Below are 170,000 nucleotides of genomic sequence, written 5' to 3' on the forward strand. Positions count from 1 at the left end.
TACGGACGAGTAGCATTTCTGCCAGAAATATTCGATAGGGCGTTCGATATTTCCGCCATGGTAACTCTGTTTCCGCAATTCTGTGCCTGGATAATTCGGCGCCAGCTTTCGACAGATAAGAGAATTCTTCTCCGATCATGGCATTATGAAATCCAATCGTCCGGCGCGAATATCTGCCACCAGCTTCTGGAGTTCATCCTGTACATCAGTCGCATGTCGCTCGCGGCCGTATCCAACCGCTTTGTGGGCCTCCATCACAACGTTGGGAATAAACAGTGGCAAACCTTCGGTCACTTCATCAAATCCCCCGACAGCGTGAGATTCATCAGGTACCAGACCGTCTTGTTCTACCAACCAAGCCATCAACCCTGCGATACAACGCCCGATCTCCGATCTTAGATTCTTCGCCTGAAGGTCAATTGCTATTTCCCAACGAGGTGTAAAAAAGTGCGCCCGATCGCTCAGCGTAGCTCTATACATCCGAGCAGGAGCGGCGTAAAACATTGCAACTCCGGCGCGATGACAAAGGTCAATGAAAGGTTTGTATTCGTCAATTGTGGTCAATGCGGGGATACCTCGTTTATGCTGGTCATACCTCCGATTCGCTTCGCTGATATGTTGCTGAATGTAAGCAAGCCAATCGTCTATCTCGTCTTCTTGAACCGTTCGGATAACCTTGCCCGTATCGTCGGTAAGCGGCCGGGGGTGAGGGAAAAAAGCTATATCGGAGAATCGTCTGAGAGCACGGAACGTTACAAACGTGTTCCGTGTATCGCCGAAAACCCGATCCGGTTTCGACTCCGCCAGTCCCCAGAACAACAGGTGCGTCACGGCTTGGTCGTTCAACGGTGGGCGGTAGAAAGTATCGGCAAGCTCTTGATGTCCGCCCCTAACATGCAAGTACCAGAAAGTGATCATTGCCAGCCAGGAATACTCGGGTGATTTTACTGCACCTCCATAAATCGCACCTAAACGTCCGTTACCGGCCGTATTGTGAAATACTCTCTGGAAAGTGCGGATTTCCCGCCGAACGACTTCGCCGTATAAAATATCATCGGGGGCGCTGGCCCCGTCATAGTCATCCAGACGATGCACCAGTGGAAAAATACGACCATCACGGATCAGTAATGTGATGGCGGGCGGATGTTGGATTTCGGGCACTCCGCTAATAGGATGCCATTTGGATTGTTGTTGGACGATCCGTAACTCCTCCGCATATTGGCGCAATTCCATAGCGGCAGAACGCAAATGACGGAAATCCGTGATGACTTCTCGGCGGAGATGCGGCGAGATCAGCAGTCCTTCTACGGCTGCATCTAAGTCTCTGTATCGCCGGAGTTCGCGCGGATCCAAGTCGTAGTCCCAGTAGCTAAGCGCATTCTGCCGGTCAAGCACTCGCATTGCGCCAGCAGAAACAAAAAGGGTCGCTGGTGTTGGCGGTATAAAACTTCCACGTGCATGTTCTACCATCACATCACCCACCGAGGCATCCGTCCCGACCGCCGCCTTATGATGGTTTTCAGGTGCTGTTATGATCTCTATAACCTTGTTTCCGACAATCCTTTCCTGAAGACGGCATTTGGCTGCCTCTTTATCAAATCTTATTCCACTACCTCTGAGCATTTGCGGCACGGTCGGAATATCGAGAATCCCCCTTACATTTCCTATCGAGCGATCCAGCCTCCAAAGCCGTTGAAAGAAACTCTCTGCTTTTGATCGCCTAAACCCGAGTTCCCTAGTTAACCGTTGGATTTCGCTTTGTGCCCCCAACCCCGCTGACCTTATCTTTTCCGCCAAATCGTTCAAGTTATTAACTACCCAATCAGCAATCTCTAAAACAAGGTCAACGGGGTTTTCGTCGGCAATAACAGGAGCAATATCATGAACCAACCTGGCGTAATTTTCCTCAAGAGCATGGCCACGGGCGATTCCTTCCATAACCGAAACGGTCATACGTTCACGCTCGTCCTCATCACTCTGCCAGAGATCCAGTCCGTCTCGTTCTTCTTGCTCGACTTCGTCACGGCTTATTTGAAAATCAAACAGGGATATTTGAGAAATACCCTGATCGGGCAGATTAAAGCAAAAGCTTCCCCTCCGTTCCGGCGAAGGTCGCTTCTCTATTTTGCCTTCGTCCAACAATTGACTTACAGCGCTTCGTATCTTGTCTTCCGTAACAACCAGATTTCGTGCGCGCAGCTGCAATAGCAGGTCACGAAAGGACAAGCCTACCATATCGCCAGCAATCTTGCGCAGCACATCAAGAATTGCTTCGGCCACTTGTTGCTGTTCTGATGTGTCTAATGTTCTTTGCGCCATTTTTCAACAGCCTCACGTAAATCGGGAGTTTCGGCAACGTGGGTAGTGAAAGTTCTCTCGCGTATTTTGACGATGACGGCATGACGCATAATATCCATTCCGGATGTGAATACTGCCGTGCCACGGGGCATTCTGGGAATGCGCTTTATCGTCTCCTCCGGCAAATCTCCGATTTGCCCTGCAACCACCCGTAAGTCCTCGGGATCCAAAGCAAAAAGTATACGGGTATTGCAGGTAAGCAGAATTTGGCGATCCATTGAAGATGGGCTTTGACTCAACAATACAACCCCTACCGAGTCGTGGCGGGCAGTACGGATCATCTCCCTCAAGACTCGAGTTGATGGTGGTGGATCGATTCCTCCAGGTAAGAATAAATGGGCCTCATCAATGACCAAAACAAAAGGCGGTATGTGATTCCGTCGTCGTAGCCTTTGTAGGATTCTTGCCGTTGCACCGACTACCAGATTCCGTTGCTCTTGTCCCAATGCCCCAACGTATATATTTACAAACGGCATTTCGGTAAGATACTTTGCCCATTCTACTTCGCCAGCAGTTAATAGAGCCGTGCGGCGCGCAACAGATTGGACTCGGGTGATAGCTCGGTTGACTGTTGCTTGGTCTGTTATGTTAGGCCCCACTTCCCTCATTTCTTCGTATAGCGCCTCCCACTGAAGGTCGGGAACTCTCCCGCCGTCTAATTGTTCCCAGGCTTCATAAAAGACTTTCATATAGGCTTCGCCAATCACCTCACGGTGTCTCTCGGTTAGACCCGGAATGAAAGGTAGGAACTCCTCTATCCCGATGATAGAATACGGCACTCTGAATTGGTCGGTACCGGCTTGAATGTGTACACCCTTTAAATCTTTCGCAGTTTGTTCATTATCACCTAATACATCAAATGAGAGTATCGGGATTCGTTTCTCGTAGAGTTCTTCCATCAACACGCCAACGGCATAGCTCTTTCCGACGCCGGTTTTCCCCAACACGGCTACGTGACGGGCTATCGCAGTGTTGGGTAAAAAGAACGGTACGCTGTACCCACCCGATTCAATTTTCCCCAGATAAAGCCCTGAAGTACTGGTCGGCTTATCGTTTGCATCATCATCTTTTTCGGGAATGTTCAGAAGTTTTGGGATGATTGTAGCAGGCAGTTCATACACCGGTTGTCCTGTATGAGGAAGTTGGCTTGGCTCGGCAATCTCCAGAGAGTTTTCGTCCTTGACGCAGATCTCTCCGAGAAGTTCGATTTCCATTACTCGAACAAGATCGGGGGAAAGCTCCGATGAACGAATATCTGTGCGTTGCATACCATAGGCATCGTCCTTCTGCATGCCTCCGGGCCTGGCACGTAAGTTCAGTTCGCTACCGGCAATTATCCGGCCATAGTGCGCTCTTCTGTCGTCACCTTGACGGAGGGCTATTACGAAAGTATTGAGATTAGGACGACGGCCTGCTTTGACGCGAAATGGAATTCGGTCAAATGTAGGAGTTCCTCCTTCGGATGAATATTCCGAGGAAGAAGTTGTTCCGATTAGAGCATCCTCTGTCAGACCTAATACTGTTACGATGGACATTAGAGCAACTCCATGGCTGCTGTACCTCTGTATACTCCGCCATTTCGTCTAATCTAACACAAAAATCCCTATTTATCTAGGGGGATTTGGATGTAGTTTATTTCACAGTTCTCGTCTTTTACCCCAAAAGTGCAAACGCCAGCGCTAGCGGTGTAGCCATCAGGCGGTTGCAAATCGGAAATAGTTATGGATGTCAGAACTGATGAACGATGGTCACAGCGACAGGACGGATACAGCCTAGACCGATCTGATCGTCCTAAGATACACCAAACTACGCTCCCAAAAGAGAAGGCATCGGGTTCAATAATGAATTTACAGCAAAGAGTTTATTATGCCAACTGAAATGATCGCATGTTATCCATGACATGTTTTTGCTGTGAATATCTTTTTGCTGTTGTGCTTCCAACGATCTGCACTTCGCCTAACGCCGCTCCGCTGTGCTTCGCGGCGTCAGGCGTGAGCACGGGTTGGGCAGCACTCTTTAACCATTACTAAAATAATCGGAATCAATGCGTTTGAGTTGGTACGTCGTTACTTATCATTAATTCTGCCAAAGGTTCTCCGTCAATCAGCACAATTTTAGCGTCAATCTTTGATACATAATCTAAAGCTTCTTTAGAGAACGATAAAGTTGTAATAAATATTCCTTTCTTTGATCGTTTTCCCATAAGTGCACCGACAAATTTCTGTATCTCAGGTCTGCCCACAACACGTTCCCATCTCTTGGCTTGTATGTAGATAGTGTCAAGACCGAGTCTATCTTCATCAATAATGCCATCTATCCCTTCATCGTCTGTTTGTCCTACTGCTCGTGCTGCATCACGATGAGATCCTCCGTATCCCATTTTGACAAGAAGTTCGACCACAAGACGTTCAAAAAAAGAGGGCGAACTTTTTTTGACCAGACTCAACAGTTCTAGAGCTAAACCGGATCGTATCTCTTCATAGGAAGCTTCAAGAATTTCTTCTGGCGTTTGCTCTTCTTCATCGGTTCTTGGTTCTTTGAGTTTGCGACGCAAACTCTCACCTTCTCGGAATTCAATATATTCAGGAAATTGCGCGAGAAATCTCATGTCAATTCGTGATGGATTGATTACCTGCCAGTACTTGCTTACCACGCTCAGTTATTCTGTAATATGAGCGGCTTGTCATTTCAAGGAGTCCCGCTCGAGTCAAATGAGTTCTCGCCCAACCTACCCGATTGTAAAAAACGGTCTGTTTGCTACTAGTACTTGACCACACTGATTACTGATGATAAAAGCGACGAAACGTGAGCCGGGCATTGGCCGTGGTGAACCGCCATTGCACGGTAGCCCGGACTTCACTACGGGCTTGTGCCCATGCGTCTACCGCTCGGCGTACGCTCTCTCTATCCGGCAGACGCCGATCCAGACATTGGCGAGCCAGGATGGAGCACTCGATCTCTGTCATGTTCAGCCAACTGCCATGCTTCGGCGTAGCGTGAAACGCCAACGTCCGTGTCAGCCGTCGGGCTTCCTCTGGTGGAAAAGTCTGGTACAGCACAGCTGGGGTATGGGTGTTCAGGTTGTCCAGCACCACTCGAATCTCCTCTGCCTCCGGGAAGACTGCATCCACCAGCCGGTTCATTTGGCGGGCGACGTCCTCCTTCGTCCGCCGCTCCGTCACGTGGACGTCCCGCCAGCCCGTCAGGGGGTGAACGATCAACAACAGGTTGCAGCATCCTTGCCGCTCATATGCGTCGTCCACCCGCTGCGGACGCCCCGGCTCCATCGGCAGGGGCGCCTGGACATCCGCCACCAACTGATACGGCCGGTCGTCAAAGCAGACGACCGGTCGTCGTGGGTCGTCAGGTTCGGCGTACAGGTCTAGCACATCTTCCATGCGCCAGCGGAAGTCCGCAGTAATCTGTCCAATGCACCACTGCTGCTTCTGCCAGGGCTTAAGGTTGTTTTTGTTAACACCCGCCGCACCGTTTCGTCGGAGAGGGATTCCACCATCTTCCGTTCCACCAGCCGGTCGGCCAAGAGCTGCATCGTCCAGCGCTCCCGGCCCTCCGGCGGCGCGCTGCAGGCCAGGGCGATCAGGAACGCCTCCGGTGTGCTGTCCAGTTTCGGCTGGGCGCCAGGCCGGGGGCGCTCCTGCACAGCGGCTTCCAGCCCCTCCTCTCCGAACCGTTTTCGGATGTTCCGCACCGTCTGCGGATTCACCTTGAGCACCTCGGCTATCGATTGATCGGTCGCGCCCTCTGCTGAAAGGAGCAGAATCCGGGCCCGAGTAACCATCCGGGCGTTCACTTCCCCCTTCTTCAGGAGATCACGCAGGGACAAGCGCTCCTTTTCGGTCAGCGTCACCACGTATGCTTTGGGTCTGGGCATGGCTCCTTCCCTCCACGAGAGGAGTGTGGAAGAAAGAATACCCTATGAGACCAGTGTGGTCAAGTACTAGCAGCAATAGTCGCCGGATTGCGGAAACAACGCAGGTACTCGGCAACTGCCTCTTCTGTAAATGCGGTCGGAGTTCGTCCCCAGTGAGCTAGCTTACTACGCAACCAGAATTCGGGGTCGGCACCAATTAGCGTTTCTGGCAACGGCGCTGGTTGAATCAAAAAGAACCAGTGATAATACGCCGTCGCAAATTCGCGGTCGGCTGTCAGGTACATATAGTGGGTTGGCACAATATCGAGCACCGCTGCTCGTACCACCCGATCTGGATAATCAAGGCACATCCGGTGGGTCACGCGCGCACCACGGTCATGACCGACGACAAAGAAGCGGGTAAAGCCAAATTGCGTCATCAAGTTAACCATATCGGCAGCCATTGCCCGCTTGCTGTAAGGCGTATGGTCAGGATCGTCCGCCGGTTTTGCGCTGTCACCGTAGCCACGCAAATCGGCGGCAATAACGGTAAATTGCTCGGTCAGCTTCGGTGCTATAGCGTGCCACATCGCATGCGTCTGTGGATAGCCGTGGAGCAACAACAACGGTGGCCCACTACCGCCAATCGCCCCGGCAATCGTGATACCGTTAACATCACGCTGAAATGGAACACAACGGTTAAGAATCGTCAAGCTGGCACCTCGTTTCGTTGATAAAGTTTCTTCTCAGCACGAGCTAAATCAAGTATAATCTATTATAATCAGCTTACTCGGTTGCCATAAGTAAAGGAGGAAACAAAGTGGTTTCGCGTATCGGTGTGCTATTCCTGGTAGTAGCAATGCTGCTAGTCAGTGCCTGTGGCACCACGACGCCAACAACTGCTCCGACAGCAGCCCCTGCGGACGGTCAATCGGCTCCTGCCCCCGCCCCTGCACAGACTCTCCGTTACGCATTTGGTGGTGGACCGGTTGGTGGTGTGTTCCAGGTATATGCTGATATCCTTTCCTTGATTATCAAAGAGAAAGTGCCCGGCGTCGACATTACGGCTGAGGGTACTGGTGGTTCGGCCGAGAATCTGCGCTCGGTCAATGCCGGTGACCGGCAGTTTGGGATTGTCTATTCAGGCGACGTAGCGCTAGGCGCATTGGGGCAGTTACCCGACGATCCAACAGTGTACGATAAGGTGATGCCGGTTGCGCCCCTCTACGGTGGAGTGGCACATCTGGTGGTGAGTGAAGCGAGTGGCATTAACTCAGTTGCCGATCTAGTTGGGAAGCGGATCGCGCTGGGCAATGCTGGCTCAGGTGCGGCTCTCAGTGCCGAGCGTTATTTTAAGGCGCTGGGTCTCTTTGATAAGATAAAGATTGAGTATCTTGGTTACTCACAGGCAGCCGCGGCAATGGCCGATGGTCAGCTTGACGGCTTCTGGGTATTGGCCGGGTTCCCGAACGCTTCGGTACGTGAAGCCGCTGCAGCGACGAAGATTAAGCTGATCGATATCTATACCCCAGGTGTGGAAGCTGGCTTCTTCCAGCAGTACCCATTCTATTCGCAGCGGGCACTGACCGGTGGCGCCTATGATGGTGTACCGAACGATGTGATGAGCTTCCAGGATACCGCACTCTGGGTTGCTAATGCTGATGTACCAGCAGACATTGTGTATCAGGCACTCAAGGCGGTGTACCTTGAAGGTGGTCTGGATCGACTGCGCGAAGCGCATCCTTCAGCCAAAGAGATGGGCCTCGAGGTTGGCATCACCGGTATTGCCAATAAGTTGCATCCCGGTGCAGTTAAATTCTGGACTGAACAGGGTGTGCAGATCCCTGATAATCTAAAGTAGTCGTTCACGTTGGGTGGCAACGGGGAAGCTGAGTTGACACTAGAGGAAGCTCAGTGCTTCCTCTAGTAACGCCTTGGTTAAGAGGGATTTATGTCTGACCTGAAACAGTTGAACAACACTGATATCACGCCAACCAGCGATGAGATTGATCAGGAAAAGGCGCGCAAATACCTTGAGCAAGAAGAGAAACCGACTCGAACCCTAGGACGCTTTTGGGGCACAATTGTTGCTCTCATTGCAGTCGGCATGGCCGGTTTTTATATTTACACTGCTGGAACGCTGCCGGCGCCGGTGCAGTGGCAGCGTGGTATCTATGTGATGTTGACCTATATCCTGGTGTTGTTGCTCTATCCGGCGGTTGGGAAGAAGAACCCATTGCAGCCCTGGCTAAACAGTCTGGCCGAACGATTACCGACACCGTTGCGGGTCATTATCTTACCACGAGGTGGGCCTACGATTCTCGATCTTGTCTTAATTGTTATCACCGTCATTGTGGTAGGTTACTTTATTCTCAATTACCCATCTCTGCAACGGCGAGCAGGCGCCTATAACCCTACAGATTTTACCGTCAGTGTGATTGGTCTGATCATCTCGCTGGAGATTGCCCGGCGGGTCTTAGGCTGGTCGATGACGCTGATCGGTCTCTTTTTTATTCTCTATCTGCGATTTGGTTTCGTTCTATACGACATTCCAGTCCTTGAAACCTTTGCACACCGTGGTCAACCATGGCAGCGGGTCGCCACCGTGCTCTTCCTTGATCAGGAAGGTGTGTTCGGCGTGATGGCCAACGTGCTGGTGAGCTACGTTATTCTGTTTATCTTTTTCGGTGCGTTTCTCAACAAGGCTGGCGCCAGTCGCTTTTTTATTGATCTGCCGTTGGCATTAGCTGGCAAAAGTACCGGTGGCCCAGCCAAGGTGGCTGTGCTGTCGTCGGCGTTGTTTGGTTCGATCTCCGGCAGTGCAATCGCCAATACTGTTAGTACCGGTACCTTCACGATTCCAATGATGAAGCGGGCCGGCTTTCGTCCGCACGTGGCGGGGGCAATCGAACCGTCGGCTTCGATTGGTGGTGCATTTCTGCCGCCGGTGATGGGGGCTGGCGCGTTCCTGATGTCGGAATTGACCAATACTCCCTATTCGGTGATTGTCGCGATTTCGGTTGTCCCGGCAGTTCTGTATTTCCTTTCCGTTTTGACGATGGTGCATTTTGAGGCCAAGAAATTTGGCCTCAAGGGGATCAAAACTGAACATACGGCTTGGGAGATTATTCGTAACGAATGGTATCTGTCGTTACCGCTGTTTGTCATTATCTTTATGCTGGCCCGTGGCTTTTCGCCAGGATATGCGGCCTTCTGGTCAATCCTCTCTTGTATCCCATTGATGTATCTCTTACCCGAAAATCAGGTCGATTTCAAAAATCCGGCAGCACAGGGTGGGACAATCGTTCACGCTTTTCTGCGCAGCACAGTGCGAGTGATGAAGACCATTAATGAGGCAATTCAGAAAGGTGTACGTGATACCCTGGTCATCGGCGCTACAGTAGGGGTCATTGGGATGATTGTTGGTACCATTTACGCCACCGGTGTCGGGCAGCGGTTTGCCAATATCATTGTGAGCCTGAGTGGTGGCAACTTGTTGGTAGCTGTGCTGCTATCGGGATTGCCTCGTTGATTCTAGGTATGGGCGTGCCGGTAACGGCGGCGTACCTAATTACTGCCGTGATTGCAGTCCCCGCCTTAAGCGATCTGGGTGTGGCAATTCTGGCCGCTCACATGATCGTCTACTGGTTTAGCCAGGATAGCAACATTACTCCGCCAGTATGTGTGGCTGCGTATGCCGGCGCAGCGATCGCTGGCGCCGATCCCTGGAAAACCGGATGGACATCGTTCAAATTTGCGAAATTACTCTATGTGATGCCGCTGCTCTTTGCCTTTACACCAGAGATCCTTATGATCGGAGCAAGTGGTCAGCCTCTGATTGATGTCGAGTGGAGCAAAGTGGCAATGTCGTGGTTCTCAGCAACGCTCGGTACCATCGCCTTCTCAGCAGTTTCGATGTTTTACCTGGTACGTAAAACCACGTGGTGGGAATGGATTATCGCTGCGTTCGGGACATTTCTCTGTTTCTGGCCCAGTCTGCTAACAGATATTATCGGAGTCGCTATTGTGGGCGGGGTCTGGCTGTGGCAGTGGTACGATGTACGTCGCCAGCGTCAGCCTACGGTGCAGTCAAGCGTAGCCGATTGAGGTAGAGCAAAGGAGTGGTAAGACAATGCACGATATTCTCGATGCGATAGATCGCTGGTTAGCTCGCGGTGAACAGGTGGCGATTGCGACGGTAGTACGAACGATGGGGTCATCGCCACGTCAGGTTGGAGCTAAGATGGCAGTCTCATCGAGCGGCGCAATGATTGGCTCGGTGAGCGGCGGGTGTATTGAAGGGGCTGTTTTTGAGGCCTGCCAGGAAGCCATTGCAACAGGCCAGACCCGGTTGCTTCATTTTGGGGTTGCCGATGAGACGGCGTGGGAAGTAGGGCTAGCTTGCGGGGGTACCATTGATGTCCTGGTTGAGCCATTACGTTAAATAAACCCCATTGCAGGAAATGCGTATGAGCACGATCTATGAGTTGGTGCGCGAAGCGGTACGAAGCGGTCAGCCGCTGGCTACAATAACAGTATTGTCGGGTGAGTTGATCGGGGCAAAGATGGCGCTTAGGCCCGATGGACAGACGGTTGGTGATCTCGGCGATACTGAGTTGACAGCGCAAGCGGTACAGGTCGCTTTACCGCTACTCACAGCAGGGGAAACGCAGACCGTCTCTTTGACACCGGAAGTAACCATTTTCGTCGAGAGCTTCGTTCCACCGCCAACATTGTATATGGTTGGTGGCGTTCATATCAGTATTGCGCTGGCTGCGCTGGCGAAGATCGTGGGTTTTCGCACGGTGGTGATTGATGCCCGAGACGCATTTGCAACCGCAGAGCGTTTTGCTCACGTTGATGAACTGATCTTGGCCTGGCCTGATGAGGCGCTGGCCGGTAGGCTTGATGCGCGCAGTAGTGTTGCTGTACTCACCCACGATCCCAAGCTCGACGATCCGGCGTTACGAGTGGCATTGCGTTCACCGGCACGTTATATTGGCGCATTAGGAAGCCCCAAAACCCATGCCCGTCGTCTCGAGCGGTTGGCTGCCGAAGGATTCACTCCAGAAGAGCTAGCTCGCATCCACGGCCCGATTGGTCTGCCAATCGGCGCAAAAACCCCTGAAGAGATTGCCCTGAGTATCCTGGCCGAGGTGGTGCAGATTTCTCGCCGTGGGGCGAGTACCGGTGTCCAGAAAGGAGCATGAACTATGCCGCCGCTTGACCGTCGTCAAGCCGAATTACTCTACGAAGGTGCTCAGGCATTGGTACGTGGCGATAAGGAACGGGCACGGGCATTACTCCTTGAGCTGGTTGAATTAAACGAACAGATTCCCGAAGCCTGGCTCTGGCTGAGTGGTGCAGTAGATGATCCCGAAGACCAGCGCGTGGCGCTCGAGAATGTGTTGGTACTCGATCCTGACAATCCCTACGCGAAGGAAGGACTGGCCTACCTCGATGCGCAAGCACAGCGGTAGGAGGGTAGTACTGCACGCATCCACTGTCAATAACGCTTGATTCCCGCCATCACTTGGGTAAGCGGGCCAGGGGGATGCTGCGGGCAGCCCTCACCCCCAGCCCCTCTCCCGCGCTGCGGGAGAGGGGGGAGCTGGTTCATGGCCTCGGTGCAGCGCAGAATCGCCCCTGCTCCGCTCACCTCCCCCCTTCCTCGCCCACAGCGTGGGAGAGGAAGGGGGGCCGGGGGGGTAGGTGAGGGGCGCTACACCCTTCAGACAAACACAAAACTACTTCTGCCCCACCCAATAGGTATTGCGACTGACAGTCGGCATTGCGCGCACAGTCACTCCCTCAACAGTAGTAAGCTCAGCCTCGTTAACCAATACGAGCGTTGGTTGTACCCCAGGAAAACGGGACTTATAGGCTTCAATAGCCGCCGCGATCTTACGATTGATCGGCACTTTGGGATTATCGTCATACCACATCAGAAAGGGTAGCTGACGACGGGCACCTGCTTCGTCGGCTGGGATTGCTGAGAAAGCAGTGGTTGACGTTGATGGGTGTTGGGAACGTGATCTGGTCGCCATGCGTGATCATCTCCTGAATCCGTCTATCTACAGCGATACATGTCATAACCGGCACCGGATACTGTGTCTTACCAGAACCACTCACGCTGAAGGTACCAGGTGCCTGACTGTAAATCGTGGATCAGTGTGCGCTTCGCACCATCGATGCAGGTCACGTGGTACCGACGCCACTGCCCATCACGCCGACAAATATCGCTAATCTGAGTGATGCGCGTGATACGATGAACGATGTTCTGATACCGAAAAGCGGCCGGCAAAAAATTGAACCGCAGTTCGAGCAGGACGATCCGATCACTGCGGGGTGGATGACGTTGAGATAGCGGTAACGAGTGACGTGACCAGGTTTGCAGCATTCTCCAACTCAACATCGGCACGCTCCGGTTGATTGCGTAATGGCTCACTGATAGCATTGTATCAGAACATTTGTTCAGTGTCAATAGTCAGCTAACCCTGACCAGAAGTTTTCGACATCTCCGCCTTCCGTTTCTCCACGAGCACTGGCCTCCCGCCCGCGTTGGGGATGGTGCGGGCAGCCCTCACCCCCGGCCCCTCTCCCGCGCTGCGGGAGAGGGGGGAGCTGGTTCATGGCCTCGGTGCGGCGCAGAATCGCCCCTGCAACGCTCATCTTCCCCTTCCTCGCCCACAGCGTGGGAGAGGAAGGGGGCTGGGGGGATGGTGAGGGATCTACTCCCCCTTCCTCGCCCACAGCGTGGGAGAGGAAGGGGGGCCAGGGGGGGATGGTGCGGGGGGGCGCCATTTTCTATCCCCTATCCTTCCCCTCATCACTCCGTCCGCCACGTTTAGCAATCAAACGAATCTGGTCGATCTGCATCGTTTTATCAACCGCTTTGCACATGTCATAGATGGTAAGCGCCGCAACGCTTACCGCCGTCAGTGCTTCCATCTCGACACCAGTCTGGCCCTGGCAGCGTACCGTTGCCTCAATCTCTAGGGCAGGGCCTGTCGGATCAGGGGTAAAGGTGATGCTGGCATGACTCAGATTGAGAATATGACACAGCGGAATGAGGTCTGCGGTTCGCTTCGCGGCCATGATCCCTGCTACTCGCGCAACTGCCAGTACATCACCCTTGGGAATACCACCACCGAGGATTAAATTGAGGGTTGTTGCCTGCATCACGACCCGACCTCGGGCAATCGCTTCACGGGCAGTAATCGGTTTGGCGCTGACATCAACCATGTGCGCATTCCCGGCAGCGTCAAGATGACTCAATTCACCCGAATCACTCATACATCCTCACTTTCTCTCGTAATTGCCTGTTATTCGCTCAAATATTCTACTCGATCTCTGATCCTGCGCGGAAAGACATCAATTTGTTATGTTTGTAGATACTTTTCTGGCTTGAAACAGTGGGTGGGGTAAGCTATAATGTGGCGAGAGGTGGGGCAAAGTGGGGAAAAGTGGAGAATACTCCCTCTCAAACCGTGAAGGATCACAGCGGTGTTTTTAGGGTCATACGAGCATGCTATCGATGAGAAGGGACGACTGGCAATTCCGGCTCGCTTTCGTGCCGATCTTGCTGGTGGGATGGTCTTGACCCGCGGCTTCGACCGCTGCTTGCTGATTTTTCCGTTGCCCTACTGGAGTGACCTTACCCGCCGGGTAAGTGCGCTATCGCTGGTTGACGAAGATGCTCGTATGCTGCGTCGGCTGCTCTTTGCCAGTGCTTCAGAACAAGAGATGGATCGTCAGGGGCGAATTTTGTTACCGCAGAACCTGCGTGAAGCCGGTGGATTGACCGATCAGGCATTGTTGGTTGGACTTGATGCGTTTATCGAGGTGTGGGCACCCGATCGCTGGCGTGAAGTGCAGCAGCGCCTTGAGACACAAGGGCCACACTTTGATGAACAGATGCGAAAGTTAGGGATTTGATGGTGGTGACCTTCCAGCACACACCGGTCCTCATGGCTGAGGTTGTAAACGCACTGGCTCCCCGTCCTGGCGGTTGCTATCTTGATGCAACGGTTGGTGGTGGTGGGCACGCACTGGCCGTCTTGCAGGCGGCACAGCCCGGTGGCAAATTACTGGGGATCGACGCTGATCCGGCTGCGCTGGCGGCAACCGCCGAGCGCTTAACGACCGCCGGATTACACGAGCAGGCGGTGCTGTGTCACGGCTCTTTTGCTGATCTGGTCACTATTGCAACGACTGCCGGATTTACTGCCTTCGATGGCATTCTGTTTGATCTGGGGGTATCATCGTACCAGCTCGATACACCAGAACGAGGCTTTTCGTTTGCGGCTGATGGACCACTCGATATGCGCCTTGATCCGACGCACGGGCCAACGGCTGCCGATCTGGTCAATCGGTTAAGCGAGCGTGAGCTGGCCGACATTATTTTTCAGTACGGTGAAGAGCACGCCGCACGGCGCATTGCACGGGCGATTGTCGAACAGCGCCGAACGCAACCGTTCCGGCGTACCGCTGAGCTGGCCGAGGTTGTCGTGCGTGCGGTTGGCGGGCGTCACGGTCGGATTCATCCGGCCACCCGCACTTTCCAGGCCCTGCGGATTGCGGTGAATCAGGAGCTGGATCGGCTGAAGCTGGCACTTCCGCAGGCGGTAGCGTTGCTTGCCCCCGGCGGTCGGCTGGCAGTGATCAGTTTTCATTCACTGGAAGATCGCATTGTGAAGCAGTTTTTACGTGCAGAGGCAACCGGTGCCACACCACGGTTGACGATCCTGACGAAGAAGCCGGTGGTGCCTTCTGCAACAGAGGTTGTGCGTAACCCGCGAGCGCGCAGCGCGAAACTGCGGGTTGCCGCCCGTATCGCAGCATAGGGGTATTGCCAGGGGAGACGACGGTATGGCAGTGAGAATTGAACAGATTCCGGCAATTGTTGGTCGGGTGCGGTGGCGACAGATCGATTTCTCGCGCTACCTGCGCCTCGATGGCGCACGCTATGTCCTCCTATTGACGCTGATTGTTTGTCTGCTCAGCCTGGTGACCCTGGTTCAGAGCGGTCTGGTGACCCGTATGAACTACGACCTGGTTGCGTTGCGCCAGCAACAGGTGCAGCTTAATCGTGAATATTCGCGTCTGCAAGAGCAGCTTGCCCGTGTGCAGTCGGTTGAATCACGAATGAAGCGGGCCACAGACATGGGGTTCCGTCCGCCGACTCCTGAACAGATTCGCTATATCCGTATCCCGAATCTTCCTGAGCTTGATGAGTAATCGCCGATGGCCAGTACAACACGCCGGACAACCATTCCTGCCTCAGCCGAGACTACCGCAGCGGTTCCTCCGCTACGCGGGTTACCACGCTGGCGTTTGCAGGTGCTCTTGCTGAGCTGTGTCTTGATCACAACGATTATTGGGATTCGCTTGATTGATCTGCAAGTAGTGCGCAGCCAGGATTTGGCCCGTAAGGCCCGCCTTGAGATCGAGGCGCCAACGCTGCTGGCGCCACGTCGTGGTCAGATTACCGATGCTAGCGGCACGGTGCTGGCGATGGATGTTGAACGGCAAAGTCTGTTTGCTGTACCACCGCAGGTACCGGCTGAGCGCCAAGCCGAGATTGCGTTGTTGATCGCCAAACTGACCAATGCACCGGCAGAGCAGATTTTGTCGGCGTTGCGTTCCGATCGGCAGTGGGTGCGGTTGGCACGTTGGCTTGATCCTGACGTGGCAGCACAAGTTGCCGAGCTTAAGTTGCCCGGTCTCCGGCTGGTGTATGAGCCGATGCGCTTTTATCCGCAAGGGATTACTGCTGCACAGATAGTCGGCGCACTGAACTTGAACGGTGAGGGGATAAGTGGCATTGAGGCCTATTACGATACCGCTCTACGTGGTACCGAGGGACGGATCGAAGGTGAATTCGACCCGGCTCGTAATCCCATGGCAACCAGCCTCGCACGAGTACTTCCACCCCAAGATGGTGCGAATTTGCAACTCACTATCGATCCGTTTATTCAGCAGATCGCCGAACGTGAGTTGCAGCAGGCAGTGCAAGAGCAGCAAGCCGACGGTGGGACGATTATTGTTCTCGATCCGCGCACCGGCGCGATCCTGGCGATGACGAGTTGGCCGTTCTTCGACCCGAATCGCTGGCAAGAGTACCCGCCCGAGGTTTACGGACGTAATCCGGCAATTGGTACCGTGTACGAACCGGGGAGTACGTTCAAGATCATCACTGCTGCGGCTGCACTCAGCTCTGGGGTGGTAACGACAACAACAACGGTTGATGATCCGGGCTGGGTGGTGCGGTATGGTCAACCATTACGTAATTTCGATGCAGCACCCCACGGCTCGCTAAACCTGGCCGGGATGCTCTACTATTCGAGCAATGTGGCGGCACTGCAATTTAATGAGCTGGTCGGACCAGAGTCATACTATCGTACCCTGACCCGCTTCGGTTTTGGGCAACCAACGGGGGTTGATCTGGCCGGCGAAGAGAGTGGTATTGTCAATTTTTATGGCAGTCCTAGCTATAATCCGCTCACATTTTTGATTAACGCCTACGGTCAGGGGGTTTCGGTGACGCCCCTTCAGTTGGTGCAGGCCGCCGCAGCGATTGCTAATGATGGCGTCATGATGCAACCGTATGTCGTGCAGCAGATGTGTCGTGGCAAGGAGTGTGTGCGAACCGAACCGCAGGTGGTGGGAAAACCCATCGAGGCATCGATTGCCCATACTGTGCGTGAAATGATGGTTGACGCGGCCAATCATTATGCACCGGTGATCTGGGGTCCGCGTACCGGGAACTGGCGCGACCAGTGGCTGATCCCCGGCTACCGCGTGGGAGCCAAAACCGGCACTGCCTCAATCCCTTTACCCGGTGGCGGGTACGATCCATCGTACACAATCGGTTCTGTATTGGGGATTGCACCGGTCGATGAGCCACAGTTTGTCGTGCTGGTGAAGATTGATCGCCCCAAGAAGGATACGCTCGGTGTGCTGACCGCAATACCGGTGTATTACAACCTGGTCGATCAGTTGCTGCGTTACGCGCATATCCCACCGGATCGTAGTCTGGTCAGTCCGGGACAGCCATAGGAGGGGAAGGGTGTGTTGATCAACGTACTCTCAGCTTTTTATCAGATAACCATCCCAGATGATAACAAGGCCGTTCTGGATGGTAATGCTATAATGGCCCTTACAAGCTGTCCGGTGCAGACGATGGCTTGGGGAGGGCAAATTGATCAGACTCGATCATTTATTGTACGGCGTTCAACCACGCACAACACGACAGGCAGTATCGCTGCCGACCGCATGGGCCGAACGCATGATTGGGCCGGTTGTAACCGATTCACGGGCAGTCGTGCCGGGTTCGCTCTTTGTCGCATTGACCGGCGAACGTACCGATGGACATCGTTTTTTGCCCGATGTGGTGGCAGGTGGTGCAGCCGCAGCACTGGTTTCGCCCTCAAAGCTGGCAGTACTGGCCCCCGATCTGAACGCTGTGGCTCGGCCATGGCATCTGATCGAGCCGACTCAGACTGTCTCTCTGGCGACAGTGCCGCCCGAAGCCTGCCTCCTCATCGCTGTAGACGATCCACTCTTTGCATTGCAGCGAGTGGCCGTCTACCATCGACAGATGTTCACGCCGACGGTGATCGGGATCACCGGAAGTGTGGGCAAGACCTCAACCAAAGAGGTCGTCGCGGCTGTTGTTAGCCAGCGCTTCCGCACCTTAAAAAGTCAACGCAGTTTCAATAGTGAGGTGACGTTACCGGCAACCTTGCTCGAGCTGACTGCCGACCATCAAGTGGCAGTGCTCGAGATGGGAATGTGGGCGGCGGGTGAGATTCGCTTTCTGGCGACTCTCGCCCGTCCCCAGATTGGGATTGTGACCAATGTCGGACCTTCACACCTGGAACGACTGGGTAGTATCGAGGCCATTGCCAATGCAAAAGCAGAATTACCCGAGTCGCTACCTGCCGATGGTTGGTGTATCCTTAACGCTGATGATCCACGTGTGGTGGCGATGGCGAATCGTACCGCCGCCAGGGTGCTGACATACGGCTACGCCGATCAAGCCGATGTGCGTTTGCTAAAGGTAGAAAGCTATGGCTTGCACGGGATCGAGCTGACGGTCGAATACCACGGGCAACAACATCGGCTGCGGACACCGCTGATTGGGCGGCATCACGCCTACACGGCGCTGGCGGCCATCGCCGCTGCGCTGGTGCTCGGTATGGATTGGGATGCGATTGCAGCCGGATTGCGCGAACCTGGCGAACAGTTGCGTTTGCGTGTGGTTCGTGGTCGAAATGGGGTGACAATTATCGATGATACCTACAACGCTGCACCTCTCTCGACCATTGCCGCTCTTCAGGTGTTGGCCGAAACCGAGGGACGGCGCATTGCAGTCCTCGGTGAAATGCTTGAACTTGGGGCAGCCAGTGAGGAAGGTCATCGGCAGGTCGGCGCTGCTGCTGCAACAACTGCCGATCTGCTCATTGCTGTCGGTCGCCAGGCGCACATAGTGGCCGATGCCGCACGTCGGGCTGGAATGTCTGCCGCGCAGGTGAAGACATGTCCTGATAATGAAGCAGCTATCGAGCTGCTGAATCAGATCATTCAAGCCGGTGATTGTCTCCTGATTAAGGGGTCGCGCGGCGTGCAAATGGAGACTATCGTCGTTGCGTTGACGCGCACTGAATCGTAGCTCGAATCATCAAAACGACAGGAGAAGTTGTGTGAGCGTCCTTCGTGCAGTACTGGTTCAAGATATGGCACGTGCGCTGTTGCTGGCTGCCGCAGCGTTTGTTCTAACCTTAATCATCGGTGGATGGTGGGTACGCTTTGCGCGCAAGCATAACCTGGGAAAGCGCATTCGTCCTGACGGTCCGCAAAGCCACTTGGTGAAAGTAGGCACACCAACGATGGGTGGAATTATGATTGTGAGTACCGTGTTGATATTAACGGTACTTTTCAATCTCGTTGATCGCTGGTCAATGCTGCTTCCCCTGGGTGTGATGGTCAGTTTCGCCGTCCTGGGTGCTATCGATGACTGGCTTTCCTTGACCGGTTCCCGTTCAAAAACCCACGGTTTTACGGTACGATTTAAGTTCTGGATCATGATGGCGGTGGCGTTTGTAGCTAGCCTGGCACTCTATCTACCACAACCCTACGGTCTCGAACACGAGGGGTTGGTCCAGATACCGTTTGTGGGTGAAGTGAATATCGGTCTCTGGTTTATTCCGATAGCAGTGTTGATCATTGTCTTCATCTCGAACGCCGTTAATATTACCGATGGTCTCGATAGCCTGGCCGGCTGGAATCTGACACTTTCGTTCGGTGCGTATGGGGTCATTACCTTTCTGGCCGAGCCACGTCTAACCAATTTGATGGCGTTTTGCTTTACCGTGGTGGGAGCGTGTGCAGCCTTTCTCTGGTACAACGCTTATCCGGCCCAGGTTTTTATGGGTGATCTCGGCGCCCTGTCTTTAGGGGCAACGCTGGCGGTGGTGGCGTTGCAGTCGCAGCAATGGCTGCTCTTACCGGTGATCGGGATTGTGTTTGTGATCGAAGCCCTCTCGACAATGATCCAGACTGCCTATTTCAAATGGACGAAGTGGCGCTACGGTGAGGGCCGCCGGATCTTTAAGATGGCTCCCTTGCATCACCATTTTGAGTTGCTCGGCTGGAGTCAGCCGCAAGTGACCCAGCGTTTTGTGTTGATTGGTACAGTGGCCGCAATGGTTGGTATTTCACTGGCATTGATTTTTGGGTCACCGCAGACGGGAGTCCAGGTTGACGTGCCTGCAATCACGGTTATTGAGGGTGATGGGGGGCGCTGATGGAGAGGTTGGCCGGGAAGCGGGTTGTTGTTATGGGTCTGGGTGTTCATGGTGGTGGCCTGGGAGTGGCCCGCTGGTTGTTGCGCCAGGGTGCTGAGATCATTGTCACTGACCATGCCTCACCAGAGGTACTGGCCGAGCCGATAGCTCGTCTCAATGCGTTTGCCACCGAGCTAGGGGTATCCGTTCGCTATACACTGGGTGAACATCGCGCCGAAGATATTCGCGCTGCTGAGATGTTGGTGGTGAACCCGGCAGTGCGCCCCGATTCACCCTGGCTGGCACTGGCTCGTTCGTATGGGGTAAAGATTGAAACCGAGATGACCCTCTTCTTCCGCGCCTGTCCTGCACCAATTCTGGGTGTGACCGGTACAAAGGGTAAGACAACGACCACGCTGTTGCTGGCTGCTATGATCCGGCAACGTTACCCCAATACCGTTGTAGCCGGTAATCTCCGTGTCTCGGCACTGGAAGCGATCACGCAGATTACGCCGCAAACGCCGGTTGTGCTGGAATTGAGCAGTTTTCAATTAGAACGCCTGGGCGAAGCCAGCTTAAGTCCACAGTACGCTCTGCTGACCAATCTAGGAATTGATCATCTCAACTGGCACGGTTCGCTGGCAGCTTATGCCAATGCCAAACGTCAGATTATGGCACACCAGGGAGAAAATGGTGTCGCGGTCTTGCCACCAGAGCAGGCGCAAGCCTGGGGCCATGGCCGTCAGGAGGTGATCAGTTTCAGTCTCACCGACCCAACAGCCGATGCTACGGTTGACGCCGCTGGCTATGCGCGCTACCGTGATGTGATCCTCTTTCATCGATCTGATCTACGGCTGCCTGGTGTCCACAATCTCGCCAATGCCCTGGCAGCAGCGACACTGGCGTATCGGTTTGGGATCGAACCAGAAGCGATCGCGACAGCACTGCACGAAATAACGGCGGTTGAACACCGGCTGGAATTGGTTGCGACGATTGATGACGTGCGGTACATCAACGATACAACCGCAACGAATCCGACCGCAACTGCGGCAGCGTTAGCCACCGTGGATGGGCCAATTGTCTTGATTACCGGTGGTGCAGATAAAGAACTCGATCTGGCCGCGCTGGCTGATACCATTGCCAACGGTGCTGCGGCAGTCGTGTTACTCGATGGAAGTGCAACACCGACATTACAAGCGTTATTGCGCGCCCGAAAGCCAGATTTACCACTCGCCGGCCCTTTTACCGATCTATCCGCCGCGGTAGCCACGGCGCGGTTGTTTGCACAGCCCGGTGGCGCGGTTTTGCTCTCACCTGGATGTGCCAGTTTTGGCATGTTTCGGAATGAATTTCATCGCGGTGAAGCATTTCGTCAGATTGTGCGTCAATTGGCTGCCGTGCGTGCCGGAGAGCAAATGTATGACTCATCCTCCTAATGAACCCGACGAGATCGAAGAATTCTTACGTCGGGCTGAACGTGAATTCGGTCGGCGTCCTGATTTACCAGAGGAACCGTCATCGCCACCGCCACGACCGTTGCCACCGCGTCCATTCGTCACCCAGAGTCTGTTGTGGGCGATTGGGATCGTGTACGTCTTGAGCTGTGTACTGAGTGGGTCGCTCTTTCAACCAGGATTGCCAGTACTCATTATGTTGGGGGCAAAGGTTAACGAGCGGATTGCCAATGGTGAGATGTGGCGTCTGTTCACTGCTGTGTTTCTCCACGCCAATCTTATTCACATTTTCTTCAATGGCTACGCCCTTTCGGTGCTTGGTCCCGAGACGGAGCGCTTTTACGGTCATGCCCGCTTCCTGGCCCTATATCTGCTGAGTGGGTTAGGCGGAAGTATCGCTTCGTATGCCCTCTCACCGGCGCCCGCAGTTGGCGCAAGCGGCGCCATTTTTGGCCTGATCGGAGGTCTCGGTATCTTCTACTACCTCAATCGACAGGCATTGGGTGAGTTTGGTCAGAATCAGGTGCGTAATATCGCGGCGATTGCCTTTATTAACCTGCTTATCGGTTTTGCCGCTCAGGGTGTCATTGATAATTGGGGGCATTTGGGCGGTTTACTGAGTGGGTTGGTGGTTGGGCTTGCCCTCTCTCCCCGCCTGATCATCGATCTGCGCTTCTTCCAGCCAATCCTGATCCGGAGTTTCCCCGCCCAGGGCTGGCTATGGACGCTGGCAATTGCGTTGGTGATGATGGTGTTGGTGCGTCTGATCACACCGGCATAGGTGCAGAACCTGAGTATATGGGTGCTACACGGTGAAAGAAGGAATGTATGCTCAAGCGTGATGAGCCACGTTCCACGGGATCGCTCTTCGACCGCACAACTCATCCGCCTGACCGCGTGTTGTTAGTGACGGTCATCGGCTTGACCGCCTTTGGGCTGGTGATGGTCTATAGCGCCAGCTTTGTTGATGCAGCGGTCTTTCACGGCAATCCATTCTACTATGTATTGCGGCAAACGATGGGGTCGCTGATCGGTTTAGGAGCGCTGTGGTTAATGCAGCAGATCGATCACCGCATCTGGCAGCGCTACTCGATCCATTTAATGGCGATTGCAATCATTCTTCTTGTCAGTGTCCTCCTGCTGCCGGCCAGTATCACCGAAGTCAATGGTTCGCGCTCGTGGATACGCTTCGGAGAGGGGTGGCTGGGTATCTTCAGTATTCAACCGGCAGAGTTTGTGAAGTTGGCGATCATTATCTACTTCGCCCACTGGCTCTCGCAGCGAGGTCAGCGATTAGGCAACGTAGCCTACGGGTTGGCGCCATTCGCCGTGATCCTTGGATTCATTTGTGGCCTGATCATGTTACAACCCGATCTGGGGACAACGATCATCATCCTCCTCATCGGTGGGGCGATCTTCTTTGCGGCTGGAGCCAATCTGTGGCAGGTTGCCGGTGCTGCACTGCTGGCAACCGTCGCTTTCTTCGCTCTGATCGTGACGTTCCGCAGTGGACGCTGGCAGGCCTTTCTCGATCCGTGGTCGCGGGCAAGCGCTGAAGGGTATCAGATTATTCACTCACTCTACGCATTCGGGAGCGGTGGTCTCTTTGGACAGGGGATCGGGATGAGTCGCCAAAAGCACCTCTGGCTGCCACAGCCCCATACCGATACAATTTACGCAATTATCGGCGAAGAGTGGGGTCTGCTCGGCACGCTAGCCGTGCTGGTTGCGTTTCTGATCATCGCAGTGCGTGGATATCGCATCGCTGCGCGTGCACCTTCACCGTTTGCTGCGTTGGTAGCTGTTGGTATTACGTCGTGGCTCGTGTTTCAGGCCTTTGTCAACATTAGCGTAACAGTGGCACTTATTCCGTTTACCGGCTTGACCTTGCCATTTCTGTCATACGGTAACTCATCGTTAATAAGCTGTCTGATGGCCACCGGTTTATTGTTGAATATCTCTCGCCATGTCGATCAGTCATCAACCGATAATTCAAAAACCACCGCCAGCTTCCGTACCGGCCAGGCTCCGTCTCATTCTTTCGGGTGGCGGCACTGGCGGTCACGTCTATCCGGCGCTGGCCGTCGCTCACGTACTGGCTGAACAGGCGCAGGTTGTGTATGTGGGCAGCGTTGGCGGGATGGAAGAGCGGATTGTAGTGCGAGAAAGCCAACTTCCGTTTCGTGCGTTGCCAGCAGCCGCTGTGCGTGGTCGTGGGCCGCTAGGGGCTGTGCGTGCGCTCTTTACACTGGCTCGTGGCGTGATCGTGGCCGGACAATTGTTAGACCAAGAGCGACCAGCAGCAATCTTGGGAACCGGTGGTTATGTGTGTGTACCACTCTTTGTGGCGGCTAAGTTGCGGCGCATACCAACGATGATCTATTTGCCAGATGTCGTACCTGGATTAGCCGTGCGCCTGTTAAGTCGGATCGCCGATTTGACGGCGGTAAACGTCAGTGATGCGTTACCACGATTAGGGTTACACGAGGGTGATCGCCGGGCACTGGTAACCGGCTATCCGGTACGGTCTGAATTATTTACGGCCAACCGTGAGATGGCACGGGCTGCGTTTGGCATTCGCTCCGATCAGACCGTTCTGTTGGTCTATGGTGGTAGTCGAGGGGCACGCAGTATCAATCGGGCTATCGCTGCATTGTTGCCGACATTATTGCCCCTCTGTACTATCATTCATGTGTGTGGGCGGGAAGGCGATCAGGAATGGCTGGCGGAAACCGCAGCACGTCTTGAGCCGGCGTTACGTGAGCGTTATCTGCTCTTCCCCTACCTTGAAAGTGGGCAGACCCGTAGTATGACCGCCGCCCTGGCGGCTGCTGATGTGGCCGTGTGCCGCAGTGGCGCCTCAACGCTGGCTGAGCTACCGGCAGTCGGGCTACCAGCAGTGCTGGTACCGTACCCTTACGTGCATCAGGATGAAAATGCCGATTATCTGGTTCAACGGGGTGCAGCCCTGAAGGTAGCTGATGATGCGATGTTGGGTGATGGTGCACCGGAGGCCGGGCCGTTAGCGCAGGCAGTTCGACAATTGTTAATCGATCACGAGATGCGGAGGCAGATGGCAGTACGCAGCCGTGCGCTGGCTCGACCCGAAGCGGCGCAGACGCTAGCCGCGGCGCTGATGGAACTCGCCACAAGGAGTTCAACATGATGGAAGAGTGGATGGTCATTCCTTTAGCGCAGACGGTTATTACAGTTAATTTGAACGGTTTTGCTTTATTGCTCATTCTGATGGCATTGGGGGGCTATGTCGGCTACCAGCAGGGTCTGCGTAATCTCCTTACGCTTGCGCTCTGGACGATCATCGCCTACATCGTTTGTGTCCAGGGTGGTACATTTCTGGTAAGTGTTATCAATCGATTATGGATCAATGCACCTCGCTTTATCGCATTCTTGATTGGTAATGATCCGACACTGGTACCACCGCTTGATCCGCTTATCACACCGGAATTTCAGGTACCGCTCTTCTTTCGGATGATGGCATTTATCGCATTGATCCTCTTAGGAAGGTTTCTCGATAGTAAGGCTGCATGGAAGGGGCCGCCAAAAGAGCGTTTGGCTCGTCCGCTAGGGTTGTTTGTGGGAGCGTTTATTGTTCTGCTGTGGACCAACGCTGCGGTCGTGTTTTGGCGCGAATTTGTGAATAGCGGCGGTATCTTCGAAGGACCAATTGCGCTCTTTCTCAATACATTACCTGATGTCAGTATTATCTTACCATCGTTGATCGCCATTTTCTTTATGATTTTAGGGTTGCTTATTTTATTCAACTTTCCAAAGGTCTGGAAACCGTGAGTCACTATCACATCATTGGGATTGCCGGCGCTGGCATGAGCGCCATTGCGCATCTGTTAATGGATCAGGGCCATACGGTGAGCGGTTCGGACCTCACCGCCAATCGAGCTACCGCAGCACTCCAGGAACGCGGAGCACAGGTCTGGCAGGGTCACGATCCGGCGTATGTACGAGGGGCAGACTATGTGCTGGCAACGGCTGCTATTCGTGGCTCCCATCCTGAACTCGATGCTGCGGTAGCGCTGTCTATTCCGCTCCTGAGTCGGGCCGATCTGTGGCGGATGTGGTCAGCCCAACGACCGGTGATTGCGATTGCCGGAACCCACGGCAAGACGACAACCAGTGCGCTGACGGCATTGGCCCTGCGTGGCGCGGGGATCGAGTGTGGTTTTTTGGTCGGTGCCGAAGTTCCGGCGTTGGGTGGTAGTGCGCAATGGGGCGATCCAACAGCGCCACTGGTGATTGAGGCTGATGAGTACGATCGCGTTTTTCTGGCCCTGACACCGGCGATGGCGATTGTCACCAATGTTGAGTGGGATCATCCCGATATTTACCCAACTGCGGCTGAGTATATCGCTGCCTTTGCTGCCTTTGCCAGACAGGTACGCGACCCGCGCCGTCTTATTCTCTGCGCCGATGATCCTGGGACACTGGCCCTGGCCGAACACAGCGAAGCCTGTCTGTACGGGATCGATGAGCGCATCGCGACCGATCCGGTTTCCTGTCGGCTGGCCCCACTCGACTGGACGGCAAGTGGGGTGCGGGTGACGCCAGAGGGCCAACAGTTTGATCTCTGGTATTACGACCGTCGTACCTTCGGTCGGCGATTTGCCACAACGGTGCGCCTGGCGGTTCCCGGTGACCATAATGTACGCAATGCAACGGCAGCCCTGGCCGCAACAGCGTTGTGGGGAGCTGATCTCGTCGCAGCAGCAACAGCACTGGCCAGCTATCACGGCAGTAGTCGGCGTTTTGAGTGGCGGGGTGAGATTGCCGGAATAACGCTGATCGACGATTATGCCCATCATCCGACCGAAGTGCAGGCTACGCTCGCTGCCGCGCATCAGCGTTACCCTGACCGTCGCCTGATCGTTTATTTGCAACCCCATACCTTTAGTCGCACACGCAGTCTGTGGACACAATGGCCGGCGGCGTGTCAGGCAGCGGCGATGGTGTTGGTTGGTGATGTCTACCCAGCGCGCGAACAGGGTGATCCGGTTGCCCTGGCGATGGCGCTGGTTGAACATCTGGTTGCACACGGGGTAACAGCACGCTATGCCGGAAAACCGGCAGATGCGGCTCTGGTTCTGCATTCGCTGGCACAACCCGGCGACGTTATCTTGACGCTGGGGGCTGGGGATAGTGATCAGGTGTCGGCGTTGTTTATCGCACAACAACACGCCGCGCAACAGGAGGTGTAAGGTGCCCGCTCTGTTATCGATACCATTGCGCACCGCTGAGCCAATGGCGCGTCATACCTCGTGGCGAGTTGGTGGTTTGGCGCGTTATTATGCTGAACCGGCAACTCCCGCCGAGGCGATAGCGCTGGCAACCTGGGCCACCGATCAGCAGCTCCCGCTGATCTGGATCGGGCGCGGCACCAATCTGTTGGTGCGGGATGAAGGATTTGACGGTGTGATTGCCGTTTACCGTGGGCAGCGGTGGGAACTGCACGATCAGGGTGAGAGTGCCGAACTGTGGATCGAGGCAGGTGCGCCAATGGCCGGTACTGCCCGTCGGCTCGCAGCAATGGGATGGGCGGGCTTGGAATGGGCAGAGGGCCTTCCCGGAACAGTAGGCGGGGCAATTGTCGGTAATGCCGGATGCTACGGCGGCAATGTTGCTGGTCAGTTGATTGCAGCCGAGCTGTTGATGAATGGCTGCGAACGGGTAGAATGGTCGATTAACGATCTGGCGTATACCTATCGCGAGAGTATTCTGAAACAGATGCAGCATACGCCGCTGCCACCACTTGTGCTATCTGGCCGGTTTCGTCTGCGGCGGGCCGACCCAGCGGTGCTCACCGCACGTATGGCGGCCATCGCTGCGGAACGCAAACAGAAAACACCGGCGGGAAGTTCGTGTGGAAGTGTCTTCAAAAATCCACCAGGCGATTTTGCCGGGCGTCTGATTGAAGCGGTTGGTTTAAAGGGTACCCGTATTGGTGACGCCGAGATTAGTCCACTTCATGCAAACTATATCGTGAATCATGGTCAGGCCCGCGCAGCCGACATTCTGGCCCTTATCGACCTGGCCCGTGCAACTGTCGCCGAGCGATTTGGCATTACGCTTCAGCTTGAAGTGCGGATCATTTAAAAGATGGTGATGAAAAGCCAAAAAATGATCTTCATGAACGAAATCATTAGTAAAATTTTTTGAAACATCTCGTTTTTTCAGATAACGATCATCTTATTGATCGTTATTCAACACAGGGGAGGCGGCGAATGATCAAGCCGATCACGATAGCCGTCATATTCGGCGGACAGAGCGGCGAACATGAGGTGTCACTCGTATCGGCGCATGCGGTGATGAGCAATCTCGATCCACATCGCTATCGCATTGAAGCGATTGGTATTGGCAAAGATGGACGTTGGTGGCATGGGCCGGGAGCGTTGGCTAAGCTGATGGCCGAAGCCGATCCTGCCCGTTTGCCGGCCAGTGCAGCTCAGGTTGCAGCAGGGCCGGTTCGTGAGCTAGGACGAGTCGGAATGCCAGGTTGGGAATTGCCGGCGTGTGATGTTGTCTTTCCCGTCTTGCACGGGCCGTATGGCGAGGATGGTACCATCCAGGGCTTGTTAGAGCTGGCCGGTCGGCCTTATGTCGGCTGTAGGGTAGCCGCTAGTGCCGTAGGCATGGACAAAGGCTTGATGAAGGCTGCGTTTACCGCTGCCGGTTTACCGGTATTACCGTGGCTGCTGATCCGCCGCAGTGAACTTACCGATATAGCCACCCTCTGCGAACGGATAGAAACGGTGCTGCATTTCCCGATGTTCGTCAAACCGGCCAACCTGGGGAGTAGCGTAGGAGTGAGTAAAGTTCGTCATCGCGCCGAGTTAATTGCCGGTCTGCAAGAGGCTGCTCGTTATGATCGACGGATCATTGTCGAGCAAGGCATCTCTGCCCGCGAAATCGAGATTTCGGTGTTGGGCAACGAACAGATTGCGGCCAGTATTCCCGGCGAAATTATTCCTGCCGGTGAATGGTACGATTATCACTCCAAGTATATTGATGGCGGTTCGCAAACAATTGTTCCGGCTGATCTCAGTCAGGCCCAGATTGCCGAGGTGCAAGCATTAGCCATTCGTGCCTTTCAGGCAATTGACGGCGCTGGCCTAGCGCGGGTCGATTTTCTCCTCGACCGCGAGCAGGGAACCCTCTGGCTGAATGAGGTGAACACGATGCCGGGGTTTACGCCGATCAGTATGTACGCCAAAATGTGGGACGCCAGTGGCTTGCCGTATCCACAGTTGCTTGATCGACTGGTTGAGCTGGCCTTTGAATGGTCTGGAAGGGCTGACCGATAGCCCTAGATTGCAGGATGAGCACATGGAGTACAATCCGCCAGATACCCGTAAACGAATCGCTGCCCGCCGCCGACGCTTGAGTCAGCAGAGCACAGCCGCGGTTGTTCCCGGCTGGCGCTGGCGTCTGTACGATGGCTTGCGGAGTGGACGGATTGTGAGTGGCATTTTGTTTGTGATGAGTTGTATTCTGCTGTTCTATGTATTGTTTAGTGATCGGTTTCGCGTACAGACGGTTGAAGTGGTAGGGGCCGAATTGCTCAGCCCAGAGCGAATTGTTGCCGCAGTTCCGCTTAGAGGGTTGCCGATCTGGTTGATCGACGAGCAGCAAACGATTGCGCCATTGTTGCGGAGTCCATTCGTTGAACGCGCCGAACTGACGCTGAGTTTACCTGATCGCGCCCGTATCGTTATCGTCGAACGACAGCCGGCTATGTACTGGCGTAGCAACGGGATTGATTATCTGGTAGATCGGCAAGGATATGTTATTGAAGCGGCTACCACACCGCCACCCGCCGATGCACTAGTAATTGTTGATACATCAAACCTCCCCGTTGAACCGAATATGCGGCTCGATAGTGATGCCATCATGCTGGCTCGTGAATTGGCATGGATATTGCCTCATGACATCGGATTAGAGCCAGCCCAAATTGGTTGGGATTTTGGATTAGGGGTATTTGTGCGTACTGCGCAGGATCAGATGATTGTGTTTGGTCGTAGTGAACATCTGAAGCGCAAGTTGACAATTCTTGCCTATCTACTTACCGATGGTACAGCATTTACCTATCTTGATTTACGGCCAGTGAACCCATTTTATCAAAATCGCACCGATGGTCGTCCGTGAACCATAACCATCGGTGGCAGGCAGTGAGGATGATATGGCACGCACCATGGCACGCACCATTGTCGGAATAGATGTTGGCTCAAGTAAAATCTGTACGATTGTCGGCCAGGTTGGTGATGGCCGACGGCTAAACATTCTCGGTGTTGGGATGGTGCCCAGCCGTGGGATCGATAAAGGTGTGGTTGTCAATATCGATGATGCAGCGACAGCGATTGAGGCGAGTCTGGAAAAAGCCGAACGCGCCAGTGGTTGTCGCATCAACCAGGCCTTTGTCGGTGTGGCGGGCCGTCATATTTCGTCGCTTAACAGTCGGGGTGTGGCCGCTGTGCAGAATCCCGACGGGATTACCCGCCAGGACGTGGCACGGGCTATCGAAGCCGCGCAGTTGGTCGCCCTCCCAACACAACGCGAGATCATCCACGTTATTCCGCGCACGTATGTGATCGACGGCAACGATGGCATTCGCGACCCAATCGGGATGAGTGGTCTACGGCTTGAGGTGGAAACGCACATCATCACCGGCGAGGCGATGGCGATTCAAAATCTGATTCGCAGTGTTGAACGGGCTGGTGTGCAGATTGATGATCTGGTTTTACAGCCGCTTGCGGCAGCCGAGGCAGTCCTTAGCGACGACGATAAAGAGCGGGGGGTGATGCTCATTGATATTGGCGGAGCGACCACCGATCTCGCTATTTTTGCCCAGGGCGGGGTGTGGCATACCGGTGTGATTCCAGTTGGCGGTCAGCATTTTACCAACGACATCGTTTACGTTCTCCATACACCGCCGAATACTGCCGAATATCTGAAACTTCGTTATGGCAGTGCGATAGCCGGTCATCCACCCGCACCGGGTGATGAGAGCGATCTGATCGATGCCGAAACATTGACAGTCGGTGAAAAGCAGCAGATCAGTGCCCATTTGCTGAAACAAGTCTTGCAAGCACGGGCTGAGGAGTTAATCGAGCTGATCGTGGCCGAAGCCCGACGGAGTGGCTACGACGGGATGCTCCCCGCCGGGATCGTTTTAACCGGTGGTGGTGCTCAACTTCAGCGCTTCGATGAGCTACTGCGTGACGATTTAGGATTACCAGTACGGATCGGAATTCCGGGTGGCTTGGGGGGCTTAACCGATTCGCTCGACTCGCCAGCTTATGCAACTGCCGTTGGGCTTTTACGATGGGGAATACGCTACGGTGGGCGGCCACCTGAGACATCCTCATCTGATGATACGACTTCACTTTACGAGCGCTTCCGCCGCTGGTTGCGCGAATTACTACCATAATTCCCAATGTTAAGGAGGTTCGTCTATGGTTGATCGTAGCAGCAATAGCTTCTCGCTAGAAGACTTCGCTCAGATCAAGGTGATCGGTGTCGGCGGCGGCGGCAGCAATGCAGTAGACCGCATGATTGCCGCCGGTGTCCAGGGGGTTGAATTCATTACGGTTAATACAGATGTGCAGGCCCTGATGCACTCATTGGCCCCGGTGCGGATTCGGATCGGTGATAAGCTCACACGCGGTCTCGGCAGCGGCGGGAATCCGGTTATTGGTCAGAAAGCTGCCGAAGAGAACCAAGAAGACATTTACGAGCAGTTGAAGGGTGCGGATATGGTGTTTGTGGCTGCCGGTATGGGTGGGGGTACCGGTACCGGCGCTTCACCTATCATCGCCGGCATTGCCCATGACCTTGGTGCATTGACTGTTGGCGTTGTCACGCGCCCCTTCACCTTTGAGGGAAATCACCGTCGCAAGGTCGCTGAGGCGGGTATCGAACAGTTGCGTCCGGTGGTTGATACCCTGATCGTTATTCCTAACGACCGTCTGTTGCAAACGGCCAGCAAGAACACAACGTTCCAACAGGCATTTCAGATGGCCGATGATGTGTTGCGGCAGGGTATTCAGGGTATCTCAGACCTGATCACACAGCGCGGCTTGATTAACGTTGACTTTGCCGATGTTAAGACCATTATGGCCCAGCAAGGGTCAGCGTTGATGGCGGTTGGCTACGGTAAGGGTGATACTCGCGCAATCGATGCAGTGAATCAGGCAATTGCCAGTCCCTTGCTCGAAGTAAGTATTGATGGCGCGAAGGGGGTGCTCTTCAATATCACCGGTGGTGAAGATTTAGGGATTATGGAAGTCTACGAAGCGGCAGATATTGTCGCCAAGCAAGTTGATCCTGATGCCAATATTATTATCGGCGCGGTGATTGATCCAAACTTCCCTCCCGGTGAGATCAAGATCACGCTCATCGCCACCGGCTTTGATGTCAATCGCACCTCGAACGTTCAACGCACCCGGTCGTATCCGACAGCAGCAACAAGCACCGGTCAGGCCACCGGCCAGATCGGCGGTCAGGCCACACAACGGCCGCGCCAGCCGACACCAACAACACCAGCGCCGACACCGCCAGTGCAGCCGGTACGTCCGACGATTAGCAATGATGATCTCGATATTCCGCCCTTCTTGCGTGGGCGCGATCGGAATCGTCAGCGTTAACGTACCGGTCAGGCGAGTATCAGTGCGTTCTCCCTCACCTTCCCCTCACCCCCGTTCTCTCCCTCCAGAGGAGAGGATGGGGGAATACTATGCGCTACGCGGTGTTTCCGCTTTCAGACAGGGATGTACCTTGCTCGTGCAACCACACCCTCAACGCAACGTGAATCCTAGCATCAAAGCTAGGTCACGCACCATGGCTTGTGCAGCACTCACGTCGCGTCCCTCATGGGCAGCGTTGATAATCATACCGGCCATCGTATGCAATGTGGCCAGTACAGCCGGCGTATTCAGATCGTTGTTCATTTCGGCAATCATATCATCGCGGCCACGGCTCAGATCGAGTGGACTGAGGGTGCCACTCGGCAGACTCAAAGCATGACGGACATCGGCAGCGTATTGCTCGTAGCGTGCAAGGGCATCACGACGATAATCAAACTCTTCACGATAGTGTTCACTGAGTAAATACCAGCGAATGGCATCCGGGTGATGGATGCGCAGGACATCGCGGGCAAAGACCAGATTACCGAGTGATTTACTCATCTTCTCGCCATCGAGCCAGACCAGACCGACGTGCATCCAGAAGCGGGCAAACGGACGTTTGCCGGTAACCGATTCGCTCTGGGCAATTTCACACGAATGGTGAGGAAAGATAAGATCGGCGCCACCACCGTGAATATCAATCTGATCGCCGAGGTAGCGTTGCGACATTGCACTGCACTCAATATGCCAGCCCGGTCGGCCTAATCCCCATGGACTCTCCCACTTCGGTTCGTCGGGATTACCACGTTGCCAGAGCACAAAATCGAGCGGGTCACGCTTGTTGGGATCAGCAGGATTATTGCCGCGTTGATTGGCAATTGCCAAGAGTTCGTCGTACCCCATCCGCGCCATACGGCCAAAATCGGGATCGGTTTGAATACTGAAATAGACGTTACCATCAACTACGTAGGCATGACCGAGTTCGATCAGGCGCTCAATGATCGGAATCATGGCTCCTACTTCTTCGCTTACTCGCGGAAAGAAGGTTGGCGGCAAGATGTTCAGACCGGCACAGTCGGCGCGTAACTGTGCAATCTGGCGTTCGGCAAGTTCATCCCACCGCACACCGTCACGCCTGGCCCGCTCGAACAACGGATCATCAACATCGGTCACATTCTGACAGTAGCGTACCGTTGCTCCTTGCCACTGTAAATAGCGTACCAGTACATCAAAGACGATGAACGTCCGGGCGTGTCCCATATGGGTTGTATCATAGGGTGTCACCCCACAGACATAGAGGGTTACCGGGCGATCGGTCGGAATAGTAAAAGTTTCGCGTGTTCGTGATAATGTACTGAAAAGCTGCATAGGAGCTATCCTTTGCTGGTGCCATCAGGTGGCATGGTCAGATTTCATATACTATGGTATCACTGATCGCCGGAAGTTTTGCTATGTTGTCTTCAAAACACGAGTACGGGCACAGCGGCGCTGCGCCGCAACTGATCTTCTTCTGCGACAGGGTATTCCGGACAGGCTCTAAACAAGGCGCTATTTTCTTTTGACCGATTCCTGAGACGAGAGAAGCATGGCCTCACTTATTCGATCCAGTTACCTGAAACCAATTCTGGCTGTGCAAACTGTGCTGGTGCGCCGATCGTGTCCATCAACGCAACAGGAGGGGTGGGTTCAACCCCCGAAGTGCCCTTCGCCAGAATGAACAACAAACGTAGCCGGAGGCCCGTGATCTCAGTTGCTCCTCACCTCTGCGAGAGCTTACGGTTTACAAATCGGCCATTCGAGTAGTCCCGCGATCCCAGCGCGGCCAGGTTTGCTCACCTGCTAATGCACAGACGCAGCGCTGCTGCACCTCGACCGAATAGGTCGGATAGGCGCTCTGTGACCATCGGCTTGCATCCATCACCGAAGTGCATCCGTCACGAAGTGATGATGGATGATTCGGATTGGCGCTGAGCGACGAAAGATGATACTAGGCGAGGTATGCATCATGCGGGCCGGAGGCCCGCGCACCTAGGTGACAGAATCATCGTCTCACGGTCCAACGGATGAAACCCATCAATGGATGCACAGGCGTAGCGTTGCTGCACTCTGACCGATGTATGCCGATGTACAGGTGAAGATGATACCAGGCGCGGTACGCACCGTGCGGGCCGGAGGCCCGCGAACCCAGGTGACAGAATCATCGTCTCACGGTCCAACGGATGCAACCTATCAATGGATCTACAGGTGTTGCGTTGCTGCACCCTGGCCGATGGCAGTCACTGCGCCGCTCTTAAGTTGCGTTTTGCGTCAAATGATGACACCTTACGGTGCTACTACCGGTACGAGCACCGCTACCTCAGGAGTCACCTCAAGCACGGTTGCCGACATCCAACCACTCTGACCATCGCTGAGGCGCACCATGTACCAGTTGGCACGTTGCCCTTCCAGTACCACTTCCGTATTCGCCGGCAACACAGTAATGACCTGAAACGATGTTCCCGGCCCACGGCGGACATTCGCTTCTACCCGAACCCGACCGCGTAATGGGCTAACGGTTGGTATAGGGGTTGCTGATGGCCCCAACACGATGATCACCGGGCTGCGGACTGGTTCGGGAGTAATGGGTGTGACCGTAGGCAGACGAGGAATGGTGGGAAATGGAGTGGGTGTGGGCGGTAGAGCGGCAGCCAGATCGATACAACCCGCAAGCGCGAGCAAACATCCTAACCACAACCAGCAACTGACCAGAAAGAGTATTCGTGGCTTCATAGGCGTACTCACTATCAGCCTTTGTCGTACCTGTATCATAGCAGGTTCAACGTTGCCGTGCATGTGATCATTCGATTTGAATCAGGACAGTGATGCTCAGGTGGTATTCTGCTAAGAGCCTATCCGAATAATTGTCTCACCGTACAGCGGATGAAACCTGATAGATGTACGGGCGCAGCGGCGCTTCGCCCCAACCGAATCTTCTTCTGCGACAGGGTATTCCGGATAGGCACTAAGGGGTAATCATCATGGGCTGTGCGACAACCTGATTTCAGCTCATGTCAGCAAACGACCGCACGTAGATTGGGTGCCGACCCCGACCAGTGGGTATAAAACTGGATGAGGGATGTCATCAACTACCAGCCATAACCTGCACGTACACAGGTTCTGACGACAGTAAAGAGCGTCTATGCAATTGCATAGACGCTCTTTTGCATTGGTCGGGGCGAGTGGATTTGAACCACCGACCTCCGCGACCCGAACGCGGCGCTCTACCAGGCTGAGCCACGCCCCGCTATTGTTGAGTGGTGCCGAAGGTGGGACTTGAACCCACACGGGGGTTGATCCCCAACGGTTTTTGAGACCGTCGCGTCTGCCATTCCGCCACTTCGGCATGACAAGGCAGATTATAGCAGTCAATGGGTAGTTCGTCAAGGCGCATAGCGCTTGCGCAGGGGATGCGCCAACCGATACCTTCCAGTCGCATACCACTCGCACACGCAGGTGTTCGCCCTCTGCTGTAGTATCTCTCAAAGCTGAAAGCGCAAGGGTTGTTCAATATTTTCTCCACCTGCTGACACCAATCCTCACACCCCTCTGCCAGTAGAAAAAGAACGTTGAACACCTCTGTTCTGATACACATCGCTCTTGTGCAGTGTAGTATAATTGCTCTGGTATCAGAAATTAGCAGCGACATGCCATGCTTATGCTCGACCGGCTGCCAGACAATCTGACCATCCAGGGAACGACTGATGCGTATACAGTGCTCAACCTCATTGGTCGTGGTGGCATGGGGGCCGTTTACCGTGTTCGCCGGACGAGCGACGGTAGTATCTGGGCTTTGAAAGAGATGCGCCCGCTCGATGAAACGAACACAGAAGAGCTGGCCGAAGCACGTCAACTCTTTCTGCAAGAAGCTGAACTTCTGCGCTCACTCTCCTTTCCCAATTTGCCGGTCGTCATTGATCTCTTTGTATACGAAGGTCGCCCGACGATGATCATGGAATTCGTGCCCGGTAAGACGCTCGAAGCCATGATTCGTGACGCCAACGCACCAATGCTCGAACAGCAGGTGATCGGCTACGGCATTCAGCTTTGTCGGGTATTGCACTATTTGCATACCCGCCAGCCTCCGATCATTTATCGCGACATGAAGCCATCGAACGTTATTGTCACGCCAGATGGCGTTCTGAAACTTATTGATTTCGGTGTGGCGCGCAGACATAAAATTGGGAAAACAAAAGATACCATCGCGATGGGATCGGCCGGCTATGCGCCACCTGAGCAGTATGGTCGCGGTCAAACTGATGCGCGTTCGGATATTTACGCGCTCGGTGCGACAATGTTCCATCTACTAACAGCAGTTCCGCCGGTACCGCTACAGCCACCACGTCGCGGTGATATTACGCGCATCAATCGTTCGGTAACGCCCGAGACCGAAGCGATTATTATTAAGGCAATGAGTCTGGAACGCGAAAAACGGTTCGTCAGTTGTCTAGAATTAGAACAGGCATTGCATAAGCGATTGACGACGGCGTATGTTGATCCGACGCTCCGGATGGCACCCTTACCACCATCTCAGCCACCTGCGCCGTCACCACCATCTCAGACGCCTCAAGCTGCCCATCCGTCGCCGGCACCGGCTGCTGAAAGTGGTATTGTTTGTGAACAATGCGGTCGTTTGAACAAAAAGCAAGCACGGTTTTGTGCTGGCTGTGGCATAGCGTTACCCACCAGCACACCAGCAGCAGCGACCCTTCAGAAGCCTCCTGCGCGGCTGATTGTACGCTCGCCCTATCGGACATGGGAGGTTGTCCTTGATCGTTCGCCGATACGGATCGGACGACGTGATCCACGGCGAACTCATTTTCCTGAGATTGATCTGGCAGAACATGATCGCGGCTTTTCCTCGCGCCTCCATGCGATTATTGAGCGACGTGGCGATCATTATATGCTCACCGATCAGAAAAGCACCAACGGAACGCAGATTAATGGGAAAAGGATTCCACCGAATGTCCCATGGCGACTGCAATCCGGTGACCACATTAAGATCGGTGAGGTGGAGATGGAGTTTCAGTGGAACTGAAGGTACTTATCTTACGCGCTCCTGGCATTAATCGGGATGCCGATGCTGCGCTGGCGTGTGAGCTGGCCGGTGCACACGCTGAACGGATTCACGTTAATCGCTTGATCGAAGGTTCGATCCGGCTGACCGACTATGCGATGTTGGTTATTCCTGGTGGTTTCTCGTATGGCGATCATTTGGGAGCCGGACGTTTGCTGGCGGTTGATTTAATTCATCGCTTGGGAGAGGAACTGGAACGATTTGTGGCTGATGGTCGTCCGGTTATTGGCATCTGTAATGGTTTTCAGGTGCTGGTGAAAGCAGGATTACTTCCCGGCCCCCTTCGCCAACCCCCACGGGTCACGCTAACAACGAACGAATCTCATCAGTTTGAATGTCGGTGGGTGCAGCTTGAAGCAGTGGCAAACAGTCGCTGCCTCTTTACCCGTGGCATAGAACGTCCGATTGAGGTACCGGTAGCTCACGGTGAGGGACGGATCGCTGTGCGCGATGAAGCAACTCTGATCGAGTTAGAGAGCAACGGCCTGGTTGCCTTGCGGTATCTCGGTGAGGGGTATCCCGCCAATCCAAATGGTTCCCCTCACGCGATTGCCGGTCTGTGCAATGCGCAGGGCAATGTGCTGGGTTTGATGCCGCACCCCGAAAATGCTGTACTGCCTCACCAACATCCGCGCTGGACACGTGAACCGACCCGGCACGAAGGCGATGGCTTGCAGATTTTCCGGAATGCAGTACGCTATGCTGCTTCATTGTAAGCGTCGCCATATGTTGACGTCGGTTATGATGCATTAGATTATTGATTTGGAAACTTACAATTCTTGCACCTCGCCTGTCGCACAGTGTTCGCGTCATCTGCGATGCACTAGATCATTGATTTGGAGAAAGTATGGTGCTCTATCCACCCGATGACCCGTTCTTGATCAGTTTTACCTTGTTCGGGTTACCAATAGTTATTCGTTGGTATGGCGCTATTATCATGACAGGTGCGCTGATTGCGGCACTACTCGCTTCACGACGAGCGGTTGCCCGTGGTTACCATCCCGATCACGTTTGGAATCAGTTGATGTTGGGGCTCATTCTTGGGATTGTCGGCGCTCGTATCTACTATGTTGCGTTTGAATGGGAACGATTTGCGCCGAATCCATGGAGTGCGTTGAATCTGACAACTGGCGGGATCGCGATTCACGGCGCGATTATCGGTGCGCTTCTCTCGACGGTTATCTATACGCGATATGCCAAATTGCCGTATTGGGATTGGCTCGATGTCTGTGTCCCTGGTTTCTTGCTGGCGCAGAGCATTGGTCGCTGGGGTAATTTCTTTAACCAGGAAGCGTATGGCCGGCCAACCGCTTTGCCGTTCGGGCTACGCATCGATCCAGAATACCGCCTTCCGCCGTACAACGATTTAACAACGTATCCGATCACCACGCTTTTTCACCCGACTTTTCTCTACGAGTCGATCTGGAATCTGCTCGGCGTCGGTGTCCTGTTATGGCTCGATCGTCGCTTTGGACGTCTGGCGCCACCTGAACAGCGTCGCCTCAAGCCGGGTGATCTGCTGTTTTTGTACGGAATTATCTATTCAAGCGGACGGTTCTGGATCGAAGGCTTACGGGTCGATAGCTTATGTGCGAGCGGCATCGGTGGTGAGTGCGAAGGGAGTATTCGGGTTGCACAATTGGTCAGCATCACGTTGATCGTGCTCTGCGCAGTTCTGATCTATTTGAATCACCGCCACCCCTTCGCCGGGCAGAATCACGAGAATCACGTCGAGTCGTCTCCTTCAACAACCAAGTTACACCCGTAGCACCGTGGTTCGGTCTATCCCAACACCTAGGGGTGACCTCATCGCCAGGTCGCCCCTTATCACCGTCATTCTCATAGATAGCGCAGTACATTTATATGAATCTCGTTACTTGCCGCACAATTGTTCGTACAGACGCCGAAAACCCTCACCCAATGGCCCGTACCCGAAATGGGTAACGACCTTGGCCCGACCATGCTCGCCAAAACGACGCCGTAACCCGGCATCTTCGCCAAGGATACGCACCTTCTCGGCATAGCCGGCAACGTCATCACGGGCAACGAGAAATCCGTTCTCGCCATCATCAACGACTTCGGGCAATGCTGACACATTCGTGGTAACAACGGGGCGACCGCAGGCCAGTGCCTCGGCGGGCGCAATCCCAAACCCTTCCAGACGTGAAGGGAAGAGGAGGATGTCGCAGCTCTGGTACGCCGCTACTAATCCATCGCGATCCGGCGAACCGATCGGGATCATGCGGGGATGAGGTGATCCGGTATCACGCCCCTGAAAGCCACCGGTGTAATACAACACATAGTCGGTGGGAAGTAAATCCATAATGCGCGGCAGAAGATCAAACCCTTTGCGGCGAGTTCGATTGCCGACAAACAACAGCCGAATCCGTGCCTCACTCGGCGGTAAACCGTCATCACGACGCTGCATACCCGGTGGCGGTACAAAGACATCAGTGTCAATTCCATCGTAAATGAGCACTGTATCGCGACGACCGTAGGTCGCTTCGACCATTCGTTGGGTAAAGCGACTAACGCAAACCACGGCATCGGCATACGCAATCGAGAGGCCATCGTAGCGCGCCTCGATCAACCGGTAGAAGAGCCGTTGGGTGAATGAACTGTACGGTTGCAGGTCGGGATCGGTCGTCAGGTGATGCACTGTTGTCACGACTGGTCGGTCATAGCCACGCAGGCTAAAAGCCACTCGTGAGCGGCCCTGCACGATGTCAAAACGTCGTACTACATCTGCTGGCAGAGCACGTGGAATAAGCATTGGGAGAAAGTTGTACAGTTCAGGAAGACGAACCAGTTCAGGATGCAGTCCGGCACGGCGAGTCGCACGGGTGATGTTCTGAATACCAAAATCAACCCCACCACGACCTAAGGGCGAGATGTAGAGTGGTCGTAACATATCAGTAAGCAATTCTGGTCACAACAATAACTGGCTCTATGACAAGGAACTCTCTGCTTTACGAAAACGCGAGGAATACAGTTACAGTGCGAGACGATTGTCGTATCATCAGTTCACCAATAATCAGCACAGAATGGCGGCAAGCCATCGAGTGCTGCTTCGAGGAGCAGCAGCGCCTGACGTTGTGGAGCTGCCAGCAGGCCAAAAGCAACCGCAGTACGTGGCCGCAGATAGCGGCTGAGCAGTTGACTGAGGGTTGCGCTCGTGCAGGCGAGATCAGCTTCACCGGGTCCGAGTCGGGTCACAGTCGCTTTCCCTTGCTGCCATTCGATTCGGTAGCGCCCAGCGTTATCGGGCAGCCACTCGTCAGCGATCTGGATCGTCAAATGACCGGTCGTTGTCGCAGTGAACGGATACTCGGTCAACAGTTGCGCCACATCAAGCACACGCTGCATAAAGAGCGGTACGACCGTCGTTGGTACCGGTGCTGGCAATAGTGCGTTCAGTGGCGCATCAACTGGTGTTGGGATCTCGGCGGCAACGATCTGGTCGGCGTGACGGGCAAGAAACACAAAGAGTTGCGCCCGTGCCGTCGGGTCAAGGGCAACAATATCGCGACAGACAATGCGATCACCAGCTTCGTGCCGTTCAAGACGATAGATCAGATAGGAGCGTCCACGACCCTGATCATCACGCCAGATGAATGCGTGATACGGTTCACCACTCCAGGTACGCAACACGTCCACCCGCCACCAGTTCTGATCGCGCACCAGCGGGCCATACCGTCCGCGAAGCGCACCACGATAGATCGCATCAAGCTCCTCAATCTGGTCGGGGCCAACGGCGACATACGTACTGGCTTCTGCCTGAAAGGCACGCAGTTGGCCGGGTGTCGGTTGCACCAGGCGCCGTTCACCGGCCAACGCCCACCCCAGACGATGGTAAAACTCGTGACGGAACGGGTAAAGGAGGGCCAATACGGCTCCTTGTTCACGCAACTCGGTGCAGGCAGCCCGCAGCAACCGTTCAGCGTAGCCACGCCGTCGATACTGCGGCCAGGTCGCTACGCTGCCAATCGCTCCTACCGACAGCGCACCGTTACCGGCCTGCATCCGAAACGGCATGATCTGCAACTGCGCAACCAGCTCACCATGCACAAATAACCCCCGCAGTTGCGCAATCACTTCCGGCGTGTAGCGGCCACGATGGTACTGGCGGGCAAACGCATAACTGTCGAGTGCCCAAAACTGCTCGAATTCGGCTGATGTCAGTGCACGATACTCTATCATGAGCGCGGTTTTTCAACGAGAATGAAATAACTGCCACAACGCATCCAGCCAAAGAGCCAGAGATCAAGTTCCATCAGCAGGGTAATAGCCAGCAGCGCATAATACACAAGACCCTTCTTGCGCAACCGGTGACGCATCCGCTGGCGCGCCCGAATTTCACGCGCTGCACCGGCGCTCACGTTGCCCGGCGCCACATTTGCCGCAGTACGACTACGGGTGTGCCCAACGATGGCTTCGCCCAACTTCATCAGTACATGCTCGACAAAGGTGGTGAAGAGGCTGTTCCAGAAAATAACCTTTACCGGACGCAAACCGGCACGTTCAAATGCAGCCAGCACATCTTCCCATGTTTCCAGCGCTTTGACATGGTCTGATTTGCGGAGCTTCTCACGTTCAAAGTCATAGACGCCAGCCTTTACGAACAGACGGCCAATATGACGACTTATGTCAATCAGCGGTTGGATTGGCGAACGTTCACGGGTATTAGAAAAGGCCATCATCCGTCCACCGGGTCGTAACACTCTGGCCGTTTCGGCCAGATACGCATCGATAACCGGCAATGGAAAGTGTTCGAGGATGTCAATTGCGAATACCTTATCAAAACTACCGTCGGCGAAGGGGAGCAGACGCGAATCAGCTTTCGTAAGTGTAACGGTACGTACTGCCTCATCAGCAAAGAGGGTTGCCGGATCAGACCCGACCATCAACCCGACATATTTCGCGTTCCAGACCGCATGTTTTGCTGTGCCACATCCGTTATCGAGCACAACATCGCTTGTCCGCCAGCGCATCAGCCGCCGGAGCGTGCGGTCGCGAACACCGGCAGCCAGTAATGGCGGCGCCAGTTCACGATAGTCTAGCTCAGCAGCAAGTTGCTCTTCGTCACTGACGTACTTCGAGACGTAATCAAATTCGGTACCGCGTGGCATCAGGTCGATATACCCATCGCAGAACGGATAAAGAGTCTGACAACGTGGACAACGCACCCCTTGTGCTTCAAGAATGAGAGGTCGTACCCGACAGGTAGGACATTGCAATAGCGAAAAAATTCGTTGGTTAATCATAACGATGGTGCAATCCAACGCCGATTGATTTCAGCAGCGAGGATACTATCAAAGAGTAAAAGAAAAAGACCCTGCACGAGAATACCGGCGCCCATCCCGCGCCGGTCGGCGCGGTCGCCAGCCCGTCGCAACAACCATAATCCACTCCCGATATAGAGCAGATCAAGACCAGCATTGATCAACAGGAGATTGCGCAAGCGTTCAGCCGCAGCATGGGCCTCTGCCTCATCAATATCACCAATAACCAAGTCTTCAGCCTTGAGCAGGGCTTGCCGGCGACCAGCTTTGGCTAACAGCCAGTCAACAGCTCCCCAACCGATAGCCTGCAACCCAAAATGACGCCAGAAGCCAGGAAGCAAAGCAAGCACCGCACCACCAATCACGCTACCAAGACCCCACTGCTCAAGCGGCTTCAGAGCGTGGTATTGAAAAGAGAAGAAGTTGTTGTTCATAGGACTATCTTACTCGTTCAAGCGAACCCTCTTATTATCACTTGGGATTAGTATACACGGAATGTCAGAGTCGGTGAGCAGGGTAAGACTGCTCTCCGTCTTCATCCTACCCGGCAGTGGCAAAGTGAGGAAGAGAAAAGAGAGCAGGGGGGAGTTCCATACCTGTCCGCAGCGCGTGTTTTCCCCCCTACCTCCCCCCAGCCCCTTGATGCTGCTACCTAAAGTGCGGAAGGGCAAGTGTAAGGGAGATTGGCAGCCCGCCTACTCTGGCGCGTTCTTAGAGGATGATCAAAAACCTGGGCTAGTGATGAGTCTCGACTATGACATCGCTATAATGTTCAGGAAAATGGTGGCAGGCAACGCATGCGTCTCCGCTACGCGATGGAAAAGAGTTTTAACGGTTTCAGGGCCTGTACTACGGAGCGCGCCCTGGCGTTCCTCACCTTCCCCCTTGCCCCCTTCCTCTCCCACGCGGGGAGAGGAAGGGGGAACATGGGGTGCGAGAGCGACAGAATATTGGCAATCCCTCACGTAATGGTCGCACAGGTACGGTAGTTGCCCGATGAAAAATCTGGGTTTTTGATCAAGCTCTTAAAGCAGGCGTGAACCCACCGCTCACGGGGGCCTTGAGAATGATCGGGTGCCGATGCACTAACCGATAGGTTGCAGTTATCTGAAGGGAATGTTCAGACACACCCCAACCTACACGCGCATTACATCCCATACACCCCATACCAGGGCGATCATACCGGTTAACATAAGCACAGTAATCCAGATCACATCAGTATTAACCCAGGCGCGACGCAATACCTCAAGACCGACGATCCAATATACGACCAGGGCGGCGACGGCCATTGCGAGAAACATGCCAGCCGTATGGACACCAACGGCCAGGAGTGCTGTTCCGAGTGAGTCGGTAAGCGCCGGACTGTGGTAGTGTACATGACCGGCATGTTCCATTGCTCCTGTTGGAGTCATTGCAGCCAAGAATGGAGCCACCATAAGACCGGCGCCATGAGCAGTTGCCATAAGAAATGACCACGATGTGAGTTCCCATGCGCTGGCGCGGAAGCGTGTTCGTGGATGTCGAAAACGAACCAGTAAGCGCCATCCACTAAAGAGCAGTAATATCACGCCAGAAAGGATCAGTAAGATGTCAGAAGGGAGCGTCTGACCAAGCAGGGCTACAACAAAGGCGGCCAGCGCAATTGCCGCTGCATGTCCGAGCGCAATTGGGCCAAATGCAGAGATAACAGCGCTGGCACGTTGCTCTTGCAACCCTAACCCAACAGCGAACAGCCAGCCCATAGCCGGATTTATGCCATGGAAGAGGCCAAGGCCGAACAGTGATACCCAGATTAGTGTAGTTGCCTGATCCAACGACTGCCTCCTCGTAGTTCGTCAGGCGAATCATGGAAAGCAGTACGAGTCGCTTGAAGCATCACCACCTTGCAAACGAATCTGATGCACGCGCTGCTCACCGAAGTCAACGAAGAAATTGGGATCGAACTGCATCCCACCTTCAGGATTCACGTCTACTTTTACCATCCAACCCCGAATACCGTCAGGATAAAATTGCTCATCCCAGGCTCGGTATAGCGAATTGGTAAAGTAGACCCGCTTTCCATCACGGCTCACCTCGACCATCTGTGGCCCACCGTTAAGTGGTTCGCTAACTGCCGGATGGCTAGCCCGGCGGACGATGCCGCCGATCTGCACAGTACCGGTCAGCCGCGGGTTAAACGGGTCTGATACATCATACTGATGCAACTCCCCTGTTCCCCAGCAAGAGACGTACAAGAAGCGGTCATCAACACTCAGGTTAATGTCGGTTACCAAGGGTGGCACTGCTTTAAATGGTTTCAGAATATCGGGTAGTTGCTCTTCGCTTGCCGGTTCGGCGGGGATGTCGATGACCTTTTTCAGATGCCAGGAACCATTATCGCGGTACCACAACCAGATTGATGCCGAGAGGTCTTTAAGGCTCACGACACTATTCATAAAGCCGTAGGCCTTTGTCGGATCATGCGCTGGTCGTAATTCGAGCGCCATCTGATGTTCGGCGCCGAGATCGAGGGTCTGGAGGTGGCGACGGCGGTAGAGGTCCCAGATGTGGAGACGATGACCATACTTCCCAGCTAGGAGTTCATCGCCGAGTACGCCGCTCTCAACCATCCGTGGGGTTCCCCATTCGCTACTGATAAGGGTATCGTACCCTAAATGCCACCAGAAATCGTAGTGCAGATATTGATCGCCGCGATCAATCTCCCACCGTCCAAGCACTTCCAGGTTATCGTGATCGAGAATAAAAATGCCACCAGGACCCTCGCCCTCCGGCGATCCTAGGGCCGAGATGTAGATGCCGTCGGGGCCACAATGAACGGTGTGTGGTCGTGAATACCCTGTTCGTTCTGACAGCTCCGTTGGTTCAATAACCTTCGCTACCTTCGGTTGCGTCGGATCGGGTTTAGTATCGAGAATGGTAATGTGCGAACTCCGAATGTCGGGGACAACCAGATAGCGTCGCTCAACATGCGGATGGGGGGCGTTCGGGCACAACATCGAACTGCACGCATTCCAACCAAAGTGATGCAATTCGCCGCCCGTATATGGCATCTCGGTCATACCGACAACTTTGCCGAAGGTGCTCGACAGGGGATCAACATCAACAACACACATCGCATCAGCCTGACCATTTGATTTCGGGTTGAGACGCACTACATAAGCAAGCTTCTCGGCGGGGGCTTTCACAGCCATTCGCGGTGAAGGATAGAAGGTGGGGTCCGGTCGCCAGGTAACCATACAAACCTCCTCTGTAGACACCACTGTCGTGCGAGCATCGGTCGATGATGCCGTTGATAACTTGATTAGGAAGCGGGATAATACCTTCAGATCATCGTTACCCGAACTATACTACGCTCTGTACCGGTAGTCAAGCATACCTGGAATGAGACAAAGATCGCAGCGATATAGTACTATTGCAGTAGCATGCTGAAGGCTCCTCTTTAGCTCTCATCTCTTCCTGTGATATGATGTCGCCGTAGAGAATGCTAACACCTGCTACCTGGCTTGATGAGGAACATAGTATGCGCTCACGATGGTTGCGCGTTAAGGGCTATCAACTGCACTGGATCGAAGCCGGATATGGGCCGGCAGTGGTGTTTTTGCACGGTTTTGCCGGTTCGTGTGATGATTGGGCGCCAACAGTAGACTGGCTGGCCAGGCAGGGCTATCGAGCCTTGGCAGTTGATGCACTCGGCTTTGGTCATTCGGAAAAGCCGGTCAATGCACCGTATGGACTTGATCTGCAAAGCGATCTCTACGCTGCACTACTCAACACACTCGGTATCGAGCAGGCTGTCTTTGTTGCCCATTCAATGGGCGGTAAATATGCGCTTGCCACGGCACTACGTCATCCGCAACGGGTAAGCCGACTGGCGCTCATCGCAACCGATGGCTTCGTTGAACCATCACCACTCACGATCATAGGCGGCTGGCCGATAGTAGGTGAAGCGATCCTCTGGCTTTCGGCTCATCCGGCAATCGTGCGGGCTTTTCTCGCTGCGGCCTTCCATAACCCTGAACCGTACCTTACAGCTGAACTAATCGAACGCGGACGCGCTGCTATCAGCGGTACCGCGAACCGCCGTGCGCTCACCAGCCTCAGTCGGCGGTATGCGGCAACCGATCTGAGCCTGACCGGCTTGCGGGCACGTCTCGGTGAGCTGCGCATCCCAATATTGCTGATCTGGGGCGCGCATGACCGCGTCTTCCCGCTGTCTTACGCTGAAACCGCCCGCCGTGAGATTCCTGGCGCCCAGCTCGTCGTGATTCCGCACTGTGGCCATTTTCCCCACATCGAGGCAGTTCGTCCCTTTCGTGGCCTGTTGAGTGGTTTTCTGGCGCCGGTACGCTGAACATATTACCGGCTGCGCGTGACGCCGATGCGTGGACACAGATCGCGGATCGGGCAGATGCTGCAACGTGGTGAGGTTGGATGACAGATGTTCTGTCCCAATGTAACCAGCAGACGGTTGATAGGTATCCAGTAGCGCTGCGGTAATCTGGCCCGCAGGGCCATCTCAGTCTCTTCGGGCGTGCGCGTCTGAACATACCCCCACCGATTGCAAATGCGGTGGACATGAATATCAACACAGATTCCTGGCAAACCAAAGCCAGCCGTCACCACCAAATTGGCCGTCTTGCGACCGACGCCAGGGAGCTTCAAGAGTTCATCGAGATCAGACGGCACTTCACCCCCGTAGCGTTCAAGCAATATCTGGCAGATAGCAACAATCTGCCGCGCCTTAACCCGGTAAAAGCCGACCGGGTAGATCAATTCGGCAATCCGCTCTACGCCAAGCGCCAGCATTGCTGCCGGTGTATCGGCCACGGCGAACAACCGCGGTGCGACAACTGCCGTCAATGTGTCTTTAGTGCGAAGACTGAGGATGGTTGCGATCAGAATCCGAAACGGTGTTTGACTTACTTCACCCATCTGATCGATCAGCGGTGGTGTGAAGCGGGTCAGTTCGCGTTCGAGTGTGTCAAGCGCTTGCTCAATCGGAAATGGTTGCGCAGGGAGTGGTGCGGAGGGCGATGTGGGTGACGATGAAGGTTTACGCATGAATGTATCTCACAGCAAAGAGCCTTATCTGTCACACGAGATACCGGCCGACGACCTCTACATTAGCGCAGACGGTCGCGAGGACGTGCATGGTCTACAGTGTTATACCACTATCCGCGAATCTGCGCCAGTCTATTTTAGGGCCTGTTAGCTTTTGGTATCATGAGCGCCACGTTGCATCATGGCGAGCCGCAAACAGGGCGCAGCAGCGCTACGCCTGTACTTCTATCAGGAGTTATCTTGTGAAACGTTACCGGTACATCTGGTGGTTGTTCATCATTCTATGCACGGCCTGCACATCGGCGCCTGACGCAGCTCCCCTCCGATCCACGGCTACGCCATCGGTAGAGCAGTCAACTACGGCACCGACCATCTTTCCAACTATCGCTTCAACCGTCCCGCCAACCGCAGCACCGTCCGGTACCGGCCTACCGGCGCCGGTATACCTCATTGCCAACGAGCAGGTCATGCGCCTGGAACCTGATGGAAACCGCCTGACTCAGATTACCTACGAACCCCAACCGGTGTACGATCTAAGTGTCGCTACCGACGGGACACTGGTCTACCTGACCGGAAATGAGCTGGTAGCGCTCGACGGGCGTGGTCGGCGCACCCTGTTGCGCGAGCAGGCAATTAGTCTCCCCCGCATTTCACCCGATGGTCAGCAGATTGCGTACCATCTGACCAATCCGGCCCCCGGCCTTGTGATCGGTCGCAACGATTCACCCGATGGCATCTACCTGAGCCAGATTAGCGGTGGACGGCCCAGCCTGCTCATAGCCGATGATCCAGAACCGGACGTAGCCGATTTCTCGCATCCGGCCTGGCGATACCTGCCGGTGGCATGGTCACCAGCCGGAGAGCGGTTGCTTCTCTATGCTGTCATGCGGCCGGAGATGGGCATTCCCGGCGGCGAAGCGGTGATTATTGGTCCAGACGTATCGCCGGTGCGCACCTTCAGTTGCTGCGAAGAGGAGCTGTGGAGTGTTGATGGACGTGAGATCGCGGTGGCCGGTGGTGGTCCCGGCCCCGATGTACGATTCGGCCTCTACCTGATAGATGCCGCCAGGGGTGTAGAAACGGCTGTTTTGGCGCCAACGGCGACGACTATCCCGCTGGTACGATCACCACAGCGCCTGGCCGATGGCGCTATCTACGCTTTCGTCGAGCTGGTCTCAACCGATAACTTCTCCTGGGAATACCCTTTTCAACCGCGTATGGTGCGCATTACCAACGATGGAACGATCACACCATTGCGCCGCGAACCACTCGCTGAACCAATAGCAGTGCTCTGGGATGCGCAGGCGCGTGGTGCATTGGTGCGGTTCGCAACCGCCAACACGCTGGTTTGGCTGCCGATCGACGCAACCCTGCCGGCACAGACCACCCGGGCTGAAGGCATTGCCTTCACGTGGGGGCCTTACGCAGACCTAACCGCACGTGATTGCAGTGGTTTTACCGACTTGGCTCCACAGCCAACTCCACAGTACGATCCGGCTGTTGCCGACATCCAAGGCCGCTTAGCGACCCTCGGTTTCGATCCCGGTCATATTGATGGGCGGTTTGGCCCACTCACGGCAGCAGCGGTGCGTGCTTTTCGGACGGTGCATGGTCTTACCCCCGGCGATACAATAGATTGCGCAAGCTGGAAGCTTCTTTTGCACTGGAGCATCGTACCGTGATTGTCCCTACCGACATTGTTCCGCAGATCACAGCCATTCATGCGTCACCAACGCGGTTAGTGCTCGTCTTCGCTGGCGCCGGTAGCCTGGGGCTGGCCTGGCTGCACGCGATTGCCGGTTCATCACGCACCATCCTGGAAGCGGTTGACGCCTACGCACCGCGTTCGCTGGCCGAGATTACCGGCCATCTGGAGGCTTCCGCCGTTAGTGCCGCGACCGCGCAGGCAATGGCGATCTGGGCTTACCGACGGGCACAAACGTTGAGCGAAGGCAATTGGCCGCTGCTGGGTGTTGGCCTGACTGCTGCGCTTCGCACCGACCGCCCTCGTCGCGGCGCCGATCATGCTTTTCTCGCTATCCAGAACGCAACGGCCTGTAACGTTGAGCATCTCGTGCTGAACCAGCAGTCACGCCTCGAACAAGAGATAGCGGTGAGTCGTTGGTTGATTGCGGCTATCGAGCGGGCGGTCGTGCCTGCGCCTTAGTCGCCCTCACCTTCCCCCCCAGCCGCCCTCACCTTTCCCCCGACTCCCTTCCGCTCCCACCAAGCGAGCGAAAGGGGGCATGAGCGGAGCAGGGGCGATCCTGCGCCTGCGGCTGTCAACGATACCGCGTTCACGACCCAGCTCACCCCTCTCCCGCAGCACGGGAGAGGGGCCGGGGGTGAGGGCAGCGCGGGAGAGGGGCCGGGGGTGAGGGCAGCACGGGATCGGGACCTCCCCCTTCTTGACAACTCACCAACCCTGTGGTACTGTTCAACCACTCTGCACCTGCGTGAAGGTGATATATCAAGGACGATAGAGTTACGTGATAGACAATCGTGCCCGGCAATGCACAGCGGAACTGATCGAAGGTTGATCAACCGCTTGTTCGGCATACCCACAGTTCAGAGCAATGCTCCTGCTGTCGGCACATAAACCATTGGTGACAGGTTGGCACGGCACAACGAAATGCACGTACAGATGTTCTGTGGTTCTGGCTAATGATCGCCGACCAAGTTAGTCGTTGTCGCCGCGACCAACATTGCTCACAAATATAGGGTTCGTTTTGAAAAAGAGGAGGTTTCTGTGTCGCACAAACGATTTTGGGTATGGATGACCCTCCTGGCAACGGTGGCAATGATCCTCGCCGCCTGTGGCGCTCAACAGCCCCAGGCTCAGCCCACCACTGCTCCGGCAGCGCAAGCGACGACGGCCCCCCAGCCAACTGCTGCGCCGCAGCCAACTGCTGCCCCTCAGCCGACCGCTGCCCCTCAGCCGACCGCTGCGCCAACAGCCGCGCCGGCGAAAGGTGGTAAACTGACCATCCTCTATTGGCAAGCGGTCACAACGCTCAACCCACACCTGGCAACCGGTACCAAAGACTTTGATGGGGCAACGGTTATTCTTGAACCACTGGCCCGCTACAACGAAAAAGACGAGCTGGTTCCCTTCCTCGCCGCCGAAATCCCGACCCTGGAAAATGGTGGTGTGGCTGCCGATGGTACCAGCGTAACCTGGAAGCTCAAGCCAGGACTAAAGTGGTCGGACGGCAGTGACTTCACGATTGATGACATTATCTTTACCTGGCAGTACTGCGCCGATGAGGCTACAGCCTGTACTACAAAGGCGGCGTTCGATCCGATTGCCAACATCGAGAAGATTGATGACACTACTTTCAAGATTATTTGGAAGGAGCCGAACGCCGACCCCTACATCTCCTTTGTCGGGCCACTCGGCATGATCTTGCAGAAGAAACAGTTCGGTAACTGCATCGGTGCTGCTGCCAGCACCAGCGCCGAGTGTCAGGCAGCGAACCTGGCGCCGATCGGAACCAATGCGTGGAAGCTCAAGGAGTTCCGCCCTGGTGATACGGTTATCTACGAGCGCAACCCCTTCTTCCGTGATGCCGATAAGGTCTTCTTCGACGAGGTAGAGATCAAGGGTGGTGGTGATGCTACATCAGCCGCACGTGCCGTCTGCGAGACGGGTGAAGTTGATTTTGCCTGGAACTTGCAGATTCCAAAGGCCGTGCTCGAACCAATCCTGGCCAGTGGCAAATGTGATGCCATCGCTGGTGGTTCGTTCGGTGTCGAACGGATTGTGGTCAACTTTGCCAACCCCGATCCGGCACTGGGTGACAAGCGCAGCGAGCCTGATCAACCGCATCCGTTCCTGACCGATCCGGCAGTGCGGAAGGCGATCGCACTAGCAATTGACCGCAAGGCGATTGCCGAGCAGCTCTACGGCCCGACCGGTGAACCAACGTGCAATATTCTGGTTGTACCGGCGAACGTCAACTCGCCGAACACCACCTGCGAACGTAACGTCGAAGAGGCCAAGCGTCTGCTAGAAGAGGCTGGCTGGAAGCTCAATGGTCAGGTACGCGAGAAGAACGGCGTGCGGTTGGTCGTCTCCTTCCAGACCAGTATCAATACTCTGCGCCAGGGTGAGCAAGCAATCATTAAATCGAACCTGGCCGAGATCGGGATTCAGGTGAACAACAAGGCCATTGACGCCGCAGTCTTCTTCGGTGGCGATCCGGGTAATCCTGATACACTGAACAAGTTCTACGCCGACCTGCAAATGTACACCAACGGCCCGTCTTCAATCGATCCTCAGCAATACTTGCAAGGTTGGATCTGCGCCGAAGTCGCATCGTCGGCGAACCAGTGGAACGGCAACAACGACGGTCGCTACTGCAACCCCGAATACGATGCGCTCTTCGAGCAGTTGAAGAAGGAGCTTGATCTGAAGAAGCGGGAAGAGCTGGCAATCAAGATGAATGACCTCCTGGTCAACGATGTGGCCGTGATCCCGCTGATCAACCGTCGCACGCCGAATGCGAAGCTGAAGAATCTTGAAGGCCCAACCTTCAATACCTTCGACAGCAGCATTTGGAATATCGCAACCTGGCGGCGCGTGCCGTAATCGGTTAGCCGACGGGGAGGAGCGGGTAAATACCTGCTGCTCCCCGCCTTTGCTTCCAATGCGTGAATGTTAGGAATCGGAAATGGAGGAGAGAAGATAGAGAAGGGACCGGTTCCCTCACTTTAGCGCCCTACTTCTTCGCCTCTGGTGGAAGCGTAAGAGGGGCTTGGGGGGAAGGTGAGGGAGCGACGCCGACAACCATCACACCTGCCCGTCGCATCAGAACGCCAGATGGCGAGTGAAGCAGTGAGGGCGACCCTCACCCCCGGCCCCTCTCCCGCACTGCGGGCGAGGGGTGATCTGGAGGGGATGGACGCGCCATTGTAGACAGACGTAGACGCAGAATCGTCACTACTACGCTAACCGCCTCCTTTCGCGCTGCGGGCGAGGGGTGATCTGGGGGGATGGACGCGCCATCGTAGACAGACGTAGGCGCAGAATCGTCACTACTACGCTAACCTCTCCCTCCCGCACTGCGGGCGAGGGGTGATCTGGGGGGATGGACGCGCCATCGTAGACAGACGTAGGCGCAGAATCGCCACTACTACGCTAACCGCCCCCCTTCCTCTCCCGCAGCGTGGGAGAGGAAGGGGGGCTGGGGGGGGTAGGTGAGGGTGGCCTTTTGGAATGAAATAAAACAGGGGCAACGACTATGTTGCAATACATTATTCGACGGATTTTGATTGCTATTCCAACGCTCTTGATCATCAGCTTTGTTATTTTTGCCGTGCTTGCGCTTGCCCCTGGCGACCCACTTGCCCAATTCGCATTGAACCCGGCAATTCCCGAATCAACCCGCGAGCTAATCCGGATTCAATTTGGGCTTGACCGACCCTGGCCAGAGCGCTACGTGCGCTGGCTCACCTCATTAATGCGCGGTGACTGGGGCTTTTCATTTGGCACTCGCGGCCCAGTGATCGACCTAATCTGGCAACGATTGCCACAAACGCTAACCGTCGTCGGTACGGCGTATCTGATCGCCGTGCTCCTCGCTATTCCGATAGGAATTATTTCAGCGGTTAAGCAGTATTCGATTTTTGACAATGTTGCCACCTTTTTTGCGTTTATCGGTTTTTCAGTACCGTCGTTCTTTACCGGTCTGGTACTGATGCTGATATTTGCGATCAATTTGCGCTGGTTTCCAATCGTATACAACACTACGCTTCAGGTTGTTGATTGGGAAACCTTTACTCAGCAGGTACGCCAGATGACCTTACCAGTGACGGTGCTAGTTGTACAGCAGACGGCTGCGCTCACCCGCTTTATGCGCTCATCAATGCTTGATAATCTGTCACTCGATTATGTGCGCACGGCACGGGCAAAAGGTCTGAGTGATCGGATGGTTGTGCTACGTCACGTGTTACGAAATAGTCTGATACCGGTGGTCACCCTGATTGCGCTGGGTATCCCGACAATTTTTGCCGGTGCGATTATTACTGAGAATCTCTTCCGGGTAAACGGATTAGGGGCATTGCTGATCACTTCGATCAACAATTCCGATACGCCAGTCGTGATGGCCCTGACCTTTATCTTTGCCATTCTGACGGTGGTGTTCAACCTGATCGCTGATATTCTTTACGGTGTGCTCGATCCACGAGTACGCTATTCCTAGAGATTACACGCTGACCGACCGGAAGGGGTTTAGCTATGTCTGAAATAGAGATGAATGGCACAGTGGGGCTGTCAGTAAGTACCCGTGCGCAACAAATGACGAGCCGGCTATCACCCAGGCCACGTACCCTACTCAGTGATGCCTGGCGGCGTTTTCGCAAGCATCGGATGGCCATGATCGGCGTCATTGCCTTGTTCACATTGGCCTTGTTCTCGTTTGTGGGGCCATATGTTTATGTACCAAGGCTGGCCGCCGAATTAGAGGCTATTGGCTCACCCTTCATCCAGGATCGGGTTGATTTGCAGACCGCGATTGATCATCTCGATTTTCTTAATATTCTGTCAGGGCCAAGCGCAATCCATCCGTTTGGGACCGATGACCTTGGCCGCGATTTGCTGGCACGGGCCCTTTACGGTGGTCGCGTTTCGCTGTTGGTCGGCTTGACCGCTATGGCAATTGCGATTTCGCTGGGAACGATCATTGGGGCGACGGCTGGTTTTCTGGGTGGAGTGGTTGATCAGATTTTAATGCGCATCACCGATCTCTTTTTGTCACTACCGGTCATTCCCTTGACCCTCCTGGTAGTCTATCTTTTCCGCGATCCGGTCATTCAACTCATGGGATCGCCTGAAGCCGGTATCTTCACGATTGTGGTGACGGTGATCGGTAGTCTGGCCTGGATGAGCACGGCGCGCATTGTGCGGGCGACCTTCCTCTCGCTCAAAGAGAAGGAATTCGTCGAGGCAGCGATTGCGCTAGGGGTCAGTCGTCCGGCAATTATGTTTCGTCATATTCTGCCCAACGCTATCGGCCCAATTATCGTGGCCGCGACTCTGGAAGTCGGGAGTGCGATCATTACCGAGTCAACGCTGTCGTTCCTGGGTGTTGGCTTCCCGCCTGATACACCAACGTGGGGCCGATTAGTGACCGACGGGAGTCAGTATTTGCAGGCTGCGCCGTGGCTTGCCCTCTTCCCCGGCGCTCTGATCTTTCTTACCGTGCTCAGCATTAATTTTGTCGGTGACGGATTGCGTGATGCACTCGATCCGCGTTCACGTTTGTAACACCGGGTAAGGATATGAGCCGTGAGCTGACACCAATCCAACGCCTGGCGGTAGAGGCCTTACAGGAGGATGAGCGATTGACGGCTGGCCTGAACGATGAACAGGCCAGACAGTGGTTGCAATGGGCAACGGCACGGGCCATTGAATTGACGCGCACAGTTGATGACGAATCCAGCGCCGAAGAGGTAGCGCTGGCGATTCGGAAAGCAGTGCGCGCTGCACTACAGGCCGATGGTTCGGTCTCGACCGCCGAACGCCTGTTGGCACAGATGGTACCGGTATCGTCAGTTGTACCGGTCTTGGGTGGTACTGTCGAACAGGCGGCCGCAACGCCTGTCAGCGACAACCCACCGCCGACAACAACGACACCGCCATACCCGCGTCGCTGGCTGGCCGCATTACCGCTTAGCCTACTGGCCCATCTGGGTCGTCGCCTATCGAGAAACGTATGAGTCGTAAGTCACCTCCTTCGCAACCCCGTCGGATCAGGCTCAATCGTACCCAAATCATTCTGCTGTTTCTGCTGCTCGCCCTCGGCTATCTAATCAATGCCGGGATTATTGATCTGCGCCGTTTTGGTCTTGATCCGGCAATATTCGGTATTGAAACCCAGTCCAAACCTGATACCAGCGGCGAGATCGCGGTCTATTTTACCACTCCATCGCTGGTCTACCCGGATGTACCGCGCAATCGGGTCACGCCGCCATTTCTGCGCGATATTCTGACCGACATTGCCAATGCACGTCAGAGCATTGAACTGGCAACGTTTGAATACACGTTGCAGCCGGTCGCCGAGGCGCTGGTTGCCGCTCACCGACGCGGTGTGCGCGTCCATCTGGCCCTCGACCGTGAAAGTCTGGAAGACCCGGTTGATGCGAAATTCGCCGGTATGATCGAAGCGGCAGGTATCCCGATAAGCTGGGAAGAAACAACAGCCTTCTTACACAGTAAGTTTATCATTATCGATCAGCGCATTGTCTGGACTGGCTCGTGGAATGTGACAATAAACGACACCTATCGCAACAACAACAATCTGCTGCGGATCACGATACCGGCAATCGTTGAAAACTATCGCGTCGAGTTTGCCGAGATGGCGGCTGGTCGGTTTGGCAACAGCAAGCAAGCTACGACACCGTTCTCACGCCTCACCACTGCGCAGGCCACGATTGAGAACTACTTCACGCCACGAGAACGACCGGCAACCCGCATTGTCGAACTCATCGCCAATGCCCGCCGGTCGGTGGTGTTTATGGCCTTTTCATTCACCAGTGACGAGATTGCCAGCGCGATGATTGCTCGTCACCAGGCCGGTATTCCGGTACGCGGCGTCTTCGAGAAACGCAACGCTGAGGGTGTTGGTTCTGAATTCGGCCCGTTGCGAGACGCAGGTTTGAATGTCTTGCCCGATGGGAATTGCTATACGATGCACCACAAGGTGATCGTGATTGATGAACGGATTGTGATTACCGGTTCGTACAACTTCACCAGCCGGGCTGAGCGCAGGAACGACGAGAACCTGTTGATTATCGATGACCCCACCCTAGCCGCAGCGTATCTTGCCGAGTTTGAGCGGGTATTTGAGCAGGCCAATAATCCAACGCGCTGTCAGTAGACGTTCCGCACCAGGCGGGCCGGTGGCCCACGTACCCAGGTAATACCCCTCGCCCTTTGCACCAGGCGGGCCAGAGGCCCGCGTACCCAGGTAATACCCCCCGCCCTTTGCACCAGGCGAGCCAGAGGCCCGCGTACCCAGGTAATACCCCTCGTCCCCCCGCACCAGGCGGGCCAGTGGCCTGCGGACCTAGGCCGTAGCCTCGGTCTCCCCCCGCACGCGGGGGCCAGGGGGTGACGATGGTTTTGCCCCCCGCACCAGGCGGGCCGGTGGTCCGCGAACCCAGGTAATACCCCCCCGCCCTCCGCACCAGGCGGGCCAGTGGCCCGCGTACCCAGGCCGTAGCCTCGGTCTCCCCCCGCACGCGGGGGCTTGGGTGTAACGATGGTGCGCTGATGCGCCAGCCGATCGGTTCCTACTATACCGAACGAGAGCCGAAGTGTAGGATAGACTGCTGAAGCATGGCTTCAGCAGTCCATAATCGCCGTATCAACCGGGCAGGTGCTCAACCCGTCTTACCCTGGCTCCCCGCTACGGAATTCGTCGCCAAGTTGCGATGTTCCACAAACTGCTGTCAAACGTGTTGAACGTTGGGCCGATCAGATTCTTTAGCTTGACCGCCGGTGTATACCGGTTGATCAACGGTATTTCCACAATGTCGTTGACCAGCAGATCGTTCATCTGAATCGCCAGTTCCATACGACGCTGTGGATCAAATTCCTTCTTCAACTGGTCAAAGAGTTCGTCGTAGGCCGGATTGCAGTAACGGCTGACGTTATTTCCATTCCAGCGGTTAGCCGATGAAGTTACTTCGGCGCAAATCCAACCCTCCAGATACGATTGCGGATCAGGCGAGCTTGGGCCGAAGGTGTACATTTGCAGATCGGCGTAAAATTTGTTCAGGGTGTCAGGATTCCCTGGATCGCCACTGAAAAAGACAGCGGGATCGATAGCTTTAAGGTAGGTCTGAATCCCGATCTCTGCCAGGTTTGATTTAATAATGGCCTGGGTATTCTGGCGTAAGGTGTTGATGCTGGTCTGAAGCGTAACAACTAACTTCACCCCATCCTTTTCACGCACGGAACCCTTAAGCACCCAACCGGCCTCATCTAGCAGGCGTTTTGCTTCCTCAACATTGCGCTCGCACGTGGTGTTAGGCGAATTGGCACTTGCTGGCACTACGAGCAAATTACAGGTTGGCGCACCGGTCGGGCCGTAGAGCTGTTCGGCAATGGCCTTGCGGTCAATCGCCAGCGCGATCGCCTTCCGCACAACCGGATCGGTCAGGAATGGATGTGGCTGATCAGGCTCACTACGCTTGTCGCCTAATGCTGGATCGGGATTGGCAAAGTTGATCACAATCCGCTCTACACCTCCTGTTGAGCCACCGGCAATTACATCGCAAGTACCATCTTTCAGAATCGGTTCGAGAACTGCTTTGGGTACCTGTAAGTTCAATGCAAAATCACCTTCTCCTGTGGTGCAGACCGCACGCGCTGCCGAGGCTGCATCACCTCCTCCTTTCAACTCAACTTCATCGAAGAAAACCGTATCGGCATCGCGATAGAAAGGGTTGCGCTCGTAGATCACGGTATCGCCCGGACGAAACTCTTTCAGCCTCCAGGCATTGGTACCTATCGGCGCCAAATTAGCTGCCTGGCATTCGGCATCGGTATTCGCAACCGAGCCAATGCAATTCGCGAATTGCTTCTGTTGCAGGATCATACCAGCCGAGCCAACAAAGGAGATGTACGGATTGGGGTTGGGTTCCTTCCACGTGATCTTGAAGGTCGTCTCGTCAATCTGCTCGATGTTGGCAATCGGGTCAAAGGATGTCTTGTTGGTACAGCCGGTTGTTTCGTCGGCACAGTAGCGCCAGGTAAAGATAATGTCATCAATCGTAAAATCACTGCCGTCCGACCACTTCAAGCCCGGTTTAATCTTCCAGGTTATGCTGGTACCATCGGGCGCGATACCACCATTTTCTATTGTTGGTATCTCGGCCGCCAGAAATGGTACTAACTCATCGTTCTCATTGTAGCGGGCCAGCGGTTCGAGAATAACAGTGGCGCCGTTAAAGTCTTTGACGCCAGTTGCTAGATGCGGGTTAAGCGTCGTCACCGCCTGCCAGGAAAGAATCGTGAGTTTCTGTTTCTCCTTAGATGTTGGCGCTGCAGTTGGTACTTCCGTTGGCATCGGTATCGTGGTTGGTTCTACAGTTGGTTGAGAAACAGCCGTCGCTTCTGTTGCAGGTACGGTTGTTGGCAACCCTTGCGACTGTTGCGCACCACATCCGGCAAAGATGATGACTGTCACGACCAGTAGCATCGTCCACGTAATACGCCATCTGTACACCATGGTCACCTCCAGAACATCTCAGAACTTCCCGAACACAAACAAACCCTACCAAGCGCGATCAGCCCATTGATCGCCTCTGTTGCTGCTGTGCACGACATGGCACAAAACTCGTTTTATGTAATCTAGTGCTGAAGCACTATCCGAGATGAACACGGGGATTATCTGCTCATCAGGTCAGAGAGTATATCACATCGTTGACATGTTGTGTCATGCTCCTTTCACTCAACATTGAAACCAGATCAACAGCGCTGCCAGCAACGTGACCCCAACAGCCAGCGTGTCGCGAGAGCGCCAGTGATACGTGACCAGTTGACTACGACCTGATCGACTGAACCCACGTACCTCCATTGCCGCCGCTAGATGTTCGGCAGCCATTAAAGATTGCACCAGAAGCGGAACGAGTAATGCCGGGTAAAAACGGAGCGCATGCCACCCCGGCTCTAGCGGAATACCCCTCGCCCGTTGAGCGTCGATAATCTGGCGAATGCGATGTTCCATCACGCCAACATACTGCAAGGAAGAGGTGAGCAGGAAGGTGATGGAAAACGGAACCCCCATCTGCTGCAACGCGCCACCCAAGTCTTCCGGTGAGGTGGTGCGCAGGAATACGAAAAAGATCCCCGCCAGCACTAGAATCCGCAAGCCAATCAGCACTGCCATCCGCCAATCGAGAGTGAGAAAGGCAATCACTACCCAACCGGCAATCATCAGCATAGCCAGCCGAAGCCAGCGCGCAAACGCCTGCTGTTGTTTGCTCCAGTAGACGATGATAATGATCGGGATCAGGCCCAAGATCAGGGCCGCAATACTCTCAACCATCGTCATCGCGACCGTCCAGATCAATGCGATCACCATTTTCGCTCGTGGATCAATTTGCAGAGCCGGCATACGGTACCTCATCCTGACGGATCATCGTCGTTGACGCTGAATCGCTGCTCTGCAACGCCAATGCAAGTCGGTAACGTTCGGGCAACAACAGCTTAGCCGTAGCGATACAAGCCGGATCGCTGACGATAGCGAGCGGAGAGTCGTCGGCAATCAATCGTCCGCCAGCCATCACCAACCAGCGCGATGACACCATACCGGCAAAATCCAGATCATGAGTAACCATCACGATCGTTCGGCCAGCGGCAGTCTGTTCACGAATATACGTTGCTAATGTCTGGCGAGCAGGCCAATCGAGACCGGTGGTTGGTTCATCGAGTACCAGAATGGGCGGATCGATCAGCATTGCTGCAGCCAGCGTCAGACGCCGTTTCTCGCCAGCGCTGAGCGCGAAGGGCGACCGGTCGGCAAGCGGTTCAAGCTGAAGTGCTTGCAAAACATCTCTCAGCCGCGCCGGATCGAAGACACCCATCACTCTGGCACCAATTGCCACCTCATCACGCACGCTAGCGCAAAACAGTTGATCATCAGGATGTTGGAATACCATTCCTACTGATCGCGCTAGTTCCGAAACTGGTGTCGTGCGTGTATCGCGACCCAATACGTTCACGCGACCGTGTTGTGGACGGTAGAGGCCGTTGAAGTGTTTGATCAGCGTGGTTTTACCAGCACCATTAGCGCCAACAATAGCTACACTCTCACCTGCATGTACTTGCAAATCAATGCTATCGAGCAGTTGCCGTTGCCCGATAGCGTAAGTGAGCTGGTGTGTGCGAAGTAGGGGCGAGCCATTGCCCCGCTGAAGGGTCACAACTGATGGCTGATACACTTCCATAAACTGCTGCCGATCAACTCGCGCCAGCAATGCTTCAACCGTAAGCGGCAGCGGATCAAGACCCAAAACGCGACCGATCTGCGTCGGTAGCGGTGGTTCGAGATGGAATCGACGAATATCGTGAGCCAAAACGTCAGCGGGTCGTCCATCGAGCACAATCTGCCCCTCGTGCAAAACGATCATCCGGGTGGCATCGGCAGCAACCAGGCCAAGACGATGCTCGGCTACAATGATCGTCACGCCCTGTTGATGTAGTGTGCGCAGGATCGCTTGCACCTGGGCCACATGCATACCGTCGAGATTGGCAAACGGTTCATCGAGAACAATAATCCGTGCACCAACCACCAGCACCGTCCCTAACGCAACCAGAAGCTGTTCACCCGCAGAGAGTTGTTGTGGGTTGCGTTCAAGCAGATGTTCAATACCAAGCTGAGCAGCGACTGCATCAATCCGCTGCCGCATCACTTGTCGTTGACAACCCAGACTCTCTAAGCCAAAGGCCAGCTCACGGGTAACGGTGCTGTTAAAGAGTTGCCACTGCGGTGACTGAAACACCACACCGACCGTCATCAACCACTCGGCGAGCGGTCGGCTGCGGGTATCAACCCCGTCAATCACGATTGAACCCTCAATAACCCCATCGTACCCGTGAGGAATAAGGCCAGTGAGTGCCCGCACAAGTGTCGATTTACCGCTGCCACTCGCTCCACAGAGCAACACATACTCGCCAGCGTTGATCTGCGCTTCGATGTTGCGCAACGCCCATTGCGATCCCAACTGCGGATAGCGATAGGAGAAACGGCGAACTTCAATCTGGCTACCGGTCAATTGACACTCCCACGTTGCTCGACAAGACGAACCACACCGGCACGCTCAAGCGCTTTGAGAACGATTAATCCAATTGCCGATCCGACGATGGTACTACCGAGAAACGAAGCGATCAGCAGGCTCAGCGCCATTGACTTTTGCATAAAGACCGGCGCAACCCATAGGCCACTTACGAGGGCAGCGATAATACCGGTACCGACAATCTCACCCAGGGCGGCCAGATAGATATTGCGCGTGAAACGGAAGACCAGACCGGCCAGCAACGCCCCGATCATCCCACCTGGAAAGGCCAGGACTGTACCAACCCCCATCGAAATGCGCAACACGGCAATCACACCAGCAATACCGGTTGCCCACCACGGACCCAACAACACAGCAGCGATCACATTAATGAAGTGTTGGGTAGGATTGATACGGGCGATACCGACCGGAAATGAGGTAAACGGCGCTAATGCCACCCCCAGTGCAATAAGTACGACCGCCTGAGCAATAAAACGTGTCTTCACGGCCATTCCTTTCTCTTAGTAAATACCGGTAAACGATCAGGTCATTTGTCTTGCAGAGAGGTTTGCGATGGCCGGTGAACGAAGGCTCTGACCTTCGCTCACCAAAAACTTCGGTAACCGCCCCTGTCCTTCCCACTTGTCATCCTTCACGCGAGACACGCACCAGCCGCTGTTGCCAGAGCCGACGTAAACCGGTGTACAACAAGAATGTCAGTAGAAAACAGGGAATACTAGCCCCGATTTGCGGTGCCCACTGCGTAATCGCTTGATAGATCAAGATACCCGCCAACCACGCGACCAGAGCACTAATCCGCCATTCACCAGCTTCTTCGGCCAATCCCCAGCGACGCACTACGAAATAATCTGCCAGTACGATGCCGAAGAGCGGTACGAATAGCGAACCGATCAACAGCAAAAAGTTGAAGTATTCGCTCATGGTGAGGATGGTTGCGAAGATAAAACCGATGACGCCGGTAAGGATGATCAAGAGACGCTGGTTAAATTGCGGAAAGACATTTTGGATCGAAATTGCTGTCGAGTAGATGTCGGCAAACGCATTGTCGGTCTCATCAACCAGAATGACCGCCAACGCCACGATGCCTCCCGTCATCGCCATAATCGCCGTGATGAGATGTTCAGGGGTTGGCTCACTCACATTTGCGGTTAACAAAAAGAGTGCGCCAAGGCTATAAAACCAGATATTGGTCAGCGCAAAACCAAGGTATGTCCCCCAGAAACTATCCTTCGAGCGACGGACAAACCGGTTATAATCGGCTACGAGCGGTATCCAGGAGATAGGCATTGCCGCTACCAGATCAACACCTAACCAAAATGGCATCTCGCCAGTCCCTGGTCGACTCAACAGCGCCAGAATGTCGTACTGAGTGAACAGGTAGATCGTCATCCAGATTGTTACCGCATACACAATCCAGATACCAAACTTCTCTAGCCATTCTCGCACTACGACAAGGGGACCACCGAGAGCGAGCAGGGTACACCAGACCGCGAAGATTGCTACCCAGAGAGTACGATTACTCACACCAAACAAGGCTTGCCCGACCTGATCGGCAGCTAAGCCAATCACCCACAGCTCGAAGGCTGTCCAGCCCACCAGTTGCACAACGTTAAAGATCGTTGCCAGGTAAGAACCTTGCTTTCCAAACACCGAGCGGAGCAGAACCATCGTGGGGATACCGTGCTCACTTCCCAATATCCCAACCAGCGCTAGCAAGAGGGTGCCAATTGCTGTCCCGACCAGAATTGCCAGTAATGCTTGCAGCAAACTCAAGCCAGGAACCAACAAGGCTCCTGCTTCCAACACCAGTAACCCAACACCAAGACTCGACCACAGCACAAAGATGTCGAACCAGCGCAACCGACGATGCTCGGCAGGCACAGGATCAATACCCCATGCGGGAGGAGCTTGCAAGCGCGGTAGCCATTCGCGCAAACGAGTTTGTAGTGACATACCCTTCCTCCAACTAAAAACGCCACCCGCGAAGGGTGGCGTGAATACCGGATAGGAACGGCAGTACAACGGTGTATTCCCTTCGCTGGCATTACCCAGAGCAGGTTCATGAGGTCGATGGTGGATGTGACCATCCTCTCAGCCCGGCTCCCCGAGCTCCCTCATACACACATATTCATTTGTTTTACCGATCACGTGACGGTAGTTGAGCGATATTATATGCTGCTGTTGTGGCATCTGTCAAGCATCAGCACACCAATAGTGGCTGTTTAGCGTTCTCAGTGTTGGGCCGTGTTCATTCATGAAGATTGTTCGTCCGCGCACAATAAGCTCCACTATTCACCGCGTGCCTTGGGGACGCAGGCTTCCGGCGGACGTTAGGTGGTGTGCGACGGGCAAGAGCGGTGAGCGTCTAAGCACACCGGTGAAGGCGGGGTCGGCGCCCATCCCTCCGGTTGCGGGGACGGACATAATAACTGAAACACCTCAGACCTAGACGATAACCCTTACCGACACCGCCGAGGGTCGGCATTGCCGGAGGGATAGGACCGCCAGGGATACGGCATTGGCAGGGGAGAATGGTATCACACCCGTATCACGTCCGACAAGGGATTTATCGCGGTCTCTGCTCAGAAATCGCCTTCTTTAGCATATGGATAACTCCACAACGTTGCTTGCAGGACAATCGACTTGAACCATGCCTGATGCATACGCTCCACGTCGGCAGCCGAATGCCCTTTACGAGCGAGAAAATCTTTGATCGTCGCGGTAATGGGATAGATGAAGGCAATCATATAGCGCAATGGAATCATCGGTACTGACGACACGCCATCGGTCTGATTCTTCTTGGTACGGTAATGACGGAGCGCAATCTCCATCTGATAGTTCAGCCAATCCTGATCGTAAGGGCGCTGGCACGTATCGAGGATCCACTGCCCGAAACGTTGACGCACTCGTGCCAGGTAGTGTTCGATTGGCTGACCATCAGGACCGGTAAAATAGTAGAGCAGATGTTGGTGTGAACCGACGAAACCGTACCACAGATCGAGGATCGTCTCGACCTGGTCTTTAAGCACCTCACCCGCCATGCGCAAATACTGCTCGTCTTCATCACTCCACAACACGGTTTGTTTCAGCAAAGCAAATTCTTCCTCACTGATCGGCGATTGGGCTACTGCCGCCGTACCATATGTGTAGCCGGGAATACTTACATCACTCATCGCTACCCTCCCTGGTTTGTTCTTAATCCTTATCCTGCGTTTGACAAGATCAGTCTAGACGCGCTATGATGATAAGTAAAATAGAAGGTTCTTATCTTTTCAATAAGTTACACTTATCAGACTATGGAACTTCGCCAACTACGTTATTTCCTGGCTGTCGTCGATGAAGGACACTTTACCCGTGCCGCTGAAAAGCTCTACATTTCACAACCGGCTCTATCGCAACAGATCAAGTTGCTCGAAGAGGAAATCGGCGCAGTGCTACTTGAACGAATCGGACGACGCATTCGCCTGACTGCCGCTGGAGAAATCCTCGCCACCCATGCTCGTCGTGCCTTGCAAGAATTGGCGGAAGCGCAAACCGCACTTGCTGAACTGGCCGGTTTACAACGGGGGGTTCTACAGATCGGTGTGGTACAGACGGTGAACGCCTACCTGATCCCAGATCTCGTCGCGGCTTTTGCCACAACCTATCCAGCTATTCGTCTACACATTGAAGAGTTAGCGGCCAGCGATATTGAGCAGGGTGTAGCCGAAGGCCGACTACAACTTGGTATCAGTTTCACTCCTGCTGAGACGAGTGGAATTGTAGGTGAAGACTTGTTCACGGAAGAGCTGGTTCTGATCGTTGGCAGGCAGCATCCGTGGGCACATCTTCCGCAAGTACCGGTACAGGCGTTACACCAACAGCCGTTGATCCTGCTCTCGCCTGCATTCTGTACCCGGCGGTTGTGGGATCGTTGCGCCCACACGGCAGGAATAGAGCCACAGGTACTGGTCGAAATGAATACGATTAGCAATATTCTGGCTGCGGTACGGCAACTCTCAGTGGCTACTGTGTTACCTTCTTTCGTGTTATGTAATCAACCCGACCTTATTGGCATTCCACTTGTAGACCCAACCCCACGACGAACGGTTGGGTTCCTCTTCCGCCACCACGGCTATCGTTGTGCGGCAACTCAGGCATTTGTCGCAATGGTTCACGATAGACTCGCCGTAAGCGGGTTAACAGCATTTATTAGAGGTTAACACCAGCGTTTTTGGGTTTTGTCGGTGTTCGCCAGGGAATGTCTTTCGCAACCCCACGGTTGCACGTTGTTCCACCCGCTATCAGCATGCCGTCAACGCAGTGCACGGTAGGAACAGTTTCCCCTCCTCACCTTCCCCCAACCCCCTTTCAATCTCCCACTAGGGGCAGGGAAAGGAGATGTGCCGGGATGCGCGGTTCTTCTTCACCTTCACGGAAAGCGGAAGGGTGTTAGCAAGAGCATCAGTCCCTCTCATTTCCTAATCTTCTCATTATGCCCGCTTCCAAAGGGTTCTTTTCTCACATGTCCATCCGACGCAAACCGGTGGTCTCGTTATGCGGGTACGAACAACATCCGTTAACAAACTCAACCAAAACCTGAACACTTCGAGCAGCCCTGAAGAACCCAAAAAACGCTTGACACGCACGCTCGTCTTCGGATATATTATAAATGTTCCGTAGGGGCGCTTCGCGATGTATGCGAGGCTGAGAGGCACCCTTGCACCTGATCCGGGTAATGCCGGCGTAGGAAATCGGAACGGATCTGAACAATATCCCCCGGTATCGCCGCTTTTCCCCTCTCGTGCAATGTGCTTCCTGCGGGCAAGTGCCTCATCTAGACGCAGGGAGGATTGTGATGCGTTTCACCGAAACACTTTGGGAATCGATTACCGACATCTACAAGGCGATTATTCAGCACCCCTTTAATGAAGAATTGGCCCAGGGTACACTCCCACGCGAGAAATTCGCCTTCTACATGCAGCAAGACGCGCTCTACCTGGCTGATTTTGCGCGAGCGCTAGCGACAATGGCCGGACGATCACCTGACGAAGCTGCGATTCTTCAGTTTGTTCACTTTGCTGAAGGGGTAGCGGTTGTCGAACGTTCGTTGCATAACACCTATTTCCGCGAATTTGGGATCGATACGCCAACCCGCCAACAAGCACCTGCATGCTTTGCGTATACCAATTTCTTACTGGCTACCGTAGCTACTCGTAGTTATGAAGAAGGGATGGCGGCACTCCTGCCCTGTTTCTGGATCTATCGGGAAGTCGGTCACGACATCTACCGTCGAGCAGCCCCCAACAACCCCTATCAGAAGTGGATCGACACCTACGCCGGACAAGAATTTGATGAGGTGGTCAAACAGGCAATTGCGCTGACCAACAACCTCGCCGAACAGGTCTCGGCGACTCAACAACAGCGCATGCGCGATGCCTTTATCTATTCATCACGCCTCGAGTGGATGTTCTGGGACAGTGCGTATCGGCTGGAACAGTGGCTGCCATAGTATCTTTTACGCGATGTTCAGCGGCGTAAGGAGATTATGTAAGGATAGCCCTCACCCCTAGCCCCTCTCCCGCGCTGCGGATAGCCCTCACCCCTAGCCCCTCTCCCGCGCTGCGGGAGAGGGGTGATCTGGACAGCCGCAGGATCGCCCCTGCTCCGCTCTTCCCCCCTACGCTCCCGCCTGGTGGAAGAGGAAGGGGAAGGTGAGGGGCTGCCCTCACCCCTAGCCCCTCTCCCGCGCTGCGGATAGCCCTCACCCCCAGCCCCTCTCCCGCGCTGCGGGAGAGGGGTGATTTGGACAGCCGCAGGATCGCCCCTGCTCCGCGCATCCCCCCTACGCTCCCGCCTGGTGGGAGCGGAAGGGGGAAGGTGAGGGGCTGCCCTCACCCCCAGCCCCTCTCCCGCAGCGTGGGAGAGGAAGCGGAAGGGGAAGGTGAGGGACATAATCTCTCCCCTTCCTCTCCCGCAGCGTGGAAGAGGAAGGGGAAGGGGAAGGTGAGGGACACAATCTCCCCCCTCCTCTCCCGCAGCGTGGAAGAGGAAGGGGAAGGGGAAGGTGAGGGACACAATCTCCCCCCTCCTCTCCCGCAGCGTGGGAGAGGAGGGGGGCAGGGGGGGAAGGTGAGGGGGTTCCGCTCAGGAAGCAGCCGGTGTCAGTGCATCGCTCCGCTGAGGAACAGAAAGGGTCGTTGTCACATCATCTGGCGGTAAGAGGGCAATACTTAACACTTCATCAAGGGTCTCAACCGGAATGAAGGTCATCTCAGCACTCACGGCTGCGGGCAAATCTTCGAGGTCGAGCAGATTGCGTTTAGGCAAGATAATAGTCCGAATACCGGCCCGATGTGCGCCGAGCGCCTTCTCTTTAATACCGCCGATTGGCAACACCCGCCCGCGCAGCGAAATCTCACCGGTCATCGCAATGTCATCGCGTACCAGACGACCAGTTGCGGCTGAAGCCAGTGCTGTCGCCATCGTAATCCCCGCCGAAGGACCATCTTTCGGCACTGCCCCTGCCGGTACGTGGATATGAATGGCGTGCGTCTCGAAGAAATTCGGCTCGATACCAAGCGAACGGGCACGCGAACGCACATACGTCAGCGCAGCCTCAGCACTCTCCCGCATCACCTCGCCTAGTTGACCGGTGATGATAAGTTCTTTCTTCCCTTCTACCGCACTAGCTTCCACAAAAATAATATCTCCACCGACCGGCGTCCAGACCAGGCCAATCGCAACTCCAGGCTGATCGATTCGCTCACGGGTTTCATTTGTGAACCGTGGCCGCCCTAGCGCAGTCCGCACGAATGCGGCATCAACGACAAAGGGTAGACTTGCCGGATCAATCTCACCTTCACTAAGGCGACGTGCCACTTTGCGTAGCACTGCCCCAATCGAGCGCTCGAGATTGCGCACCCCCGCCTCACGGGTATACTCGTTGATGATGCAACGGAGCGCCTCTTCACTCACGACTGCTTCTTCGGGGCGCAAGCCATTAGCCCGCAACTGGCGCGGCACAAGATGACTCAGGGCAATTTGCACCTTCTCATCTTCGATATACCCCGACAGTTCAATCACTTCCATCCGGTCACGCAAGGCTGGCGGCACCGTGTCCCACGTATTGGCCGTAGCCAGGAAGAGCACACGCGAGAGATCGAACGGCAGATTGAGATAATGGTCGGTAAACGTGTGGTTTTGTTCGGGATCGAGCACCTCAAGCAGCGCGGCTGCCGGATCGCCGCGGTAGTCGATGCCGAGCTTATCAATCTCATCGAGCAAAATAACCGGATCGGCAGTACCGGCGCGGCGCAATTCCTGAATAATCCGTCCTGGCTGTGAGCCGATGTAAGTACGGCGAAAGCCACGCAATTCTGCCTCATCACGAACGCCACCCAGGCTCATGCGGATAAAACTGCGCCCAAGCGCACGGGCAATGCTCTGCCCCAGGCTGGTCTTGCCTACGCCAGGCGGTCCGACAAACGCCAGAATAGGTTCGCGATTGGCGCGCAGATTCTCTTCGCCGAGGGTGGCCCGTCGCTGTTTGACGGCCAGATACTCGAGGATGCGCTCCTTAACCTTCTGCAAACCATGATGGTCTTCGTCGAGTACCTTACGGGCAAAAGCAATATCGATTGGTTGACCGGTATACTTATTCCACGGCAACTCGGCCAGCCACTCAAGGTAGGTGCGCACCATCTGATATTCTGGTGAGCTAGCATTAATCCGCGCCAACCGATTCAACTCACGGTCAGCCTCTTTGCGCGCCACCTCTGGAAGATCGGCAGCGGCTAGCTTCTGGCGCAGGTCATCAAGTTCAGCAGCTTCGCTCGAATCTTCACCCAGCTCTTTCTGGATAGCCCGCAATTGCTGACGCAGGTAGAACTCTCGTTGCTGCCTGGCGGCGCTCTCTTGTACCTCTTGCCGCAGCTTGGCCTGCACTTCAAGCAACGCAAATTGCTTCCGGTAAAAGTTGAGTACCTTCCGCAGCCGCTCGACCACATCAAAGGTCTCGAGCAATTCCTGACGCTCGGCAAACGTGTAATCGGGCGAATAGCCGGTGTTGTCGGCCAGATGACCGGGATCGTCAATCGAGCGCACAAAGTTGCGAATCTCTTGGGTTACACCGGGGCGCAATTCGAGCACAGCATCAATCGCTGCGTGCACCTCAACCATCAACTGTTCGAGTTCAGGAGTGCGCTCGAACACATCAGGCCGTCGGGTGAATCGAAAGCGCAGGTAAGGCGTGGTTTGGACGGCTTCACCTAATTCGGCACGCACTAACCCGCGCACCACCACACCACTTGCGCCATTTGGCAACGTTCCGAACTGCTCGATCCGGGCCACGACCCCCACTTTGAACAATCGCTCAGTAATGGGAGCGTCGGCTGGAGCATCGGGCCGCCGGGCAACGAGCAAGACATAGCGCCCTTCACTAGCCGCTGCTTCGGCAGCAGCGACTCCCAACTCATCGAGCGTCAAGCTGACGACAATATGTGGAAAGACCACTGCGCCCTCGAGTGGAATGAGCGGCAGCGTCTCTATCAACTCAGCGGTAGATTGATCCGGCGATTGAATATCAGCCTCAGCAGTCGTCTGTTCCCGCACCGTCTCATCATTCATAGCACGTCTCCACATTGCTCCGCGGAACAGAACTTCCGCACTGTTTATATTTTGAAACGCTAGCGGAGGCGTGTCAATGATCGATGAAAAGTTCTAGTGTAATTCTAACAATAGTCAGGTGAGAGGCGTGCGACTGCCTCAGACCAGCACCAATTGCACACCGGCCATTTCGATGCGCCGCCGCTCCTCGTCCGGTAGATCGGTATCGGTAATAATCGTCTCAATCGACTCTAAAGGAAGAACCTTGATAAACCCACGCCGCTGCCACTTGCTCGAATCGGCAAGCAAGATAATCCGTCGTGCTGCCCGCGCCATTGCTCGCTTGGTCTGGGCAATCTCGATGGTTGAATCGGTCACACCGTATCCTGAATCAACCGACTCGGCAGCCAAAAACAGCTTTTCCACCACCAGATCACCGAGGCTTTGCTCAACCAGGGGGCCCAGAGTACCAAAGGTGGCATAATTAACGGTCCCACCCAGCATCCAGACCTGCACATCGCTAAGATGGCGCAGTTCGATAACAATATTGAGGGCGTTGGTCACGACCGTAAGTGGTGTGCGCTGACGTAGATGCTTCACCATTTCAACGACGGTCGTTCCGGCATCGAGCAAGATCGTGTCACCAGGCTGGACAAATTGAGCGGCTGCGGCGCCAATACGGGCTTTGGCCTCAAGCCGAATCCCAGCCCGTTGCTCAAAAGCAATTAATGCACTGGTTGCCGGTAATGCCACAGCACCGCCGTGATCACGGAGCAACACCCCCTCACGTTCAAGAGCAGCCAAATCGTTGCGAATCGTTACCGGCGTCACGCCAAACATGTCGGCCAGTTCGTTGACTCGTACTGACCCTCGTTGGCGCACGACTTCGGCAATCCGGCTTCGTCGATCAAGCATGAGAGGACTACGTTCACCGACCACGCTTTCATCGGTTTGCATAAAATGATCTCCAGTTGCAGAACGTTTCGTTTGCTTACGATGTTATTGTACGTCGTCAGCATGAACAGCGTCAAGCATTACGCGCTGAAGCATAGCGGGTGCAGAACTACAATCCGCGCATGCGCAAGGTATGAGCCGTAAAGGAGGCCAGCTCACGGAACAAGTCTTCCGCACCGGCCTCTTTTTCGTCTTGCGGTAAAGCAAGGTGTGCTTCCACGCGACTTTGCATCGCTGCCCACGCTTCGGGTTGGGCATAGGGTGCAAGATACTGAAAGAGCATCCGATGCGCTCCTTTGCGCTCCATCACTTCCAGACCATCCAGGATTTGACGATGCGGAGTTCCCTCCCAGATTGGCAGAATCATAGCATCACGCAGCCAACGCTCAACCCCAAACTCGGCCAGAGTGCCAATGCCTCCGTATATTTCCATTGCCCACTTGGCCGTCTGCACCGCGTATTCAGCCGTCCAGTATTTCGCTAAATGCGCAAGCAAACGAAAGAGATGGTACTGTTCTAGATAACGAGGGGTTGCCTGCCAGAGCTGATCGAGCAGCCGTACCGCCTCCCAGGCTAACGCAAAAGCTGCTTCTAACGCAACGACTCGTTTTTCGATCTGATGACGAAGAAGTGGATGTTCAGCAATTGGCTTACCAAAAGCCTGCCGACGATGGGCATAGTCTATAGCATCGGCCAGTGCTCGTTGTGCCAGAGCAACACTTCCGACACTATTTGCGACCCGCGAGAGGTTGAGTGTTTCAAGGATAAGATAAATCCCCCACTCTGCTAACCCCAAGAGATAAGCCTCGCTGTGCCGCAATTCTACTTCACCGGTTGGAACCGAACGAGTACCGATCTTATCTTTGAGACGCCGAATTGTATAGTTGAGACTACCGTCTGCACGGTACCGCGGAACGAGAAATAGCCCCAGACCACGAATATCAGCCGGGCCAGACGCCAGCCGTGCCGCAACCACGGCCAGTTCTGCACCAACATTACTGGCAAAATACTTATCACCGCTCAAATACCAGCAATCCGCCGCCTGAACGGCTGTCGTCTGCACCGTAGCACCGAGATCGGAGCCACCACCGATCTCGGTCATCCAGGTTGCACCTTGCCAGACCGTCTCATCGCGACGCAGCATCGCGGGCAAGAAACGAGCTTTTACCGCTTCGGTGCCGTATTTCGCTAACGGTACTGCTGTCGAGAGCGAAACGGTATACGGACAATACAGGCCAGCATCGTAAAAAGAGGTAAGATAGCCCAACAAGTAGTGCGGGATGAGCGAATGTTCAGCAAAGACACGCCAGACAACACCGGCTTGATACCCTCGCCTGAGCATCTGCCAGTAGTCGGGCGGATAGAGAATCTCATCGACACGCTTACCTACGCTATCAAACATACGCAACCAGGGTGTCCCGGCACGATCAACCGCAGCCGAAATCCTCTTCCCCTCACGCTCCCACCACCCCTGGTATTCATCCAAATACCCAGATTGCGCCACGTCACCGACACAGCGGCGCAAAAATGCGAGTGGCGAAAAAATGCTCTGTTCCATGTGCTACCTCCAGGGTGCTGATACCAATACTGTCAACACAGACCGTGGATCATAACTACCAACCTTGTGCAGCAATGACCATATCCGTTTACCGCCTTTCATCTGGTAGGATTGTACACAGTTTTCGCAAACCAAGCCTGCAAGACAGCGGCTTTTGGCCGCAGACCACCACCGACAGAACAGGAGCCGCCTTTTCTACACACCCTGCTGCGCTCGTTTCGCTTTCCACTTGCCGATCTCTCACTGCTGCTGAGTTGGATGGATACTTTAAAAATGTCTGGGGAAGAGTAGACTGGTTGTCAGTCTTGGCCCATACTCTAGGGTAAGCAACACATGCTGCGCTTGTATCGCCATCGAAACCAAAACGAAAACAAACAAAATTTTTCAACAAAATAACAAAATCAAATCTTGACAAAACGAAAACATATGGTATGATACAACCATCAAACGAAATCGTTCAGCTTGCAGCCCATCTACCGCTGGTGAAATCGGCAACCACGCCTGATCTACACGCTTCCCTGTCCGGCGCGTTGTCGATTGACCGCAACGGAGCGATAAAACAGGTCATTCAGCTCGCGCAGGCTACCACACAGGGGAGTGTGTATGATAAAGCTAAGTACGGCGTGTGTTCGCATCGGAGCGTTCGCAACCTCAAAAATTGATGCCATCCGCCAAGTTGGGCAGGTGTTAGTAGAGGCCGGTCATATTCAACCCGCCTACATCGAGAGTATGCTGGCCCGCGAAGAGCTGGCCAATACGTTTCTGGGCAACGGGATCGCTATTCCGCATGGCAGACCTGAAGACCGCGATCTGATTATTGAAACCGGCATTGCTATTCTGCAAATCCCAAACGGAGTAACGTGGAACAAGGGTGAAACCGCTTATTTGATCGTTGGAATTGCTGCTCGTTCTGCTGAGCACATTGACGTATTGCGCCGGTTGACTCACGTCCTCGGCGATGCGAACCTGGTGAAACAATTATGTCAAACCAACAATGCTGCCGACATTGTTGAAGCACTAACCGGTACCCGTCCACCATCGCCGACCTCGTCCCTTGCCGATTACGAGCATTCAGTACAGGTAGTTATCCGCAACCTGACTGGCCTGCATGTGCGTCCGGCCACTACCTTTGTGGAAACAGCACGGCGCTTCCAGGCTCGCATTCGGATACGTTACGGTGAGAACGTCACTGATGGTAAGAGTCTGCTCAGTCTATTGCAGTTGGGGATCACGACCGGGGCAACGATTACAATTTCTGCGCAAGGTCCTGATGCTCAAGAAGCTTTGATGGCCCTCAAAGAACTGATTGACTCCGGCATAGGGGAGGAAACAAACGCTGACACATCGATCAACCACCGGAACATAGCCTATCGCGATTGGGAACCACAACACGTTGCTACAACAATCCATGGTATTGCAGCCGCTGAAGGACTGGCGATCGGACCGATACGGCATTATCGCCGTACCCCTATCGTGATTACCGATCATCCTGGGGATCGCTTAAGCGAGACAGCAGCACTTGAGCAGGCCATCAGTGCAGCCCGCAGTGAACTCGAGCGTGTGGCGAGCGAAGTCTCCCGTCGGCTTGGATCATCACGCGCAGCAATCTTCCGTGCGCACACTGAATTACTGACCGATCCTACTCTGATCCGTGAAACGGTCAGTCGGATTTTCGATGGTCACAGTGCAGCATGGGCCTGGCAACAGACTATCGCGATGCGGGTTGCTCAGCTCGAAAAACTCGACGACCCGGTGTTAGCCGGGCGGGCCGTTGATCTAAGCGATGTTGGGCAGCGCGTGCTACAGCATCTCCTTGGCCTGGGTGACATGCCATTTATCAGTCTAACCGAACCGGCAATCCTGATCGCCGATGACCTAACACCTTCAGATACCGCCACGCTCGACCCCGATAATGTATTGGGTCTCTGCACAGCGCTTGGCGGCCCCACCTCACATACGGCTATCATTGCTCGTTCGCTGGGTTTACCGGCAGTTGTCGCTGCCGGCAGCGCAGTGCTCGATACAGCAGATGGCACTCCAGCAATCCTTGATGGCTTTCGTGGCAAGCTCTATCTACAGCCATCGGAAAGCGATGTCGAGACAGCTCATGCCTTACGTTCCGGTCGCGAACAAGAACAAGCCACCGCCTTCGCTACTCGCCATCAACCGGCTATCACCCGCGATGGTGTTTGTATCGAAGTAGCTGCAAATGTAAACCGGGTAGCCGATGCAGTGCGTGCCATCGAAACCGGTGCTGATGGCATTGGTCTAATGCGCACCGAATTTCTCTTCCTCGACCGCAACAGCCCACCTGACGAGGAAGAGCAATATCTGGCATATCGGGCAGTGGTGGAAACAATGGCCGGGCGTCCGCTGATTATCCGCACCCTCGACATTGGCGGCGATAAGGAAGCACCGTATCTCAACATTCGCCGTGAAGACAATTCGTTTCTAGGTATCCGTGGCTTGCGCCTTTGCCTGCGCCGACCCGATCTGTTTGAACCACAATTGCGCGCTATCTACCGTGCCGCTATGCACGGCCCACTCAAGCTGATGTTTCCAATGGTGGCAACGCTGGAAGAAGTGCAACAAGCTAAAGCTATTGCCGAACGGATACGAACTGAACTGAACGCGCCCCCAATTGAAATCGGCATTATGGTAGAGGTACCATCGGCAGCAATTTTGGCTGATGTCCTCGCGAAAGAAGTTGATTTCTTCTCCATCGGTACAAACGATCTGACTCAGTACGTCCTGGCAATGAACAGGTTGCATCCAGAGCTAGCCAGGCAAGCTGACAGTTTGCATCCAGCAGTGCTACGAATGATTGCCCGTACTGTCGAAGGTGCGGCTAGCGCCGGGCGCTGGGTAGGTGTCTGTGGCGGGATTGCCAGCGATCCACTCGGTGCAGCGATTCTGGTTGGTTTAGGGGTTCAGGAATTGAGCGTAAGTATTCCCAGTGTTGCCACCATAAAAGCGCATCTGCGCGGTCTAAACACTGTTGAATTGCGTGATCTGGCGCAACGAGCACTGGCGTGTCGCAACGCAGCGGAGGTGCGTGCCCTATGAATATTGCCACCATTACGCTCAATCCAGCTATCGATCAGACTGTTTTTGTCGATCATTTTCAACTGAATACGGTCAATCGAGCACGAGCAATGCAACGCGATGCTGGTGGTAAAGGGGTAAATGTTGCTTCATTTCTAGCCGACTATGGTCTGAACGTCACCGCAACAGGGCTGCTCGGCGCCGAGAATCCCCATATCTTTGAGCGCCACTTTGCCACCAAAGGTATTACCGACCGTTTTATCCGGGTACCAGGGGCAACCCGCATTGGCATCAAAATTGTCGATGAAGCTAATCAACAAACGACGGATATTAATCTGCCCGGTCTCCCACCACCACCCGGTGCACTTGACGCATTGCTCAATGTGATTGATGAATTAGCCGCCGATCATGAATGGTTTGTACTGGCCGGCAAGTTACCGCCAGGTGTACCGGTTGAGTTTGTTCCCGATCTGATTAAACGGTTACACACCTTCAATCGTGCCATTGCACTTGATGTCAGTGGGCCAGCCCTAGCTGCCGGCCTGACCGCCCAACCTTCGCTCGTAAAACCTAACATCGATGAGCTGCGCCAGATTACTTTGCTTGACCACGATGGACTAGAATCGGCAAGCCTGGCAGCCCGTCGACTTAATCAAATGGGTATCAGGCTGGCAATCGTATCAATGGGAGCGAGGGGAGCCATATTCAGTAATGGCACAACATTGTTGCATGCTCTACCGCCTCCTGTCACGGTGCGTAGCACCGTCGGCGCAGGTGATGCAATGGTAGCCGGCACGATTGCCGGTCTGGTGGAAGGATTATCACTCACAGAGGTTGCCCAACTGGCAACGGCGTTTTCACTGGCAGCACTTGGCTCGATTGGGGCACATCTCCTGCCTCGCGCTGAACTTCGCGCTTTGGCCGCCAGGGTTATGGTTACAGTGGTTGATCCGGCTGTCACTACACTGACACCCGTTGATCAATAAATGTTTGTCAAACTTGAAGGGAGGAGAAAGATGGCCGTTATTGTCGCGATTACGTCGTGTCCCACCGGAATTGCCCACACCTTTATGGCGGCAGAAGGGCTACAGCGCGGTGCGGAGAGTCTTGGTCACACGATCAAGGTTGAAACGCAAGGGTCGGTCGGCGCTGAGAATACACTGACCGCAGCGGACATCGCCGCTGCCGAGGTGGTGATTATCGCAGCCGACACCAAAGTCGATCTCAGTCGGTTTGCCGGTAAGCGGGTCTACGAAACCAACACCAAAGCAGCAATACACGACGGGGTAGGGGTGATTAAAGCTGCTCTTGAACAGGCCAGGATAAAGACAAGTGCTGCAGCACAATCAAATCTGGTCGATCAGGTTGCCGCAGCCAAAGCAGCACGTGCTGCCAGCATAGCTGGCCCTTACAAACATCTGATGACCGGTGTAAGCTACATGCTGCCATTCGTGGTTGCCGGTGGTTTGTTAATTGCGTTAGCATTCGCGTTTGGCGGCATTTATGTCTATGAAGAGACTAATCGTGGCTCATTGGGCTGGGCACTTTTCCAGATCGGTGCACCATCTGCCTTTGCCCTCATGGTACCGATCCTGGCTGGCTTTATCGCCTTCTCAATTGCAGATCGGCCTGGCCTGGCTCCGGGGATGATCGGCGGTATGCTGGCATCTGCAACGGGTTCTGGTTTTCTGGGTGGTATTCTGGCCGGTTTCATTGCCGGTTACGCCACCTTGTGGCTCAATCAGAATCTCAACCTACCCAAAACATTGGCCGGTCTCAAACCCGTTCTGATCCTCCCTTTGCTCAGTTCGCTCTTTGTTGGTCTCCTGATGATTTACGTTATCGGTCAACCGGTGAGTTCAGCCCTTAATGCGCTAACTGCCTGGCTTAAGAGTATGGAGCAAAGCAGTGCCCTGATCCTTGGTCTGATCCTGGGTGCAATGATGGCCTTCGATATGGGCGGGCCGGTCAATAAAGCTGCTTACACTTTCGCGACCGGCCTGCTGGCATCACAGGTAACCACACCTATGGCTGCGGTAATGGCTGCCGGTATGACCCCACCACTGGGCCTAGCACTGGCAACCTTTTTATTCAAGGATCGTTTCTCCGCCGAAGAGCGTGAGGCGGGAAAAGCTGCGGCCGTACTCGGTATTTCTTTCATCACTGAGGGGGCAATTCCCTTTGCCGCTAAAGACCCCTTCCGCGTTATTCCCTCAATCATGGTTGGTTCGGCAGTTGCGGGTGCACTCTCAATGGTCTTTGGGGCAACGTTAGCCGTTCCACACGGTGGTATCTTCGTTCTTCCTATCCCCAATGCGGTTGGTAATCTGCCGATGTATATCGTTGCCATCCTAGCAGGTACCCTCGTTACAGCCGCAATGCTCTATGTGCTCAAGCGACCGTTAGGTACCCTCGAAACGCCAACTACGGCGACAGCGTCAGGCACAGCCGATTAGCACGACACTAGGTAGCAGGGCACGTGATCACGTGCCCCGGCCCTTAAGGGTCTGAATATTCCTTTCAAGATATTGGGATTGGTGATGGACTGCCGCAGTGTGGTTTCAGCAATTATAATATGGGCTGGTGGAAATTGAGCGCTGCTCGCCGTGCTCTAAACAGCCACGCGCTAAGGGACAGAGTCTATCTCCCGCTCAAACCGAGTTCCACTCGCTCACCCCAGATCAGAACGCAGGCCTCTAGCACGCATTCCCAAAAACAAGAGGCATTTTTCAGACACACACGTAAAGGGGGGTAGGGTGTAGATACGCCTTATCCGGCTCTCCTCACACACCCTCCAGTTCCTGCTCGTGGCGCCATTGTGTGACTTCAACTAACGGTAAACGCACACTAAAGGTTGAACCGCAACCCGGTTCGCTCTTCACCACAATCTCACCACCCATTGCCCGACAGAGCCGCTGACTAATTGCCAGCCCCAGACCGGTTCCGCCGTATCGCCTGGTTGTGCTGTTATCAAGTTGCATGAATGGCTGAAAGAGCCTCTGAAGCTGATCGGTGGCAATACCAATACCGGTATCGCGAACGTCAATCTGGATCATATCCGCCGTTGAACGATAGCAATGGACGTGAATAGTCCCTTGTTCGGTAAACTTGCAGGCATTGCCCACCAGATTCAGCAAAACCTGGCGTAAACGTATTGGATCGGTTACTATCGGTGGTACATCGGGTTCGACTGCCACGGTCAACGTATTTTGCCTCTGCGTAGCCAGACCTTGCAATGTCGAGACCACGTCATTGATCAGTAGCGCGATATTCACCGGCTCAGGGTGAATCTTTACCGCATTCGCCTCTATCCGTGCGTAATCGAGAATATCGTTGATAAGCGTCAGCAGATGTCGTCCAGAGGTAATGATACGGTCGAGATCGGCGGTCAGATCGTCTAATCCGCGACTCTGTAAGTCTTGGCGCACAAACTCGCTGTACCCCAAAATGGCCGTCAGTGGCGTGCGTAATTCATGGCTCATTGTAGCCAGAAATGCACTCTTGGCCTGGTTAGCAGCCTCAGCTGCCTCTTTCGCCTCTTGCAACGCCAATGCGGCCTGTTTGAAGAGCGTAATATCCCGTAGCACCAGAATCCGTCCATTCGGGTTACCATCGCGATCGCGCAGTGTCGTGCAGCGGAGATCATAGGTAGTCGTCCCCAGGGCATGGGTATGATTCACCTCAAACTGCCCTTCGTAGCGATCACGTACCTGATCTACCAACCAGTACGGCGCTACCTCCGCTAACGAACGCCCAAGAACATCTACTGATACAGCCAGAATCGATTGTGCTGCCGGATTCAGGTCGATGACCCGATTGCCAGTATCGAGTACGATGATCGCATCAGGCATTTGATCCACGATCATCTCACGTGCGGCTGGCAAGATGTCAAGCACGCGGAAGCGTCGCATCGCGACTGTGAAGACCAGGCCACTTAACGCAAAGGCAACTGGTGTCGTATCGATAGAGGGAATCGGACTGAGGCCGGTAACAAAGAGAATGCTCGTAACCCACGGCAATAGTGCACCGATCAGGAGGCTGATCGCTTGCGCCCGGTAGAGCGCCCGACTACGACGAGCCTGGGAGATCATCAACACGGTACCAACCAGCACCATTCCATACGCATTCAGCACACTTGCATACCACAACGGCCCGTTCGGGCCGGTCAGTACCCAAAGACCATTTGCAGTGTAGGTTAATTCCACAGTTGGCCACATCAGCCGATGCCAGGAGTTTGTCCAGGCACCCAAGAGGAAACTACCCTGAAGCGTGAGCAGAACGAGCAGGAGCCTGCGTGATACCACGTGAGCACGATTGGTATAGAACAGAGCAAACAGGAGCCAGAAGAACGGTACACCAACCACACTGATGTATTGAATACTGCTCAGCAAAATCTTGCCCTCAACAGTGGTATGTGACAATTCCAGCGCATTACACAATGACCACCAGACGGTACAGGCCATCATGCCGAGAAAAACCTGCGCTACCGGTAATTGTCGGTACGACCACGCCTGAAACATGGCCATCATAGCCAGCATTGCCGCAGTAAGTGGGAACAGGATGTAGGGGGTGAAATACCACATAGTGATAACCGTATGACACTCATGATGATAAACGCCACGACATCGTTGCTCTAGCAGAGGAGTTTTCAACGTTTCCAAATGCCTTTTGCCCGAGATCACGGACCGCTGGCCTGTGTTGTACGATGCGAGCCTGACCTGTTTCCTCTTGCTGCGAGAGGGGAACGATAATCTTGCAGCGAGTTCGGAACATGCCCCGACAGTGCACTGAAGGGCATGATCGGCGAACCACCAGGAGTTTGGCCGTAGAACATTGACAGAACGGGAAACGGCGTGTCTCTACACACGCTGCGGTTGGGCCGAGAACCCGCCCCCTTCTCATCGCTCACTCCTCTCCTTTCTCTCCCACTGCCGGGAAGGAAAAACATGTGGAAAAGCTGCGGCTCTAGCTTACCATGAGTTGCCGTTCAAAGTGTAACATGGTATAATAACACCACTGATAAGTGGTGACAATGAAATAGAGATCGATGACTGATCGTGTGCAAGATCAACTGATGGCACTTGGATTAAACCGCTACGAAGCGGCCACCTATCTGGCTTTGCTCGAACATCGCGGTTTCACTCCCGTGCAGGTAGCCGTGCGAGCGGGGGTACCACGCCAGCGCATTTATGATGTATTAGCTTCACTCTGTGCTCGCGGTCTGGCCATTGAACGCCATAGTGATGGTCAGCGACGTTACGTAGCGATCGATCCGGCCATTGCCCTGCCAGCACTTATCGAACAGCGGCGTCAACAATTTGAGCATGAGCAGGCCACCCTGACCGAAGGCTTGCAAACTCTGTTAGCGATGCTTACCCCCACGTTTGCCGCTGGTAATGATCAGATTGACCCACTCGATTATGTTGATGTCTTGCTCGACCGCCGCCTGGTCGTTGAGCGAGCGCTGGCCCTGGCGCAGAATGCAGAACGCGAAATTTGTGTCTGTTTCAAACTACCACTCCTGGGTGATCGTGCGGCCAATCTTGCCGAAGTAGCGGAACCACTTCGGCGTGGCGTTCGCTATCGAGCACTGTACGAACGGTCGATACTCGACGATGCCGAACGGCGTGAATGGGTCAGGCAGTTTGTCGAATGGGGTCAGCAGGCCCGACTAATCGAATCGTTACCGCTCAAAGTCAATCTCTACGACCGCCGCATTGCCCTCCTATCGCTGCAAAACCCAACGACCGGTGCACTAAGCTTTACTGCCCTGTGTGTCACTCATCCCAATTTCGGTCTCTTTCTCCAGGCCGCATTTGAAAAACTCTGGAGCGATGCAGAACCGTTCCAGCCAGGATAGTGCTGCGTGCGTTGCCGGCGCGTGATGCGTCCACGCCTGGCACGCAATTGGTAACCAAATCACAATCGGGGTGGACGCATCGCCCTGATATGGAGGTGCCGTATGTGCGCTGCCGATCCGCTTGATCTTCTTGGAATTGATTATGTCGAGTTTTACGTAAGCAATGCCCGCCAGGCGGCTCATTTCTACCGCACGACGCTTGGTCTGCGACCGGTTGCGTATGCCGGTCTTGAAACGGGGGTGCGTGATCGAGCCAGCTATGTGTTAGAGCGACGAAACGTGCGTTTTGTGTTAACTGCACCGCTCATCCCCGATCACCCGATTGCTCACCATGTTGCCCACCACGGCGATGGTGTCAAAGACATTGCACTGCGGGTACGCGATGCTGTTACCGCTTACGAAACGGCAATCGCCCGCGGTGGTATTCCGGTGCAACCCCCCACCGAATACGTCGATCAGCACGGTCGGATCATCAAAGCGACGATTGCTACCTATGGTGATACTGTCCATTCGTTTATCGAACGGGAAGATTACCGGGGAGCATTCATGCCCGGCTTCGAGCCGATGACCACCGACCTGCCGGCGCCCGAAACTGGTATTGCTGCCATCGATCATATCGTCGGGAATGTTGAGCTAGGGGCTATGAACCGCTGGGTCAACTACTATCGCGACGTACTCGGTTTCAGCCAGCTCGTACACTTTGATGATCACGACATCAGCACTGAGTATAGTGCGTTGATGTCAAAGGTTATGCAGAACGGCACTGGCCGGATTAAGTTTCCGATCAACGAACCAGCCGAAGGGCGACGTAAGAGCCAGATCGAGGAGTTTCTCGAATACTACGGTGGTCCTGGCGTTCAACATATTGCCCTAGCTACCGGTGATATTTGTGCCACGGTCGATGCGTTACGTGCCGCCGGTATTCCCTTTATCCACGTTCCCGACACCTACTACGATGATCTGGAAGAGCGTGTAGGCAAGATTGATGAAAGCCGCCAGGCACTACAAGAGCGCGGTATTCTGGTTGATCGCGACGAAGAAGGTTATTTGCTGCAAATATTCAGCCAGCCGGTTCAAGATCGTCCGACGCTCTTCATCGAGATTATTCAGCGCAAGGGGAGCCGCGGGTTCGGTAAGGGGAACTTCAAAGCGCTCTTTGAGGCTATCGAACGCGAACAGGCCCGACGTGGAAATTTATAGGGTGCTGCTTAGCCTTTCCTGTCAATGATGTGATGTAAGCAGAGCGGCACCCTCACCTTCCCCCCCCCCAGCCCCCCTTCCTCTCCCACGCTGCGGGAGCGGAAGGGGGGGATGAGCGGAGCAGGGGCGATCCTGTATCTCTCAACGATACCGCATTTATAACCCAGATCACCCCTCTCCCGCAGTGCGGGAGAGGGGCCGGGGGTGAGGGTACCCCGCAGTGCGGGAGAGGGGACGGGGGTGAGGGCAGCCCCGCCCCTTTCTCTCCTCGTGTAGTGATTATGTCAAATAAACTACTCCTCGTGTCGTGCCTCATGACGCTCAATACGTGTCCCACGCGGTACATTAACGATGACCGCCTCCTCTTCGTCCACAGGATGGGTGGACGTGGTCGTAGGCGTGGTATGCGCATGATGATCATCAGCCAGCTTGTACTCACCAAGCAGGCTTGCCCGCCGCAGACGACGTTCGTACTCTTGTTCGATAGCTGTTATAATCCGTCGCCACCATGATTGCTCTGCCATTCCAGTTCACCTCCACCACCAGAAGAGGGATTATTCCTCTAATCAGAATGACAATATTTCAGCAAAAATGTAGCATACTGTCAACATTGTATGCTACAAATGGTATCACCAGTGGGGTACAATACATAGATAGGAAAACACGCTGTCGTTTGATCAATCGGGATAGGATATGCGCATGATGAGAACAGTCTTTCGATTTTTACGCTTTAATCCGATGGTGCGCCGCACACTCGGTATCATATTTCTCATTGTTGGGATTATTGGTTCGCTCTTCCCCATCATTCCCGGTTGGCCCGGTTATGTGCTAGCGATCATCCTGCTCGGTCGGCGTGATCGTCTGCTCCGCCGCTTGCACCTGATTGGTCGTTTTGGGCTGCGCTGGTTGCGCAAGGCGCCAGCACCTCATCTACGCAGTATCGGGCACTGGTTGTCACAACAGTATGTTGAGCTACGACGTGCGATTGTCCCCCGCCTGATCGCACTCGAGCGCACGATTGATGACACTTAGTCACCTTTCAGGCGCTTCCCTAACGCCCACCCTAAGATCAGGCCGCCGACCAGGATCAGAAGCACTGCCACACCAAGGCCGATCAGGATGTAACGCCAATCAAACGGCCCGCCACCGATCAACCAGGCCAGCAGTGCTGGCCCACCGATTAGCACAACCAGCACTGCTAGCAATGGCCCTATTCCGCGCACAACTAGCCAGAATCGTTTCAAGCAGATATCCTTGAAGAAAGTGCAGCGCGTGCTGCAGCCGGCGTGTTTGTGATCAGTCCACTCGCACCAAGAGTTGCCAGTTCGCGAAGGCGCACCGGATCATCGACCGTCCAGACATTCACCTGATAACCGGCCTGTCGTACCTTCGGTAAAACCCAGTTGATACCGGGTAAGCCGTGGTAAGGATGCCACGCCGTCGCCTCAATTCGGCGCAACGCCAGAAACGGCCAGAACTCGCGCAGACGTATGTCGGGGCGATAACTCCGAATCCCCATCAGATAGCCTCGCCGAATGGTTGGATCGACAGCCCGCAGTTCACGTAACGCCTGTTCATAAAATGAGGAAATGATCACCTGATCGGCCAATCTAAATTCACGAATAAGTTGCGTACAGCGCGCAGCCATGCCTGGACGTTTCAGCTCGACATTGAGCGGCATTGCTGCATGACGCGCCCAATCCAGTGTCTCGGCTAACGTAGGAACTCGCTCACCACCAATATCGAGTCGACGAAGTTGCGCCAGGGTCAGATGGACAACCGCATCAGGCTGTCCGTTCCAGCGCATCGTCGTATCGTCGTGAAAAACCACTATCTCGCCATCCGCCGTGAGTTGTACATCAAGCTCGATCATATCGGCTTGCTGGCGACGTGCCAGTTCAAAAGCAGCCAGCGTATTTTCGGGTGCATCAGCCGATGCTCCACGATGCGCAATAATGAGCGGTGTCATATCACCTCACCAAATAACCAATAGCGGGGCGCCAATCGCCCCGCTATCAGTATCGCCGCGCCGTGCCTCGGCGTCAATCTCACCTTGAGATACGTTGTCAATCATCTAGAGCGGGCTGAGCCACTGCCAGGTCAGGTTGGCGAGCCTCTTCAGTCAGCATAGGGTGAAGAATGCGCTGCATTGCCATAACGTGGGCGCAGGTACCCCACATCTTGAAAAACGAGCAGTCACATGCCCACTGACCATTATGCAGCGAAACGACATGGTTACTGTTGCCACCGTGGAACGTTGCCCGCAGATCGCTGAACTTGATCCGCTCCGGTTCAGCCGCATAGCGCCGGGCCTTCTCAATTTTACCGATCAAATCCGAGTGCATACGGAACCTCCTTCATTGCGCGCCCGGAAAACATCAAGGGCGGCTACAGACATCGGTCTGTACCGCCCTATACACCACTCAACCGCATTGTCATACATGATTTCATAGTCGGCCTCCATCGCGGGAGTATTGCCGTTCTTAACACGCTCTTATTATACGACCTACACAAGCTGCCCGTCAAGCATGATCGCAACAGAATTAACATCTGTTGACCTTCGTCCACCGTTTGCCATAGAAGTTCTGACGTGCATAGACGTTTCGTTCAGCGTTTTACGGTGATAGATAGCTTCCAGATTGAATGACCGTTGCTGGAAGTTCTCTGGAAAAGTCAACAAGATTCTTCCTCATGCTGTTCTCAGATGAACTATCTGGCGCATAAAATGAGATTTCATCACCACCGGTAACTACGTGATTCAAAATGTTCCACACAAGAGTGATGGAGACCAAATGTTCACACCAAGGATTTTATATGTTATAGCTAGCAGATGAAACCTGATAGATGTACGGGCGCAGCGCCGCTGTGCCCCAACTGATCTTCTTCTGCGACAGGGTTTTCCAGATAGACTCTTTGTGCCGCGATCAGCAATGTACCGGTTAACAACCAATAAATAGTTAATGCAGACCAAAACGGAAAAATGGAGGTCGTTTTACTTGTCATAGGATGATGTATTGTGCGGCTAAAGTGCGTATTGATAGGGCTAATGAACTAACAGATACATCTAGATCAGGTTGCGATGTCTTCACCACAACTCGCCCTCACGCCATTCGGCTGAAATTGGCGCACTCAGATTTAATGGTGGTGTTTTTGGAAGGCGAAGAATCATCACCTGCTCGTCAGCGGGTGATGATAATAAACCATTGTTAGTTCTAATATACAACGGCCCACGCCAAAGCTCCCATCCAAGTCGCTCGTAGAAGGCAACATCGAACGGCGACAGTGCTGCTAATTCGTAGTCCTGAATCTCGTTGACGAGATATTTCATGATGGCTGTCGCAAAACCACGACGATGGTAGACAGGGTCTGTTGCCACCGCTTCAATGTAGGCAGTGTGCAGAAGAGGAGCATTGCCAACTTGCAGATAGCGGTTCACCCACAAGGCATGACTGACAAGAAGGCTATTGTAGTAGCCGAGCACATGGCTGGCGCCAACAAACGTATGAAACAACGGCGCAAGGTCCTCATTGTAAGCTTTGTTACAAAGAGCGATAATGTGGTTGCGCGCTGCTTCAGATAGGGAGGCACCCTGCACTACACGGATCGTCAACTGGTTATTCATGGCCTTGTATACTATCTACTCAAGCGCACTATCGTTGGCTGTGACACATCAGGTTCCCAAGGGAATGTCATACGACCTACCTCTACGCACATCGCAGATGTTTGGTCTATCAACGCCAGGGCAATGTTTACCTATCTACAGGCGCTTTTTTGCTAAAGTTGCGCAGAATATGGCAACCTGCTACGATTGTATAGCACACCTCAAACCAATGCGCAACTGCGCTCATCAGACCTACCTCTCTTCTCACGGTGGAAAAGAAGGGGGCTGAGGCTGGAAAGACACTGAAAGGTAGCAAATGCTTAGGCACACTCTAACAGTAACCGACACCTGAACCAAATCATCCCGAATCAGCGATACAGGTTGTTATCCGCTGCCTGCACTGCGCATTCGTTCAGCCAGAGCCAGGATGCGTTGACCATACTCGGTGCCCGGCCAAGCCCACCGACCGTTGAGATCGGTGATCGTCACTGCCACACCACGAAGATGATCAGGTAACGGACGCCGCCAGAGTGCATAGTCAATCAGTTGCTGCTGATACGTCGTACCGGCGCCAGCAGGTAAAGCGTAAGCAAGCAAACGTCCTAGATGCGCCGGGATTGACTCACCAACCCACGACGCAAAACTCAAACCAGCCCGCCAACGCTGTATTGTCTCATCCCAGGCCCAATCTGGGCCAGGCGGTTGATCAGGTGGTGCTTCACGAATTTCGCCGGTGACGCCAATGCCTGCCGGATTACGCCGTGGTCGTTGACACCACCACGAAGTCAAATGGCCTGTCTCGTGGGCGCACTGGGCGATAGCCAGAAACCAATCTAAACCAGCAGCCTCGCCGATGCTGGCATAGCCATTGACAATAACACCGACATCGTAAGGAGTGTATGCCGTACTGCGCGGAGCAAGCCAGGCGATGGCTGATTCAACAGTACCGGTAGCGGGGCCAAGCAGGGTTCCAGGGAGTGGTGAACGAATGACCATAGGAAGATAGATCGAGTGCGCCTCTGGAGTTTGAGCACGGACAAATGAGCTGCTCAGGGTGAGCAACCCGAACGAGAGGAGCGAACGTCTACTCAAGCGAGTGTTCATGGCGTTTCTTTCAGTAGCGCACGAATGTCTTGCACATACACACTAGCTGCAGTTCCATACAGATAAACGATCCGTAACCGCCCATTTTGATCGATCAAATAACTCGCCGTACTGTGTTCAACCCCATCACTCCCGTGATGATGCTGATGACCACCACCGTGACGGTAGGTCAGACCGTATTCTTTGCTAATCCGGCGCAACGTTGCATCATTACCTTGCAACCCGATAAACCCTGCACCGAAGACTTGCAGGTACGTTGCCAGCACCGCTGGGGTATCGTTAGCCGGATCAACACTGATCAGCACAAAATGAACCCGCTCGCCATCAGTACCGAGCAGATCGCGCGCCTTGCGAAATTCGCTCAGCGTGATCGGACAATAGTCAGGACAGCGTGTGTACCCAAAGTAGAGCAACACCGGCTGACCACGCAAATCGCTTAACCGCAATTCACCGCCAGTACTGGCTGGTAAGCTGAAATCACTTAACACCGTTGGTGGATCGATGATCGTAGACGTTGAAACTGATGGTGTGTTCGTGAGCGTACATCCGCTCAACACAAGCAGACAGAGGATGAACCAGCGTTGCATAATATCACCGCACGACTAGTGGAGTAAAGGTGGTGAATAGCTGTTCAACCACCCGCAATCTTACCGGAACCGTCAAACGAAACGTCGATCCAGGCATCGTGAGCGTCACCTGGCCCTCGTGAGAACCGGTACTAAGACTGGCAGGATCGATACCCAGTCTCAACGTACCACGCTGAACAACTGCCGTCAACCAGGGCTGATTCGCCGTTACCTGCATCCCGGCTTGCGCACAAAGAGTCGTGATGGTCAGCGAGAACGGTTGGCTCTGACGTGACACAAGTATTGATCGAACAGGAGTCTCTATCGGCTGAGATGGTATAACGGGAATCTCACTGAAATCGGAAAAGGTTACACCGTTGGTATAACGCACCCAAATTCCCTGACCACGGTAGTTACCGCCGAACATATCTAGCGTGAACGGGTTCGTGATCGGTCGGGGTGCTGAAAACAGTGTCACCCCATCAACAAACACCTCGGTTGATCCACTACGCCAGAATTGAAAGGTTAAAAACGGATCGCCCGCACGGTACACAAACGGTAATGCAAACTCTTGGTACTGATTGGCAGCCGTAAAGTCGATGCCGCGCAGCACTAGCGGACCGTATTCGGTATCACCACTCTTTATTGCTACCCGCGCTACCTGATTTACGCTCGTATTGTTTGCAACTTTCAGACGGATATACGCAACCAGCGCAAGATTGTTTAGCACGGTAGGCTGATACTCCCACACCCACGCCGAAGACTCCATTCCTGCCAAATTGAGACGAAACGCGCTTCCACCGTAGGCATCTGAATCGGTCACCCGTTCGCCAGCACCCCAGAGCAGACTAAAGGTAGAGAAGGTGTCGTCCACGAACCAACCCGGACTAAACTGTACCTGTGGTAATAACGGATGACTAAGATCGGTGAGCATTACCGTCGGCTGCCTATCACTGAGCGTAGCCGCCAGTTCAGGAATTGGTGGATCGGCGCCGAGATAAATAGTATCGCTGACCACCCGCGTTGCCCCAACAATATCGCGGGTTTTGACATAGACAGTACGCCAGCCTTGCCCGCCAGGAAGCTGGAAGCGCGTCTCTGTGGCAAACGGTTGCCAGGTGGCGTCAACGAAACATGGCTCGCTCGCGATCATCATCTCGGTAGCAGGGCGGGCACCGGTAAAGCTATTCTGGTTCGCAGTCTGATGAATATACAGGGCCACTTCAGGATTCAACGTATTGATCGCTTCATTCTCGATGATGACCGGCGCATAGGCGCCATCATTCCCAAAAAGCTGACCAATATACCCACGCCCATCACTGGCACGACGGTAGTAGCCCAGTCCAATTTCACGATGCGCATCACTCAACAGATTGGCACGATGACGAGGACTGTTCAACCAGCCATTGATTGCATCCTGTGGCAACATATAACCGCAATACGCATTTTCGGTACCACTACTCCCAAGATAGCCAAAGCGTGGCGCCCGATCACTGGGCCACTGACCGTTAGTATCCTGGTGACCACAGTACGGCATCGGTCGATTCTCAACTGAATCCCAGGCAAACCAGCGCGAGGCATGCGTCAGTTGCAGATTCCAGCGTAATGGTGGCTGTCCTGCTGCACGACGGGCCAGATTACCGTAGTACACCGTAAGCGCCTCGTCATACAACAGTGCTGGGGTTTGCGTCGTCGGATCAAATGCGATTGCAGTTGTCACCAGAACACTGCATAAGACGACAAGTAACCCAAAGTTTCGGAGCTTAGACATATTTCCTCCTTTTCCCTGGAATCGTCTTACCAGTATTGTTGTCTTCCAGCAGGACTGCTGTCAAGGTCGTGTCACTTCTAATGCCAATTCTACCTGTGAAAACCGTGTATCATCCCATCAACCTGGCCCCCCATGGGAGACGGAAACAGACCAATGCGACGCTTGCACGTGGCATGGAACAAGCGCGACGAAGAACGGCAACGATGATCCCTGAACGAGCACGACTGCCAACTGCGGATGCGCCTGCCGGCGTGGTGGGTGGTGCGCAACGGGCGGTCTCTCTACGACGGAGCCGCCGCATTGGCTGTCATTTGCGGACGGTGCCGGATGGGGTGGCGTGGGATCGGAAGGGGGGCGCGACAACGTGCTTCGCCAGCGCACGGGCAGGCGTGGTCATGCCTGCCGCCTGCGCGATGCGCCGGTCGCCGAGCTGAAGCCGCAGGCGGCTGCGGGTCAGGTGCAACGGGTGCAGGATGCCGTGGCGTGGGTGCCCCTGGTCGGGAATGGATGCGCTCGTTCAGCGTGCGGGATGACGGAAGAACGTGCCGCGTCCGTTCATCCCCAAGGCGTTGGTGGCAGCGCAAGACGCCTGGAACACAGGGGGCGTGCCACGGCGGGAGCAGCGATCGGGGCGCACCCCGCAGCCGGGAATGGGAGGGACGACATACGCATCGGATGGCGTGGGCAGGTGCGCTGGTCGTGGGCGCCGTGCGGGGGAACGTTCGTACAGCCGGGAGTATGGGAGCGCACATGGGTCTGCCTGACCATTGCCGTTCATAGGGGAAGCGGCGTGGTGCAGTGGGCGTGGCGTGCGAATGTGACTGCTGCGACCCTGGCGGCGACGCACCGGCGGTGGGGGGAACGCGGGGTCACGGCGGTGGTCTGGGATCGTGCGCCGGGGCAGCACGGGAACGCCGCTGCGACGGTTCCGGTCCAGCGCCTTGAACACCCAGCGTATTTGCCGGTGCTGCATCCTGCCAAGCGCGGGTGTGCATCCCTGCGCAATAGGACGGCAGGGAACACCGATGGGTTATGAGACGCGAAGAAAGCAGCCGTCGCACACGAGTTGCAACAGGAAGCTGCGGACGGTGAGCAGAGGAAACGCCGCACGGGTTGGCCGTGGATACGCGCAGCGGTGGCTCAGCTCCCAATCCCAAACACGGTCTTTCAATGAGGGATTGGTATCACGTCTCTCTCCTCATCTCCTCGCTTCTGCCGGGTCGGGGGAACACTTTGAAATGCCCTGGTTCGGTATCAAACGTATAACGTATATTGACGTGAAGGAACAAAAGTGCTATGATCGCGCAGTGAGCGTCAATGATGATGCGCAGGTTGATGAAGCATCGACCCTGCGTTCGACAGCCGACGGAACGCCGACTGCCGTGCGCGGTTAGCGTTCCGTATTTTTTGTGACACGCACCAGAACAACATCCTAGTGCCAGAGCAAGGATCCTGTGGCTATGTTTGCCCAGATTAAGCGCATTCTCGTCGGCAGACCGATTGCGACCGAACACCAACATCAAGAGCGTCTCAACAAAGCAACTGCGCTTGCCGTCTTCTCCTCTGACGCGCTGTCTTCTGTCTCGTATGCAACAGAGGCAATTCTCACCATTCTCGTGTTGGGAGGCAGCACCGCATTAGGACTTTCATTACCAATTGCGGCAGCGATTGCCGGTTTACTCATAATTGTTGGCTTTTCCTATCGACAAACCATTCATGCCTACCCGCAAGGCGGCGGTGGCTATATCGTCACTCGCGACAATCTGGGTGACCTACCAGGGTTAGTTGCTGCCGGCGCCCTTCTCATCGACTATGTGCTGACGGTAGCTGTGAGTATTTCAGCCGGAGTCGCTGCAATTACCTCGCTGGCAACCAACTGGGGATTCCCCACATTACGCGATCATGCCGTAGAAATTGCCCTGGTCTGTATCCTGATCGTTACTATTGCGAATTTGCGCGGTGCAAAGGAGAGTGGCCTCATCTTCTCGGTGCCAACATACGCATTTATTAGCGGGATTTTAATGATGATTGGGGTAGGGATCGTTAATGATCTGCTGTACGGTGCCGAACCGGTACAGCATTCGATTGATCCTGACATTCCCTTGACAAGCGAAATGGTATCGCTCTGGCTCATTTTGCGCGCTTTTGCGGCAGGATGTACTGCACTGACTGGGATTGAAGCAATCAGCGATGGTGTACAGGCTTTTAAACCACCGGAGTCACGAAATGCTGCAATCACCCTGACCTGGATGATCAGCCTGTTGGTAACGATGTTCCTCGGCATCACCTGGCTGGCTTATGCCCATCAAGCTGTACCGAATGAGTTCACTCACGAGACTATCGTCTCACAAATTGCGCGTACAATTTTCGGGGTTGGCCCGATGTACGTCTTCATTCAGATAGCTACGGCGCTAATCCTGGTGCTAGCCGCGAACACTGCTTTTGCCGATTTTCCGCGCCTGGCATCCTTTTTGTCACGCGACCGATTCCTTCCCCGTCAGTTTTCTTCGCGCGGTGACCGGTTAGTCTTCTCAAACGGCATTCTGATGTTGGGTTTTTGCTCGGCGATCCTGGTCATGATCTTTCGTGCCAACGAGATCGCGATGCTGCCACTGTACGCCGTCGGTGTTTTCACGTCCTTTACACTCTCCCAATCGGGCATGATACGCCGCCACTTCCGCTATAAGCAACCGGGCTGGCACTACAGTGTGTTGATCAATGGCATCGGTGCTACTCTCACCGGGATCGTGTTGATCATTCTGATCGTTACTAAATTCACCCACGGTGCCTGGATCGTTATTACAGCTATCCCGTTGCTGGTCCTCATGTTCCGAGCGATTAACCAGCACTACCGGCGTGTAGCTGAACAATTGTCGCTGAGTGGAGCCATTTTACCGCCCGAACTGCGCCGCCATACTGCGATTGTACTGGTCAGTGGTATTCACCGAGGAGTATTGCCGGCTTTACAATACGCTCGCTCTATCGCCCCGGATAATGTTACTGCTGTCTACGTTGATCTTGACCCCGAAGCTACCGAAAAACTTCGGACCCGTTGGCACCAATGGGGCTGCGAGATACCACTAGTGGTGCTTGAATCGCCTTACCGTTCGTTGATCAACCCGATCTTACGCTACCTTGAAGAGGTCGAGACGCGCTACGGCGATGATGTGATCACCGTGATCCTCCCCGAATTTGTTCCGGCCCGCTGGTGGGAGCATTTACTACATAATCAGACCGGTCTGTTGATTAAGACCGCGTTACGTCTACGCGGAACAGTGGTAACCAGTGTGCCATACCGATTGGAACGCTAGCCGCTGATCCTCTTACGACTGATCGGGTACAGTTGCCATGCGCCGGACAATCTGTCCCCGATCAGGAAGAGCTGCGTCTCCAGGCCCTTCAACAACACATGCTGCCGCTGCAGCGGCAAAACGAGCGGCCTGAAATGGATCACCGGTTTCCCAGAGACGAATGAGAAAAGCCGTAGCGAAGACATCACCGGCGCCAGTCGGATCATCTTCCTGCGCCGGAAACGCCGCAATGTGGTGTGGTCGACCATGCACAAACATGGTTGCACCCGCTGCGCCGTGAGTGACAATGCCTATCGGCACCAGACGAGCGTAGTGAGCCGCCAATTCAGTATCACCACCAACATCTTCGCTGCTCAACGTCAGTACATGCACATGCGCCAGATCGGTTGGCGTTGGTCGCCAGCGCCGAGGACGGATCGGTGACGGCAAATCAGCTTCCCAATCGCGAAGCCAGCCCTGAGCTGTAGCGCCAATCAGCGCACCGGCAAAGAATGTCGCCAGCGTCGGCGAACATTCGTGTAAGACCGGTCCTAGCAACACAATCGGCGCAGTACGCCACACTCTCGGCAGTGCAGCTTCGGTAATCGATGGGGCAATGGCATGCAACCACTGCTGTCGTCCGGCAGGTGTGTAGCGATTCTCGAACGTAGAACTGACCGTTGCAGGCACGCTGATCCAGGCAATTCCCGGTGGCACAGGTTCAACACTGGCGGTCACAATAGCCGCTCGTAGCCCTAGCCGTTGCGCCAGCAGAGCTGCAAAGCGTGCCGTACCACCAGATGTTGAGGTGTTGTCTGGCAACAGATCGCGAGTAACGTGACCAATCGCAACAAAATCGATCATTGCGAAGCAACTCCAACTTAGATATGTCTGAAAAATGATCCTTTTACTTTAGCTTTGTCGGTGTTACATGGACTGCTGAAGCCAGGCTTCAATAGTCTACCTGCAACTCTACGTTCCGAAGGGAATATTCAGGCAAGTCTCGTTTGTTTGACGCTTAATATGCAGAATTATAGCAGAGAGGAAAAGAGCTTATGGAGGGTCTGAGGGGGTGGCCCTCACCTCCCCCCTGCCCCCCTCCTCTCCCACGCTTTGGGTGAGGAGGGGGGATTATCCCCCTCACCTTCCCCCAACCCCCTCCTCCCCACGCTGTGGGAGAGGAAGGGGGGGATTATACCCCTCACCTTCTCCCCAACCCCCTCCTCCCACGCTGTGGGTGAGGAGGGGGGATTATACCCCTCACCTTCCCCCCAACCCCCTTCCTCTCCCACGCTGCGGGAGAGGAAGGGGGGGATGAGCGGAGCAGGGGCGATCTCACAAACCAGATCACCCCTCTCCCACGCTGTGGGTGAGGAGGGGGGATTATCCCCCTCACCTTCCCCCCAACCCCCTCCTCCCCACGCTGTGGGAGAGGAAGGGGGGATGAGCGGAGCAGGGGCGATCTCGCGAACCAGATCACCCCTCTCCCGCAGTGCGGGAGAGGGTGCGGGGGTGAGGGTTACCCCCGCACCCTCCCGCTCCCCCTAGAAGCCTATCCGAAATATCCTGTTGTAGAAGCAGATCGGTTGAGGTACAGCGGCGCTGCGCCTGTACATCAGGATACACTCGTGGGGATATGGTGTCATCTTGTCCCATCCGGCAACTTCTGCGGCATCAGATGATCGTTCATTGTATTCCATCCATCGACGAGTTTCATCTGTTAGACCGTGAGGCGATTATTCGGAAGGCTCCTATAGGATGCGGGCCAGAGGCCCGCGCTCCCAGGTATGCAGAATCGGCCATTGCATACGACCAGAAATTGAAAACCTCGAACGGATCTAGCTCTGTGCACTTACCTGTCGTAACCAGGGTAGGAGAATATCAAGAAAGGCTTTGGGCGTTTCATCAAAGGGGCAGTGACCGCTGTCGGGAATGATCTTGATCTCAGCGTGCGGGATCATGCGCTGCCTGATGATCTCGGCATGAGCCGGTGGGATCGAGCGATCTTCGGCGCCCCAAATGAGCAAAGTGGGCTGCCGAATCTCACCTGGCTTCAGATCAAGCACCAGATTGGTAAACTCGCGACTGACTTTTAGGTACGATCCCGCTCCATAACGTCGTAGTGGGCCACTGAATGTTTCTACTAACTCAGGTGTAACACATTCCTTGCGATGGTACGCCGATAGCAGCCCTTGCCGTACCCCCCATCGATTCCCGAACACGCCAGCCAGTGCCTCACCAACAAACGGTGAGCCAATCGCGTCGAGCATCAGCCGATCAAAGGCACTCAACGGACGTGCCTGTAATTGGGCGCCTGAACTATTCACTAAAACCAGAGCCTGAACCAGTTCGGGATAGGCACGAGCCAGTTGTGCACTGACCACGCCTCCCATCGAGTGCCCGATTACCACTGCTGGCTGACCAATAACGTCACGAATAAAGGCGGCTGCCTGCGCTGCCCAACGTTCACGACTTGGCCGTCCCGATGGGCGAGCAGAGTAGCCAAAATAGTAGAGGTCGATGGCATAAAGGGTATGCTCACCGGCGATTGGCCGCATCACCGGACGCCAGTGCTCTATCAGAGCGCCATAACCGTGGATCAAGAGCACCGGTAGCCCATGAACCGGTGATGATTTCCAGACCCGCATGAGGCCATCGGGACCTCTGTGATATTCTTCGCGGATTTCAAACTTCCGCACTGTATCAGTCTCGGCTTGCATGACCATGATCAATCCTTCGCTTGCATAAACTATTAGAAACAGCAAACGTGGTTTGCATAATATCAGCATACCACGTTTGCAAATATTTTGCACAGATTTTTCCAAATCATTCCTCGCGCAAACGGAGGGAAATGTCGCCCGATGTTGTCTCCACTTTCAGCATCGTTTGCCCTTGACCAAAGGTTGCCGTTAGCGAGCGTGCGCTAGCCTGTTGATCGGCGAATTGGACCGGTAGACTGATCCGCCCACTCACGGTTGTAATATTTATCCGGGCATCGAGTGGTTTGCTGAGGGTAAGTTCAACATCGCCAGAGATAGTTACCATCTCTTGCTGTTCACTTGCCAGTTGACCGGTGAAACGGATGTTACCGCTGGTTGTTTCAACGCTTATCTGATTCGCTCCCTCGGCCTCGATAGTGACATCGCCGGAGATCGTGATGATGCGTGCAGTGGTATACCTGCCACGCAGCGCAACATCACCCTCGGTCGTTTCTACTTGCAAATCGGTAAATTGTCCAACCGCTTCCAGATCACCACTTACCGTCACAACGCGCAGTGAACCATCGTGGTTACGCACCTCAATATCACCGCTCGTCGTCTCGATAGTCAACTGGCCGTTCGTGTCACTGGCAACCACATCACCGCTGATCGTCGTAATGTCACCGTTCGACACAACTTGTCGTAACATCACATCGCCCGATACCAGTCCGACGTTAAAGGTCACATCGGGTGGGAGCGCCAATTCCAGACGAGCATACGGATCACGACCGAAATGCCACATTATCTGAGGCTGATGACGCACATGCACGTATAGAGTATCACCACGCTGTTCAACCTCGATGGTCACCTGCGTTGCCGCTGCAGCCGCAGCCTGCGTCGCCCAACCGAAACCATGTCGCTCGCCACTCAAGATCACTTCTTCACCGGTGGTACCAGATAAGATCACCTGATCGTTGATACCTGTCACTTCAACCCGACTCACCGCAAAACGTTGGGTAGATATGCTCTCGGCAGTACCAGCGCTGGCGAGATTAAGATTGATTCCAGCAATCGTACCGCGACTCACCAGCTCAAAAAGGAACCAGCCAAGACCACCTAGAATAAGAATGATACCGAGTAACCGTCTCCGTAGGAGGTGGCCGGGCAGAGACTCTGGTTGTGATGGTAGATCAGTTTGTTTCATCGGTTTTTCCTGCTCATCTTTCATTGTTTCCCTTTCATCACATCCGACGTTGCGATCACAGCGAGAGTTGCAAATACGCCATGGCAAACAGCACGGCAGAGACCCACACCAGAAAACGCATGCTCGTCCATTATGCTAGTCACGACACCGGTAAGGTTGAGAGCAACAATGTGCTCATGCAGCAGGGCAACGGTTTTCTTTTCTACCGTATGATAAGAACCAAAAGAATCCGGAAACCTCGAAAAGCACTGATGACGATGCTCCAGCAGATAGGCTTTCACACCAGGATTTCTGTGAGTCAGAACGGAATTCCATCCTATTTTCAATGCTCTCATAAGAGCAACTTAGGCTAGAATACCAGTATGAGTGTTTTTGCGAACACCATTCTTGAGGATATAATCAGCGCATGCCTATTTTAATTGATGGACACAACCTGATCGGCCAAATGCCTGATATCGATCTTAGTGATCCGGATGACGAAGCCAAACTGGTTGCAAAGCTGCGTCGCTATGCCGCCAAAAAACGTGGTCGCAAAATCGTAGTCGTGTTTGATAGAGGTGTGTACGGTCATCCGCAGAATCTCAACGGTTACGGAGTTGAGACACGGTTTGTCAAACCGCCGCAGAATGCTGACCAGGAATTGATTCGTCAGATTCGTGCCATTCGTCGCCGTGAAGAATGGCTGGTGGTTTCATCAGATCGGGCAGTGGTCGGTGAAGCGCAGGCACGCGGCATTCGGGTGATGTCAGCCCAAGAGTTTGCCCACCGCTTACAGATGCTTGATCAGCCACGGGTGAATGCCCGTGATAAGCGGGGCGACCGCCCTCTTAGTAAAGCAGAGATCGAAGAGTGGCTCCACTTCTTTGGAGTTGATGAGGATGAAGATACGCTCTACTATTAACTAACGCTATGCTAGACCCGATTACCGAACAGAATCGTCGTTCCTGGAACGCTGTCGTACCGGTGCATATCAGTCACCACGCCGATGAAGCCACGTTTCTACGCAATGGGGGATCGACCCTGTTTCCAGAAGAAGTCGCACTGCTCGGCGATGTGCGTGGCTGTCGATTGCTGCACCTGCTCTGCAATACCGGCGCCGATAGTCTCTCGCTGGCAGCGCAGGGGGCAATCGTAACCGGGGTTGACCTCAGCGATGCGGCTATTACTCACGCACGAACATTAAGTGCTGCCAGTGGTATCCCAGCTACATTTGTTCAAGCCGATGTCTACGAATATCTGGCCAGCGCGACCGCAGCAAACCTGCAATTTGAGCGAATCTACGCCGGTTACGGGGTTATCTGCTGGCTACGCGACCTCGCTGCATTTGCCAATGGTGTTGCAGCGCTGCTTACTCCTGGTGGGCGCTTTGTATTAATGGAGTTTCATCCGGTTTCAAACATGTTCACCACTGACTGGCAACTGGCTTACGATTATCCGCAGTACGGTCAGGCGTTGACCCTGCCGGGAGTAGGGGATTATGTTGGTGCCGCTGAAGGTGGGCTATCGCCATCGGGATTTTCACCCGGCATAAGCAATTTTGTTAACCCAGAACCCTGTACGCTCTACCGCTGGGGAGTAGGCGAGGTTGTGACCGCATTTGCTCAGGCTGGCTTACATATACGCGCATTCCATGAATACTGTTATGTCAATGGTGAGCGACCATTTATGCGAATGGTGGCGCGAGACGGGCGCCGTATGTTTCCCCCTGCCGACATACCGAATATCCCGCTGATGTACGGTCTGGCCGTAGAAAAGGACACTGCTTATGCATGATTGGGGAATCGGACATGACCGCATTATTTTAAGCGGTATGCAATTTATCGGCTACCATGGCACACGTCCAGAGGAAAACCGGCTCGGACAGCGATTTGTTGTGGATGTTGCGGTACAGCTCGATCTGCGCGAGGCAGGACTGAGCGACGAACTAAGCCAGACAGTCGATTACAGCCAGATTCATGATCGCGTTCGCGACATTGTTTGCGGCCCACCGTTTAAACTCACCGAGGCAGTTGCCGAACGGATCGCCACAGCCATTCTGCAAGATCATCCGTCGATTGTGGCAGTGGCTGTCCGGGTGACAAAGCCCGGAGTACGGTTAGGTGAGACCATCCTCGCCGGTTCAGTTGTAGAAATCGTGCGCCGAAGATGATGCGTCCTCGAGTTACGCTATGTTTTGCTCAAACACTTGACGGACGGGTTGCCGCCGTCGATGGTAGCTCACAGTGGATTAGCGGATCAGAGTCACTGCGCTTTTGTCACTATCTGCGGGCAAATAGTGATGCGATTATGGTCGGCATTGGCACGGTGCTGCGCGATAATCCACGGCTTACCACACGGCTGGTAGAGGGACCTGATCCGCTACGAGTTATTGTTGACAGCCATCTGCGCACGCCGCTTAACGCGGCTGTGATCCGCGACGGTGCGGCACGTGGTACGGTGCTGGCGTGTACCACAGCAGCAACCGCTGATCGACGCGCTGCGTTCCAGGCCTGTGGCGCAACCATCCTGACCCTCCCAGAAGCTGCTGGAGGTGGAGTCGATCTGGCTGCACTCCTTACCGCCCTGGGTGAACGAGGCATTGCTACGGTTATGGTCGAGGGTGGTTCACGAATCATCACCAGTCTGTTGCGCGCAAAACTGGTTGATGCCGTAGCAATCACGATTGCACCGTTAATTCTCGGCAGCGGGCCAACGGCGATTGGTGATCTAGGTATTCCGACGCTGAGTCAGGCATTGAAATTCGCCAATCCCACCTGGACACCATACGGGGTTGATGTTGTGCTTGAAGGGAAACTGGTGTACGAGAATGTGTGAGTAAATGAGGCCAACGAACGATCACTATGAGACCACTTACTGCACAAGCCATCTGGTTTACCGCACCGCATACTGTCAGCATCCGTGAGGAAACTGTACCACCACCTACAACCGGCGAGGTACGCATTGCCGCCATTGCTTCGTTCATCAGCCACGGTACCGAACGGCTCGTCTATCGCGGCGAGGTCGAACCAACGCTTGCACTCGATCTGCCAACGCTGCGGGGTAGCTTTGCGTTTCCGATCAAATACGGTTACGCTATCGTTGGCAATGTAATCGATGTTGGGCCAGAGGTTGAGCATCTTCGGATCGGCGATCCGGTTGTTGCCTTACATCCTCATCAAACAATATTTACTATCCCTGCTCATCTGGTCAAACAACTACCTACCTCTCTCCCGCCAGAAGCTGGTGGATTCTACGCCAACGTCGAAACTGCGCTCACCATTTGCCACGATGCGGCTCCCCGTCTGGGCGAAACGGTTGTCGTTTTGGGGCAAGGTGTGGTTGGGTTACTGGTCACGCAACTCTTGCAGCGCGCCGGCGCCCGCGTCATCGCCGTCGAACCCGACGACACCCGCCGCGCATTGGCAGAGCGATTCGGCGCTTTGACCCTCGCCTACGCCGATCAAACGACTATCGCCGACCTCACTGACGGTCGGGGGGCAGATATTGTGATTGAAGTCAGTGGCGCACCATCTGCACTACAACAGGCAATAGAGCTAACCGCCGTTGAGGGGTTGGTCGTGGTCGCATCGTGGTACGGCCAGAAACCGGTCACGCTCACGTTGGGTGGACACTTTCACCGTGGTCGGGTACGGTTGCGTTCCTCACAGGTTGGTCGGCTGGCTCCTGAAACGTATCCACGCTGGGACTATCATCGTCGTAGTCGCACGGTCATCGAACTGCTGCCGCAGTTACGTTTGACCGAACTTATCAGCCATCGGTTTCCATTTACACAGGCAGCGACAGCGTACACCTTGATCGATCAGGCCCCAGCAGGTCTAGTGCAGGTGATGCTCCGGTATGAGTCGCTATCACCGGCGGAACATCTACACCAACCGCATTCGTAAGCGAGGGCCTGTTCCGGCTGAGAACTATATCCTGAAAGGAGATTACTATGTACGAGGTCGGCATATCTGCCCAATTTGAGGCAGCTCACCGGTTAGAAGGCAACTTTGGTCCGGCTACTCGGATGCATGGCCATACGTATCGCATTGAAGCGATTGTCACCGGAAATCATCTGCATGCTGATGGAACACTGTTTGACATCACACGCCTGCAAGATGCGGTCAACGCAATCGTTGCCGATCTACACTACCGTGATCTGAGTACCGTTGAAGGTCTGCAACACATGAATACCACTGCCGAAAATGTTGCCCGATACTGCTGGGAACGGATTGCGCCGGCAGTCCGTGGTGTTGGCTTGCAAACCTTGACGGTGCGTATCTGGGAAAATCCACAGGCGTTTGCCAGTTACAGTGCCGCGCTGGAGAGATAGAGGGTATGACGCTAAACCTCGCCTTCCTTACCGTCGGTAATCCTGATCGCCGTACCGGTGGCTACCTGTACCACCGCGAAGTTTTTCGCCGCTGGCATGCATGGGGACAACCGGTTGATGAAATTGTGCTGGGGCCAGCAGATGTAGCCGGACAACTCGCGGCCAGGGCACAGGTGGGGCGCCGTATTGATCCAAGTCGCTACGATGTTCTAATCATTGATGCACTTGCCCGTGTGGTAGTTGCACCGTGGATCGATTCCTGGCGCACATACCGACCAATCGTCGCTCTCATCCACGAGCTACCTACGATTGCTGGCGCCAACGATCTATACGAATACGAATGGGAACGAAACCTGCTCCGCGCCGATGTCCTAGTTACCGTCAGTGATGAAGGTGCAATGGCCCTGATCGAGCGTGGCGCCGACCCAACCCGCATGTATATCGCATCTGGCGGTTGTGATCGTTTGCGAAACTTTATACCGACGAATCTGCCCCGTGAAACGCTGGTCATCTCTGTTGGGCAGTGGATACCGCGCAAAAACGTAGCCCACCTGGTGCGATCCTGGGACCAAATCGCGCCTACCACCTGGCGACTCGAATTGATTGGTGAAACTGATGCCGATCCTGACTACGCAACAGAAGTCTGGCAGGCAATACGACACTGCTCAGCACCGGTTATCGTGCGTGGTGTATTACCTGACGACAAGCTGGCCGAATGTTACGCCCGTGCAAGTATTTTCGCCCTGCCATCACGATTTGAGGGGTATGGCCTAGTCTTTGCCGAAGCGCTGGCATGCGGATTACCGGTCGTCGCCGGCGCCGTTGGACCCGTACCGACGCTGGTTGGCAACGGTGGCATCCTGGTACCGCCTGACGATGAACAGGCACTGGTGAACGCCTTGCGCACCGTTATGGCAGATCCGCTCCTACGTCAGCATCTGAGCGAGGCGGCCCAACAAAGGGCTGCTTCGTTACCACGATGGGACGAAACTGCCCAACGACTACTGACAGCCGTTACAAACGCTTTTACAGGATACACCACCCAAAAAACCTGACAAAATGTTCATATTCTTTGCGAGACGCTATCCCAAATGGTACAGTGGAGACGGCGTCAGCCTCGCACGCCTGTGACGATCAGCTACAAACACAATAGGAGCCATCACCATGATCAAAGTTGCCAGGATCATCATCGGCACCGCCCTGATTGTTTTGCTATCTGCCTGTGGTGGAGGAACAACCGGCAACACCTCACCCTCACCGACTGTCGAAGAAACGCGACCGACCCGCACCCCACGACCAGCCGCCAGCAATCCCTCACCGACCGCTAATCCGTCACCTGCCGCTAAACCCACAACCGCTACCGCTGGCACGTCTGAACGTCCACCCGTCATCAACACCCAAACCGACTTCCGTGGCCTGGGGAACGTCCAGGTTGAGATGAACATGGCAGGTGTTGCGAGAGAGGAAGGCAAACCAGAGGAGCCTTTTAACCTTCTGATACGTCAGATCATCCTCGAAAACGGGGATCGGAGTCTCACGATCGAAAGCACATCAGCCGATAGTCGTCTCGTTCGTATCACCAATATACAAATCGGTGGCGAAACGTACCAGTATTCAGAAGAAGGAAGTCAACAATTCTGTTTCTCAATGGGGAGCATGGCAGACCTGTTTGAGGGGAGTATGCTCACACCTGATCAACTGATCGGCAATCTGGAGAGTGCACAGCTCGTTGAACGCGGTGTCCAGGTGAACGGTTTTACGACCGATCGCTACACCTTCTCCGTTAAAGAACAAACGGCGAATTACCAGGGTGAAGCGAAAGGCGAGATTTGGGCAGCGAGCAATCCGGCGATTGTGGTACGCCATGTCGGTAAATTAATCGGCACGATTACCGGAATTGTCGAAGAAGATGGCACCGCACCTCTCCCGAGCCAATTAGGTAATCTGCGCTGGGAGTACAATGTTACCAGACTGGCAGCCAACACCACGCTTACATTACCTGAAGCTTGTGCGCAGCAACAAGCTGCTAGCGCCGACATTCCGTTTCCGCCGAACGTGAGCAATCAGGTGCGCATGGGAGACCTGATCAGCTTTGAAACAACCGACTCACCAAAAAACGTCGCAACCTTCTATCAGACTGAGATGGAAGCAAAGGGCTGGCGCACTGGCAATACCAGTCAGTATGACAACACCTACTTGCTTACATTCACCAAAGACGGACGTGAGGCCTCGATCACGATCTCGGTCATTGATAACAAGACGACGGTGATTATCACCATCAGCTCATCGTGAGGGGGTATAGGGGCAATAGTACACAGCCCTCATCTTCCCCTACCCCCTTCCCCTCCCCGTGGAGGAGAGGAAGGGGGTGTGAGAGATGCGACGCCGGGAAGACCTAGGCCCGCACCGAGCTTCTGCGATCCCACGACGAGCGGCAGGGGGAGCGGGAGGCAAGGTGTGGGATTCGGAATCGACACCGAAAAGAACGCTGAGCTTCAGAGTACCTGCTCCACATATCTTCGCGTTAAACGACATTTCTTCCCGCTTGCCCCTCGAGTCAGTACCAAAATCATGAACTACCAAAGTACTATTGCAAGTTTATACACAACAGTAGTATTATAGTATTATCCTTTGTTGTATGTCTCAAAACTTTACATATACACAAATGTATGAGTACAATCTGGTTTCGTGGCATACTTGACACCTGGTTCGATGACAAAGGGTATGGTTTCATTACGCCTGACACAGGGGGAGAGGAAGAGAGGGTATTCGTCCACATTACCGCTTTTAGTAAAATAAATCGTCGCCCTCGGGTAGGAGACATTGTTACCTATACCACCGCAACTGATAGAGATGGAAGAATTCGTGCCGATTATGCCTGGATTGAAGGGGTTTCAGCACGACCTCGGAACTTTTATCGCCAGCGAAAAACCCGTCAATCCCGAAGTATGCTCGATGTGCTTTTGGTAGCCGCTATTATTGTGCTGTTTTTCATTGCCAGCGGCCTGGTTGTAACCATCCTGGCTGGCGATACTGTCCAGGCTACCATCACGCAAATCGTCGCCAAGCGTCCAGGGCCGCCAGAATGTGTGATTAAAGGCAATATCTCCATCGAAACCGGAGAGAAAATCTATCACCTCCCCGGTATGAAAGACTACGACAGAACCAGAATTAACGAACAATACGGAGAACGCTGGTTCTGCACTGAAGAGGAAGCAATCAAAGCAGGTTGGCGGAAAGCCGGTAGATGAGTTTATGCTAGTTCAGGATTTATCTTTGAGCAGCATCACATGCTGGTGATGGTGCAATAGGATCAAGGTCTATGAGCAACCTCTGTCGCATTGGCGTTTTCTACGACGGTTCCTATTTTGCGTATGCACAATCGCATTATTACGCGGTGCAACGAGTGGGATGGCTCTCATTTCCACCATTCCACCGGCTTATCGAGCAGTTCATCAGCAGGAAAGAACAGCGCTACGCGATGCACCGGATCGTGTACGCGAGCTGGCATCAAGGTCTCTTTCCTTCATCGCAGACTACAGAAAAACAGTTCCAGGTTGAACGGAACCGCCATATCGACCTGATGCACGCCGGTATCGAAGTGAAATATACACCGATGGCTCCCAATGGCCACGAGAAAGGCGTCGATGTTGCACTGGCAATTGATGCCATGGAAAAGGCGCTGGAAGGAAAAATCGATGTTGCTGTTCTTGTTTCGGGAGATGGCGATCTCGTACCGTTGGCCCGTGCGCTGATGAAACATGGGGTACGGGTTGGCGTCTTCTACTTTGAGTACGATTCACCACAGCGCAACAGTACTGCTAACCAACGGCTGTTGAGAGCATGCAACTATTCCTTCGATGTTGGAAGCTTGGCAAATCATCCGAGTACCGTTGAGGTTTTCAACAGCCTGTTCTCGCGTCCACCACAAGCGACGGCAGAAGTGGCATCGCAAGGACGGCAGGTGGTACAGCGATAGCCCTACCGGCGTCTACCGGCATTTCATAGGGATCGGCAATGTTGTCTGTGCCGGCCCGTGAAGAGTGCCTGGTCTCCGTCATCGCTCATATGGGGAAAGGACGGATCATGGTCACAGTGGGGAGGAGACCGGAAGGCATTGGCATTTCTCTCGTATGCAGGTATCCCATAGACTACGTCTCGGCGCAAGAATGGGGGCTGACCGTAGAGACCACCACTGGTACGAGCAGCAGCACATCCCGACACGCGCTACAGTCGAGCGAAAACGTTAACAAGCCTTACGGGTTTACAAATTCTAGTTGACAAACTGAGAAGTGTGTGGTATCCTCATCGCGGATCAGGAATTTAGGCAAAGAGTACAAATCTATGACTGCTCGCTTTGTAAGCCTTATCCTTCTCGTACTCGTACTCCTCCTTAGCCTTATCGGCGGGTGGAGCAGACGTGTTTAGGGAGGGGAAGGACGCAAAGCCCTAGTGCAGGATGCAAGACTGAACCTCCCGATGTTCGGGAGGTTTTTTAGTACCCTTGTGAGGTTGATGTTGCGGCTTATGAACTATATCGTACACCTGATGCGACAGCCGCAACCGATGCTCGTGCCGGTTGTATCCGTCCGGCAGCTTGTGTATCCGACAGTTCACCGCCGTCGTACCGACGCATCGCTCCGCGCTCGGTCACTCACATCGCGGTGAGTAGCGGCGAAAAGCCCCACTGCTGTGGCCCGTTGGTTGGCGACTCGGTCGTTATAGAAGGTCGAGCGCAATACAGCGCTTAAGACCACTTGTACGTCTGTGTCTACAAGGGTTGTATATTCGCACGTTCATTGTCACAGGAGTAGTCCGATGACCAAACCACTCACCGGTGCCCAGATTATGTGTGAGGCCCTCATCCGCGAGGGGGTCGAAGTGATGTTCGGAATTCCCGGCGGTGCAATTATGCCCTTTTACTACGCGATGTGGGATTACCGAGACCGGCTGCGCCATGTGCTCTGCCGCCACGAGCAAGGGGCCGGTCATGCCGCTGAAGGGTATGCCCGTGCTACAGGCAAAATTGGCGTCTGCATCGGTACCAGCGGCCCCGGCGCTACTAATTTAGTGACACCTATCGCCGATGCGATGATGGATAGTACCCCCTTGCTGGCAATCACCGGTCAGGTCGGGAGCCACGTCCTTGGTAAAGATGCGTTTCAGGAGACCGACATCACCGGTATCACAATGCCGATCACCAAACACAACTACCTGGTGAAGAATGTCGATGAGCTACCTTACGTCTTCAAAGAGGCTATTTACATTGCCACAACCGGCCGACCTGGCCCAGTCTTGATCGACATCACAAAGGATGCGATGCAGAAGACGACCGTGCCCAATTGGGATATTAAGCTCAACTTGCCCGGTTATAAACCAACCTATCAGGGGAATCGGCGCCAGATTCGTGAAGCGATTAAATTGTTGATCAGTGCAAAGAAACCGTTGATCATCGCCGGTCACGGAATCATTATGTCCGGCGCCCATCGCGAACTGCAAGAGTTTGCCGAACGCTTACGCATTCCCGTGATTACCACACTGCATGGTATTGGCGCGATCCCTGAAAATCATCCTTTGTGTATCGGTATGCCCGGTATGCACGGTTGGGTTCACGTTAACCGGGCAATTCAAGAATGTGACGTGCTCTTCAATATCGGCGGTCGCTTTGATGACCGGGTGACCGGAAAGGCAAGTACCTTTGCTCCTCATGCTCGCATTATTCACGTTGACATCGATCCTTCAGAAATCGGGAAGAATGTACGGGTTGATGTACCGATTGTCGGTGATGCCCGCCTTGTCTTGCAGGCCCTGCTTGAAGACTTGCCACCACCGAGCGAGCTGGCCGAGTTGCATACGCATGCCTCGGATTGGATGGAACATATCCGTGAAATGCAAGATAAGCATCAGGGTAAGCAGCAGTACAAGAATCGGGCTGCGATGGCTAATATGGCCTTACCACCGCACGATGTCTATGAGGCGTTAAGTCGTACCCTCAATGCCCGCGGCAATTACCGGGTCGTTACCGATGTTGGTCAGCACCAGATGTGGGCAGCGCAGTTGATCGATTGGAACGCTGGCCCACGCACGCACATTACATCGGGTGGCGCCGGCACGATGGGCTTCGCGGTACCGGCAGCGTTGGGCGTGGCAATCGCCTGCCCCAACGATACCGTCTGGGCTATCGTGGGCGACGGTGGCTTCCAGATGACCAACCAGGAAATGGCAACGATTGTGCAGGAAGGGCTAAAGAATATCAAGGTAGCGGTGATCAACAACGGTTACCTGGGAATGGTCCGGCAGTGGCAAGAGTTGTTCGAGCACAAACGCTACAGCGGTACCCCCCTGTCAGGCCCCAACTTTGCAAAACTGGCCGAAGCCTACGGCTGGAAGGGGCTGACGGTAGAGCGCAGCGAAGATGTGCAAGATGCAATTGACGAGGCCTACGCGACCGACGGACCGGTACTGATCGACTTCCGGGTTGAGCGTGAAGTCAACGTCTTCCCGATGGTACCGCAAAACAAGTCAATTGGTGAGATGATCCTCTCGGAATCACAAGCGTAGCATGCAACAGCGACCGTAATCTCAGGAGTTGTACATTATGAAAACGCACACCATCGTTGCCCTCTTACAAGATCGACCCAGTGTACTGAGCCGTGTCATTGGATTGATCCGCCGCCGAGGCTATAACATCGAGAGTCTGGCCGTCGGACATAGTGAAACCCCCGGTGTTAGCCGTCTCACGCTGGTCGTTGAATCGGAAGATGTTGAACAGGTTGTGAAACAGCTCTACCGCCTGATCGAAGTGATCAAGGTGAGTGATGTCACCGACGATCCAACAGTTGAGCGCGAAATGACGATGATCAAACTGCATGCACCGGCAGCCGTGCGCCACGAGATCATCTCGATGTGTAGTGTCTTTGGGGCGCGGATCGTCGATGTAGGTACCAATACGATGATTATCGAGATGACCGGTACACCGGGCAAGGTCGAGAATTTCATCGAAGTGGTACGTCCTTACGGTATTAAAGAGATGATGCGCACCGGACGTATTGCCATGGTACGCGGTGCGCGCGGTCATAACGCCAGTGAGTATGTAGAGCCGTCAACAAACGGCGCTACGGTACCGGTACTGAACTAGCTTTGTGATCATCTGAGACGCCCACAGTGGGCGTCTCAGTGGTTTCTCAAGTCTATCGCAGGCGAACAACCGTATCTGTCGCCCAAGAGTGAGGAATTGAACCGTTATGGCAGAACTCTACTACGACAATCAGGCTGACCTCAACCGTTTGAAGAACAAACCGATTGCCATCATTGGCTTTGGTAGCCAGGGGCATGCCCATGCCCGTAACCTCGCCGACAGTGGTCTCGATGTGCGCGTTGGTCTGTATCCAGGCTCGAAGAGTTGGGCCAAGGTTGAAGCGGCTGGCCTGAAGGTTATGACAGTTGCAGAAGCCGCCCGTGAAGCCCAAATCGTGATGATACTAACTCCCGACATCGGTCAAGCTGAACTCTACCGCGAGCATATTGCACCGGCAATGGAACCCGGCAAGACATTGATGTTCGCACACGGCTTCAATATTCGCTTTGGTCAGATCGTGCCTCCAAAGGGAATTGACGTCAGTATGGTCGCACCAAAGGCGCCCGGTCATCGCGTGCGTGAGGTGTTTGTTCAGGGCGGTGGCGTACCGGCATTGATCGCGGTCGAGCAAGATGCAACCGGCGGTGCGTTCGAGGACGCTCTGGCTTACGCCAAGGGCCTGGGCTGTACCCGTGCTGGCGTGTTGCGGACAACCTTCGCCGAAGAGACGGAGACCGATCTGTTCGGTGAGCAGGTTGTGCTCTGTGGCGGAGTGAGCGCGCTGGTCAAAGCTGCTTTTGAGACCCTGGTAGAGGCCGGGTATCAGCCAGAGGTTGCCTATTTCGAGTGTATGCACGAGCTGAAGCTGATCGTTGACCTCTTCTATCAGGGTGGCCTCAACTACATGCGCTATTCGGTGAGTGATACTGCTGAGTGGGGTGATTACACTGCCGGCCCGAAAATTATCACCGATCAAACGCGGGCGGCTATGCGTCAGATTCTGGCCGACATCCAGAGCGGTGCCTTCGCCGAAGACTGGATCGAGGAAAATCACAACGGACGCCCGCGCTTCAATGCGTATCGTCAGGCCGACATCAATCATCCGATTGAACAAATTGGCCGTGAACTGCGCCGTATGATGCCCTTCGTGAATCCGCGTGAGGTTAAACCCGGCGAGGGTGGTGCCTGAGAGTGTATCAGCGTCGTGGTCGGCAATGTTTCGGCCACGACCTGCCCCAGTAACGCAACAGGAGGTACCTATGACCAACACAACTGAACCGAGTGTAGATTACGTCCGTATCTTTGATACAACCCTGCGCGATGGTGAACAGGCTCCTGGCTGCACTATGACGCTGGAAGAGAAATTAGAGGTCGCCCGCCAGTTGGCTCGACTGCGGGTAGACATCATCGAGGCCGGTTTTCCGGCTGCTTCCCCCGGCGACTGGGCAGCAGTGCACGAAATTGCCCGTGAGATCGGTACGCCCGATGGCCCGGTTATCGCGGCGCTGGCCCGCGCCAATCGTGACGACATTGATAAGGCGTGGAGTGCGATCCAACCGGCAGCGAAAAAGCGCATTCACACATTTATGTCAACTTCTGACATTCATCTTGAATACCAATTCCGTAAAACACGCGCCGAAGCCCTGGAGCTGATTCACGAAATGGTCAGCTATGCGCGCTCGCTGTGCGAGGATGTCGAATTCTCGCCGATGGATGCCGGTCGCACCGATCCGCTCTTCCTGCGTGAAGCTGTTGCCGTGGCCGTGGCCGCCGGAGCGACAACCCTCAACATTCCCGATACGGTTGGTTATCTCACTCCTGATGAGTACGGGGCAATGATCCGCGATTTGCGCGAGAATGTACCGGGCATTGAACGTTGCATTCTCTCGACCCATTGCCACGACGATCTCGGCCTGGCAGTGGCTAATTCACTGGCCGGTGTGCGGGCTGGCGCCCGGCAAGTTGAGTGTACGATCAACGGTATCGGCGAACGGGCAGGTAATGCCTCACTGGAAGAAGTAGTAATGGCATTGCATACACGCCAACAGTATTACGGCCTGCGTACACGGATTGAGACTCGCGAAATTGCCCGCACATCGCGACTGGTCAGTAGCTTTATCGGCATACCGGTGCCACCGAACAAGGCTATCGTCGGGGCCAATGCTTTCGCCCACGAATCGGGTATCCACCAGGACGGCGTTTTGAAATATCGGCAGACTTACGAGATCATGAGTGCCGAGACAGTAGGTCTGGAAAGCAATACGCTGGTGTTGGGCAAGCACTCAGGCCGCCACGCCTTCCGCAAGTATCTTGAAGAAAAGGGCTACCAGCTAAACGAAGAGGAATTCCAGCACGTTTTTGCCCGCTTCAAAGACCTGTGTGACCGGAAGAAGCGGGTTGATGATCGCGACATTGAGGCATTGATTGCCGGTGAGATGCAGCACACACCAGAGTTGTATAAACTCGATCACGTACAATACGCATCGGGTGTCGGCATGATCCCGACGGCAACTGTGCGACTGATCGGGCCTGACGGACAGGCCAAAGTTGACAGCGCTCAGGGTACGGGGCCGGTAGATGCTGTTTATCAGGCGATCAACCGCATCATTCAGCGCCCCAACGAGTTGATCGAGTTCTCGATCAATGCCATCACTGAGGGGCTTGACGCAGTCGCCGAAGTGACGGTGCGCATTCGCGAGCAAGGTTCACCTACCCGATTGAACGAGAGTAGCAGCACTGCAACCAGTCTGACAGGCCGACGTCCAACCCAGCAGATTTTCAGTGGCTACGGGGTACATACCGATACCATCGTGGCTGCGGCCCAGGCGTATATGGCTGCCCTCAATAAGATGCTGGCAGCGCGCCAAGAGCGGATTAAGGCGGAAGCGATGGCCTATTCTGCCGGCTACAGCGGTGAAACGAGTAGTTTGCCGGTTGACATCTTTGGTGGTAGCACGCTCGGCTAGGTTCGATGCAGATTGGGAATGGTGACCACTTTCCTTTCCCTAACCAGAGTACAGAGAAGTGAGCAACAAGCGTGGGTCAATGCGCGCCGCTCACTTCTCTGATTATCGCACCTGTGCTCAATGACAACATCGGATCGGCCTGATTGTAGACACGTATGATGCAAACGATTGCCTATCTTGGCCCACCGGGAACCTTTAGCGAAGAAGCGGCACTTGCTTACGCAGCCGGGCAGGAAGCACGACTGCTTCCTCTGGCGAGTATCCCTGCGGTAGTCACCGCAATTGAAACCGAAGCAGCTACTGTCGGTGTCTTGCCGATTGAAAATCTGCTGGAGGGTAGTGTTAGTTACACACTTGACCTGCTGATCCACGAGACCAACCTGCAAATTGCGGGCGAAATTGTGATTCCAATCCGACAGTACCTGCTGGCCCGTCCTGGATTGCAACTCGGCGACATCAAGGTGTTGTACGCCCACCCACAATCGCTCGCCCAATGTCGGCGCTTTGTGGAACGGTGCTTGCCCGGTGTGGTCACTGTTGCTTCACTGAGCAATTCGGCTGCGCCCGCGGAAGCAATGGCCGATGAGCGCCCGGCGGCTGCGATTGGCACCTTACGCGCCGCCCAACTTGTTGGGGCTGCGATTTTGGCCCGTGATATTGCCGACAGTCCACACAACGTTACGCGCTTCATCGTGCTGGCGCGAGAAGACTCGCCGCCAACCGGTGATGACAAGACGAGCTTTTGTTTCGGTTTCACCCGCGAAGATCGACCGGGCAGCCTGGTCACCGCCCTTCAGGAACTGGCAGTCGAACATATCAACATGACCAAACTCGAGTCGCGCCCGACCCGGGCGATACTCGGCCAATACATCTTTTTGGTTGACATCAACGGACACCGCCGCGAACCACACGTTGCCCGCGCTTTAGAGCGGATTCGGTTACACACTGGAATGCTGAAGATTTTTGGTAGTTATCCGCGCTGGCGTGGCACGAACGGCAATTCTGGTTAATTGCGGCAAGGAGAAGAGAAATGAGTAAACCGCGCACCCTGTTCGATAAAGTCTGGGATGCCCATGTGGTACGCCCAGAGACTCCAGAGACACCGGCAGTACTCTACATTGATCTCCATTTGATCCACGAAGTGACTTCACCACAGGCATTTACCGAATTGCGCCAGCGTGGTCTGCGCGTGCGGCGCCCGGATAAAACGCTCGCCACGATGGATCACAGTACGCCGACTACCCCTCGCAATCATTTGGGGATTATTCCGGTCGTTGATCCAATGGCGATCAGCCAGCTTGAGCAATTACGTAAAAACTGTGCCGAGTTTGGTATTCCATTGTTCGAGTTAGGCGACGAGAATCAGGGCATTGTCCACGTGATCGGCCCCGAACAAGGGCTAACTCAGCCAGGAATGACGATTGTCTGTGGGGATAGCCACACCAGTACCCATGGCGCATTTGGAGCCTTAGCGTTTGGGATTGGCACGTCTGAGGTGGGGCACGTGCTGGCAACGCAATGTCTCTTACAACGAAAACCGAAGACGTGTGCGGTACGCATCGATGGTCGGCTTGGCCCTGGGGTAACGGCAAAGGACATTATTCTGGCGCTCATTGCTAAATACGGTGTCGGTGGCGGCACCGGCTATGTGTTCGAGTACATGGGTGAGGCAATCCGCTCGCTTTCGATGGAAGAGCGGATGACCATTTGTAATATGAGTATCGAAGGCGGTGCCCGCGCCGGAATGGTAGCACCCGATGACACGACCTTTGAGTATATCGCGGGGCGACCTTTTGCGCCGAAAGGGGCAGATTTTGACGCGGCAGTAGCCCGCTGGCGCACGTTACCCAGTGATGAAGGTGCAGTGTTCGACCACGAATTAACCCTCTCGGCAAGTGATCTGAAGCCGATGATCACTTACGGAACCAACCCCGGCATGGGGATTCCCATTGATGCACCGGTTCCACGACCGGAGGATATGCCCGACGCACGCAGTCGGGCTGCCCTTGATAAAGCACTGGCCTATATGGGTCTCGAACCGGGCAAGCCATTGTTGGGGCATCCGGTTGATGTGGTCTTTATTGGTTCGTGTACCAACTCGCGGTTATCGGATCTCCGTCAGGCCGCCCAATTCTTCCGTGGGCGCAAAGTAGCTCCTGGTGTGCGCGTGATGGTGGTTCCCGGCTCACAGCAGGTCAAGCGGGCAGCAGAAGCCGAAGGTTTGGATCAGATTTTCAAGGAGGCGGGCGCTGAGTGGCGCGAAGCCGGTTGCAGTGCGTGTTTGGGGATGAATGACGATAAAGTACCGCCCGGTAAGTATGCTATTAGCACCTCGAACCGCAACTTCGAGGGTCGGCAAGGGCCAGGAGCACGCACGATGCTGGCCAGTCCGCTTACTGCGGCTGCCGCAGCAGTGACCGGTGTCATTACCGATCCACGTACTCTGTTGAATGTATGAAGGAGATCGCTGTGGAACCGATTTCAATAATTACCGGAAAAGCGGTTGTTTTAGCAGTTGACAATATTGACACCGATCAAATTATTCCGGCGCGGTTTCTGAAGGTTACCGATAAGAGCGGTCTGTCTGCCGGTCTGTTTGAGGCCTGGCGCTACCGATCCGATGGTACGCTCAATCCTGACTTCCCACTCAATCGGCCCGAAGCGGCCGGAGCAACGATTCTGATCAGTGGGCGTAACTTTGGTTGCGGTAGCTCTCGTGAGCATGCCCCTTGGGCATTACAAGATTACGGCTTTCGCGCCGTTGTTGCTCCATCGTTCGCCGACATTTTTCGCAGCAATGCGCTGAAGATCGGGTTGTTACCGGTGACGGTCGAGCAGACGGTCTACGACGAACTGGTAGCACATTACGCAGTTGATCCCCAAATGCACCTGACCATCGATCTGGCTGCCCAAACGGTCACCCTACCCGACGGTCGCCAGATTAGTTTCCCGATTGATGCGTTTAGCAAATATTGCCTCTTGCATGGAGTGGATCAATTAGGCTTTTTGCTCAATCAAGAGGCGCTCATCGCAGCGTATGAGGCAACGCATCCGCAGCCGGTGGTGACTACTGCATACAGTCGAGGGAAGACGGAAGAGCAGGGGAACGACAGTATGAGCGCTTAGCCGAATAACTCACCGTTACTTTGGGCCTATCCGAAAACTGTCTCACGGTTCAACGGATGCACTCTGTCATCCTGTCAGGAGGGGTGAGGCGGCGCCTCGCCCCTCCTCGTGTTTCGGATTGCCTCCATCGCCGAGGTTCATCAGCCGTGAGGTGATGATAGATGATGGGGCAAGGCGAGGCTTTGCCCCTGTAAAGCTTTTCGATCCAGCAGCAGTGAAGAGAACGGCAAGCGAAACGAGCACTACGGCGCCAGTTTCCTGTTCCAGACAGTGATCTGTTGCCAGGCTCTTCGTTGGTACACCGGTTATGCCCGTCGGCGTGCGATAGGTGGAGATTTCCCACCTGATTGACTACCTTGTTCTGCACAACAGGGGCTGACAACGCACGCACTCGGCCCACCACAGATGCGTTCAAATCTGGTTTGCAAGCGTGCATGCAACCTGTTTGGCAATAACCTCTTACAGAGTTCTTGCTTTATATGTGCGTCACTATTCGGCGGTTGCTGCGTTATATAATTAGAACTGGCAGCAGCGGGCTGCTTTCGTACATGGTTATCATAGTTTTATGCATCGCCTAGCGTCCTACCTCTTGTTGATTGCCACATTGACCATAGCCGCAACCCCACTGCACGCTCAACCAGCAGCGGGGTGGAGCGTAGCGACGTTCCTGGAGCAACAACCTGGTCCACTGAAACATGTGCGTGTTGAGGGAAAAACTGCTGCCCAGATTATCGAAGAGCAGAGTAATTATTATGGCGTTAGCCCATTTCTCACTCTGGCGTTGTTGGAAGCAACGGCTGGCCTCTTGAGTAACCCATCACCACCTGACGAAGCTCTCGCCACTCCGTTCGGTCAACACGGCCCAGTCGGTTTCACCGAGCAGATAATCTGGGTAAACCGGGAATTACGTGCTGGCTTAGGTCCATATCGCCAACCACCAACTATCCGGTTGCAAGACGGGTTGACACTGACGCTTTCGCTCGACGAACCGGCTGAGTGGATCGCCATAAAACGCTTTCTGGCTCAGGGGCGCGATTCGGCCGCGTGGCTAGCAGCAGTGAAGGCAACTACAGCGGCTCTGCGCACCTATTTTGATGGTCGCTTTGCACCACCGGTTAGTGTACCGTCGGACACCAATGGCTGGCTGCGCGCACCATGGCCATCGGGGACGAAGGTACATCACCTTGCCTATTTTGACCATATGTATCCAATGGTCGATCTAGGAGGTGATGGCAATAATGAGATGATTGATTATCTCGGTCGGCGCAATGTACAGTATAACGGCCACGATGGTCATGATTATGTCTTTCCTGATGCACCATTTTCAACACCAATTCTTGCCGCAGCCGCCGGTACAGCTTACGCATTGCGCGAGGCCCGTGGTTTGGGAGTGGTGATTGTTCATCCAAATGGGTATGAGACGGTCTACTGGCATCTGAGTGCGTTTGCCCCTATCTTTAATGAAGGCAATAGTGTGAAGGTCTCGGCTGGTCAACTGATTGGTATCAGTGGGGCGAGTGGCGTTAGTGGCACACCTCATCTCCATTTTGAGGTTCGACGTTGGGAGGGAGGCATCCGCAAACAGGTTGATCCTTATGGCTGGTTTGGCCCTGGCCCCGATCCCTGCCCTACCTATGCCGGTTGCGGCGCCAGTATCTGGCTCTGGCACCCTGATCTGCTCGGCAGCTACGACTTTACACCGCCCGACCATTTGTTACCGGTGCCTGATACAACACCACCGCTTGGTACCATACGGGTTGCCCCGCCTGAGCACGTCTTGCTGTCAGTCAGTTTCGATGGTCACCCCCTCCAGACCATCGGCCAGGGCTTACCTTACATCAACGGTACCCTTCGCTTTGCAGATGGCCGCTTTGGTCAGGCATTGATCAGCGACCGCGCCGAGATTGCATTTCCAACTACTGGGAACCTGAACATTGAACAGGGTACGATCAGTTTATGGGTTGAGATACCAGAGCGCTTTCCAGCCAATAGTCTCAGCCACCACTACCTGCTTGCCACAAGCGCCGAGCCAACAGGTGCACCGATCTACACCGGTACACTGGCGCTCCGTCGCGATCAACTCGGTCCAAATGGCAGTGCACAATGGACGTTCTGGACAGTTAGCGATGCAACGAGTGGCGAAGACTTGCTTAGTGTACCAGACACCTTAAATCCTGGCTGGCATCACTTTGTCATCAGTTGGGATGCCATCAACGGTAAAAAGTATCTTTACATCGACGGGATGCTGGTTGCCGAACGGAATACAAACGCTTTACCATACATTTCTGGTGCACTTCTTCATATTGGTCGTTTTAGCAGCGGTGGGTCTAGCGCTGGAGTACGTATCGATGAATTGACAATCTTTGACAAGCCACTGGCACTAACCGAAATCGCAGAACTGGTTTCAGCATCGCCATTGACATCAGAACCAGTTGTTGTAACTGACCGGACAATCCGAATTGATACAAACGCGATGGATGATAACGGTGGTATCGTCGCTGTTACGCTCAGCATTAACAGCGAATCGAGCGATCCGCTCCCCTATTACGACAGCTACCGTTGGAGCCTGCCTCCAATTGAAGGAGAGCATGTTGTTGTAGTGGAATATCTTGATCGTGCCGGCAACACAACTGTTGTCTCACAGACGGTCGTACTCAACCTGCCACCACAGGCAACCGCAAGAGCGGAATGGCTCGACTCAGCAACAGCTCGGGTGGTTCTCAATGCGAGTGACCACCACCTGCCGCTAGAGATACAACTGAGCGAGACGCCAGATTTCACGAGTGCGGCGTGGTTGCCGTTTGTGCCAGAAGTACGTTGGCGTTGGGAAAGTGCTGAAACACAGCGCCTGTTTGTGCGTTTCCGTGATGCCAGTGGTCAAACGGGTTTACCGATAGAGGTAATACCTGCTTATCACGTTTTTGTGCCACTGACGCAGAGATGATGTTGATCGCACACCGAGATCATGGAGTGAACCGCGTGTTTTGAGGCTCTGCCTTGCAGAGTTGTCTCTGAAAAAAGCTCCTGTTCCCCGGGAGCGCCAGCCTCCGGCCCGCACGCGACCGCCATCCGCGCTCCCTAGGCGCACGGGCCTCTGGCCCGCACGCGACCGCCATCCGCGCTCCCTGGGTGCGCCAGCCTCCGGCCCGCACGCGACCGCCATCCGCGCTCCCTGGGTGCGCCAGCCTCCGGCCCGCACGCGACCGCCATCCGCGCTCCCTGGGTGCGCGGGCCTCCGACCCGCACGCGACCGCCATCCGCGCTCCCTGGGTGCGCCAGCCTCCGGCCCGCACGCGACCGCCATCCGCGCTCCCTGGGTGCGCCAGCCTCCGACCCGCACGCGACCGCCATCCGCGCTCCCTGGGTGCGCGGGCCTCCGACCCGCACGCGACCGCCATCCGCGCCACCCCAGGTGCGCGGGCCTCCGACCCGCACGCGACCGCCATCCGCGCTCCCTGGGTGCGCAGGCCTCTGGCCCGCATACGACCGCCATCCGCGCTCCCTGGGTGCGCAGGCCTCCGGCCCGCATGCGACCGCCATCCGCGCTCCCTGGGTGCGCAGGCCTCCGGCCCGCATGCGACCGCCATCCGCGCTCCCTGGGTGCGCCAGCCTCCGACCCTCACACGACCGCCATCCGCGCTCCCTGGGTGCGCGGGCCTCCGACCCGCACGCTACCGACGTCAGCACTACCCTGGGAGCGCGGGCCAGTGACTCGCGTCCTGGAGGACACATTCGGAGCATCGACGAACTAATCTGCTTTCACCACACCCACTGTCACGGTACCCTCGCCGAACTCATGGGTCTCGGTATGGGCAGTGGATGGTGGTGGTGCAACGGTTAGCTCAACGGATAGCGTCTCATTTTTGACATACTGTTCGTATTGAGCCAGGGTTGCATGCAGGAGATCGGCCTGGTCGGGACTGGTGATGAAAAGGTGAATACGATCACTGATCGCCAGGCCAGCACTCTTACGGGCATCTTGAACGTAGCGCACCAGATCGCGAGCTGCGCCTTCAAGTCGCAACTCTTCGGTAACGGTCGTATTCAACGCCACCAGCATACCATCGGCTTCCACAACTGCGTACCCCGCCGGCCCACTACTCTCAACCAACACCTCTTCAGCGAGCAATTCAACGACCTGACCGTCTACCGTGAGCTGGATCGACTGACCAGCTTCCACCGCCTGAGCTGCTGTCCGGGCTGCGTCGCCTTGTAGATCACGTAGTGCTGCGGTGATCGCCGGTACCAGCTTACCAAATTTCTTACCGACGAGGCGTAGATTCGGTTTCAGGCGGTATTCGACAACCGCGCTGCTTGCATCAAGGTAACGCACCGCTTTCACGTTTAGCTCATCGCGCAGATCGGCTTCAAAGCGCCGCACCCCATTGAGGAGCGAAGGCGTGCTCGCCCGCAGCCAGATTTCGCTCAGCGGCTGCCGAACCTTCAAGTTGGCCTGCTTGCGAGCTGCGCGACCTAACGACACGGCAGTCAAGAGCGCTTCGGTGTCGCTGACCAGTTGCGGATCGAGCAGCGATTGATCGACCTGTGGCCAACGCGCCAGATGCACACTCTCGGCGGCTGCCGAATCGCGTTCGGCAACCAGATTACGATAGATTTCCTCGCTGACAAATGGGATGAACGGCGCCGCCAGCTTTGCTACCGTCACCAGACAGGTGTAGAGGGTCTGGTAGGCGGCCTCTTTATCAGCGTCGGCTTCGCTCTTCCAGAAGCGGCGACGGTTGCGACGCACATACCAGTTCGACAGCTCATCAACAAAGTGTTCGATGGCATTGGCTGCCGTGTAAACATCGTATTCCTCGAACGAATTGGTCACCTGCTGCACAAGCTGGTTAAGAGCGGCCAGTGCCCAGCGGTCGATTAGTTGGAGATCAACGGCACGTCCGCTACCCGGTTGCCAGTGGTCGAGGTTGGCGTAGGTAACAAAGAAAGCATACGTATTCCAGAGTGTGAGCAAGAACTTGCGCATACTTTCGCTCACCAGCGCCATACTGAAACGACGGGCATTGCCGGGAGGTGCAGCGGTAAACAGGTACCAGCGCAACGCATCAACACCGTAGGCGTTAATCACCTCTTCCGGCTCGATCACGTTGCCGCGACTCTTGCTCATCTTTTGCCCGTTTTCATCAAGAATATGACCAAGACAGATCACGTTCTTGAAGGCCGGACGATCAAAGAGCAGGGTGCTGATGGCGTGTAAGGTATAAAACCAACCACGGGTTTGATCCACCGCTTCGCAGATGTAGTCGGCTGGATGAGCCATCTCGAAGATGTCACGGTTTTCAAAGGGGTAGTGCCACTGCGCAACCGGCATTGCCCCACTATCAAACCAGCAGTCGGCCACATCAGGAATACGCCGCATCAGGCCGTGTTCGGGGTCTTCCCACACCACCTCGTCGATATACGGACGATGAAGGTCGAGATCACGTAACGACCGACCGACCTTTTCCTCTAACTCGGCGAGCGAGCCGATACAGACCATGTACGAACCGTCGGCGTTCGTCCAGATCGGGATGGGGGTTCCCCAGTAGCGCTCGCGACTGATCGCCCAATCGATATTGTTTTCGAGCCAGTTGCCGAAGCGGCCATCGCGAATATGTTCTGGCACCCAGTGGATTTGCTGGTTGTTGGCAACCAGATCGGCTTTAAACGCCGTCGTGCGGATGTACCACGAACGCTTAGCATAGTAGAGGAGCGGTGTGCTACAGCGCCAGCAGAAGGGATAATAGTGGCGTACCCGACCGCTGCGCAAGAGCAGACCACGCTGCTTCAAGTTGCGCGTAATGTCCGGATCGGCCTCTTTGAAGAACTTGCCGGCGAAGCCTAAGTCGGCAAATTCAGGCAATACCCGCCCATCTAACCCGACTGAGAAAAGGGTTGGCAGGCCGTGCTTCCGACCAACTTCAAGATCGCCGTAAGCTGGCGCAATGTGTACAATGCCGGTACCGTCATCGAGGCTAACGATTTCATCGGCGATCACACGATAGGCAGTATCCCAATCGACCGTATCACCGGCGCCGGGCACACCGCAGAAGAGGGGTTCATAGCGCAGGCCAACCAGATCGTTGCCGCGGAAGTAGCGCAACACGGTAAAGCTATCGGCTGGCAACACCTGATTCACGAGCGCAGCAGCCATCACCAACCGCTCACCATGGTGCTCGACTTCAACGTATTCCGCATCGTGTTTCACGGCCAGGGCAACATTGGCCGGCAGCGTCCACGGCGTTGTCGTCCAGGCCACCAGGAATGCACCTTCAAGGGTACCATCGACTGCCGGTGGAGGAGCAACGACACCCTTAACGCGGAACTTGATATAGACACTGGGATCATCTACATCATCGCGAGCGCCGAGGCTAACCTCGTGGTCGCTGAGGCTCGTGCCACAGCGGGGGCAGTGCATGGTCACTTTGTAGTCGCGGAACAACAGACCACGATCCCACAACTGGCGGAAGATCCACCAGGTTGACTCGATGTAGTCATTTTCGTAAGTAATATAGGCATCTTCGCTGAGCCAGAACGCGATTCGCTTCGTAAATGCCTTCCAGTCCTGGATATATTCCCAAACGCTTTCACGGCAGAGACGGTTAAACTCAGCGATCCCGAAGCGCTCAATATCAGGTTTACCGCTGAAACCGAGCTTCTTTTCGATCTCGATTTCGACCGGCAGGCCGTGAGTGTCCCAACCTTCACGGCGACCGATAATGCGATAGCCCTGCATGGCGCGATAGCGCAGGATCACATCCTTGAAACTGCGCGAGATGGTGTGGTGTAATCCCGGACGACCGTTCGATGTCGGCGGCCCTTCGTAGAAGACAAATGGCTTTTCGCCTGCTGCCAGCGATTTTGCGACGATGTCGTTGGCTTCCCACCAGCTAAGAATCGATTCTTCAAGCTGAGGAAATTTGACATTTGTATCAACCGGTCTGAACATAGTGCCTCCATCTGAACCAAACGAATAGCCTCGTCCCCATTAGGGGACGAGGCTCAGAAGCCCCGCGGTACCACCCCACTTCGATGCCGTGAACAGTGATCACGGATCATCGCACTCTGTGAGCGTCAGACAACGCTCTGCCCCGATAACGGTGGGCGTTCCGGGCGCAGCTACTATGCAGGTCATCCGACCAGGCAGTTCACCTGCCAGCTCAGGGGTGATTTTCGCTATCGCTGCTTCTACCTGGCTTCCACCATCCCAGGCTCGCTGAAGAGCAGGCGATAGGTACTCGTCCCCGTCATCGCCATTGTTTGACAGTATACGGCGGGAATGGCGTTACGTCAAGGTAGGGTGTTGGCGGCCCTCACCTCCCCCCTGCCCCCTCCTCTCCCACGCTGCGGGAGAGGAGGGGGGTGAGCGGAGCAGAGGCAATCCTGCAGCTGGCAACGATACCGCGTTCACGAACCAGATCACCCCTCTCCCGCAGTGCGGGAGAGGGGCCGGGGGTGAGGGCTGCCCCCTCACCTTCCCCCCTGCCTTCCTTCCGCTCCCACGCTGCGGGAGAGGAAGGGGGATGAGCGGAGCAGGAGTGTCCCTGCGGCTGTCAACGATACCGTGTCCTCAGCTCTCCCCGCTCCCGCAGTGCGGGAGAGGGGCCGGGGGTGAGGGCTGCCCCCTCACCTGCATCACCCTATAGAGCGGGTTGCGAACCCGCTCCGGCTGGTGTAGTACTACGGTTTGTAGTATATTCTACCCTCTACTGTTGGATGCAGGGATGGTCAGGGCATATACCGAATACTACAAGACGGTTTCCGGTGAGGAGTATGACGGTGCATTGTCGTACCAACCTGCAGCCTGGGGTTACAGGCCGCAGGGGCTTTCTCAGACACTAATGGCTGTGTGCCGCTTCCAGCTCTTTCTTGTGGGCTTCTACGATTTGGTTAACCAGATGCGGCGGCACCTCTTCATAACCGGCAAAGCTGATCGAGAACCGTCCGCGCCCCTGAGTCATGCCACGCAGGTCGGTTGCATAACGTTGAATCTCTACCAACGGTGCCTGGGCGTGGATTACCGTTTTGCCATTCCCCATTGGCATCATCCCTTGCACACGGCCCCGGCGTGTACTCATATCGCTCATCACGTCGCCAGCGAACTGGTCAGGGACAATGATTTCCATGTTGTAGATCGGTTCGAGGATGATCACGCCAGCTTTCTGAGCGGCGAGGCGGAATGCTTCCTTAGCCGCCGTCTTGAAAGCAATTTCCTTCGAGTCGACCGGGTGCTCTTTGCCGTCGTAGACTGCTGCACGCACATCAACCACTGGGTTCCCCGAAATGATGCCCTCTTCCATCGCCTCGCGAATACCCTTTTCGATGGCCGGCATGAATCCACGCGAGATCACACCACCCACAATTTCGTTGACGAATTCGAGCGGGTCTTCGCGATTGGGATCAGGGGGCAACGGTTCGACGCGCAGGGCAACATCGGCAAACTGACCAGCACCGCCAGTCTGTTTCTTGTGGCGATACTGAGCAGTGGCAACGCTGCGAATGGTTTCGCGGTAGGGGATGCGGGGCAGTTCGAGGTCGATGTTGACATCGAACTTACGCTTCATCCGCTCAGCGACTATCTGAAGATGAGTCTCGCTCAGACCGCTCAGCAGGGCTTCGCCAGTACGTGCATCGCGGGATACCTGCAAAGAGGGGTCTTCTTCGATCATCCGGCTGAGCGCCGAGCTGAGCTTGTCAAGGTCGGCACGGGTACGTGGTTTCACGGTTGCAATGAAAGCCGGGGCAGGGAACTGAATGGGACTGACCGCAAGTGGGCGCGACGACAGACAGAGTGTGTCGTTGGTCTGCGTATCGCCGAGTTTGGTCAGTAAGCCAATGTCACCAGGGCCAACGGCTTCGACCTCGATCTGCTCTTTGCCGCGCACGATGTAGACGTGGGCAATCCGTTCTTCTTTGCGGGTACGGGCATTGAACAAGGTCATACCGGCGCGCACTTCACCCGAAAAGACACGGAAGTAGCTCAGCCTGCCATAGGTGTCGGACACCGTCTTGAATACCAGCGCTGCCAGTGGCTCGTCACGGCTGGGTCGCAGTTCAACTTCCTGGTTGGTGGTCAGATCGGTGGCAGTCGTCGTCTTCCGGCCTGCCGAGGGGATCGAGTCGATGATACCGTTGAGCAGTTGAGCGATGCCAACAACTTCAGTGGCCGATCCACAGAAGACCGGCACAATCGAACCATCAGCGATACCGGTGCGTAGGCCGAGCAACAGCTCTTCACGGGTTAGCGCATCTTCACCGCCTTCGAGATAGCGTTCGATCAGGTGATCGTTGGTTGCGGCAATTTTATCGATCAGGGCCGTGCGCCACTCGTGCATCAACGTATCGAGTTCTGGTGGCACATCAGCCTCGATATAGCTACCATCGTGTTTGGGGCTAGTCAGCCAGGCTCGCTGCTGACGCAGCGAGATAATACCTTTGAAATCTTTGCCAGAACCAATTGGGATTTGCAGCGGAATCACCGCAGCATCGAGGATTTCGCGGGCCTGCTCGATCACACGGTAGAAATTGGCATTCTCGCGGTCGAGTTTGTTGATGAACAGGATGCGTGGAACGCGCTGCTGTACCGCCATCTCCCAGAAGAGTTCGGTACCGACCTCAACACCGGCGCTCGCGTCGAGCACGAGCAGTGCGCCATCGATAATGCGCATCGCTGCGCTAGCTTCTCCGGCGAAATCAGCAGCACCCGGCACATCAATCAGATTGATCTTGTCGCCATTCCATTCAAGGGGTAACACACTGAGCGAAATAGACATCCCGCGTCGGTGCTCGTCGGGATCATAGTCACTAGTCGTTGACCCATCCTCGACGCGCCCCATCCGCGGGATGGCGTGGGCGGTCATCAGCATTGCCTCGGCCAGCGTGGTCTTCCCGCTGCCGAGGTGACCGAATATGCCGATGTTGTGGATCCTTTCCGGTTCAAACGCTCGCATAACTGTCCTCCTTGACGCAAGCCCGCGCCCGTTGGGCGTGTGCTGGAAAGGAAAAAATATTTTGTTAAGAACAGATTATCAGGGTTGTGAGGGTTGCGTCAATAGGGGAAGAGGTAACACAACTTTTGCACAGGAAATTCAAATGTTTGTCACGCGGGGACGCCCTCACCTTCCCCCCTGCCCCCCTTCCTCTCCCACGCTGTGGGAGAGGAAGGGGGGATTATGCCCCTCACCTCCCCCTGCCCCCTCCTTCCCCAGGCTGTGGGAGAGGAAGGGGGATTATGCCCCTCACCTCCCCCCTGCCTCCTCCTCTCCCACGCTGTGGAAGCAGAGGGGGGAATAAGCGGAGCAGGGGCGATCTCACGACCCAGCTCACCCCTCTCCCGCAGCGCGGGAGAGGGGCCGGGGGTGAGGGCCGCCCTCACCTTCCCCCCTACCCCCTTCCTCTCCCAGACTGTGGAAGCAGAGGGGGGAATAAGCGGAGCAGGGGCGATCTTACGACCCAGCTCACCCCTCTCCCGCAGCGCGGGAGGGGGCCGGGGGTGAGGGCCGCCCTCACCTCCCCCCTGCCCCTTCCTTCCCCAGGCTGTGGGAGAGGAGGGGGATTATGCCCCTCACCTTCCCCCTGCCCCTTCCTCTCCCACGCTGTGGAAGCAGAGGGGGAATAAGCGGAGCAGGGGCGATCTCACGACCCAGCTCACCCCTCTCCCGCAGCGCGGGAGAGGGGCCGGGGGTGAGGGCCGCCCTCACCTTCCCCCCTACCCCCTTCCTCTCCCAGACTGTGGAAGCAGAGGGGGAATAAGCGGAGCAGGGGCGATCTTACGACCCAGCTCACCCCTCTCCCGCGCTGCGGGAGAGGGGCCGGGGGTGAGGGCCGCCCTCACCTTCCCCCCTGTCCCCCTTCCTCTCCCACGCTGTGGGAGAGGAGGGGGGATGCATGCAGGGTCGGGCAGGTATTTCCGGTGACGGCACGGCTAGGGGCGGGGTAAGAACTCGGCCCTATGATATGAGAGGTCGGATATGACCGGTGTATTGTTCTCTTTCCTACGCCTGCGACGGCTGTACTTCAACTTCAACTCGCGCATTCGGGTGGGCGAACAGGCTGTAGGCCAGCCAGGTCGGATCGTCGGGCTGACGGATGGCGTTGCGCGCCTGCCACATTGCCTCGGCGACGGTGGCAGGGCGATCAGGGTTGAGCAGCGCGGTGTAGAAGACTTCGCTGAAGCGGAGGGCAAACTCGTCGTTGACCGACCAGAGCGGCGCGATCATTATGCCCGCACCGGAGCCGACAAACTGCGTGACCCAGCCAGCAGCGCCGCTAAGTGAAGGTTGCTCGCGCCCCACGTGACAGGCGTTCAGGATGATCGCCGGGCGGTGGTTGCGTAGCGCGCTCCGGATGCGCGGATCAGCGATCGCGCTGCTCGCCAGCCACTGGTTGTCATCCAGGCCAATCGCGCTGCTGTGCAACGCCGATTGCGATTGAGCGAAGAAGTCGCCGTGGGTGATGACGTGCAGCCAGTCGAAGCCACCCGTTTCGAGCAGAGCGATGACCGCTGGCTCGGTCGCCCGTTGCGGGCTGCGGTCGGTCAGGCGATAGCGGGCAATCAGGTCGCGCAGCAGTTTGTGTTCTTCAGGGACAGCCTTCAGTTCCGGGTAGCAGGTAGGCACGATTGCAGCCAGTGTGCGCAGCCGCAGGCGCGGCAGGGGAACCACGCTCTCAAGGCTGTCGGGGCGCTTGAGCAGCCAGCGGGCGAAGTGGAAGGTCTGGCACCAGAAGTCTTCTTCCCAGCGATCCCGCCCACCGCTGTACGGACGCACCAGCTCCCAGGGGATGTCCGGCTCGTTCGATTGCACCAGCAGGCTCCAGCGTTGCCCGGCTGCGATGGCGCTCTGCCACTGGTGGCGCTCACGGTCATAGTATAGTTTGAGTTCGGGTGGAATCAGGTCATCCCACAGTTTGTAGCCCAGATTGCGGATGCGCCGCTCGACCTGTTCGGCAGTCAGGAGCAACGAACCACGCCGTCGGTTAGCGCTGTCGGTACCGCGTTGCAGCAGGTGTAACTCGTCAAAGAGCGCATTGAGCAGCGCGTCGGGGGGATGGCGCAGCGTCTGTTCGGCGTAGCAGAGCGTAACGTTGTCACGGTGCAGCGTGAACTGCATCCGCCCGGCAGGGTCGCGAAAGACGACGAGGGTGAGGTCTGGCGGTGTTACGTCAGCCATGCGCGGACTGACGGGCGTTTTCGGTATTAATGCTGGCGCAAAGACCGGCTCTACCTCTAGCACCTCAATGGGCGCCACGACCGTGGCGATGAGATTGCCGCGCTGCCAGAACTGGATGGCGATCTCGTGGGGACCGGTTTCGCGCGCCTTGAGGTGAAACACGACCGGGGCGCTATCGTCATCCCGCTCGACAATGATTGTTTGTTCGAGCGGACTCAGCGGTTCAAAGCCGGGCGCATCGATCCGTACCCGAACCTTACCCTCGAAAACCTCGATAGCCTGGAGCGCGACGCTCTCCGGCTGTGGTTGCATGGTCAGCGCAACGGTGACAGTGACCCGGCTGTTCACCTGCGCCCGTCGCGGGCAGGAGATGTCGGTGTAGCGCGTGAAGCGCGGCTCGTAGAAGTGTTGATGTACTGTGGCCTGTGCGCCTTGACCAATACGCTGGCAGCGGTGCGAGGGGCCAGTCCTTTCGATCCTGTGTCGACGATGTACTGTGGCCTGTGCGCCTTGACCAATAGCAATGCCCGTACCGCTGATGTCGCCTGTCGTAATGCTCTCGCCGTAGATTGACGCTTCTCGTGTCCGAATCTCTTGCCAGACTGCCGAGAGTTCGGCGCCAGATGGCATGCCGCGTGTGCTGAAGCGGTTGTGCGCTTCGCCGGCACGTATAGTTCTGCGCATTTGGATCAGTTTTCGGTGGAGATCGGGATCGGTCTCGCGCAATAGGTCGGTAATGCGCATGGCAATCTCGGCGCGTGTATCATCATCGGCGTTCTGTTGAAACTGATCGACCAGTTGGCGCAGCACCGGCAGTAATGCGGGCCAATGCGAACTGGATTGGCCCTCGTCCCAAATGGCTAACAACGCGGCAATCGTTTCTTCACCAGCCATTTATGCAGCTTCTCCCATTGTACCGTTGAACGTAAATGCAGCCCAAAATATTGGATTGGCGTATGGATGGTCGTTCGGATGATCGAGCATATAATCCTCTGCTAGAGCACGTCCCTCCTCAATGAGATCGGTTGGCATCCGTGCGCCTGGAACCGGCACCGATTCCAGATTACGCTGCGGAGCCGCTTTGAGTTGGCGATGCCGCTGAAAATAGGCAAACATCTCTTTATAGGTCAGATCGCGCAGCCACTGTTGCGCCAGGCGCAATGCCCGCACCGGCGGTTGCGGCGCCAGCCCTGCTGCGGCATCGCCGTGCAGGTGCAGTTCGTAGAAGCGGTGCATGAGCAGCGCCGTGCTGAGGTCGTTGACACTCCAGAGCGTGCCGACAACGGCGGGCACGCCAGCCTGCAGGAAACCACCTGGCAGACCGATGCTCTCGTCGGGCAGGCGCCGGAAGTCGGTGATCGCGGTCTGGCAGGCCGAGAGCGCCACCAGGCGTAGATTGCTCAGCGCCGTGGTGTCGCCTGCCACCAGGTCGCGCAGCGTGATACGATCACCTGCCGCCAGGTGCAAGGCCGAATCGAGTGGATCGTCGGCGAAACTGCCATGGCAGGAAAAGTGACCAATGGTGCTCTCACCGAGAGCGGACCAGATTGCGCTACGAGTCGCAGCCTGCTCGTAGAACGTTGTCGTCGCCGCCGGTGGCAGCAGATCGCAGATACTGTGCAACTCTGCACCGGCATAACGCAGATCGCCGGTAGGATTCCCAACCCCAGCCAGCCGCACCCCCTTCGCTGCACGCCGCTGCTGTTCGCGTTGAGCGATGCTCAGTACCCGCGCCGACGGCGCATAAGCGACATCAAACTCGTCGAGCAGACAGCGGGAGGCGCCGTTGACCGTGTAGGTTGCGGCATGCAATGGTAACAGGCTGAGCAGACCGGTAGGAATAAGCGTTACGCCGGTGGCATTCAAGGTGCGGAGCCGCTGCGCCACGGGTGCGATGAGATGTTCGCCAAGCAGTGGCAGCGCCGTTTCCAGCGCCTTCGTCAGCGCTTCACCGCCGAGTAACTGGCCCGGCAGATACCCACCTACCACTTTATCGCCAGTGCGCACGAGCAGGAGGTTGTTCAGATCGTTCTCCGTAAATTCGTCGAGCAGCAGCGCTTCAGGTTCTGCATTGCCATCGGGAACGATCAGCGCCAGACTGCCCTGGGGAGTGGTGATCAGGTAGACCAGTGGCACGCCGGGTTGGGCGGCTGCCGCGATCTCAGCGTAGGTGGGAGGCCGGAGGAACGCTTCATAGCCGGGAATGGCGCGAATGGCTTCAATGGCGGCATCCAGATCGGCGCGGGCAGCGCGGATGCGGTTCGCCAGATCGGTGAACGACAGTTGCGCTGTGTCCTGGCGATCTGCTGAAGCGCGGTCGGTGCGTTCCAGGCTACGCACGATCTCCGCCGCTGTGCGGTAACGCTCGTAGATGTCTGGGTAGTCGCGTTCGATGATGGAGAGATCGCTGCGGTCACGGGTCAGTGTCTCGCCGAGGCCACGGGCGCGCCCAAGCTCGGCGACCTCGACGGCGCGACGCAGCGCGCCGGGGCGGGCAGCGCGGACAAGGGCATAGGCGGCACTTCGGAAGAGAGTACCAGTGGCTTCCAACTCGGCTGCCTTGCCAGACGGTGAGACCGATTCTCCGTAAAGTATCTCCGCCGCTTGAAGTGCCAGATCGTAGGCGCCCGTGGCTGCTTCCCAGCGACCTGTTTCAGCATACATCGCTCCTAATTGCCGCGCTGTTCGCCGACAATCATCCGGCATCCCTTCCGGTGTGAAGATCTCCAGCGCCTGGCGGTAGGCGGCGATCGCCTCTTCCAGGTTCTGCGCCCGGTCGCCCCGAATGCGGTCAGAGTAGGCGGTCGCCAGGTTCATCATCGTCGTCGCCCACTCGACCGGCATCGCCTCGCGGGTGATAACCGCGAGGGCCTGCTGATAGAGGGCAATCGCCTGTTCCAGGTTCTCCCCCCGCTCGCCGCGTGGGTTTTGGACAAGACTATTTCCCAGTTTAACATTGAGTGCCGCCCAAAGCCGCGGGTGGGTTGCCCGCGTTACGAGCGTAAGCGCCTGGCGACATAGTTCCACCCGCTCAGGCATGTCGGAAATACGGTTGAGTTGGGTGATCCTGGCGATCATTTGCTGAACTTCGGGCGGTAGCGCAGTCTCTGCATCCACACCACGAATCTGCTCCACTGATACACCGATCTTCTCAGCAAACGCTGCCGCCGCGCCAACCTCGCGGCAGCGCCGCAGCAGGGCACGGTGTGCCTCGAAAAAGGCGACGGCGTCGGCGTTATTTGCAGCGCGGGCGGCGGCGATTGCCTGGTCAAGCATTGCCAGCGCTTCGTCGCTCAGCAGTTCGGGGTGGGCCTGCACTTCCCGGTAACTGTCGATCCAGGTGCGGGCGTTGAGGAAGGCGTTTACAGCCTGCACCAATGCCGGATCATCAGTCAGCGCCACCAGCAGCATCGGGCGCGGCACGACTGTCAGTCCCTGGCCAAGCCAGGCGTCGTTCCACGCTGCGCCCAGGCGCTGGCGTAGGATGTCGATCAATGCAGCGGCATGCTGTTGATCCTGTTCGCTCGTGGTCTGCTGCGCGGGCGAGAAGAGGATGGGCGGCTCGGCGGTGGGGCGGAAGATCAGCAGCGGGGCGTCGAGGGTGCGGGTCTGGCCACACTGCGGGCATGTCGCAGTATGCAGAGTGCCGTTACGGATCTGTTCAACCAGGTCGGGGCGTTCGTCGGGGGCGACGATCAGCCAGATGTCGGCGGTGTGTGATGTGCCGCAGGCGGGGCAGGTGAGGGTGATCGGTTCGGCGTGCGAGATGGGCATAGCGGCATGGTCCTCATCTTGGCAGGTACGGTAGAAATTATCCTCTCTCCTCTCAATCACCCTCCTCCCACAAGTCGAGCGGAAGGGTTAGATATGCGCCTCATGCGTCTCTTCGGTTCCAGGAGCGCAGAGAGCCGGAAGGGCAATTGCGATTTGGGATACGTTATATCCAAATCGTAGCATGTTTCGGTGTGCAATTCAATAGTACTTTTGGTTTATCTGGATGTTTTCAGTGCTTGTGCTAACGAGTGTGTCATCTGGGGCGGGGGGTGGCACCGTCCCTATAATCACGGGCGGGTTTGGAACCCGCCCCTACACGGCACTGACGTGCGGGATCGCGGGTGGAAACGCCGGTATCTTTCTCACTCCTCTCCCTTCACTCTTCTCTTCTGATCCAGCCGCTGCTCGGCAGCGAGGCGTTCGAGGTCGTACTCGTTGTGATCAACGAACTGCATCCCAGCGGCGAGAGTTGGATGAACGGATTGGATTGCGTGAAACATCATCTGTGCGATCCGGCGATAGGTTGGGTGGCCCTGACGGGCGCTGCGCAGTTCGATCAGATGGTACGCTTCGCGCAGATTGAGCTTGATGCGCCAGCGCATGCGGAACGCGAAGGGAACTGCGTATTGCGCTTCGTTGGGGAAGATGGGTTCCAGGATGGTGACGAGTTCGGCGGCCTGTTCCAATGCTGCCCGGTAGCGGTCGGCAACGCCAATCTGTTCCAGTTCGGACGGGATGCTATAACCATGCATGACGGTAAACCGTTGCCGATCCTGGGTCAGCATCCGATGGCGCTGGAGGTCACGGTAGGCGCCGATGTCAGCCAGGATGTCGAAGGTGTAGAACGGTTCTTCAAAGGCACGACCAGGGCGGTGGAAGCGGCTGGCTCGCTCGCCGACGGCAGCAGCGATCAGGGCCTGGCGTTCCGCTGTGGTCAGGCCGCTAACGATGTCGCGCACCGTTGTCAGTGGCAGATCGAGATGAGGGTAGAGCACCGCTGCGGCCAGTTTCCACTCGGCGTCGGGATCATACTCGACCAACTGCACCGATACCGCCTGGTCAGATGCCGACGTCCGTTCGGTGATAGGACGGAGTCGCTCTGCAACAGCCGCTACCTGCGTGTGCGTCGAAGCCAGATATGCGGCATACGCCTGACCACGGTCGCTGCGCGCTCGTTTCACAAAGGCGTGAATGACCTGATCGAGTTCGGTCTGGATGGCGTCGGCAAGGGCCTGTGCTTCGGCAAGGGGTGAGGCACGGAGTTTGATGATCAGGTACTCGAAGGCGCGGCCATTGCCGAACAGGCCAACGTTGGTTTGGGTCGCCATCGGGAGCAGGCCTCGCAACAGATCGAGGGCTTTGGCCTGGATCGTGTTGCGGTAGGCACGCAACGAGGTCGCTTCGTCACGCGGGAATCGCTGCTGCAACCATTCCTGTACCAATGGGAGGAGCGCGCTGTAGGTGGTGAAGAGCTGATCCATCACGGTCACGTAGCGCTGGGCGAATACCGAGGCCATGATCGCCGGTTCGCGCAAGTAGCGATAGCCATGCGGCCCCATCAGATCGAACCGCACATAGCGAGTGGATTTTTCGAGCGGTGAAATGCCGATCCGACGATCTTCGAGGAGCTTGGCAGCGATATTGCTGATGCCCTCGCAGGCTAGATGCGCGCCACCCAGTTCAGCGACCGAGTCGTCGCCGTACCCGATCAGGACACGGTCGTAAAACGCTTCTGCCTGACGGGCGGCAATCAGTTGCGCGGCAGGACTGTCGCCAATCGCGGATACGATAGCGGCAAAGCCCGATTCCGGTTCGTTGATGAATTCGTCGAGCAGGAGGCGGCGCAGGCTTTTCGTGCTTCGGCTGTAACGGGCAAAGAGTGCCCCCTTCACGACCTCCGGTAGATTGCGCAGACAGAAGATTGGCCGGTCAACGTTGGTGACAAACGGCCGGAGAAGGGCGATTTCCTGGTCGGTGAATTGTTCGGTCGGTTGATCAAACATGGGGTTTCCCTGAGTTTCACTGTGTCCGTTATCGCAGATTATACTCGCTTAGGCTAGGTGTGATGCAGGGAGTGCGTTGGGCGCATGGGAAACCCGTCCCCGCACCTTCCCCCCAGCCCCTTTCACAAGCGAGCGGAACGGGGAGGATGGCCCGCACCTGCTTCTCGGCTGCGATCCTGTGGGGTCAGACCGGCTGTACCTCTCTTGATCATGATTAACAATCCGGTTGCAGGTACGTGCTACTATAAGTGATGTGGCCGTCTGTATGCGAGGATTTGTATGACGACTGTGTATCTGATCCGCCACGGTGAGACCGATTGGAACTTGCAGAAGCGCTGGCAGGGACATGCTGATATTCCGTTGAACGAGATTGGCTTTCGACAGGCGCGGTTATTAGCGCAGCGGTTGGCCCGCGAAGGAGTGCAGTTTAGTGCGATCTATAGCAGCGATCTGGCGCGGGCTTATCAGACGGCGTGGGAAATTGGGGCTGCGCTGCGAGTGCCGGTGCAGCTTTTACCGGCGCTGCGCGAGCTTGATGTAGGGAGCTGGAGTGGTTTAACAAACGAAGAGATACGTGACCGGTTTGCTGATGAGTGGGAACAGATTGCGCAGGGGCAGGATTTGCCGCGTGGCGGTGGTGAGACGATCGCCCGCTTTCAGCAACGAGTCGTGACGGCGGTAGAAGCAATGGTCGCTCAACACCGTGGTCATACCCTGGCCTTTGTAACCCATGGTGGCTGTATTCGGGCCTTGCTGGCGCGTGCAGAGAATTTTCATGGCTCAATTTTTGGTCATTATCGGGGGATAGGCAATACCTCGGTGACGATTCTTGAAATTGGTTATAAGCACTGGCGAGTGAAGCTAGTGAACGATATGAGCCATCTGGAAGTAACACACGAAACAGAGCTGGTGTCAACACCACCAGATGACGCCGAATTGCCAACGCAAGAGCAGTGATGCACACCCTTCAGCGTGATGAACAGTATCGGGTATTAACCCCTGAAGGGGTCGAGATTATCTACGCTGTGGCCGGCCCGGCGAGTCGCGGCCTGGCTGCGCTGATCGACTATCTGATATTGGTCACTATCCTGATCATAGGTGCAACCTCGATTGGTTTGAGTGATAGAGCGATGAGCACTGATCTGGCGTTGGCGCTGCTCGCTCTCTTCACCTTTGTGGTGAATTGGAGTTACTACATCTTCTTTGAATGGCTCTGGAATGGGCAGACACCGGGAAAACGGTTGTTGCGACTGCGCGTCTTGCGCGAGGGTGGACGTCCAGCCGACACGGGGGCGATCGTGGTGCGGAATCTGATGCGAGCCATTGATTTTTTGCCGTTGGGATACGGGGTTGGTCTGCTGGCAATGTTTGTTGATCGTTACCACCAGCGGCTAGGTGATTTAACTGCGGGGACAATCGTTGTTCACGAAGGTGCTCTGCTAACGCTTGATCAGGTGCTGCGACCAGTTGTTGTCCTGGTGCCGCCGCGAGCACCTGACGCCCCGCCAACCCCTCTTGTCCCCAACGTTGAACGGCTAACCGCCGAAGATGTCGCTCTGTTGGTCGAGTTTTTCCAGCGGCGGTTAGAACTCGATCTTGACTCGCGGCTGGAACTAGCGGCCCAACTGGCAATGATGATCCGGCAGCGTCTTGGTCTACCACCAGCCGATGGTCATCCCGAACGGTTTCTCGAACACGTGCTGCGCGAACATGAAGTGGCTCAGGCAATAATGGCGCGCCACGCCGGGTGATCGGGTGTCCAGATTTCAAGATTGGGCAACCGACGGAACCACATCTCTTGTCGGCGGATGAAGGCGTGGGTGTCGAAGCGTAGCCGCTCAATGCAGGAAGCCAAGTCAGATTTCCCCTCGAAATACGGTCGGAACTGAATATATCCCAGACTCGACATTGCCGGTAGCGACCAGTCGTAACCGCGTGCGAGCAAAGCGGCCACTTCCTCAACCAGCCCCGCTGCAATCATCCGTTCAATGCGAGCATCGGCGCGAGCGTACAATTCGGATCGCGGGCGATGCAACCAGATGGTGCGCGGGCGGAATGGCGGTGGCTGTCGCTCTTGCAGACGAGAGATAGGTTCGCCGCTGACCAGATAGACTTCGAGTGCACGGATCACGCGCCGCACGTTGCTCGGTGGAATGCGTGACGCAGCGACCGGATCAATGGCGGCAAGACGGGCATGGAGCGCGGTCGGACCTTCCTGCATTGCTATCTGCTCGAGTTCGGCACGTAAGGCAGGCTGTGGTGCTACCCGTGGGATTTGCCAGCCTTCCAGAATAGCCGCCAGGTACTGACCGGTACCGCCCACCAGCAACGGCACGCGCCCACGTGAGCGAATGTCGGCAATTGCGGCCAGCGCCAGATCGTAAAATTCGGCCAGCGAAAATGACTGGTCAGGGTCGCGAATGTCTATCAGATGATGCGGAGCCTGGCGCAGCTCATCGCGTGTCGGCTTGGCCGTACCGATGTCCATGCCACGATAAATCTGCCGTGAATCGGCAGAGACAATCTCGCCGTTGAGTTTCCTGGCCAAGGCTACGGCCAATTCTGTCTTCCCAACCGCAGTTGGGCCAACGATGGCAATCAGTTCTTCCAAGGCTCCTCCTCGATGTGCGTTCATTCGTTCCTGCACTCAGGGTTATTCCGAATCGGTATAACGCACTGCGTTATCATCGTTCACGGTTGTATCATACCCATGCTACAATACCTGTAGCACACAGGTGCAGCATACTGGTGAGACATATCGGCAGGTACCATTCAGCGTATCGTGAACGAGCGCAATCTGCGCCGTCGAGCATCTGTTGCCGGAGCACTAGCCACACCAGGAGCGACAATGAACGATCAATCTGTATGCCAGGCAGCAGCGATGACGACAATAACAACCCGTGATGGGCGCACGTTACGAGTACGGAGTCTGTCTGCACCCGATGCCGTGCTGCTTGAGCGGATGTTTTACCGCCTCTCCCCGCAAACAATCTACCGGCGGTTCTTTATCGCCGCCGAGCATGCCTCGCCGGAGCTGGTACACAAATCAGCACAGCGCCTGGCAGCGATTAATCCACAGCGTGAGGCGGCGCTGGTTGCCCTTGCCGACGAGCAAGACGGCGAGGAAGCGGTAGCAGTTGCTCGTTTTGCTCGCTTGCCACATAACCCGAAGGTAGCCGAAGCATCAATTTTGGTTCGTGATGACTATCAGGGCACAGGCGTTGGGCGCAAGCTGATGGAATTGCTGATCGCTGAAGCTCGCAAGAGTGGGCTTGAGCGACTGATCTTGTTGACCCACGCCGACAATACCGCTATGATTCGCCTTGCCACCGGCTTGGGCTTGCCTTTCAAGGGACGCCACGCCGAGGGTCTTTACGAAATTCATCTATTGCTCCAACCACAAAGCGAGACGAAATTTGAGTTTATCAGCAATGGATAAGGACGTGCTATGACTACCAGGTTTGGGCTGAGTTCCTTACCGATGGCGCTGACCGGCGCCATCGGCTTGTTAGGAGGCATTACCGGGACAGCTTATTACGTCAGTTTACGGGTTAGTCCGCCGCCGCGTCAATCTTACCTCGACAGATACACCTTTACCCCATGGGAGCTTGGCGTTCCCTACGAGAGGGTAGAGTTTCGGAGTAGCGACGGTCTCCGGCTGGTCGGCTGGTGGCTGCCTCGACCTGAGACCGATGCGGTGATCGTCGGTAGTCACGGTCACTCCGGTCGCAAAGATGAGTTGTTAGGCATTGGTAGTTATTGTTGGCGGGCCGGTTATAACGTGCTACTCTTCGATTACCGTGGGCGGGGCGAGTCGGACCCATGGCCACAGACGTTGGTCAGTCGCGAAGTCGAGGATTTGCTGGCCGCGCTGGCGTATGTCCGTCAACGCATACCCACAGCATCGATTGGAGTCGTTGGCTATTCGATGGGAGCCGCAGTGGGTATTCTGGCGACGGCCCGTGATCAATCGGTGAAAGCGCTGGTAGCCGATAGTTCGTTTACTGCCGGTGATGACGTGGTTGCCCATGGGATCGAACAAGTGCTACGCATTCCAGCCAGACCACTGGTACGGCTGGCCGATATGATCGTCGCACGCCGCCACGGGTATCGTTTCAGTCAAGCCCGCCCGATTGATGTTATTGGGCAGATCGCCCCTCGACCGGTTTTCTTGATCCACGGCACTGATGACACCATCGTCCCGGTGAGCCACGTTCGGCAATTATATGCCGCAGCCCGTGAACCGCGCATGGTATGGGAAGTGCCTGGTGCGGAACATTGCGGTGGGTATTTTGTTGATCGGATAACCTACAGTCGGCGCGTGGTTGAGTTTTTTGATCAGTATCTGCGCAGCGTCGAGGCATGACTACAATGCGGTTCGATATTCTGACGCTCTTTCCGGCTATGTTCCAGGGGCCGCTCACTGAGAGTATTCTCAAGCGGGCGCAACAGGCCGGGAAGATCGAGATTCACCTCCACGACATTCGACAGTGGACGACTGATCGCCATCGTACTGCCGATGATGCACCATACGGTGGTGGAGCCGGAATGGTGATGAAGGCCGAACCGTTGGCAGCGGCAATCCGCGCGGTACGCGCAGCCGATGAGCGGCAGGGGCCGACGATTTTACTGACTCCCGATGGTGAGCTGTTTACGCAAAGCATCGCTCGTGAACTGGCAACCCTGCCACGATTGTTACTAGTGTGCGGTCATTACGAAGGGATCGATGAGCGTGTGCGCGAGACGTTGATCGACCGCGAGTTGAGCATCGGCGATTATGTGCTGACCGGCGGTGAGTTGGCGGCCATGGTTGTTGTTGATGCGGTGGCGCGTCTGGCGCCGGGGGTGATTGACAGCGAGTCGATTGTTGAAGAGAGCCACAACGATTTTTTGCTCGAATATCCGCACTACACGCGACCAGCAGTATGGGAAGGGCTGGCAGTGCCGTCCGTGCTCCTTTCCGGTCACCACAGTGAGATTGCTCGTTGGCGCCGGGTCGAACGACTCCGCCGAACACTCACTCGGCGTCCCGATCTACTTGCCCGCGCCGCGGCTGCCGGGGTACTGACCCAAGCCGATTTGGCGCTGCTAGCCGAATGGGGCTGGCATCCCGACACCGGGTAAATTAGCGGTGGTAGCGGCAAACGAGAGAGGAGTGAGGGAAAGGAATGGCTGTTCCCCTTTCTCGCCCCTTTTGGCAGCGGAAGAGAGTTGGGAGAAAGCGAGAGAGCTTCTCCCTTCCGCTCAGAGCCTGATCAAAAACCCAGCTTTCTCATTGGGCACGCACCGTACCCATGCGACCATTACGTGAGGGGGCACCACCATGCTTTCACGCCAGCCATCCCACCTTCCCCCTTTTAACCGTGTAGAAGAGGAATGGTTATGAGGACCAACCTCCCCCCTTCCTCGCCCCTTCTGGAAGAGGAAGGCAGCCAGGGGAAGATGAGGGAGGCTAACCTCCCTTCCTCGCCCCTTCTGAGAGAGGAAGGCGGCCAGGGGGGATGGTGAGGGATCCGCAGGCGTGCTTCGTAGCACCGACGCTGAAACCGGTGCAACGCATATCTATCTCCATCTCACTGCCGGGCAGGAAACAAGGGTGAACCGCTCGCCACCGATCCTCACTTCTTTGACAAGCCAAATATCCGTCTAAAGCATCTGGTTTCTGGCTCAGCGTTGTTGTAAAGTCAACCAAAGCCGACGAGATGCGTCGGGTGTAGGTAATGGTGAGGTATTTGTGGCGACAACAACGCGCACCGATCAGCCGGTTTTGTTTGCCGGTTTAACGGCTATCGACCTGACGATGTTGCTGGTGGTGGTAATTTGGGGGGCAAACTTCAGTATCGTGAAGTCGTCCTTAACCGAAATACCACCTCTTGCTTTCGCGACCCTTCGCTTCGCAACTGCCAGTGTGATCTTGCTGGTATTTATGCTGTGGCGCGAAGGAAAGCGAGCGTTACCGGATCGGCGGACGCTCTGGAAGCTGACATGGGTTGGTATCATTGGCAACACTATCTACCAGGCGCTGTTTACGTACAGTCTCACGCTGACGACCGCTGCCAATGGCTCGTTGATTATCGCCACAACACCAGCTCTAGTGGCATTAGCGGCGGCGCTGCTGCGAATCGAGCGGATTCGGCAGGTTATGGCAATTGGTATCACACTGGCAATCGGTGGCGTTGCGCTGGTCGTTGCCGAACGTGGCTTGGCTCTCGGCGGTCGGGGTCTCCTCGGTGATCTGCTGATGCTCGGCGCGGCAATCTGCTGGACAATCTATACGCTTGGTGTACGTACTCTTGGTCAGGGATTATCATCACTGGCCATTACGACATGGACGATGATAACCGGTGTCCCGGGAATGGTTCTGGTCAGCTTGCCTGACTGGTCAACGGTGGCCTGGAGCGAGGTCAGCCTTCAGGCGTGGCTGGGATTAGCATATGCCACAATCCTGGCATTGGTTCTGGCCTATGTGCTCTGGAATAACAGCGTGCGCATCGCCGGTAGTGCTCGTACTGCCATCTATGGCTGTGCAATCCCACTGGTGGCAACCATGATTGCCTGGCCGCTGATCGGTGAACAGCCCACGTGGGTACAGGGAATCGGTGGCTTGCTGATTATCAGCGGTGTCTTACTGACGCGCCGTCCGTGACCGGTGCTGCTTCTCGTGTTACTATACTACAATGCGAGTGTGATAATCGCCGGTAGCTTTGTCGGCGGTTGATAGTGTTTTGGCTGACGATGGCGACTCTACTGCCAACAATTCAGCGTCTAGAGCGCATCAACGAACTGGTAAAAATTATTGCTGAACTACCGGTTGTGGTGTCGTTGCAAGCTGCGCTGCGACCCGGTTATCAGGCAATTGCGCCGGTTCCGGCGGCAGCCCGATCGGTATTGTTAGCGGCACTTGTCAGTCAACGCACGACACCAACCCTCTACGTTACCCTCAGCGCCGAGAGTGCGTTGCGGGCGGCAGATGATCTTCGGCAGTGGCTCGGTAGTGATCGAGTCTGGCTTTTTCCGGCTGCCGATGCCTTGCCCTACGAGCACATGTCTCCCGGGCGTGATGTCGTTGGGCAACGCCTGGCGGTTTTACGCGGCTTACAGGCTGCGCGCTTTTGCGGGGTGATCGTGGCGCCGGTGAAAGCCTTGATGCAGCCAACATTATCACCCGCCGATCTGACCACTGTCACGCTTCACTTGCAACGGGGAATGCAGGTATCGCTCGAGCAGACAGTGGCGACGTTGCTGACCAATGGGTATCAGCGGGTAGCAATGGTGGAAGCACCGGGTGAATTGAGTCGCCGTGGTGCGATTCTAGATGTCTGGCCGCCGGGTGACGAGTTGCCGTTGCGCATTGAATGGTTCGACGACGAGATCGATAGCTTGCGGCGATTTGATCCTGCTACCCAACGGAGTGAGCAGCGTTTAGACCAGGCAGAGATTGGTCCGGCACACGAGATACCGTTCTGGCGACGTGAAGCGGCATTGCGCCAGATCGATCTGCTCGATCTGAGCATGCTGCGGCGTGAAGTGCGCGAAGAATGGGCGATTGCGCGTGAGCAGCTCGCCAGCGGTCAACGTTTTGAAGGTCGTGCGTTTTACGCCCCTTTCTTTTACACGCAGCCGGTCACGCTGTTAGATTATCTTCCCGCCGGGAGTCTGGTGGCCCTGGCGGAAGGTCATCTGCTCGCGCAGCACGCCGCAGAGATTGATGCTCAGGCGGCAAATTATCGCTCGCAACTACAAGCGCTTGGTGAACTGCCGCCTGATTTTCCACGTCCTTATTTGCAGTGGAACGAGTTAGGTTTAAGCGATTCGTCTAGACTGGTGATCGCCGATCTCAGTCACAATGAGTATCCATACGCGCTCACACCACCATCGTTCGGGGTCGCACCACTGTATGGTGGGCAGTTGCGCCGTCTCATTGATACGATTGCTCAGCAAGTCGATGCTGGTGAGCTGGTTATTACCGTCACAACGCAGGCAGCCCGCTTACAGGAGTTGGTCAGTGAACGATTGGGGGATAAAACGCCACTGGGACGCTTTGTGCCAATTTACGGCGGATTAGAAGCCGGTTTTACACTTGCCGACCTCAATCTGACATTACTAACCGACAGCGAGATTTTTGGTACTCGGCAGCGTCGGTCATTGCGCGAGCGGCGACCCAAAAGCAGTACCGCTGATCGTACAGCGTTTCTGCGGGCACTGAAACCCGGCGATTATGTGGTGCATATCGAACACGGGATCGCGATCTTCGACGGCATGATCCGGCGTACAGTTGGTGAAGTTGAGCGGGAATATCTGGTCTTACGCTACGCTGGCGAAGACAAGATTTACGTGCCGGTTGATCAGATAGATCGCGTCACCCGTTATATCGGCGCCGGTGATAGTCCACCAACGCTCACCCGTCTCGGTACGCAAGATTGGGAACGTACCAAGCGCAAGGTGCGAGCCGCTGTACAGAATCTGGCTGAAGAACTGCTACGACTCTACGCCCAACGCCAACTTACCTCCGGTTATGCCTTCGCTCCTGACAACGAGTGGCAGCGCGAGCTGGAAGCCAGTTTTCCTTATCTTGAAACTGAAGACCAACTGCGGGCCATTGCCGAGGTGAAGGCCGATATGGAAAAACCAACCCCGATGGATCGGTTGGTTTGCGGCGATGTCGGCTTTGGCAAGACCGAAGTTGCGCTACGGGCTGCCTTCAAAGCTGTCCAGGATGGCAAGCAGGTGGCAATTCTGGTGCCGACCACAGTGCTAGCGCAGCAACATTTCGACACCTTTCGCAAACGCATGGCCGCCTTCCCGGTAACTGTCGAGATGCTCTCACGCTTTCGCACGCCGAAAGAACAAGAGGCGATTGTGCGCGATCTGGCGCGGGGGAAGATTGACATTATCATCGGAACCCATCGCCTGCTCTCTAACGATGTGGTCTTCCGTAATCTCGGTCTGGTAATTATTGATGAAGAACAGCGTTTTGGGGTACGCCATAAAGAACGGCTCAAACTGTTACGCACCGAGGTCGACGTACTAACCCTCACGGCGACACCCATCCCGCGCACGCTGCACATGGCGCTCGCCGGCATTCGCGATTTGAGTGTGATTGATACCCCACCCGAAGATCGTATTCCAATAAAAACATACGTTGTTCCGGCGGATGATCATCTTATCCAGGAAGTTATCCGGCGTGAACTCGAACGCGAAGGGCAGGTCTATGTCGTCCACAATCGGGTGCAGAGCATTTATCACGTTGCCGAACGGTTACGGCGGCTGGTACCAGAAGCGCGGATTGCGGTCGGGCATGGTCAACTTGCCGAACGCGAACTCGAGCAGGTGATGATGGATTTCTTCGAGGGGCGCTACGATGTATTAGTATGCACCACCATTATCGAGAGCGGTCTTGACGTTCCGAATGCGAATACGATCATCATTGATGATGCAACTAATTACGGCTTGGCCCAACTCTACCAGTTGCGAGGCCGGGTTGGGCGGGGTGCGACTCGTGCGTATGCTTACCTGCTCTACAATCCGACCCGACCACTCTCTGCCGATGCCCGTCTACGGCTGGAAGCAATTCAAGAAGCCACTGAATTAGGGGCAGGCTTTCGTATCGCAATGCGTGATCTCGAAATCCGTGGCGCCGGAAATCTTCTCGGCGCCGAGCAATCCGGTCATATTGCTGCCGTTGGGTTTGATCTCTATTCACGCCTGCTCGAACAAGCGGTGCAGAAGCTGAAACAAGAGGTTGATGCGTTGACCGAACAGCATGCAGGGACAGTGCAGGGGGTACCGACAACAATAACCGAGAGTCTACGGGCACCAACGGTTTCCGAACGAGTTCTCGTTGCACCGCTGGTGACCATTGATCTGCCACTCACGGCCTATCTGCCACCGGAGTATATTCCCGATGAAACAGTACGCCTGGCAGTGTACCAGCGCATGGTTGACGCCACAACTATCGCTGAAGTTCGTGGTTTGCGTCAGGAATTGATCGACCGTTTTGGCGCGCCCCTTCCCGATCCGGTGCTGCACCTTATTCTCTGGTTGCAGATTCGGTTACTGGCCCTACAGGCTGGCGTGGTCTCAATTACGACCGAAGGCGACATCTTTCTCATCCGTATGGCGACACCCCTCGCACCGGCAATCCGTGACCGATTACGACGACGGCTCCCCCGTGATGCGTCAATAACGTTTGGTCCGCAATCCATTCGCCTCAATCGGCGCATCCTCGGTCCTCAGTGGCCTGAACGATTACTGGTCGTTGTAGAACTACTTGCAAACAGCGATCATGCGTGAACAGAATTAACGTCTTACCTGTACCAACTGGCTGCGACGAAACACAACCACAACCCGATCGTACTGATAGCGCTGGCGGGCATTCGTGAAGATCACGCCATCGTAATTGTACCGATCTAACCACCACTCAACCACTGCATCGGTCTCTACATCAAGCCCTAAACTCGCTGCTTCCTGTTTCATCTGATTTACCTGGTGCCGCCATTGGTCAAATGCCACGGTGAGCGGTTGTTCGATGCGCGCCCGATAGTGAGTGGGGGTAAGGACAAACAAGCGTTGCAACCAGCCTTGCCGCGCTGTCTCTTCAACTTCAACCAGGACGAGACCTCTGCCGGCTGGCGTGCGTTGTTGGACATCACCACCAAGGAGGCGGTACGTTCCCTGCGTTGCACTACCGGTTAGCCAGCGCCTGGCTTCATCAGCGCGCATACGCCTGATCACCTCCCGAAGGTCGGAGACGCGCGGAATTCGGGGTGGCGCCATGATCTGTATCTCTGGAATTGGATGCTGAACTGGTTCGCCATCCTGGTTGCGCCATTCAGCATGGATAACCTGCATCGGAGCCGGACTCTAGCTTGACTTCTAGTACGCGATAGTGTATAACGGTGCTCATGGAAAACACCATGCGCACAGGGAAAGCCGCAACACTCCTTGGTGTCTCGGTCAAGACGTTGCAGCGTTGGGAACGCGAAGGAAGGCTGATTCCGGTGGCCCGAACGGACAGCAACCGCCGTCTCTCCCCTGAGACGCAAATCCGTGAGTTCATCGGTTTGCGGCAGGCGAACCATGCGCCAACCACGCCGGTCGCCTCCTGTCGGGTATCGAGTGCGGCACAGAAGCCGGACCTGGCGAATCAGCGCAACGTGCTGGAAGAGGTCGTGGTGGCGAAGGGATTGGCGGGGGTCGAGTGTATCGAGGAAGTGGGCGGCGGGCTGAACTTCAAGCGCAAGCGGTTTCTGGCCCGTATGGACGCGATCGGGCGACGGCAAGTCAAGATGCTGATCCTTGCTCACCAGGACCGCCTCGCCCGCTTCGGTTTTGAGTGGTTCGAACATGACGCCAAAACCCATGGCTGCGCAGTGCTGGTGCTCACCCAGGAACGGCTGTCTCCCGAACCGGAAATGGTGCAAGACGTGATGACCATCGTGCACTGTTTTTCGTCTCGGCGATACGGTTTGAGGAACTATCGAACGAAGGTGGATGAAGCGCTGAAACAGGATGCACATGGCGTCAAAAAGGCCCAACCATGCAACTAACCCACAAGATCGCTCTTTGCCCGACTCCTGAGCAGGTGGACTACTTCAAGCGCGCCTGCGGCACGGCCCGGCGCGTCTGGAACTGGGCGCTCAATGAATGGAACAAACAATACGCAGCAGGCGGCAAGCCGAACGCAATGGCGCTCAAAAAGCAGTTCAACGCCATCAAGTACACCGACCCGCAGTGGCTCGATGAGAACGGTCGGCCTTGGTTGCAAGACATTCACCGGGATGCCCACGCGCAGCCGTTTAGGAATCTCGCCAAAGCATGGAAACGGTTTTTCGCCGACCTCAAGAAGGGCAAAGAAGCGCACGAACCACGGCTCAAGAAAAAGGGCCGCTGCCGCGACAGCTTTTACGTAGCCAACGACAAGTTCCGTCTGGACGGCAAGACGATCCGCCTGCCCAAGATCGGCGACGTCGCTATGACCGAGGAACTGCGCTTCAAAGGAAAGATACTGGGCGCGACGGTCTCGCGCACCGCAGATCGTTGGTTTGTGGCAATACAGGTCGAAGTGCCCGATGCGCAATGCTATCGGCGTCGCACCTCCCATGAGGTCAATGGCATCGACTTGGGCGTTAAGGCTGCCGCAACGATCTCCAGCGGCGAAGTCATCGAAGCGCCAAAGCCGCTCAAAGCGGCTCTGCGTCGCCTCAAGATTCGCGGTCGGCGTCTCAGCCGCAAGCTGGAAGCCGCCAAAGAGATGGCGGGGTTTGGACGCCATGCCTGCCTGCCCAAAGGAACGCGCCTGCCGGTATCGAACAACCGGCAAAAGTCCGCTGCGACATTGGCAAGGCTGCATGCCCGCCTTGCCAATCTCCGAGCGGACTTTACTCATAAGCTCACGACCCGACTCTGCCGCGAAAACCAAGCGGTAGTGATCGAGGATGTAAACGTCAAAGGGATGCTCGCGAACGAGAGACTCGCCCGCGCCATCTCTGACGTGGGCTTTGGGATGTTGCGCTCGCAGTTGGAATACAAGGCGAAACGCTACGGTACTCATCTCATCATCGCCGATCGTTGGTATCCAAGTAGCCGACTCTGTTCCAAGTGTGGCTGGAAGAACGAGGCGCTGACGTTGAGCGATCGAGAATGGGTGTGTGCGCAATGTGGCGCGCACCATGACCGTGACCTCAATGCGGCGCGGAACCTGAAACGGCTGGCAACCGAAACTGCCCTACCCGTGGCGAGTCCGACCAGTAATGGCGGCGCTGCAGCGGGGACCGTCCCCGCCGCAGCCGGGAAAGTCACGCCTGTCAGAGACGACGGTGGTCAACAAGACACGTCGGGGCAGGAAGAGAAGTGTGCGCACTTTTGCGCACTTTCTTGATAGCAGGATCGTCCCCTTCACGGTAGTGAAAGCCAAGCCGACTACGCCCCTCTGCGGATTCAGCAATCGCGGCAATAGTAATGTGCAGGCGTATACCACCACCACACCCCGGAGCAGGGAACCAGACTCGCTCGGCGGTGAAGGTATACGCCATTCGTGAATCGCGCAGCGCAGAGCGATCACCACGGCGCCAGCCATGACCGCTCAACCCGCTCCAACCGCCGACAACTGCTCGTAAGGGGGCATAAATGGCGACAACGGTTTGTGGACCGGGTGGTTCATCGAGCACCCACATGCCCGGCGGAATGGCACCCGAGGAAGGCAATTTGATCGTGCCGCCAATGACACTCTGTTCAACACGTGCATTGGGCAGACGAACGGTAACCTGCCCTCCTGCCGCTGGTTGGGGTACAGCTTCCGGCTGAACTACGTCACTCAGGCGGTGACCGCATTCGATACAAAAGCGTGGGTTTCCTTCTGGGAGCATGCTCCCACAATGGGGGCAAAAACGAGGCGAACGCTGCCTGTGATTCATACTGACCTCGGCACGAGTGATTTCTGTCGCTACCTGTATTGTCGGGAGCTATCTTATGCAGTGTTCTCCCTGTGGTCTCTGTATCGCAATTATACGGGTAATCCGTCTCGTATATCGTGATACTCAACAACGCCCCGATAACGAATCTGAAGCATACGCACCGACATTTCACTGTTGGTTGGGATGAACATGTCGAACATCTCTATTTTTCACTTTCCAGACTTGACGCCGCTGTATCTATCCTCTACCATACCAAACAGTGCAGGATCGATGCACCGGATACTACCCTACACGGAGAAAGACTACATGGGGCAAATACTGGAACAACTCGGACTCTGGATTGAAAGTATCATTCTGGCAATTGGCTATCCAGGCATTACACTGGTAATGATGGCAGAAAACCTCTTTCCACCTATTCCGTCAGAGCTGGTAATGCCGTTCGCCGGTTTTCTGGTTGGGCGCGGTGAAATGAACCTGGTGCTGGCAATTGCTGCTGGGACGCTAGGATCGGTTCTAGGAGCGATTATTCTCTACTACATCGGGATGCTGGCCGGTGAACCATTGGTGCGACCCTTCTTCCGTCATTATGGCCGTTTTTTCCTGCTATCCGAGCAAGACCTCGATAAGGCACTCAATGCCTTTACCACCCACGGCGATATTATTGTGCTTGGGGGTCGGGTTATTCCGATCATTCGCAGTCTGATCTCATTACCGGCTGGCATGAACCGGATGCCGCTTGGCCGATTTCTGCTCTTTACAACCATCGGTTCGACGATCTGGACATCTCTGCTTACGGTTGGGGGTGTTATTCTTGGCGCCAACTGGGAGTTCGTGATTGAAATTGTTGATCAGTACCAAAAACTGGTCCTGATTGTGCTGGTCATTGCTGCTGTAGTTTTCGTTGTGCAGCGATTGCGCGGGTTGCGACGTATGGCATTTAGCCGTAGTGAATAATAAACGTGCCGATTTTCGTTTTTATGAATCAATGTACTGATAGTTCAGAGGCTAACCCTGTGGTTGGTCTTGCTCATCTTTCGCCATTAACGGTAACTGAACGAGAGTTATGTTGGGCCTTAGCTCCTTTCGTGCCAGCGACAACCTGGCTGATTATCGGTCCTACTGCCTGGCTGGTGCATCATCGTTCTGTTCGGCCAACACCGATCTGGCCGTTACCGCCAACGGCAATGCCGCTCACCGAGACACCGGCCTTTGAAACCTTGACCTCCGTTCAGGGTTCTTGGGTGCCGTTCAACGTGCGTGGTCGTGTGGTTGGGGGCCTGGTCTTGCCAGACGAACAGTCAGTATCGTCAACCGTGCTTGAGGGCCTGGCATCGTTGGTCGAGGGTATCTATACGCGCCGTATGGCGATACGGCAGACGATCTGGCAACATCTGCTCGAGCAACTCAGAGTGCGATACGCTGCTGGGGAAGAACGCCAGGCGCTGCTCAGTGAAGTATTACTGCGCAGTTTGAATCTTGTCCCTCAATCTACAACCGATGCGCCGATTACGATTCCCCACATCTTTGACAAAGAGGGTGATCGGTACGGACGTTCTTACCCTTTTTGGCACGATGAGCTTCATTTTATCGAGTTGGCCCTGGCAATTACCCATCCGGCCATCATGCAGCTTCAGGTTGTCGGGCTAGCGGCTGCGGGTGTCGCGCACGACATCAATAATTTGATGACGGTCATTTTGGGGCGTGCGCAATTGCTTGAACTTGATGTCGGAGAGGATCAGCTCTTCGATCTCCAGATAATTGAAACGGCAGCCGAGATTAGCGCCGGTAGCGCACGTCGCTTGCAGCGTTTTACCCAAGTTGAACATACCGTTATCCAACCGGTAAATATGACAACCGTCGCTTTGGCCGCAGTAGCTGAGGCCAAACGAGAACTCTCCCTACTGGGAAACATACAGCTTGAGACGAGTCTTCCTGACTTGCCACCGGCAGCCGGTGCAAGTGGATTGATCTATACTGCCCTAAAGAATCTCATCATATCAGCCGCACGGTCATTACCAGATGGCAGCATTATTCAGATCGGTGGTGCGGCTGACGAACACTATGTCTGGATCGAGGTAACCGATCCAGCTCTGCCACCAAGTACCGACTTACAGGCAATTTCGGCACAAATACAACGAGCGCATGCGCTTGAACTGATTATTGCCCGTCAGACCGCACGTGTTCATGGTGGGCAAGTTCGCATCGATGCCAATCAGGCCGGGGGAACGTGCATGCGGTTCATCTTACCGCGCTGGGAAGCACAGAATGGAGTAACACATGCCAGCATGGAAACTTCTTGAGCGAGAAGTATTGCTGCATCAACCACCATTTTTAACGGTTGAACGGCATCATCTTGTCTTGCCTGATGGCCGCGAAATTCCGAACTGGCAATGGGTGATCACGCCGGAGTATGTCAATGTGGCAGCGATCACGGTTGATCAGCAGTTCGTGCTCTTCAGACAAGAGAAATATGCGGTCGAAGGTCTGTCACTAGCGCCGGTGGGTGGGTATCTCGAACCAGGCGAAGATCCACTGCAAGCGGCACAGCGTGAATTGCAGGAAGAGAGTGGCTACGTCGCCACCGAATGGGAAGCGCTAGGAAGATATGCGGTCGATGGCAACCGGGGAGCTGGCATCGCTCACCTCTTCTTGGCCCGTCAGGCCAGGTTTGTTGGTAAAGGCGAGAGTGACGATCTAGAGGCGCAAGAACTGGTTCTCCTATCGACTGACAACGTGCGTAGAGCATTGTATGCTGGTGAGTTTAAGGTACTGGCCTGGGCAACGGTGATAGCATTGGCACTGCTGCGCCTGGCTGCGTGAGGTTTCGTGCTCACGGCGCACCCCGTCTGTTACCTGGCAGGGCTTTGCAAGGTTTTTTCCGGCGCCGACAAGTGATGATAGAGAAGAAACTGGAACCTCATTCTACCCACGCATCGCAGTGTGGGCCGGAAGCTGGCGTTTCCAGATAAGGCAACGGCCCAGAGCGGGGATCGCTCTGCGGATGTGCATGACATTCAAAATGGAAAACGTTGCAAGCCCTTCCCGTACAGACGCGATATAATTATCCTGACATTCATTCTTTATAAGCGGAATCGGAAGCTATGGGCAGAGGACGCTATCCTGCACGCTTACACGTTACTGCGCCGCCACCTGAGATTGCAGCCCGTTACTACCGTTCGTGGCCGGCGCATGAACTGTACCATACGCCAGAGCGCTTTCCACCACTCAGCGCCGAAGGGTTGTTTGGTCGTGTCGCTCCCCTAACCCTCGAATTTGGTTGCGCTACCGGTGAATACCTGTGCGCTCTGGCAGCAGCACAGCCGACCACATACTTCGTTGGCATCGACATTGTCGCGAAACCGCTCTACCGTGCTGTTGAACGTGCCGTCGCACTTGAGCTGACAAATATCCTGTTCATTCATGCCGATGCGCGACTACTCTACCAGCGCATTCCCGATGCAGCGTTATCTACCATCATTTTGCATTTCCCGCCACCACTCCTGCGGAATCGCCAGCGCAATCAGTTGCTCGTCTCACCACAAATGCTGGCGTGTGCCGCTCGAACCCTCGTTCCCGGTGGTTATCTCAGCTTTCTTACCGACCATCCTGCCCTCTTTGCGCTGATGCGAGAACTCTTGCCCGCTTTTCCTGCGCTGCGTGCTATCCCGGCTTCACCGGCTGAACTGGCAGTCTTCGAGTCGCACTATCACCGACGCTGGGCTGCACGTGGCCGTACTATTAGTGGTCTGCGGATCGAGCGGGTAGACGGAGACAATCCATAACACCAGTGCGACTGCGCTGGTCTGTCATCGCACCCCACCCGCTACCCGCCCACCAGATTATCTCTGGAGATAGCCTATGGAGTGTCGAGTCGGTTGCGGCGCCTGTTGCATTGCACCCTCGATCTCATCACCTATTCCTGGTATGCCCAACGGTAAGCCAGCCGGCGTGCGCTGTGTCCACTTGACTGCTGACAATCGTTGTGCATTGTACGGCAAGCCAGAGCGACCAGCAGTATGTGTGAGCCTGCGTCCGCATCCTGATATGTGCGGTCGCACCTTTGAAGAAGCAATGTGGTTGCTCACAAGCCTCGAGCTGGCAACCCAACCTGAAAAATAACTGAAATTTTATCTCCAGCGGTCGCCAGGTGAAACACAACCGGGCCAACTTGCGTTATTATTGCAGTGAGAGAAAATCGCAGCCAACCCCCTATGTGGAAAGGATTCTGTAACAAAATTGGAGTATGATACATATGGGGGGAAGGTTAGCAACCAACGCACACCGCAGTGCGTGCTACCAATCCCAAAGATTCTGTTTATGGGTGTCGAGGCGGGCCGGCAAGAGCGTACATGCTGTAAACCGGATCGACATCCCGGAAAGGAAGCCGCAGTGACTGACTTCGATCTGGAAAGTTTGAGCGTACCTGAGCTCGAACGACTGCGGGACGCTATTAATCAGCGCCTGCTCCAGTTGCGCTACAGTACACCCCGGTCATTACCGGAACTGCTGCGCATGTTGGAGGAGGTTAAGATCGTCCTGAGTGATCAGGGCAAGGAATGGCGCTCGCTCGAGCGCTGGCAATGGATGGATGGCCAGATTCGCTTCTGGCTTAATCCAGCCGATCAGGTGCGTTATCGAGCGGGATGGTATACAATCGAAGAACTCATCCTCTGGTCGCAGGATCGAGGCCCGGTACTCGTCCCGCAGGAGGAAGAGGAAGAGGATCTCGAAGGCTGGACGGAGATCAACGGCGTTCGTATTCGCTGGTTACCAGACGGTACGATGGAGCGTCAGTGAGTAATCCGGACTCTCCCCTTGCTTTTGAGGCAAGGGGAGAAGATGGTGATGTTTCATCATGACACCCTGCTACAATCCTAGCCAGGGCACGATGAGAGGGGCCAGTAGTGACGTTACGGCTCCGTTGAGGCCCATTGCCAGTCCGGCCAGTGCCCCGGCTACGCTACTAAACTGCAACGAACGTGCTGTACCCAGGCCGTGAGAAGCCAGCCCAAGCGCGAAACCCCGTTCTCCATCGTCGTGGATGCCGATCAAACCCAGCAGTTCCCAACCGAACAAAGCGCCGACCATGCCCGTCACAATCACGATGACTGCGGTCAGCGATGGTAATCCACCGAGTTGTTCGGCCACACCCATCGCAATAGGTGTCGTGATCGATTTTGGAACAAGTGAGCGCAGGGTTATATCAGATAGACCAAAGAGCCGGCCAACCACTACCGCAGCCGTTATGCCGGTTATTGAACCGATCAGCAAACCGGTAAGGGCTGGCCAGAAGATTCTGCGCAGCGTTCGCTCAGCTTCGTAAAGCGGAATAGCCAGGGCAACCGTTGCCGGTCCTAGCAGAAAGTGTACAAATTGCGCTCCGTCAAAGTAGGTTGGGTAGGGAGTATCAGAAACGAGCAGGATGATCACAATTGTCACAATAGACAATAAAACCGGATTCAACAACGGCGGCGACCCCAACCGTCGGCTGATGATCGTCATGAGTCGGTATACAGCAATCGTCGTCGTTAGCCAGAGTAACGGCGTTTGGGCCAGATAGACCCACAGCGAGAAAATGCGTTCGTCCATATCAATTATCACTTTCGTTTGGGCAGGATGCGCATGGTGAAGCCGGTAACCAACAGGGTGATCATCGTCGAGACCACAATCGTCGCCAGGAGTGGCAGACCTTCCCGGTTCAGGAGCGGTAAATGGACGATCACGCCGACTCCGGCCGGTACGAACAGGAGCGGTAAATGATCCAGAATGGTCTGAGCGGTTGCTCGAAGCTGATCCGGTACCTGGCCTCGCCAGCGCAGAATGGTAAACAAGAGTAACATGCCAACGACCGGCCCTGGTACCGGCAGGCTAAGACCACGGCTCGTGACTTCGCCGACTAGTTGGCAGAGTAAAATACTTAACAGTGCATCAATCATACCTCGCTCCATTGTGTGGTGACCATTGTCACTTCTGAAAGTTCCATTTGCAATCCCTACTATAATAAAGCTAGAGGACGCACGAGTGTCAGCGTCCAGGAGGAGTTATGACAAAACCGATTGTGGCCATTGTTGGCCGCCCAAACGTTGGTAAATCGACGTTCTTTAATCGCCTAATCGGCGAGCGGCGGGCAATTGTTGAAGATATTCCCGGTACCACACGCGACCGTCTGTACGGGGATACATTTTGGAATGGGCGCGAATTTACAGTGGTAGATACTGCCGGAATCCTTTTCGGGGGTGAAGACCCAACGTTACCTGAAGCCGAGATCAGTCGCCGTACTCGTGCTCAGGCTGAACACGCGATTGCCGAGGCCGACGCTATTATCTTTATGGTTGACGGACGTGATGGCTTGACTTCTGCCGATGCCGAGGTAGCAGCGATCCTCCGCACTACCTCAAAGCCGGTTGTGCTGGCCGTCAACAAGTGTGATAGTCAGGAACGCATGCTCGATGCGGTCGAGTTTTACGCGCTCAATTTGGGTGATCCGATCCCAATGAGTGCCTTCCACGGTCTCGGTACCGGTGATGTGCTTGACCGACTGACCGAGTATTTCCCACCCAAAACCTTTGATCAAGCAGAAGAACGTCATCTACGGGTCGCCATTGTTGGTCGTCCGAACGTCGGAAAGTCCTCGCTGTTGAACCGGCTACTGGGTCAAGAGCGGAGTGTTGTCAGTCCAATTCCAGGAACAACCCGCGATCCGATCGATACGACGATTGTGTACCACGGTGAACCAATTACCCTGATTGATACGGCCGGCATCCGACGGGCCGGTAAGATTGAACGTGGTATCGAAAAATATAGTGTGTTACGAACCCTACGGGCAATTGAGCGATGTGATGTGGCCCTACTGCTCATCGATGCCAGCGAAGGTGTCACTGCCCAGGATACACACATTGCTGGCATGGTCATTGAAGCGAAAAAGGGTCTGATCCTGGTAGTGAACAAGTGGGACGCTATCGAGAAAGATTCACATACCTATTACGAATTTCAAGATCAGGTTCGTGAAGCGTTTAAGTTTGCTGATTATGCGCCGATTGTATTTGTCTCGGCGCTAACCGGCCAGCGAGTGCCATATGTGCTCGACTATGCCCGTGAGGTGTACGCGCAACGGCAGAAGCGCATACCTACCGGAGAGCTGAATAATTTCTTGCGCGAAGTGATGTTGCAGCAACCACCAATGGCCGTGAAGAAAGGCGCTCATCTGCGGTTGTACTATGCAGTCCAACCACAGGTTGAGCCACCAGTCTTTCTGTTTTTTGCTAACGATGGTGATCTGGTGCACTGGTCGTATGCCCGCTATCTCGAAAATCGCCTGCGTGAACGGTATGGATTTCAAGGCACGCCAATCGTGATCGTGTTCCGTTCACGTGAACGTAAAGATGATTGATTTCCGAACTACGCACACTTAGAGATTGCTCGAATTGTTCAACTGAATCTTTTCGCAGAAACGTTATCGCAAGGCAGCGTATCGTTGGCTATGCAAAAGTCAACATTTCGCTGCCTGTCATTTTCCAGGAGGCGCTCTGTTATGCAGATTTCCGACATCTGGCCGGGTCGTCCATATCCACTCGGGGCAACGTGGGACGGCGAGGGCGTGAATTTCGCCATCTTCTCTGCGCACGCTAGCCGGGTTGAGTTATGTCTGTTCGATAGCCCTACCGCAGCTCGCGAAGCAGTACGTATCGTGCTGCCTGAACGGACGGACGATGTCTGGCATGGGTATATTCCTGGTTTACGGCCTGGACAACTCTACGGCTATCGGGTTCATGGACCTTACTTACCCAAGCAGGGCCATCGCTTTAATCCGTATAAGCTGCTCATCGATCCGTATGCACGTGCACTCTATGGCGAACTGATCTGGGACAAAGCGAACTATGGGTATCGGGTTGATAGTCCGTATGGCGATCTCACTATCGGCAAGCGTGACAGTGCACCGTATGTCCCCCGTTCGGTAGTAATCGATCCTAGATTTGATTGGGGCGATGATCGACCTCCCGACACGCTGCTGGCCAACTCGGTGATTTATGAACTACACGTCAAGGGTTTTACCAAACTCCATCCCGACGTACCAGAACCGTTGCGGGGCACCTATGCCGGTCTGGCATCGCCAGCAGTTGTTGCGTATCTGAAAGAACTCGGTGTGACAGCCGTTGAACTTTTACCGGTACACGCATTCATCACCGACCAGTTCCTCGCTGACCGTGGGTTGACGAACTACTGGGGGTATCAGCCGATCAATTATTTTAGTCCAGAACCACGGTACGCCAGTACATCTGATCCCCAGGCTCAGGTCAATGAATTCAAAGCGATGGTCAAAGCCTTACATGCTGCCGGGATCGAAGTCATTATTGATGTAGTGTACAACCACACCGGCGAAGGGAACCATCTTGGTCCGACCCTGAGTTTTCGCGGGATCGATAATGTTGCTTACTACCGGTTAGTGCCTGATCAGCCGCGGTACTATCTCGATGATACCGGAACTGGGAACAGTCTTGATCTAAACCATCCCCGCACACTCCAGCTTGTCCTCGACTCGCTACGCTATTGGGTGACCGAGATGCACGTTGACGGCTTCCGGTTTGATCTTGCCCGCACACTCACCCGTGGCCCGGTCGGCTCTGAACAGACCAGTCCTTTTCTGGCAATGGTACGTCAAGACCCTATTCTCTCGCGGGTCAAGCTCATCGCCGAACCATGGGATGTCGGTTTTGATGGCTATTGGGTCGGTCGCTTTCCGCCACCGTGGGCCGAGTGGAATGGTCGGTATCGAGACACAGTACGTCGCTTTTGGAAAGGCGATCCTGGTCAGGCAGCCGAGTTCGCTTCACGCTTTATGGGATCGATGGATCTCTATCAGCACAATGGGCGTCGTCCGTACCATTCGATCAACTTCGTGACGGCCCATGATGGGTTTACACTCCGTGATCTGGTTTCATACAACGAGAAACACAACGAAGCCAACGGTGAAGACAATCGTGATGGTGATAACCACAATAATTCGTGGAACTGCGGTGTCGAAGGGCCTACTGACAATCCGGAAATTCAGGCACTGAGGCTGCGGCAGATGATGAATTTCATTGCTACCCTTTTCCTATCGCAGGGTACACCGATGCTGCTGGCCGGTGATGAACGAGGTCGTACTCAGCAAGGCAATAACAACGCCTACTGTCAGGATAACCCCATCTCTTGGGTTGACTGGCGCTCTGATCCAGAAGCCGATCTTTTGCATGCGTTTACTCAGCGGCTCATCGCATTCCGACGCAATCACCCCGTGTTACGCCGTCGTCGCTTTTTTACCGGTCATCTTGGGAACGCCGAATACGATGTTGAATGGCTTAGCCCCGATGGTCAAGAGGTTGGCCCCGAACTCTGGCAGCAGCCGGAGTTGCGCTGTATTGGGGTTTTGCTGAATGGAGCTGTGATTGACGATCGCGATGAGCACGGGAACTCGCTGCGCGATGATGTGCTGCTGGTGTTAATTAACGCTGGCGACGAGGCCGTTCCATTTATCTTGCCTGATTGGCCAGACAATGCAAGCTGGCACGTCATCATCGATACTGCTCAACCTGATTTAGATCAGCCCTTGCCTGTTACCGATCAGATGTATCACATTCAACCACGATCACTGGCTGTTCTGATCGAGCAGGTTGCCAGCGTACCACCCGTACAGATTACGGCGGTGATAGGGAATTAGGATGGCTTCCTGGCACTTTCGGCTTCGGTATAGGTGTCATCCGTAGTACAGGTATTAAGAGCCTATCTGAACACGATACGGCGGATGAAACCTGATCGATGTACGGGCACAGCGCTGCTGTGCCCCAACCGATTCTGCGACAGGGTATTCCGGACAGACCTTGATCAGGCAGTGTTGACAGTTGGAGTGAGCTGTGCTAATCTGAAATCATCCCACCATGCAATGCACTGACAAGGAAGTCAATGTGACATAGAGGAGGTATATCGATGGCAAAGAAGATCCTCTTTCTGGTCGGTGACTATGTAGAGGACTATGAGGTCATGGTTCCGTTTCAGGCCCTTGCTGCGCTTGGGTATCAGGTCCATGCTGTCTGTCCGGGCAAGAAAGCCGGTGAATTTGTTCGGACTGCCGTCCACGATTTTGAAGGTGATCAAACGTACAGCGAGAAACGTGGTCACAACTTCACGCTTAACCAGAATTTCGACGATGTAAACGAACACGAGTACGACGCGCTGGTAATCCCTGGCGGACGGGCACCCGAATACATTCGGCTTAACCCACGTGTGCTCGAAATTACACGTCATTTCTTCACTGCTAACAAGCCAGTGGCGGCAATTTGCCATGGTCTGCAAGTCTTGGCGGCTGCCGGTGTGCTCAACGGGCGTCGCTGCACAGCGTATGCGGCCGTTGGCCCTGACCTCCCGCTGATTGGGGCCGAATACCACGAACTGCCTGCCGATCAAGCCATTACCGATGGCAACCTGGTAACAGCACCGGCCTGGCCAGCTCACCCAGCATGGTTGGCGCAGTTCTTGAAAGTGCTTGGGGCGAAGATCGAGATTGAACCGCAGAGCGAGTCTGTTCTCGCCTAGTCTGCCTCTGTCAATCCTGTGCGGCGCATCCGTAAAACGGATGCGCTATTATTTTTCTTGGATGGAACATCATCGGTTGGCGTGACGTCTCAAAAAAGAGGTCATATTGTCTTGCTATCACCGTTCGTTACCGGTACAATGATCACACAAACATCTGGTCAGTCAAGAATGATGTGCCGCCTATGCCGTATGTTTCTTTCATCTATCCTGAAGCCCTCTGGTTGCTCCTCGTGCCGGTTGGTATGGTGGTGCTCGCCCTGTTTGCACCGCGTCGTTTATCGCCGTTACGGTTTTGGACCAGTCTTGCCGTCCGTACTGTGATGGCAGTGATGCTGATCTTTGCATTTGCCGGCATCCAGTTTGTGCGTCCGGTTGATCGACTGACAACCGTATTTCTGCTAGATGGGAGCGATTCGATGCCCGCATCGACACGGGCACAGGCAGAGGCATTTATTCGCGATGCACTCCAGTCTATGCCGACCGATGACCAGGCGGCAATCATTGTGTTTGGCGATAACGCCCTGGTCGAACGTTCCCCTGACAGCGATCGACGACTAGGGCGCATTACATCTATTCCAATTGCGCATCGCACCAATATTGAAGCGGCCATTCAGCTCGGCATGGCGCTCTTCCCGGCTGACACCCAAAAACGCCTGGTGTTGCTTTCTGATGGCGGTGAGAATAGCGGGCGTGCAATTGATGCGGCGCGCCTGGCAGCCAGTCGCGGCATTCCCATCGACATTGTTGATCTGACGCTAGTGAATACCGATGCAGAAGTGTTGGTTGCCAGTGTCGAAGCTCCTAACAGTGTCCGTGATGGTCAAGAGGCCGTCATTGTTGCTAATATCGAAAGCAATGTCAGTCAGTCGGCGATCGTCCGACTCATTGACGACACCGGTATTGTTGAAGAGCGCGTGCTTGAGCTGTCACCAGGTGTCACCCCAATAGAGTTTCTGGTGCCGGTGGAAGGCAATGGTTTTCGCCGGTATCGGGTGCAGGTCGAAGCGGCAAATGATGGACGAGTTCAGAATAATGAAGCTGCCGCGTTGATTCGGGTGCAAGGGCCACCGCGAATTTTGCTCATTGCACGAGAAGCTGCCGATGCGCGACCGTTGGTCACGGCCCTCACCGCCACCGGTATCACCGCTGAGTTGATCTCACCTGAAGCAGCACCGCGCACACTGGCCGATCTGAGCACCTACGATGCGCTGGTGCTGGTCAATACCCCAGCGCGTGCTCTACCGGTCGGCCTGATGCAAGCAATTCCCGGCTATGTGCGTGATCTAGGGCGTGGTCTTTTGATGATCGGTGGCGAAAACAGCTTCGGTGTTGGCGGGTATGGTCGTACTGCTGTGGAAGAAGCGCTGCCGGTGTATATGGATGTGCGTAATCGAGAGCTACGTCCCGATCTGGCCATTGTCTTTGTCATTGACAAGTCAGGATCGATGGATGCCTGTCATTGCGCCGATCCTGACCGTGGTGCACCGGTATCCTCTTCAAGCGAACGGAAGATCGACATTGCCAAAGATGCGATTGCTCAAGCTGTTGCCTTGCTTGGCCCACAAGATACGGTTGGAATTGTCACCTTCGATGGGGCAGCGTCTGCTGCGTTTCCGACCACCCGTGGGGCAACAGTCGAACAGGTTATGAATGCTATTGCTGGCATCGAACCTCGTGGGCCAACCAACATTCGGGCAGGTCTGCTACGAGCCGAAGAGGTACTACAACAGGTTGATGCCCGTATCAAGCATATTGTCTTATTGACCGATGGCTGGGGAGGTGGCGGCGATCAACTTGACGTAGCAGCGCGGTTACGTGAACAGGGTATTACCCTGACGACAGTAGCTGCCGGGAGCGGTTCGGCGAGCTATTTGCAGCAACTGGCTGCCGAAGGTGGTGGACGTTACTATCCGGTAGTGGATATGGCCGACGTACCGCAAATCTTCGTGCAAGAGACAATTACGACGATCGGGAATTATATTGTTGAACAGCCATTTATTCCAGTACGTTACAGTAGCAGTCCGATCCTGGCCGGTATTAATGCGACACCACCGTTGTACGGTTACAACGGCAGCACACTGAAAAGCACTGCCCAGTTGGTGCTGGCGACTGAAGATCAACAACCGATCCTAGCAACCTGGCAGTTCGGGCTGGGGCGTAGTGCGGCCTGGTTAAGTGACACTAAGGGTAAGTGGGCGCACGACTGGATCACGTGGGATGGGTTTCCGCGGTTTGCTTCGCAGCTTGTTGGTGATCTTATCCCACGTGGTGGGCAAAATGTCAAGGCCGAGGTAGCGGTAACCGGTAGTGAAACGGTTGTCCGCCTGGTGACCGACAGCGGGCAAAATGATTTGAATGTGGTTGCAACCTTAATCGGCGGCGATGGTTCACGGCGCGAAATCCCACTGACTCAGGTGGCACCCAATCAGTATCAGGCCCGGTTGGAAAGCCCTAATCCCGGCACCTACCTGGTACAGATTGCCGGGATGAGTGGTGATCGGGTAGTTGTGCAAGAGACAGCCGGAATGGTTGTTCCCTACTCTTCGGAATACCGCAGCGCGCAAGCTAATCCAGGATTACTCAATGAGCTGGCTACAACCACAAATGGACGACTGATCAACGACCCAGCAGCAGTCTTTGAGCGTCTTAACCCTGTCTTCTCTGCTCAGGAGATTGCTCTACCACTGCTTTGGCTGGCGCTCATCTTGCTCCCGTTTGACATCGCATTGCGACGATTGATGATTCGGCGTAGTGATTTTCGTGCGCTCGGCATGTTACGAGTTGGGGAATCAGTGTCAGTAGCACCCGATCCGGTGCTCAGTCGCTTGCGAGCCGCTCGTGATCAGGCTCGGCGGCAGATGGTTGCTGAGCACGTTCAGCTTCCGCCAAGCGAACCGCCACCTGCTCAACCTTCGCCACCACCGCCATTAACACCGGTTCAGTCAGAAGATGCGCTGACCAGATTGCGCGCCGCAAAAGAGCGAGCGCGGAAACGCATAACCGGTGAGGGGGAACAGTAGGATGGTTGCGTATAACTCCGCTTCCGACACGTTGCAGGCCTGGTTGGTACGGCTGTTATTGGCACTTCTGATCGGTACCCTGGTCGGCGTCATTGCGTACCTCTCCGCCCGTGCAATTGGAGCAGCCTGGTTACTGCTCAACCAACAGTCACTTATCGAAGCGACACGACAGGCGTTGCAACAAGGGGTGATGGGCCTGGCCGATACCAATCTGCGCGCACTCCGCCTTGCCGCAGAGGCTGAACAGAACCGAATTGCTGAATTGAGTGCCTGGTTTGGCCTGGGTGTGGCCTGCATCACCGCAGTAGTGACGTTTGTGCGGCTGGAAGGGTCACAGCAGTAAAGCGGCGATCCGAAATATCCTGTTGCAGGAGAAGATCAGGAGGGGTAGGATGAGGAGAATGTTGGCGGACAACTGGCGCCCCTCACCATCCCCTCTTGCCCCCTTCCTCTTCCATACGGGGCGCGGAAGGGGGGAGGTAGTGTGGCTGGCGCGAAAGTATGTCGGCAGTCCCTCACGCAATGATTGCGCGGGTACGATACGTGCCTGATGAGAAAACCGGGTTTTTGCCCAGGCTCTAAGCGCCTATCCGAAACATCCATCATCACCTCACGACGGATGAGCCTCGGTAATGGATGCAAGATAATTCATGAGGAGCGGTAAGGCGGTGCTCCGCCCTGACAAGGATCCACGACGATAGTCACGGAGCGCCTCTTCGACATCTCCTGTCGCAGCAGCAGATTGGTAGGGGTGCAGCGCTGCGCCCCTACATCCATCGATGGGATACATCCGTTGCACCGTAAGACGGATATTCGGATAAGACGCTAAAGACATTCATCCGACTCTTGTAAGCTGAGCGCTATCAGACGGGATCAATCGTTCAGCTCAACCTGATCACCTTTTGTCATAAAAATGATCTTCTCGACCATATTCAACGCTCGATCCGAAACTCGCTCGAAATTATGAGCGATAAACAGCAGATCGGCTGTCTCTGGTGGGGTCAGTTGTGCTACCATAGCTCGCTTAAGCTGTTTGTAATCATGGTCAATCGCATCTTCGCGAGCAACAATATCCTTAATCGCCTCAGCGTCGCCGTTGCTTAGGGCCTGAAGTGTACGTTCGAGATTATCCCGCGCCACCTTACCGAGAGCAACCAACTCAGCCGACGCAACTAACGGCCCACGATTGGGATCGGAGCCACCGATTACCATTTTGGCGGTACCCTTGGCATAATCAGCGATGCGTTCCAGTTCATAACTGATTGCCATTGCCGCAACAATCCGACGCAAATCGCGAGCTACCGGTTGCTGGGTTGCAATAAGCTGAATAGCATGTTGCTCAATAGCGTTTTTCGCCTCATTAATCTCGGCGTCACTACCGACGACTGATCGTGCCAATTCGAGATCACCCAGTTCGAGCGCTGTGATCGCTTTCGCAAGTGCCTCACTCACCGCCTGTCCCAAACTCACTACCTGCTTACGCAGGGCATCAAGTTCCTGATCAAAGTGTTCACGTGGTCGCATGCACGTTTCTCCTCCACGATAAACCGCTCTCGACACTTCCAGGATACACGTTTTGGCGTGATTTCGCTAGAGGGATGAGCAGGTCTTTCAAAATACCCGCCAGTTGTGTAACGACCGGCTAGCAGAATTGGATACCTGCAGAAACAGATGGGGTACAATATGGAAAAAGACGTTCAGACTTACCGCAACATCGAGTGATTATGCAGCAACGCATCTTCATCATCCTGATCCTCATCCTTGCTATCAGTGGCTGTAGCCGGTCTGATAGATCGGCAACAACCTTTGCCGACTATCCACCACTTCCCGACGATCTCACCCGTGCACAAGTTGTACGAGTCGTTGATGGTGACACCATTATCGTCCGTATTGATCGGCGCGAAGAGCGGGTACGATTGATCGGCATCAACGCCCCTGAATCGGTTGATCCACGACGAACGGTTGAATGCTTTGGTAAAGAAGCGGCCGCCAATGCCCGCGCTCTCCTCGACAATAAAACCGTGCTCCTCGAAGACGACCCCAGTCAGGATTCACGTGACCGGTTTGGTCGTCTGTTGCGCTATGTCTGGCTCGAAGATGGTCGAATGGTTAACCTGGAACAAATCTGGCAGGGATACGCTTACGAGTACACCTACAACGTTCCATACCGCTACCAGGCTATCTTTCGAGCCGCAGAAGCCGATGCCCGCGCCGCAAAGCGTGGTTTGTGGTCACCCGAAACGTGCAATGGGCAGCGTTGAGAACATAACCAAACGCGCTGCCGATCCGCATCGGTGAGGTCACCGGTTGACAAAACGCTCATCTTGCCAATGAAAAAACTGTCATCAAATGGATGTGTTTCATATCCTCCGCTTAACATCGACTTCAAAATCCCCTTTTATTATGAACAACACCTGACCACTCAATATTGCGGTTCACCTTGCTCCTGCTCTCCTCTCTAACCGTAGAGTGCTGTTGCTGGTTGGCGAACACGTATTTGTGAACTAATGAGGTGAAGTATGCCTGAGATGTTTCGTTGGACACGTCACTGGGTAAGTGTGTTGCTTGTCGTTGCGTGTATCTTCATACCGTTCGGCACCACAGTACCGATTGTGCGGGCGATCAGTGCAGACCTGGTAATCAGTCAGGTGTACGGTGGTGGTGGAAGCAGTGGTGCGCCGTATACGAATGATTTTGTTGAGATTTTTAATCGAGGAACGACGACCGTCAGTTTGAACGGGCTGTCGATCCAGTATGCCAGTGCAACCGGAACGGGTAACTTTGGCAGTAATCCGATAGTGCTGTTAAGCGGATCATTAGCGCCTGGTCAGTATTATCTGGTGCAGTTAGCCGGTGGGACTACCGGTAGCCCGTTGCCAACACCTGATGCAAGTGGTTCTATCAATGCCAGTGCCTCGGCCGGCAAGTTTGCCCTGGTGAACAGTACCAATGGCCTGGCATGCAACGGCGGTTCGACGCCATGCTCTTCAGCACAGCAGGCATTGATTATCGATCTGGTTGGCTATGGAAATGCCAATTTCTTTGAAGGCGCCCCTGCACCCTCTCTGAGCAATACGACGGCTGCATTCCGTAACGGGAATGGTTGTGTTGACACCGATAACAATGCGAGCGATTTCAGCATTGGGGCACCAAATCCTCGTAACAGCAGTAGTCCTACTAACCCGTGCAGTACGCCCCCGCCGATGAGTGGAAATTGCCCAGACGTACCCAATCTGACGCTGATCCACATTATTCAGGGAACGACCGACATCTCGCCCTGTGTGAATGAGGAAGTGTTGATCGAAGGGATTGTCATCGGCGATTTTGAAGGTCCTACTCCGAATCTACGAGGATTTTATGTTCAGGAGGAGGTCGCCGATCAGGATGACAATCCACTGACCTCGGAAGGCATATTCGTCTTCAACGGGAACAACAACAATGTCAGTTTAGGCGACATAGTGCGGGTGCGCGGATTGGTTAGTGAGTTTCAAGGTCAGACCCAAATCAGTGCAGTTCAGATCACGGTTGTTGGGAATGGTACCCTCGATCCAACTGATGTAGTGATGCCTTTCCCAAATCCCGACTATCTCGAGCGCTTTGAAGGGATGCTTGTGCGTTTCCCAATGAAGTTGGTCGTAACTGAACATTTCCAGCTCGGTCGTTTTGGACAGGTCGTGATGTCGGCGGCGGACCGTCTCTATCAACCAACCAGTCTCTACCCACCGGGACCGTTGGCTCAGGCGTTACAGGCGGCTAATGATCTTAACCGGATTATTGTTGATGATAACTTGCAAAATCAGAACCCTGACCCGATTTTATTTGGCCGCGGCGGTAATCCGTTGAGCGCTACTAATACCCTGCGTGGAGGTGATAGTGTTACCGGTTTGATCGGTGTTATGACATACACCTGGTCAGGGAATGCAGCGAGTGGGAATGCTTATCGTGTGCGTCCGGTCGGTGATTTAAGTGACCTGAGTCCGGGGGGTGGGGTACCAAACTTTGTCGCAGAAAATCCCCGACCAACGGCACCACCTAACGTCGGTGGCAGCATAACTGTAGTCGGAATGAATCTGCTCAACTACTTTAACACCTTTAACGGATGTACCAACGGCCTGACCGGTGGTCCCACCAATTGTCGTGGCGCGGAGAATGCCACTGAATTTGCGCGGCAAACAGCCAAGACGGTAGCAGCCATTGTTGTGCTCAATCCGACTGTGTTAGGAGTGATTGAAGTCGAGAATGACGGTTACGGTCCGACAAGTGCAATCGCCGATCTGGTCAACCGACTTAATGCTGCAACTACACCGGGTACCTACACATATATCGATGTTGATGCCGCCACCGGTCAGGTTGATGCACTAGGCAATGATGCGATTAAGGTTGGCATTATTTATCAGCCGGCCCTGGTTACGCCAGTTGGGCGAACGGCAGTGCTCAACAGTGCCACATTCGTTAATGGCGGTGATAGCACACCGCGGAATCGAGCAGCGCTGGCACAGGCCTTTTCGATCAACGCAACCAGTGCTCGCTTTGTCGTTAGTGTCAACCATTTCAAGAGCAAAGGAAGCCCCTGTGATATACCTGATGCCAGTGATGGACAGGGCAACTGCAATATTGTTCGTGTCAATGCTGCGAATGCGTTGGCTGCATGGTTGGCAACTGATCCAACTGGCGTGAACGATCCCGATGTCTTGATTATCGGTGATCTGAATAGCTATGCGAAAGAGGATCCCATTCGCGCTCTTGAAACGCAGGGGTATGAGAACTTAATCGAGCGTTTTGTAGGGGCGAATGCCTATTCGTATGTCTTCAACGGCCAGTGGGGGTATCTCGATTATGCACTGGCAACGGCGAGTCTCAGTGCGCAGGTGACCGGTGTGGCTGAATGGCATATCAACGCTGACGAGCCGCCAATACTCGACTATAACACTAATTTCAAGTCGCCAGGCCAGATTAGCAGCCTGTATGCACCGGATTTCTATCGCACCTCGGATCACGATCCGGTGATTGTCGGTCTTGATCTTGACGGTACACCACCTACGACGATCGCCACCGTTAGCGGGACGACAAATCCGCTGTGTCCGAGTAATTGTTATGTCGGAAGTGCGACAGTTGCGCTAACTGCTACTGATGATCGTTCAACAACGGTTGAAATTGCTTACCGGGTGAATGGTGGCACCTTCCAACCGTACAGTGGGCCATTGACGCTCAGTGGTGAAGGTACGTACACAGTAGATTTCTTCGCCCGCGACAGCGCCGGTAATGTTGAGCCAACCCAGACCGTGACGGTCAAGGTGAGTCCCTTTCCGGTTACATCTCCCCTTGATACATTCAACCGTGCCGATGGCAGGCTAGGCCGCAACTGGAGTGGAGCGACACAGAGCGATCAGTATCGGATCGTGAATAATGTTGTGACCGTCGAAAATGGCGGCCTGACGTGGTGGCGTCCGACCGTCTTCGGACCAGATCAAGAAGCCTTCATGCGCTTGACGTCGATCAACCCTTCTGGTCGGCATCACACATTGGCGTTGAAGGTGAACGGAAATCGTGGTCAACACGGAGCCATTCTAGTGAGTTACGATGCAGTTAACCAGCAGGTTGTGGTTGAGGCCCTCGTTCCTGGTCGGGGTTTCCTGACGGTTGGAACGTTCCCCGCTGTGCTTCAACCTGGTGATACACTTGGAGCATGGGCAAAGGCCGACGGCACGGTAGAGGTCTTTGTACGCTGTGAGTCAATAGGCGCTGCCGATACTCGAACGGTGGCTAGAAATCGTTATGTCAATACTGGTGGACGGATTGGGGTCTGGTTCCACAACACGGCTGGCGCTGCATTTGATGACTTCGGTGGAGGGACGCTAACGCCTTAACCAACACCTCCTACCAACAAGATGGGCGGAAGCGGTACTTTCGCCCATCTCGTTTCAGCGATGCGACCGACGTGCTCAGGCTGTGGTGAAACGACCGAAGGCGAAATACCCGCGATACTACCCACATTTCCATCACAGCAGAGTAATAAATCTTTCCGCTTCCCGCAAAACTGCCAGCGTGTTACATACGCCGAGGTGGCCAATTAGTGCACATTCGTGAACTACAAACCAGCGTCATCCGCTATCTGACCCTCGTCACCGAGACAGATGCGCCGCCCGGAGCGGGCACAAAGGCGGCAGCCTTTGCACTCAGCTCACGAAACGGCGCTGCGACCGAATTTAGTCGTTCAACCCACTCTGGGCTGGGCGTCTGTCCTTCAATAGCTTTGAAGTAGACTTGCACAATACACACCATTGCAAAGGGATCAATGAGTGCCGCTTTAAGTGCATACGCGGCGATAATAGCGATTATCAGCGTCCAGAAACCACCCAGCCCTGGCATCACACTCACGAGAGCGGCAACCGGGGCGAGAACGACGAGAAAGATCACAAACGACACAATCCAAGCGAAAATGGTGAGGAATACCGCATTTTTGAGCATCATGCGGTAGTTTTGAGCGTAGAATATCACGCCGTCGCGGGCGCCGGCCCAGGCATTCTCAGGGTTGGTGCGGATCATGTAGGCGAGAATCGCTTCATCCACGTAAGTAAGCGAGAAATTGATCACGGACGTCACAAACTCCATCACATTTGTCAGTCCGGGGATGGGGAGAAAGCTACTGATGGTTAGAACGGTTGCGTTAAAGGTGCGGAGGATGCTCTTAATGATCTGGTCAATACCAAACAACACCGATGCTTCGGCGAAGCGAGACTTGACAATCTGGGTAGCATACCCGATTTGTCCTGTCCCCTCCGGTATCGGCTGATCGTCGATCAGGCGCACGAGCACCGCGATGTGGCCTGCCTTGACGATATACAGCAGATACTCACGAGCGAAATACAACACTCCCGAGACGATACCAAATCCGATCAGGCCTCCCCAGAACGCAACACTTCCCGAAGGATCACTTTCTGCATCCCGCAGGATGCTGCCGATCATGTAGCCGATGCCAGCGCCACCGCTGGTAGCAATGAGATACGCGAGCGTGATACCGAAGTAGATAGCGAGACGAAAGCCAATGAACGGCAACGTACGGAGCATTAAACCAAACGCCTTCCCAAGACTAAAGTCCCACATGTCCTGTTCTCCTTCTACGTAGACGCGAGATACATTCCCGATCGAGCCCAGCATACACTACCCACGTTTCCGCCGCAGCAGAATAATGCCGAGTAATCCAAGCAATCCCCCCCATTTCAGCAGAACCGCCAGCGCGTTGAGAATGGCGAGGATGCCGATCAGCGCAAAAAAGCCTCCCACCCCGATGACGATGCTTGACGGCAGCCAGAGTTCCCACGAATCGATCACTGCCGACTGTGGCGTTTGCGGGTCGTAGCGCACTTTGACCGCGTCGCCGACACGGTACGCTGATGGATTGCTGCCCGTGCTGCTCTCGAAGCGGACACTCTCCCCGTCAGCCGTGCGAAACTCCACGACCGGATAGAAGTAGGTCTTGCGCTCACCACTCGATGTTTTGGTGCGCGAAACGACTTCGACCACCTTACCCTCCGCCGGAAGCATCGTGGCGATCTGATTCTGGGTGAAGGTGCGCCATTGCCATCCTAGAAACAGGATTCCCAATCCGATAACAAGCACGATTGGCCCGCTCAGGAGACCGCCGATGCGATTGGCGGAGCGGATGTTCACGTGCATTGTTTTCCTCCGTATTGTGATATGTTGGCGTCTGACACTCACACAAGAAAAGCCTGCGAAATGAGCCGGTATGGGCCGGAGTGCGGCGGCGCTGCTGCCCCGGCAGAGCGTATTTACCTTACGATCAGCGGCAGGTTCACCTGGTAACTGACCTCACCCAACATTGTCAACCCCCAGCGCCCTGGCTCGTGCGCCACGCTGCCACGCGGCCACGCCGCACCCGGATCGTGGACGACCAGCATGCGCACCAGTTTGTTCCATCCGCATTTCTCGTTGTAGTACTAGCGTTCCTTTCAGTTCATACCGTGAATCTCCACGATGAGGGTTTGAGCTGTGGTCATCTGCAAGAAACCCCTTCACGATAAGAGCAGTCCTTCAGTGCATCACAGGTTCGCTTGGACATAACGATGCGCCGCGCTGTATCGCTGGTGCAGAGACGTATAGTGTGCACATTCTACCGGAGAGGCGTCCACACAACGTCTACATCAGAGAACCCGGCAGGGCGTCATTACGATGGGGTGTCGTGATTCGGGGAGTTGGGGGGCAGCAGTGCGCGGGCCGCTGGCCCGTATGGTGCAGTGCGCGGGTGGAACCCATCGTTTGGCGAATTAGCACGCCATGGTGGGGAGTGGGGGCAGGTTTGAAACCTGCCCCCTCTATGCATGCGGTGACGGGTATGATCGGCGAGACAACAACGAGTGAACGTGTGCGCATTTCACCTGGGAGCGCGGGCCGCTGGCCCGTATGGTGCAGTGTGCGGGTGGAACCCATCGTTTGGTGCATCAGCACACTATGGTGGGGGCGGGTTTAAAACCCGCCCCCACTATGCATGCAGTGACGGGTATGATCGGCAAGACAACAGAGGGTGAACGTGTGCGCATTTCTCCTGGGAGCGCGGGCCGCTGGCCCGTATGGTGCAGTGCACGGGTGGAACCCATCGTTTGGTGCATCAGCACGCCATAGTGGGGGCAGGTTTCAAACCCGCCCCCACTATGCATGCGGTGACGGGTATGATCGGCGAGACAACAGCGGGTGAACGTGCAGGCATCGTGCCCTCGCAGACGCGACGAGCGCGGGACGACCTAGCTCGCAGGCGCCTGGGTGTGCGGGTGGAACCCATCGTTTGGTGCATCAGCACGCCATAGTGGGGGCAGGTTTGAAACCTGCCCCCACTATGCATGCGGTGACGGGTATGATCGGCGATGCAACAGCGGGTGAACGTGTGCACATTTCACTTGGGAGCGAGGGCCGCTGGCCCGTATGGTGCAGTGCGCGGGTGGAACCCATCGTTTGGTACATTAGCACGCCATAGTGGGGGCGGGTTTGAAATCTGCCCCCACTATGCATGCGGTGACGGGTATGATCGGCGAGACAACAGCGGGTGAACGTGCAGGCATCGTGCCCTCGCAGACGCGACGAGCACGGGACGACCTCGCTCGCAGGCGCCTGGGTGTGCGGGTGGAACCCATCGTTTGGTGCATCAGCACGCCATGGTGGGGGGTGGGGGCAGGTTTGAAACCTGCCCCCACTATGCATGCGGTGACGGGTATGATCGGCGCGACAACAGCGGGTGAACATGCAGGCATCGTGCCCTCGCAGACGCGACGAGCGCGGGACGACCTCGCTCACAGGCGCCTGGATGTGCGGGTGGAACCCATCGTTTGGTACATTAGCACGCCATAGTGGGGGCAGGTTTGAAACCTGCCCCCACTATGCATGCGGTGACGGGTATGATCGGCGCGACAACAGCGGGTGAACGGGTGCGCATTGCGCCTGGGAGCGCGGGCCGCTGGCCCGTATGGTGCAGTGCGCGGGTGGAACCCATCGTTTGGTGCATTAGCACGCCATGGTGGGGGCAGGTTTAAAACCTGCCCCCACTATGCATGCGGTGACGGGTATGATCGGCGCGACAACAGAGAGTGAACGTGCAGGCATCTTGCCCTCGCAGACGCGACGAGCACGGGACGACCTCGCTCGCAGGCGCCTGGGTGTGCGGGTGGAACCCATCGTTTAGCGCATCAGCACACCATGGTGGGGGCAGGTTTGAAACCTGCCCCCACTATGCGTATGATCGGCGAGACAACAGAGGGTTGGCTGCTGGACCGTTGATTCAAACACGTATGCGCCATCCTTGAGGTGGTGTGAAGTTCCACGAACAGGTGGAAGGGGCGGTTTGCGAACCGCCCCTTCCGGTATGGAATCGTCAGGGGGCGCGACCATGACGCCTCGACGCCAATTCGTTGCCCGACCAGAAATGTCCGACATCTATCGCGGTTTGATACTTTGATACGCTGTACACCCGGAAGCCCACGTGCGTCGTCAACGCAACGAAGCGACCTGTCGGAGACAGGTTCATGTATCCTTATGGATTACGCAACACCAGCGGCAGATACACCCCCGCCCGGTGCTGGAGCGCGAAGGCGCCACCGTAATAGGTGCCTGCGTAGAGCATGGTCGGGTCAATCGCCAGGGCGTAGACATTGAGGTTGGTCAGGCCCGTATTGAACGCGCTCCAGGTTGTGCCGCCATCGGTGCTCTTGCGAACCCCTGAGGATGTCCCGGCGTAGAGCGTATTCGTGTTTATCGGGTCAAGTGCAAGAGCGTAGCCACTCACACCGCTGAGAGATGCGCTCCAGTTCGCACCGCCGTCCGTGCTCTTGAACACGCCGCCGTTCGTCCCAGCGTGGAGCGTATTGGAGTTGGTCGGGTCAATCGCCAGAGCGTAGACATATGGGTTACTCAGACCACTGCTCGATGCGCTCCAGGTTGCGCCGCCATCCGTGCTCTTGAACGCGCCGCCATCCGTCCCGGCGTAGAGTGTGCTCGTGTTCAACGGGTCAATCGCCAGGGCGCGAATATTGAGGTTGGTCAGACCCGTGTTGACCGCGCTCCAGGTCGCGCCGCCATCGGTGCTCTTGAAGACGCCGCCTAATGTCCCGGCGTAGAGCGTGTTCGGGTTCGCTGGGTCAATCGCCAGGGCATTGACATTGGGGTTAGTCATACCACTGCCCGATGCGCTCCAGGTCGTGCCGCCATCGGTGCTCTTGAACACGTAATGTAAGGTGCCA

Annotated in this window: 139 protein-coding genes, 2 tRNA genes, 2 pseudogenes, 2 riboswitches and 1 other annotated feature (2 of these 146 only partly in view); of the genes and pseudogenes, 84 read left to right on the top strand and 59 right to left on the bottom strand. The window is 55.3% G+C overall.

Features of this window, described 5'->3' with window-relative positions; genetic code table 11:
- The 7 genes and pseudogenes from QTO31_RS17650 to QTO31_RS17675 form a co-directional block, all read right to left on the bottom strand.
- Window positions 1–139, bottom strand: partial view of a hypothetical protein gene (locus QTO31_RS17650; RefSeq protein WP_301430413.1) — the 5' end (the start) only. The gene continues 521 nt to the left of window position 1, outside the view; 139 of the gene's 660 nt are visible here — the first part of the coding sequence; the start codon lies at window positions 137–139; its stop codon lies beyond the left edge, outside the window.
- Entirely contained in the window at window positions 136–2,280 is a 2,145-nt protein-coding gene (locus QTO31_RS17655; protein WP_301430414.1) for a hypothetical protein, read from the bottom strand. The genes QTO31_RS17650 and QTO31_RS17655 overlap by 4 nt, the downstream gene beginning before the upstream one ends.
- A 20-nt stretch (window positions 2,281–2,300) precedes the next feature.
- Window positions 2,301–3,893 carry an ATP-binding protein gene (locus QTO31_RS17660; protein ID WP_301430415.1) on the bottom strand — a complete coding sequence of 531 codons (1,593 nt, stop codon included), beginning with the start codon at window positions 3,891–3,893 and terminating at the stop codon, window positions 2,301–2,303.
- 506 nt (window positions 3,894–4,399) lie between these two features.
- Window positions 4,400–4,912 carry a restriction endonuclease gene (locus QTO31_RS17665; protein ID WP_301430416.1) on the bottom strand — a complete coding sequence of 171 codons (513 nt, stop codon included), beginning with the start codon at window positions 4,910–4,912 and terminating at the stop codon, window positions 4,400–4,402.
- Window positions 4,913–4,967: 55 nt separating this feature from the next.
- On the bottom strand, window positions 4,968–5,135 hold the full coding sequence (locus QTO31_RS19370; protein WP_367620658.1) for a winged helix-turn-helix domain-containing protein: 168 nt from the start codon (window positions 5,133–5,135) through the stop codon (window positions 4,968–4,970).
- Between the two features lie 3 nt (window positions 5,136–5,138).
- A protein-coding gene (locus QTO31_RS17670) for an IS630 family transposase (protein ID WP_301430417.1) occupies window positions 5,139–6,250 on the bottom strand; the annotation gives its coding sequence in 2 pieces (ribosomal slippage) (window positions 5,139–5,830 and window positions 5,830–6,250; 1,113 coding nt in all).
- Between the two features lie 65 nt (window positions 6,251–6,315).
- Window positions 6,316–6,942 (bottom strand): annotated as a pseudogene (locus QTO31_RS17675) (alpha/beta fold hydrolase); the annotation flags it as partial.
- Window positions 6,943–7,049: 107 nt separating this feature from the next.
- Here QTO31_RS17675 and QTO31_RS17680 point away from each other — a divergent pair.
- The 5 genes and pseudogenes from QTO31_RS17680 (at window position 7,050) to QTO31_RS17705 (ending at window position 11,709) form a co-directional block, all read left to right on the top strand.
- Window positions 7,050–8,090, top strand: coding sequence for a TAXI family TRAP transporter solute-binding subunit (locus QTO31_RS17680; protein ID WP_301430419.1), 1,041 nt, complete (start codon window positions 7,050–7,052; stop codon window positions 8,088–8,090).
- A gap of 90 nt (window positions 8,091–8,180) precedes the next feature.
- A pseudogene (locus tag QTO31_RS17685) lies at window positions 8,181–10,336 on the top strand (TRAP transporter permease).
- Window positions 10,337–10,361: 25 nt separating this feature from the next.
- A complete protein-coding gene (locus tag QTO31_RS17695; RefSeq protein ID WP_028457354.1) occupies window positions 10,362–10,673 on the top strand; it encodes an XdhC family protein in 312 nt (103 codons plus the stop codon).
- Window positions 10,674–10,698: 25 nt separating this feature from the next.
- Window positions 10,699–11,439 (top strand): XdhC family protein, encoded by a 741-nt coding sequence (locus QTO31_RS17700; protein WP_031461202.1) that lies wholly within the window; start codon window positions 10,699–10,701, stop codon window positions 11,437–11,439.
- Between the two features lie 3 nt (window positions 11,440–11,442).
- Window positions 11,443–11,709 (top strand): hypothetical protein, encoded by a 267-nt coding sequence (locus tag QTO31_RS17705; protein ID WP_301430427.1) that lies wholly within the window; start codon window positions 11,443–11,445, stop codon window positions 11,707–11,709.
- Between the two features lie 267 nt (window positions 11,710–11,976).
- Here QTO31_RS17705 and QTO31_RS17710 read toward each other — a convergent pair whose 3' ends face one another.
- The 3 genes from QTO31_RS17710 to moaC form a co-directional block, all read right to left on the bottom strand.
- Window positions 11,977–12,276, bottom strand: coding sequence for a hypothetical protein (locus QTO31_RS17710; RefSeq protein ID WP_031461463.1), 300 nt, complete (start codon window positions 12,274–12,276; stop codon window positions 11,977–11,979).
- 68 nt (window positions 12,277–12,344) lie between these two features.
- A complete protein-coding gene (locus QTO31_RS17715) occupies window positions 12,345–12,629 on the bottom strand; it encodes a hypothetical protein (RefSeq protein WP_152556129.1) in 285 nt (94 codons plus the stop codon).
- 407 nt (window positions 12,630–13,036) lie between these two features.
- Complete coding sequence (gene moaC, locus QTO31_RS17720; RefSeq protein WP_301430429.1) at window positions 13,037–13,525, bottom strand: cyclic pyranopterin monophosphate synthase MoaC; 489 nt, start codon at window positions 13,523–13,525, stop codon at window positions 13,037–13,039.
- A gap of 210 nt (window positions 13,526–13,735) precedes the next feature.
- On the opposite strand from moaC, the gene mraZ reads away from it, so the two are divergent.
- From mraZ to ftsZ, 17 genes are all read left to right on the top strand, one after another.
- Window positions 13,736–14,167: a division/cell wall cluster transcriptional repressor MraZ gene (gene mraZ, locus QTO31_RS17725; RefSeq protein WP_031459829.1), complete on the top strand. Its 432-nt coding sequence runs from the start codon at window positions 13,736–13,738 to the stop codon at window positions 14,165–14,167.
- Window positions 14,167–15,075, top strand: a complete 909-nt coding sequence (rsmH, locus tag QTO31_RS17730) for a 16S rRNA (cytosine(1402)-N(4))-methyltransferase RsmH (protein ID WP_031459830.1) — start codon at window positions 14,167–14,169, stop codon at window positions 15,073–15,075. Before mraZ ends, rsmH begins: the two co-directional genes overlap by 1 nt.
- A 25-nt stretch (window positions 15,076–15,100) precedes the next feature.
- A complete protein-coding gene (locus QTO31_RS17735; protein ID WP_031459831.1) occupies window positions 15,101–15,469 on the top strand; it encodes a hypothetical protein in 369 nt (122 codons plus the stop codon).
- Between the two features lie 6 nt (window positions 15,470–15,475).
- A complete protein-coding gene (locus tag QTO31_RS17740; RefSeq protein WP_031459832.1) occupies window positions 15,476–17,290 on the top strand; it encodes a peptidoglycan D,D-transpeptidase FtsI family protein in 1,815 nt (604 codons plus the stop codon).
- Window positions 17,291–17,432: 142 nt separating this feature from the next.
- Entirely contained in the window at window positions 17,433–18,905 is a 1,473-nt protein-coding gene (locus QTO31_RS17745; protein ID WP_031459833.1) for a UDP-N-acetylmuramoyl-tripeptide--D-alanyl-D-alanine ligase, read from the top strand.
- Window positions 18,906–18,936: 31 nt separating this feature from the next.
- The gene (gene mraY, locus QTO31_RS17750; protein WP_031459834.1) at window positions 18,937–20,040 is read left to right on the top strand and encodes a phospho-N-acetylmuramoyl-pentapeptide-transferase; all 1,104 of its coding nucleotides are present in this window, start codon (window positions 18,937–18,939) and stop codon (window positions 20,038–20,040) included.
- The gene (gene murD / locus QTO31_RS17755; RefSeq protein WP_301430432.1) at window positions 20,040–21,455 is read left to right on the top strand and encodes a UDP-N-acetylmuramoyl-L-alanine--D-glutamate ligase; all 1,416 of its coding nucleotides are present in this window, start codon (window positions 20,040–20,042) and stop codon (window positions 21,453–21,455) included. Before mraY ends, murD begins: the two co-directional genes overlap by 1 nt.
- Window positions 21,439–22,254 carry a rhomboid family intramembrane serine protease gene (locus QTO31_RS17760; RefSeq protein WP_031459836.1) on the top strand — a complete coding sequence of 272 codons (816 nt, stop codon included), beginning with the start codon at window positions 21,439–21,441 and terminating at the stop codon, window positions 22,252–22,254. Before murD ends, QTO31_RS17760 begins: the two co-directional genes overlap by 17 nt.
- 47 nt (window positions 22,255–22,301) lie before the next feature.
- Window positions 22,302–23,576, top strand: a complete 1,275-nt coding sequence (ftsW, locus tag QTO31_RS17765) for a putative lipid II flippase FtsW (protein ID WP_031459837.1) — start codon at window positions 22,302–22,304, stop codon at window positions 23,574–23,576.
- Window positions 23,551–24,639 carry a UDP-N-acetylglucosamine--N-acetylmuramyl-(pentapeptide) pyrophosphoryl-undecaprenol N-acetylglucosamine transferase gene (locus QTO31_RS17770; RefSeq protein WP_301430716.1) on the top strand — a complete coding sequence of 363 codons (1,089 nt, stop codon included), beginning with the start codon at window positions 23,551–23,553 and terminating at the stop codon, window positions 24,637–24,639. Before ftsW ends, QTO31_RS17770 begins: the two co-directional genes overlap by 26 nt.
- The gene (locus QTO31_RS17775) at window positions 24,636–25,280 is read left to right on the top strand and encodes a hypothetical protein (protein ID WP_301430434.1); all 645 of its coding nucleotides are present in this window, start codon (window positions 24,636–24,638) and stop codon (window positions 25,278–25,280) included. The genes QTO31_RS17770 and QTO31_RS17775 overlap by 4 nt, the downstream gene beginning before the upstream one ends.
- A complete protein-coding gene (gene murC, locus QTO31_RS17780) occupies window positions 25,277–26,701 on the top strand; it encodes a UDP-N-acetylmuramate--L-alanine ligase (RefSeq protein WP_301430435.1) in 1,425 nt (474 codons plus the stop codon). Before QTO31_RS17775 ends, murC begins: the two co-directional genes overlap by 4 nt.
- A gap of 1 nt (window position 26,702) precedes the next feature.
- Window positions 26,703–27,596, top strand: a complete 894-nt coding sequence (murB, locus tag QTO31_RS17785; RefSeq protein WP_031459841.1) for a UDP-N-acetylmuramate dehydrogenase — start codon at window positions 26,703–26,705, stop codon at window positions 27,594–27,596.
- Window positions 27,597–27,724: 128 nt separating this feature from the next.
- Complete coding sequence (locus tag QTO31_RS17790; protein WP_031459842.1) at window positions 27,725–28,804, top strand: D-alanine--D-alanine ligase family protein; 1,080 nt, start codon at window positions 27,725–27,727, stop codon at window positions 28,802–28,804.
- Between the two features lie 22 nt (window positions 28,805–28,826).
- The gene (locus QTO31_RS17795; RefSeq protein WP_301430437.1) at window positions 28,827–29,645 is read left to right on the top strand and encodes a cell division protein FtsQ/DivIB; all 819 of its coding nucleotides are present in this window, start codon (window positions 28,827–28,829) and stop codon (window positions 29,643–29,645) included.
- A gap of 34 nt (window positions 29,646–29,679) precedes the next feature.
- Window positions 29,680–30,927 (top strand): cell division protein FtsA, encoded by a 1,248-nt coding sequence (ftsA, locus tag QTO31_RS17800; RefSeq protein WP_301430439.1) that lies wholly within the window; start codon window positions 29,680–29,682, stop codon window positions 30,925–30,927.
- A gap of 25 nt (window positions 30,928–30,952) precedes the next feature.
- Window positions 30,953–32,143 (top strand): cell division protein FtsZ, encoded by a 1,191-nt coding sequence (gene ftsZ / locus QTO31_RS17805; RefSeq protein WP_301430444.1) that lies wholly within the window; start codon window positions 30,953–30,955, stop codon window positions 32,141–32,143.
- A 150-nt stretch (window positions 32,144–32,293) separates the two neighbouring features.
- On the opposite strand, the gene cysS is transcribed toward ftsZ, so the two are convergent.
- The 5 genes from cysS to QTO31_RS17830 form a co-directional block, all read right to left on the bottom strand.
- The gene (cysS, locus tag QTO31_RS17810) at window positions 32,294–33,490 is read right to left on the bottom strand and encodes a cysteine--tRNA ligase (RefSeq protein WP_301430446.1); all 1,197 of its coding nucleotides are present in this window, start codon (window positions 33,488–33,490) and stop codon (window positions 32,294–32,296) included.
- Window positions 33,491–33,902: 412 nt separating this feature from the next.
- The gene (locus tag QTO31_RS17815; protein WP_301430448.1) at window positions 33,903–34,040 is read right to left on the bottom strand and encodes a hypothetical protein; all 138 of its coding nucleotides are present in this window, start codon (window positions 34,038–34,040) and stop codon (window positions 33,903–33,905) included.
- A gap of 404 nt (window positions 34,041–34,444) precedes the next feature.
- Entirely contained in the window at window positions 34,445–34,891 is a 447-nt protein-coding gene (locus QTO31_RS17820) for an SH3 domain-containing protein (RefSeq protein ID WP_031459847.1), read from the bottom strand.
- Between the two features lie 437 nt (window positions 34,892–35,328).
- Window positions 35,329–35,405 (bottom strand) — tRNA-Pro (locus tag QTO31_RS17825).
- A gap of 11 nt (window positions 35,406–35,416) precedes the next feature.
- Window positions 35,417–35,504 (bottom strand) — tRNA-Leu (locus tag QTO31_RS17830).
- 306 nt (window positions 35,505–35,810) lie between these two features.
- On the opposite strand from QTO31_RS17830, the gene QTO31_RS17835 reads away from it, so the two are divergent.
- The 3 genes from QTO31_RS17835 to lgt all read left to right on the top strand — a co-directional run bounded on the left by QTO31_RS17835 (window position 35,811) and on the right by lgt (window position 39,003).
- Window positions 35,811–37,196 (top strand): FHA domain-containing serine/threonine-protein kinase, encoded by a 1,386-nt coding sequence (locus QTO31_RS17835; RefSeq protein WP_301430450.1) that lies wholly within the window; start codon window positions 35,811–35,813, stop codon window positions 37,194–37,196.
- On the top strand, window positions 37,187–37,951 hold the full coding sequence (gene purQ / locus QTO31_RS17840; protein WP_301430452.1) for a phosphoribosylformylglycinamidine synthase I: 765 nt from the start codon (window positions 37,187–37,189) through the stop codon (window positions 37,949–37,951). The genes QTO31_RS17835 and purQ overlap by 10 nt, the downstream gene beginning before the upstream one ends.
- A 131-nt stretch (window positions 37,952–38,082) precedes the next feature.
- Window positions 38,083–39,003 carry a prolipoprotein diacylglyceryl transferase gene (gene lgt / locus QTO31_RS17845; protein ID WP_301430454.1) on the top strand — a complete coding sequence of 307 codons (921 nt, stop codon included), beginning with the start codon at window positions 38,083–38,085 and terminating at the stop codon, window positions 39,001–39,003.
- Window positions 39,004–39,108: 105 nt separating this feature from the next.
- Here lgt and QTO31_RS17850 read toward each other — a convergent pair whose 3' ends face one another.
- The 6 genes from QTO31_RS17850 to QTO31_RS17875 all read right to left on the bottom strand — a co-directional run bounded on the left by QTO31_RS17850 (window position 39,109) and on the right by QTO31_RS17875 (window position 45,753).
- Window positions 39,109–40,146: a glycosyltransferase family 4 protein gene (locus tag QTO31_RS17850; RefSeq protein WP_301430456.1), complete on the bottom strand. Its 1,038-nt coding sequence runs from the start codon at window positions 40,144–40,146 to the stop codon at window positions 39,109–39,111.
- Window positions 40,147–40,259: 113 nt separating this feature from the next.
- Entirely contained in the window at window positions 40,260–41,435 is a 1,176-nt protein-coding gene (gene eis / locus QTO31_RS17855; RefSeq protein ID WP_301430457.1) for an enhanced intracellular survival protein Eis, read from the bottom strand.
- Window positions 41,432–42,499, bottom strand: coding sequence for a class I SAM-dependent methyltransferase (locus tag QTO31_RS17860; RefSeq protein ID WP_301430458.1), 1,068 nt, complete (start codon window positions 42,497–42,499; stop codon window positions 41,432–41,434). The genes eis and QTO31_RS17860 overlap by 4 nt, the downstream gene beginning before the upstream one ends.
- Entirely contained in the window at window positions 42,496–42,951 is a 456-nt protein-coding gene (locus QTO31_RS17865) for a DUF6992 family protein (protein ID WP_301430459.1), read from the bottom strand. Before QTO31_RS17865 ends, QTO31_RS17860 begins: the two co-directional genes overlap by 4 nt.
- Before the next feature lie 702 nt (window positions 42,952–43,653).
- A complete protein-coding gene (locus tag QTO31_RS17870; RefSeq protein WP_301430461.1) occupies window positions 43,654–44,331 on the bottom strand; it encodes a hypothetical protein in 678 nt (225 codons plus the stop codon).
- Window positions 44,332–44,361: 30 nt separating this feature from the next.
- Window positions 44,362–45,753, bottom strand: coding sequence for a selenium-binding protein SBP56-related protein (locus tag QTO31_RS17875; protein WP_301430463.1), 1,392 nt, complete (start codon window positions 45,751–45,753; stop codon window positions 44,362–44,364).
- Window positions 45,754–46,037: 284 nt separating this feature from the next.
- Here QTO31_RS17875 and QTO31_RS17880 point away from each other — a divergent pair, with 284 nt between their 5' ends.
- Window positions 46,038–46,868, top strand: a complete 831-nt coding sequence (locus QTO31_RS17880; protein WP_301430469.1) for an alpha/beta fold hydrolase — start codon at window positions 46,038–46,040, stop codon at window positions 46,866–46,868.
- Between the two features lie 5 nt (window positions 46,869–46,873).
- Here QTO31_RS17880 and QTO31_RS17885 read toward each other — a convergent pair whose 3' ends face one another.
- Window positions 46,874–47,578, bottom strand: coding sequence for an endonuclease III domain-containing protein (locus QTO31_RS17885; RefSeq protein WP_051871221.1), 705 nt, complete (start codon window positions 47,576–47,578; stop codon window positions 46,874–46,876).
- Between the two features lie 242 nt (window positions 47,579–47,820).
- Here QTO31_RS17885 and QTO31_RS17890 point away from each other — a divergent pair, with 242 nt between their 5' ends.
- From QTO31_RS17890 to QTO31_RS17920, 7 genes are all read left to right on the top strand, one after another.
- Entirely contained in the window at window positions 47,821–49,260 is a 1,440-nt protein-coding gene (locus QTO31_RS17890) for a peptidoglycan-binding protein (RefSeq protein ID WP_301430472.1), read from the top strand.
- Window positions 49,257–49,745, top strand: coding sequence for a hypothetical protein (locus tag QTO31_RS17895; protein WP_301430473.1), 489 nt, complete (start codon window positions 49,257–49,259; stop codon window positions 49,743–49,745). Before QTO31_RS17890 ends, QTO31_RS17895 begins: the two co-directional genes overlap by 4 nt.
- A 609-nt stretch (window positions 49,746–50,354) precedes the next feature.
- Window positions 50,355–52,169, top strand: a complete 1,815-nt coding sequence (locus tag QTO31_RS17900) for a peptide ABC transporter substrate-binding protein (protein WP_301430718.1) — start codon at window positions 50,355–50,357, stop codon at window positions 52,167–52,169.
- Window positions 52,170–52,821: 652 nt separating this feature from the next.
- Window positions 52,822–53,781, top strand: a complete 960-nt coding sequence (locus QTO31_RS17905; protein WP_301430474.1) for an ABC transporter permease — start codon at window positions 52,822–52,824, stop codon at window positions 53,779–53,781.
- 35 nt (window positions 53,782–53,816) lie between these two features.
- Window positions 53,817–54,845, top strand: coding sequence for an ABC transporter permease (locus tag QTO31_RS17910; protein WP_301430476.1), 1,029 nt, complete (start codon window positions 53,817–53,819; stop codon window positions 54,843–54,845).
- A gap of 14 nt (window positions 54,846–54,859) precedes the next feature.
- A complete protein-coding gene (locus QTO31_RS17915) occupies window positions 54,860–55,297 on the top strand; it encodes a hypothetical protein (protein WP_301430477.1) in 438 nt (145 codons plus the stop codon).
- Window positions 55,294–56,457, top strand: a complete 1,164-nt coding sequence (locus QTO31_RS17920) for a phospholipase D-like domain-containing protein (protein ID WP_301430479.1) — start codon at window positions 55,294–55,296, stop codon at window positions 56,455–56,457. The genes QTO31_RS17915 and QTO31_RS17920 overlap by 4 nt, the downstream gene beginning before the upstream one ends.
- Before the next feature lie 531 nt (window positions 56,458–56,988).
- Here the strand turns inward: QTO31_RS17920 and QTO31_RS17925 are convergent.
- From QTO31_RS17925 to QTO31_RS17950, 6 genes are all read right to left on the bottom strand, one after another.
- Window positions 56,989–58,815 carry a peptide ABC transporter substrate-binding protein gene (locus tag QTO31_RS17925; protein ID WP_301430480.1) on the bottom strand — a complete coding sequence of 609 codons (1,827 nt, stop codon included), beginning with the start codon at window positions 58,813–58,815 and terminating at the stop codon, window positions 56,989–56,991.
- 222 nt (window positions 58,816–59,037) lie between these two features.
- A complete protein-coding gene (locus QTO31_RS17930; RefSeq protein WP_301430481.1) occupies window positions 59,038–59,703 on the bottom strand; it encodes an energy-coupling factor transporter transmembrane component T family protein in 666 nt (221 codons plus the stop codon).
- Complete coding sequence (locus tag QTO31_RS17935) at window positions 59,684–61,363, bottom strand: ABC transporter ATP-binding protein (protein WP_301430482.1); 1,680 nt, start codon at window positions 61,361–61,363, stop codon at window positions 59,684–59,686. Before QTO31_RS17935 ends, QTO31_RS17930 begins: the two co-directional genes overlap by 20 nt.
- Entirely contained in the window at window positions 61,360–61,875 is a 516-nt protein-coding gene (thiW, locus tag QTO31_RS17940) for an energy coupling factor transporter S component ThiW (protein WP_031460850.1), read from the bottom strand. The genes QTO31_RS17935 and thiW overlap by 4 nt, the downstream gene beginning before the upstream one ends.
- 133 nt (window positions 61,876–62,008) lie before the next feature.
- Window positions 62,009–63,337 (bottom strand): putative hydroxymethylpyrimidine transporter CytX, encoded by a 1,329-nt coding sequence (cytX, locus tag QTO31_RS17945; RefSeq protein WP_301430483.1) that lies wholly within the window; start codon window positions 63,335–63,337, stop codon window positions 62,009–62,011.
- Between the two features lie 60 nt (window positions 63,338–63,397).
- Window positions 63,398–63,510: riboswitch (TPP riboswitch) on the bottom strand.
- Window positions 63,511–63,966: 456 nt separating this feature from the next.
- Entirely contained in the window at window positions 63,967–64,557 is a 591-nt protein-coding gene (locus QTO31_RS17950; RefSeq protein WP_301430484.1) for a protoglobin domain-containing protein, read from the bottom strand.
- 123 nt (window positions 64,558–64,680) lie between these two features.
- Between QTO31_RS17950 and cynR the strand changes: the two genes are divergently transcribed.
- Together cynR and tenA are read left to right on the top strand one after the other, a co-directional pair.
- On the top strand, window positions 64,681–65,586 hold the full coding sequence (cynR, locus tag QTO31_RS17955) for a transcriptional regulator CynR (protein WP_301430485.1): 906 nt from the start codon (window positions 64,681–64,683) through the stop codon (window positions 65,584–65,586).
- Between the two features lie 448 nt (window positions 65,587–66,034).
- A riboswitch (TPP riboswitch) is annotated at window positions 66,035–66,134 on the top strand.
- An 87-nt stretch (window positions 66,135–66,221) separates the two neighbouring features.
- Complete coding sequence (gene tenA, locus QTO31_RS17960) at window positions 66,222–66,875, top strand: thiaminase II (RefSeq protein WP_031461404.1); 654 nt, start codon at window positions 66,222–66,224, stop codon at window positions 66,873–66,875.
- Between the two features lie 635 nt (window positions 66,876–67,510).
- Here tenA and lon read toward each other — a convergent pair.
- From lon to QTO31_RS17975, 3 genes are all read right to left on the bottom strand, one after another.
- Window positions 67,511–69,991 (bottom strand): endopeptidase La, encoded by a 2,481-nt coding sequence (lon, locus tag QTO31_RS17965; RefSeq protein WP_301430486.1) that lies wholly within the window; start codon window positions 69,989–69,991, stop codon window positions 67,511–67,513.
- Window positions 69,992–70,129: 138 nt separating this feature from the next.
- Window positions 70,130–70,927 carry a DeoR/GlpR family DNA-binding transcription regulator gene (locus tag QTO31_RS17970; RefSeq protein WP_031460008.1) on the bottom strand — a complete coding sequence of 266 codons (798 nt, stop codon included), beginning with the start codon at window positions 70,925–70,927 and terminating at the stop codon, window positions 70,130–70,132.
- Between the two features lie 106 nt (window positions 70,928–71,033).
- On the bottom strand, window positions 71,034–72,482 hold the full coding sequence (locus QTO31_RS17975) for an acyl-CoA dehydrogenase family protein (protein ID WP_301430487.1): 1,449 nt from the start codon (window positions 72,480–72,482) through the stop codon (window positions 71,034–71,036).
- A 603-nt stretch (window positions 72,483–73,085) separates the two neighbouring features.
- On the opposite strand from QTO31_RS17975, the gene ptsP reads away from it, so the two are divergent.
- From ptsP to QTO31_RS17990, 3 genes are read left to right on the top strand one after another with little or no spacing between them, the layout of a single operon-like run.
- Complete coding sequence (gene ptsP, locus QTO31_RS17980) at window positions 73,086–75,548, top strand: phosphoenolpyruvate--protein phosphotransferase (RefSeq protein WP_301430488.1); 2,463 nt, start codon at window positions 73,086–73,088, stop codon at window positions 75,546–75,548.
- Complete coding sequence (gene pfkB, locus QTO31_RS17985; protein ID WP_301430489.1) at window positions 75,545–76,513, top strand: 1-phosphofructokinase; 969 nt, start codon at window positions 75,545–75,547, stop codon at window positions 76,511–76,513. Before ptsP ends, pfkB begins: the two co-directional genes overlap by 4 nt.
- Before the next feature lie 30 nt (window positions 76,514–76,543).
- Window positions 76,544–77,983, top strand: coding sequence for a PTS fructose transporter subunit IIC (locus QTO31_RS17990; RefSeq protein ID WP_301430490.1), 1,440 nt, complete (start codon window positions 76,544–76,546; stop codon window positions 77,981–77,983).
- Between the two features lie 327 nt (window positions 77,984–78,310).
- On the opposite strand, the gene QTO31_RS17995 is transcribed toward QTO31_RS17990, so the two are convergent.
- Window positions 78,311–80,110, bottom strand: coding sequence for a histidine kinase N-terminal 7TM domain-containing protein (locus QTO31_RS17995; protein ID WP_301430492.1), 1,800 nt, complete (start codon window positions 80,108–80,110; stop codon window positions 78,311–78,313).
- Between the two features lie 464 nt (window positions 80,111–80,574).
- Between QTO31_RS17995 and QTO31_RS18000 the strand changes: the two genes are divergently transcribed.
- Both QTO31_RS18000 and hppD read left to right on the top strand, forming a co-directional pair.
- Window positions 80,575–81,387: a TrmB family transcriptional regulator gene (locus QTO31_RS18000; protein ID WP_301430493.1), complete on the top strand. Its 813-nt coding sequence runs from the start codon at window positions 80,575–80,577 to the stop codon at window positions 81,385–81,387.
- Between the two features lie 102 nt (window positions 81,388–81,489).
- Window positions 81,490–82,587 carry a 4-hydroxyphenylpyruvate dioxygenase gene (gene hppD / locus QTO31_RS18005; protein ID WP_301430494.1) on the top strand — a complete coding sequence of 366 codons (1,098 nt, stop codon included), beginning with the start codon at window positions 81,490–81,492 and terminating at the stop codon, window positions 82,585–82,587.
- 293 nt (window positions 82,588–82,880) lie between these two features.
- Here hppD and QTO31_RS18010 read toward each other — a convergent pair whose 3' ends face one another.
- The gene (locus tag QTO31_RS18010; protein ID WP_301430495.1) at window positions 82,881–83,111 is read right to left on the bottom strand and encodes a hypothetical protein; all 231 of its coding nucleotides are present in this window, start codon (window positions 83,109–83,111) and stop codon (window positions 82,881–82,883) included.
- Window positions 83,112–83,286: 175 nt separating this feature from the next.
- On the opposite strand from QTO31_RS18010, the gene QTO31_RS18015 reads away from it, so the two are divergent.
- On the top strand, window positions 83,287–83,619 hold the full coding sequence (locus tag QTO31_RS18015; protein ID WP_301430497.1) for a hypothetical protein: 333 nt from the start codon (window positions 83,287–83,289) through the stop codon (window positions 83,617–83,619).
- Here QTO31_RS18015 and QTO31_RS18020 read toward each other — a convergent pair.
- From QTO31_RS18020 to QTO31_RS18050, 7 genes are all read right to left on the bottom strand, one after another.
- The gene (locus tag QTO31_RS18020) at window positions 83,616–83,831 is read right to left on the bottom strand and encodes a hypothetical protein (RefSeq protein WP_031460018.1); all 216 of its coding nucleotides are present in this window, start codon (window positions 83,829–83,831) and stop codon (window positions 83,616–83,618) included. The two genes, QTO31_RS18015 and QTO31_RS18020, sit on opposite strands and share 4 nt — an antisense overlap.
- Window positions 83,828–84,556: a glycerophosphodiester phosphodiesterase gene (locus QTO31_RS18025; protein WP_031460019.1), complete on the bottom strand. Its 729-nt coding sequence runs from the start codon at window positions 84,554–84,556 to the stop codon at window positions 83,828–83,830. Before QTO31_RS18025 ends, QTO31_RS18020 begins: the two co-directional genes overlap by 4 nt.
- A 97-nt stretch (window positions 84,557–84,653) precedes the next feature.
- Window positions 84,654–84,932 carry a hypothetical protein gene (locus QTO31_RS18030; protein ID WP_031460020.1) on the bottom strand — a complete coding sequence of 93 codons (279 nt, stop codon included), beginning with the start codon at window positions 84,930–84,932 and terminating at the stop codon, window positions 84,654–84,656.
- Between the two features lie 740 nt (window positions 84,933–85,672).
- A complete protein-coding gene (locus QTO31_RS18035) occupies window positions 85,673–86,209 on the bottom strand; it encodes a GNAT family N-acetyltransferase (protein WP_301430501.1) in 537 nt (178 codons plus the stop codon).
- A gap of 363 nt (window positions 86,210–86,572) precedes the next feature.
- On the bottom strand, window positions 86,573–87,292 hold the full coding sequence (locus tag QTO31_RS18040; RefSeq protein ID WP_301430502.1) for a hypothetical protein: 720 nt from the start codon (window positions 87,290–87,292) through the stop codon (window positions 86,573–86,575).
- On the bottom strand, window positions 87,289–87,879 hold the full coding sequence (locus QTO31_RS18045) for an SCO family protein (RefSeq protein WP_301430503.1): 591 nt from the start codon (window positions 87,877–87,879) through the stop codon (window positions 87,289–87,291). Before QTO31_RS18045 ends, QTO31_RS18040 begins: the two co-directional genes overlap by 4 nt.
- Window positions 87,880–87,883: 4 nt before the next feature.
- On the bottom strand, window positions 87,884–89,629 hold the full coding sequence (locus QTO31_RS18050) for a CAP domain-containing protein (RefSeq protein ID WP_301430504.1): 1,746 nt from the start codon (window positions 89,627–89,629) through the stop codon (window positions 87,884–87,886).
- Window positions 89,630–89,709: 80 nt separating this feature from the next.
- On the opposite strand from QTO31_RS18050, the gene QTO31_RS18055 reads away from it, so the two are divergent.
- The 3 genes from QTO31_RS18055 (at window position 89,710) to QTO31_RS18065 (ending at window position 92,940) form a co-directional block, all read left to right on the top strand.
- A complete protein-coding gene (locus QTO31_RS18055) occupies window positions 89,710–90,063 on the top strand; it encodes a hypothetical protein (protein ID WP_301430506.1) in 354 nt (117 codons plus the stop codon).
- Between the two features lie 804 nt (window positions 90,064–90,867).
- On the top strand, window positions 90,868–91,023 hold the full coding sequence (locus QTO31_RS18060; RefSeq protein WP_160173285.1) for a hypothetical protein: 156 nt from the start codon (window positions 90,868–90,870) through the stop codon (window positions 91,021–91,023).
- 66 nt (window positions 91,024–91,089) lie between these two features.
- Window positions 91,090–92,940, top strand: coding sequence for an APC family permease (locus QTO31_RS18065; RefSeq protein ID WP_301430507.1), 1,851 nt, complete (start codon window positions 91,090–91,092; stop codon window positions 92,938–92,940).
- Between the two features lie 12 nt (window positions 92,941–92,952).
- Here the strand turns inward: QTO31_RS18065 and QTO31_RS18070 are convergent, their stop codons facing one another.
- From QTO31_RS18070 to QTO31_RS18085, 4 genes are all read right to left on the bottom strand, one after another.
- On the bottom strand, window positions 92,953–93,783 hold the full coding sequence (locus tag QTO31_RS18070) for a PfkB family carbohydrate kinase (RefSeq protein WP_031460028.1): 831 nt from the start codon (window positions 93,781–93,783) through the stop codon (window positions 92,953–92,955).
- Between the two features lie 974 nt (window positions 93,784–94,757).
- Window positions 94,758–95,639, bottom strand: a complete 882-nt coding sequence (locus QTO31_RS18075) for an alpha/beta fold hydrolase (RefSeq protein ID WP_232218998.1) — start codon at window positions 95,637–95,639, stop codon at window positions 94,758–94,760.
- 106 nt (window positions 95,640–95,745) lie between these two features.
- Window positions 95,746–96,822 (bottom strand): DUF4097 family beta strand repeat-containing protein, encoded by a 1,077-nt coding sequence (locus QTO31_RS18080; RefSeq protein ID WP_301430508.1) that lies wholly within the window; start codon window positions 96,820–96,822, stop codon window positions 95,746–95,748.
- 20 nt (window positions 96,823–96,842) lie between these two features.
- Entirely contained in the window at window positions 96,843–97,103 is a 261-nt protein-coding gene (locus tag QTO31_RS18085) for a hypothetical protein (protein WP_301430509.1), read from the bottom strand.
- Window positions 97,104–97,228: 125 nt separating this feature from the next.
- Between QTO31_RS18085 and QTO31_RS18090 the strand changes: the two genes are divergently transcribed.
- The 18 genes from QTO31_RS18090 (at window position 97,229) to QTO31_RS18175 (ending at window position 117,248) form a co-directional block, all read left to right on the top strand.
- Window positions 97,229–97,723 (top strand): NYN domain-containing protein, encoded by a 495-nt coding sequence (locus QTO31_RS18090; RefSeq protein WP_301430510.1) that lies wholly within the window; start codon window positions 97,229–97,231, stop codon window positions 97,721–97,723.
- Between the two features lie 8 nt (window positions 97,724–97,731).
- The gene (locus QTO31_RS18095; protein ID WP_301430512.1) at window positions 97,732–98,595 is read left to right on the top strand and encodes a class I SAM-dependent methyltransferase; all 864 of its coding nucleotides are present in this window, start codon (window positions 97,732–97,734) and stop codon (window positions 98,593–98,595) included.
- Window positions 98,588–98,971, top strand: coding sequence for a dihydroneopterin aldolase (gene folB / locus QTO31_RS18100; protein WP_301430513.1), 384 nt, complete (start codon window positions 98,588–98,590; stop codon window positions 98,969–98,971). Before QTO31_RS18095 ends, folB begins: the two co-directional genes overlap by 8 nt.
- Window positions 98,968–99,636: a RibD family protein gene (locus QTO31_RS18105; RefSeq protein WP_301430514.1), complete on the top strand. Its 669-nt coding sequence runs from the start codon at window positions 98,968–98,970 to the stop codon at window positions 99,634–99,636. Before folB ends, QTO31_RS18105 begins: the two co-directional genes overlap by 4 nt.
- Window positions 99,637–99,662: 26 nt before the next feature.
- Window positions 99,663–100,706 (top strand): zinc-dependent alcohol dehydrogenase, encoded by a 1,044-nt coding sequence (locus QTO31_RS18110; RefSeq protein WP_301430515.1) that lies wholly within the window; start codon window positions 99,663–99,665, stop codon window positions 100,704–100,706.
- A 47-nt stretch (window positions 100,707–100,753) separates the two neighbouring features.
- Window positions 100,754–101,134, top strand: a complete 381-nt coding sequence (locus QTO31_RS18115; protein WP_301430517.1) for a 6-pyruvoyl trahydropterin synthase family protein — start codon at window positions 100,754–100,756, stop codon at window positions 101,132–101,134.
- Window positions 101,135–101,139: 5 nt separating this feature from the next.
- A complete protein-coding gene (locus tag QTO31_RS18120) occupies window positions 101,140–102,189 on the top strand; it encodes a glycosyltransferase family 4 protein (protein ID WP_301430518.1) in 1,050 nt (349 codons plus the stop codon).
- Between the two features lie 109 nt (window positions 102,190–102,298).
- The gene (locus tag QTO31_RS18125) at window positions 102,299–103,426 is read left to right on the top strand and encodes a hypothetical protein (RefSeq protein WP_301430519.1); all 1,128 of its coding nucleotides are present in this window, start codon (window positions 102,299–102,301) and stop codon (window positions 103,424–103,426) included.
- A 377-nt stretch (window positions 103,427–103,803) separates the two neighbouring features.
- Entirely contained in the window at window positions 103,804–104,385 is a 582-nt protein-coding gene (locus tag QTO31_RS18130; RefSeq protein ID WP_301430520.1) for a cold-shock protein, read from the top strand.
- Between the two features lie 71 nt (window positions 104,386–104,456).
- A complete protein-coding gene (locus tag QTO31_RS18135; RefSeq protein WP_301430521.1) occupies window positions 104,457–105,113 on the top strand; it encodes an NYN domain-containing protein in 657 nt (218 codons plus the stop codon).
- An 839-nt stretch (window positions 105,114–105,952) separates the two neighbouring features.
- Entirely contained in the window at window positions 105,953–107,695 is a 1,743-nt protein-coding gene (gene ilvB, locus QTO31_RS18140; RefSeq protein WP_031460251.1) for a biosynthetic-type acetolactate synthase large subunit, read from the top strand.
- 37 nt (window positions 107,696–107,732) lie between these two features.
- On the top strand, window positions 107,733–108,272 hold the full coding sequence (gene ilvN, locus QTO31_RS18145; RefSeq protein ID WP_301430522.1) for an acetolactate synthase small subunit: 540 nt from the start codon (window positions 107,733–107,735) through the stop codon (window positions 108,270–108,272).
- 106 nt (window positions 108,273–108,378) lie between these two features.
- Window positions 108,379–109,401, top strand: a complete 1,023-nt coding sequence (gene ilvC / locus QTO31_RS18150; protein ID WP_031460253.1) for a ketol-acid reductoisomerase — start codon at window positions 108,379–108,381, stop codon at window positions 109,399–109,401.
- A 70-nt stretch (window positions 109,402–109,471) separates the two neighbouring features.
- Complete coding sequence (locus QTO31_RS18155; RefSeq protein ID WP_031460254.1) at window positions 109,472–111,178, top strand: 2-isopropylmalate synthase; 1,707 nt, start codon at window positions 109,472–109,474, stop codon at window positions 111,176–111,178.
- Between the two features lie 158 nt (window positions 111,179–111,336).
- Window positions 111,337–112,188 carry a prephenate dehydratase gene (gene pheA, locus QTO31_RS18160; RefSeq protein ID WP_367620660.1) on the top strand — a complete coding sequence of 284 codons (852 nt, stop codon included), beginning with the start codon at window positions 111,337–111,339 and terminating at the stop codon, window positions 112,186–112,188.
- 20 nt (window positions 112,189–112,208) lie between these two features.
- A complete protein-coding gene (gene leuC, locus QTO31_RS18165) occupies window positions 112,209–113,636 on the top strand; it encodes a 3-isopropylmalate dehydratase large subunit (protein WP_301430527.1) in 1,428 nt (475 codons plus the stop codon).
- An 11-nt stretch (window positions 113,637–113,647) separates the two neighbouring features.
- Window positions 113,648–114,304, top strand: coding sequence for a 3-isopropylmalate dehydratase small subunit (gene leuD / locus QTO31_RS18170; RefSeq protein WP_301430529.1), 657 nt, complete (start codon window positions 113,648–113,650; stop codon window positions 114,302–114,304).
- A gap of 565 nt (window positions 114,305–114,869) precedes the next feature.
- The gene (locus QTO31_RS18175) at window positions 114,870–117,248 is read left to right on the top strand and encodes a peptidoglycan DD-metalloendopeptidase family protein (protein WP_301430531.1); all 2,379 of its coding nucleotides are present in this window, start codon (window positions 114,870–114,872) and stop codon (window positions 117,246–117,248) included.
- 804 nt (window positions 117,249–118,052) lie between these two features.
- Here QTO31_RS18175 and ileS read toward each other — a convergent pair.
- The 5 genes from ileS to QTO31_RS18200 form a co-directional block, all read right to left on the bottom strand.
- A complete protein-coding gene (gene ileS / locus QTO31_RS18180) occupies window positions 118,053–121,253 on the bottom strand; it encodes an isoleucine--tRNA ligase (protein WP_301430533.1) in 3,201 nt (1,066 codons plus the stop codon).
- A 39-nt stretch (window positions 121,254–121,292) separates the two neighbouring features.
- Window positions 121,293–121,564: a binding site (T-box leader), on the bottom strand.
- Between the two features lie 578 nt (window positions 121,565–122,142).
- A complete protein-coding gene (gene fusA / locus QTO31_RS18185; RefSeq protein WP_031461419.1) occupies window positions 122,143–124,254 on the bottom strand; it encodes an elongation factor G in 2,112 nt (703 codons plus the stop codon).
- Window positions 124,255–125,298: 1,044 nt separating this feature from the next.
- Window positions 125,299–127,368 carry a CHAT domain-containing protein gene (locus tag QTO31_RS18190; protein ID WP_301430534.1) on the bottom strand — a complete coding sequence of 690 codons (2,070 nt, stop codon included), beginning with the start codon at window positions 127,366–127,368 and terminating at the stop codon, window positions 125,299–125,301.
- The gene (locus QTO31_RS18195) at window positions 127,369–130,248 is read right to left on the bottom strand and encodes a CHAT domain-containing protein (protein ID WP_301430536.1); all 2,880 of its coding nucleotides are present in this window, start codon (window positions 130,246–130,248) and stop codon (window positions 127,369–127,371) included.
- Between the two features lie 362 nt (window positions 130,249–130,610).
- On the bottom strand, window positions 130,611–132,251 hold the full coding sequence (locus tag QTO31_RS18200; protein WP_031461060.1) for an FAD-dependent thymidylate synthase: 1,641 nt from the start codon (window positions 132,249–132,251) through the stop codon (window positions 130,611–130,613).
- 279 nt (window positions 132,252–132,530) lie between these two features.
- On the opposite strand from QTO31_RS18200, the gene QTO31_RS18205 reads away from it, so the two are divergent.
- Window positions 132,531–133,208 carry a histidine phosphatase family protein gene (locus QTO31_RS18205; RefSeq protein ID WP_031461061.1) on the top strand — a complete coding sequence of 226 codons (678 nt, stop codon included), beginning with the start codon at window positions 132,531–132,533 and terminating at the stop codon, window positions 133,206–133,208.
- On the top strand, window positions 133,208–134,002 hold the full coding sequence (locus tag QTO31_RS18210; RefSeq protein WP_031461062.1) for an RDD family protein: 795 nt from the start codon (window positions 133,208–133,210) through the stop codon (window positions 134,000–134,002). The genes QTO31_RS18205 and QTO31_RS18210 overlap by 1 nt, the downstream gene beginning before the upstream one ends.
- On the opposite strand, the gene miaA is transcribed toward QTO31_RS18210, so the two are convergent.
- Window positions 133,972–134,862: a tRNA (adenosine(37)-N6)-dimethylallyltransferase MiaA gene (miaA, locus tag QTO31_RS18215; RefSeq protein ID WP_035419876.1), complete on the bottom strand. Its 891-nt coding sequence runs from the start codon at window positions 134,860–134,862 to the stop codon at window positions 133,972–133,974. The genes QTO31_RS18210 and miaA overlap by 31 nt on opposite strands.
- Before the next feature lie 237 nt (window positions 134,863–135,099).
- Here miaA and QTO31_RS18220 point away from each other — a divergent pair, with 237 nt between their 5' ends.
- The 5 genes from QTO31_RS18220 to mfd all read left to right on the top strand — a co-directional run bounded on the left by QTO31_RS18220 (window position 135,100) and on the right by mfd (window position 142,544).
- A complete protein-coding gene (locus QTO31_RS18220; protein ID WP_031461064.1) occupies window positions 135,100–135,690 on the top strand; it encodes a GNAT family N-acetyltransferase in 591 nt (196 codons plus the stop codon).
- 9 nt (window positions 135,691–135,699) lie between these two features.
- Window positions 135,700–136,617 carry an alpha/beta hydrolase gene (locus QTO31_RS18225; RefSeq protein WP_031461065.1) on the top strand — a complete coding sequence of 306 codons (918 nt, stop codon included), beginning with the start codon at window positions 135,700–135,702 and terminating at the stop codon, window positions 136,615–136,617.
- Between the two features lie 5 nt (window positions 136,618–136,622).
- Window positions 136,623–137,375 carry a tRNA (guanosine(37)-N1)-methyltransferase TrmD gene (trmD, locus tag QTO31_RS18230; RefSeq protein WP_301430540.1) on the top strand — a complete coding sequence of 251 codons (753 nt, stop codon included), beginning with the start codon at window positions 136,623–136,625 and terminating at the stop codon, window positions 137,373–137,375.
- A 610-nt stretch (window positions 137,376–137,985) separates the two neighbouring features.
- A complete protein-coding gene (locus tag QTO31_RS18235; protein ID WP_031461068.1) occupies window positions 137,986–138,897 on the top strand; it encodes a DMT family transporter in 912 nt (303 codons plus the stop codon).
- An 89-nt stretch (window positions 138,898–138,986) separates the two neighbouring features.
- The gene (gene mfd / locus QTO31_RS18240) at window positions 138,987–142,544 is read left to right on the top strand and encodes a transcription-repair coupling factor (protein ID WP_301430541.1); all 3,558 of its coding nucleotides are present in this window, start codon (window positions 138,987–138,989) and stop codon (window positions 142,542–142,544) included.
- A 6-nt stretch (window positions 142,545–142,550) separates the two neighbouring features.
- Here the strand turns inward: mfd and QTO31_RS18245 are convergent, their stop codons facing one another.
- Window positions 142,551–142,973, bottom strand: coding sequence for a hypothetical protein (locus QTO31_RS18245; RefSeq protein WP_301430542.1), 423 nt, complete (start codon window positions 142,971–142,973; stop codon window positions 142,551–142,553).
- Between the two features lie 182 nt (window positions 142,974–143,155).
- Here QTO31_RS18245 and QTO31_RS18250 point away from each other — a divergent pair, with 182 nt between their 5' ends.
- A complete protein-coding gene (locus QTO31_RS18250; protein ID WP_301430545.1) occupies window positions 143,156–143,800 on the top strand; it encodes an IS607 family transposase in 645 nt (214 codons plus the stop codon).
- Entirely contained in the window at window positions 143,791–145,131 is a 1,341-nt protein-coding gene (locus QTO31_RS18255; RefSeq protein WP_301430547.1) for an RNA-guided endonuclease InsQ/TnpB family protein, read from the top strand. Before QTO31_RS18250 ends, QTO31_RS18255 begins: the two co-directional genes overlap by 10 nt.
- On the opposite strand, the gene QTO31_RS18260 is transcribed toward QTO31_RS18255, so the two are convergent.
- Window positions 145,058–145,618 carry a hypothetical protein gene (locus QTO31_RS18260; RefSeq protein WP_301430549.1) on the bottom strand — a complete coding sequence of 187 codons (561 nt, stop codon included), beginning with the start codon at window positions 145,616–145,618 and terminating at the stop codon, window positions 145,058–145,060. The genes QTO31_RS18255 and QTO31_RS18260 overlap by 74 nt on opposite strands.
- Before the next feature lie 354 nt (window positions 145,619–145,972).
- On the opposite strand from QTO31_RS18260, the gene QTO31_RS18265 reads away from it, so the two are divergent.
- From QTO31_RS18265 to QTO31_RS18290, 6 genes are all read left to right on the top strand, one after another.
- Entirely contained in the window at window positions 145,973–146,620 is a 648-nt protein-coding gene (locus tag QTO31_RS18265; protein ID WP_031460142.1) for a DedA family protein, read from the top strand.
- A gap of 23 nt (window positions 146,621–146,643) precedes the next feature.
- A complete protein-coding gene (locus QTO31_RS18270; RefSeq protein ID WP_301430551.1) occupies window positions 146,644–147,966 on the top strand; it encodes a sensor histidine kinase in 1,323 nt (440 codons plus the stop codon).
- Window positions 147,944–148,486: an NUDIX hydrolase gene (locus QTO31_RS18275; RefSeq protein WP_301430552.1), complete on the top strand. Its 543-nt coding sequence runs from the start codon at window positions 147,944–147,946 to the stop codon at window positions 148,484–148,486. Before QTO31_RS18270 ends, QTO31_RS18275 begins: the two co-directional genes overlap by 23 nt.
- A gap of 281 nt (window positions 148,487–148,767) precedes the next feature.
- Window positions 148,768–149,448 (top strand): tRNA (guanine(46)-N(7))-methyltransferase TrmB, encoded by a 681-nt coding sequence (gene trmB / locus QTO31_RS18280; protein ID WP_031460145.1) that lies wholly within the window; start codon window positions 148,768–148,770, stop codon window positions 149,446–149,448.
- A gap of 76 nt (window positions 149,449–149,524) precedes the next feature.
- Window positions 149,525–149,785, top strand: coding sequence for a YkgJ family cysteine cluster protein (locus QTO31_RS18285; protein WP_301430553.1), 261 nt, complete (start codon window positions 149,525–149,527; stop codon window positions 149,783–149,785).
- Window positions 149,786–150,055: 270 nt separating this feature from the next.
- Window positions 150,056–150,463, top strand: a complete 408-nt coding sequence (locus tag QTO31_RS18290; RefSeq protein WP_031460147.1) for a hypothetical protein — start codon at window positions 150,056–150,058, stop codon at window positions 150,461–150,463.
- A gap of 69 nt (window positions 150,464–150,532) precedes the next feature.
- On the opposite strand, the gene QTO31_RS18295 is transcribed toward QTO31_RS18290, so the two are convergent.
- Both QTO31_RS18295 and QTO31_RS18300 read right to left on the bottom strand, forming a co-directional pair.
- Window positions 150,533–151,255, bottom strand: a complete 723-nt coding sequence (locus QTO31_RS18295; RefSeq protein ID WP_031460148.1) for an LrgB family protein — start codon at window positions 151,253–151,255, stop codon at window positions 150,533–150,535.
- A gap of 8 nt (window positions 151,256–151,263) precedes the next feature.
- On the bottom strand, window positions 151,264–151,602 hold the full coding sequence (locus tag QTO31_RS18300) for a CidA/LrgA family protein (protein WP_301430555.1): 339 nt from the start codon (window positions 151,600–151,602) through the stop codon (window positions 151,264–151,266).
- A gap of 107 nt (window positions 151,603–151,709) precedes the next feature.
- Here QTO31_RS18300 and der point away from each other — a divergent pair, with 107 nt between their 5' ends.
- From der to QTO31_RS18325, 5 genes are all read left to right on the top strand, one after another.
- Window positions 151,710–153,056 carry a ribosome biogenesis GTPase Der gene (gene der, locus QTO31_RS18305; protein WP_031460150.1) on the top strand — a complete coding sequence of 449 codons (1,347 nt, stop codon included), beginning with the start codon at window positions 151,710–151,712 and terminating at the stop codon, window positions 153,054–153,056.
- A 141-nt stretch (window positions 153,057–153,197) separates the two neighbouring features.
- Window positions 153,198–155,363, top strand: coding sequence for a glycogen debranching protein GlgX (glgX, locus tag QTO31_RS18310; protein ID WP_301430556.1), 2,166 nt, complete (start codon window positions 153,198–153,200; stop codon window positions 155,361–155,363).
- A 266-nt stretch (window positions 155,364–155,629) separates the two neighbouring features.
- Window positions 155,630–156,235, top strand: a complete 606-nt coding sequence (locus QTO31_RS18315) for a DJ-1/PfpI family protein (protein WP_031460152.1) — start codon at window positions 155,630–155,632, stop codon at window positions 156,233–156,235.
- 182 nt (window positions 156,236–156,417) lie between these two features.
- The gene (locus QTO31_RS18320) at window positions 156,418–159,255 is read left to right on the top strand and encodes a VWA domain-containing protein (protein ID WP_301430560.1); all 2,838 of its coding nucleotides are present in this window, start codon (window positions 156,418–156,420) and stop codon (window positions 159,253–159,255) included.
- A 1-nt stretch (window position 159,256) separates the two neighbouring features.
- Window positions 159,257–159,598, top strand: a complete 342-nt coding sequence (locus tag QTO31_RS18325; RefSeq protein WP_031460154.1) for a hypothetical protein — start codon at window positions 159,257–159,259, stop codon at window positions 159,596–159,598.
- Between the two features lie 530 nt (window positions 159,599–160,128).
- Here the strand turns inward: QTO31_RS18325 and phoU are convergent.
- Window positions 160,129–160,779, bottom strand: coding sequence for a phosphate signaling complex protein PhoU (phoU, locus tag QTO31_RS18330; protein ID WP_301430561.1), 651 nt, complete (start codon window positions 160,777–160,779; stop codon window positions 160,129–160,131).
- Between the two features lie 200 nt (window positions 160,780–160,979).
- Here phoU and QTO31_RS18335 point away from each other — a divergent pair, with 200 nt between their 5' ends.
- Window positions 160,980–161,516, top strand: a complete 537-nt coding sequence (locus QTO31_RS18335; RefSeq protein WP_301430563.1) for a thermonuclease family protein — start codon at window positions 160,980–160,982, stop codon at window positions 161,514–161,516.
- 258 nt (window positions 161,517–161,774) lie between these two features.
- Window positions 161,775–165,122 (top strand): ExeM/NucH family extracellular endonuclease, encoded by a 3,348-nt coding sequence (locus tag QTO31_RS18340; protein WP_301430565.1) that lies wholly within the window; start codon window positions 161,775–161,777, stop codon window positions 165,120–165,122.
- Window positions 165,123–165,363: 241 nt separating this feature from the next.
- Here the strand turns inward: QTO31_RS18340 and QTO31_RS18345 are convergent, their stop codons facing one another.
- The 4 genes from QTO31_RS18345 to QTO31_RS18360 form a co-directional block, all read right to left on the bottom strand.
- Complete coding sequence (locus tag QTO31_RS18345; RefSeq protein WP_301430567.1) at window positions 165,364–166,359, bottom strand: hypothetical protein; 996 nt, start codon at window positions 166,357–166,359, stop codon at window positions 165,364–165,366.
- 57 nt (window positions 166,360–166,416) lie between these two features.
- A complete protein-coding gene (locus QTO31_RS18350; RefSeq protein WP_031460159.1) occupies window positions 166,417–166,932 on the bottom strand; it encodes a DUF3592 domain-containing protein in 516 nt (171 codons plus the stop codon).
- A 113-nt stretch (window positions 166,933–167,045) separates the two neighbouring features.
- Window positions 167,046–167,180, bottom strand: coding sequence for a hypothetical protein (locus tag QTO31_RS18355; RefSeq protein WP_301430569.1), 135 nt, complete (start codon window positions 167,178–167,180; stop codon window positions 167,046–167,048).
- 2,114 nt (window positions 167,181–169,294) lie between these two features.
- Window positions 169,295–170,000 carry the final stretch of a WD40/YVTN/BNR-like repeat-containing protein gene (locus QTO31_RS18360; protein WP_301430571.1) on the bottom strand. Its footprint extends 779 nt past the window's final position, so only the last 706 of its 1,485 coding nucleotides appear in the window; the start codon falls outside the window, past its right edge; the stop codon is at window positions 169,295–169,297.

Source organism: Chloroflexus sp. MS-CIW-1, from assembly GCF_030444705.1.
GTDB lineage: Bacteria > Chloroflexota > Chloroflexia > Chloroflexales > Chloroflexaceae > Chloroflexus.

Excerpts from the sequence above, each read along its gene's own strand:
- QTO31_RS17660 (WP_301430415.1), bottom strand. The coding sequence starts at position 3,893 with ATGTCCATCGTAACAGTATTAGGTCTGACAGAGGATGCTCTAATCGGA.
- QTO31_RS17695 (WP_028457354.1), top strand. The coding sequence starts at position 10,362 with ATGCACGATATTCTCGATGCGATAGATCGCTGGTTAGCTCGCGGTGAA.
- QTO31_RS17700 (WP_031461202.1), top strand. The coding sequence starts at position 10,699 with ATGAGCACGATCTATGAGTTGGTGCGCGAAGCGGTACGAAGCGGTCAG.
- QTO31_RS17705 (WP_301430427.1), top strand. The coding sequence starts at position 11,443 with ATGCCGCCGCTTGACCGTCGTCAAGCCGAATTACTCTACGAAGGTGCT.
- QTO31_RS17710 (WP_031461463.1), bottom strand. The coding sequence starts at position 12,276 with ATGGCGACCAGATCACGTTCCCAACACCCATCAACGTCAACCACTGCT.
- QTO31_RS17715 (WP_152556129.1), bottom strand. The coding sequence starts at position 12,629 with ATGCTGCAAACCTGGTCACGTCACTCGTTACCGCTATCTCAACGTCAT.
- moaC (WP_301430429.1), bottom strand. The coding sequence starts at position 13,525 with ATGAGTGATTCGGGTGAATTGAGTCATCTTGACGCTGCCGGGAATGCG.
- rsmH (WP_031459830.1), top strand. The coding sequence starts at position 14,167 with ATGGTGGTGACCTTCCAGCACACACCGGTCCTCATGGCTGAGGTTGTA.
- QTO31_RS17735 (WP_031459831.1), top strand. The coding sequence starts at position 15,101 with ATGGCAGTGAGAATTGAACAGATTCCGGCAATTGTTGGTCGGGTGCGG.
- QTO31_RS17740 (WP_031459832.1), top strand. The coding sequence starts at position 15,476 with ATGGCCAGTACAACACGCCGGACAACCATTCCTGCCTCAGCCGAGACT.
- murD (WP_301430432.1), top strand. The coding sequence starts at position 20,040 with ATGGAGAGGTTGGCCGGGAAGCGGGTTGTTGTTATGGGTCTGGGTGTT.
- QTO31_RS17760 (WP_031459836.1), top strand. The coding sequence starts at position 21,439 with ATGACTCATCCTCCTAATGAACCCGACGAGATCGAAGAATTCTTACGT.
- ftsW (WP_031459837.1), top strand. The coding sequence starts at position 22,302 with ATGCTCAAGCGTGATGAGCCACGTTCCACGGGATCGCTCTTCGACCGC.
- QTO31_RS17775 (WP_301430434.1), top strand. The coding sequence starts at position 24,636 with ATGATGGAAGAGTGGATGGTCATTCCTTTAGCGCAGACGGTTATTACA.
- QTO31_RS17790 (WP_031459842.1), top strand. The coding sequence starts at position 27,725 with ATGATCAAGCCGATCACGATAGCCGTCATATTCGGCGGACAGAGCGGC.
- QTO31_RS17795 (WP_301430437.1), top strand. The coding sequence starts at position 28,827 with ATGGAGTACAATCCGCCAGATACCCGTAAACGAATCGCTGCCCGCCGC.
- ftsA (WP_301430439.1), top strand. The coding sequence starts at position 29,680 with ATGGCACGCACCATGGCACGCACCATTGTCGGAATAGATGTTGGCTCA.
- ftsZ (WP_301430444.1), top strand. The coding sequence starts at position 30,953 with ATGGTTGATCGTAGCAGCAATAGCTTCTCGCTAGAAGACTTCGCTCAG.
- cysS (WP_301430446.1), bottom strand. The coding sequence starts at position 33,490 with ATGCAGCTTTTCAGTACATTATCACGAACACGCGAAACTTTTACTATT.
- QTO31_RS17815 (WP_301430448.1), bottom strand. The coding sequence starts at position 34,040 with ATGGATGCAAGCCGATGGTCACAGAGCGCCTATCCGACCTATTCGGTC.
- QTO31_RS17820 (WP_031459847.1), bottom strand. The coding sequence starts at position 34,891 with ATGAAGCCACGAATACTCTTTCTGGTCAGTTGCTGGTTGTGGTTAGGA.
- QTO31_RS17835 (WP_301430450.1), top strand. The coding sequence starts at position 35,811 with ATGCTTATGCTCGACCGGCTGCCAGACAATCTGACCATCCAGGGAACG.
- lgt (WP_301430454.1), top strand. The coding sequence starts at position 38,083 with ATGGTGCTCTATCCACCCGATGACCCGTTCTTGATCAGTTTTACCTTG.
- QTO31_RS17850 (WP_301430456.1), bottom strand. The coding sequence starts at position 40,146 with ATGTTACGACCACTCTACATCTCGCCCTTAGGTCGTGGTGGGGTTGAT.
- eis (WP_301430457.1), bottom strand. The coding sequence starts at position 41,435 with ATGATAGAGTATCGTGCACTGACATCAGCCGAATTCGAGCAGTTTTGG.
- QTO31_RS17860 (WP_301430458.1), bottom strand. The coding sequence starts at position 42,499 with ATGATTAACCAACGAATTTTTTCGCTATTGCAATGTCCTACCTGTCGG.
- QTO31_RS17865 (WP_301430459.1), bottom strand. The coding sequence starts at position 42,951 with ATGAACAACAACTTCTTCTCTTTTCAATACCACGCTCTGAAGCCGCTT.
- QTO31_RS17875 (WP_301430463.1), bottom strand. The coding sequence starts at position 45,753 with ATGGTTACCTGGCGACCGGACCCCACCTTCTATCCTTCACCGCGAATG.
- QTO31_RS17880 (WP_301430469.1), top strand. The coding sequence starts at position 46,038 with ATGCGCTCACGATGGTTGCGCGTTAAGGGCTATCAACTGCACTGGATC.
- QTO31_RS17885 (WP_051871221.1), bottom strand. The coding sequence starts at position 47,578 with ATGCGTAAACCTTCATCGTCACCCACATCGCCCTCCGCACCACTCCCT.
- QTO31_RS17900 (WP_301430718.1), top strand. The coding sequence starts at position 50,355 with ATGACCCTCCTGGCAACGGTGGCAATGATCCTCGCCGCCTGTGGCGCT.
- QTO31_RS17905 (WP_301430474.1), top strand. The coding sequence starts at position 52,822 with ATGTTGCAATACATTATTCGACGGATTTTGATTGCTATTCCAACGCTC.
- QTO31_RS17910 (WP_301430476.1), top strand. The coding sequence starts at position 53,817 with ATGTCTGAAATAGAGATGAATGGCACAGTGGGGCTGTCAGTAAGTACC.
- QTO31_RS17915 (WP_301430477.1), top strand. The coding sequence starts at position 54,860 with ATGAGCCGTGAGCTGACACCAATCCAACGCCTGGCGGTAGAGGCCTTA.
- QTO31_RS17920 (WP_301430479.1), top strand. The coding sequence starts at position 55,294 with ATGAGTCGTAAGTCACCTCCTTCGCAACCCCGTCGGATCAGGCTCAAT.
- QTO31_RS17925 (WP_301430480.1), bottom strand. The coding sequence starts at position 58,815 with ATGGTGTACAGATGGCGTATTACGTGGACGATGCTACTGGTCGTGACA.
- QTO31_RS17930 (WP_301430481.1), bottom strand. The coding sequence starts at position 59,703 with ATGCCGGCTCTGCAAATTGATCCACGAGCGAAAATGGTGATCGCATTG.
- thiW (WP_031460850.1), bottom strand. The coding sequence starts at position 61,875 with ATGGCCGTGAAGACACGTTTTATTGCTCAGGCGGTCGTACTTATTGCA.
- cytX (WP_301430483.1), bottom strand. The coding sequence starts at position 63,337 with ATGTCACTACAAACTCGTTTGCGCGAATGGCTACCGCGCTTGCAAGCT.
- QTO31_RS17950 (WP_301430484.1), bottom strand. The coding sequence starts at position 64,557 with ATGAGTGATGTAAGTATTCCCGGCTACACATATGGTACGGCGGCAGTA.
- cynR (WP_301430485.1), top strand. The coding sequence starts at position 64,681 with ATGGAACTTCGCCAACTACGTTATTTCCTGGCTGTCGTCGATGAAGGA.
- tenA (WP_031461404.1), top strand. The coding sequence starts at position 66,222 with ATGCGTTTCACCGAAACACTTTGGGAATCGATTACCGACATCTACAAG.
- lon (WP_301430486.1), bottom strand. The coding sequence starts at position 69,991 with ATGAATGATGAGACGGTGCGGGAACAGACGACTGCTGAGGCTGATATT.
- QTO31_RS17970 (WP_031460008.1), bottom strand. The coding sequence starts at position 70,927 with ATGCAAACCGATGAAAGCGTGGTCGGTGAACGTAGTCCTCTCATGCTT.
- QTO31_RS17975 (WP_301430487.1), bottom strand. The coding sequence starts at position 72,482 with ATGGAACAGAGCATTTTTTCGCCACTCGCATTTTTGCGCCGCTGTGTC.
- ptsP (WP_301430488.1), top strand. The coding sequence starts at position 73,086 with ATGATAAAGCTAAGTACGGCGTGTGTTCGCATCGGAGCGTTCGCAACC.
- pfkB (WP_301430489.1), top strand. The coding sequence starts at position 75,545 with ATGAATATTGCCACCATTACGCTCAATCCAGCTATCGATCAGACTGTT.
- QTO31_RS17990 (WP_301430490.1), top strand. The coding sequence starts at position 76,544 with ATGGCCGTTATTGTCGCGATTACGTCGTGTCCCACCGGAATTGCCCAC.
- QTO31_RS17995 (WP_301430492.1), bottom strand. The coding sequence starts at position 80,110 with ATGTGGTATTTCACCCCCTACATCCTGTTCCCACTTACTGCGGCAATG.
- QTO31_RS18000 (WP_301430493.1), top strand. The coding sequence starts at position 80,575 with ATGACTGATCGTGTGCAAGATCAACTGATGGCACTTGGATTAAACCGC.
- hppD (WP_301430494.1), top strand. The coding sequence starts at position 81,490 with ATGTGCGCTGCCGATCCGCTTGATCTTCTTGGAATTGATTATGTCGAG.
- QTO31_RS18010 (WP_301430495.1), bottom strand. The coding sequence starts at position 83,111 with ATGGCAGAGCAATCATGGTGGCGACGGATTATAACAGCTATCGAACAA.
- QTO31_RS18015 (WP_301430497.1), top strand. The coding sequence starts at position 83,287 with ATGATGAGAACAGTCTTTCGATTTTTACGCTTTAATCCGATGGTGCGC.
- QTO31_RS18025 (WP_031460019.1), bottom strand. The coding sequence starts at position 84,556 with ATGACACCGCTCATTATTGCGCATCGTGGAGCATCGGCTGATGCACCC.
- QTO31_RS18030 (WP_031460020.1), bottom strand. The coding sequence starts at position 84,932 with ATGCACTCGGATTTGATCGGTAAAATTGAGAAGGCCCGGCGCTATGCG.
- QTO31_RS18035 (WP_301430501.1), bottom strand. The coding sequence starts at position 86,209 with ATGAATAACCAGTTGACGATCCGTGTAGTGCAGGGTGCCTCCCTATCT.
- QTO31_RS18040 (WP_301430502.1), bottom strand. The coding sequence starts at position 87,292 with ATGAACACTCGCTTGAGTAGACGTTCGCTCCTCTCGTTCGGGTTGCTC.
- QTO31_RS18045 (WP_301430503.1), bottom strand. The coding sequence starts at position 87,879 with ATGCAACGCTGGTTCATCCTCTGTCTGCTTGTGTTGAGCGGATGTACG.
- QTO31_RS18050 (WP_301430504.1), bottom strand. The coding sequence starts at position 89,629 with ATGTCTAAGCTCCGAAACTTTGGGTTACTTGTCGTCTTATGCAGTGTT.
- QTO31_RS18055 (WP_301430506.1), top strand. The coding sequence starts at position 89,710 with ATGCCAATTCTACCTGTGAAAACCGTGTATCATCCCATCAACCTGGCC.
- QTO31_RS18060 (WP_160173285.1), top strand. The coding sequence starts at position 90,868 with ATGCCCTGGTTCGGTATCAAACGTATAACGTATATTGACGTGAAGGAA.
- QTO31_RS18065 (WP_301430507.1), top strand. The coding sequence starts at position 91,090 with ATGTTTGCCCAGATTAAGCGCATTCTCGTCGGCAGACCGATTGCGACC.
- QTO31_RS18070 (WP_031460028.1), bottom strand. The coding sequence starts at position 93,783 with ATGATCGATTTTGTTGCGATTGGTCACGTTACTCGCGATCTGTTGCCA.
- QTO31_RS18075 (WP_232218998.1), bottom strand. The coding sequence starts at position 95,639 with ATGCAAGCCGAGACTGATACAGTGCGGAAGTTTGAAATCCGCGAAGAA.
- QTO31_RS18080 (WP_301430508.1), bottom strand. The coding sequence starts at position 96,822 with ATGAAACAAACTGATCTACCATCACAACCAGAGTCTCTGCCCGGCCAC.
- QTO31_RS18090 (WP_301430510.1), top strand. The coding sequence starts at position 97,229 with ATGCCTATTTTAATTGATGGACACAACCTGATCGGCCAAATGCCTGAT.
- QTO31_RS18095 (WP_301430512.1), top strand. The coding sequence starts at position 97,732 with ATGCTAGACCCGATTACCGAACAGAATCGTCGTTCCTGGAACGCTGTC.
- folB (WP_301430513.1), top strand. The coding sequence starts at position 98,588 with ATGCATGATTGGGGAATCGGACATGACCGCATTATTTTAAGCGGTATG.
- QTO31_RS18105 (WP_301430514.1), top strand. The coding sequence starts at position 98,968 with ATGATGCGTCCTCGAGTTACGCTATGTTTTGCTCAAACACTTGACGGA.
- QTO31_RS18110 (WP_301430515.1), top strand. The coding sequence starts at position 99,663 with ATGAGACCACTTACTGCACAAGCCATCTGGTTTACCGCACCGCATACT.
- QTO31_RS18115 (WP_301430517.1), top strand. The coding sequence starts at position 100,754 with ATGTACGAGGTCGGCATATCTGCCCAATTTGAGGCAGCTCACCGGTTA.
- QTO31_RS18120 (WP_301430518.1), top strand. The coding sequence starts at position 101,140 with ATGACGCTAAACCTCGCCTTCCTTACCGTCGGTAATCCTGATCGCCGT.
- QTO31_RS18125 (WP_301430519.1), top strand. The coding sequence starts at position 102,299 with ATGATCAAAGTTGCCAGGATCATCATCGGCACCGCCCTGATTGTTTTG.
- QTO31_RS18130 (WP_301430520.1), top strand. The coding sequence starts at position 103,804 with ATGAGTACAATCTGGTTTCGTGGCATACTTGACACCTGGTTCGATGAC.
- QTO31_RS18135 (WP_301430521.1), top strand. The coding sequence starts at position 104,457 with ATGAGCAACCTCTGTCGCATTGGCGTTTTCTACGACGGTTCCTATTTT.
- ilvB (WP_031460251.1), top strand. The coding sequence starts at position 105,953 with ATGACCAAACCACTCACCGGTGCCCAGATTATGTGTGAGGCCCTCATC.
- ilvN (WP_301430522.1), top strand. The coding sequence starts at position 107,733 with ATGAAAACGCACACCATCGTTGCCCTCTTACAAGATCGACCCAGTGTA.
- ilvC (WP_031460253.1), top strand. The coding sequence starts at position 108,379 with ATGGCAGAACTCTACTACGACAATCAGGCTGACCTCAACCGTTTGAAG.
- QTO31_RS18155 (WP_031460254.1), top strand. The coding sequence starts at position 109,472 with ATGACCAACACAACTGAACCGAGTGTAGATTACGTCCGTATCTTTGAT.
- pheA (WP_367620660.1), top strand. The coding sequence starts at position 111,337 with ATGCAAACGATTGCCTATCTTGGCCCACCGGGAACCTTTAGCGAAGAA.
- leuC (WP_301430527.1), top strand. The coding sequence starts at position 112,209 with ATGAGTAAACCGCGCACCCTGTTCGATAAAGTCTGGGATGCCCATGTG.
- QTO31_RS18175 (WP_301430531.1), top strand. The coding sequence starts at position 114,870 with ATGCATCGCCTAGCGTCCTACCTCTTGTTGATTGCCACATTGACCATA.
- ileS (WP_301430533.1), bottom strand. The coding sequence starts at position 121,253 with ATGTTCAGACCGGTTGATACAAATGTCAAATTTCCTCAGCTTGAAGAA.
- fusA (WP_031461419.1), bottom strand. The coding sequence starts at position 124,254 with ATGCGAGCGTTTGAACCGGAAAGGATCCACAACATCGGCATATTCGGT.
- QTO31_RS18190 (WP_301430534.1), bottom strand. The coding sequence starts at position 127,368 with ATGGCTGGTGAAGAAACGATTGCCGCGTTGTTAGCCATTTGGGACGAG.
- QTO31_RS18195 (WP_301430536.1), bottom strand. The coding sequence starts at position 130,248 with ATGCCCATCTCGCACGCCGAACCGATCACCCTCACCTGCCCCGCCTGC.
- QTO31_RS18200 (WP_031461060.1), bottom strand. The coding sequence starts at position 132,251 with ATGTTTGATCAACCGACCGAACAATTCACCGACCAGGAAATCGCCCTT.
- QTO31_RS18205 (WP_031461061.1), top strand. The coding sequence starts at position 132,531 with ATGACGACTGTGTATCTGATCCGCCACGGTGAGACCGATTGGAACTTG.
- QTO31_RS18210 (WP_031461062.1), top strand. The coding sequence starts at position 133,208 with ATGCACACCCTTCAGCGTGATGAACAGTATCGGGTATTAACCCCTGAA.
- QTO31_RS18220 (WP_031461064.1), top strand. The coding sequence starts at position 135,100 with ATGAACGATCAATCTGTATGCCAGGCAGCAGCGATGACGACAATAACA.
- QTO31_RS18225 (WP_031461065.1), top strand. The coding sequence starts at position 135,700 with ATGACTACCAGGTTTGGGCTGAGTTCCTTACCGATGGCGCTGACCGGC.
- trmD (WP_301430540.1), top strand. The coding sequence starts at position 136,623 with ATGCGGTTCGATATTCTGACGCTCTTTCCGGCTATGTTCCAGGGGCCG.
- mfd (WP_301430541.1), top strand. The coding sequence starts at position 138,987 with ATGGCGACTCTACTGCCAACAATTCAGCGTCTAGAGCGCATCAACGAA.
- QTO31_RS18245 (WP_301430542.1), bottom strand. The coding sequence starts at position 142,973 with ATGCGCGCTGATGAAGCCAGGCGCTGGCTAACCGGTAGTGCAACGCAG.
- QTO31_RS18250 (WP_301430545.1), top strand. The coding sequence starts at position 143,156 with ATGGAAAACACCATGCGCACAGGGAAAGCCGCAACACTCCTTGGTGTC.
- QTO31_RS18255 (WP_301430547.1), top strand. The coding sequence starts at position 143,791 with ATGCAACTAACCCACAAGATCGCTCTTTGCCCGACTCCTGAGCAGGTG.
- QTO31_RS18260 (WP_301430549.1), bottom strand. The coding sequence starts at position 145,618 with ATGCTCCCAGAAGGAAACCCACGCTTTTGTATCGAATGCGGTCACCGC.
- QTO31_RS18265 (WP_031460142.1), top strand. The coding sequence starts at position 145,973 with ATGGGGCAAATACTGGAACAACTCGGACTCTGGATTGAAAGTATCATT.
- QTO31_RS18270 (WP_301430551.1), top strand. The coding sequence starts at position 146,644 with ATGAATCAATGTACTGATAGTTCAGAGGCTAACCCTGTGGTTGGTCTT.
- QTO31_RS18275 (WP_301430552.1), top strand. The coding sequence starts at position 147,944 with ATGCCAGCATGGAAACTTCTTGAGCGAGAAGTATTGCTGCATCAACCA.
- trmB (WP_031460145.1), top strand. The coding sequence starts at position 148,768 with ATGGGCAGAGGACGCTATCCTGCACGCTTACACGTTACTGCGCCGCCA.
- QTO31_RS18285 (WP_301430553.1), top strand. The coding sequence starts at position 149,525 with ATGGAGTGTCGAGTCGGTTGCGGCGCCTGTTGCATTGCACCCTCGATC.
- QTO31_RS18295 (WP_031460148.1), bottom strand. The coding sequence starts at position 151,255 with ATGGACGAACGCATTTTCTCGCTGTGGGTCTATCTGGCCCAAACGCCG.
- QTO31_RS18300 (WP_301430555.1), bottom strand. The coding sequence starts at position 151,602 with ATGATTGATGCACTGTTAAGTATTTTACTCTGCCAACTAGTCGGCGAA.
- der (WP_031460150.1), top strand. The coding sequence starts at position 151,710 with ATGACAAAACCGATTGTGGCCATTGTTGGCCGCCCAAACGTTGGTAAA.
- glgX (WP_301430556.1), top strand. The coding sequence starts at position 153,198 with ATGCAGATTTCCGACATCTGGCCGGGTCGTCCATATCCACTCGGGGCA.
- QTO31_RS18315 (WP_031460152.1), top strand. The coding sequence starts at position 155,630 with ATGGCAAAGAAGATCCTCTTTCTGGTCGGTGACTATGTAGAGGACTAT.
- QTO31_RS18320 (WP_301430560.1), top strand. The coding sequence starts at position 156,418 with ATGCCGTATGTTTCTTTCATCTATCCTGAAGCCCTCTGGTTGCTCCTC.
- QTO31_RS18325 (WP_031460154.1), top strand. The coding sequence starts at position 159,257 with ATGGTTGCGTATAACTCCGCTTCCGACACGTTGCAGGCCTGGTTGGTA.
- phoU (WP_301430561.1), bottom strand. The coding sequence starts at position 160,779 with ATGCGACCACGTGAACACTTTGATCAGGAACTTGATGCCCTGCGTAAG.
- QTO31_RS18335 (WP_301430563.1), top strand. The coding sequence starts at position 160,980 with ATGCAGCAACGCATCTTCATCATCCTGATCCTCATCCTTGCTATCAGT.
- QTO31_RS18340 (WP_301430565.1), top strand. The coding sequence starts at position 161,775 with ATGCCTGAGATGTTTCGTTGGACACGTCACTGGGTAAGTGTGTTGCTT.
- QTO31_RS18345 (WP_301430567.1), bottom strand. The coding sequence starts at position 166,359 with ATGTGGGACTTTAGTCTTGGGAAGGCGTTTGGTTTAATGCTCCGTACG.
- QTO31_RS18350 (WP_031460159.1), bottom strand. The coding sequence starts at position 166,932 with ATGCACGTGAACATCCGCTCCGCCAATCGCATCGGCGGTCTCCTGAGC.